Source organism: Novosphingobium sp. PhB165 (assembly GCF_004341845.1).
Classification (GTDB): Bacteria; Pseudomonadota; Alphaproteobacteria; order Sphingomonadales; family Sphingomonadaceae; genus Novosphingobium.
On record NZ_SLVB01000008.1, the window covers coordinates 1 to 200,528 of the forward strand.

A 200,528-nucleotide genomic window follows, 5' to 3' on the forward strand; every position below is an offset into this window, starting at 1 on the left:
GTGGAGACCGGCGGCACCCACTACATGCGCGAGCGCACGCAGTGGGATTCGGGCGCGAACCTCGTCTGCGTCTCGCCCGGCGTGGTGCTCGCCTACGACCGCAACGTCTATACCAACACCCTGCTGCGCAAGGCCGGGATCGAGGTCATCACCATCTCCGGCGCCGAACTCGGACGCGGACGCGGCGGCGGGCACTGCATGACGTGCCCCATCATTCGCGATGCCGTCGAGTAACGGCAAACCCGAAATGACGGGCGGCATGGCATCGACCGGAAAATTGCCGTCACGCAAGGCGGCCGCGATCGCGCGCGGGATCAGCTATCTTGCACTCTGGCTCATCATGATGCCCAGCGCCCGGCCTACCGACCTGCTGGTCGGCGCCGGCGCTGCCATCGCGGCGACATGGCTCAGCTTGCGCACATTCCCGCCTGCGACCGGCTGCCTGCATTTCGTCAGCATGGCGGCACTTATGCCCCATTTCATCTGGCAATCGGTGCGGGCCGGTTTCGACATCGCCCGCCGAGTCTTTGATCCGAGATTGCCGATCCAGCCCGGCTTCGTCGCCTGCCCGCTTGGCTTTCCGGAAGGTCTGGCACGCAACACGTTCGCCACCATCACCAGCCTGATCCCCGGCACGGTGCCTTGCGGCGAGGTCGACGGCGTTCTCACCTATCACTGCCTCGATCTCCGCAACCCTGTGGTCCAGCAGTTGTGGGCAGAGGAAAGACTGATGGCGCGGGCGCTGATCGCGGGCCGCAGGCATGACTGAATTTCTGCTCGGCTCGGCTTGCGCCATCCTGGTGGTGGTCGCGGTCGGGCTGGTGCGCCTCCTGCGCGGCCCCGGCGAGGCCGATCGCATGATGGCGGTGCAATTGCTCGGCACCGGCAGCACGGCGGTAATGTTGATCTTCGGCGCCGTGATACGGCAGCCGGCGGTGATCGATGTCGCGCTTATCGTCGCGCTGCTCTCGGCGTTCGCCGGGCTGGCCTTCGTGCGAGGCATCAGCCCGAACAGCGGGGGAGGAGACGAATGACCATGCTCCTCGATCTCTGGACGATCGTTCTGGTGAGCATGGGCGTCGTGTTCTTTCTTGCCGGAACCGTGGGCCTGCTGCGCTTCCCCGATGCGCTTTCGCGGCTTCATGCACTTACGAAAGCCGATAATCTGGGCCTCGGGCTGGTGGTGATCGGCCTGCTGCCGAGGCTCACAGGCATTGCGGACGGCGCCAAGATGATCTTCGTCTGGCTGCTGGTGATGCTGTCCGGAGCATGCCTGGCCCAGCTGGTTGCACACCTGATCCGCCAATCCGGAGACTTCAAGCCGTGACCGCGTGGCTCGACAGCGCGGCACTCATACTGCTGATCGGGCTGGCGGCATGGGTCGTACTGGGCAGGAACACGTTTGCAGCCGTGGCGGGCTTCATTGCCTACGGGATGCTGCTGGGGCTGGTGTGGGTGGAATTGCAGGGCATCGATGTTGCCATGACCGAGGCCGCAATCGGTGGAGGGCTCACCGGCGCGCTGATGATCGGCGCCGCGCGGCGGTTGAAATCGGCGGCGCCGGTGGCGCCTGCAACCGCAGGAACTCTCGTCATCGCTATTGGGGTTGGTGCCGCCATGGCCGCCATTCTGGCCGCATGCGTCCTGGCGCTGCCTAATCCGGCGCCGAGTTTGGCGTCCCTGGTGGCCGGGAATATCGCGGCAACCGGCGTCCAGAATCCCATCACCGCCGTGCTGCTGGCATTTCGGTCGATGGATACCCTGCTCGAAGCCGTGGTGCTGCTGCTCGCGCTGATCGCCGTCTGGTCACTGGCGCCCGATGCCGAGTGGCCCGGACGGATCGGGGTACCGCAAACCGCCAATCCCAACGGCATCCTCGCCTATATCGCGCGCGTGCTGCCACCGATCGGACTGGTGATCGGGTTCTATATTTTCTGGGCGGGCGCCGACCAGCCGGGCGGCAAATTCCAGGCAGCGACGATCCTCGCAGCCATGTGGTTGCTGATCATCTCCGCCGGGCTCGGCAAGACGCCGCCGGTAAGCTCCAGATGGCTGCGTGCGGGACTGATCGCCGGTCCCATCGGCTTCATTCTTGTCGGCGCCTATGGCGTAGCGAGCACCGGAGCGTTTCTCGGGCTACCCGCCGCCTATGCCAAGCCGCTGATCGTGACGATCGAGATCGCCTTGCTCCCCACCCTGACCTTGATACTGGCACTGCTGATCCCGCCCCCGCTGCGGAAACGGGCCGAAGCATGACCGGCGCCACACTTCACGGCCTCGCCGCCGCCATATTGATCGGGCTGGGTGTGTTCGGGCTGATCGCCCACGCCTCCCCTTTGCGCAAGATTCTCGCCTTCAACATCGTGGGAAGCGGCGTGTTCCTATTGGCGGGAGCTCTCGCCCGTCGCGGCGCCGAGGCCGGGTTCGGCGGCGATCCCGTCCTGCACGCCATATTGATTACCGGCATTGTCGTGGCGTTCTCGGCCACGGCAATGGCGACCGCGATGCTGCTGCGGCTGCGTTCGGTGACCGACCGGACCACTTTGGCCGAAACGCCGCCCCGCCATGACGCCGATCCTCCTGCATGACGGAAACTCCGGCAGGGCTGCTGATCGTTCTGGCCGTATTGCTGCCGTTCGTGGGCATGATGCTGGCGCTGATGGCGGGCGGCCGCAATACGCCTCGCGTTGCCGCCATCACTATTGTCTGCGTGGTCGTGACAGTCGCGGCGATCGGGCTTCAGGTTGCCCACGCTCCGTTGGTTTACCAGCTCGGCGGTTGGGCACCGCCGCTGGGCGTAGCGCTGCGCGCCGACGGGCCGGCGGCGGGGATGATGGCGGTGGTGACAGTCGTCGTAGCCGCCATCGCGCTCTACGCGCGCCGCGATTTTGCGGTGCCCGAAGGCCTGGTGGAAGCCCGTGCACCGCTGGCCTTCTGGCTGCTGTTGCTCGCGGTGTGGGGATCGCTCAATCTCATCTTTGTCAGCGGCGATCTGTTCACGCTTTACGTGGGGCTGGAGCTTCTGACTTTTGCCGGAGTCCCGCTGGTCTGCCTCGACGGCCGCGCCGAGACCTTGCGAGCGGCCCTGCGCTACCTGCTGTTCGCGCTGATGGGTTCGCTGCTCTATCTGCTGGGCACGGTGCTGATCTTTGGCGTCTACGGCACGCTCGACATCGAACTGCTGTCACGCGTGATCCAGCCGAGCCTTGTGACGCGGACCGTGCTCGCGCTGATGACGGCCGGACTGCTTGCCAAGACGGCGCTGTTTCCGCTCCACATCTGGCTGCCGCCGGCCCATGCCGGGGCCCCGGCGGCGGCGAGCGCGATCCTTTCCGGCCTTGTCATCAAGGGATCGTGGTTCCTGATCGTACGGCTATGGTTCGATGTCATGCCCGGGGTCGTCACGTTCGGCACTGCGCAGCTGCTCGGTGCGATGGGGGCTGCGGCGATTGTGGTCGGCAGCATCGTTGCGCTGCGGCAGCAAAGGCTCAAGCTGCTGGTCGCCTATTCAACGGTTGCGCAGATCGGTTATCTGTTCCTGATGTTCCCGCTCGCCTTCGACGCGAGCGCCGGAGCAATGTCGGGCGGCAATGTGTTGACCGCCGGACTGCTGCAAGCGGCATCGCACGCCACCGCAAAGGCCAGCATGTTCATGGCAGCGGGCCTGTTCTACAAAGCGCTCGGGCATGACCGCATTGCCGAACTGGGCGGCGCGGCGCGGGCCTTGCCGATCACCACGCTGACTTTCGCCATGGCAGGACTGGCGCTGATGGGCGTGGTGCCCAGCGGCGCCTATCTTGCCAAGAAGCTGCTTCTGGCAGCCGCCGCCGACCAGGGCCAATGGTGGTGGACAGTAGTCTTGCAGGGCGGAGCGGCATTCACGGCGGGCTATACGGTGCTCGTTCTGCGACGCTTGCTGGCAAGTCCCATGGCTCCGGAGCGAGAGATTGCCCGCGTCTCGCGGTTGTCCGAATGTACCGCGCTGGCACTGGCACTGGCGTCGCTGCTACTCGGCTTCGTGGCAGCCGTACCCGGGATCGGCCTGCCGAGCGGGCTGATCTCAAATCCACTCGCGCCGAGTGAACTGCTGACAATCTGCCTCGTCACAGGCGGCGGCTGCCTCTTGGCCTGGGGTTTCGCACAGCGGCCGTCTTCCGTGCGACCAGCCAAGGCCGCATTTGTCGGCGTGCTCGTCGAAGATTTCGACGGCCTGTTACGGCAGTGGCCGGCCGCCAGCCTTTCCCTGTTCGCTTTTGCGGCGGCAATGGGGTGGCTCCTGCAATCCGGAACTGCCGCATAGGCTTCTTACCGAGGGCTCTCCGCAGCCGCGACCCGCCTGAAACGGATGGTGCGATCGTATCGTTGGAGGATCAAGTCCCCATGGTCCCGGCGCAGCGGCGTCCGTGCAAACGCAACGACACCCAGATCGTGCGGCTCGAAACGGACATGGATCTCGTGGCCCATCGGTGGCGGCAATGCGATGGTTTCGCCACGAAGATCGAAGACGGGAAGCCGCAGAGTGACCGAAACGGGCATTGCGCGCGCATCGAATTCCAGCGGCTCGGGCTCATCGCTGAGTTGGCGGTCGATCACGCTTCCGTCCGGGAGCCGGAATTCCGCGTTGAAATATTGCCGGGACATCCCCTCGGGCAGGTCCAGCAGCAGCTTGATCTGCCCGGCAGGCGCATCGCGGAGGTCGGTCAGGACAAATCGGGGCGGGACGACCGGATCGCTGGTGAGCAGCACCTGACTTCCATCGGACGTCCAAGTGCCCTGCGCCTGTTCATCAAGCGCGCCATAGGACATTCCATAAAGGAAACGGCCGTCCGCGTGCAGTTCGATGCCAACGGCCATCTCGGTTTGCCCGCCGTCGTAAACACCCACCACATCCGCCGATTGGGCAGCGGCGATGGGGCACCCTGCGGCAGCAGCCGAAGCGAGCATCATGGCAAGAACGGTGCGGGCGAAGATCATGCCGCAGCATAAAACCTTACCGGAATTGCCGCGAGACGTTTGTGAGCCGCAATTGTCTTCAGGCCGCCACGTGCCGGACCAAAGCCGTATCGGTAAATTGGATGAAGGACCGGATTTTGCCCTCCTCATCCAAAGTGATCAGGTCGAACAGCTGCGTACGAACCGGCTCTTTTCCTTCGGCCGCAACGGTAACTTCCCAGCGCGCCGCGATCTTTTCCCCTTCGACCACGGCATCCAGAAGTTCAAGATCGCTGAACCGAAAGCGATCGATCAACTGGCCGATCTGATCCATCGAAGACTCGGAACTGAAACCGACAGGTTCCAACAGCGATCGCTCTCCGACAAAATCGAAGCGTGCATCATCCGCCCAATAGGTTGCCAATGCTTCCTTATCTCCCGAAACACGGGCAGCATAGACATCCCGAATTGTCTGCAACGCGGCGTCGCGGTCAAGCATGACCATCTCCATGAGACTAGGACAGCACGCCGAATATATTCCAAAATCCGTTTACTTGCGATCCACAAAAACCGCTCATCGATATCATTCAGAACTATAATCTCAGTAGTTAATTTGAAAATTATTCTCAATTACCACCCGCGTCGCGATTATTTCGCCACACGTGCAAGTAACGCAATCACACCTGAAGCTTGTCCAACAACGCGATCAGCATCGGCTTCAGGCGGCCGATTTCCTCACGGTGCGTCGCGCTGAGCGTTTCCAGCGTGCGGTGCGCCTGCTCGGTCAATGCAAGCAGTGCGCGGCGCTTGTCGTCCGGCGACGGCGCTCTCTGGACAAGGCCGAGCGAAACCAGCCGATCAACCAGCCCCGTCGCGCTGTGCGGCTTCAGGATCAGCCGTTCCGCTACGTGGCCGACAGTGGCCGCCTCTGCCGGTGCCGCCCGGATAACCAGCAGGGCCTGATGCTGCTGCGGCGTCAATCCGCACTCCGCCGCCTTCGCCTCGCTGAAGGCCTGGAACTGCCGCAGCGAGAATCGAAAGTCGGCAAGCGCCGCATAATCGGCATCGGTCAGTTCGTGGCTCATGCCTTCCAGTCCCTGTTCGCGGCCGATTTTGTCAATCGTTGATAAATATCGCATTACGATATATGTGCCGCGCGATCCACTCCTTCCATTCGAGCGCCATCCCATGACATTCCAAGATTTACCTTCGTCCCGGCGCCCGTTGGGCGATCACAGCGCGGACCGGCGCATGCTCATGCTGGCGCTCGCCGCGCTGCCAGTGGGCACGGGCGGCGCCTTGGGCGCGTGGGTTCTGCTGAAGGCCATCGCGGTCGCCACCAATCTGTTCTGGTTCGGCCGCCTTTCCGCCGCGCCTTCGGCCATCACCGACAATGCGCTGGGCGTATGGCTGGTCGCGGTGCCCGCCGTGGGCAGCCTGATCGTCGGCCTGATGGCGCGCTTCGGTTCGGACAAGATCCGCGGCCACGGCATTCCCGAGGCGATCGAGGCGATCCTTTACGGCGAGAGCCGCCTGTCCCTGAAAGTCGCCGTGCTGAAGCCGCTGTCTTCTGCCATTTCCATCGGCAGCGGAGGCCCGTTCGGCGCGGAGGGCCCGATCATCATGACCGGCGGCGCCATCGGTTCGCTGTTTGCCCAATTCTTCAGCCTCAGCGCGGCGGAGCGCAAGACGCTGCTGGTCTCCGGCGCCGCCGCCGGCATGACCGCCATCTTCGGCACACCGATTGCGGCAATCCTGCTCGCCATTGAGGTGCTGCTGTTCGAATGGAAACCGCGCAGCTTCGTGCCCGTGGTGATGGCGGTTCTGGTCTCATGGCTCTGGCGGCCATTGCTGGTCAGCACGGGCCCGCTGTTCCCCGTGCATCATGCACTGACGCTTGCGCCCGGCCTGATCGGCATCGCGCTGGCCATCGGCATGCTGGCAGGCGGACAGGCATGCCTGCTCTCCGCACTGCTCTACAAAGTGGAGGACCAGTTCGCCCGCTTGCCGATCCACTGGATGTGGTGGCCCGCGCTCGGCGGTCTGGTGGTCGGCATCGGCGGCCTGATCGACGCTCACGTTCTGGGCGCAGGATACGAGAGCATCCGCGGCCTGCTCGATGGATCGCTGGCGATCCGCGTGGCGGTGGCGCTGCTTCTGGTCAAGGCGACCGTCTGGCTGATCGCCCTGGGTTCGGGCACGTCGGGCGGCGTTCTTGCGCCGCTGCTGCTGATTGGCGGAGCGCTGGGCTTCCTGCTCGGGCATTACTTGCCCGGCGGCCCGGCAATCTGGGCGCTGGCCGGCATGGCGGGCATACTCAGCGGCGCGATGAGAGCGCCGCTGATGGCCACGCTTTTCGCAGTGGAACTGACCGGCGATTTCGCCATGCTGCCCCTCACGCTTGCAGCGGCTGGCGGGGCCTACACCGTCAGCGTCCTCATGATGCGCCGCTCGATCCTGACCGAAAAGATCGCCCGGCGCGGCCGCCATATCCTTCAGGAATACACGGTCGATCCGTTCGATTTCCTTCAGGCACGGCAGGTCATGACGCCGGATCCGCAGACCTTGCCCGGCACCATGCCCGTCGCCGACGCCATCGCCTTCTTCAGCACCGACGCGCAGTTCCGCAGCTATCCGGTGATCGATGCGCACGGCAAGTTGGCGGGGATGGTCTCCCGTTCCGACATCCTGCGCTGGAAAGTGCACGGCGCGGAAGCGGACGCGACTTTGGCCGAAGTCGCCTCGGACGCGTCCATCCCATTCGGCTGCCAATTCGATCCGATCAGCCGGATCGCCGACATGATGGTGGAGGCCGATGTGGGACGCATTCCTATCGTCGATTCTGAGACCGGCCGCGTTTCGGGCATTTTAAGCCGTCACGACCTGCTCAAGGTCCGCCGCGCCCACGGCAGTGCGGAGCGCGCGCGGAGCAGGCGGCAATCCTGACCACAGCGTAGATGCGGTTGGCCCTTGGTGCACATCAGCGCGCTCCTGTCGCGAGGCAGGAGCGCGCAGGCCGCGTTCACCGACCCAGCGCGATGCGCTTGTAGCTCTCGTCATGAGGGTAGCGGCCGCCCGGTGTGATGGGGATGCCCATGAGGCCCTTCGACCAATCCGCCGAGTCCGAGTATTCACGAAACCAGTCGGTGACAACGAGCCGTTCCTTGATGCGCCATTCGTCATCGCGCTTCTCGAAGCGATCGACATAACGGCCCGCGCCGATGACGTCCTGCTTGCCGTCCGGCGTATTGATGCGGTGGATGCCGTAGAAATAGGATTCCACATCCGCCACATTACTCTCGATGGCCATCAGCACATTGCAGACGAAGTGCATGGTCTGGTCCATCGTGCCCATGGCGCCGAACGACCAGTTGATGAACTCTTCCGCATTGCCCCGGAAGCTCAGGTGCTCGTCGACGCAGTCGGGCCAGTAGGCACTGCGCACCATGTCGGCATCGAGCCGGTCCACTCCCCGGGCATAGCGCGAAAGGCATTCGCGGATCGCCTCGCGGTCGGCGAGTTCGGCGGCGATCCTGCTTACGGATGTGGTCATGGCGCTCTGTCCTTTGAAGTACCCGGAAGTCACGCGACTCTCTTAATTCCGTCAAAAGCAACAAACCTCCCCCGCGATTTGACTGGAGACGATGTGCCTATCGGTCCGGGAGGATCTCTCGGGGCCCAAGCGACCGATGCGCGTCGTTCCCCATCGCCCGATTGCTCGCGCCCCTCCCTCCCATTTGCCCTTGACGGCGGCTGCGCACCGGGTAAATGATAGCGCTACCAAAACGAAATCGTTGAGGATGCCGATGTGATCGAGATCGCTCCGTACGTGCCTTGCCCGTGCCTGCGACTCCCGGACACCTGTGCGCTGTTTGGCGGCGGCCTCCGCAAATCCCCGTGGGTGGAAGGACTGTTACGATGATCACCGGCGCCATTCTCATCGGCCGCAGCGAAGAGCATACCGAGACCACTTATACCGCGGTAAACCCGGCCACGGGCGCCGCCATCGAGCCCAGCTTCACCACCGCCGGCCTGCCGGAAGTGGAGCGCGCCTGCGCGCTGGCCGATGCTGCGGCTATCGCCTTCGCCGAAGCCGCGCCGGAAACCCGCGCCGTGTTCCTGGAAACCATTGCGGACGAGATCGTGCGCATCGGCGATGACCTGATCGAGCGCGCCATGGCCGAAACCGGCCTGCCGCGTGCCCGCCTCGAAGGCGAACGCGGCCGCACCACCGGCCAGCTTCGCCTCTTCGCCCAGGTCCTGCGCGAAGGCAGTTGGGCTGACCTCACCATCGATCCGGCCCTGCCCGAACGCGCGCCGCTGCCCCGCCCGGACCTGCGCGTTCGCAAGGTCTCGCTCGGCCCCGTCGTGGTGTTCGGCGCGAGCAACTTCCCCCTCGCCTTCTCGGTCGCGGGCGGTGACACCGCCTCGGCCTTCGCGGCGGGCTGCCCGGTGATCGTCAAGGGTCACTCGGCCCACCCCGGCACCGGCGAACTGGTCGCCCGCGCGATCCAGCGTGCGGTGGCGCTGTGCCACCTGCCCGAGGGCGTGTTCTCCTACCTGCCCGCCAACCGCGAGGCCGGCACCGCGCTCGTCGCCGACCACCGCATCAAGGCCGTGGGCTTTACCGGATCGCGCGGCGGCGGCATGGCGCTGATGCGCACCGCCGCCAGCCGCCCGGAGCCGATCCCGGTCTATGCCGAGATGAGCTCGATCAACCCCGTCGTGCTGTTCCCCGCCGCTCTCGCCGCACGCGGTGAAGCGCTGGGCGCCGCTTTCGTCGGCTCGCTGACGATGGGCGCAGGCCAGTTCTGCACCAACCCCGGCCTCGTCATCGCCATGGACGGCCCGGACCTCGACACCTTCCTCGCCTCGGCCGCCGCTGCCATGGTCGGCAGCGCCGCGCAGGACATGCTGACGCCGGGCATCCACTCCGCTTACGTCGATGGCGTCGAAGCCCTGGCCGGCCATTCCGCCGTCACCACGCTCGCACGCGGTGTCGAGCCGACCGGACCGCATCAGGCACAGGGCGCGCTGTTCAAGACCCGCGCCGCCGATTTCCTGGCCGACGCGGCACTGGGCGCGGAAGTCTTCGGCTCCTCGTCGCTCGTCATCACCGTCACCGACATGAGTGAGGCCAAGCAGGTCATCGCCGCGCTCGAAGGCCAGCTCACCGCCACGCTGATCCTCGATGCCGAGGACGAAGATGCCGCTGCCGAACTGCTCCCCGTGCTGGAGCGCAAGGTCGGCCGCATCCTCGTCAACGGTTGGCCCACCGGCGTCGAAGTGTGCCACGCGATGGTCCATGGTGGGCCGTTCCCCTCGACTTCGGATGGGCGCACCACGTCGGTCGGCGCCAAGGCGATCGATCGCTTCCTGCGCCCGGTGTGCTATCAGAACATGCCGTCCGCCCTGCTCCCCGAGGGCCTGCGCGACGGCAATCCCTGGAACGCACCGCGCCGCATCGACGGCGTGCTCAAGCTGGGCTGATGACCATGGACAACCATAACGACACTGCGGGCAACGACTCTGCGGCACCGCGCCGCTTCCGTTCGCAGGATTGGTTCGCCGATCCTGCCCGTTCGGACATGGTCGCGCTCTACCTCGAACGCTTCATGAACTACGGCATCACGCCCGCAGAACTGCGGTCGGGACGCCCGATAATCGGCATCGCCCAGTCGGGCAGCGACCTTTCGCCTTGCAACCGCATCCATATCGATCTGGCGAAGCGCGTGCGGGACGGCATCCGCGACGCGGGCGGGATCGCGATGGAGTTCCCGGTCCACCCGATCTTCGAGAACTGCCGCCGCCCCACCGCCGCGCTCGACCGCAACCTCGCCTATATGGGCCTCGTCGAGATCCTCTACGGCTACCCCATCGACGGCGTGGTGCTGACGACGGGCTGCGACAAGACCACGCCGTCGCAGGTCATGGCTGCCTCCACCGTGGACATCCCGGCCATCGTCCTCTCGGGCGGGCCGATGCTCGACGGCTGGCACGAGGGCGACCTCGTCGGCTCGGGCACGGTGATCTGGCGCAGCCGCCGCAAGCTGGCGGCGGGCCAGATCGACGAGGAAGAATTCCTCCAGCGCGCCTGCGACAGCGCCCCTTCGGCCGGGCACTGCAACACCATGGGCACCGCTTCGACAATGAACGCCGTGGCAGAGGCGCTGGGGCTCTCGCTCCCCGGCTGTGCGGCGATCCCGGCGCCCTACCGCGAGCGCGGCCAGATCGCCTACGAAACCGGCCGCCGCATCGTCGAGATGGCCTATGAGGACTTGCGCCCCTCCGCCATCCTGACGCGCGAGAGCTTCCTCAACGCGATCCGGGTGGTCAGCGCCATCGGCGGATCGAGCAATGCCCAGCCGCACGTCATGGCAATGGCCCGCCACGCGGGTGTCGAACTGCATGCCTCGGACTGGACCGAGCACGGCTACGACCTGCCGCTGATCGTCGACATGCAGCCCGCCGGGCGGTTCCTCGGCGAGCGCTTCCACCGCGCGGGCGGCGTGCCGTCGGTCATGTGGGAACTGCAACAAGCAGGCGTGCTCGCGGACGACTGCCTGACGGTGACCGGCGAGACGCTGGCCGAAAACCTTACCGGCCGCGAAGCGCGCGACCGCGAGGTAATCCGTCCTTTCGCCGAACCGCTGCGCGAAAAGGCGGGCTTCCTCGTCCTTTCCGGCAACCTGTTCGACTTCGGCATCATGAAGACTTCCGTCATCAGCGCCGAATTCCACGAACGCTACCTCTCGCGCCCCGGCTCGGAAGGTGTGTTCGAAGGCCGCGCGGTCGTGTTCGAAGGCGGTGACGACTACCACCACAGGATCAACGACCCCTCGCTGGAAATCGACGAGAACTGCATCCTCGTGATGCGCGGCGCCGGACCGCTAGGCTGGCCCGGCTCGGCCGAAGTCGTCAACATGCAGCCGCCAGATGCGCTAATCCGCAGCGGCGTGCAGTGGCTGCCGACGCTGGGCGACGGGCGCCAGTCCGGTACTTCGGACAGCCCTTCGATCCTCAACTGCTCTCCGGAAAGCGCGGCGGGTGGCGGTCTCTCATGGCTGCGCACCGGCGACGTGATCCGCATCGACGTCCGCGCGGGCAGCTGCAACGCGCTGGTGGACGAAGCGGAGATCGCCCGCCGCAAGACCGAGACGCCTCCGCCGGTGCCGGAAAGCCATACCCCGTGGGAGGAACTCTTCCGCGAGAAGACCGGGCAGATGGCCGAAGGCGCCGTGCTGGAAATGGCCGTGAAATACCGCCAGATTTCCGCCAAGACGCCCCGGCATAATCACTGATTATCTGACCTGACGTGGTCCGGGCTGTGACAGTCCGGACCACGAAGGCCGCGAGAGACCGGAAAAGCAGGCGATAAAGACGGGCGATTCCGGCCCGATCAGCGTTTCTTCTTGGTGATGGTCGCGGTGAAATCGGGGTCCTTGTTCGCCACCCAATCCACGAACTTGCGCACGTTCGGATCGGCCAGCAAACCCTCCACATCCATTCCGTGGCGCTGCAATTCGGAATTGGTGAAATTGGCGATCAGCGTCTGCTGGCAAATCGAGTGCATGGGCACGACATCGCGCCCGCCCCGGCTCTTGGGTACCGGATGATGCCAGACGATGGTCTTGCCGGTGGGCCGGCCGCAGAGCCAGCAAGGCTCAACGGGAGCCGGAGCCTCATCCTCCTCGCTATGGAGGTCTTCGTAGGGGCCATGTTTCGAATGCTTGCGGGCCATGCGTCTGCCTGAATTGTCTGAACTTGCGCCGCCCGCCTACAGCGGGGCGGCCAGCATTACCACACCTGCGTCCTCGTTTTGAAAGCGCACCATGTTCTGCCCAAAGCGATCCCGCCGCTCCTCCCGCCCACCGCTCATCCTGAGCCCGTCGAAGGATCGGAACCTCGTTCGCATCGCCAAATGGACGGTGCGGACATCCTCAAAGCAGCGTCATCGCGATGGAACGCGAGCGTCAGACATCCTTGGGGATGGGCCGGTCGAGGTAGCTGGTCGCTCCCCGGCTGCGCGCTTCCCAGGCGTTTGCCCGCTCGCGGGCATAGACCTGCTGCACGCGAACCCTGCTGATGCCATATCGTTCGGCAAGGGCGCCAAACGTCGCGCCATCGATCACCGCCACGTAAATGGCCGTATTCCGCTCGTGAGCGGGGCTTGAACTTCCTGGAACCATCGACTTACTCCTGCTGATTGACGGCAATCGGCTGCCGCACCCGCGCGCCCCGGCCTTGAGCTGACGGACCCGCGATTTCTCGCCTCCGGCATGGACCTATTGTAACATGTAACCCACACCCGATTCGATGAAGCCCATTCGTCGCCAATGACGGCGATGGCAACAGGGCCTTGCTACGCCGCTTCACGGCCCCCGTACCTCAGCCTTTCAAACGCTTCATAAAGGCCATAAGGGCATCGAATTGGGTTTGGGCGAGAGACCACTGGAATTTACTGCCCTTGTCAGGCAAGGGGCCCCATACCTATTTTTTGTCCTGGCGAAGTGACCGTCATGGGCCGCGCAAATGAGACAATGGCATACCTATGAGCAAGAACGAGAACGCGGCGGATTTCGATGCACCGCTTATTGAGAGTGGCAAGGGCGCGGTTGCGCGGTTTATCGCCCGCGCCAAGAGCCGTGGTACCATCACCGTAAGCGAGCTGAACGCTGCCCTGCCGCAGGATCAGATGTCCACCGACCAGATCGAGGACATCATGGCCGCGATCTCGGAGATGGGCATCAAGATCGTCGAGAACGAGGATGAAGGCGAGGACGGCGACGAGACCGATTCTCAGGCCGATTCGCAAAACGACGACGATCGCGATATGGACGATGACGCCGGCGACGACGGCGAAATCTCCCAGCGCCGCACGCCGGACAGCAAGAAAGCCGACGCTCTCGGCCGTACCGACGATCCGGTGCGCATGTACCTGCGCGAGATGGGCGCGGTGGAAATGCTTTCCCGTGCGGGCGAAGCGGCGATTGCCAAGCGCATCGAAGCCGGCCGCGACATGATGATCATGGGCCTCTGCGAGAGCCCGCTGACCTTCCACGCCATCATCCAGTGGTCCGAAGCGCTCAACAACGGCGAGATGCAGCTGCGCGAGATCCTCGATCTCGATGCAATGCTGACCAAGGAGCCTGCGCCCGAAAGCCTGTCGGAAGACGGCGAAGGCGACGACGACGGCGAGATCAGCGAAAAGATCGCCGGCCCCTCCTTCAAGGAAGACGACGAGGCCGAGGAAGAGGAAGCCGCCACCGAGCTGGACGAAGACGGCAATCCGATCGCCAAGCGCGCGGCCGAGGACGAGGACGAGGACAACACCATCAGCCTTGCGCAGATGGAAGCGGCCCTCAAGCCGGAAGCGCTCGAGAAATTCTCGCTCATCACCGAGCTGTTCCAGGCCTTCGAGCGCCTCCAGTCGGAGCGTCTCGACGCGCTGGCGCTGGGCATCGACTTCCCGGTTGCCAAGGAAGAGCAGTACCAGCAGCTGCGCGAAGACCTGACCGCGCAAGTCGAATCGGTGAAATTCCACGCGGCGAAGATCGAATATCTCGTCGACAATCTCTACTCGTTCAACCGCCGGCTCACCACGCTGGGCGGCCAGATGCTGCGCCTGGTAGAGCGCCACAAGGTGAAGCGCGCCGACTTCCTCGAAACCTATGTCGGCCGCGAACTGGACGACACCTGGATCGGCGAAATGGCGACGAAGGACAAGAAGTGGGCGGCTTTCGCGGCCAACGAAGCCGATCCGGCCGAGCGTATCCGCCTCGAAGTCTCGGACATCGCCGCTGCCACCGGCATGGCGCTTCCCGAGTTCCGCCGCATCGTCAACATGGTCCAGAAGGGTGAGCGCGAGGCGCGCATCGCCAAGAAGGAAATGGTCGAGGCGAACCTGCGTCTGGTGATCTCGATCGCCAAGAAGTACATGAACCGCGGCCTGCAGTTCCTGGACCTCATCCAGGAAGGCAACATCGGCCTGATGAAGGCGGTCGACAAGTTCGAGTACCGCCGCGGCTACAAGTTCTCGACTTATGCCACCTGGTGGATTCGTCAGGCGATCACGCGCTCGATCGCGGATCAGGCCCGCACGATCCGTATCCCGGTCCACATGATCGAGACGATCAACAAGCTGGTCCGCACCAACCGCCGCTTCCTGCACGACCATGGCCGCGAGCCCACGCCGGAAGAAATGGCCGAGCGCCTGTCGATGCCGCTCGAAAAGGTCAAGCGGGTCCTGAAGATCGCCAAGGAGCCGATCTCGCTCGAAACCCCCGTTGGTGACGAGGAAGACAGCCATCTGGGTGACTTCATTCAGGATTCGAATGCGGTCATCCCGGTGGATGCGGCCATCGAGTCCAACCTCAAGGAAATGATCACCCGCACCCTCGCCTCGCTCACGCCGCGCGAAGAGCGCGTGCTGCGCATGCGCTTCGGCATCGGCATGAACACCGACCATACGCTTGAGGAAGTGGGCCAGCAGTTCTCGGTGACCCGCGAACGTATCCGCCAGATCGAGGCAAAGGCGCTGCGCAAGCTCAAGCACCCGAGCCGGTCGCGCATCATGCGCAGCTTCCTGGACTAAAACGGTTTCGGCGTTTTCCGGGTCATCAAGTGGTTCCACCTGATGAGAAAACGCCCTTGGCTACAGCGCCGCCTCTACCGGCCCAATGCCGGTAGGGGCGGCGGCAGCGCTCCAGCCACTATCAGGAAATCGGAGAGACACCCATCCGAAGCTACGGGCCAGAGGCCCGCGGCCGATTAAGTGATGGGAAATTTCCAGATTGCAGGTAAAGGACCGCCAATCTTCGGTGCCTGCGATGCGGTTTGATCTCTCCACTTTGTATTTCCTTGCCATAGGCACTTTGGCTCTCAGTGCAGTCATGACGCTCTTGGAGCGGCACGCGCGGCCCTTGCGCAGGAATGAACTCGGCATACTCGCCGCCGGCTATTCTGCGCTGGCTGCCGGCTGCGCATTGGCGATGGGGCGAACGATGTTCGCCGGTCCGCTTGGCGCAAGTTTGGCCAATATGGTCATGATGGGCGGGTATCTTCTGATTTTTCAGGGCGTAGCGCGCCTGGCCGGCCGCAAGCGCGGCGCGATTTCGCTGGCGATTTTCGCTTTCCAGGCCCTGATCTGGATCGCCATGGGCGAATGCTGCCGGGATATTATCTGGAACTATATCAGCGCATTTCCCATTGCGCTGGTCAGCGGCCTGACAGCCTGGGAACTGTGGACGAACGATCGCTTCCGCTTCTTGCGATCCCGGCGTGTTGCGCTGGCCTTCGCCGCCATGCATTCGCTCTTCTACATAGGCAGAGCCTTTGTCCTGCCTCTGGCGGTGCCGGGTTTCGGGCCGCGACTACTTGGGATCTCCAGCGTCTTCACGATGTACGAAGGCGTGCTCTACTCGGTCGGCCTGCCCATGGCGCTGATGGCGCTCCTGCGAGAGGAAACACAGGATCAATTGCTGCAAGCCTCGCGCACGGACTATCTGACCGGCCTGGGCAATCGGCGCTGGTTCTTCGAGGAAGCCGACAGCCACATTCGCAATGCAAACGCGGACGCGCGTACCTTTCTGCTCGCTTTCGATCTCGACCACTTCAAGGCCATCAACGACCGGTTTGGTCATGCGACGGGCGATCGGGTGCTCAAGCTGTTCGCAGGCTTCGTCAGAGGCATCGTCGGACCGGCTGCCATTCTCACGCGAATCGGCGGTGAGGAATTCGCCGCATTGTTGACCTGCAAATCCCATGCGGAGGCCGCAGCTATCGCCCAAGGCGTGGTGAGCGGCTTTGCGGAGATCGTGATAGATCGGGAAAATGGCGTGGACGTCACGGCAACCGTCAGCATCGGCCTTGCGGAACTGGGACGCGACGGCAACGATCTTGCGGATCTCCTCTCGGCCGCCGACGCCGCGCTCTACAGGGCCAAAATCGGCGGTCGCAACCGGATCGAGCCTGCGGAACCGCCAGCCCCCGACCGGACTGCCTGCGGTCTTGAAATGCGCGCTTAGCGGCAGCGCTGCCGGTCCAAGATTGTGCGGCATGCGGGCAAATTTCACCCTCAAGTGGCGCGCCTCGCTACTTGAAAGTCCCTAGCGGCGATACTGCCAATCCTTCGCAAATCCCCGGTAAACCGTCGTCTCGCCCGAGGCATTCCGTCCTCGCGGAAAAATGCTCAGCGAGGCCGACGATGTTCAATTGGTTCGAGAAAGATGCCCCCATCCGGGTCAAGTTCCGCACCCTGTTCTATCTGCACGGATTCTGGGGCCTGCTCTCCGTAGCCGGCACGGCTCTCGCCGCCCGCAATTTCACCGCGCCCGGAATCGGGCTGGCGGTCCTGTCACTGGTGGCGACGCTGGCCACCGTGAAGATCAGCGGCAAGCTGATCTGCGATCCCTATGTCGAGACAGTCGTACGCATGGAAGGGCTGGCGGCAGGCGATCTGGCCAGTCCAATCAGGTTCACCGATCACAGTGACTGCGTGGGCCGGATGACCAACGCCATGGCCGTGTTCCGGGACAATGCCGTGCAGGTCCAGCTCAATTCCACCCGCCAGCAGATGGTCGAGGCGCTGGAGCGCGGTCTGCTCGCGCTGGAAGGCGGCGACATGACCATCAAGCTGGAAACGGCCTTCGCGGACGAATACGAGAGCCTGCGCGCCGGTTTCAACCGCACCGTCGTCGGTCTGGAGGCCAGCATCGCGCAAGTCGTATCCTCCGCCGAATGCGTGCGGACGGGTTCGGCCGAAATCCGCGCGGCGTCGGACGATCTTGCCCAGCGCACGGCAAGTCAGGCGGCAACGCTGGAGCGCACCTCTGCCTCCATGAAGAACGTGACGGGGATGGTGGAAGTGACCGCTCGCAGCGCCGGCGAGGTCCGCATTGCGGTGAGTGCGGCCAGCGGCGATGCCGATGACGGCGCCAAAGTCGTCCGCAATGCCGTCGCCGCAATGGACGCGATCGAGCAGAGTTCCTTGCAGATCAACCAGATCATCGACCTGATCGACGGCATCGCCTTCCAGACCAATCTTCTGGCCCTGAACGCGGGCGTGGAAGCGGCGCGGGCAGGCGATGCCGGGCGGGGTTTCGCCGTAGTCGCCAACGAAGTGCGGGCGCTGGCGCAGCGATCGTCCGACGCCGCGCGGGAAATTCGCGCCCTTATCACCACGTCGTCCACGCAAGTCGCGGAAGGGGTCGATCTGGTCGGGCAGACCGGGCGCATGCTTGAGCGGATCGGTACGAAGATCGCCGAGGTCAACAGGCTGGTCGACGCAATCGCCCGGGGCGCGGAAGTGCAGTCCGAAGCTTTGACCGACATCGGCGGCGGCGTCGTCAGCATGGACCAGATGGTGCAGCAGAACGCCGCAATGGTGGAGCAGACCGCCGCCGCCGCGCGCGGCCTCGCCTCCGAAGCGGCGGAGCTTGCCGAACTGACCACGCGCTTCAGGCTGAATTCGGCTTCCAACGGACCTGTGCGCCTCATGTCCCGGCGCGATCCGCCTGCCCTGACTGCGGCATCGCCGCGCCACGCGTCGCTGCCGGTGCGTGGGAATCTGGCGATCAGTCCCGCGCACTCGGGCGAGGACTGGTCCGAATTCTAGAGCATTTTCAAGGCGGATTCGGAGTGAACGGATCATACTCCGGAATGGTTTGCCTCTGTTCCACAAAATGACAGGATTCCGGTTGTAACGCGGCCAAAAGGTGGCTGATTCGGGAGTTTTCATGGTGTTTGGCGTACTTGCTGCTGCGGCGGTTGCCGCCTCCAGCACTCGGCCGGCTGTCAATGAAGCCCAATTTCAGGATATCGTGCTCGCCATTCATAACCGGGAGCGCGCGGCGGTAGGCTCGGCGCCGCTGCACTGGAGCGCCAAGCTGGCGCGTGATGCCGGTTACTGGGCAGACCGGCTGGCATCATCGACAGTGTTCCGGCACGATGCCTCCAACCGGCTGGAGGGCGAGAACCTTTGGATGGGGACCCGCGGCGGCTATCGCCTCGAAGAGATGGTCTCGGGTTGGGCGGCTGAAAAAATCCCGCTGCGCCGAATGCGTTCGTGGCAGGACGATTATCACCGCGTTGGCCACTATACGCAGATGATCTGGGCCGGAACGACGTCGGTCGGTTGCGCCCTGTCGAAAGGGAGAGGGTACGAATACCTGGTGTGCCGATACGATCCGCCGGGGAACGTCATGAATGAGAGCCCCTATCGCCAGCGAACGGTTGTCAGCGCCCAATAAGCCCGATTTCGGAATGGTACGCCGCCTTCCACCCATCCGGAAACCTCGCGACAATTGCGGAAAAAACCGGTTTGAAAGCAAGGATCGGAGTGCGGCAGCGGCAAGTTGCGCCCATATACCTCCGATCATGAGGCGCCGTTGACGGCCATTCCGTCCTGCAAGGCTCGGCGTCCGGCATTCTGAAGGACCCGAGTGTGGATCGATCGCCGCAACACGCTATGTTCGAGACCTCGTACGGCTTTGCCGCCATCGGCTGGCGAGGATCGAGCGTCTCGTGCTTTCGCCTTCCGTCACGGACAGCCGAAGCAGCCGAAAGCGCGCTGCTTCGCCGTTTTCCCACGTCGATACGAACGGCTCCCCCGGCATTCCTGCAGGCCGTCATCCGTGATGCCCAGCGCTATTTCGAAGGCGAGCGGGTGGATTTCTCTGCCGTCGAGATCGACCTGGGCGAACAGGAACCGCTGTTCGAACGCATCTATGGTTTCGTCCGTGCGCTGGATTACGGCGAAACCACGACTTACGGCGCCGTCGCCAAGGCCTTGGGCGAAGAACCCCAGACCGCGCGGACCGTGGGCGAGGCGATGTCGCGCAATCCCGTGCCGCTGATCGTGCCATGCCACCGCGTGACGGCTGCCGGCGGGAAGATCGGAGGCTTTTCGGCCCCGGGCGGCTCCGATACGAAAGCGCACATGCTCTCGCTGGAGGGGGTTGCCTCTTCCTCGAACAGCCAGATCGGCTTCGGATTCTAAAGGTGCCTCATCAGGACAGTTCCATGGACGCGCGCCTTGCTGCTTACGATTGGGGTGCAATCGCGGCCAGTCTCGATGAGGAAGGCTGGGCGATCCTGCCGGGGTTTCTCGAAGACACCGAATGCGACGCGGTGGCGGACCTCTATGGACCGACCCCCGTCTTTCGCAGCCACATCCATATGGCCCGCCATGGCTTCGGAAAAGGCGAGTATCGCTATTTCGCCTATCCGCTGCCGCCGCTGATCGAGGCGGCGCGCACCGGACTCTATCGCCGCATCGCGCCGCTCGCCAATGGCTGGCATGAGCGGATGGGTATCGACATTCGCTTCCCCGCCGACCATGCCACATTCCTGGAACGCTGCCACGAAGCCGGCCAGAGGCGCCCGACGCCGCTGCTGCTGGAATATGGCAAGGGCGACTACAATTGCCTGCATCAGGACCTCTACGGCGATCATGTCTTCCCGCTCCAGATCGCCGTGCTCCTTTCGGAGCCGGGCAAGGACTTCACGGGCGGCGAGTTCGTTCTGACCGAACAGCGTCCCCGCATGCAGTCTCGCGCCGCGGTGGTACCGCTCGGCAAGGGGGATGCCGTGCTCTTCGCGGTGAATGCCCGCCCGCAGCGGGGCTCGCGCGGCAGTTATCGGGTCAACCTGCGTCATGGCGTCAGCATGGTGCGTTCGGGCAAGCGGCATACGCTGGGGATCATCTTCCACGATGCTGCCTGACCTTTTCGCAGACGATCATCGCGACGTGCAACTCGGACCGGGCGCGGCCATCCTTGGCGGCTTCGCGCTCGACGTGGCGGACGCGCTGATCGCCCACGTCCGGCACATGTCCGCGCTGGCACCCTTCCGCCACATGGAAACCCGGAGCGGCAAGCACTTGTCTGTCGCCATGTTCAACTGCGGCTCGCTGGGCTGGGTGTCGGATCGGTCGGGCTATCGCTACGACGCGATCGACCCTGAGACGAACAGGCCATGGCCTGCGCTCCCGCCGCTGTTTCTCGACCTTGCCGGTCGGGCCGCCGAGGCGCTTGGCTTCAATGGCTTCGTTCCCGATGCCTGCCTGGTCAATCGCTACGTCCCCGGTTCAAAGCTGTCCCTTCATCAGGACATGGACGAGCGGGATCACTCTGCGCCGATCGTCTCGGTCTCGCTTGGTTTGCCCGCAACGTTCCTGTGGGGCGGCCGGCAGCGCAGCGACCGCCCTGCCCGCCACCGGGTGGTCCATGGCGATGTCGTCGTGTGGGGCGGCCCTTCGCGCATGACCTTCCACGGCGTTGGCGAACTCAAGGCCGGAGACCATCCCGCCACGGGCGAAGCACGCTACAATCTCACGTTCCGGAAGGCGCGCTGATCGCCGAACTTCGGTTGCCGCCGGGCCCGAGCCGCACACTTTTGGGGGTTTATCCCGATGGATCGCCCTCAAGGCCCGGCTATTTTTTCGGGACATTCGCGGCACGGAGCCCCCACATGCCCATCGATCGTCCTGCTCAAACGCCCGGCATCCTGCCGCGTCCCGACTTCCATTTCACCGGCGAAATCGGCCGCACGTATCAGGATTCGGACCCTGCTACATTTCCGCAGCCCGTGCAGCCGCCCAAGGGCGCGCCGAACATCGTGCTGATCCTGCTCGACGATGTCGGTTTCGGCCAGTTTTCGACTTTTGGCGGCGGCGTCCCCTCACCGACGATGGACAGGCTCGCCAAGGAGGGCCTGCGCTACAACTACTTCCACACGACGGCGCTGTGCAGCCCTACACGGGCGGCGCTCATCACCGGGCGCAATCACCATTCGGCGTCTTTCGCCGGCATCACCGAACTCGCGACCGGCTATGACGGCTATTGCTGCATCCTGCCGAAGAATTGCGGAACAGTGGGCGAAGTCCTGCGCCAGAACGGCTACATGACCGCCTGGATCGGCAAGAACCACAATACGCCGACGTGGGAAACCAGCGCCGCAGGCCCGTTCGACCGCTGGGCCAACGGGCTTGGGTTCGACTATTTCTACGGTTTCAACGCCGGTGACATGAACCACTGGAACCCGATCCTCTACGAGAACCACAACCTCGTCCCGCCCTCGGAAGATCCCGATTATCACCTGACCGAGGACATTGCCGACCGGGCGATAACCTGGCTGCGTCAGGTCAAGAGCATCGCGCCGGACAAGCCGTTCTTCCTCTATGTCGCGCCCGGCGCCACGCACGCGCCGCACCATGCGTCAAAGGAATGGATCGACAAATTCAAGGGCCAGTTCGATCAGGGCTGGGACGCCTATCGCGAGCAGACCCTCGCCCGCCAGAAGGATCTGGGGGTGGTCCCGCAGGATACCGAATTGACCACCCGGTCAAAGGGGCTTCCGGCATGGGATTCGCTCAACGACGACCAGAAGCGTCTCTATTCCCGGATGATGGAAGTCTTCGCCGGCTACGGTGCGCAAGTTGACGTGGCGATGGGCCGGGTGATCGACGCGGTCAAGGAACTGCCCGACGCGGACAACACGATCATCCTCTACATCGCCGGTGATAACGGTTCGAGCGCCGAGGGCGGCCTTGAAGGCTCGCTGTGCGAGAATATGTTCTTCAACGGCTTTCCGGAGAAGTGGGAAGACAACATCAAGGCGATCGACGAACTGGGCGGCCCCAAGCACTTCAATCACTTCCCGTCCGCCTGGGCGCACGCCATGAACACGCCGTTCCAATGGACCAAACAAGTGGCCAGCCACTTTGGCGGAACGCGTAACCCGATGATTATCTCGTGGCCCAACGCCATCAAGGACAAGGGCGGCCTGCGCGATCAGTTCATCCACACGATCGACATCGTGCCGACACTTTATGAAATCTGCGGAATAACCGCGCCCGGCACACTCAACGGCGTTCAGCAAAAGCCCATCGAGGGCGTCAGCTTCGCCGCCACCTTCGAAGACGCGGGCGTCGCCAGCAAACGCAAGACGCAATATTTCGAACTGGGCGTCAATCGCGGGCTCTACCATGACGGATGGATGGCTTCGGCCCCCTCGTTCGTGCCCTGGCAGCCGGTCCGATCCGAGGATTGGAGCCCCGATGAACAAGTGTGGGAACTGTACAAGCTCGACGAGGACTTCTCGCAGGCGAAGGATCTCGCTGCCCAGCATCCCGAAAAGCTGCGCGAATTGCAGGACATGTGGTGGGTCGAGGCTGCCAAGTATAGCGTGCTGCCCCTCGACTGGCGCGCCACGATCCGCATGAATGCAGAGGCGATGGGCAGGCCAAGCCTCGTCGGCAAGCGGACCAAGGCCGTCTATTATGAAGGGCAGATCGCGCTTCCGGACGCTGCCTGCCTGCCGATGCTCAACAAGAGCTGGACGATTACCGCCGAGATCGACCTACCCAGCGACCACGCCGAGGGCATGATCGTCACCCATGGCGGCCTTGAAGGCGGCTACGGGCTCTATCTGCGCGAGGGCAAGCCCGTCTTCGTCTACAACTTCCTCTCGATCGACCGGCCCACATTCGCGGCCGAGGCTCCCCTGCCCAAGGGAAAAACGACGCTCGCCGTCGATTTCAAATATGACGGCGGCGGCATGGGCAAGGGCGGCGAGATCACCATCTCCGCCAATGGCACCAAAGTTGCCGGAGGGCGGCTGGAGCAAACCGTGCCCATTCAATTCTCGCTGGGCGAAGGGCTGGACATCGGCATGGATACCGGATCGCCGATCGATTTCACGTACAAGCTGCCATTCAAGCTGACCGGCAAAGTCGAGCGCGTGGAAATCGAGTTGAAACCCGGTCAGTAGATCGATGTTGCGAGGTAGGGCCGTGTTCCGCTTCGGCAGTTCCGCCGCAGAGGCAATCCGGCCCTACAGTCGATGCGTCGCTTTCGGCGAGTTCCGTCACGCGATTAAGAACATAACCCTGATGCCCGGCAGGTCCGGACAGCTAGGAAAAATCAAACGCGCACAGTAGGTTCTCTCCGCAAGGGAGAACCGGAATGAGCCTCGTCCTTGGCAGCCTATTGGCCGCCGCCTCCTCCATTACCGTGACCGGGAACGTTCCGTCAGAGCCCGCCGCGCAGCGTTTCGTCGCGCAAGTCGCGATAGCGGCGGCAAACGATGTGCCGCTCGCGAGATTCACGGACCCGGTCTGCGTGGGCAGCACGGGCCTGCCGCCCAGCGCGGACGCGGTGGTGGCTGACCGGATCACGGCGGTCGCCGCGTCGGCCGGACTTAGGATCGCCCGCCCGGGTTGCACACCCAATGTCATGGTGGTCTTCGTGAAGGACGGCCGCGACGCTGTGCGCACCCTGTCTCAGGCGGGGTCCGGCGCGATGCTGAGCCAGTCGCATGCCGATATCCGCCGCCTTCTAGCAGAACCCGGCCCGGTGTGGGCGTGGAGCGAGGTCGATCTCCGAAGCCGCGACGGCGACCCTCAGCGTCATACGGATACCGGCCCGAAAATGTTGCACGTCCCCACGTCGACGCGGCTTTCGATGCCGATCCACCGTGATATCGTCAGTTCCGTCGTCCTGATCAACCGGGACGCCGCCGCCGATCGAGACTTGCGTCAGATCGCAGATTATGCGGCCCTGCGTGCTCTGACGGGCGCCAAGCTTAAAGGATCGGCCAAGGAACCGACCATCCTGACGCTGTTCACGCCGGAAGCGGGCGCGGCTGGCGATGGTCTCGCCCCCAATAGCCTGACCGCAGCCGACCGCACGTTCCTTTCCGCGTTCTACGCGGTCAGGGCGGACATGGCCCAGCCCCTCCAGCGCCAGCGGATGGTCGATCAGATGGCCCGCTCGCCCGCTGCCCCCTGACCTCAGGCCGCGAAGCGGTCGAGGTCTTCGGGCGCGAACAACAGGTGGACGGTGCGGCCTGCGGCGGCTGCCACGCCGCGAACACCGGCTGCGGTCAGCGCGGGCGCGTCGAGCAAGGCGGGATCCTGTAGCTCCACCCTCAGGCGATTGCCGTAACGCTGCGCGCCCAGCACGTTCGCCGCGCCGCCGAGCCCCTGCTGCATCACGCCGGGGATCGTCACGACCGAACCCTCCGACGACGAGGCCTCAGCTGATACGGCAACCTTGCGCTCTACGGCCGGGCCTGCCGCAATCGCCTCGCGGATCTCCACGGATACGATATCGGCCACCGGGCCCAGGATCACCTGAAGCGCCTTGTCCGAAGGACGGATCAACCCGCGCGCGCCCAGCGCCTTGAGCCGCACCTCTGCCACCGCGCCATGATCGACGATGATGAGCCGCAGACGGGTGGTGCAGGCGGAGACTTCCACGATGTTGGCACTGCCGCCCAGTGCCGCGAGGAAGGCGGCCCCGCGTCCCTCGCTCGCCGGGCTGTCGGCGGCGGCGGGGGTAGCGGCAGACATATCCTCGTCCTCGCGGCCGGGTGTCTTGAGGTCCAGCTTGCGGATCGCGAAGGAAAACACGCCGTAATAGACCGCGAAGTAGAGCAGCCCCACCGGCAGCAGGAGCAGCGGGCGCGTCGCCTTGCCGAAGTTCAGCACGTAGTCGAACAGGCCCGCCGAGAAACCGAAGCCAAGGTGCATGCCCAGCGCGTCCGTCAGCCACATCGAAAGGCCGGTCAGCACCGCGTGGATGGCGTAGAGCACCGGCGCGAGGAACATGAAGCTGAATTCGATGGGCTCGGTCACGCCGGTCAGCAGCGAGGTGAGCGCGAGGCTGAAGAGCATGCCGCCCACTGCCTTGCGCCGCTCCGGCAGGGCCGCGCGGTACATCGCAAGGCAGGCGGCAGGCAGGCCGAACATCATCACCGGGAAGAAGCCGGTCATGAAGCTTCCGGCCGTGGGATCGCCCGCGAAGAACCGGCGAATGTCGCCATGCGCGCCGTTGTAGTCGCCGAAGACGAACCAGAAGAGGTTGTTGAACACGTGGTGCAGGCCGGTGACCAGCAGCAGGCGGTTGATCAGCCCGAACAGGAACAGCCCCACGCCGCCAAGGTCGGTGATGCCGTGGCTGACGCCGTCGATACCGACCACGATGGGATGGAAGCCCATGCCCACCACCAGTGCAATCGCCAGACCGGCCACGCCCGAGACGATCGGCACGAACCGCCGGCCGCCGAAGAAAGCGAGGTATTCCGGCAGCTTCATCGCCGCAAAACGATTGTAGAAAGTGCCGCCGACAAGACCCGAGACGATGCCGATGGGTACGTCCAGCCGCCCGATGGCCTGGCTCTTGGCCGCTGCCACAGCGGCAGCAAGGGCCTCACCCGACAGCTTGAGATCGACGCCCAGCGGCACCGGCATCAGCACTTTGGCGCCTTCGGTGCCGACGAGGAAGCAGACGATGCCCGCAAGGCACGCCGCGCCGTTGCCGTCCCGCGCGTAGCCGGTGGCGACACCGATGGAGAACAGCAGGCCAAGGTGCGAGAACAGCGCATCGCCCGCCGCACTCAGCAGCGCGATATTGAGCAGGTCCGGTTGCCCCAGACGCAGGAGCAAGCCCGCGACCGGAAGCACCGCAATCGGCAGCATGAGCGCGCGGCCCAGCGGCTGCAATGCTTCGAGAATGCGCCTCATGCCCCCTGCTCCTCCAAGAATTTCCGCATCAATTCGCGCACTTCTCCGGCCGAGGCGCATTCCAGCGCATCGGCGGCAAGCTGGCGGCAGCGTTCGATCTGCAACCCGGCGACCAGCGCCTTGATGTCCGGCACTTGCGCGGGCGTCGCCGAAAGCTCCGCCACGCCGAGGCCCAGCAGCAGCGGCACGGCCATGGGATCGGACGCCAGCGAACCGCAGACGCCCGTCCAGCGGCCGCCGCGCGAACCGCCCTCGCACGTCAGGCCGATCAGGCGCAGCACGGCCGGGTGGAGCCCGTCGATATCCGCCGCCACCGCCGAATTGCCCCGGTCCATGGCAAGCGTATATTGCGTGAGGTCGTTCGTCCCGATCGAGAGGAAATCGGCTTCGCGCGCGAAAATGTCAGCCGTCGCGGCGGCAGCGGGTGTTTCCACCATGATCCCCAGCGAGACCGGCTCGGTCAGGCCAAGACGCAGGGCGACGCTATCGACTACCGCCCGCACCGCGCGCAGTTCCGCAAGGCTGGCGACCATCGGCACCATGATCCGGCACTGACCGGCCGGGCGCACGCGCAAGATCGCCTCGACCTGCTGTTCCAGCAGTTCGGGGTGCGCGAGGCAGACGCGAATGCCGCGCAGGCCCAGTGCCGGGTTTTCCTCGGCCGGGATCGGCAGGAACGGCGCGGGCTTGTCGCCGCCGATGTCGAGCAGACGCACGATCAGCGGGCGGCCCTCCAGCGCATCGGCAATGGCCTGATAGGTTTCGGCCTGCTCGGCAACGCTCGGGGCCTGCGGGCGTTCGACGAACAGGAACTCGCTGCGCAGCAGGCCGCAGCCCTCGGCGCCGTTTTCCATCGCCTGACGCGCATCGGCCAGCGAGCCGAGATTGGCGAAGACTTCGATCCGGGTGCCGTCCGCCGTATGGCACGGCCCCTTGGCCTCGCGTGCGGCGGCACGGCGCGCGGCGAGTGCCGCAAGCTGCTGCCGAACACGCGCGATGCGCTCTTCCGAAGCGTCGGTTTCGATCCGCGCAGCCGCGGCGTCCACCACCAGAACCGCACCGTCCGCGATCCCGTCCAGCGCCGTTCCCATCGCCACCAGCATCGGCACGCCGAGCCCGGCGGCAAGAATCGCGACATGCGAAGTCGGCCCGCCATTGACGAGGCAAATCGCCGTCAGTCGCTGCGGATCGAGCGCCATGAGCTGCGAGGGCAAGAGATCCTCGGCAATGACCACGGCATTCTCGGGAAGCGAGAAGCCCGCCGCGTCGCCGCCGATCAGCGCGCAGAGAACCTGCCGTTCCAGATCGCGCATGTCGTCCACACGCTCGGCAAGCCGGGCATCGCCGGATCGCAGCAGTAGCTCGACCTGCGTGCCAATGGCGACGCGCCACCCCTGGCCCGCGCTCGCGCCGCCCGCAATCGCCTCATGCGCGGCGGCGAGCAGGTCCTCGTCCTCCAGCATCACCGCATGGGCGGAAAGGATCGAGGCCGCATGCGCCGGAGCGCCTTCGCTTTCCGCCGCAATCTTCAGGCGTAACTGCGCCAGCGTTTCGTCCAGCAGAGCGCGTTCGGTGGCGGCATCGCCCGACCCGGCCGAGACTTCCACCTCGCCAAGGCGGTAGCGAACCGCCTGCCCCACGGCCACGCCCGGCGCGGCAACGACGCCCGCCAGCGTGCCGTCCGCCGCGATCGCTGTCGCCCGGCGGAGCACCGACGCGGTCACGCGCGCGGGCTCGACACCGGACTTCTCGTCGATCTTTTCATCCGCATGCGCCAGTTCGCCCATGCCGCTGGCGATCAGCGCTTCCAGAGCGTCCAGCACGTCCGCAGCCTGCGCGCCGCGCGCGTGGAGCGAAATGCGGTCACCCAGCTTGACGCCCAGCGCCAGCACACCCACCGGACTGCGCAGGCTGGCCGACTTGCCGGCGATCTCCATCCGCACGCCCGCATCGAAAGACGTCGCCACCTGCCGCAGGCGTGCCGCCGGGCGCGCGTGGATGCCGTGACGCAGCAGCACGGAAACCTCGCGCACCAGTTCGTCATCAGCGGACGCGGTAGGCTGTGACGCCTCGCCTGCTGCCGCGCCGATGTGCCGCAGCGTCATCACCACGTCGCCAACCGTCACCGGACCCGGCTCACGCTTCGATTCCAGCGTCCATTCCTCGGCCGAGAGCAGGAGCACCGGCGTCATCGCGCTCGGCGCGCCGGTCACGATTGCATCGAGATCGAAGCGGATCAGCGGCTCGCCTGCCGCAACGCTCTGGTCCTGCGCCACCAGCGGCATGAAACCCCGCCCGCCCATCGCCACGGTATCGACACCGAGATGGACCAGCAGTTCCGCCCCGCCTTCAAGGCGCAAGGTCACAGCATGGCCCGTCGCCGCGATCGCGGCGATCACGCCCGCGCAAGGCGCATGGAGCACTGAGCCGGTGGGATCGATGGCAACGCCGTCGCCGACCATGCCGCTCGCGAAGGCCGGATCGGGAATCTCGTCAAGCGGACCCAGCCACCCGTCGAGAGGCGCAGCAACGGCGATCCTCTGCGGTTCGACAGGCGCGTTCGCGCGGGTGGCGCTCAAAATAGGGGAAACGGAGGCAGACATCGGACTGGCTTGTCTCCTGGAGACGGATCTCAGAACACCCGCTCGCCGCCGATCCACGTCGCCTGCGGCGCCATGGTGCGGTCGAGGCGGACGAAGTCGGCGGTGCGGCCGGCGGCAATGGTACCCCGTTCGGAGGCGAGCCCCAGGAACGTGGCAGGCTGCAAGGTGGCCATTTCAACGGCTTGCGCAAGCGAAACACCCGCCATGTCGACGACATTGCGCACCGCGTCGCCCATATTCAGCGAAGCCCCCGCCAACGTGCCGTCCGCGCCCACGCAGCGCCCTTCGGCCACGGTGATCTCGCGCCCGTCCAGCTGGAAGCTCGCAAGGTCGGAACCGACGCAGGGCATGGCGTCCGTCACCAGCATGAAGCGGTCGATCGGGCGGCTTGCCAGCGCCACGCGCATCACGGCGGGGTGAACGTGGTATCCGTCCGCGATCAGCCCGCACCACGCCGACCGGTTCTCAAGCGCTGCCCCGACCATGCCGGGATTGCGATGGTGCAGCGCGGACATGGCGTTGAACAAGTGGGTCACGCCGGTCACGCCCATATCGAAAGCGGCACGTGCCGTCTCGTAATCGGCGTCGGAGTGGCCCATGGCCAGCACGACACCCGCGTCGATCAGCGCGCGCGCCTGATCCGCGTCGAGATATTCGGGCGCGATAGTGAAGAGCACGCGGCCCGCGCGGGGCCTGATGAGCAGTTCGACCAGACTGTCGTCCAGCTTGCGCAGATTGCCTTCGGAATGGATACCCCGGCGCTTGGCGTTGAGTACCGGCCCTTCGACGTGGATGCCGATGCAGCCCTTCACGCCCGAGGACACGGCATCGTCGGTCGCGTCCAGCCCCGCCGCGATCACGTCCGGCGTGGCACTGATCAGCGTGGGCAGCATGGCCGTGGTGCCGAAGCGCGCGTGCGCGGCGGCAATCGTCGCGATGCCCGCAACCGTGGGGCTGTCGTTGAGCAGCACGCCGCCGCCGCCGTTCACCTGCACGTCGATGAAGCCCGGCACCAGCCAGCCTCCGTCGAGATCGATGACTTCATCGGCGTCCGCGCCGCTCTCGGTGGCGGCGATGCGGCCCTGCTCGACGGTCAGCACGACATCGCGCGCCCATGCGCGGCCGAGATAGACGTTGCCGTTGACGAAGGCGATTTTCATCAGAGAGTCTCGGTAACCTTGCGCAAGTGCGCGGGCTTGTCGGGATCCAGACCGCGCGCCAGCGAAAGCGCGTTCACTTGCGGATAGAAGGCCTGGATCATCAGCAGCGGCTCCAGCGCGGGATGGCCCGCCAGCGCGGCGAAAGCCTGCGCGCCGACCGGAACCGTGGCATCGAGCAGCGAGACTTGCGCACCGCGCCCGGCGAACTCGCTGGCGGCTTCGCGCACGCTCTCGCCGCTGGCATCGGACGTCGCGAAGGCAACGATGGGGAAACCGCCGTCGATGATCGTCATCGGGCCGTGGCGCACTTCGGCGGCGCTATAGGCCTCGGCATGGAGCGCGCAGGTTTCCTTCAGCTTGAGCGCGGCTTCCTGTGCCACGGCAAAGCCATAGCCGCGCGCGATCACGAAGAGATTGGCGGCATCGGAGAGCCGCTCGACCAGATCAAACGGGGCGATCTTCGCGGCCGCTTCCATCGCGTTCGGCAGACCGTCCATGGCCTTGCCCAGCGCGGCTCCGGGCTCGGTCTCTCCGGTCCAGTGCGCCACCAGCGCGGCAACGCCGGCCAGCGAGGCGATGAAGGACTTGGTGGCCGCAACCGACTTTTCCGGCCCGGCATGAAGCGGCAGCACCCACTGCGCCAGATCGGCGAGCGGCGCGGTCTCGTCATTCACCAGCGCGACAACGCGGGCTCCCGCGCGGCGATGCGCCTCGACGGCGGCCAGCAGGTCGGGGCTGCGCCCGCTCTGCGAGATCGCCAGCACGAGCACGCGGCCCGGCTGCATCTCGGCGCCGAATACGGAAGATACGCTGAGGGCAGAGGACGAGACCGGCAGGCCCACCATGGTCTCGATCAGGTACTTGGCATAAGTCGCCGCATTGTCGGACGATCCGCGCGCGCAAGTAACCACGACCGACGGTGGATTGTCGCGCAGGTCCCGCGCCAGCGCCGCAAGGGCTGCGCGGTTGGCCTCCAGAAACGCCCGCACGGCCTGCGGTGCCTCTGCGGCCTCGCGGGCCATGAGGGAAAGAGGAGGATTTGCGGCGTCGGACTGCATTACGGTGAAATCTCCCTGGCCCGCCTTCCGATCGGCGGACTATGCACCAATCGGGGACGACCACCTACCAATGTCGATATAAGTTCTATATTGGTATTCACGAACTCAAGGCCATGCGCAATTGGTTTTGCGCACGGCGATCATTTTTCTTGTGCGGCCGGCCTTCCCATTCGCGGCTGTCCGTGCACTTCATGTGCGGTTCTGTTCCTTTCAGGCACCGCTTGCCCGGGCTTCGATCGCCGCCTTTACGCGCGCCACTTCCCGCGCATCCGTCACCATCCGCGCACCCTTCTGGAAGCCCAGTTGCTCAAGGCGTTCGCCACCATCCGGTACCGCTTGCGCCGTTCGGCAGGAGCCGTGGAATTCCCTGATTCCAGCCGCTCCCAGTACCGGAATCGTTTCGGCGGAAACGCCAGAACCGGCAAGAATCACGATGCGCCCGGCCGCCAGTTCGCCAAGATAGGCCAGCATCCGCGCGCCCTCGGCCGCCCGCACGGCACCACCGGAGGTCAGGATGCGATCGAAGCCCATCGCCACGGCCTGCTCCAGCCCGTTTTCCATGTCGTCCAGCAAGTCGAACACCCGGTGCAACGTCAGCGAAAGCCGCGCGCCGCGTGCAGCACCGGCGCGCCTGGCATGATCGAGCCACTCGTCCAGCACCGGCAGGTCGAGCCCTGCGGCGCTGCCCGCACCGATCACGATTCCGGCCAGTCCGGCCTCGGCCGCCAGATCGATATCATCACGGACTTGCGCCACTTCCCACGCGTCATAAACGAAATCGCCTTCGCGGGGGCGGCACAACATGTGGACGGGAATCGGCGCCTCGGCAGCCAAACGGACAAGCGAGCGCGGCGGCGTCAAACCGCCCAGCGCCAGCGCACTGCACAGCTCCACTCGGTCGCCGCCACCCATGACGGCAGCCGCGATGCCGGCAGCATCCTCCACACAGACCTCGAGCATTTTATCCCCCCACAGACTGCCCTGCCGGCTTTGCAACCGGTGATTCGCGTTATCGCAAATTGGACATACTTTGGCTTACCAGACCAGCGGGTTCAACAGACCGCCCAACGCAGCCGGAGAGCGATGACTCCAAAAATTCCCCCAAATCCCTAGCGATCCGGCGACATTCGGGGATCGAGGAAAAATTTCCAGTGGACACAAGGATCTATTTTGGTGACATTGACTGCGAAGATTGGCATGATATTGGCATTGCCGTAAGAAAATTTCAGCGGGCTCGCATTTCGCAAACGGAAACGGTCGAAACGCGCGTCCCGGGTCGGGTTACGAGGAAATTATGATGAAACCTGCGTGCATCAAGCTGCTGGCAACACATGTCAGCTCGCTTGGCCACGCCGAATCCTCGGCGACTGCCCAGTTCAGCTTCTAAGTCCCGTGCAAAGCCGGCAGGTCTCACTCTCCTCCTCCCGAGATCTGCATGCACACGGGCCGGCGCCTGCCTCACGGTTTCGACCGCATAGGCAGGCGCCGTCCTTTTAAGGAATCTTTGTCATGACAGCTTTCAGCCGCCGCCGCCTGATGGCCGGTTCCTGCCGCCTTGCGCTGCTCGCTGCCGCGGGTTCGGCCGGCGCGACACGTGCGATGGCAGCCGAAACGACCGATCCCGAGGCTCCGGCGAAAGCCGATCCTTTCATCGGCACCGGCGGCGACGGCCACACTTTCCCGGGCGCCACCCTGCCCTTCGGCATGGTCCAGCTGAGCCCGGACACGGACACCGCGCGGTGGGACACCTGCTCGGGCTACCATCATGGCGACGCCTCGATGCTGGGCTTTTCGCACACGCATCTTTCGGGCACCGGCATCGGTGACATGCTGGACGTACTGGTGCAGCCCTGCCGGGGCGACGTGCGGCTCCAGCCCGGCCCGCTGGACCGGCCGGAGGAAGGCTACCGGCTACGCTATACCAATGAGGTGGCAGAGCCCGGCTACTACCGGGTCCAATTGGAAAACGGCGTCGCCAGCGAGCTTACCGCCACGCTTCGGACCGGGATCCAACGCCATACCTATCCGGCAGGAGAGGCCGGATCCGGCCATCTGCTGATCGACCTCTCGCACCTCGTGCCGGATTCCTCGGAAGCTCACCCGCTGATCGACGACGCCGAACTCGCGCTGGACGCCGACGGGACGCTCACCGGGCAGCGCCGGGTCTTCCGCTGGGCCAAGGGGCGGCACATCTACTTCGCGATGCAGTTCTCGCGACCGCCAAGCCGGGTCGAATTCTTCGGCGATGCGGACGCACCGCAAGCGCCGGGAACGCAAGGCGTCAAAGGCCGCCGCCTGAAGGCCGCAGTCCATTTCGATGACGCTGCGGCCGCCCCGATCATCGTGCGCACCGCCGTTTCGGCCGTGGATGTCGCTGGGGCCCGCGCCAACCTCGCAGCCGAGGCGACGCACTTCGATTTCGACGCATACCGGCAGGCCGCGAGCCGCGTCTGGGCCGAGGAACTGGGCCAGATCACCGTGCGCGGCGGCACCGCCGACCAGCGCGCGATCATGACGACGGCGCTCTATCATGCGGCCATCAGCCCGACGCTGTTTTCCGATGTGGACGGCCGCACGATGGGGCTAGACCGCAAGGTTCAGCAGCTCGCGCCGGGACAGACCGCCTACAGCGCCTATTCGCTCTGGGACACCTACCGCGCCGTTCACCCCTTGCAGATCCTGCTGCGGCCAAAGCAGGCGGAACAGTTCGTCGGCGATCTCATTCGCCAGACCCAGCAGAGCCCCTATGGGCCTCCGGTCTGGCCGTTACAGGGCGTGGAAACCGGCTGCATGATCGGCTGGCACTCGGTGCCGGTTCTGGCCGAAGCCATGGCCAAGGGCATTCCGGGCGACTATGCCGCCGCCTGGCCGGGTATTCGCAAGCGCGCGTTCGACTTTGCCACGCCCGCACAGGACAACGCGCTGGGCATTCCGCTTTATGACGCCAAGGGTTACGTCCCGGCCGACAAGGTTTTCGAGGGCGTAAGCCGCACGCTCGAATATGCCTATGACGACTATGCCGCCGCCCGGATCGCGCGTGCCGCCGGGGCTCTGGACGATGCCAGGCGGCTGGAAGCGCGGGCGGGCAACTGGAAGAACGTGTTCGACACCGCAACGGGTTTCGCGCGCCCGCGCCTTGACGACGGGACCTGGGCGGAACCTTACGACCCCGTTGAACTTGGCCATTCCGCCAAATGGCGGGACTTTACCGAAAGCAACGGCTGGCAGGCGACGTTCCTCAACCAGCACGATGTCCACGGCCTTGCCGAAGCGATGGGCGGCCCCGCCGCGCTGGAAGCCAAGCTGGACGCCTTCTTCAACGCGCCCTCGGCGCTGCCGAAGAACGCGCCGCCGGACATCAGCGGCATGGTCGGCCAGTACGCGCACGGCAACGAACCGTCGCATCACGTCGCCTATCTCTATGCATGGACCGGCTCGCACTGGAAGACGCAGGGCATGGCCCGCCGCCTGCTCGCCATGATGTACCGCGCCCGGCCGGGCGGCGTGATCGGCAACGACGATTGCGGGCAGATGAGCGCCTGGTACGTGCTCTCCGCGCTCGGGTTCTATCCCGTCGATCCGGTCAGCGGCATCTATATCTTCGGCAGCCCGCTGTTCGAGGAGGCGCGGGTGAAGCTGGGCAACGGCCGCGAACTTGTCGTCAGCGCCCCGGGCAACCGCTCGGACCGGCCCTATTACGGCCGCGTGGAATGGAATGGCAAGGCGTACAGCCGGTGCTGGATCCGCCATGACGAGATCATGCAGGGTGGTCAGCTGACGTTCCACATGCAGACCACACCGGACCTTTCGTTCGGACGCGAATCGCGCAACCGCCCGCCGCGTCAGGTCTGAATTCATCGCTTTTCGGCTGAAAACCTGCCTCCCCGCGAGGGGAGGTGGCCTTGTGGGTCATTCCATTACCCTGACAAGTGAGACCAATTGGCGACAAATATGCAACCTTGGTTGCAAAAATATAGCCCACGGCGAATTTTGGTATTGAATTGATTTAATCCCTATGACAGCTTTGTTGCAGGACACGCTTTGGGAAGGGCATGCCGGTCCAGGAAGGGACCCGGCGTGGCCTTGTCGGCAGGGGAAAAATGGGCATGGGAATTTCGCGTCGCGATACCTTGGGATTTGCCTTGGTCGGCTCGGTCGCCGCTGCAACCGCGCGGGCAGCGCCTGCCGTTAAGGGCACTTCCATGCAGAGCGCCGGCGATCCCGCGCTGGTGATTTCGACATGGGACTTTGGCGCCGCGGCCAACGCGGCGGCCTATAGCACCTGGAAAGCCGGCGGCACGCTGATCGATGCGGTGGAAGCCGGGGCGCGAGTGCCGGAAGCCGACGTCACCAATCATTCGGTCGGCCTTGGCGGCTACCCCGATCGCGACGGTCACGTCACGCTCGACGCGATCATCATGGACGATCGCGGCCATGCCGGTGCCGTTGCCGCTCTCGAAGGCTATGTCCACGCGATCTCCGTCGCCCGCCGGGTCATGGAACGCACGCCGCACACGATGCTGGTGGGCGAAGGCGCAGCGCAGTTCGCCCGCGAGCAAGGTTTCACAGCGCAAAACCTGCTGACGCCCGAAGCCGAGGCCGGATGGCGCGAATGGCTGAAGAAGGCGGAATACAAGCCGGTCGCCAATATCGAGAACCAGCGCGGTTCCGCGCTCGATCATGACACCATTGGTATCCTTGCACGCAGCCCGGACGGGCGCCTTGCCGGGGCCTGCACCACGTCCGGCATGGCCTTCAAACTGCGCGGAAGGGTGGGCGACTCTCCCCAGGCCGGTTGCGGACTGCTGGTCGAACCCGGCGTCGGCGCCGCCTCGGCAACGGGCGTGGGCGAGGAAGTGACGCGCATTGCCGGCGCAGCGCGCGTGGTGGGCTCCATGCGCATGGGCCTGTCCGCAATGGCGGCCTGCCGGGAAGCGATCGAGCACATCGTCAAACTGCGGGGAGACGCGGTGAAAGACGCGCAAGTGGCCTTCATCGCCATCGACAAGGACGGCCGGGTCGGCGCCTTCGCGATCCAGCCGGGCTTCACTTACGCCGTCACCGACGCGACCGGGCGCACGGTCGTACATCCCGCGGGCAGCCTCCGCACCGCCTGAAGTCACCTACCAGATTCGAAGCTCTGCCTGGCGCCCCCGCGCCGGAAGCCGGGACGAATGCATCCAGTAAAGTCGTATCAATTTCAGGGAAGAAGATGGGTCAACGAATGAGGAAGATCACGAAGATACTGCTGGCGACGACCTGCATTACCGGTCTCGCCGCCCCGGCACTGGCCCAGGACAATGCACCGGACGACGCTGCCGCCGACAACGCGGGCGGCACTCCCGCATCCCCAGCCGGGTCCATCGTCGTTACCGGTTCGCGCATCAACCGCCCGAATGCCACGGCGGCCGCGCCGATCACGTCCGTCACCAACGATGCGATCCGCGCGCAGGCCGCCGTCAATATCGAGGAAGTTCTCAACCGCATCCCGCAGATTTCGCCGGACAGCCAGCAGAACTACCAGGATTCGGACGGCCGCCAGCGCATCAAGCTGCGCAACCTCGGCTTCGAACGCACGCTGACCCTGATCGACGGCAAGCGCGTGGGCACCATGAACGGTGTCGATGCCAACATGATCCCCACCTCGCTGATCAAGCGCGTGGACGTGCTAACCGGCGGCGCTTCGGCAGTCTACGGCTCGGACGCCATCGCCGGTGTCGTGAACTTCGTCATGGATGACGATTTCGAAGGCCTTCAGGTCAACGGCAACTACAACTTCTACGCCCACAGCAACAAGCGCACGCTGATTTCAGACGTCGCCAGCCAGTACGGCTTCCAGCAGCCGGCCAGCGGCACCACCACCGACGGCGGCCGTACCGACGTATCGGTGACCTTCGGCAAGAAGCTGTTCGACAACCGCTTCCACATCAGCGGCTATGTCAACTACCGCGAGGCCGCGCTCGTTCCGTTCTCCTCGCGCGAAACGTCCGGCTGCCAGCTGGTCGAAAGCTCCAAGGACGGCCCACTGGGCTGCACCGTCTCCACCTATACGCCCAACGGCTATATCTCGCCCCGCACGGGCGCGGCCAATGGCGAGGAGTACGTCAACAATCCCGACGGCTCGCGGACTTTCGTTCCCTACAGCGATGCCGTGGCCGCCAATCCCTATGACGGCGAGTCCTTCCAGCGCGCCGACAAGCGCTGGAACGCGGGCGGTTTCACGTCGTTCGAGATCTCCGACGCGGCCGAACTCTACGGCAGCGTGATGTGGTTCCGCGACCGTTCGACGAACCCCTTCCCGGCGCGCGTCTACAGCCCCACTGCCTACGGTGACGGCTCTTCGCCTTACTATGTGAACTGCAACAATCCGCTGATGTCGGCCTCTCAGGCGCAGACCGTCTGCGGTGCGGCTGCAGGCACTTCCGAACTCGTGCCGATCGAACTGCGCTATCGCCTCAACAACGTGGCGCCACTCGACGACGTCTACGTCAACACCGGCCTGCGTGCGACCGCCGGCGTACGCGGCCAGTTCGCGCAAGGGTGGAACTACGACCTCGGCGGCGTCTATGCGCGCAACCGTCAGGACATCACCTGGGGCCAGCCGGACTATGACCGCGTGAACAACGCGCTCAACGTCGTCAACGTCAACGGCCAGCTTCAGTGCGCCAGCGGTTCGGCCGACGGCTGCCTTCCCTTCGACGCCTTCAGCGCCAACTCGGCAATGAACACGCAGTCGCTCTACAACTACCTGATCTCGGGCAACTTCGGCACCAGCACCACGATCAACTCGCTCTACAACGTGGTCGGCACGGTTCAGGGCGATCTGGGCACTTACGGCATCAAGACGCCGTGGGCCGAACAGGGCGTGGCCGTGGCCTTCGGCGCCGAGTTCCGCGAAGACAAGCTGCAGAGCTATGCCGACGACATCTGGCGCGAACAGAACGGCGGATCGGACAGCAATCTTTCGCAGCACGCGTGGGAAGGCAACGTGGAACTTCAGGTTCCGATTGCCGAGCACAAGCCCTTCGCCGACCTGATCCAGTTCAACGGCGCCTATCGTCTGTCCAAGTACAGCTCGAACCCCAGCGTCTTCTCGACCTGGAAGGCCGAGGCGATCTGGGCTCCGATCCCGGACATCACGTTCCGCGGCTCGATCAACCGCGCCCAGCGCGCCCCAACGGTGGTGGAAGCCTATCAGGGCTCCAACATCAGCTACGGCCGCATCGACACGGCCTATAACGACATCTGCGCGCCCACGGTCAGCTACACGACCGGTGCCAACGGTCAGCGCGTTCCGGTCTACGGTGCTCCCGCCGCCTCGCGCGAGGTCTGCAAGGCAACGGGTCTCGCCGATAATCTCTACGGCAGCCCGACCCTGATCTGCCCGACCGACATCGGCTGCACGGTGCGTCACGGCGGCTACACCGTCGATCCCGAAACGGCTTATACCAAGACCTTCGGCGTCGTCCTCAAGCCGTCGTTCATCCGCGGCCTGACCGTCTCGGTCGACCGCTTCCTGATCGATCTCAACGACTCGATCGGCTACAACGACTACGACTACTTCTCGAACGGCTGTCTCCAGACCGGTAGCGAGTTCTTCTGCTCCATGTTCGTGCGCAATGCGGACGGTACGCTTTCGAGCAACCCCAACACGAACCCGGACACCGGCTACATCCGTGGCGGCACGACGAACTACTACAAGAGCAAGTCGCATGGCTGGGACTTCCAGGGCCAGTACAACCTCGGCTTCGGCAAGTACGGCAGCGTCGCGTTCGACTTCTCGGGTTCGCTCACGACCCTGGCCGGCGGCCAGGACTCGCCGATCCTCGCCAAGTACAATTGTGCCGGATACTTCGGCGGTCCTTGCGGCCAGCTGATCCCCAAGTGGACCCACAGCCTTCGCGCCACCTACACGACCGAAGACCGCGTCTTCAACGCATCGTTCAACTGGCGCTATGTGGGCCCGCTGACGAACGTGTCGAACTCGGGCGACCCGGCACTCGGCTGGAGCGAAAGCACCGAGCGTGAGACGTTCTATCGCATCGGTGCGCAGAACTACTTCGACCTCGCCCTCACGGTCCGCGTGAACGAGCAGTTCTCGCTGCGCATGTCGGCGAACAACATCTTCGACAAGCTGCCGCCGCTGATCCCCAATTCGTACAGCTACGCATTGTCGCGGAGCAACACTCTGTCGGCCCGTTACGACTCGCTCGGCCGCCAGCTGGCGATCGGCGCGACCGTCAACTTCTGATAAAAGCAATGTGCCGGAACCTCCGAAACGGGGTTCCGGCACATTGCCGTTAGATCGTCTCGAATATCCGAGACGAAGCGCCCCGCCCGGCGCTACAGCCCCTTTTAGGGGGCGGGTCTTTCCGGCCACGTCGCCAACGCAGACCTCCCAAACCCATTGCATCCCGTGAAAGATAAATCGGCTGGCCGCAGCGCTTGCATTGTGGTGACGCGTCTGATTTACAAGACCTATATAACACCATTCTAATACCGGAGAGTCTGGGTGAATCACTACCGTCGCCGCCTGAATCAAAGCGTCAGAGCGGCCCTCCCCCTCATCCTGGCCGCCACCGCTGCCGCACCGCACGCCAGCGCGATGACGGAAACGCTGCCGGGCATCTTCCCCACCCCGACCTCGATGCAATTGAATGGCGGCACGGTCACGCTCGGCACCTCAGTCGTGTTGGTGCAAGCGGCGAAGACTGATGCCGAAACCGTCGAACTCGTACGGCAAATTCTGAGCAATGCCGGCGTCACCCGCATCCGCACGGCCACGCATATCCCCGCGAAGCTCGACCAGAGCTATATCGTCATCGGCGCCGGCAATTCCGCGATCCTGCGCAGTGCCGTCGGCCGGGTGAAAGCCGCCCTGCCCACGGAAAAGGAAGGCTACACTCTCGCCAGCACGGTTGAAGACGGCGGCAACCTGACCGTCCTCGCCGGGTTCGATGGCGACGGCCTGTTCCACGCCGCCCAGACTCTGCGCCAGTTGGCGAAGCGCGCCAGCTTCCCCGCCGTACGCATTCACGACTTCCCGTCGATGCCGGTGCGCGGAACCATCGAGGGCTTCTACGGCGCCCCGTGGACGATGCAGGACCGCAGCGCGCACCTCGCATTTCTCGGCCGCGCAAAGGCCAATACCTATATCTACAGCCCCAAGGACGATCCCTTTGCGCGCGACAAATGGCGCGACGATTATCCCGCCGCGACACTGAAGCAACTTGGCGAACTGGTGCATCAGGCAGAGCGCAATCACATCGATTTCGTCTATGCGATCTCGCCCGGCCCGTCGGTCTGCTATTCCAGCCCGGCCGATCTTCAAGCGCTGCGCCGCAAGTTCGACGCGATCCGGGGCCTGTCCGTGCGCACCTTCTACGTAGCGCTCGACGATATCGAATATACCAAGTGGAACTGCGATGCCGACAAGGAAAAGTTCGGCCCCGCCAGCGACAAAGCCGCTGCAGCGGCGCAGGCCTATCTGCTGAACGCGGTCCAGGCCGATCTCGCATCCGGTAACGCGGCCGGACCGTCGCTGATCATGGTGCCGACCGAATATTACAACGCCACGGAATCGCCCTACAAGGCAGGCCTGCGCGAGAAGCTCGATCCCCGGATTATCGTCCAATGGACCGGTACCGATGTTGTGCCGCCCGCGATCTCGATCCCCGACGCCAAGGCCGCGACCAAGGCGTTCGGCCGCAAGACGCTGCTGTGGGACAACTATCCGGTCAACGATTACGCCCAGTCGACGGGCCGGCTGCTGGTCGCCCCTTACGCGCGGCGCGAGGCGGGCCTTTCGAGCGAGCTGACCGGCATCGTCGCCAATCCGATGAATCAGGAAGCGCCCAGCCGCGTGGCGGTGATGGGGCTCACCGCCTTTGCGTGGAACGACAAGGCCTATGACGCGGAGCTGACATGGCACGCGGCAGCGCGGGAACTCGCGTCCGACGATCCGCGCACCACGGCGGCGCTGCTCACCTTCTTCGACACGCAGCACCTCGCCCCGACGTTCGGCACCCAGCCCTGGCAACCGCAAGCGCCTAGGCTGAAGGCCGTGCTGGATCATGTGCGGGAGGCGCTGGCACAAGGTGACGCCGCGGCGCGCAAGGCTGCGCTGAAGGATCTCGCGCGTCAGGCGGATGATATTGCCAATGCGCCGGACATCATCCGCGCGGGCGTGGCGGACAAGGGCTTCGTTGCCCAATCGGCGCCGTGGCTCGACGCAATGCAGCGCTGGGGCCGCGCCCTGCAACTGACGGCTGCGGGCCTGAGCGCCGCCGACGAAGGCAGCGGCACGGCACAGCCGTTCTTCGCCGATGCCAAGCGCATGGCGGACGAAGCCGCAGCGATACGGTCGATCCCCGGCGCGACCCGCTTCGAAGGACCGATCAAGATCGCCGACGGCGTGCTCGACCTATTCATCGCCGATGCGCCCGGCCTGATCGCGACGCCATAATCGCCGCAGGAAGCGCCGCGTCGAAAACGCGGCGCTTCCTGCGAGTGCCCTCTCTCAAGAACGGATTCCAGACAGTACGCGCGAGACGGTGCCGATGGCCGCTGCCACGCCTTCGCCGGACGTTCACCAATTGATGATGCCGATCCGCATGACGTCGCTCTTGCCAGCCGGTGTCACTGAAAACGCGGTGCCTTCAGCATAGACTCGCGCGATCCGGGCAGCGCAATCCTCCTCGTTTGCACCAGCCTCCGGCCAGTGACAGCGTACCGCCGCTGGTTTCGCATGGAAGGTGCCAGCCGTTCCGGGCCATCACGCGACACAATGAGCACCGCAGCCTGCCGGCAGTTTAGGTCGATCCGATCGGCAATGCCCGGTCCGCCCGTTCGCGTTACCCAGCATAGATCGCGCGCCCGCGTACCCGCCGTGCCCAGTCGATCTGCTCCCACGTGCCGCTTTGGTCGGTCTGCCGCACGGATCGCCATCGCCCAGCAGCCGCAATTCGCGCATCTGTTGCTCATTTCCCACAAGTTCGCGCCTGCATCCCGGAAAGATCCCGCGCCGCTCCGATTATATTGCGATCAATTCGCATTAGCACTAGTGGCCAGCTGCGACTCATTCTCGAAAGGCACACAATGTTTCGAACGACGGTCCGCGGACGGCTTCTTCTGGGAGCGGCCACCGGCATGATGGCGGTTTCCATTCTCCCTGCCTTCGCTCACGCGGCGGCTGCCGAGAACGACGATATCGTCGTCAAGGGCGATCGGCCTGCGAACGTCGCCTCGTCCGGCACCAAGAGCGACACGCCCATTGCCCTGACTCCGCAGTCGATCTCGGTGATCGATTCCGGGACGATCTCCGATCTGGGCATCCAGAACCTCAACCAGGCTCTGCGTTTCGTCGCCGGCGTCACGCCCGAAACGCGCGGATCCTCGGCCGAAGTCTACGACCAGTTCAAGCTGCGCGGCTTCGATGCGCCGACCTATCTCGACGGTCTGAAGATGTTCGGCAGCGCCACCGGCTATGCGACCCCGCAGGTCGACATGTCGCGGCTCGATCGCATCGAAGTCGTGAAGGGCCCGGCCTCAGCACTTTACGGTTCGTCCAGCCCCGGCGGCTTCGTCAACATGCAGAGCAAGCTGCCGATCGATCGTGATTTCTACGGCGCGGTCTCGGGGTCCTACGGCAGCTACAATCTCTACCGTGTCGACGGTGACATCGGCGGGAAAATCGGCGAGACCGTGCTGTGGCGCATCAACGGCAGCGTCAATGGCGCAGACTCCCAGCAGGACATCGGCAAGCGCCGCCGCCAGACCGTTTCGGGCGCAGTGACGCTTGGGGCAGGCACTCCGACCACGTTTACCGTCCTCGGCGCCTACTCGCACGATCCCTACAACGGCAACTACGGCGTGTTCCCGGCCAGCGGCACGCTGTTCGACAATCCCAACGGCAAGATCTCCACGAAGTTCTACGGCGGCGAGCCGGACGACTTCTTCAAGCGCGAACAGGCTGCCGGAACCTTCATTTTCCGCCACGAATTCGGCGACAACTGGGCGTTCCGCGCCTCCGGCCGCTACCAGTACGTGAAGAGCAGCCTCGGCATCGTCTATACGTCGGGCTCGCCGGTTGAAGAGGGCGGCACCGTCTACAACCGCGCGTCCTATGCGACGAACGAGAACCTGAACAACTGGACCTTCGACAACCAGCTCAGCGGCAAGTTCAGCACCGGTCCGCTGGAGCATAACGTGCTGTTCGGTCTGGACCGGCAGGTCGCGCATTCGAACGAACTCTATGCGTTCGGCTCGGCCAACACGATCGATGCCTACAACCCCGTCTACGGCACGATGCCGACGCCGCGGAATCCCTATGAAGTTCCCGGCTTTGACGCGGACTTCAATTACGATCCGAACAGTCTTGTCGATCCCACCTACGTCGCCACCCGGCAGCGTCAGCAAGGCGTCTACGCGCAGGATCGCATTTCGGTCGGCAAGCTCGACGTTACGCTGAGCGGCCGTCAGGACTGGGCGCGGCTTGAGCAGAGCGGGTCCGTCCAGCACGACAGGAAGTTCACCTGGCGCGCTGCGGCGCTCTACAAGACGGACCTTGGGCTATCGCCCTATGTCACTTACTCGACCTCGTTCGAACCGCAGTCTGCCATCCTGGACAACGGCGAGCTTGCCAAGCCCTCGCTCGGCAAGCAGATCGAGGCCGGTGCCAAGTACGTGATCCCCGGCACGGACATCCTGCTGACGGGCGCCTGGTTCCAGATCAACCAGACCAATGTGGTCGTCTCCAACCCGGTGACTTTCGCCTCGTTCCAGTCGGGCGAAGTGCGTTCACGCGGGGTCGAGGTCGAGGCCAGCGGCTCGCTGCCTTACGACTTCAACTTCCGCCTCGCGTTCAGCAGCCAGAACGTGAAGGTTCTCAAGGACGTCAATCCCGACAATGTCGGCAAGGGCCTCGCAACCGTCGGCAAGGGTGGCATCAGCGCAAACCTTGCCTGGGAGCCAAGGGAAGGCACGTTCCAGGGCCTCTCCCTCGGCGGCGCGGTTCGCCATGTGGACAAGGTCTATGCGGGCAGCCTCGATGGCGAAACGACTATCTACACGCCCGCATACACCGTGTTCGACGGGTTGATCCGCTATAACCTCGCCAAGGTGAGCCCCAGCCTTTCAGGCGTCACTCTGGGCCTCAACGCCACCAACATCTTCGACAAGAAGTACCTGACCAGTTGCTTTGCGGCCTATAGCTGGTGCTGGTACGGCAACCGCCGGACGGTGCAGGGAACCATCGGCTTCACCTGGTAAGGTCCTACGCGGGGAACGTCTCGAACGGCGTTCCCCGTCAGATTCCACCAATGTGTTTCCGCGTGATTTCGAGTGGCGATGGCTGCTAGGGGAGCCGACCAAGCAGCATTGGCAATGAGAAGTACGATGGTTGAGCCGGTCCTCTACAGCTTCAGGCGATGCCCTTACGCGATGCGGGCAAGGCTGGCTCTGGCCGTCAGCGCGACCACCTGCGAACTGCGAGAGATCAAGCTTTCGGCGAAACCGGCGGACATGCTACGCGCCTCCCCGAAAGGCACGGTGCCCGTATTGGTGCAAGCCGATGGCAAAACGATCGAACAGAGCCTCGACATCATGCACGCCGCATTGGGGCGGAACGATCCCGAAAGCTGGCTGGACCGCGGCGATGCCGCCCTGATCGCGATCAACGACGGCCCGTTCAAGTATGACCTCGACCGCTACAAATACCCCGAGCGCCACGATGGCGATGCTTTGGCGCGCAGGGCGAGCGGGCTGGAATTCCTGCGTGAAGTGGAAAGCAGGCTGGCAACCAGCCCATTCCTTTGCGGCTCTACGCGCGGTCTCGCGGACGCTGCCATCATCCCATTCGTCCGGCAATTTGCGGCGGTGGACAGCTCGTGGTTCGAAAGTCAGCCGCTTCCCCATGTGCAGCGATGGCTGTCCGACTATCTGGCATCGCCGCTGTTCGCCGCAATCATGCTGCGTGTGCCGGTTTGGTCACCCGGGGCGGCCCCGGTATTCTTCCCCGCGAGGCAGTAAGGGACGGGGCACGGCTCAAGCTCGGCCTGGACCGTCAACCTGGGCAGCGAGCCGATTTGGCAATAACATTTACAGGGCCTGTTCGCGTCGTGCCGTCACGCCGCGCAATTCGATCACTTGCCAGATGAGCAGCGTGGGCAGGCCAATCGCCAGATCGCGGGCGCGTTTGGCAAGAGACAGGGCGAGAGCCGTTTCCGGCGGCAAGCCGAACAGCGGGCCTGCGAAAGCATAAGCGGCCTCCTGCACCCCCAGCGCTCCGGGAATGACGAAGGCAACGCTGCGCAGCGTGAAAATCAGACTCTCCAGTGCGAGAATGTCCCAGATCGACGCCTGCGTTCCCATCCATCGCAGAGCGAGCCACGCACCGATCCCGCTGGCCACCCAGGCGGCCAGATTGATGACGAAGGCAAGCGCCACCCGGTCTCTATGCGCATAGATCCGCGAAAGCTCCGATCGCATACCGGCCATGGCGGTCGATTCCGGCAGGAAGCGAGCGGCAATGGCCGTGGCGAAATCCAGCGCGGTTCGCTGCATGGCGAAGAACAGCAGGATGATCGCGACCATCACGAACGTTCCGCCGAGGATCGCCGGGCGTAATTGAACCGCCGCGCCGTCGCCGATCAGCAGCGAGCCCATCAGCGACAGGCCGAACAGGGTGTAGACCAACTGGCTCGCCATTTCGGTGGTCATGTCGACGACCAGCGAGCCGTGGACGCGGTGGGACGGCAGCGAGGCGGCTGTCAGCGTCCGGGCGCTGACGATGACTCCGCCCAACTGGGAAAACGGCAGCAAGTCGGAAGCAGCCTCGCGCACCATCCGCGCCCAGGCGAACAGGGGGAGAGTGCGCGCCTTCTCACCGGGCGCCGCCGCGAGCCACGCCGCCCCGAGCAAGACGAAGACGCCAAGCGACCAGAAGCAATAGAGCAGGAAACCCGCCAGTCCCATGCGCGCGGCAATGGCCAGCACGTCTCGCAGTCCGGCGGCGCCGATCGTCCACGCAGCAACCGCAAGACCAACTACGGTCGCCAGTAATATGCCGATCCGCGCCCAGTGTTTCAGCCGCTTTCTCCCGGCTTGGGGCCCTTCACGAAGCGCAGCGCCAAACGGATCATGCTCGGCACGAAACGCGGGCGCAGCAGGCGCCGATCATAGGCAGACAGCCGCCGGTCGTTCTCCGCCAGGCAGAGACGCGCCAGTTCGGGGAAAGTGATCTCCACGCCCAGTTCCTTGGACCCGTTGAGCGTGAAATTGTTCTCCTGCGCGCGGGTATTGTCCTTGCCCATGCCCTTGGCCATGTCGATCCGTTCCCAGATCAGGAACGCCCAGACCGCGATCACCTTGAGTTCGAACCACGGCCGTCGCCACAGCGGCATGTTCCGCCGCCACCAGGCCACCCAGTTCACGAAGAACAGGATATGCCGCCCTTCCTCACGCATCACGGGCTCGAAGGTATCGACCAGTTCGGGCGGAAAGAAGCCCGAATCCTTGGCCACCTTGAACAGGCCGAAGCCGAAGAAACTGTCGATGCATTCCGAATAGCCGGTACGCATGAAGGCGAATTCGGGATCGGCGGGCCGCACATACGCGGGCTCCGGTACCAGTTCGATGCCGTAAGCCTGCACCATGTCGGACAGTACCAGCTTGTGGCGTGATTCCTCGAAGGCGTTCATCTCCACGGCGGACTTCAGCAGCGGATCGTTCACGCCTTCGGCAAAAGTCCGGACGTTCATGCCGGCTCGGCCTTCGGTGGCAACGGCAATGTCCCAGATCGGCAGGGAGACGATCTTGTTTCGCGTATCGTCGTCCAGTTTCGGCCAGTCGATCAATGCCGGGCGATAGGGATCGTGCGTATCCAGCAGCGTCCGGCTCATCAACAGCAAGTGTTCGGGACTGCCGTATTTGAGCCGTCCGGTCGGGAGCGGAACCGTCTTGTCGTAGTCGCCCCAGGAGCTGGCCAGAGTCATGAGCGCTCTCCTTCAATGAAGTCCGTAAAGCGTCCGAGAACGATGGCATTGCGCGCCACCGCCTGTTTGGCAAGTGAGTCGGTGAGCGCGGCCAGCTCTTCGGCGTAGCGGTAGCCGGGCGCCGATCCGGCATAGGGGCCGGTCGCGGGATGGGCGTAGATTTCGCTGAGACCGTCGGGCAGATGCTTCAGCAGGCCCTGGATACGCGATGTGGTCATCGCGCCAGACCAGGCGAGGCCGAAGACCTGATCCGGTGTGGTCAGACTGGCGCGACGCATCAGGCGCTGCACTTGCTGCGCCCAGATGCCCTCCACTCCGGAACGTACGCTGTCGCTTTCGACCGCGCGCAGCACGGCACGCGGTTCGACCGGCGCGCGAACCGTCCGCATGCCGTGCGCCTTGCCCACTTTTACAAGCGTGGCGGCAATGGTGGGGTGCAGATGGAAATGCTTGTGCGCGTTCACGTGATCGAGCGGCAGTCCGGTGGCGGCAAAGGCATCGAATTGCGCCTCGACTTCCGCCGCAAGCTGGCGGCGCGCGGCGGGCGAGGCGAAAATCCGCATGGCCGCACGAACCATGTCGGTACGGAATTTGCCCTCGGAATCGACCAGCGCGGGAACGCGGTCCGAGGGCAGCACGGGCCGCCCATCCACCAGCACGACATGCAAGCCGACTCCAAGCGAAGGCAGCCGCTTTGCCCGCTCCACCGCATCGTTCACCGCCGCGCCGCCGACCATCAGGCTGGCAGCGGTCAGAATGCCGTCCCGATGCGCGCGCTCGACCGCTTCGTTGACTTCCAGCGACGCTCCGAAATCGTCGGCAGTGACGACCAGGCGCTTCACGATCCGGCTCAGAACCGGCGGGCTGAGATGGGTCTACGCATCACGCGACCACCTTGCGGCGGCGCAGGAAATCGAAGAATTCAACGCCTTCGCGCAGACGGCGTTTCATCATGTCCCAGTCGCGCACCATTTCCCACACGATCGATCCAATCTTGGACGGGCGGAAGTAGAAGCGCTTGTAGAACTCCTCCACCTTGTCGAAGATCACCGGCGCGGGCAGATGCTCGTAGCTCAATTGCGCGATCTGGTTGCCGCCATCGGTCAGCAGGTGATCGGTGCCGTCGAACCAGCCGTTGTCCATCGCCTGCTTGTAAAGGAACGTGCCCGGATAGGGCGCCGCCAGCGAGACCTGAATCGTGTGCGGGTCGATCTCCTTGGCGTAGTTGATCGTTTCCTCGATCGTTTCCTCCGTCTCACCGGGAAGGCCGAGGATGAAAGTGCCGTGGATGACGATGCCCAGTTCGTGGCAGTCTTTGGTGAATTGCCGCGCGACATCGACGCGCAGGCCCTTCTTGATATTGTGCAGGATCTGCTGGTTGCCGCTTTCATAGCCGACCAGCAGCAGGCGCAACCCGTTGGCCTTCAGAACTTCCAGCGTCTTGCGCGGGACGTTGGCCTTGGCGTTGCAGCTCCAGCTCATCGGGAAACCCGGCTTGCCGAAGCCCAGCTTGCCCAGCGCGACGGCCAATTCCTCCACGCGAGGGGCGTTGTCGGTCAGCGTGTCGTCGTCGAAGAATATCTCCTTGGTCTGGGGGATATTCTCCATCACGTACTTCACTTCCTCGATCACATGCGCGATCGAGCGGGTGCGGTAATTGTGCCCGCCCACGGTCTGCGGCCAAAGACAGAAGGTGCAGCGGCTCTTGCAGCCGCGACCCGTGTAGAAGCTGACGTAAGGGTGCTTCAGATAGCCGCCGAAGTACTTCTCTATCGTCAGGTCGCGCTTGTAGATCGGCGAGACGAATGGCAGCGAATCCATGTCTTCCAGCACCTTGCGGTCCCGGTTGTGGACGATAGACCCATCGGCATCGCGCCACGAAATCCCGTCCACTTCGCGCAGCGGCATGCCGTTCGCGACATCGACGATCGTGAAGTCGAATTCGTTGCGGCAGACGAAATCGATCGCGGTGCTGGCGGCCAGCGCCTTTTCGCTTTCGACTGCCACCTTGGCGCCGATCATGCCGATCAGCGCCTTGGGATTACGCGCCTTGATCAGTTCGGCGGTGCGCACGTCCTGATTGAAGCTGGGGGTGGAGGTGTGCAGGATCACCAGATCTCGGCCATCCACCTCATGCGCGATATCGTCCCACGACAGATCGTGCGCGGGGGCATCGATCAGCTTCGAACCCTCTACCATCGCGGCGGGCTGCGCCAGCCAGGTGGGATACCAGAAGGACTTCACCTCGCGCTTCATCTGGTACCGCGCGCCGGCGCCGCCGTCATACCCGTCGAAGGAGGGGGCTTGAAGAAAAAGCGTAGACTTCATGTCCTGGCAATCTCCGAAGAAACCGTGACGCGCCCTTGACCTACCATATTAAGCGCCGTTCCGCGCCAATCAACAGAGCGGACGAAGAAGCTGGCAAGAAAAATCGCGAAACTCAATATGTCACGCAGCGGCAAGGACCAGAATGGCGCGGAACTGGCATCTGTGTGACGATCGACCACCCGCTTCGTGCAGAGCCGCACAAGGGCCGTCCCAACCACGGCCACCAGTCCGGGGACTGGATGAAAGGGCAGCGCCATCAGGGCCAGCGGGAACGGGACGGTGATGAACGATCCGGCATAACCGGCCGGGGCTATGCCGCGCACCGTCGCCGCCCAGCGCAGTTCGTGCCGCCACACCTCGCGAAACCGGGCATCGGTGAAGGCGTGGGTCAGCACCATGGGGGGAACGTCTACCGAAAGGCCAAGCCGCGCGATCGCTTGCCCCATGGCGTGATCGTCGGCCAGCACGTCGGCGAAGCGGGCAAATCCGCCGATCGCATCCAGCGTCTCGCGCCGGAGGGCGATGGTCGATCCCATGCAGGGCGCCGCCATGCCACGGGTTTTCGCGAAGACGAGGTTGGGCAGAAACTGATAGCTGCTTCCCGCAGCGGCCAGTCGGGACCAGAAGCCGCCATCCCCCCGCCCGCGATAGAGGCAGGTGACGGCGCCGGTTTCTGGGTGACGGAGAGCCGGGAGCAGCCGGGACAGATAATCGCGCTCCACCGCCATGTCGCTGTCGCTGAGGACCAGGGTATCATGCGCCGCATGGCCCATCATGTTCACGAGGTTCGAGATTTTCCCGTTGGGCCCGTGACGAGTGCCATCCACGACAAGGTCGATGCGAGCCTCCGGAAAGCGAGCCTGAAGCGCTCTGACGGTTTCAATTGCGGGATCATCGGGCCGCTGCACGCCGCACAGGATCTGAATCCTGCCGTCGTGATCCTGTTCGACGAAGCTCGCGAGGTTTTCCAGAAGGCGCGGTTCCCGGCCATAGAGCGGCTTCAGGATCGTAACCGCCTCGCTGCCCGGCACCGGCGTTTCCGCAGCCCGCAAGAACCGGTCCAGCGCGAAGGTCGCAGCCGCCAAATAGGCCGCGCCGATCCCCGCCATCAGCAGCAGGATCCATCCGACAGCGGACATCATGATGGTCAGAACCGTCATTCGCTTCCTTCGTCAGCCGAGCACGGCATGATGAAAACATTCGGAAACTCAAAGAAGATACTTGCCAGTTCGCTTCACGGGAATAGGAATAGCATAGTCTGTCGGCAACCATTCGGATGTTCGGCCGGAAAATGTCTGAATCCAATCGATTGACCCTCGTTACCGGCGTTTCAGGCTTCGTTGGCTCGGCAGTTGCCCGGGCGCTCTCCAGCCGTGGATTCCGGCTGCGCGGCCTTGCCCGCGCCGAGAGTTCCCGCGTGAACCTCGCTGGTTTTCCCGGTGAACTGGTCGAAGGCGATCTGCGCGACGCTGCTGCCATGGAGCGCGCGATGCAGGGCGTCGACACCCTGTTCCACGTCGCGGCAGACTACAGGCTTTGGGCGCCCGATCCGGAGGAGATCGTCCGCAACAATCTGTCCGGCACGCAAAGCGTCATGCAGGCAGCGCTGAAGGCCGGGGTGCCCCGGATCGTCTACACCAGCAGCGTCGCCACGCTCAAACCTTCGGACAGCGGTGCGGTGGACGAACGGGCCGTGGCAGCCCCCTCCGAAGCGATCGGCGCCTACAAGCGCAGCAAAGTGGTGGCCGAGCGGCTGGTGGAACGGATGGTGGCCGAACAGGGCCTCCCCGCCGTGATCGTCCAGCCATCCACCCCCATAGGCCCACGCGATGTCCGTCCCACGCCTACCGGGAGGATCATTGTCGAAGCCGCGCTGGGCAGGATGCCCGCCTATATCGATTCCGGCCTCAACCTTGCCCATGTCGACGACGTGGCCGAAGGGCATGTTCTGGCGCTGGAGAAAGGCAAGATCGGCGAACGCTATATCCTTGGCGGGCAGGACGTGATGCTGGGCGACATTCTGGCCGAAATCGCGATCCGTCTCGGACGCAAGCCGCCCCGCGTGCGTCTGCCGCGCGCGCCGCTGATGCCGCTGGCCTGGGCTAACGAGTGCGTTGCGCGGCTGTCCGGCGGCGGCGAACCGTTCCTCACCATGGATTCGCTGCGTATGGGCAGGCACCGGATGTTCTTCAGTTCGGCCAAGGCCGAGCGCGAGCTGGGCTATTCCGCGCGGCCTTGGCAGCAGGCGATCGGCGACGCCATGAACTGGTTCCGGCAGGCGGAGATGATCCGATGATCGCCCCCGATCCGGCAACAGGTCTGGGCATCGCTGTGCTGGCGATATGGCTGGGCCTGCTGCTGGGCCGTGATGGCTTCTGGATGACGCGGGAGCGGGACGACAGGCACTTGCCGCCTCCACCCTCGCAGTGGCCCGACGTGACGGCAGTCGTGCCCGCCCGCGACGAGGCAGACGTCATGGCCCGCTCCCTCGGCAGCCTTATCGCGCAGGACTATCCCGGGCGTTTCCGCATCCTGCTGGTCGACGATTCCAGCAGTGACGGCACTGGCGCCGTGGCCCGCGCACTGGGATCGGATCGGGTCGAGGTGCTGACCGGCAAACCGCTGGCGCAGGGGTGGACCGGCAAGCTCTGGGCCTTGCAACAGGGCATCGAAAAGGCAGGAACCGCGCCTGTCTGGCTCTGGCTCACCGATGCAGACATTGCCCATGCTCCGGACACCTTGCGCACGCTGGTGACGCGGGGCGAGGCGAACCGCCTGTCACTGGTCAGCCTGATGGCCCGGCTGCGCTGCGAGACCTTTGCCGAACGGATGCTGGTGCCTGCCTTCGTGTTCTTCTTTCAGATGCTCTATCCGTTCGGTCAGGTGAACCGGCCGGGAAAGCTCGGCGCGGCGGCGGGCGGCTGCATGCTCGTGCGGCGCGCGGCGCTGGAGCAGGCGGGCGGCATCGGCGCGATCCGGGGGGCGCTGATCGACGATTGCACGCTGGGCACGCTGCTCAAGCGGCAGGGGCCGGTCTGGCTGGGCCTGACCGACCGTTCCGTCAGCATTCGGCCCTATGAGGATTTTGCTTCCGTCGCCGCGATGATCTCGCGCTCGGCCTATGCCCAACTGCGCTATTCGCCCTGGCTGCTGGGCGCTACGCTGGCGGGATTGCTGCTGGTATACGGCGTACCGCCCCTCCTCGCCCTGTTCGGCCATGGGCTGGCGGACTGGCTGGGACTGGCAGCGTGGATGGCCATGGCCTTGTCTTTTCAGCCGGTGCTGCGCTTCTATCGTCGCAGCCCGCTTTGGGGACTCGCCTTGCCGGCAATCGCCGCCTTCTATGCGGGATGCACCTTGCTTTCGGCCTGGCAACATGCACGCGGGCGGGGAGGCATGTGGAAGGGCCGAGCGCAAGCAGGAGCGAAAAGCTGATGGATGCGGCCATTCAGGCATCGGGCACGTTGTCGTCCGGCAAGGACCATCGCGGCGAGAATTTCCCCGTCGCCAGCCTGCTGGTCAAGGCGGAGTATCGCCCGCCGATCATGGCCTTCTACCGCTTCGCCCGGGCTGCGGACGATATTGCCGACCACCCTTCCGCCGCGCCAGAGGAAAAGCTGGCCCTGCTCGCCCGCATGCGCACCGGGCTGGACGGCGACGGCGCACCGGAAGCCATGGCATTGCGAGAGGCCATGGCGGCGCGGAGACTCGATCCGATCCACGCGCACGACCTGCTGGATGCCTTCGTCCGCGACGTCAGTGTAACGCGCTATGCCGATTGGGACGATCTTATCGGCTATTGCCGCTATTCGGCAATGCCGGTCGGGCGGTTCGTGCTCGACGTTCATGGCGAGGACAGGCAGCTCTGGCCCAAGAACGATGCGCTGTGCGCGGCTTTGCAGATCGTCAACCACCTTCAGGACTGCGGCAAGGATTATCGTATGCTCGACCGAGTCTATATTCCGCTCGACACTGGACTGGACGTGGCTGAACTGGGCGCGAGCAAGGCAAGCCAAGGCCTGCGCGCCATCATCGCCGATCTGGCCCGCCGGACGCGCGGCTTGCTCGATCAATCGGCGGACTTTGCAGCGCATGTCCGCGACCGGCGACTGACGGCAGAAGTGGCGGTGATCCACCGGCTCGCCCGCAGCCTGACATACCGTCTGGAAGCCCGTGATCCGCTGAGCGAGCGCGTGCATCACGGCAAAGTCGAAGCGCTGTTCCTGGCCGCCGGGGCCGCCCTCCCCGCTTTGCTGCGGCGGCCCGCATGAGCGAGGCGGCCATGGCGAACGGCGCCTCGCGCAGCTCATTCTACGCGGGCATGCGCGTGCTGCCCAAAGTCGAACGGAGCGCCATTTTTGCAGTCTACGACTTCTGCCGGATCGTCGACGACATTGCCGACGACCAGCACGGCGACCGCGCTTCACGAGCACGCCAGCTGGACCAATGGCGCCGCGATCTCGACGCGCTCTATGCCGGGCGCGATGCCGGACAGGCCAATTTCCTGGCCTCAGGCGTGGATCGCTTCGACCTTGATCGCCGGGACTTCGAAGCGGTGATCGACGGCATGGCGATGGATGTGGAGCGCGACATATGCTGGCCCAGCGAAGCGGAGCTGGATCTCTATTGCGACCGCGTCGCCTCCGCCGTGGGGCGGCTGTCCGTGCGCATTTTCGGCATGGAGCGGGAACCGGGCCTCGCCTTGGCCCACCACCTGGGCCGGGCGTTGCAGCTGACCAATATCCTGCGCGACATAGACGAGGATGCCGCCATCGGCCGCGTCTATATTCCGGCCGAGGCGCTGGCGGCAGCGGGGATCGTGCCGACCTCACCGCAACAGGTCGCAGCCGATCCGCGCATGGATCCGGCCGGCCGCTGGCTGGCGGCCCATGCCCAGCGGCATTTCGACGAGGCGGGGCGGCTGCTCGCCTCTCGGCCGCGCGGCCTGCTGCTTGCGCCCCGACTAATGGAGAGCGCCTATGCACGGCTGCTCAGGCAGATGCTTCTGGCCGGCTGGGCGCCGCCGCGAACACGCGTGCGCACCAACAAGGTCCGACTGATCCTGACCGTGGCGCGGCTGTTGGTGACGGGGTGAAGGCTGGACGGGCGATTGTTGTTGGGGCCGGTCTCGCGGGCCTTTCCGCCGCCGTTCGGCTGACCGAAGCGGGCGTGACCGTGCGCGTGATCGAAGCCGCGGCGCAGGCCGGGGGTCGCTGCCGCTCCTATCACGATCCGCAGATCGGCCTGACGATCGACAACGGCAATCATCTGGTGCTGGCCGGAAACGATGCAGTGCGCCGCTTTCGCGAAAGAGTGGGCGCCGACGAGCCACTGTCCGGGCCCGATCATGCGGATTTCCCCTTCGTGGACCTCACCCGTGACGAGCGCTGGACGGTTCGCATCAATGACGGCACCGTGCCCTGGTGGGTTCTCTCCCGCAACCGACGCGTGCCGGGCACGGAGCTGAGAGACTATCTGGCTCTCGGCAAACTGCTTTCCGGCCACGGTGAAGAAACCGTGAGTGACCGGATCCACGCCACCGGTACGCTGTGGTCCCGAGTGCTCGATCCGGTGCTGCTGGCCATTCTCAACACGCCTGCCGCGAAGGGATCGGCAAAGCTGACGGCCGCCGTCATGCGCGAATCGCTGCTGCGCGGCGGACGAGCGAGCCTGCCGCGCATTGCCCATCCCAGTCTGGCCGCCGCTTTCATCGATCCGGCGCTGGGCTGGCTCGCTTCGCAAGGGGCGTCGGTCACGCTGGGTCGCCGTCTCCGGGGTATCGCGGTGGACGGCAACCGGGTCGCGGCACTGGACTGGGGGCAGGATCCGGAAGCGGTGCAAGAGGATGAAGCGATAGTGCTTGCCGTGCCGCCGACCGTCGCGGCGACGCTCCTGCCGGGACTGACCGTGCCCGACGCCTTCCACGCTATCGTCAACGCACATTTCGCCGTGGCACCGCCTGCCGACGCTCCGCCGATGCTCGGCGTGTTGGGCGGCACGGCACAGTGGCTCTTCGCCTTTCCGGATCGCATTTCCGTCACGGTTTCGGCCGCCGATGGTCTGGTGGACATGGAGCGCGACGCCTTGGCCCAGCGGTTCTGGGACGATATCCAGTCTGCCTATCGCTCTTCGGCGCCCATGCCGCGCTGGCAGATCGTGAAAGAAAAGCGCGCAACCTTTTCCGCCACGCCGGAGCAAGATGCCCGCCGTCCCGGCGCCAGAACGGCCTTTCGCAACCTGTTCCTCGCAGGCGACTGGACGCAGACCGGGCTGCCCGCCACGATAGAGGGCGCCATCCGCTCCGGCGAAACGGCGGCGCGACGGGTCATCGAACGGGTCGGAGCATAGGAGACCTCCATGGCGACGCTTTCCGCATCCCATCCGTCGCTGGTTGATATCGATGCGGCGGTCGACCGCGCCGCTGCTGCCCTTGCCAAAGTGCAGAGGCCGGACGGGCATTGGGTGTTCGAACTGGAGGCGGACTGCACGATTCCGGCCGAATACGTGCTGCTGCGACATTATCTGGGCGAGCCCGTCGATACCCTGCTGGAAGCGAAGATCGCGCGCTATCTGCGCCGCATCCAGTCCGGCGAGCATCATGGCTGGGGCCTGTTTCATGCCGGACCCTTCGACGTCAGCGCCAGCATCAAGGCCTATTATGCGCTCAAGATGATCGGGGACGATGTAGACTCCCCGCACATGGCCCGCGCCCGTGCTGCGATACTGTCGGCGGGTGGAGCGGAAGCGGCCAATGTCTTCACCCGCATCCAGCTCGCGCTGTTCGACGCCGGGCCATGGTCCGCAGTGCCGACGCTGCCACCCGAACTGATCCTGCTGCCGCGCTGGTTTCCGATCCACTTGTCCAAGATGTCCTATTGGGCGCGGACCGTGGTCGTCCCGCTACTGGTGCTCTGCGCGCGAAAGCCGGCCGCACGAAACGCCAAGGGCATCAAGGTCGACGAACTCTACACCGGCAAGGCCGCCTCGCGGCAGACGCAGGCCGCCGATCCCAAATGGCTCTGGACGACGGGCTTCAATACGCTGGACCGATTGCTGAAGCTGGGCGATGGGCTCTGGCCGCATAAACTGCGGCAGCGCGCCATCGACACCTGCGTCGCATGGGTGAGCGAGCGCCTCAATGGCGAGGATGGTCTGGGCGCCATCTATCCGGCCATGGCGAACGGCGTGATGATGTTCGAACTGATGGGCTATGCTGAAGATCACCCACATCGCGCCATCGCCCGCAAGTCCGTAGAAAACTTGCTCGTGATCGGTGAGGAGGAGGCCTATTGCCAGCCTTGTGTCTCGCCGGTGTGGGACACCGCCCTTGCCTGCCATGCGATGATGGAAGCGGGCGGGGAAACGAATGCTGCGCGGGCGGAAGCCGCGCTCGACTGGCTGAAACCACGCCAGATACTCGATGTCGCCGGTGACTGGGCGGAAGAACGGCCCGGCGTGCGCCCCGGCGGCTGGGCGTTCCAGTACAATAATGACCACTATCCCGACTTGGATGACACTGCCGTCGTGGTCATGGCCATGGACCGCGCGCAAGTCGCGGATCGCATGCCGATCGACCGGGGCGTCGAATGGACGGTTGGACTTCAGTCGATAAACGGCGGCTGGGGCGCCTTCGACGCCGACAACGCCTACGACTATCTCAACAACCTGCCCTTTGCCGACCACGGCGCGCTGCTCGACCCGCCGACCGCCGACGTATCGGCGCGCTGCGTATCGATGCTGGCACAACTGGGCGAGCCATTGGACAGCCCGCGCATGGCCGCCGCGCTGGATTATCTGCGCCGGGAACAGGAACCGGAGGGGAGCTGGTTCGGCCGCTGGGGCGTCAATCATATCTACGGCACGTGGTCGGTGCTCTGCGCCCTGAATGCGGCGGGACTGGACGCCGCAGATCCGGCCGTGGACACAGCGGCGCGGTGGCTCAAACGGATCCAGAACGCGGACGGCGGGTGGGGAGAGAGTTGCGACAGCTATGCGCTGGACCGCAAGGGGCACGTCCCGGCTCCGTCCACCGCCTCGCAAACGGCCTGGGCCATGCTGGGCCTGATGGCCGCAGGCGACGTGGACAGCGACGCTGTCGAACGCGGGGCGGCATGGCTGATGGACAATCAGGATGCGGACGGCCTCTGGGGGCAGGAACACTATACCGGCGGCGGCTTTCCGCGCGTGTTCTACCTCCGCTATCACGGCTATCCCAAGTATTTCCCGCTCTTGGCGATGGCCCGCTACCGCAATCTCAAGCGCTCCAACGCGCGCCGCGTCACGGCCGGAATGTGACGCTGCTGATCGCCTGCGGACTGAAGCGCGAGGCGCGCCTTTTCGACCTGCCCGGCCGCAATGTGTTCGTGGTGGCAGGCGGGGGCGACTCGGCGCGATTGGAGCGGGAACTGGACGATCTTGCCGAAACCCATCCCGGCATCATCCTGTCCTGCGGCATTGCGGGCGCACTGTCTCGGGCATTGCGATCGGGCGATCTTATCGTCGATGGGGACAGCACGCTGGTCGATCGCTTGCGGCAAGACTTGCCCCACGCGATTTCCGGCGCGATCTGCGGCAGCGACACGATTGTAGCGACCGCTGCCGGAAAGCGGGATTTGGCCCGGCAGAGCGGCGCCATTGCCGCCGACATGGAAAGCCATATCGCCCGGAGGGTTGCCATGCGCAGGCAACTGCCCTTCGCGGCGATCCGCGTGATTGCCGATTGTGCCGAGGATGACCTGCCGCCCGCAGCGTTAGTCGGGATGCGTCCCGATGGCGGTCTGGCGCTGGGCGCGGTGCTGCTTTCGCTTGCGCGCCGCCCCGGCCAACTACCAGCGCTTCTTCATACCGGGCGGCAGACCGATCAGGCGCTACGCCGCCTGTCGGACGCTTTTGACACGCTTATCCGTGCGGGGTTCGATCGTCTCGATCTGGCGTAAGGCGACTCAGCCCCTGCCCGCGACATGCTTTGCCGCAGCGGGATCGGCAGCCTTGATCTTCGCCAGTTCCCGTTCGACGTGGGACGAATAGACCTGATCTGCAGGCCTCTGGTGCGAAAGGTCGATATCGGGTGCCATGTCCCCTTCCGTGCGCACACCCTTGCGCGCAAGCGACAGCATCTTGAGCGGATGGCGGATCGCATCGGTGGCGGCCGTCCCCTCAAAACCGCAATGCGTCATGCAATTGGCGCATTTTTCGTACTTGCCGACACCGTATTGCTCCCAATCGGTGCCTTCCATCAGTTCCCGGAAGCTATCGACATAGCCTTCGCCCACCAGATAGCACGGCTTTTGCCAGCCGAAGACTGTGCGCAGCGGCATCGACCAGGGAGTGCATTCGTAGGTCTGGTTGCCGGCCAGAAAATCGAGGAATAGCGGCGAGTTGGTGAACGTCCAGGCCTTACCGCCCTGCCCCCGGCTGAAGACATTGCGGAAGAACTTTTTGGTGCGTTCGCGGTTGAGGAAGTGTTCCTGATCCGCCGCTCGTTCATAGGCATAGCCAGGCGAAACGGTGATTTCGACGCCAAGGGTCTCCATCTGGTCGAAAAAGGCCGCGAGCCGCGCGGGATCCGCGCCTTCAAACACTGTGCAGTTCACCTGCACGCGAAATCCCTTGGATTTCGCGAGGTGAATGGCCTCAATCGCGACGTCGTAAGTGCCGTCCAGATCGACGGCTTCGTCGTGCATCTGCCTGTCGCCATCGAGATGGATCGACCATGTGAAGAAAGGCGAAGGCCGATAATCGCCGATCTTCTTCTTGAGCAACAGGGCGTTGGTGCACAGGATCACCAGCTTCTTGCGTGCAATGAAGCCTTCCACAATACGCGGCATGTCCCGGTGGAGCAGCGGTTCGCCGCCCGCGATGGACACTGCAGGCGCGCCGCATTCCTCGATCGCCTCCATGCACTGATCGTAGCTGAGGCGCTGATTGAGAATGGCGTCGGGATAATCGATCTTGCCGCAACCGGGGCAGGCGAGGTTGCAGCGAAGCAGCGGTTCCAGCATCAGCACCAGCGGATACTTCCCGCCCCGGATGTGCCGGCTGAGCGTATAGGCGCCGATGCGCGCCACCTGAGACAAGGGCAGGCCCATGAAAGTCTCCTATTCCGCGGCCGGGGCGGCCGGGTAGCGTAGCGCAGGGGGCAGGCGGAACTGGATGGTTTCCTTCACCCCCTCCAGTTCGGAAACCGCAACCGGGCGAAGCGCGCTGAGAGCAGTGATCACACTGTCGATCAGTTCGTCGGGCGCGGATGCGCCGGCGGTAATGCCCACCGTCCGCACATTATCCAGCCATTGCGGATCGATGGCGCTGCCATCGTCGATAAGGTGGCTTTCCACGCCCATTTCCGTGCCGATTTCCCGCAACCGCATCGAATTGGAACTGTTGCGCGCGCCGACAACCAGCAGCAGGTCGCTGATCGAGGCCAGTTCGCGCACCGCCGTCTGGCGGTTTTGCGTGGCATAACAGATATCGCTGACCTCGGGCCCGGCCACATCGACGAAGCGTTCATGCAGCGCGGCAATCACGCTGCGCGTATCGTCGATGCTGAGCGTGGTCTGCGTGACGTAAGCCAGCGGAACATCCTCGCCCAGCGGCAGCGCCATGACATCTTCGGGCGTGGAGACGAGGTGGATCGGCGCCTCGATCTGGCCCATCGTGCCAATCACCTCGGCATGGCCGGGGTGGCCGATCAGGACCAGCGTTCGCCCGGCCTTGGCGTAACGGCGGCCCTGAAAATGGACTTTGGTCACCAATGGACACGTCGCGTCGATGGTCGGCAGGTTGCGTTCCCGCGCCTCATCTTCAACCGTGCGGGCAACGCCGTGCGCGCTGAAGATCGTCATGGCACCGGACGGGATTTCGGACAGTTCGTCCACGAAAACCGCGCCCTTGCTCCGCAATTGATCGACAACATGTTTGTTGTGGACGATCTCGTGCCGGACATAGACCGGCGCGCCGTAGCGTTCGAGCGCGCGTTCGACGATTTCGATGGCCCGCGTAACACCCGCGCAAAAGCCGCGCGGGTTGGCGAGCACTATCTGCAACGGTTCGCCTACGTTGGAATTCGGACTATCCGCTACCACCGACATCTCCCTTATGGGATTGGCCCTGACGGGCTTGGCATCGCCTCCCTGATACTGGTTAAACGTCGCCGAGGAAAGAGGCAGCGGCATTGTATTTAAAAGTAAAGAAGTGAGACGGGAATGCAGCTGGTTCTTGCCATGTAGACAGATGATGGTGCACCACGGTCCCCGCAGAGGGGATAGCGAGCTGCCATTGATGGAGTTAATGCATGCGCCATCCAATATTAACGCTTGGCCTGTTGTTGTCGCTTACCCCTTCCATTGCCAGCGCGCAGGCCGTCGATCCGGCGCGGGCCACCGTTCAGCAGTTGAACGACGATCTGATCCGGGTGATGAAGGCGGGCGGCACCGTGCAGACGCGAACGGCCGCGCTTGGCCCCGCTCTGGACCGGGCGTTCGACCTGCCGCTGATGACGCGGCTGGCCGTCGGGCCGGCATGGACGTCGCTGAATGCCGCCGACCAGCAGGCACTGACGCGCAGTTTCCGGCGTATGACCATTTCCCAATATGCCCGCAATTTCGACAGTTGGTCGGGCGAAAGCTTCACCATGGACCCGCAAGTGCAGCAGCGCGGCGGTGACAAGCTGGTGCGTACGACGCTGAATGTGCCCAAACAGGCGCCCGTCGCCATCAGCTATCGCCTGCGGCAGAGCGGGAACGACTGGAAGATCATCGACGTGTTCTATCGCAATGCGATCAGCCAGATCGCGACACGCCGTTCCGATTTCGCGTCGGTGCTGCAAAAGGGCGGAGCGGCTTCGCTGGTTGCCCACATGGATGCCATAGCGGCAAAGGGCGAGAAATTTTGATCACCCCGCTAATCATGCCGGTGGCGCTGCTGGCGGCATCGGCTGATCTTTCCCTGCCCTATGATGCGGTGGCTCAAGTCGAGCAGCCAGCCGATTCGCCGCCGCCCGACGACACGCCGGTTACGGTTCCCCCGCCCGCGCCGGAGGCCATACCGGCCGACGCTGCGGCTGCTGATCCGGCTCCGGTCACCGACGCCCTTCCCGATCCGGCAGAGGAAGTGGCAACGGAACCCGCTGACGACATCGAAGCGGATGAAATCCGGGCCGAAAGAGACCCGCTCGAAGGTTTCAACCGAACGATGTTCGGGATTTACGAGGCAATGGACAAGGCCATATGGCGGCCGGCCGCAATGGGGTACGAACATATCGTGCCCAAGCCCGTCCGCTCGGGAATACATAACCTCATCAGCAACCTGACCGAACCCTTTGTTTTCGTGAATTTCCTGTTGCAGGCAAAACCGGGCAAGGCGATGGAAACCCTCGCCCGCTTCACGATCAATACGACGCTGGGGATCGGCGGACTGTTCGATGTGGCGAAAACGAAGGACTTCAATCTGCCGTACAGGCCGAACGGCTTCGGCACGACGCTGGCGATTTACGGCGTCAAATCCGGGCCTTATCTGTTCATACCGTTCATGGGCCCAACGACCCTTCGCGATGCGCTGAGCAACGCCGCCGATGACAGTCTGTTGCCGCTGGCAATCGGCAAGCCGTTTTCCACTTGGGAATATCAGCTTTCGACCGGTGTGGCGGACGGTTTGGAGATACGCGCCGAGGCCGATCCGGAACTGCGCACCCTGCTGGCGGACGCGATCGACCCTTACGCGACACTGCGTTCCGTCTATCTCCAAAATCGTGCCGCCGAGATCGAGGAGATCCGCGGCAAGCACAAGCCGAAGGCAGGCAACGCCCCCGCAGAACTGGGCGATCCGCTTGACGATCCGGCGGGCGCCACCGCACGGCCCGCGCCGTCCGATGCCCCGGAATTGCACGACCCGCTACTCGATCCCGCGCGAAATTAGAGCCCGCTCTGCGCTTTCTTGCGCGGCGGCCCGAGTAGCGCGGGTTCGAAGATCAGCGCACAGATCAGCGTCCAGATCAGCGAGATCATCAGGATCTTCCCCATGCTGGCGGTTCCGGGATGATGGGAGAGCCACAGGCTGCCGAAGGCAGTGCCCGTGGCAAGCGCGCTGAACATGACCGCACGCGCCAGACTGGATTGCAGCAAACCGGTCGCACCGCCGCGCCAGGCCATCACGAAATAGATATGGAACGCCACGCCCACGCCGAACAGCAGGGGAAAGGCAATGATGTTGGCAAAGTTGATCGGCTGGCCGATCAGCACGCAGCTCCCCAGCGTCAGGAAGATGGAAAGGACGACGGGCGCGAGTGTGAACGCCACCTCCTTCACATCGCGCAGCACAAGGAACAATAGGACGCTGACCAGCAGGAAGGCCAAAACGCCGGCCTGCACGAAAGCACCTGCGACAGTCCCGGCCGCAGCCTGTGTCGCCACCGGCAACCCGGAAATAGCAGGCGTGACCGTGGCCACGGCATTGCGGAACTGGCGGATCACGGCATTGTCGTTGGCATTGCCGCTCGGGAACACCTGCAAGCGGACCAGACCAGTTGGCGTGACCCAATCGCGGACGAGATCGGGCGGCAGAGTCTCGCGCGTGATTGGCCCGGCTTGCAGTGCCTGCCTGATCTGATCGAGCATGACACCCAGCGGACGGGACAGCATGTCGTTAACGGCGGCCCGTTGGGCTTCCGAAGCCGAGCCCAGCCGATTTAGCGACGTTGCCAGGCGGCGCGCCTCGTTCCCTTCGGGGCCGGGGTGCGCGGCGATCACGTCTCGCAGCTTCGCTTCCGTGCTCGCAATGGCCTGCTGCAATTCGGAGTCGGTGGGGGGGGGAGCGATGTCGAACGGGTTGATCGTCAGGTCGAGCAGGAGCGACGCATCCTGAATCCGCGCCAGCTTCTCATCCTGTTGCTCCGGAACGAAACTGTCGAGCGAAACGACCTGCGCCACTTCGGGCAATGCCGCCAGGCGCTGCGACAATTGACGCGCTTCGGCCGGATTGGCGGCAAGTACATCGATCACATTGGGCGTGCGGTCGGGATCGCGCGTCAGGTCCTTGAGCGCGCGCATCGCGGGCGCATTCGGGTCGCGCAAGTCCAGCGGATTGAAGTCAAACACCGCCCAGGGCAGCAGCGCGATCCCCGCGGCCATCGCCGCGCCGAAAGCCCAAAGAACGGTGCGGCGCTTGCGTTCCAGAAAGCTGTCTACGGGGGCGAGAGCCTTGAAGCCGACATCGCTGCGGGGCGCGCCGGGGCGCAGCAGCATTATCAGCGCGGGCAACAGCGTCAGGCTGAACAGCAGCGCCACGATCATGCCCAACCCGGCGATCACGCCGAGTTCGGCAATGCCGATATAAGCCGTGGGAAGGAACGCCCCGAAGCCGAGGAAAATAGCCCCGGCCGCCAGCAGCAGCGGCGCGCCCAGCGCCATTGCCGCCAGCCGCAAAGCCTCTTTGGGTTCGGCCCCAGCTGCCCGGTCCGCATTGAAACGCACGCAGATCTGAATCCCGAAATCGACGCCCAGACCGACGAACAGCGGGATGAAGGCCACCGAGATCAGGTTGAAGCGCCCAATCGCCAGCAATCCGATTGCAGCGGTGACAATCAGGCCGGACAGGATGGTCGTCATGATCGCCGCCACCAGCCGCACCGAACGGGTGGCGAACCAGAGCGTCAGCAACATCGCGCCCAACATGACGGCCCCGACTACACCGATGTTCTCCTGAAGCGTGGCAAACTCCTCATCGGCCAGCGGGACTTCGCCGGTGAGGCTGATCCGCACGCCGTGCGCGTGATCGATGGAGAGTTTTCCGGCGGCGGCGATCACCGCCGCGCTGGCGGCTTCGCCGGGCATCAGTGCGCCATGATCGAGGACGGGCTGGGTCAGGATCAGACGCCTTGTCGGCGGGCTCACTCCCTTGCCGTCTTCCGCAAACAGCCTTTGCCAAGAGAAATGCGGTCTCTTGCCGCTCAGCGAACCATCGATGGCCGTGCTCAGTGCGTGGAGCGGCCGGTCGATGCGACTGAGCGGTATTTCTCCCGCGTCAACGCCGTCCAGCATGGTCGAAAGCGCGACCGTTACGCCGCGCAGGCTGGGATCGGCGGCAAGCGGCCCCAGCATCGGCTGTGCATCGATCATCGCCCGCGTCGCACTGCGGACATCTTCGACGGATCCGAACAGCAGGCCCTCGCGGGCAAAGAATTCGCCGCCATCGGGCCGCGTGACCAGGCGAAAATGCGTCTTGTCCGCACCCAGTGCGGCCGAGAGCCGGGCGGCGGCGTCCTCGGCCAGTTCCGGCGTCTCGCCATCGACGACGATGAGCATATTGTCGCGCAGTTGCGGAAAAGCGGATTCCATCCGCTCTTCCTGCTGCCGCCAGCTAACCTTGGGGGAGATCAGAGCCGACGTATCCGTCGTCATGGCAATGCGATCGGCTGCGATCCACAGCGCCAATGCGGTGACGACGAGCCCCAGCACAAGGGTCAGCCAAGGGCGGCGAACGCTCGCCATCACGAGCGATGCGGGCCCGAAACGCAAGGTTTTCACTGTCCGCCCGGTCCTTTGGCGCCCATGAAATAACGCAGATTGAAATGTATGATCTGCGCCGCGCCATCGAAGTGGAACGCGGCTTCCGAGAATTTGGGTGGGCCCAACACGATTTTAGCGTCGTTGGAAAACCCAACTCCTTCCTTCGGAATGCCGAACAGCGCCCGATCCACCTTGCCGTTGCTGTTTTCGTCCAGAAAGGCCTGTGCGGCATAGCGTCCAGGCGGCAGCGAATGAACGAGGACGCGGGTGACGCCGACACGGGCAGGCGCTTCGCCCGAGAACGGGCAATCATCCTTCAGAAACTGGCTCTCAGGGCAAATGGCGACACGTACGTAGCCCTTACTGACGCGAACATTGCCGACATCGACGGTAAGCACGACGCCACCGTCGCTGGCGGGCGGTGATGCTCCCAGCAAACAGGGCGCAAGGCACGCAAGGACTTTCAGCTTAGGGAATGTTGGATTCACGGTGCCATTGAAATCCTGAGTCATCCTGACCAAGCGCACCGAGGACCATGTCAACAATGGCCCCCGCATCGAGCCCGGCGTCGGCATATTGTTTCTCGGGCTTGTCCTGGCTTTGGAAGATATCGGGCAGACGCATCGTGCGGATCTTCAGACCGGTATCGATCAGGCCAAGGTCGCTCGCCAGCGTCAGCACATGTGCGCCCAGGCCGCCGATGGAGCCCTCCTCGATGGTGACGGCAACCTCGTGCGTGACCAGCAGCTTTCGGATCAGATCTTCATCCAGCGGCTTCGCAAAGCGCAAGTCGGCCACAGTGGTGGACAGTCCCTTGGCCTCCAGCGCCTCTGCGGCCTTCAGTGCCTCTTCCAGCCTCGTGCCGAGCGACAGGATGGCGACCTGCCGCCCATCCCGCACCACGCGGCCCTTGCCGATCTCCAGCCGCTCAGGCGTCTTCGGCAGTTCCATGCCCACGCCATTGCCGCGCGGATAGCGCACGGCAATGGGGCCTTCATCATGGACAGCGCACGTGTGAACCATGTGTACCAGCTCGACCTCGTCGGCTGCCGCCATCAGCACCATGTTGGGCAAAGTCGCCAGATAGGTGATGTCGAAACTGCCCGCATGGGTCGATCCATCCGCGCCAACCAGTCCCGCACGGTCGATCGCAAAGCGCACGGGCAGATTCTGGATCGCCACATCGTGCACCACCTGATCGTAGGCACGTTGCAGGAAGGTGGAATAAATCGCGCAAAACGGGCGCATGCCCTGCGCGGCCAGGCCTGCGGCGAACGTCACGGCATGCTGTTCGGCAATGCCCACGTCGAAAGCGCGATCGGGAAAAGCTTCCGCGAATTTGTCGAGCCCGGTACCCGCAGGCATCGCGGCGGTAATCGCGCAGACGCGCTCGTCACGTGTCGCCTCGGCGATCAGCGCTTGGGCAAAAACGCTTGTGTAGCTGGGCGGCCCCGGTGGCGCCTTGGCCTGTGTGCCGGTAACGACATCGAACTTCTGCACGCCATGGTACTTGTCCGCCGCCGCCTCGGCCGGGGCATAGCCTTTGCCCTTTTGCGTCACGACATGGACAAGGCACGGCCCCTCTGCCGCATCGCGCACATTTTCCAGCACCGGGATCAACTGGTCGAGATTATGACCGTCGATCGGACCGACATAGTAGAAGCCCAATTCGTCGAACAGGGTCCCCCCCATCGCCATGCCGCGCGCGAAGGATTCGGTCTTGCGCGCGGCGATGTGCAGCGGACGAGGCAGCCCCCGCGCCAGCTTTTTGGCGAGATCGCGCAGGCCCAGAAATTCGCGGCTCGATGCCAGCCGCGCCAGATAGGCCGACAATCCGCCGACAGGCGGGGCAATCGACATGTCGTTGTCGTTGAGGATCACGATCAGCCGGTTACCCGCCTGACGCGCATTGTTCATCGCCTCATAGGCCATCCCTGCGGACATCGATCCGTCACCGATGACCGCAATCGCCTTGCCGTGCTCGCCGCTCAGCTTCTTCGCGACCGCGAACCCCAGCGCAGCGCTGATCGAGGTGGAACTGTGAGCCGCGCCGAAAGGATCGTACGGGCTTTCATCCCGCTTGGTGAAACCGCTCAGTCCGCCGCCCTGCCGCAAGGTCCGAATACGGTCACGCCGGCCCGTCAGGATCTTGTGGGGATAGCATTGATGCCCGACATCCCACACCAGCCTGTCGCTTGGCGTGTCGAACACATAATGGATGGCGGTGGTCAATTCCACGACGCCCAGACCGGATCCCAAATGACCACCGGTGACACCCACGGCGGAAATGACTTCCTGCCGCAATTCATCAGCCAATTGCCGCAACTGTTCAGGTTGCAATGCGCGTAAATCCGCAGGCCAGACTACCTGATCAAGAAGGCTCGGCTTTGGCGTCATAAGCTTGGGCTCCCTGAATTCAGCAGGCTGCACAGCGCTCGATACCCGAAGAGCTAAATCAACTGATCGGCAGAAGCTATATGAATCATGTCATTGAGGCGGAATGAACAAGGTTCCCACGCGAAACCGGGCCTCCGGGCGCGTTGGATCGGCGCGAAAAGAGCGACTTCGCTTGCAGCCGGGCTCTGAAGACTTGCCAAACCCAAGCGGGTTGGCCGTGGGCAAACGATAATTGGTCTGACAGATTTTGATGAAATCTGACGGAATGGCGAAATTCTGTAGATTATGCCGATGTCCCGGCTATAGCCTGTCCAACAGATCCGGGTCGAACCATGACACCGGCCGAACGGGAAAAGAGGGAGAGGTAAGGAATGGCGCTGTCATTTTGCCGGGCACGAGCGCTCGGCAGGAGAAGGATTGCCGCGTTCCACGCATCCGAAGCGGGCCGGTCATGACCCCTGAAGACGTCAGGCTCATCCTTTCCGCCGTGGCGGGCATCGCATTGTCGATTACCCTTATCGTACGCGGCCGCCTCCACCCCTTCGTCGGGCTGCTCTGCGGCGCCTTCACGGTCGGCATACTCGCCGGAATTCCGCTGGATGAGACCGCAAAGGCCGTGGAGAAAGGTGCCGGCACTATCCTTGGCGGTACCGGACTGGTCGTTGCCCTGGGGCTTGGCCTAGGTGCCATGCTGCAACTGTCGAACGGCGCGGCTGGACTGGCGCGCGCGGCACTGGGCGTGTCGGGGGTCAAAGGGGCGCCATGGGCCAGCCTTTTCACCGCACTGCTGATCGGACTGCCGCTGTTCTTCGAAACCGGCCTCGTCCTGCTGCTGCCGATCATCGCCTCTGCCGCCGCGGCGCTTCCGAAGGGCCTCGACGATGACGAATCCAAGCTGCGCCTGATGCTGCCCGCGCTGGCGGGGCTCTCGGTGGTCCATGCGCTCGTGCCGCCGCATCCGGGGCCACTGCTGGCGGTCAACGCGCTCGGCGCGAACCTCGGCCTGACGCTCGCCTACGGGCTTTTGGTGGGCATTCCCACCGCCGTGATCGCCGGACCTGTGCTCGCTCGCTTCACCGTGCGCGGCGTCAAACTCAGCCCGCCCCTGCTCGCGCCCAAGACGATCGACATAGACACGCCCTCCGTCGGCCGCGCGCTGACTGCCGTCCTGCTGCCGGTCGTGCTGATCGCCGCAGGGCAGGCCGTCGCCATCGCCCCGCCCCCCGTCGCAGCCCGATTGGCCTGGCTGGGCTGGGTAAGCAATCCGGTCATCGCCCTGCTGCTCGCCAACCTCTTCGCCTTGCCGCTGCTGTTTGGATGGCGCCTTGGTGAGCGCCGCATCCAGGACGCGATCTGGCTGGAAGCGATGACCCCTGCAGGCGGCATCCTCCTTGCCATCGGCGCCGGCGGCGCGCTCAAGCAAGTTCTGGTGACCGCCGGCCTGTCGGACATGCTGGTTCGTCTTGCCGGTGACGGCGCGATCTCTCCCCTGCTGCTTGCGTGGGGCGTGTCTGTCTGCATCCGTCTCGCGACCGGCTCGGCCACGGTCGCCACAATCACCACGGCGGGGGTCATGCAAGGTCTGGCCGCCAGTTCGGGTGTCGAACCCGAGTGGATGGTGCTGGCCATCGGTGCCGGATCGCTGTTCTTCTCGCACGTCAACGATCCGGGTTTCTGGCTGGTAAAGAGCTATCTCGGCACCGACATGCCCGGCACTTTCCGCACATGGTCGATCATGGAAACCGTCGTCGCCGTGGTCGGGCTATTGCTGGTACTTCTGGCCAGCAGTGTGTTCTAGGACAGGCAAAAGCTTCGATGAACCAGTCACGGCTTTCCGATCACGCCTATGCAGGCATCGTCGAGATCATCAAGTCGCGGAACCTCGAAGTCGGCGCGCGATTGCCCTCCGAGTCGGCACTTGCCGAGATGTTCAGCGTCTCGCGCGCAATCGTGCGCGAGGCGCTGGTCCGGCTAGCATCGGACGGTATCACCGAAGCCCGCCGCGGGGCGGGCTCGTTCGTCAAAAGCCGTCCTTCGGAGCGACTGGCGGCGTTCATGCCGATGAGCGAGCTTTCCGCGACGATGGGCAGCTTCGAGGTGCGGTTCGTGCTGGAAGCGGAAGCCGCCCGGCTCGCCGCGACCCGGCGCACATCGCCGGAGATGGCCCATGTCGAGGAAGGCATGGACATGCTGCGCTCTGCCCTGCTGTCGGGCGCGCCGGCTCATGCCGAGGACATGGAACTCCACCGCCGCATCGCCAGTGCAACGGGCAATCCCGCATTCCTGATCGCCTTCGACGCGCTCCGATCCGGCATCGAGAAAGTCATGCGCGCGGGCCTCGATATCTCGCGCGCCCGGCATCCGGACGTCATTGCCACCATGCTGCGCGAGCACGAGGTGATCGTGGAAGCCATCCGGGTGCAGGATGCCGATGGCGCGGCGTTGGCGATGCATTGGCATCTCTGGGAAGGACGCCGCCGGCTGATGCCGTAAATAACGCCATCAATGAAACGTCGTTTCCCCCGCGTGGATATCGACCGTAGTCCCCTTTTCGCGCCGGATCGCTGCCGGAACATCTCCGAGTGCACAAATTACCGCGCGCTGGCCCGTCGCACGGGCGAAATCCTGCGCCGCTTCGACTTTGGGGCCCATCGAGCCCGCCGGAAATTCATAGCTGTCCAACGCATCCGGTGTGATCGACCGGATACCGCGCTGTCCGGGTTTGCCCCAGTCCAGATAGACCGCATCCGTGTCCGTCGCGATGACAAGGCAATCGGCGCCGATCACCTTGGCAAGCAGGCAAGATGCCAGGTCCTTGTCGATCACTGCCTCAACGCCAATCAGCCGGTGATCGGTGGGGGACTTATGCATCGTCGGAATGCCGCCGCCACCGGCCGCGATCACCGTGGCCCCCTTTTCGAGCAGCCATTCGATCGCCTGAGTCTGAACGATGTGCTTCGGCTTCGGTGAGGGAACGACGCGCCGCCAGTGAGCGCCGTCCACCTTCATGGTCCATCCGTTCGCGGTGGCGGCGGCTTTCGCCTGATCCGCAGTATAGAGCTTGCCGATGAACTTGGCAGGATCGCCGAAGGCAGGATCGTCGGGATCGACCTCGATCATCGTCAACAGCGTGACGATGTGATGTTCGAACGGCAGGATATTGCCCAGTTCCTGCTCGATCATATAGCCGATCATCCCCATCGTCTCGCTGACGAGCACGTCGAGCGGATAGTCCTCGATGTCGGTGTTCAGCACTTCCTGCAAGGCAAGGAGGCCAACCTGCGGGCCATTCCCGTGCGTGATGACGGTTTGCTCGGTCTCGCACAGTCCCGCCAAGGCTTCGGCGGCGACGCGTGCATTGCGGCGCTGGTTTTCAGCCGTCATCGGCTCGCCGCGTTTCAGCAGTGCATTGCCGCCAAGCGCCACGACTATGCGCCCCATCGCACCTCGCCCCGAAGCCTCAACCAGCCTTGCTTTAATTCAGCCGCGTCCAGGTTTGGGATCGGCAGCCGATATTTCCGGTAAGGCAGCCTCTCCCTTCCAGCCGGTTGTGATCGAGCATCGTGACTCTGCCCGAGAACGTGCGATTCATGTCAGGCACGAACACCCGGCCACGCCACACGCCGGGCTTCTCCTGCGTGAAATCCCGGAAGAGGTTCATGCCCACCAGGTTATTGGTGCCGCCGCGCTTTGCATCAGCCTTTGCCTTGTCGTTTGCCCAAACGACCACGCCGCACATCTGATTGCCGCACCGTTCAGCGCGAACATGCACGCTGTTCTGAGGATTCTTCCAGACTCCCAGAGACTGACTGTCTGACTTTGCCCAAGCAGGCGATGCCAGTACCAACGAGATTGCCAAAAGCAGGTAACGACCCATAGCGTGGACCTTCCCTTCGTTGCGCAGCACCCTTTCGGTCATCTCCGCAGGCCCGATCAGCGTTGCCGCTGAGCGCATTCTCACCGATGGAGTTTGCCTTTGTTCGCCGCAGTTTCAGACTGCCGAAGCCGGCAAGGTCGCGCAACTCAAATCTGGTCCGTGATCCGAATGACAGCCTGCGTGAATGTCTCAACTTCGGGTTGCTCGCTAACTCCACGCTCTTTGCCGCGCCCGCTCGCGCATGACATCGATGAATGCGCGGACCGAGGGCATCGCCGCGCGACCGGCATCGTAGAGCAAATTCACCGGCATCGGCGCAGGCGCATGATCCGCCAGCACCCGGACCAGTCGCCCGGCCGCAATGGCTCCGGCCGACTGATAGCTCAGCACATTGGCGAACCCGAGCCCGGCCTCAGCCGCCTCGATCGCAGCATCGACCGTATTGACGGTGAGGCGGGGCACGATTTCAACGGGTGGCTCATCCTTGCCCCCGAACGGCCAGGCGCTGCCGATCCGGACACCGCTGCCGACGATACAGCTATGGCCTTTCAGGTCGGAGGGGAGTGCCGGAACGCCGTGACTTGCGAGATAGGCCGGGCTCGCCACGATCGTCTGCTGTACCGACCCGATTGCGACAACGCGCAGCGCGCTGTCTGCAAGCGCTCCGATCCGCACGGCCACGTCGATCCCTTCCTCCACGATGCGCACATTGCGGTCGAGCAACATCATCCGCGCGCTCAAGCCGTCATGTTTTGCCAGAAGCGCGCCGATCGCCGGCAGCACGTGCAGCCGCCCGAACATGACCGGCGCAGTGATATAGAGTTGCCCGCGCGGCACCGACCGTCCGCCCATGACGACCTGCTCCGCCTCACGCAAGTCGGCCAGTATCCGGCGCGCCCGGTCGAGAAAGGCCGCGCCTTCGTCCGTCAGCGAAACTGCCCGGGTAGAGCGGTGAAACAGAGACACGCCAAGGTGCCGCTCCAGCGCCGCGACGGCCCGCGTCACGGCCGGAGGCGAGACGTCCAAAGCACGCGCCGCCGCTGCGAAGCCGCGCTTGTCTGCCACCGCGACAAACGCGGTCAGAGTTTCGAAGCGATCCATTATTCTCCAAACCGGAATAGTGAATGCCAATCTTCACCGATTATAATGACAACGGCAATGCATTACGTTCCGTCGCATGGCACAGACTTTCCTCCACACCATGTTCGGCCCCGGGTCCCGCGCCTTGCAGGAGGCGGCGGGATCGCGCAGCTCTTACGCGCGAATGGAAGCCCACGCGGGCGAAATGGACATCCTGACCGAGCGGGAGCTGGACTTCATCGCCGCCCGTGACAGCTTCTACATGGCTAGCGTCAGCGAAGACGGCTGGCCCTATATCCAGCATCGCGGCGGTCCGGCCGGGTTTCTTCGGCAGATCGCGGGCAATCGCATCGGCTTTGCCGACTATCGGGGCAATCGGCAGTATCTGTCAGCCGCAAACCTCGCCGCTGACGACCGCGTATCACTGTTCCTTATGGACTATCCAAGCCGCCGCCGGCTCAAGATGATCGGCCATGCGCATGCCAGCGAGGACCCGGCGGACATCGCGGCGCTGATGGTACCCGACTACGACGCCGAGCCGGAACGGGCTTTCGTGATCGACGTGGTCGGTTTCGACTGGAACTGCCCCCAGCACATCACCCCGCGTTTCACCGAAGCACAGATCGCGCAGGGCACCCGACCCCTGCTCGATGAGCTGGCCCGGCTGCGCGCCCGCGTCTCCGAACTGGAAGGAATGAACTCATGACCGGCACACTCACACACGGCGTCCATCACGTTGGCCTGACTGTCCCGGATCTCGATCAGGCGCGCGCGTTCTTCTGCGGCGTTCTGGGGTTCGATGAAGTCGGCGGGGTACCGGACTACCCCTCGATCTTCGTGTCGGACGGCGCCGTGCTGCTGACCCTTTGGCGCGCCGCAGACCCGATGACCGCCCGCGCATTCGACCGGCGCGCCAATATCGGCCTGCACCACCTTTCCCTGGCCGTGGCGGACGACGATGCGCTGGAAGAGGCATGGCGCAAGGTGAGCGCTCATCCGGAGGTCATCGTCGATGTCCCGCCCAGCCCGATCCGGCCGGGGGCAACGACGCGTCATTTCCTGGTGTTCATTCCCGGCGGCATCCGGATGGAATTCGCCACACCCTTTGCGTGAAGCGATACCCCGCGGATCCGACCGGAATTCCGCTTGGGGAAGGCTATTGCCGGCGGTGCCAGACCCGATGGGCGATGCGCACGATGGGCGCGCCGCACCGGCTGCAATCGCTTTCCCAGCGAACACCGTTCCAGCGCGCATGTTCGCCCCGGCCGTGCTGATTGAAGTGGCACAAAATTCGCGCCGCAATTGCGATCATTCCAAAGTCCATATGTCTTTTCGCGTCGCACCCAGACTCTCCGATAATGCGAAGCCGGACAGGTCACGCGTGATGGAAATCACGTCGATTTGCTTCTCCCTCCCCTCTCCCGACCGCAGGATGCGCGCAGCGGATCTCGGCCCGGCACCGCAACCGAAGGGTCTTTGCGACGCGCCTGTTACATTTGAAGATATTTCATAACATTGCGCGTCAGCGGCAGTTCACACTTGGAGTGGCAGATTCGCCGCTCGAAATTGGACAGGACGAGTGGACATGACTGGCAGGCTGCAAAAAGCAGGAGCGTATATGATGGTGGGTCTGGTCGCGGTCGCGACACCGCTCGCCTCCGCTTCGGCGCAGGACTACCCGCCGCCCGAATCGTCCGGCAATTATCCGCCTCCGCCGCCTGCGCCGAATGGTCAGGATCCGGGGCAATATCCTGCGCAAAATCAGAGCCAGTACGACCAGCAATACAGCCCGCCGTCGCCGGACGGCCAGTATCAGGGTCAATATCCAAACCAGTATCAGGGCCAGTATGGGGGCCAGTACGGTGGGCAATACGCACCGCCGCCGCCTGACAGCTATGCCGCTGCGGCGCCGCGCGGCTATGATGGATCGCAACCGCCCCCGCCGCCGCCGGGCTATCAGCAGGACCCGGCTTACGCGCAGCAGATCCAGCAGGATCGCTATTACGAAGCCCGTGCCGAAGATTGGGCTCAGCGTTATTGCGTGCGTTCGGGCAACAATGCCGGATCGGGCGCCTTGATCGGCGGGTTGCTCGGCGCCCTGCTTGGATCCAGTGTCGCGGGGCGGCATGACCATGGCACGGGCGCAGTTGTCGGCGGCGCCATGGGTGCGGTAGGCGGGGCGGCTGTAGGCAGCGCCAGCACCGGGGAAACCAGCCCGGGCTGCCCGCCGGGCTATGTCATGCGCGGCGGCGCGCCGGCCTTCTATTACGAAGGCTATGGCCAGCCTTATTACTATGCCGCACCGGAATGGTATCGTCCGTGGATATTCATCGACAACCGCTGGACCTACCGGCCTTATCCCTATCACGCCTTTTATTATCGCCACTATAACTACGGTCGCCCGGGATACGGGTATCGGGGCGGTTATCACGGCTACTACCGCGGCCCGCATCGCTGACTGGAACATGCTTCGGCGCGGGAAGGCGGCCCAAATACGGCCCTTATCGCGCGCCGGAGGATGGGTTCATCCCCTTCACGCGCAGCGCGGGCGTGAACGCCCGCGCTGCGCGATGCTATAACATGTTCATAGAAAATCGGACTTGGTTGCGGTCATAAACGGCGCGCTCTATCCGCCCCAACCCGCGCTGCGAAAGAACCGCCGCGCAGCGAATGGGCCGCCCACACCCGACAAGGTTACGATGTACGAAGCAAGCGAATCAGAGCAAGACGGTACAATAAAAGATACGTTGTTTGGGCATCTTCCGCCGAGTCTGTTTGGTATTCTGGCGTCCGCTGCCAAGCGTGACTATGCCCGGCTGATCTTGTGGATCTATCGCGAGTTCTTCGGAGAGAATTACGCCAAGCCTGTTCGCAAGGACGAGCTTGTTGCTTTCATTGCCGTGCAGATCGACAGGTTGTCCGATCTCGTGGAGGACTTTGCGGCAGACGCTGCAAACGCGGATGCAAGCCAGAACCCGAATAACGTCTATCTCCGCCTGAAGCAGGCCGGTTGGCTGGTCGAACATCGCCGCGGATATGTGCAGATGGTCGATCTTGAAGCCTCGGTTTCGATGCTTCTCGAAACGCTGAGCGCGATCGAAGAGGGCGAGGCAGTTCATTTCGGCGGCACGATCGCCGCGCTCGAAAGCGTCATCGAGGGACTGGGCGACAACCCGCTCGACAAGGCGTCATCCCTGGCGGACAGCGCTGCGCGGGCACGTCGTTTCCAGCAGCACCTGTCGGCCATCATCGGCAATTTGCGCGCACATGAGCAGCGCATCGTTGCCGATCCCCAGCCCACGCGGATCCTGGCAAGCTTCTTTCAATTCGTCGAAGAAGTGCTGATCTCGGACTACCGCGCCATCAAGACGACCAACAATCCGTTTCGTCATCGTAATCGGATCATCCAGATCATTTCCGATTACGAACACGACAATGAGATCGTTGCCGCCTTTGCCGAGGGGTATGTCGCCCAGGGGCTTGCCTCCTCGTACGAAATCGCGATTTCCAAAGTGCGTCAGCATCTCGGGCAGGTGAAGCGGATCTTCGATGCCGCCGAGGAACGCCTGGATGACATCGACGCCTTCCGCAGCCGTCTGGAGCAGCGGATTGCCCGGACCATCAGCTATATGAACGAGATAGATGGCTCGACCCTCGTACGCCTGACCCATTTGCTGCGCGATGTCGGCGCGACCGACCTCGATTGGGACGCCCCGCTTCCCGTTCCCTCCGACCTCGCCGATCCGGTGCGTCACTGGGGGCCCGGAAACCTGGCCAGCCCATCATCGCGGCGCGTCACGGCAACGCCTACCTCGGTACAGAAAACGCAAATCGACCCCGCGCTCTACGCCTACGACCGGGCGCAACAGGCCTATCTGGTCCGTCTCTCCGTCACCCCGGACAAGATCGCCGGCTACATCGAGCGCAACCTCGGATCCGCGGCCGAACTTCATGCCCGCGATTTTGTCGTCGAAACACCCGAGGATGCCCTGCTTCTGCAAGGGGTCCGGCAACTCGATATGTTCGGCAGCAAGGAATTGCTGCGCCGGTTCCGCGTGTCACACGATCACGACACCTTGGTAGACACCGATTGGTCGGCGTTTTCGGCCTTCAGCGTCTTCCGCAATCTTCCCGAAAATCTGGAAATCGATCATGGCTAACGCAACGCTCTACGATCTCGAAGAGCTGCTCGACCGTCCTCAGAACCGCGATCTCACCAAGGAGATGATGGTCAAAGCGGCAGATCGTCTGTTGGCGCAACAGTGCCTCTTCCGCGACGATTACAATGCCTCGGGAACCTATGACCTGATCGTGCGCCACAAAGGCTATTTTGGCGGGCTGTTCGATGCACTCGGACGCGACCTCGTGATAAAGCCCGACGAGATGATGATCGAACTGCGGCCTCAGGACAGCCTGACGCGCACGATGCTCTCGCTCGACGAGACGATCATTCTCCTCGCGCTACGGGCCACCTTCGAGCAAGGCGTCGTCTCGATGAGCCAGGAAGAGTTCGGCCTTATCGCGACCACGTCCATGGAAGTTCTGGAGCGCTACGACCAGTGGGTCGCACGGCCCCGACCGCCATGGCCACGCGTTCGCAAGATCCTTGAGGCATTCCGCAAGCGCCGCTTCATCGACCTTGGCGAGGATATTCCGCTGGAGAACGGGGTTGCCATCACCATCCGGCCGGCGATCCGAAGCGTCACCGGCGAGGCCTATCAGGCGCGGATCGCGGAGTGGATTGCCGCCACCCATGCGCGGCAGGACACCGCAGAAATCCCCGGAGGGCTCTCCGACTTCGCAGAAGATGACGGCGACGACGGCGCCCCTGCCGATGACGCCGCCTTTACATCGGACGAGGGCGAAGACGCCCTCGCGGACGAGGCAATTGCGCAATGATCAAACTCAGCCGCATCAATCTGATCAACTGGTACACCTTTGAAAGCCTGACTATCGATGTGCGCGGCAGCACGTCGTTGATCGGCCCGAACGGGGCGGGCAAATCGTCGATACTCGACGCCATCCAGGTCGTGCTGACGGGCAACAACAGGAATTATTTCCAGCTGAACGCCAGCGCCAACGTCACGGCCGGCCAGACGCGCAAAGTCGGCGAACATCGCTCGGTGTTCGATTACTGCCTTGGCAGGGTCGCCGGAGAGACGCTGCGGAGCAATTGCATCAGCTACGTTTCGCTCGTGTTCGAACGGGAGCGCGACGGTAAATGCTGGACGATCGGCGTCGGCATGAGCGCCGTGGAAGGACAGCAAAGCGAAGAGGTACTGGGGGCGTTCATCGCGCCCGATCAGGCCTTGCGCGACACCGATTTCCTTCAGGACATCGACGGCAAGCCCTATGTCGTGCCGTACGACGAACTGATAACGCGGCTCCGTCGCGTGCCGGGGTTCGATAATCTCGGACATCGCCCGACCCATTTCACCCGGCGCGTGCTCATGGCGTTGGGGGGCAAGGGCCATCATGCGGATGCCGAGAAGTTTCTAAAGACCCTGAAAAACGGTCTGCGCATCCGCGAGATGAAGTCGGCGACCGAGTTCGTGCGCGAATTCCTGCTCGATCCGGCCGGGCTCAATATCGAGGAGCTGAGAAAGTCGGTCGCAACCTGGCGCGGCCTGCTCAAAAAGATCGATGAGCTGGAGAAGCAGAAGCAACAAGTCACCGAAGCGGTAACAGCCTACCGCGAACTGCTCGACCGCATGTCGGAAGAAGTCCGCATGCGCTGGGTGGCAGGCAAGGCCGAACGCGACCGACTGGCCGAGCGGGTCAAGGCGGTAACCGACCAACTCGCCCGCAAGCAGGAAGAGTGGGAACTGGCCGAGCGCCGGGTGAAGCAAACCCGCGAGGCGCTCACCCGGACGCAGGACGAGATCAAGGAAATCACCCGGGCTCTCGACAACGATAGCCGGGAGCAGGCGATCCGGGGGTTTCGCGAGATCAACCTGCCGAATGCCGAGCGCGCGCATACGGATGCCGAGCAAGCTTATCAGGCTTATTTCGCCTCCGTCGCGGCCGCGGCCAGCCTCGCCGACAAACTGGTGCTTGTCTATGCGCAGGACGAATATCAACAGGCGCGCGATGCACTGGCGGCCTTGCGCGCCAGAGTAGGCGGCGAGACGAGCCTTGCAGCGCGCGATGTCGATCAGATCGTTCATCGGACTCTGAAGCCGCTGGAGCGCTATGCCGTCGCAGCTCAGGGCGCACGGGACAACCACGTCACCAATCTCGTCGCGCTCAGATCCCAGATCCGCGAAAACCGGGAGCAGTTGCAGCGTCTCTCCGGCGGCAAGGCGCTGATCGCGGACCCGACATTGCGGCTCATTCAGTATCTGGCCGCGCACGACATCGAAGCCACTCCTATCGCTGAACTCGTCGAGGTCACAGACGAGCTTTGGACCGACGCCGCCGAAACGCTGCTGGGTGCGGCAGGCGAAGCGCTGGTGGTCGAGCCCGATCAAGCGCAGCGCGCGATTACCCTGCTGCGCCAGCAACGCCGGGATTATCCCGGCACGCAGATCGTAAACACCACGAAGACCGGAGAAATTGGACAAGCGCCGACCGCAGGCAGCCTGGCCGACATCATCGCCACCGAAAGCGTTCATGCGCGGGCCTTCATCAACCGCCGGTTGAACGCGGTGCGCCGGGTCGACAGCGAGCACGATTTGCTCCGCTTCGACCGCGCCGTCACGCCCGACTGTCTCGTCGCGTCGGGCGGCTCGATCGAGAACCGTCGCCCGGCCCGGGTTCACCGGCTCGGCAAGGACGCCAACCGCAAGAATATCCCCCTCCTCGAAAACCTGCTGGAATCGCAGGAGCGTGCCTATGCGCGTCACGAGGCTGACGCCGCAGCGCTGAAGGGTCTTATCGAAGGCATCCAGAAATTCCTGGAGGTCGGCGGCAGTCGCAACCTCGAAGAGCTGGAACGCATTCGCCATAATGCCGCTGAAGCGGTCGCACAGATCCGGGACAACATCCGAACTCTGGAAGGTGAGCGGCCCGTTGAAATTCAGGAACGCCTCGAAGGGCTGAAATCCGATCTCGAAGATCTGCGTCAGCAACTTGAAGCCGACGCGGCCGCCGAACGGGTCGCAGGCCCCATGGTGGGGATTGTGAAGGAAAAGCTGTCGGGCGCCGAAGCAGGTCTCGAAAAGGCGCAAGGCGTTTTCGCCGACCGCGATATCCTGCCGTCCGACGAGCGCGACGCGGCCATGGCCGATTTCGAACACCTGATGCGCGAGCAGGGCGGGCTGCTCGAAAACGTGCAGATCGCGGCGCAGGACAATGCCGCCAGAGCGCGCAGCCGCGTCAGTCACCTGGCAGTGCAGGCGCCGCAGAAAGCTTACGCTTACGCCTTCGAAGCGGGCATCGCCGACCAGTTCCAGCGCGAGGCCCTCCCGGCTATCCAGCTGGAATGGCTGGAGAAGCAGCTGGCGGCCATCGTCAACAACGCGTTGAGCGATTACCGCGAGCAAGCCCAGGAAGCGCGTACGTCGATCGAGACGTCGCTCAAAACGGACATGCTGGTCAAACTGCATGACCGCATCGAAGGCGCGAAACGGCAGATCCGCAGTCTCAATCGCAGCCTCCAGATGCGACCGTTCCATGGTGAACTCTATCGGTTTGACGTGAAGCCCGATCGCTTCTTTGCCGAGATCGTAGAGATTGCACGCCGGGTGCAACTCAACAGCATCGATGTCAGCACGCTGTTCGACGATGCAAATTCGGGAATCGAACCGAGTCTGATGAAAGGCGTCGAGCGCATCAAGCGGATGATCGACGAGGGCGACAACGTCGAGCAGATCAGCGATTATCGCAATTATCTGCACTTCGATCTGCAAACCACCACGCTCGACGGCGAGCGCGTCACTTCGGACTACGCCAAGCGCCAGGGCAGCGGCTCAGGCGGCGAGAAGCAAGTACCATTCTACATCGCCATGGCCTGCGCGATGTCGAACGTGTGCCACTCGTCGGAAGACAATCGGGACAGGCTTGGGCTCGGGATCATCCTGTTCGACGAGGCATTCAACGCGCTCGACGGCGGAAACGTGAACAGCTGCCTGGCATTGCTTCGAGAGTTCAATCTCCAGGTCATCGCCTGCGCGCCAATTGAAAAGCTCGGTGTATTCATGGAGCAAATGGACACCGTTCTCTCAGTTCGGCGCATCGGCACCACGACAATGCTCTATGCCGACTATCTCAAGGACGCCGGCCGCGAGGCGTTCCGCGAGGCTAATCCCGGCAACGAACCCTTTGACCTCTTCAAGGAGAGATACTCGCAGGAAGCACAAGCCGCCGATGCTGCCCAGTGACGTGCCTGACTTATAAGGGGACTTACCGGCGCGGCCAGCCCGCCTGAGTACTGACGCTGGGGCAACATCGATGGCGCAGGATCGCCACCGACACTACCACGTTTCCGTCAGCAATAGCGCGTTTGGTCACATCGTGCTTGAACCCTTGGCGGAATCATCCACCATCCCTGCGAAGCTGGAATCCGCCGAACGAGCGGGATCGAGAATAACCAGAAGGAACCCCAGCAATGGCCGACAATCGAACCGCCGATGACACGCTAGAGGGCATCAGCGACTATAAAGGCCCAGCCGGCGGCTGGGGAGCGCTGGGCGCCGTCGCACGCACCGTGCGTGAGCAGATGAAGGCCAGCCCCGATACCCGCGCGCTGTTGCAGATGAACCAGCCGGACGGGTTCGACTGTCCCGGCTGCGCCTGGCCCGATCCCAAGCACACGTCCTCGTTCGAATTCTGCGAGAATGGCGCCAAGGCGGTGACTTGGGAAGCGACCGTCAAGCGTGTCGATCCCGACTTCTTTGCCCGCCACACGGTCAGCGAGCTGTGGACTTGGAGCGATCACGCGCTGGAGGACGCGGGCCGCCTGACCGAGCCACTGCGCTACGATCCCGAGACCGACCATTTCGTGCCGATCCCATGGGACGAGGCCTTCGCGCGCGCCGGAGCGGTGCTTCAAGGGCTGGACCATGCGGACGCCTGCGAATTCTACTGCTCGGGCCGCGCCTCCAACGAGGCGGCATTCCTTTACCAGCTTTTCGCGCGCGAGTTCGGGACCAACAACTTCCCCGACTGCTCTAACATGTGCCACGAGGCGACGAGCGTGGGCCTGCCCAAGTCCATCGGCATCGGCAAGGGCACGGTGACGCTGGAAGACTTCGACCACGCCGACGCCATCTTCTGCATCGGCCACAATCCCGGTACCAACCATCCGCGCATGCTCTCCACGCTGGCCGCAGCATCGAAACGGGGCGTGCCGATCGTGGTCGCCAACCCGATGCGCGAACGCGGGCTTGAGCGCTTCAAGTCTCCGCAGCATCCCACCGAGATGCTCTCCACCCACGCGACGCCGCTGGCCTCCGCCTATCATCAGGTGCGGATCGGCGGCGACATGGCGATGCTGAAGGGCATGATGAAGCTGGTGATCGAGGCGGATGCGCTCGACCATGCCTTCATCGCCGAACACACCGAGGGGATCGAGGCGCTCAGGGCCGATCTCGACGCGACCTCGTGGGATTGGATCGAGACCACGTCCGGCCTGACCCGCGATGCCATCGAAGCGATGGCGAAAGTCTACATGAACGCCGAGCGGGTGATCGTCTGCTATGGCATGGGCATTACTCAGCACCGCCACGGCACGCAGAACGTGCAGTCGATCGCCAACCTCCTGCTGCTGCGCGGCAATTTCGGCAAGGCAGGCGCCGGGATCTGCCCGCTGCGCGGCCATAGCAATGTGCAGGGCGACCGCACGGTGGGCATTACCGAAATCCCGGCCGAGGCCATGCTCGAACGGCTAGACGCCGCCTACGGGATCGCCACCCCCCGCAAACACGGCCACAACGCGGTGGAGGCGCTGGAGGCCATGCGTGACGGGCATTCGAAAGCACTGATCGCGCTGGGCGGCAACCTTGCCGTGGCCATGCCCGATCCCGAGGCCTGCTTCGCGGCTGTACGCAAGCTGGACCTCTCGGTGAACATCCTCACCAAGTTCAACCGCACTTGCCTGCTGATCGCCAAGGAAACGCTGGTGCTGCCCTGCCTCGGCCGGACGGAACTGGACGTGCAGGCGGCAGGCCCGCAGTTCGTAACCGTGGAGGACAGCATGTCCATGGTCCACGCCTCACGCGGGAAGCTGAAGGCGCCGGGGCCGCACGTCCGGTCCGAACCTGCCATCGTCGCGGGTTTGGCCAAGGCGGCGATGCCGCATACACAGGTGGACTGGGACGCGCTCGTGGCCGACTACGACCGCATTCGCGAGGGCATCGAGCAGGTCTATCCCGACTTCCACGATTTCAACATCCGCGTGCGAGAGCCCGGCGGCTTTCGCCTGACCATCGGGCCGACCAACCGCGTGTGGAGCACGCCCAGCGGCAAGGCGCAGTTCATCGCCCATCCCATCGTGCCGCACGAAGGCGCGCGGCCGCTGCTGCTCACCACGATCCGCAGCCATGACCAGTACAACACCACCATCTACAGCCTCGATGACCGCTATCGCGGCGTGACCGGGCGGCGCGACGTGATCTTCGCCAACGAAGTGGACCTCAGCATGCTGGGCCTTGCCCATGGCGACGTGGTGGACGTGACAACGCCCTCCGGGCGGGCGCTCAAGGGCTTTACGGTAATCAAGCACGCCATCGCCCGCGGTTCGCTGGCGGCTTACTATCCGGAGGCGAACTGCCTTGTTCCGCTGGAGGATTTCGATCCCGCCAGCGGCACGCCTGCCTACAAATCGATCGCGGTATCCATGTCCCGATCGACGGCGGATGCATAAATGCAGGAAGTGTCGCTTCGTACATCTCAATAGCCGGTCGCTGCTCAGTCCAGCGGGCGGCGGCATGCCGCGCCGACTGAGCGCTGCCGGCTCTCTTCAATGAGGCCGGCAGCGTCAGGCGATTATCGGGCCATTGGGCCGGGAATTACTGGGTCGGCGCGAGCTTGGTATTGAGCACCCAGCCGACATTGTCGTTCTCGTCGGCGATTTCCCACCACAGGCCATTCTTTTTGCCGGTCGGGTAGACCATCGCACCCGATGGCAGGGTGCGAATGACCCCGCCGGCGGCGGCCGTCTTGTGCATCGCGACCGGCCCGATCGCCGTGAAGGTCTTGGTCGGGGCAGCCTCGGCCGTGGCAGCCGAACCCGGCTGGAGCAGACCGAGATCGGTCACCATCTTCGAATAGGCTTGGATGAAGGCCATCGTCACGATCTTGCCGATGTCGGTATTGTCATACCCGCCGCCGACCGCGCCGATACCGCCTCCAAAGAAACCGGATCCGCCGCCCGCACCGAACGAGAGACTGTTCTTGACCGCATAGCCTTCGGCGGTCTGTACAGTCTCGGTGGTCCGCACGTTGGTGAGCGACAACACTGTGTTCGCCTCCATCTTGCGGCTATTGATACCGCCTGCCAGCGCTCCGAAGCGCCCTCCGACCAGACCGCCCACAAGACCACCGACGGAACTTCCGCTGGCGTTGCGGTTCGCGGCCTGAACCTCGGCCACAAGGACATAATCGGCGGCCTTGATCTGACCCACGCCGACATTGGCCCCGCGTTGCAAACCGAGGCCGTTGCCGATGTTGCGCTCCTGTTCGGCCGCGCGAAGGCCTGTGCCGCGATCGACCAGATTGAAGCAGCCCGACCGCTGGATCAGTACCTTGAGCAGCTTGGAAGGCGGCGCAAGGCTGAATTGGGTCCATCCAAACGGATCGTCTCCATCGGCTACCGATACGGTGCCCAGCTTGCGCTCACAGTGGGGAACGTCATTCTCGGCTGCGACCTGCGCCTTCTGCGCGCCCGTCGGCTGTGCAGCCAACGCCGAAGTGGAAGGGGCGAGCAAAATTGCGGCCGACGAAATTAAAGCAAACCGAAGCAATGAAGTCCTCCTTTTGGAAACAATAAATTATTCCATCAACACGAATATATTTGGAAAACATCTTCCGAACACGAATTATTTGAGTTCGGTCGAATAATATTTTTGAATATGATAATTTCTAAAAAATAAAATGCTATTTATCTGGATATTTATTTTAATTTTATTATTCTTTATTTTGTTTCGCGAGATTCAAAAAAATTCTTCCAATGCGCAATGCCGCCACCGAGAAGGCCAAATCGTTCGATTACAAAATGGGCACCCGGCATGTTCGGGTGCCCGTATATTCATTTTTCGTTATTTTTCATTAACAAACGGCTTTTCCGGACTTTGGCACTGCGAGGGACGGACCTCTCCCCAGTGCACGAGAGTGCTGTTGGCAGGCAGATGAAGCCCTCACCCCGCCCGCCCCAATCGGATCGATGGGAAAACGGAACGTCAAATCGACTGCTGGAAAATGGAATGCGGCCGCCGCCGCCCGTTGAGGATCCGCCATCCTGGTTGATCTATTCAGCGGCCTCGATGAATAAAGCCACCATTGCGGATCGACGATTGAGACGGACGTGTTGCGCTACAACGCGGTAAAGGCGGCGCCTTCTTCGCGAACGATCCGGGTGGTGGCCGTGGACGACCTGGGTCTGAGCGCGCGTTGCCAAGGGATCGGCAGCGTCCGACGAACAAACCATCCGGATATTCGGACAGCAGAACGCATCACGCGAAGACATGTCTCTTCGCGTCCGCTGAAATTCGAGTGGGGATGAATTTGGGCCCGCGCAGCCAGTCAGCCGAGCCCTACGCGGTGGAGAGACTTCGGACGTAGCCGCCCAAATCGCTCCACCGCGAGAACATTATCAGAGCATCAAGCTCCCGAGCCGTCTCGCAAGAGCGGCTCGCAGTCAGTGTAAACTCAGCGTGCCGCCAGGTTTACAGCCGAGGTCTTGCCACGGCGGTCGACTTCGATCTCGAACTCAAGCTGATCGCCTTCGTTCAAGCCCGAGAGACCCGCGCGCTCGACAGCGCTGATGTGCACGAAGGCGTCCGGCTGGCCATCATCACGCGTGATGAAGCCGAAGCCCTTCATGGAGTTGAAGAACTTCACGGTGCCGGTGGCCTTTTCGCCGGTCAGCTGGCGCTGCGGCGCAGCCGATTCGCGCTTGGCAACGGCGATCACTTCGCCCACGACCACCAGTTCGCTGGCCGAGATCTTGCCGCCGCGATCGACGAGCTGGAATTCAAGCTGCTGACCTTCGGCCAGACCGCTGAGACCGGCGCGCTCAACCGAGCTGATGTGCACGAACACATCGTCGCCACCGTCTTCGCGCTGGATGAAGCCGAAGCCCTTGTCCGAGTTGAAGAACTTCACAACGCCGCGGCCTTCGCCAACGACTACCGAGGGGGCACCGCCGCCGCGCGGGCCGCCGAAGCCGCCACCACCGCCGCCGCGCGGGCCGCCGAAACCGCCGCCGCCGCCAAAGCGATCGCCGCCGCCACCAAAGCGGTCACCGCCGCCACCAAACCGGTCGGAACCGCCGAAACGATCACCACCAAATGGGTTCGAATCGCCCTCTCCGAAACGATCCCGCTTGCCGCGGCCGTTCCCGCGATTTCCTCTGTCAAATGCCATGACTACGAACGTACCTTCGCTGCGCTCAGTAAAAAAATTCACCCATGCGCGTGGACGCAGCACGCAGGGCGTCAGGACGTAGTAGCAGGAAAAAAGCCCAGCGCGTACCTGTAAAGCGATTATGCCTATGGCAGCGGCAGAAGATCAATAGCTAAGTAATTCCGTAAGGCGGCCAATTTCGGTATCCGCCGCCGCCATCGCGAATGAGAAAAACCGCGAATTCCATCGCAAATACGGTGATCGGCGGCCTTGTCTGACCATATCGGACAGAGGTGATTCGAGCCTCGACAGCACATAATCCGGGTTTTCACCCTCCGAAAAAACCCTGTCGTATGCTACGAATTTTTGGGCATTTTCAATCCAGGCCTAAGCCCCTGAGAGTCTGTTGGAAAATGCCGGTCGGTGCCGGAAAACTCGCTTTCGGCGAATTTCCAGACAGCCTCCGGCGACTCGGAAAATGCGGAGAACAAAGAATAAAGAGCGTGATCCGATTCAGCGTTCGGATCACGCTCCAACGAAGATTTATCCGATTCCGGGCCTTGGCACGGATGGCGTCCGCTTACTTCAGGTGGGCATCGAACAGTGCCAGCGCTTCACCCCAGCCGCGTTCCGTGGCTTCCGCGTCGAAAATCGGGAAATCGGGCTTCGTCCACCCATGGGCAACGCCCTCGTAAATCTTGCAGGTATTGGTCACGCCCGCTTCATTCAGCGCTGCTTCCAGCCGCTCAGCCATGTCGAGCGGATAGGAATGGTCATTATCGGCGCCCAGAACCAGCAGCTCGGCCTTGATCTGCGGTGCCAGCAGGTGCGGGCTGACCTCCTTGTCGGTGGCCAGATTGCCGCCGTGGAAGCTGACCGCTGCCGCCACGCGATCGGGGAAGAAGCCTGCCGCAGCAATGGCCATGCCGCCGCCCATGCAGAAACCGACGGTGCCGATCTTGTCACCCTTCACATCGCTGCGGGTGTCGAGATAGGCGATCAGCGCCTCGGTATCGGTGCGACCGGCCTTGTGATTGTCCGTAGACGCCATCAGCGGCGCCACGTCCGTAGCAAAGGCGTTGTTGGCGAACACGTCCTTGGGTACCAGCGCCTCATAGGGTCCATGGCGGTAGAACAGGTCGGGCAACAGCACCAGATAGCCCGCATCGGTCAGGTTCCTGGCCATTTCGAATACGGCCGGCCGGATGGCGAAGGCATCCATGTAATAGATGACCGCGGGCCAAGGGCCCTCCCCTTCGGGCGTGAGCACATAGGTAGTGCAGGTGCCGTCAGCAGTTTGGATCGATACGGTCTCTTGGGGCATAAAGCGCTGTCCTTCGGGGCAGGGAGAAATGGCGAAGCGCATATAAGGGCTGGCTTCGGTTTCGTAAGAGGCCAAGCCTGCCGGTCGACCGAATGACAGATTCTTGGCGATTACGTGACTCTGGCCGCGCTTTATATGCGTACCAAAACCTAAGGTATCATTAGGCAATAAAAGGAACTTTCGATCCATCAACAGGGGCCGGCCACGACGGTTCCCGATGACGCCATCGCGGCCTCCGGCATTCCGGGAGCCTCGCATGACGCCTGCGCCGCCAAGGGAAAACCTGCTTGCCCGCCATGCCACGGCGATTGCCATAGGCGTGATTACCCTCGTTTACCTGTTCGCTGCGCTCATGTTCGTGAGCCAGGATGCCGCGCTCGGCCGGGCGCGCGGCTGGGTGGATCATACTTATTTGGTCCGTAGGCACATTTCCCTCCTGCGCGATCTCTATGAAAGCGCCGGGACCGGGCAACCCGGCTATCTGCTGACCGGAAATCCCGATTTTCTTCAAGCCTATCACGATGCCCTGCGAGACGGCAAAAGCGCCTCTCTCGATGATGGCGGCACGCCCGAACACCGCTCCATCCGGCAGGAACTGGCGCTGCTGCGCAACCTGACGGCCGACAATCCCTCGCAACAGGCCAATCTCGACGAGATGGATGTGCGAAGCCGGGCCCTGCTCGACTATCTGGCCGCAACGATAAATGCGCGCGGACCGCAGGCTCCCGAGCAGCCCGCAGCCGTGGCGGAAGCGACGCTGATCCACGGCCGGTCGCTGATGGAGCGCGTCCGCGAGCAACTCACCATCATGGGCGCGGAAGAGGAACATCTGCTCCGGCAGCGTCAGGAAGTCGACGCCGCCAACCTCGATCACAACAAGTGGCTGATGGGGATCGTTACGCTGATCTCCTATGCCTGCATCGTCCTTGCCGTTTGGCTCTATCAGCGCAGCCGTGCCCGCTCGCTGGCCCAGCAGCTGCTTTACACGCAGGAGCTGGAACGGCGCGAGGAAGAGCTCAAGATGCAGCAGGAAGAGCTGAAAGCCTCGAACGAGGAAATCGAGGCGTCGAACGAGGAGCTTGAGGAAAAGACCAGCGCGCTGGAGGAGCAGAATGAGCGTATCCGCGCCCAGTCGCGCGATCTGGAGGAAGCCAAGCGCCTGATCGAGGAAAAGGCCCGCGAGGTCGAACAATCGTCGAAATACAAATCCGAATTCCTCGCCAATATGAGCCACGAGCTGCGCACGCCGCTCAATTCCCTGCTGATCCTGTCGCGCGGGCTTGCGGCCAACGAGACTGGCAATCTGACGGCCGAACAGGTGGAAGAGGCGCGCGTCATCCATAATGGCGGGCTGGAACTGCTGGGTCTCATCAACGATATTCTCGACTTGTCGAAGGTCGAGGCCGGCAAGATCAGCATCATTGCCGAAGACACCCCCATCGATGCCATGGTCAGTCATCTCAGCCAGAGCTTCGAGCCGGTGGCGCGCGACAAGGGCGTGGCGTTCCACATCGAGCATGACCCCGGCTTGCCGGCGCGCATCAACACCGATGCCCAGCGCGTCGAGCAGATCATGAAAAACCTGCTGTCCAACGCCTTCAAATTCACGGCGCGCGGCTCGGTGACGCTGATCGTGCGGCGCGCCAAGGAAAACGAGGTATTGCAGCGCGCCGATCTCGATCCGGCCAGTACCCTCGCATTGGGCGTGACGGACACCGGCATCGGCATCGGCGAGAGCAAGCTCAAGGATATCTTCGAGGCTTTCCAACAGGAAGACGGCTCTACCGACCGCCACTATGGCGGCACCGGACTGGGCCTGACCATCGCCCGCAAGTTCGCGCAGGTTCTGGGCGGCGAAATCCATGTGCAGAGCGTCAAGGGCGAGGGATCGACTTTCACGCTCTTCCTGCCGCTCGGTCAGGCCCCTTCGGTATCACCCGCTTCCGGGGCCACTCTGCCCGCCGGGGTCGAACTCTCCACTCCCGACGCCGCCGTGCGCGCGCCTGCCATGCGCTTCATCGATGATGACAGGCTGGCGATAACGCCCGGTGATCGGGTCCTGCTGGTCATCGAGGACGATCCCGTCTTCGCCCGCATCCTCATGAAGACGGCGCACAAGCGCGGGTACAAGGTGCTTGCCGCCGGAGACGGCAAGAGCGGCCTTCTCCTGGCCGCCGAACATCCCGTCACCGCCATCCTTCTGGACCTGCACTTGCCCGATATCGACGGACTGAACGTGCTCGACCAATTGAAGCACGCACTGAACACGCGTCACATTCCCGTGCATATCATTTCCGGCGCGGAAGGTATCGAGGCGACGACCCCCATGCGCAAGGGCGCGATGGGCTTCATCGCCAAGCCGGTGGCCGACGAGGACATCGACACTGCCTTCACCCGCATCGAGGCGCTGCTGCGCGCGGAGATAAAGCGCGTGCTGCTGATCGAGGACGATCGCGCGACCGAGACGGCCATCCGCAGCCTGTTGAGCCAGAAGAATATCGAAATCACTGTCGCCGGAACCGGCTCCGACGCGCTGGAACAGATGAAGTTGCAAACCTTCGACTGCGTCATCCTCGACCTCAGCTTACCGGACATGAGCGGCTTCGAATGGCTGAAACTGGCAGAGGGTTTGATCGACGAGGACGGCCGTCCGCCCGTGATCGTGCACACCGCGCGCGACCTGACCGAAGAGGAAAACCGCAATCTCGCCCATTACACCGAAAGCATCGTGATCAAGGGCGCATCTTCATCGGAGCGGCTGCTCGATGAGGTCACCCTGTTCCTGCACAGCGTGGAATCGAGCCTGTCGCGGGACCAGCAAGCGCTGATCCGCATGCATCACGATCCGGATCGGACGTTGAAGGACCGCACCGTGCTGCTCGTCGATGACGACATGCGCAACACTTTCGCCCTCTCGAAAGTCCTCAAGAAGCACAACCTCAATCTCGTGATCGCCGACAATGGGCAGATGGCGCTCGAAAAACTGAAGGAGAACAAGCAGATCGAACTGGTCATCATGGACATCATGATGCCGGTGATGGACGGCTATCAGGCCATGCGCGAAATCCGCCGCAACCGGGACTGGGCCGGGCTGCCGATCATCGCGCTGACCGCACGCGCCATGCCCGAAGAGGTCGACCGCTGCATGGAGGCCGGCGCCAACGATTACATGATGAAGCCGGTGGATATCGACCGGCTCCTGACGCTCTTGCGGGTCTGGCTGTTCCGGCAGGAGAAGGCAGCATGAAGCTGGCCTCCGCGCCGCGCAGCCTACCTGCCGATGCCGCTCTCGGGACCATTGCCGAGGGACCGTCAGCCCTGCTGGCGGGCCCGCAGGCCCCGCGCGAAGATGTCGAATCCATCGAGTTGTCCCTGCTGCTCGAAGCCATCCGCCGCCGCTGGGGCTATGATTTTACGCACTATTCGCATGCCTCGATCCGCCGCCGTCTCGATCAGGCGCGCAGGGCCGCCGGGCTCGCAAACTTCAGCGACCTTCTTTCCCGCGTGCTGCATGACGAGAGCTTCTTCGATCGGTTGCTGCGTTACATGTCGGTCACTGTGACGGAAATGTTCCGCGACCCGCAATGTTACCGAACCGTTCGCGAACGACTGATCCCGGTATTCAAGACCTTTCCGTTCATCAAGATCTGGTGCGCAGGCTGTGCAACCGGAGAGGAAGTCTATTCGCTGGCCATATTGCTGCACGAAGAAGGATTTCTTGAACGCGCCCGCCTTTACGCGACGGATTTCAACAAGGATTCCCTCGATATCGCCGAAAAGGGCATCTATCCCCAGCGCGCCATGGATGCCTATGCCGCGAACTACCATCAATCGGGCGGACGGGGCGAATTCTCGGACTACTACAGTTCCAGCTACGATTTCGCGCGAATGAAAGGTTTCTTGCGCGACCGGATCATCTTTTCCTACCACAATCTGGTAACCGACGGCATCTTTGGCGAGATGAACCTGATTACCTGCCGCAATGTACTGATCTATTTCGACAAGACATTGCAGGAACAGGTCCTTCGATTGTTCACGGACTCCCTGCGCCATGGCGCTTATCTGTGCCTCGGCGCCAAGGAAAGCCTCAACTTCTCGGCGGTCAAACCGCTTTATGAGACGCTGGATAGTCGCCAGAGGATCTACAAGAAACGGGGGCTCGTCGCACATGGCTGAGCCGCGCTACGAAGCCGTAGTGATGGGCGCATCCGCCGGCGGGCTTCAGGCGCTGAAATCACTGCTGTCCGCGCTGCCGGAGAGTTTCCGCCTTCCGATAGCGATCGTCCAGCATGTCGACGCCAGCGCGAAAAGCTATCTGGCCGAGATACTTTCCAGAGATTGCAAGCTCGCCGTCACCGAGGCCGAGGACAAGGCGGATTTCCGGAGCGGAACGGTCTATCTGGCGCCCACAGGCTATCATCTGCTGATAGAGCCCGATTGCAGCCTGAGCCTGTCGGTCGACGAAAAGGTGAATTACTGCCGCCCGGCCATCGATCCGCTGTTCGAAAGCGCCGCAAATGCCTTCGGACCAACCCTGATCGGCGTCGTGCTCACGGGCGCCAATCAGGACGGCGCGCGCGGCTTGCAGCACATCCGTACTCGCGGTGGGTGCGCCATCGTGCAGGACCCGGAGAGTGCCGAATCCCGGTTCATGCCGCGCGCCGCGCTGGACGCAGGGCCGGTGGATCACATCGTCCCTCTGTCCGAAATCGCCCCGCTGCTCGGTGCGCTTGAGGGTCAAACATTACCGACAACCGGCAGCAAGAAGGCCGGAGCGAAGGGAGGCCTGAAATGACCATCGCGACTCTCGCGAGCGCACCGAAAGCCGCCGGGTCGACGGTCATCGCGGAAGCCCGTCCGAAGATCCTGCTGGTCGACGACCGCTGGGAGAACCTTCTGGCCACGGAAAAAGTGCTGAAGTCGCTGCAAGCCGACATTTTCAAGGCCTCATCCGGTAATGAGGCGCTTTCACTGGTGCTGCGGCACGATTTCGCCATTGTCCTTCTCGACGTGCAGATGCCCGAGATGGACGGGTTCGAAACCGCCGTGCTGATGCAGGAACACGAAAGCATGGCGGGCGTGCCGATCATCTTCGTGACCGCCATATCCAAGGAAGACAAATACGCCTCGCAAGCCGCCGCAATCGGCGCGGTCGACTATATCTTCAAGCCGATCAATCCCGATATTCTGAAGAGCAAGGTCAAGGTCTACCTCGATCTCTACGTACAGCGCGAACAGATCCTGCATCTGAACGCCACACTGTCGCAATCGAACGAGGAACTGGAACGCTTCGCCTATATCTGCTCGCACGACATGCAGGAGCCCGTGCGCATGATGAATGCCTTTGCGGGCCTGTTGTCCGAGACGTCGGAAGAGACGCTTGACGAAGGGGGTAGGCGGTATCTCAACTTCATTCTCGACAATGCCCGCCGTATGCAGAAGATGATCAGCGATATACTGACATTCTCCCGCGTGGGCCGCGAGGATATTCTTCTGGAAACAGTAGACTGCGGTGCAATTCTGGATGAAATCCTCTCCGAATTCGAGGATGCCATTCAAGGCAGCTACGCCGAGATTGTCTATGATCCCCTGCCCAGCGTGGAAACCAGCTCGACCCTGATCCGGGTCCTGTTCCAGAACCTGATCGGCAATGCGCTCAAATTCCAGAATGGCAGTCGCCCGCCCAAGATCACCGTCGCCGCCACGCCGGAGGGACGTTTCTGGCGCTTTTCGGTCAGAGACAACGGCATCGGCATCGACGAAAGCTTTCGCACGCGCATTTTCACCATCTTCCAGCGGCTGCACCGCAAGGAAGACTATCCCGGCACCGGAATAGGGCTCTCAACCTGCCGCAAGTTCATCCAGCTTTGCGGCGGCGAAATCGATTTTACGTCGGCGCCCGGTCAGGGCAGCACATTTTATTTCACGCTCCCGCGCAAGGAAGGCCGCAGTCATGAAGCCGTTTAAGATACTGCTCGTCGAGGATAACGAGGGCGACGTGGAGATGACCCAGCGCGCGCTTAACAGCGCCGAGCCGCCTTGTTCCCTCTCCATCGCCCATGACGGCGTGGAGGCTCTCGAACTTCTCGGCCTTGAACCCGGCCCGGCTTCCGATGGCAAGGAGTCTCCTCCGATCCCGCAGCTCATTCTGCTGGATATCAACATGCCCCGGATGGACGGCAAGGAACTGCTCGACGCCGTCAAATCGGATTCCCGACTGCGCCATATTCCAGTGGTGATGTTCACCTCTTCGGAATCGCCCTCCGACATCCGCGAATGCTACGAGCGGCACGCGAGCTGTTATGTGGTGAAGCCTTTCAACGGTCGCAAATATGCGCAGGCCCTGCACGACGTGGTGAATTTCTGGAGCACGACCAGCCGATTGCCGAATTGAGCGGGAACTCTTCCGCTCACCTGGAACGTTGTCCAGATCCAATTGTTGTTCCCGTGTACCGTGCCGCGGGAGAGCAACATGCTGAGATCGTTCCCGAACGGGCAGGATGAGCGCAACGCCCAGTGGCTCGATCTGCTGTCACCCGATGAGGGCGAGCGGAACATGGTCCGGGAGCGCTATGGCATCCATATCCCGGATCTGGACGCGCTTCGGGAAATCGAAACGTCGAGCCGCCTCCGCGCCGACGGCCACATCCTTTACATGAGCGCGCCGCTGATTGCGGGGGTCGATACCGGGCATTGGCAACTGGCGCCAACCGGCTTCATCTTTACGCCCGAAGTGCTGGTCACGGTTCGCTATGCCGAGTTGGCGACATTTGCGTCCGTTGCCGACGAGTTGCGACATGCCCCGCAGCTCACCTCGGCGTCCGCGCTTGCGGCATTGCTGGAAGACATTGTCGACCGTGCGGCGGACCATCTCGAACACGCCTCGGAAATCGTGTCTCAGGCCTCTCAATCGCTGTTCTTCGAGGAGACCACCAGACAGGGGCTCCGGAGAGAAACGCGAAAGATCCGCGAGATCATACGCAACATGGGCCAGGCGAGCGATCGCGCGTCCCGTGCACGTTATGCGTTCCTGAGTATCGGGCGCATGGTGAGCTTCGTTCTCGATCGCTGCACGCCGAAGCTCGATCAGGCGATGCAGGACAGGCTTGAATCGCTGCGCCACGACATCAACTCGCTCGACGAGTTCGAGACCAGCCTGGGCGGCCGTATCCAGCTTCAGCAGGACGCCGCGACGGCCTTTATCAGTATCGAGCAGAATGACGTGGTGAAAGTCCTGACGGTCGCGTCCGTGGTGGGCATTCCGCCGGTGCTTGTGGTTGGCATTTACGGCATGAATTTTCATGTCATGCCCGAACTGAGTTGGCGGTTAGGTTATCCCTTCGCGCTCGTCCTGTGCCTTGTGTCGACCATCATTCCCTATCTGTGGTTCAAGTGGAGGGACTGGATTTAGGAGCGTCACCATCTTTTCAGAGCCATGCTCCACGACCGCCCCGAAAAACAAAAGCAGCCCCCCAAACCCCGTCATCCCCGCGAAGGCGGAGATCCCGCTTCTAATTGCATAGCGCGAGGTCGCAAGAAAGCGGGGCCCCCGCATTCGCGAGGGCGACGAAGCGATATACCGATTGCTCACGATCCATTCGAGCGTGGAGCACGTTGATGCCTTCCAAATAAGGCGCTCTATTCGGAATTGGCGCTGATACCGTCGAGCACGAAATCGATGATCGCAGCGTTGATATCGTCATCATCGGCCAAGCCTTTCGGAAACAGCACGTCCTTGAACATCACACTCGCAAGGACCGCTCCGAACGACACCCTGACCATCAGACGCGGATCGACGCGCGGCTTTTCCCCCACGCGCTGCTCCTGTACCTGCGCGCCCTTTTCGAAGTAGGCATTGAGGCTGTCGATAGCCTCGGAACCGGTCGCATCCTGCTGGCCGTAATTGCTGGCGGTCAGCACGGCCAGCAACAATTGCGAATGCTCCGAAAGGAAGCGCTGCAATTCGGTAATGTACAGTTCCGCGTTCTCGCGCCGGGTGCCCTTGTTGGTGCTGCCGACCGCATGGCTGGAACTGAAGCGTTCGAGATGGTCGTTCAGGGGGCGGAACACCGCCTCCCGAAACAAAGCCGCTTTCGACGAGAACATCCGGAAAAGCTGTGCTTCGGTAGTTTCCGCCTTGCGCGCGATGGCCGCCGTGGTGGCGCCGGAATAGCCGCACTGCCTGAATTCCGCCTCGGCCGCCTGAAGAATTCGGCTGGTCACTTCCTCGGAGGTGCGCCGTTTGCGGCGTGCAGGCTTCGTTGATTCCACGGGGGCTCCAGTTGTTCGTGTCGGCATTCGCCGATTACGCCAGATGGTCCCCCGAAGGAAACCTGTAGATCGAACAGGGCCCGGTCATTGCCGGGGCACGGATTCGAAAAACGCGATCCCGGTGGGATTGGCGAAGAGATATTCCAGATAGTGCCCGAGTTGCGGCACATCGACGAAGCAGGCGTCGAGCAACGGATTGCTGCTGCGATAGGGAATATCCCAGCCATTCAGTTCCGCCTGTCGCATCACACCATCCCATTGCTCCTGGTCATGAATAAGAAAGCCGAGGTGGTGATGCCAGATCTTCACGCCTTCGCCGGCGGGCTGCCGGCTCATGTAGATCGCCGAGCCCGGTCCCGTCGCCTCGATCAACTCGTACATGATGGAGCCGACCCACGCCAAATCGGCCTTGATGTAGCCACCTGCCGCAAGCGGCCCCTCCAGCCTGCGGAATTCGCGAATACCCAGACCTTCGGCAAAGAACTCCCGCGCGCTCTCGATATCGTTGGTGGCGTAGGCCATCTGGAAATGCTCGGCGCGGAGCAGGCCCGATCCGGTATCGAAAGTTCCACCCTGCCTTGCGAGCTTGAAATCCATTGACGCAACACTCCCCTATCCGATTGCCTTCGGCACATTATGATAGTGTATGCTATCTATCTTGCATCGCCAATAGCGCCGCCGTAATGAGGAACGCGAAAGCCGGTGGCCAAACCGGCAGCTATCGGGATGGGAGTGAGCGCATGGTGCAAGGCTTGGATGGGCTGGGATATCGGGGCAAGACCGTGGTCGTCACGGGCGGAGCGTCCGGCATGGGTGAGGCAGTCGCCCGCATTCTCGGCGAACTTGGGGCCCTGGTGCACATTGTCGATATCCAGGCGCCCAAGGTACCCCATGCCGGGTTCCACGCCTGCGACTTGTCCGATTTCGCGCAAGTCCGCGCTACGGCCGAGGCGCTCAAGGCGCTGGCGCCCATCGACTTTCTGTTTCCCTGCGCCGGATTGCCGCCCCATGTGAAGGGCGCGCTCTATTGCATGCGGGTCAATTACATCGGCACGCGGTTGCTGGTGGAGCAGCTCGTCCCCTCGCTGGCCGATGGCGCCGGAATAGCGCTGATCTCCTCGGACGCCGCGATGGGCTGGCAGAAGAACCTTGCCCAGAGCCTTGAAATGCTGGCCATCTCCGATCCCGACGAAGCGCTGGCATGGGTAGAGGCCGATCCCGCGAAGCGCCTGCGCGATGGCTACACCACGTCGAAGGAAATGCTGGTCGTCTGGGTCCAGAACGCAGCGGTTGCACTGGGCAATTCCCGCCGCATCCGCTTCAACGCAATCGGCCCCTGCCCCACCAAGACGGCGTTCATGGAACAGTCCGCCGACGTGCTGAGCCAAGAATTCCTCGATAGCTGGCCCTACCCCTCGCTCGGCCGGATCGCGACGGCAGAGGATCAGGCATGGCCGCTCATCCTGCTGAACAGCCCGCTCAACGGCGCGGTGACCGGATCGTTTCTCTATACCGATCAGGGCTTCGCCAGCGGCGTCATGACCGGGGCGATCGATCCCTCGTTCATGATGGGCAGCCAAAAGAAGTAAGATCGCTGCAGCGTAGAGAGATCGGGCATCGGCTGCGGAAAATCGCTTGCCGGAAGCGCGTTCACGAAGATAGATAGTTATCACTATCTTTTATGACGCCGGTCCGGGCATCGGCAGGGAGAGGCTACCGTCGTGGAAATCGAACCAACGCTGCTTGCCTATCTGACCGATCTTGAAAGCGCGGTCGTCAATCTGGACAAGACATGGCGGCCGGACGATCCCGCCTACCGGGCAGACGTCTATCGCCAGACGATGACCAGCCTGTCCTACGCCTATTTCGCGTATTTTCACGCCACGCCCGAACATCCGGACTGGGCGCCGCTTTGGAACCCGGTCTACACGCTTCAGCCCAATCCGGACGATATCTACGTCCAGTCGCCGATCCGGGGCGACCTGACCTACCGGATCTCCGGCAATCGCGGCACCTGCAAGATCCTCTCCTTCACCAGCCAGAAGGTGCAGTCCGGGTCGGTCGACGAAATGCCCCGCCCCAATGGCCACAACGAAGTGGACGACAGCGATCTTGGGTTGGAACTTGGCGAGGATTTCTCGGTGATCTTCAGCACCGAACGCCCGGCCGGCTACGAAGGCAAATGGGCGAAGATCGATCCCGAGGCAGGCTATCTCTACTTGCGCTATCGCAGCTACGACTGGCTGAACGAAGTGGACCCGCGCCTCTCGATCGAGTGCCTCGATCCCGTCCCGCCCAAGCCGCGCCTTTCGCCCGAGGAAATCCTGCGCCGCATCCGGGAGATGGCGAAATTCCCCGGCCGCAAGACCAAACTCTACTATCCGATGCAGAACGGCGTAAAGGAACGGGTCGGCTTCAATGTCTTCGAGCCGATCCGCATGCCGGGCGCGCTGGTCAAGCAGGTCTATTGGCCCGCCTGCTTCCAGTTCGAGCCGGACGAGGCGCTCATCATCGAGACCGATATCCCGGCCCGGGCGCCGTACTGGAACATCCAGCTCAACGACCCGTACTTCAACGCACTCGAATACGTCTATCGGATTTCCAGCTCCAACGGGCACTATGCGAAGCTCGGCACGGACGGAAAGTACCGCGCGGTGATCGCGCTGGAAGATCCGGGCGTGCCGAACTGGCTCGATCCGGCGGGCTATACCGAGGGTGGCATCTATGGCCGCTGGTACGACTGCGACAGCGAGCCCACTCCAACGATCACCCGCGTCAAGCTTGCCGACCTCCGCGCACATCTGCCTGCCGATACGCCGGTGGTGACACCCGAGGAACGCGCCGAGGAACTGCGCCAGCGCGTGCGCGCCTGTCAGCGGCGGCGGCGCTGGTAACCACGCCTGCGCAGCTGGAAAAACAGGGAATCGAGAGAGGTTTAGGTCATGGATTTCGGTTACGATCCCCCGGAGCAGTTCCGCACCGCCAGCGACCGGGCGCATGAGATCGTCGCCGCCGAACTGGGTCATGACGACTTCGGGCCGGGCGACTATCTCCCCGGCCTCAAGGTCATGCTCCAGTCGATGGACTACGACCCGCACTTCACCGGACGGGGCCGCCGGGCCGCCTGGGGCCAGATCGTAGGCGTCCTGCGCAGCCGCGCCGGGGCCTTCCGCGCAATGAAGGACAATCCCGGCTTCGATGCGGTCGCCATCGCCAGCCCGGTCGTCATCACCGGCATCCCTCGTACCGGCACCACTGCCCTGCACCGCCTGATGGCGGTCGATCCGCGTTTTCAGGGATTGCAGACCTGGCTGCTCGACGCGCCGATGCCCCGGCCGCCGGTGGAGCAGTGGGAGAACTATCCCGAGTTCCGCAAGTCCCTCGCCCTCATCGAGGCACGCTATGCGGTGGCGCCGCAGAAGCGCGCCGCGCATCACGTCGCGGCCGAGGAAGTCCACGAATGCTGCATGCTGCTGCGCCATTCGTTCGTATCGAACCTCTGGAACTGCGGCTGGTCGGCGGCAACTTATGACGCCTGGTGGCAATGCCAGAGCGAAGCACCGGCCTACGACTACTATCGCCAATGCGTCCAACTCATCGGCATGAACGACCGCGACAAGCGCTGGCTCCTCAAGAACCCCGGCCATATCGACAATCTCGACCTGCTGTTTGCGGTGTTTCCCGATGCCAAAGTCATCCAGACGCACCGCGATCCGGCCAAGGCGATCCCCTCACTGGTCTCGCTGCTGATGGCCTCGCACCCAACCATCGAACAGGACCGCGCCGACCAACGCGCGGCGATCATGCTGGAGCGCGAAGTGGCGAAATGGGCAAACGCGGTCCGCAAGGCGGAGGCGGTCCGCAGCCGCCATCCGGGACAAGTGCTCGACGTGGTGCACCGCGATTTCCATCGCCAGCCGATGGACGTGCTAGAACGCATCTACGATTTCATCGGCATGGAGATTCCCGATACCACTCGCGCCGGTTTCGCGCGGCGGATCGAGGAAAAGCCAGAGCTGCAGCACGGCGTCCATCGCTATGCGATCGCCGACTACGGCATGACCGAAGAACAGGCGCGTGCGCCGTTCGGAGACTATATCCAGCGCTTCGATCTGGTGGAGAAGGCCAAGTGAAGGCAGCGATCTATCCCGGCAGCGGCCAGCCCATCGTCATCGAGCAAGTGGCGGAACCTCGCCCCGGCCCGGGCGAAGTGCTCATCCGCGTCCATCGCTGCGGCATCTGCGGAACCGACTTGTCGATGACCAAGGGCGGGGTCTGGGACTACGGCCCGAACGCCCGCTTCGGCCACGAATATGCGGGCGAGATCGTCGAACTCGGCCGCGAGGTCGAGGGGTTCCGGATCGGCGAACGGATCGCGGTGCTGCCCTCGGTAGCCTGCGGCCAGTGCCAGTCCTGCCATGCCCACGGCAATAACGTGCTGTGTCGGTCGAGCCCGGCCAAGGCGATGGTCGGTTTCGCGGAGTTTGCCAGCATTCCGGTGAGCGTCGCGACGCGGCTACCCTCGACCTTGTCGCTCACCGACGGCGCGCTCATCGAGCCCCTCGCCATCAGCCTCTACGGCGTCAATTTCGCGTCGATCAGGCCGGGCGACCGCGTGCTCGTACTGGGCGGCGGCACGGTCGCGCTTTACGCGATCTACTGGGCACGGCGACTGGGCGCCGGTCGCATCGTCGCCATGTCGCGCTCGGCGCGCCGCAAGGATCTCTCGCTGGCGATGGGAGCGGACGCTTTCGTTGCCTATGGCGACAACGAGATCGGCGAGGTCGCGGAAGCGCTGGGCGGCGCGCCGCAGATCGTGTTCGAATGCGTCGGCGCCGAAGGCATGCTGACCAAGGCGATCCAGCATGCAGAGCAGTTCGGCCGGATCGTCTCACTGGGCTTCTGCACCGCGCCCGATCCGATTATTCCCGCGATCGCATCGTACAAATGCGTCTCGATCCAGTTCGCGGTGGGCTATTCGATGAAGGAGTTCACATACATCGCGAGCCAGATGGACAAGGGCCACGTCGATCCCAAGACCATCGTGACCAACGAGATCCCGCTGATCGACCTTCCCGCGATGTTCGCCACTCTGCGCGGCCCGAATGACGAGACCAAAGTCCACGTTCGCTGCAACGAATTGTGAGGTGTGAAAGCGATGGGAACCCCTTCCGACAAGCAGGAACGCGGCGTTCGGCTGCTCGGTGACGTCCTTGGCGAACCGCTTGAGGCGGACCTGCGCGAACACATCGACTCAGACGATTTCGGCAAGCAATGCGCGGCCTGGGCCGCCGAATTCGCGTACGGCACCGTCTGGTCCCGCGAGGGTCTGGAAAACCGTATGCGCAGCGCGGTCGTCATCGGCATGCTCATGGCGCTGCGCCAGACGGAAGAATTGAAGCACCACGTGCGGATCGCGCTGGATTTCGGGATCACGCAAAAAGAGCTTGAGGAAATGCTCTACCTCGCAGTGCCCTATGCCGGTTTTCCGGCCGCGAACACGGCCAAGCACGCGATGAAGGACGCACTCCGGGACATCGCTTCCAGCCGTGCGGTTCCGGATTAAACCAGACTGACCCTTCGGGATGCCTCCGGACGGATCAGAGCAGCCAACAAGATCAGGCCTCGTTGCAATCTCTCTCTGGAAATCGATCCGCCAATCGAGACACGAAGCATGGCGCTTCCCGAGTTCGATGCCCGGTCGACCGCGAAAGCATCTCCCGGAATCGCGGAAAGACCGTGCTGGCGCAGAGCGTCCGCAATGTGCTGCGGATGGGCGCCATCGCCCGCCGCGACCCACAGATGATACCCGTCGTCCTGCGATCCGAAGGCTTCGTTCGGGAGACATTTGCGCGCAATCGCCTGCCGCGCGCGGGCTTCGCTGCGAACTTCCCCGACGAGCTTCTCGAAAGTGCCGGTGCGGATCCACTCTGCCACTACGGCGGCATTCAGCGGCGGGGCCATGATAGCCGTCTCATGCATGTCGGCCGCGAGCCGCCATGCCCTCGCCACATCCGGAGCGCGCAGCCAGGCAACCCGTAGTCCCGGCGTCAAAGCCTTCGATACGCTGGCAATGTACCACGTATTGTCGGGGGCAAGCGAGGCAATCGGACTGACAGGGTTCCTTGGCAGGAAACCATAGGCATCGTCTTCGATCAGCAGGAGATCGTGCTTGTTGACGATTGCGGCAATGGCCTCCCGCCGCTCAAGCGGCATCGTCACTGTCGTTGGATTGTCGTTAGTCGGAACGATGTAGAGACCGCGAATAGGGCGCGCGGCGCAAGCTTCGTCAAGCGCGGCCGGGTCCATTCCCCCCTCGTCGGAAGCGATCGCGATCAGTTCGACACCAAACCTGCGGGCCAGTGCCAGCAATCCCGGATAGGCGAATGCGCATACCGCGATCACGTCACCAGCGCTGAATTCGGCGCTGAAGATGGCGTGAAGCGCGTTCTGCCCGCCCGCCGCCACGAGGACGCTGTCTTCGCTGCACGGAATGTTGCGAGCTGCCAGAAGCTCGACACCGGCCTGCCGTATGCCGGATCCGCCGCCGCTGCGCTGATACTGGAATGGCAGGGCCATGCTGTCCGATGAAAGGAGCGCGGAGGCGCAATCGCGAAACGCGGCCGCCAAAGTCCCACCGAATGCCTCCGGCGGCGCGTTCATACCCACATCGCCCGGGTCGCCAGGCGAAATGCCGGGCGAGGAAACCGCCTTGGCACGCACGAAACTGCCGCGCCGTCCGCTTCCTTCGATAAGGCCTAGGCGCTGGGCTTCGCCGTAAGCACGGGTCACGGTGGTCAGGTCCACCGCCAGAGCTTCCGCGAGCGCTCGCTGCGGCAGCAGGCGCTCACCAGGCCGCAGCGTTCCGGCATCGATATCGCGCGACAGCGCCTCGGCAATCGCCAGGTACTTCGGTCCGCGCGCCGCGCTGATATCGGGTATCCAGCCTTGCATGGGAGCCTTCCGGAATATGCATGCGGTTTGCATGCCTTGTCAGTCCCGATGAAAGAAAGGCGGCCGCCCGGCAAGGACGTTTCTTGCCATCTCGCCGCCATCGTGGTTGGCCAGCGCACCGCCTGGAGTCGCTTCATCCCAGAAGCCGGGATCCGCATATTGAACCAAGGCGGCCTCATAACGGGCCATTCTTGCCGCCTGATCTGCCAATAGCGCGGCCACAACTTCGATTTCGGGAAAATCATCCGCCTCCCCGCCGCGGATCATCCCGGCAAGATCGGGGCGGTTGATCGCCTCGTAGAGGTCCGAAACCAGTCGCGATGCAAGATCGAGCCCTTTGGATAGCGTTTGCATGCCCACATCAATCGCCCTTGCGCTCGGCGCGGGCATGAAGATCCGCCCAAAGCTTTTCGGTGCCCGCTTCCTGCGCCTTGTTCACATATTGAGAAGCGACCAGCCACCCCTTGATGTATTGCAGGGGAACCACGCAGCCGATCCCGAGCAAGGGGAACGATGTCAACAAATGCACCCAGAACGGCGGCTCATAGGCAACCTGCAACCAGACCGCAAAAAAGGTGAGCGGAAAGGCCACGATGCACAGCGAGAAGAAAGCCGGGCCATCGTCCGGGGCGGCGAAATTGTAGTTCAGGCCGCACGTCGGGCACGTATCCTGAAGCTTGAGCCATTTACGGAACATGGGCCCCTTGCCGCATCGGGGGCAGAGCCCTTTCAGGCCGCAACGGAAGATCCATTGGCCTTTGCTTTTGGGAGTGGCGTCTTGATCCAGCATCGGGCGGAGCCTTAATCGATTTGCTTGAGTATACATGCCATATATAACACCATTTGCATGGATTCAATATCCATGCAAAAAGCCGCACAAAATTTTGTATGGATCGGCACGGAGGCTATCGTGAGTGAAGGTGATGTGATGGGTCCCGGTGGTCGGGCGACCGCGACGTGATTCAGCGCCCCCTCATTCGGCTGGCATCGATCGTCCTACTTGCTCTGGGGCTCGGCGGCTGCGGCGACGATCATCGCGAAGAACGCTTGCGGGCAGCGGGCCCCCATCCGTCGCTCGATGCCCTGATGAAAGTGGCGGATGCCGATGTCGGTGCCCGGAAATTCCGGCAATGCGCCGCCTGCCACAGCATCATCGAAGGCGCTTCGGATCGGGGCGGTCCCAACCTTTACGGCGTCTTCGGCAAGCCCATCGCCAGCAACAGCCCCCGCTATGGCTACACGGCCGCGCTTTCGTCTCACGGCGGCACATGGGATGAGCGCACGCTCAATGCATGGATCGCCAACCCGATGAAAATGGTGCCGGGCACGACGATGCAATTCGCCGGCGTGGAAGACCCGCTCACGCGCGCGGACTTGATCGCCTATTTGCGGTCTCAAACACCGGGGAAATGACCGGAACAAGAAAAAGGGGCGACGCACCGAAGTGCGCCGCCCCCCCTTTTTTGTACTTTCGCTGCCGTCAGAAGCGGAAAGCAACGCCTGCACGACCAGCAACACCGCTGCTGCCCGAACCGGTAACGCCTTCCACCTTGGCGAAGGCGGAGAGACCGTCCGAAGCGCCCTGCACACCCACTTCCCAACGCGCACGGCCGCCTTCGGCATCATCGCGGAAGTAGAGGTCCTCTCCGCCCGAAGACAGCGTGGCACCGGGGCGGCCGTTCATTTCGCCTTCCCAGTTCGCGCCGACATAGGGCTGGATCGCCCAATTGCCCGAGTGGGTCTCCACGCCCGCGCGCAGGCCCGCGCGGCCATAGAAGCTCTGGACATGGTTGAACTTCGCACCGACGCCGCCCTGCGTCGCGGCAAAGCCGTCAAGGTCGGCATTGGTCCACGATGCACTGGCCGAAGGTTCGAGGAACAGCATGCCGGTGCGGATGTGGTAGCCCGCCTCGATCTCGACGCCATAGCTGGTGCCGTTGGTCTTGGGCGCGCTGGCGCCGTTGTCCATATCGTACTTCAGCGAATAGCGATCGAGCTTCGCCAGACCGTGGGCGAAGAAGCCGCCTGCGCTGCGATAGCGGGCGTAAAGGCCCACGTTGCCGCCGTTGAGCTTGATCTGGTCGCCGGTCGACTTGACCTTGCCTTCCTGCGAGACGTAGCCCGCAGTCATGCCGACGCCCCAGTCGCCGCTCTGGTCGCTGCCATGGCCCCAGTCGAAGCCGAACTGGCCGCCCCACCACGTGTCGCGCACGTCGAGGTTAGGTGCGAACGTCTTAGCGGTGCCCAGCACGGTTTCCGAATACAGCGGGCGCGAGCGGTTGGTCTCGCTGCCGCCAAGGACCTGGCCCCAGAGCGAGGTGCCGTCCTTCGGCGCAATACCGCGCATCTGATCGGACCATGCATCGCCCGAACGGCGCCAGTAGTGGCGCACTTCGGCACCGGTGCGCACCAGTTCGAAGGCCTGCGTGCTGGGCACACCGACCAGATCGACATTGCCCGTCGCATCGGTGACCAGCTGATAATCGACGAAGCCCTTGTTGACCGCGCCGCCATCGAGAACGAAAGCACCGGCAGTCGCCGACGCTGCGTTCACCAGACGGATACCGTCGAAGTTGAACTTGGCTGCCGTGCTGCCGCTGAGATCCGTGATGACGATGGTCGTTGTGCCGGACGCCGCGCCGACATTGAGCTGGTCGGCCGACTGTGCCGGATTGCTGCCCACGGCGCTGGCGCCAAGGTTCGCTTCCAGCACGACACGCGAATTGCCGCTGCCCACGAAGGCCGCATTGCCGAGATCGAGCACGTCTCCGGTGTGGCCGTTGACGAGGCTGATCGTGCCCGAGTTGCGGAAAGTGGTGACGCCGGTCAGCTTCATCGTTGCCGCCGCAGTCGCTGCCGCATTGATGTTCAGCGTACCGCTGTTGATCACCGTGGCATTGCCCGCAAACGTGCTGTTGCCGCCCTGCGCGTTCCACGTGCCCGCGTTGGTCAGCGTGGTCGAGGCCGTGTCGAAGGTCATGTAACCGTTGATCGTGCCGTTGTTGGTCAGCGTTGCCGCACCGCCCGAAAGCGCGACGGCGTGGTTGCTGTCCGCGCCGACCGTGCCAGACAGCACGACCGTCTGGCCGCCTGCCGCATCCGAGACGAGACCATACGTCGCGCCGTGGAGCGTTGCCGCAGCGCCCTGCGTCACTGCAGCACTGCCGCCGGTGGTGATGGCAAGGCCCGCGCCCGTCTTCGAGACGGTGTTACCGCCGCCGACCAGCGTCGCCGAGACGTCCCCAGTGGCCGAGTTCAGGCTGACGGCATCTCCGCTCGCAGCCGATACGCCGGTGCTGGCCAGCGTGATCGCGCCGCTGCCTGACGTGGCGACAATGCCGCGTGCGCCTGCGCCGGTAACGGCCACGGTCTGGACTGTCAGGGTCTGCGCGCCGCTGCCGGTCTGGACCGAAATGCCGTTGGAACCGGCGCCGCTGGTCGCGACGTTCCAGCTGTTGATGGAGATCGAACCGGTGCCGGTCGCCGTGGCGGCAATACCGTCCGAATTCGCACCCCCAGTGGTGACCGAGCCCAGGTTGGTGAGCGAGCCTGCACCGTCACCGACGATGAAGTTCACGCCATTGGCATTGTCACCTTGCGTCGAAACGCCGCCCGAATGGTCGACAGCCGCCGCGCGCAGCAGCGCCGAGGTCACCGATCCGCCCAACGTGAGCGAAACCGTACCCGCATCGGCGCCGCGCACGGTCACACCGCTGGCATCGGCCCCGGTCGTGGAGACCGAGGCGAGCGTGGCAGTGATCGCGCCGCTAGCACCGTTACCGGTCTGCGACAGGATCACGCCCTGCACGCCGTCGCCGCTCGCCTGCACATCGGCCAGCGAGGCTGTGAGCGCACCGTCCGCACCGGTGCCGACCAGTGAGACGCCCGCACCAGTGCCGCTGCCCGAAGCGACGACTACGCTGCCGCTATCCGCCAGTGCAATTGCGCCGCTGCCTGCAAGGTCAACGCCAAAAACCTCACCGGTTTGCGTCGTTGCCGACACATCGCCCAGCACAAGGTTCTGGGTTCCCGTGAAGTCGGCGGTCTGCACGCCATAGGCACCCGTCGCCCCCGTAGCAGTGATCGCGCCGCCACCATCGACGACGAGGCTATTGCCCGCATGCGCTAAAATGCCGGTGGCCGCACCGTCCGTGCTGGTGACGGAAAGCGACGTCGGAAGATGCAGCGTGGCAGTGCCCGTGCCGTCCGCCAGTTCCACGCCGCCGACATCACCGGCCGCGCTGACATCGAGGCCCCCTGTCAGCGTGACCGTCTGGTCGCTGCCGCCATCGACGGTAACGCCCTGCGCGGCACCGCTGGCGCTCTGTACCGAGACCAGACCTGCCGTGGTCAGCGAGATCGCGCCGCTGTCTCCGTAGAGGCCGATGCCGCTGGCCGTGCCGTCCGCCGAAACCGTGACCGGCCCGGCAAGCGAAACGGTCTGAGCCCCCAGGCTCCCGATCGAAAGACCGGTTGCCGTGCCGCCGAGAGAGGACGCATCGTTGGTAACGGACAGCGCACCGCCCAGCGTGACGTTCGCGTCACCGTCGAGGGAAGCGGTCAGACCGAAGGCCGACGCCCCCGCTGCCGAAACCGCCATACCCTGAGCCAGCGACACCGATCCGTCGTTACCGGAAAGGTTGACGCCGATCGCCGAACCGGCGGCTGCCGAGACGTCGAACGTGCCGCCAACCGTCAGGCTGGCGCTTTCCGTCGAATCCGTGAGATCGGCGCCCTGGATATCGCCGCTCGTCGAGGTGAGCGAGAAGTTGCCGCCCAGATCGATCGACTGGGTCGTACCGCCCTGCTGGACAAGGCCTTCGAACAAGTTGGCGCCGGTGAAATCGCCGGCAATTGCCAGCGAAACCGCGCCGGTGGCACCGCTCTGGCTCGACCCAAAACCGCCAACGCCGCCTGCGACGTTGAGGTTGCCGCCGACAGTCGCCACCTGCGACGTGCCCCCGGCCATGAATGTACCGAATGCGATCCCGTCGCCCGCATTGACGGAAACGTCCTGCATCGAAGCAATCGAGAGAGCGCCGCTGCCGACGGCAACCGCGCCTGCAGCGACAGTGCTGCCCTGAACGTTCAGCCCCTTGGCGAAACTTACCGCAACGTCGGTTCCGTCATAAACGAAAGCGCCAACCGCTTCGCCATCGCTGCTGGTAACATTGACCGTGTCAGCCGCCGTGATCGCTACTGCGCCAGTGCTGTCGGTAGAGTAAACGCCATAGACTAAGCCGGCACCGGTCACATCAAGCGCGCCGGCAAGATGAACCTGCTGGCTGGAGCCGTCCGCGATGGCAACGCCATAAGCGTCGCCCGTTCCGCCCTCGACGGTAAGCGCACCCGAACTGGTCACCGAAACGGCGCCGGTGCCGCCGGCAAGGGCAACTCCGCTAGCCCCGTCCGAACCCGTCACCGTTGCACCGATGGCAAGCGACACGGTCTGATCGGTGCCGTCTTCCAGCGAGATGCCGACGGCCGAACCAGCCGTGTTGGTCACGTTGAACAGATCGCCGAGGGTCACGCTCTGCGCGCCGGTCGCGCCGGAAGTGGAGATTCCGCTGGCATCGCCGCCCGCCGCCGAAACCGTCAGCGAAGCGCCGTTACCGCTGCCGGGAATGACCGAAATGTCGACCGAGCTGCCGCCGGTCACATCGATACCCTTGGCTCCCGCGCCGGTGCTGGTGACCGTCAGATTGGCACCGGTGAAGCCCACCGAAACCGCGTCGGTCGCGCCGTTCAGGACTACGCCGCTGGCATCGCTGCCCGCGCGCACGTCCAGATCACCGGGGTAGGCCGTGCCGCCGACAGTTGCAGGCGCGAAGGCCACGGTCTGCGTGGTCCCGCCGGAAACCGAAACGCCGGTCGCCGAGTTGGTGCCGGTCACGCCGACATACTGGCCCGAACCCGTCACGCTGACCGCGCCGGTGGCATTGGTAACCGCAAAGCCAGTCGCATCGGCGCCGGAGACCGTGAAGGTGCTGGCGGCGCTGGTGCGGGTGGCGGCCATGGTCGCGTCGGTAGCCTGATCGACCGACATGCCGGTCGCACTGCCGCTGGTGGAAGTGACGGAAAGCGCGCCGGTGTTCGTGAGCGCGCTGGTTCCGGTCGATCCGTTGCCGCTGACCGCAAGGCCCGTGGCGCTGCCGGTGTTCGACGACACAGTGAGCGTCGCGTTGTTGGCCAGCACGAAGTTACCCGCGCTGGGTACAGTGCCGATACCCACTGCGTCCGCGCCGTCGGTGGTGACTTTTACCAGGTTGGAGTTGGTCGCCGTCAGCGTACCGCCGCCAAGGCCGCTGGCACCGAGACCGAAGAATTGGCCGGATCCGGCCGAATTGACGGTGACCGTGCCCTGATTGACGATGCTGCCGTTGGTGCCGGTGATGCCAAGGCCCACGCCCCCGATGACGCCGCCGCTCGATGGCTGCGTCACAGTGACAGTACCATCGCTGGCGTTGGTGATGGTGGCCGAGCCAGTGCCCAGTGCGCCTGCGAACGCGCCCGTGCCGCCGGTATTGACCGTGCCGTGGTTCTCGATCACGGCATTGCCGGTGCCCGACGTCGTTGCCTCAAGCCCGGTCTGGGTGCCGGTGATCTTCGATCCGCCGAGCGCGCTGATCAAGGCGTCGTGGTTCGCCGACCCGCTGATGGTGACCGCGGTCGGGGTTCCGGTCGCGTTAACAACCGCCGTGCCGTAGATATCAATCCTCAGATTGGCGGGCGTGCCATATGTCGACTGGTCGTAGCTGATACCATTGGCGAAATCGGTGCTGTCGCTGATGCACGAGACGACATTGGGATCGGCAGAGGTAGCGGGCACGCCGCAAGCACCGGAAGGCACTGCCTGAGCGACGCCGGGCGCGAGTATCACGAGGGTCAGCGCCGACGCGCCGGCCATGAGCTTGGTCTTCAAGGCAATTCTCCTGTTAGCGCAGTTCTGTTGGCCGGATCCGCAAGGATCCGGCCGAAATCGTGGAAATGTGTGGAAGCATCGGGATGGACATGACGGGCGCCGCGGTCACATGTGGAACCGGACACCGACCATGGCGGTCACGTCATTATAGCCCTTGCCAAGGTCGGCCCCGACGCTGGCCTGCAAATCCACATTGTGCATTTGCAGGGTGGAACGCAGGTCGATCCGGCCGCTGTTGCTGACGGCCCGCGCTCCCGTGGTGGTGAAGCGGAAGTCCGGAGCCCCGGCGAATGCCGCAGTGATCGAACGGTCGGGGTCGAAATCGTGGACCCACGCAGCCCGCAGCGTGGTGACGAGCGCCTTGCCCTGCGGCAAGTCGATACGGCCCGCGACATTGGTGCCCAGCAGGCTGCGCGCGCGGGTCCAGTCCTTCCCGAAGAAGGCCAGGCCGAGCGTCGCGTTCTGCTGCGCCTCGCCATGCGTCTCGACAAAGCTCGGCAGTTGGAGGCGCGTGGCTTCCAGTGCACCGAAGGGCTGGAAGACCACGTTCCCGGTGCCGAACTGACGCGCCACTTGTGCGCGGCCCGACCATGCATGCGCGGTGAAGTCGCCGCGCGACTGCACATTGCCGTCGGCATAGAGCCACATGTCGCGCACGTAGTCGGTGTTCGAGACGCTGTAGAGCAGGTCCGCGCTGAGCGTCCACGCTCCCGGATGGAAGCCCGCGTAGGCGCCCACGGTGTAGACCTTGGCCTTGCCCGACGTGCTCGCCCCCGCAACCGAGAAGCTCTGCGGATCGAAGCCGAAGCTGGCCCCCACAAGCGTCCGCGCATCGAGACGATAGTCCCAGCCGCCCTGCACGACATAGCCGCTGGTGCGCGTGTCGTGCGCGCCATCGGTTCCGTCAAGCCGCTGACGGCCACCCTGGACGGTCATCCAGAGATTGCCGAGCTTCTCCTTCTCCCAGGCCGGCGCGAACATGCCGATACGGCCGAGGATCTGGCTGTCGATGCCGTCGTGGTTGTTGCCCACCGCCGTCAGCGTCGCACTCTGCGCGGCAGTCACGCCCTCGCCCGTCAGGCTGTCATAGACCGTGCCCAGCGCGCCGACCGTCGGGATCGAGATGATCGCGGCGGCCGTCGGCGCGAAGGCGTCGGTCGGCGTCTTCTGGATTTGATCGAGTACGCCGCCGATCATGGCCTGACGCTGGGTCAGTCCGGCCGGGGCATATTCGACCACGTAGCGGATCGACTGCTGGTTGGTCGAAGGATACGCCAGCGAGAACGTCGCCACGGCCGAATTCGGCGCAACGAGCTGAACCGCGTCCTGCCCGGTGATCCCACCCGCCGCATCGAGGATGACGACTTCGTTCGTCCCGGTCCGGGCATAGCCCAGATTGAGCAGGTTGGTGGTGACCTTGCCCGCCAGCACCGCCGCGCCCGATACGACGACCCGGTCAGCCGTATTGGCCTTGAGGTCGAGATCCAGGTTGTACTCGCTCGCCGCCGTCAGGGTCAGGCCGCCGCTCACCGCGAGCTGCGATACCACGCCGCCGCCACCCGGATTGAGAATGCCCGAGTTGACGAACGTGCCCGCACCCACGTTGACCAGCGAACCGGCCAGGAAGATGCCGCCGTCGACGTTGGTGAAGCTGCCGACGCCGTTACCCAGGTCGATCGAGCCGACGATGGTGCCCGAGTTGACGATCGTGTTGTTGCCGCCCTCCGCGTAGATCACCAGGCCTTCCTGCCCGTCCATGGTCTGGAGCGTGCCGGCATTGGTCACCGTGTTGTCCGCGCCGCCCAGCAGCGAGACGGCATGACCGCCCAGACCGCCGACGACATTGACCTTGCCGATGTCCAGCGTGATCGCACTGGCGCCAAGACCGCCGGTGCTCTGCGCAACGAGAGCGCTGGAGCCCGTGCCGGTGGTCACGACATCGGCGTTCACGGTGAGGTTCACCGCATTGCCGATGCCGGAGCTACCGAGCACACCAGTGTCCGAACCCACGGCCGCGCCGCCGCCGCCCACCGATTGGACGACCACGCCATTGGCATTGGCGCCACTGGTATGGATCGCCGCGCCGACAGTGACGTCCACCGCACCGGCATCGACACCGTTGGTGATCGCCGCAGTCTGGGCGAGGGAGGCAACCCGTGCCATCCGGAGCGGGCTGACTGCACCGGCGTCCACCACGTCCAGCGTCTGGACCGTGCCGTCCGCGCCAACCACGGAGGCCGCGCCGCCGCCGCCGCCGATCGACTGCACCAAGAGTGCCGTCGATCCCGCGCCGATGGTGGTGATCGTCTGGTTGATCGCCACCGAAACGTCGCCGCCGCTGCCGGTCGCGCCGTTCGATGCGCCCAGCGTCAGCGTGCCATCCGCGTTGGCACCCACGGCGCTGACGTAACCGCCGCCGCCGCCGATGCTCTGCACGACGACACCCGCCGCACCCGCGCCGGTGGTCTGGACACGGCCATCGAGCGTGAACTGGATATTGCCGCCCGAACCGCTGGCCGCGCCGCCGAGGTCGACATTCGTGACCGTGCCGGAGCCGCCGGTATTGTCGAGGGTCGCCAGACCGCCGCCGCCGCCGATGGACTGCACGAGCACCGCGTTGGCGCCGATGCCGCTGGTGACGACATCCGCCTTCTGGTCGAGCACGATGTTGCCGCCGTCACCGCCCGCACCGCCGGTCGATCCGGCCGCAAGGGTGATGTCGCCCAGCGCGCCGCCTTCCATCGAGGACAGCGTGGCCACGCCGCCGCCACCGCCGATGGACTGGACGACCAGTGCCGAAGCGAGGTTGCCCGAGGTGCCGATGGCGCCGGTGGAGCTGGTGAAGGTGATATCCCCACCGTTGCCCACCGTCGTCTGTGCACCGCCTACGTTCAGCGAAGCACCTGCCAGTGATCCGTCGGCAAGGCCAAGCGCCATGGTGCCGACACCGCCGCCACCGCCGACCGACTGGGCGAGCAGGCCAAGAGCCCCGTCGCCTGCGGTAACGATGGTTGCGCTGTTGGCGATGGTCACCGCCGCGCCCGAACCTGCCGAGTCCCCGCTGCCGCCGACAATGGTGGACCAGACGGCATCGCCGCTGCCCAGCACCACGTCGCCGGTAACACCCTCGGTACCGCCGCCGCCGCCGATGGACTGCGCCGCGAAGCCGATGGCGCCTGCGCCCTTGGTCTGGACTTCGTTGGCGTTGGTCACGTCGATGACGTTGCCGTCACCCGCGACGCCGCCGGTGCTGCCCAGTTGCAGGGTGAGGCCGTTCGAGCCGACTTCCAGCGGATCGGGCACGGAAAGCGCGACGTTACCGCCGCCCGCGCCTATGGCCTGGGCCAGCAAGCCATAGGAAAGCGCGCCCGCCGTCTGGAGCACACCGCCCGAGAGGTTGACGACGACCTTACCCTGCTTGCCGCTGATCCCTTCGCCCTGTGCGCCCAGCGTCAGGTTCACGCCGTCGAAGGCGCCCGCCTGTGCCGCGATGGCATAGGCCGACTGGCCGCCGCCGCCCGCGATGGACTGGGCGAGGACCGCGATGGAATCGTCCGCCATGGTGACGATGCTGCCGGTGGAAGTGACGGTAACGTCGCCGCCGTCGCCGCCCGCACCGCCGGTACCGCCCACTTGCGTGTTCAGCGAACCGCCGGTGACTGCCAGCGAGCCGGTGAAGCCGCCCGCACCGCCGCCGCCGCCGATCGACTGCGCCAGGATGCCGACCGAGGCCGCGCCTTCCACAAGGATCGTACCGGTGTTGGTGACGGTGATGTCGCCGCCATTGCCGCCCGCGCCGCCGCTGCCGCCAAGCGCGGACGTCATGCCGCCAAGCCCGGTGCTGAGCGTGCCGGAAACGACCATGCCCGCCGTACCGCCGCCGCCGCCGATGGACTGCGCGAAGACGCCGTAGGACAGATCGCCCTTGGCATCGATCACGCCGCTGTTGCTAACCGTGATCGTGCCGCCGTCACCGCCAGCGCCGCCCGAGCCGCCGAGGCTCGTCGTCGTGGAGCTGCCAGTGCTGAGCGAGCCGGAGATGGACATGCCGCCAAGGCCGCCGCCACCGCCGACCGACTGTGCGAAGACGCCGATGGAGTTGGCTTCCAGCGTCTGGATCACACCGCTGTTGGTCACCGCGATGTCGCCGCCATTGCCGCCGCCAGCACCTGCACCGCCGATGGACTGGCTGATCGCGCCGCCCGCGCCGACGGAAAGCCCGCCCGCAAAGCCGCCCGAACCGCCACCGCCGCCGACCGACTGGCCGAAGACCGCAACCGAGCCCGCACCCTGTGCCAGCACGTTGCCGGCATTGGTCAGCATGATCGCGCCGCCATTGCCGCCACCGCCGCCGGAGCCTGCGCCCAGCGCCGAATTGACCGCCCCGCCCGTGGCGATGGTGCCGTCGACCGCGAAGCCGCCGGAACCGCCGCCGCCGCCGATGGACTGCGCGAAGACGCCGTAGGAGAGATTGCCATCGACCACGATGGTCGCGCCCGCGGCATTGGTGACGCTGATCGCGCCGCCGTCACCGCCGGCTCCGCCCGAACCGCCAAGCGTGTTGGAAATGCTGGAAACCGCACCGTTCGCCGCCAACGAGAAGCCGCCAAGGCCGCCGCCGCCGCCCACGGACTGGGCGAAGACGCCTGCCGCATTGGCACCGGCCGCATGGATCTGGCCGCTGTTGCTGACGGAAATATCGCCGCCCTGGCTGGCATCGCCACCGGCACCGCCGATGGTCGACCCGAAGGCACCCTGGCCCGATCCGGTGAGACCGCCCGCAAAGCCGCCGGCACCGCCGCCGCCACCGATGGACTGGGCGAAGACCGCAACGGCCCCGGCGCCCAGCGTTTCGATAGTGCCGCTGTTGGTCAGCGTGATCGTGCCGCCAAGGCCGCCGCCACCGCCGGCTCCGCCGCCGATGGTCGACTGCGCATCGCCGGTGAGTGCCACGGTCGCGCCGGCCGCAAAGCCGCCGTTACCGCCGCCGCCGCCGATCGACTGCGCCTGAATGCCATAGGCGAAGGCGCCCTCGGTGTAGACCGCGCCGCTGGTATTCACGGTGATGTCACCGCCGATACCGCCCGCGCCGCCGCTGCCGCCGATCGTGTCGGACACGGCATCCATCTGCGACGCCGCGCCGCCGACGGCAAAGCCGCCGACACCGCCGCCACCGCCGACCGACTGGGCAAGGATCGCCACTGCCTGATCGCCGGCCGTCGCCACGAGGCCGCTGTTGCTGACGGTGATATTGCCGCCCGCGCCGCCGTCGCCGCCGGCTCCGCCGACCGACGAACTGGCCGAAGCGCCCTCTGCCGAAAGGCCGCCGCCCGCCGCGAAGGCACCGGCACCGCCGCCGCCGCCGATCGACTGCGCGAAGATCGCGATCGAAGCGTCGCCCAGCGTGACGACCTGACCGGCATTGTCGATGGCGATCGTGCCGCCAAGGCCACCTGCACCGCCGATACCGCCGCCGACGCCGTTCTCCACGTCGTCAGCCAGCGCCAGAGCGCCGCCGGCCGCAAAGCCGCCCGCACCGCCGCCGCCGCCGACCGACTGCGCGAAGACGCCGTAGGAAATGGCGCCATCGGTCTCGATCTTGCCGCCGGCCGCGTTGCTGACGGTGATGTCACCGCCGTCGCCCGCCGTGCCGCCGTCTCCGCCGACCGTCTGCGAAACCGCACCGGCCTTGGAAGCCGCGCCGCCGGTCGAGAAGCCGGCGACACCGCCGCCACCGCCTACCGACTGCGCGAAGAGTGCCGTGGCATTGCTGCCCAGCGTCAGGATCGAGCCGCCGTTCTCCAGCGTGATCGTGCCGCCCGAACCGCCTGCGCCGCCCGAACCGCCGATCGTGTTGGAGGTCACGCCGCCTTCGGCCGAGAGACCGCCGCCGGCCGCGAAGCCGCCCGAACCGCCGCCACCGCCGATGGACTGCGCGAAGACCGCAATCGCGCCCTCGCCCGCCGTCTGGATCGCGCCGAGGCTGCTCAGCGTGACATTGCCGCCGATACCGCCGCCGCTGCCCGAACCGCCGCCGACGCTGGAGTCCACGTCGCCTTCAAGGCTGAGCGCGCCGCCGGCCGCAAATGCGCCCGAACCGCCGCCGCCGCCGACCGACTGCGCGAAGACCGCGTAGGAGAAGTCGCCCAGGGTGGTGATCGAACCGCCCGCGCCGTTGCCGATGGAGACTTCGCCGCCGTCACCGCCGGCTCCGCCGCTGCCGCCAACCGAGTTCGAGGCGCTGTCCGCCTTCGAGGCGCTGGCGCCGACCGAGAAGCCGCCGACACCGCCGCCGCCGCCCACAGACTGGGCATAGACCGCCGTGGCATTGGCGCCTTCGGTGCGGATCGAGCCGGTGTTGACCAGCGAAACCACGCCGCCGGCACCGCCCGCGCCGCCTGCACCGCCAACCGAGTTGGAAGCCGCGCCGCCCTCGATAGTGAGGCCGCCGCCCGCCGCGAAGCCACCCGCGCCGCCGCCGCCGCCCACCGACTGCGCGAAGATCGCGATCGAGCCGTCTCCGGCCGTGCCGATCTTGCCGGCATTGCTCAGCGAAACCACGCCGCCGATGCCGCCGCCGGCACCGTCACCCGCGCCGACCGACGAATTCGCATCGCCCTCAAGGCTGAGCGCGCCGCCGGCCGAGAAGCCGCCTTGACCGCCGCCGCCGCCGACAGACTGCGCGAAGACCGCGTAGGACAGCGTGCCCAGCGTGATAACGGCGCCGTTCGCGCCATTGGCCACGGAGACTTCGCCGCCGTCACCGCCCGCGCCGCCGCTACCGCCGACCACGGTCGAGGCGCTGTCCGCCTTCGATGCGGAGGCACCCACGGCAAAGCCGCCCTTGCCGCCGCCGCCGCCGACCGACTGCGCGAAGATCGCGGTCGCGTTGGCCCCTTCGGTCTGGACCAGGCCATCGGTCGTGATCGAAACCACGCCGCCGGCACCGCCCGCGCCGCCCGAACCGCCGACGCTGTCCGAAGCCGAGCCGCCTTGCGCGGTCAGGCCCGCGCCCACCGCAAAGCCGCCGGCACCGCCGCCGCCGCCCACGGACTGGGCGAAGACCGCCACCGAACCTGCGCCCTTGGTCGCGATCGTGCCGGTGTTGTCGAGGCTGACGAGGCCGCCTGCACCGCCGCCGCCACCGCTGCCGCCGCCCACGCCGGACTCGGCATCGCCTTCCAGGCTGAGGCCCGCGCCGGCCGCAAAGCCGCCCGAACCGCCGCCGCCGCCGACCGACTGCGCATAGACTGCATAGGACAAGTCGCCATCGGTGGTGATCGTGCCGCCATTGTTGGCGATCGTGACGTCACCGCCCGCCCCTGCCGCGCCGCCGCTGCCGCCGACGAGGTTGGAGGCCGCATCGGCGCTGGCTGCTGCCGCACCGGCGGAGAACCCGCCTTCGCCGCCGCCGCCGCCCACCGACTGGGCCAGGATCGCGGTCGCATTAGCGCCCAGCGTCTGGATCGTGCCACTGCTGGTAACCGAAACGAGGCCGCCGTCACCGCCGCCAGCGCCCTGGCCGCCCACGGCATTGCTGGCCGCGCCGCCCTTGACGCTGAGGCCGCCCGAAACGGCAAAGCCGCCCGAACCGCCGCCGCCACCGATGGACTGCGCCAGCACTGCCAGCGAGCCATCGCCGCGCGTGCCGATGTCGCCCGCGTTGTCGATGGACACCACGCCGGCCGAACCGCCCGCGCCGCCCGATCCCGCGCCCACGGTGGAGCTGGCATCGCCTTCGAGCGCGAGACCCGCGCCGGCCGCAAAGCCACCGTTACCGCCGCCGCCGCCGATCGATTGCGCCTGAATCGCGATAGACATCGCGCCTTCGGTAACGATCGTGGCGTTCGCCGTGTTGACCAGCGTAACATCGCCCGCCGAACCCGCCGTGCCGCCGTCTCCGCCGATGGAGCTGTTCGCCGCGCCGCCCTTGGCCAGCGCACCGCTGACCGCGAAGGCGCCGTTACCGCCGCCACCGCCGATCGACTGCATCAGCACCGCCGTTGCGTTGGCGCCTTGCGTCAGGATCGTGCCATCGTTGTAGAGCGAGACCGTGCCCGCCGAACCGCCGCTGCCCGCGCCGCCGCCAATGGCATTGGAAAGGGTGCTGTCGCTGCCGCCCGCAAGGCCCGCGCCCACCGCGAAGCCGCCACTGCCGCCACCGCCGCCGATGGACTGCGCGAAGACCGCCACGGCGCCGTCGCCGCTGGTCTGGATCAGGCTGTAGTTGTTGACGCCGACATTACCGCCGTCACCCGCTGCACCGCCGGCTCCGCCGCCGACCGAAGACGTCGCGCCTTCGGACAGCGAAAGCGCGCCGCCCGTGGCGAAACCGCCCGAACCGCCGCCGCCGCCAATCGACTGGGCAAGGATGGCGTAGCCGAAGTTGCCGGTGGTCACGACCGAGCCGGTCGAGCCGTTGGCCACTTCCACCGTGCCGCCATCGCCGCCCGCGCCGCCGCTGCCGCCCACCGCGTCGCTGGCCGATGCCGCCTTGGATGCCGATGCGCCCAGCGAGAAGCCAGCCGAACCGCCGCCGCCGCCAATCGACTGCGCCACGATCGCCACGGAGCGGTCGCCCAGCACCTGGATATTGCCGGTGGTCACCACCTTCACCCCAGCGGCATCGCCGCCGACGCCGCCCGAACCGCCAAGGCTGTTGGCCACGGATTCCGAAGTGGAGGAGATCGAGAGCGAGCCGGAGAAGCCGCCCACGCCGCCGCCGCCGCCGATCGACTGCGCCACGACGCCGTTCGATGCCGCGCCGAAGGTGTAGATATCGCCTGTGTTCTGCACGGTGACCGTGCCGGCGTTCTGGCCCGAACCGCCCGCGCCGCCCGTGGCGCTGGAGGCCGCCTTTTCGCCCAACGCCAGCGTGCCGGCCACGGCAAAGCCGCCCGAACCGCCGCCGCCGCCGATGGACTGCGCCAATACGCCGTCCGACAGGGCGCCGTGGGTCTGGATCAGCGCGCTTGTGGAGACGAGGACATTGCCGCCCACGCCGCCGTCGCCGCCCGAACCGCCGGTGACGGCGCTGGCGCCCTCACCGTCCGATGCAGCCGCAAGGCCGAGCGAGAAGCCGCCCACGCCGCCGCCGCCGCCGATCGACTGGGCAACCACCGCCGCCGAGCCGTTGCCCAGCGTGCCGAGTGCGCCACTCAGCGTCAGGTCCACATTGCCCGCGTCGGAGCCGATGCCGCCCGCGCCGCCGACCGAGCTGACCGCCGCGCCGCCGCCCAGCGCCGCCGCCAGGCTTCCCGAGAAACCGCCCGCGCCGCCGCCGCCACCGATGGACTGGGCCAGCACTGCATTGGTGGCATCGCCCGAAGTCAGGATCTGGCCGACCGAAACGACCGTGACATTGCCCGCCGCGTTGCCCGCGCCGCCCGCGCCGCCGACACTGTCGGACGCGCCCGAGCCCTTGGTGGCAATCGCGCCGGAGACCGAGAAGCCGCCGGTGCCGCCACCGCCGCCGATCGACTGCGCCACGATGCCGCGGCTGTGATCGCCATCGACCTTGATGTTGCCGATCGAGGTCACGCTCACATCGTCGGCCGAACCGGACGATCCGCCTGCACCGCCGGTGGAGCTGGAAACCGCGTCCGCGCCCGAAAGCGCGAGGCCCGCGGAGACCGAGAAGCCACCGTTACCGCCGCCGCCGCCGATAGACTGCGCGACGATGCCGGTGGAATTGGCGCCGTGGGTGAAGATGTCGCCCGTATTGGCCACGTCCACGGTGCCGGCATTGCCGGCCGATCCGCCCGCGCCGCCGCCGATGGTGGAGTTCGCCTCACCCTCAACGCTCAGCGCGCCGCCGACCGAGAAGCCGCCCGAACCGCCGCCGCCGCCGATGGATTGCGCCAGGATCGCGCCCGATTGCGCGCCGAACGTCTCGATCCCGCCGGTGTGGGTGACGGAAACATCACCCGCATTGCCTGCCGAGCCGCCGTCGCCGCCGGTCGAATCCGCCGTCGCGCCGCCGCTGGAGGACAGCGCCGCGCCCACCGCGAAGCCGCCCGCGCCGCCGCCGCCACCGATCGACTGCGCCAGCAGCGCCACCGAGGCCGTGCCCTTGGTGACGACATTGCCGTTCACATCGACGCTGACATTGCCCGCATTGCCCGAGGCGCCGCCAGCGCCGCCGCCGATGGCCGAATCCGCATCGCCCTCGATGGACGCACCCGCGCCGACCGCGAAGCCGCCGGAACCGCCGCCGCCGCCGACCGACTGGGCGATAACGCCGCGTGCCTGGGCTCCGTCGGTCTGGATATCGCCATCAACCGTGACGCTGACATTCCCGGCATCGCCGGAGGAACCGCCGCCGCCGCCGGTCGAATCCGAGGCCGCGCCGCCCGAGGACGAAAGCGCTGCCGAGACCGAGAAGCCGCCGACACCGCCGCCGCCGCCGACCGACTGCGCCAGCACGCCGTTGGCTGCCGCGCCTGCGGTGATGACCGTTCCGGTCTGGACCACCGTCACATCCGAAGCGGAACCGGCTGCACCGCCGGCGCCGCCGCCGACACTGGACTTGGCGTCCGAATCCATCGACGCGCCCGCGCCGACCGAGAAGCCGCCAGTGCCGCCGCCGCCGCCCACAGACTGGGCGAACACGCCGTTGGCCGATGCGCCCGCGGTCTGGATATCGCCGTCATGCGAAACGGAAACGCTGCCCGCGCTGCCGCCCGCGCCGGCCGAACCGCCGACGCTGGTGCTGGTCGCGCCGCCCTCAAGACTGAAGCCCGCGCCGACCGAGAACCCGCCCGAACCGCCGCCGCCGCCGACCGACTGCGCGAAGATGCCATTCGAATTCGCACCGCTCGTGACGATGGTGCCGGTTTCGGAGACAATCACATCCGCGCCGTCGCCTGCGGTGCCACCGCCGCCGCCGCCGACCGTGGACGTGGCATCGCCCTTCATCGAAGCGCCAAGGCCCACGGCGAAGCCGCCGTTGCCGCCGCCGCCGCCCACCGATTGGGCCAGGATGCCGTTCGAATTCGCGCCGCTGGTGCCAATGTCGCCCACGCGGTCCACCGTGACGGTGCCGGCATTGCCGCCGCCGCCGCCCGAACCGCCCACGCTATCGCTGGTCGCCGCGCCGTCAAGGCTGAGGCCCGCACCGACCGAGAAGCCGCCATTGCCGCCGCCACCGCCGACCGACTGCGCGAAGACGCCATTGGCCTGATCGCCGAGGGTGACGATCGTGCCGGTTCCGGTCACGGTCACATCGCCTGCGTCGGAACCGTCGCCGCCGCCGCCGCCGCCGACCTTGGAATCCGCGTCGCCCTTGATCGAGACACCAAGGCCCACGGCAAAGCCGCCGTTACCACCGCCGCCTCCGATCGACTGCGCGAGGATACCGTTGGACCCGGTGCCCTTGGTCTGGATGTCGCTGTCGGCATGGACAGTGACATTGCCCGCGATCGCCCCGCCCGCACCGGCACCGCCGACGCTGGTGGAGGACGAGCCGCCCTCGCTGGAGAAGCCCGCGCCGACCGAGAAGCCGCCGTTGCCGCCGCCGCCGCCAACCGACTGCGCGAAGATGCCCGCTGCCGCTGCGCCTTCGGTCCAGATCGTGCCTTCGGTGGTGACCGAAACGTCGCCCGCCGTTCCGCCCAGCGAACCCGCGCCGCCGCCGACGTTCGATTCCGCATCGCCCTTCAGCGATACGTCGAGGCCCACGGCAAAGCCGCCCGAGCCGCCGCCGCCGCCAACCGACTGCGCGAAGACGCCGTTGGAGCCGTCACCCTTGGTGGTGATGCCTTCGCGCGCCACAACCGTGACGTTGCCGGCGTTGCCGCCCGAACCGCCGCCGCCGCCAACGCTGTCGCTGGTGGAATCGCCTTCCGCGCTGAAGCCCGCGCTAACCGAGAAGCCGCCGGTGCCGCCGCCGCCGCCGACAGACTGCGCCAGCACGCCGTTGGACGCAGCGCCTTCGGTGTAGATCGCGCCGGTGGTGTCGACGCTGACGTCGTCCGAATTGCCTGCCGCGCCGCCTTCGCCGCCGCCGACGCTCGAAGACGCATCGCCCTTGATCGAAACGCCCGCGCCGACCGAGAAGCCCCCGTTACCGCCGCCGCCGCCGACCGACTGCGCGAAGATGCCGTTGGCGATATTGCCGGTGGTCTGGATCTTGCCGACGTTGACGACATCGACCGTGGACGCATTGCCGCCCGCGCCGCCGCTGCCGCCCACCTGGTTGGAGGACGCATCGCCCTCGCCCGAGAACGCGCCGCCCACCGAGAAGCTGCCCGAACCACCGCCGCCGCCGATCGACTGCGCGAGGATGCCGTTGGAGCCTGTTCCCGATGTGACGACGGAATAGTCCGCGATGCCCGCATTGGCGCCCGCCGTGGCCGAGACGCTGACCGTGCCCGCGTCGTTACCGGTGCCGCCGTTGCCGCCGACGCTCTGCGTATCGGAATCGCCCTTGGCCGAGAGACTTGCCGAGATCGAGAAGCCGCCATTGCCGCCGCCGCCGCCGACCGACTGGGCGAAGATGCCGTTGGCAATTTCACCGGTGGTCTGCACGGTGCCAAGGCTGGTCACGTCGACATTGCCGGCAAGGCCGCCGCTGCCGCCGGTGCCGCCGCTGCTGTTGCCGATGGACTGGCCCTCGACCGTGGCCGAAGCGGTCAGGCTGAAGCCGCCGTTACCGCCGCCGCCGCCGATGGACTGGGCCTGGATGCCGGCCGCGAGGTTGCCCGAAGTCGACACGTTGCCGGTCGATCCCAGCGTGACGTTGCCGGCCGTATTGCCGGTGCCGCCCGAACCGCCGATGCCCACGGCCACCGCATTGCCGACCGAGAGCGAGAGCGCGCCGGCGAAACCGCCATTGCCGCCGCCGCCGCCCACGGACTGCGCGAAGAGGCCGACCGAGCTGGCGCCGCTCGTCGAAATATCGCCAGTGCTGATCAGCGAGACGTCGCCCGCCTCGCCGCCCGAACCGCCTTGCCCGCCCACGGCGACCGAGGCCGAAATGCCGTCGCTGCTGGCCGTCAAGGTGCCGGAAACGGCGAAACCACCATTACCGCCGCCGCCACCGATGGACTGGGCGAGAATGCCGTCCGCCTGATCGCCCAGCGTGGTGATGTTGCCTGCGGAGACGACCGAAACCGCCTCACCCTTGCCGCCGGAGCCGCCCTTGCCGCCCAGCGCCAGCGCTGCCGAGGCATATTCCGCGCCCGCGACTGCGACCGAGAAGCCACCGTTACCGCCGCCGCCGCCGACCGACTGCGCGAAGATGCCGTTGGACAGCGTGCCTTCGGTGTAAATGTCGCCCGTGTTGGCGAGGGTGACGGTGCCGGCATCGTTGCCGGTGCCTCCGGTGCCGCCGAACGACAGTGCCGCCGCGCCGTACTGCGCGCCCGCGACGCTGGCGGAGAAGCCGCCATTGCCGCCGCCGCCACCGATGGACTGCGCGACAAGGCCGCTCGACTGGTCGCCCGTGGTTGCGATCTGGCCGGTGGAGGTGAGCGTTACGTCGCCCGCCGTGCCGCCCGCACCGCCGGTGCCGCCGAAGCCGATAGCGACCGCGCCGTACTGGCCGCCCGCCGCGCTGACGCTCCAGCCGCCGTTGCCGCCGCCGCCGCCGATGGACTGGACTTGCGCGCCCGCGCTGAAGTCGCCCAGCGTGACGATGTCGCCGGTATTGGTCAGGTCCGCGTCGCCTGCCGCACCGCCGGTGCCGCCCTTGCCGCCGAAGCCAATGGCTGCCGCGCCGTACTGTGCAGCCGCCGCGCTGACGGAGAAGCCGCCGTTGCCGCCACCGCCGCCGACCGACTGGGCGAACAGGCCCTGCGAATAGTTGCCCTCGGTCCAGATGTCGCCGGTCGAGGTGAGCGTGACGTCGCCCGCCGCGCCGCCCGTGCCGCCGCTACCGCCGAAGGAGAGCGAAACGGCGCCGAACTGGGCGCCCGATGCAGAGATCGCGAAGCCGCCGTTACCGCCGCCGCCGCCGATGGACTGCGCGCGCGCGCCGGCCGAGAAGTCGCCCGAAGTCGTCAAGTCGCCATCAGAGTCGACCGAAACGTCGCCCGCCGAACCGCCGACGCCGCCGGTGCCGCCCATCGAGAGGCTGACCGCGCCGAACTGGCCGCCTGCCGCCGAGATCGCGAAACCGCCGTTGCCGCCGCCGCCGCCCAGCGACTGGGCGAAGATGGCGTCGGCATTGTTGCCCAGCGTCTGGATGTCGCCGGTGCTGTCGATGCTGACATTGCCGGAGGAGCCGCCGTCGCCGCCCTTGCCGCCGAACGAGGCGGAAATGCCGCCGCCCTGGCCGCCCGAAGCCGCGATGGCGCCGCCGCCATTGCCGCCGCCGCCGCCGACCGACTGCGCGAACAGGCCTTGCGAGCTGTCGCCCTCGGTCAGGATATTGCCGGTGCTGACCAGCGTGACCGTGCTGCCGGTGCCGCCATTGCCCGCGCCGCCGCCGAACGCCAGCGAAGCACCGCCGGCCCAGCCGCCGCTGGCCGAAATCGCCAGACCGCCGTTACCGCCGCCGCCGCCGACCGATTGCGCCAGAATGCCGGCCGCAGCCGCGCCCTGCGTCCAGATGCCACCGTCGGAGGTGACCGAAACTTCGTCGCCGTCGCCGCCGTTGGCGCCCGCGCCGCCCATCGACAGGCCCGCAGCGCCGATGCCGCCGCCAGAAATCGCCGCCGAGAAGCCGCCGTTACCGCCGCCGCCGCCCACCGACTGGGCAAGGATGCCGTTGGACAGGTCGCCCACCGTGGTGATCGTGCCGGTGCTGGAAACGGTGACCTTGGCGCCCTTGCCGCCGTTCGCGCCGCTGCCGCCGAAGGCTGCCGACATCGCGCCAATGCCGCCGGCCGATCCGGAAACCGCAAAGCCGCCATTGCCGCCGCCACCGCCCACCGATTGGGCGAAGATACCGTTGGCGCTGACGCCTTCGGTCGAAAGGTCGCCCGTCGAGGAGACGGTGACATCGTCGCCCGCGCCGCCATTACCGCCGCCGCCGCCGAAGGTCAGGCTGGCCGCGCCCGCCGCACCGCCCGCAAGGCCCACCGCGAAGCCGCCATTACCGCCGCCGCCGCCGACGCTTTCGGCAAAGATCGCGTCCGACTGGTCGCCCTTGGTCGAGATATCGCCAACCGAGACGACTTTGACGGTCGATCCGTCCGAACCCGCGCCGCCGACGCCGCCGAAGGTGGAGGTGATCGCACCGATGCCAATCGCCGCGCTGGCCGCGAAACCGCCATTGCCGCCGCCGCCGCCGACCGACTGCGCGAAGATGCCGCGCGACTGGTCGCCCTCGGTCGTGATGTCCGTGGCGCTCTCGACATCGACGAGGCCACCTGCGCCGCCCACGCCGCCGCCGCCGCCGAAGCTCATCGCCAGCGAACCGCCGAGCGAGGCCCCCGCCGCAACCGAGAAGCCGCCGTTACCGCCGCCGCCGCCGACAGAGCTGGCGAAGATGCCGTCCGAAAGCTGGCCCTTGGTGGCAATCGTGCCTTGCAGGCCGACGCGCACGGCGCCACCCGAACCGCCCGAGCCACCCGAGCCACCGAATGCGATCGACGCCGTCGCGCCAATGCCCGCCGAAGCCGAGAGCGCAAAGCCGCCATTGCCGCCGCCGCCGCCGACCGACTGGACGAACAGGCCGCTCGAACGGTCGCCATAGGTCTCGATATAGGCAGCGCCCATGTCGGAGCTGGCCGTCGTGCAGGCGGAGTTGGTGTTGACGCAGATATCGCCGCCCGCGCCGCCGCCGCCGCCCGAACCGCCGAACGCGGCGCTGGCGAAGAGCCCGCCCGCCACCGCCGAACCGCCGTTGCCGCCGCCGCCGCCAATCGATTGCACGAAGATCGCGGTCGCGTCGTCGCCCGAAGTCGAGACGAGGCCGGTTTCGTTGAGGACGACCTTGCCGCCCTTGCCGCCGTTGCCGCCATCGCCGCCAATCGCGAGCACGCCGGTGCTGGAACCGCCGTTGCCGCCACCGCCGCCGATCGATTGCGCAATGATACCCAGAGCCTGGTCGCCCTGGGTCGTGATCATACCGCTGTTGGTGACCGTGACTACGCCGCCGTTACCGCCGCCGCCACCCGAACCGCCGATCGAAATGAGACCGGTCGAGGAGCCGCCGTCACCACCGCCGCCGCCGACCGACTGCGCCTGAATGCCGATGGAGCGCAGGCCCGTGGTCAGGATCGAACCGCCGTTGGTGACCGTGACATTACCGCCGGGACTCGTGCCCGAGCCGCTGCCGCCGATCGCGGCAAGGCCGGTCGAATTGCCGCCGGCGCCGCCGCCGCCGCCCACCGATTGCGCGAAAATGCCGCGCGCGTAATCGCCAGTGGTCTTGAGCGCGCCCTGATTGTTGACAACCACGGCCCCGCCAAGACCACCGCTTGCGCCCGAACCGCCAAGGCCGACAAGACCGACCGCGCCGGAACCCGCGCCGCCACCGCCGCCAACCGACTGTGCGAAGATCGCATCTGCCCATGAACCGGACGTGGTGATCGAACCGCCCGAGGTCTGCGTGACCTGGACCAGTCCGCCGTCGCCGCCGCCCGCGCCCGAACCGCCGAGCGAGACAAGACCGCCGGTGCCCGCAGCCGAACCGCCGCCGCCGCCAACCGACTGGGCGAAGATACCCTTGCCCGAAGCACCGGTCGTCACCATCGTCGCGCCCGAAGACACGTACACGGTGCCGCCATTGCCGCCGCCCGCGCCCGTGCCGCCCAGCGCGGCCAGACCGCCGCTGACGCCGGCATTGCCACCGCCACCACCGATCGACTGCGCCATCACGCCGTAGGAGCCGATGCCCGCCGTGGAGACATAGGCGCCATCGGCGATGGCGATGCTGACGGTTCCGGCATCGCTGCCTTCGCTGCCGGCGCTGCCCAGCGCCACCAGACCGACCGTCGTGCCACCGTTGCCGCCGCCGCCGCCTACCGATTGCGCAAAGAAGGCATGGGCATAATCGCCGGTCGTCTTCGTGGAGGAATCGGAGCCCGCAGTGATCGTGGCGTTGCCGCCCGCGCCGCCCGCGCCGCCGGAGCTGGAATCGGCGAATACGCCGCCACTGGTGCCGCCGCTACCGCCCGAACCGCCCACCGACTGCGCAAGGACGCCGTGCGCGCCGTCGCCGGAAGTCTGGACCACGCCGTTCTGGTTGACGAGGACATTGCCGCCCTTGCCGCCGTAGCTGCCGCCGCCGCTAGACGCGACGAGGCCGAAGCTGTCGCCGCCGCTGCCCGCCGTACCGCCGAGGCTTTGTGCCAGAATGCCGATCGAACCGGCACCGCTGGTGGCAACGGAACCCTCGTTGGTGACTGCCGCATTGCCGCCCACGCCCGGCGAACCGCCGCCCGAGCCGCCGCTGGACAGCCAGCCGGAACCACCATCGCCGCCCTTGCCGGCCGAGCTGCTGACGAGGATGCCATAGGCACTCGTGCCCGTGGTCACCACGCTCGCCGTGCTGACCAGACTGACATCGCCGCCTACGCCGGCAGTGCCGCCGGTGCCCCCGTGCGAGCCGAGATAGCCGTTGCCGCCCTTGCCACCGTTGCCACCAATGCTCTGCACGATGACGGCGGCAAGGCCGCTGGACTGCGACGAAATCGAGCCGGAGATGGAATCGGTGATGTCCGGACCATTCGAACCCGAACCACCGTTACCGGCCGAGATGAACAGCGCGCCGATGTGCCCGTTGCCGCCGCTGCGGCCGCGCTGGACGTTGCGATAGGTGCGATCGCCCGGATCGGAGGGCAGATCGATGTTGTCGGCCCCGCTCGCATTGGTGGCGGGAGCGACCGAGGTCACGACATCGGTGGTGCTGATCGTGCTGTCGGCAGAGCTTTGCAGCGACACCGAAGTGACTGCGCCGCCGGTATTGGTCGTAACGGCGGTGACGGTATAGGTCGTGCCCGAAACGTCGAAAGTCTGCCCCACTTCGGTGGCGAGCAGGATCACATTGTTGCTGGCCGTCTGCACCTGCATCGGCGGCATCTGCGTGGTGACGACTTCCAGCTCGCCGGTAAGCGGGTTTTCGATCTGCGACCCGACAGGCGGCATCACGATCGGCCCCGGAGTGGGGGTCGGGGTGGGGGTCGGCGTGGCGGACGGCGTCGGTGCGGGGGTGGCAGATGCCGCGAAGGGCACGACCCCGCCCAGAACCATCATTGCAGCAAGCGTCGCCACGGACGTTCCCGCGCGCCATGAGCGGGCAGAGCGCGTCTCTCCCGTGCTCTCGGTGGAACGGCCAGCGAAAGTGTCAATAATGTTCAAGGTGAAGCCCCCCGGAGCCTGATCGGCCTGTTGTCCGGCCCGCCTCAGGAGCGGGATGGCCCTGCTGTACGCCACGCGGCGATCAGCAGGAATCCGGGACAACACATAGAAAATGTCAGAATAATTTCCTGCTTATCAAAGCGTTAGAAAATCATTCGCGATGTCTTGAGACGCGGCGATGCGTCAAAGCCGCCCTTTCCGCACTGCCTTATGCAGCGCGGATCGGGCGGCTCTGGTACGGCCGGAAAATCAGGTCGTGCGGGAAACTGCCGCCAGCGCGTCCCACTTCGCCTGCGAAGCGATCTGCGCATGGATCGCGGGCAGCGCACCGGCTTCACGCAGGCGCAGGAACTGCTCGTTCGGCAGCGCTTCGAAGCGGGTGCGATCTACTGTGCTGTATTCGACCAACAGACTGGGATCAGTTGCATCAGGCGCAGTGTAGTGCACACGCTTTACTTCGAAAAGCTCCAGCTCTTCCAGCAATGCGATCAGCAAACGCGTGCGGGCCTGCGCGCTTTCGTAGTTCTCGCAGAATCGCAGCGCCTGAAGGGTCAGCTCGGTGGCTTCACCGCTGTCGAAGAGCGCGACGGCACCGTCTTCGGCCTTGCCGGCGACGCGGCCGGAAGCGTGATCGAGGCAGAGGATCAGGCGTTCGCTGCCTTCATCACGCGCAAACACGAAAGGATAGCGGCGCAAATAGGCGGGAATATAGGCCCCTGCCTGATAGCGGCCTTCCGAAACGAACAGATTGCGCTCCGCTTCCAGTCCGGTGACGACGTAAGGCTGGCGATCGTCGCCGAAGAACAGGATGGGATAGTCGAGCGAGGCCCGTTCGAACTCGTCCACCGTCAACTGGATCATCGGCGCACCGGCGGCAAAGCCGAAATCGGTCGGCGCCACGATCACGGCCGCATCGGCGTGAGTCGCGCTGTGTACGGGACGGGGGTCGCGATAGAGCGGAAGGCTTCCGTTAACCTGCGGCGCGTAGGCGGCACCGGCCGCAACATTCGCGGCCTTGCGATTCTTCTGCTTCGATTCCGTCATATACCCCACCGAAAAAATCAAACCCCGTCGCCGCCGACCTGAACTTTCGTGCGCAATGCGCGCCGTCAAATCTGCAACTTTGGTACGATTTTGGCATTATAGAGCGGTTAACGCCCCCGCAAGCATGTCCCCTGTGAAATTTATTTCCGAATGGTCAAAAGTGCGCAATACGCGCAACCACCTATGGTTAAAATGACACTAAACGCACAGAAGGGCCAGCACGGTACTCGCTGAGCATCGATACAATCGGATAATACTGCGGTTCATTTTGACAATAACGATACCATTACGGACTTTGAGAAAAATTTGCTTCAGTAAATTTTCCGAGAAATGACCTGTGCTTGCACTGAATTGCGAAACATAGGTCTGCATTGCCGCTTTGTCAGATCAAGGCCGCGTGTACGTTGCGCAATGTTATCTCGTTGGGCAACGCACTTATACGCTACAAACAGCATCTTTGCCGTCGGCGATCATCGTCCACACATCTTGACGGTATTATCGCCTCTGCCGAGCCTTGTGCGGGACCGAGGAAGTCCTCTCGGGCACAAATTTGTGCCCATACTATCCACATGAATTTCCTGTGAAACCAGCGCCGATCGAGCCATCCCAAGCGCCAACCGGAACGCAATGCAACAGCCACGTAGAGCTCGCCGTTGCGACCGGAGCAGCGACCGAACCATATGTCGCGTTTGTTGCATCGCTTGACGCGACCCGGTTTGGGGCATACGTGTAGATCCAGATGATAGCGCTACCTAATGCGCTACAGAGCCAATACGTGAGTTGGAGCCCCGCGCTCCGACGATCAGTTCGGTTGAAAAAGGGGAGGAATGATGAAGGACATGCCATCTTTGCGCGCGCATCTCTTGGGTGGGGCCGCGCTTATTTTTTGCCACAGCGTGCCAGCGCTGGCACAAGACACCGTTCCGGCAGCTGCACCGCCTTCGGATACGCAAGCCGCACAGAAAGAAGCCACTGCGGCCGACATCATCGTCACCGGCTCGCGCATCGCGCGCAACGGCTTCGATGCCTCCACGCCGGTCAGCGTGGTGAGCCAGGAAGACATCAAGCTTTCGGGCAATGTGAATGTCGAGCGTACCCTGTCCGAACTGCCTCAGGTGGTCGGCTCGCAGCTTGGCAGCGCGACTTCGAACACGGTTCCCGGCGGCTTTGCCGACGTCAATCTGCGCGGGTTCGGCTCGACGCGTAACCTGGTGCTGGTCAATGGACGGCGCTATGCCATTTACGGCCCCGAACAGGTCACCGATCTCAACACCATCCCGTCCAGCCTGATCGCCCGCACGGAAATCGTGACCGGCGGCTCTTCGGCAGTCTATGGCTCGGACGCGATCACCGGCGTCGTCAACTTCATCATGCGCGACGATTTCGAGGGTGTGGAAGCGCGCGCGCAGCTCAACATGGACCGTCCGACAGGCACGCCCGTCTACACGTTCGACCTGACCATGGGCGGCAATTTCGCGGATGGCCGCGGCAATCTCGTCGTCTCAGGCAACTATCTCAACCGTGGGTCGATCACGCGCGGCGAGCGCGGCGATTTCGCCTATGACTCGCTGTCGGACGGCTGCGTCGTTCCCGGGAGCGGCAGCAGCAGCCGTGCGGGAACGCCCTTCACACCGCCGTCCGGTCAGGGCTGCGTCGCCGGTGGCGGCCAGCTGGGCTTCGTAGCCGGCGGCAGCGGCGACATTCCCAACGGTCGCTTCTCCGGCATCCCGGCCTTCGGCGGTTCGAACACGGCGCTGAACGCGGCCTATGCCGCTGCGGGCCTTTCCTCGCTCACCTCGCGCGGGTTCACCTTCAATGACGCGGGAACCACCGCGCGTCCGCAGATCTCGCCGCAGGACGACTTCAACCTCGGCCCCGACAACTACCTGATCCAGCCGCAAAAGCGCTGGATGATCAACAGCTTCGGCCACTACGACGTCACCGACAGCGTCACCGGCTACATGGAGCTTCACTACAGCAACAACGTAGTAAACGCCCGCCTCGCACCGACCAATGTCGGCGCGCCGACGCTGTTCGATGTCGACAATCCCTATCTGACGCCGCAGCTGCAGGACGTACTGCACCAGCTCGATCTGGCGGAAACCGGCACCACCACCGTCACCAGCGGCACGTCCACGCGCACGACCACGCCGGGCGACGGTCTGGCCGTGCTCACCGCCGGCCGGCGCTACAGCGAAGTCGGCCCGCGTCTGGCCAGCGAACGACGCAACGTGTTCCGCGGCGCCTGGGGCCTGAAGGGCAAGATCGGCGATCTGTCCGAAGATTTCTTCACCGATCTGAAGTTCGACGCCTATTACACTTATGCGCGCAGCGAGGACACGCTGCTGCTGCAGAACGCGATCTCGCGCAGCCGCCTGCAGGCCGCTTTGCTCTCGGTGGGTGGTGCAGACCCGGTCTGCAACATCTTCGGCCAGAACGTCTCGGCAGACTGCGCGAACGCAATCCGCATCAGTGCCACCAACTCCACCATCGCCACCCAGCAGGTGGCGCAAGGCAGCATCACCGGCACCGCGTTCAAGCTTCCGGCCGGCCCGGTGGGCTTCTCGCTCGGCACCGAATGGCGCAAGTCCAGCGCCACCTTCACGCCGGACTCCTTCCTGGCATCGGGCGACGTCGCGGGCTTCAACCCCGGCCTTCCGACCAAGGGCGACGTTTCGGTGAAGGAAATCTTCGGCGAGCTTCGCGTGCCGCTGGTGCACGATACACGGTTCGTTGAAAGCCTGGTTGCCAATGGCGGCTTCCGCTATTCGGACTACAGCCTTGCGGGCGTGGGCGGCCAATGGACCTACCTTGGCGGTCTGGACTGGCGCGTCAACCGGGACATCGCGTTCCGCGGCCAATACCAGCGCGCCATCCGCGCGCCCAACGTCAGCGAGCTGTACGGCGGCGTGACCCGCGTGGTCGGCGTTGCGACCGATCCCTGCTCCTCGCGCGCGCCCACCGCACAGCAGACCGCCGCCGTGCGCGCCGTCTGTGTCGCCACCGGCGTTCCGACTGCTGCGGTGTTCACCGACGCGGTGCAGCCCAACAGCATCATGCCGGCCGACTTCGGCGGCAATCCGAACCTGGGTGCCGAAAAGTCCGACACGGTCACGTTCGGTGCAGTGCTGACGCCCAGCTTCGCGCCCCGACTCTACCTTAGCGTCGATTACTTCAACATCTCGCTCGACGGCGCGATCTCGTCGCTGGGTGGTGGTCTCCAGAACACGCTGAACCTCTGCTATACCGTCATTCAGGACGCCAATAGCGAGTTCTGCCGCGCCATTGTCCGCAATCCCAACACGGGCGAGATCAACGACCCTTACGTGGCGCAGATCCGCAACGCCAATACCGGCAAGCTCAAGACCTCCGGCATCGACTTCGCGGCGCGCTACTCGTTCAACGTGGGCTTCGGCCTGCCGGGCGTGGGCGAGACCAGCTCGTTCGATATCAGCAGCAGCATGACCTATCTGGACGAATTCACCTCCGTCCCGGTCGCCGCCCTGCCCGATATCAAGAACGAATGCGCCGGAGCCTACGGCCCGACGTGCGGCCAGCCGCTTCCGCGCTGGCGCGGCACGACGCGCATCACCTGGAATGTCGAGGATCTCAGCCTCAGCCTGCGGCACCGCTATATCGGCAAGGTCACGACCGACCGCTTCGTCGTGCCTGACCGTCAGGGCGCGGCCAATGCGCCGGCACTGGACAGCTTCGCCTATCCGGTACTCAAGGCGCAGAACTACTTCGATCTGTCGTTCAACTATACGCTCAAGGACGGGATCGAAATCTTCGGCGGCGCGAACAACATGTTCAACAACAAGCCTCCGGTGACGACGCAGGGACCGAACGCCAATACCTTCTCGGCCACGTATGACGTGCTCGGGACGGAGTTCTTCCTTGGCGCCCAGCTGAAGTTCTAAAATACAATGGGACGGGAAGCGGACGGATCCGCTTCCCGTCCAACAGACCCGCTACGGGGGAGAGAATAATCATGGGGTTTGACCGGCGCGCCTTCATCCAGGGCGGAATTCTGGCGGGCGCGGCCTCCCTCACACAGGCCGCTGCGGGCGCACCGGGCAAACTGCTCATGTCGGCAACGGGCGGCGGCGTGGTGGACGTCCGCCACTTCGGCGCCAAGGGTGACGGCCGCACGATAGACAGCGGCGCGATCAACAAGGCGATCGACCATGCCGCCTCGCTCGGCGGCGGCACCGTCTATTTTCCGGCGGGCACTTACGCCAGCTATACGATCCGCCTCAAGAGCAACATCACGCTCCTGCTGGGAGACGGCGCCACGCTGCTGGCCGCCGCGCCCACGGAGACGCACGGCTACGACCATGCCGAACCCATCGGCGACTGGGGTGCCTATCAGGACTTCGGCCATGGCCATTGGCGCAACAGCCTGATCTGGGGCGAAGACCTCCACGATATCGCCATCCTCGGACCCGGCCTGATCTGGGGCAAGGGGCTGGGCCGGGGCGACGGCAAGGACAACTGGCTGAACGATCCCACCGGGCCGGGCACCGGCAACAAGGCGATCGCGCTCAAGAACTGTCGCAACGTCATCCTGCGCGACGTGCACATACTGGAGGGCGGCTGGTTCGCGCTGCTCGCAACCGGCGTCGACAATCTCACCATCGACAACGTGTTGGCGGACACCAACCGCGACGGGTTCGACATCGATTGCTGCCGCAACGTGCGCATCAGCAACTGCACGGTCAATTCCCCTTGGGATGATGGGATTTGCCCCAAGAGCAGCTACGCGCTGGGCCATCCCCGGATCACCGAGAACCTCACGATTTCGAATTGCTTCGTCACCGGCAACTATGAAGTCGGCTCGGTGCTGGACGGCACCTGGCGCAAGATGCCCGCGTCCTTTGCGCCGAAGATCCACGGGCGCATCAAGTTCGGCACCGAATCCAACGGCGGCTTCCGCAACATTGCGATCACCAACTGCATCTTCGAGGACAGCCGGGGTCTTGCCTTCGAGACAGTGGACGGCGGGGTGGTAGAGGACGTGACGGTCAGCAACATCACCATGCGCGGCATCATCGATGCGCCGCTGTTCCTGCGCATCGGCAAGCGGATGCGCGGACCGGCAGGCGTGCCCATCGGATCGATGAAGCGAATCCTGATCCAGAACGTGGTCAGTTCCAACGCCACTATCCTGCCCTCGGTCATCGCGGGCCTTGCCGATCACCGGATCGAGGATGTGACTATCGCCGACTGCCATTTCCATCACGTGGGGGGCGCCCCGGCGGAAATGGCCCGCGTCCGGCCTCCCGAGGCCGAACTGGCCTATCCCGAAGCGACCATGTTCGGCGACCTTCCTGCAACCGGCTTCTTCGTTCGCCACGCGCGCAACATGCGTTTCAGCAATGTCGAGGTGTCCGTGGCCGCTCCCGACCCCCGCGCGGCGTTCCGACTGGAAGATGTGCGAGATGCCGACTTCATCGACATCCGTGCGCCCGGCCGCCCGACCTATTCGCTGGAGGGGGTAACCGGCTTTCGCAGCACCGGTGGCCGCGGGATGGAAGACCGCCGCGCCGATGGGCCGCTTTCGGACGAGTTCTAAACCGCGAGGGCAGATCCGGGCGCGAGTATCCGGGCGGCGCAAGTGCCGTCAGTATACTCACGACCCGAAACTTAATCGGTCCAAGCCGCACCGTCCTGCCTAACTGCACCGTCGCCCCCGCGAAGGCGGGGGCCCCGCTTCTTGGCGACGTCTCGCCCTGCACAACAGAAGCGGGATCCCCGCCTTCGCGGGGATGACGAGGTTGATTTGGATCCGTTGTTTGTCGCCGTTTGTCAGTTGAGAAATTTGTCAGCCGCGCAGCGCCTGCCCGTAACCCAGCCTAAGCCTTGCGCCGAACCGGCGCGGCGGCAAAAGCGGCCGCAATCGCGTCATGGAAAGGCTTCGCGCGAAAATCCGCATCATACGGACACGGCCGCTTGGGCAACCCGTCCGGACGCGGGCGCAGACCGTTCAGCCAGCTATAGCGATCGGACAGCCCCCAGCACATCACGGTATCGATCTGCCGATAGGACAACATCAGATCGAGATAGGCCTTGGCATGCGCGGCGACCTCGGCATCGCGCGGACCGATGGCGCCCGGCAGCGGGTTGTCGTGAATGTCCATCTCGGTAATCAGCAGGTCGAAGCCCATGCCTGTCACTTCATCAAGGAAGCGACGCCAGGCGGTCTCGTCCAGCGCGCCGAGCCCGGTGGGCGTGTCGCTATACTTGCTGCCAAGGTGGCTCTGGACGCCCAGCGCGTCGACCGGCGTGCCGCGCTTGCGGAACTCTTCCAGCAGCCGCAACACACCATCGCGGTGCACGCCCTCATCGCTGCGCCAGCCCATGTAGTCGTTGTAGACAAGCTGGGCCTTGGGCGCGGCCTGCCGCGCGGTGTGAAAGGCGATATCCAGCGTCTCGATCGCGCCCAGACGCTGCGACAGCGCGGTTTCCCGAAGCTCGCCGGTTTCGGAATCGACCGCTTCGTTGACGACGTCGAAACTGTCCACGCGCGGCGCATAGCGACCTGCCACGGTGGAAACGTGCTGGGTCAGCAGCCGCTCCGCCTCGGCCTTGGGGTTCGCGCCGTAGTCATGCTTTGACACCCATTCGGGCATCCAGTGCTCGCTGTGCCAAAGCAGTGTGTGCCCGCGCACGCCCATTCCATTGGCCGTCGCCCAGTCCACGATGCGGTCGGCGCCAGTGAAGTCGAAGTGCTCCGCATCGGGCCGGGTCGCCGCCCATTTCATCTCGTTTTCAGGCACGACCAGCGCGCATTGCGCAGCATTAAGCGCGCGATAGCGCGGGTCCGCGAAGTTGTTCTTGCCCACGGTGCTGCCGAACCGAATGCCCTTGGCCGCGCCAAGCGATGCGAGCGAATCCGCCTCTCGCGCGAAGGCGGGCATGGGCAGCGCCATGGCGGCGGCACCGGCGATCAGGGTGCGGCGGCTGAGCTTCATGGCGTCGGGTCCTTGGGTCATAACGATACCTGTTCGTTGGCGCGCAGCGTCAGGCTGCGCGGCTTGCGGCCCGCCAGGCGCAGGCTGATGGTCTGGGGGCGCGGGTCGATGCCCACGAGATGGCGCGGAATGCCCTGCGCGTCGGTGACGAGGCGGGCCGAACCGCCCGAGATCCGGGCCATCGGCGCGCCGTCCAGAGTAAGATCGGCACCGCCCGCGCCGTAAACCATGGCGGCAGTTCGTCCGCCGTCCGTCCGCATCGAAAGGCGGGCATCCTGCGCGGCAGCGTGGCCCGGGCGAACGTTCCAGTGCAGGCCGTCAGCCTCCTCACAGACGCCGACCAGCCGCCAGCTGTAATCGACCATGACCAGCGCGGCCGGGGAATAGCCCGGCGCTTCCTCATGGGTGAACGCGCCCGTGTGCGGGTTCATCTGCTGGCGGAAGGTCATGTCACGCTGGAGCGCATCGCACCACTGGTCCATCATTTCGGTGAACTCGGCAGAGCGGCCGTAATGGTCGAACCACCGGCCCGCCCGCAACGCGGTCAGCGCCTGCGTCGCGCCGCCCCAGCTGTTGGCGGGGAAAGAGCCGACGAAAGCGGGATCGTCCATCGCCACCGAGGTCAGCGGGAACGGCGCCCAGAACGCCTTGGGATTGTGCAACTGCCGCGTCCAGAGCGTGTCAAACAGCGCCTGATCGGGCACATGCTCCCCGCAGACGCGCGACAGGATGTCCGACCGGACGCGGACGAAATCGCCCTTGGCATCCAGATCGTAGAAGGCGGCATCCTCCGGCACGTAGAGTTTCGTGAGGATAAGGCCGCGAATGTGCTCGGCCTGCTCCGCCCAGCGATCCGCGTCCGCCGTCTTGCCCAGCGCGCGCGCCATTTCGGCGAGTGCCTGCCTGCCGCCGAAGACCGTTGCAGAAAGGTCCGGGCAGAGACGCGGCAGAGTGGCGATGGGATGATGCGTGCGCGCATCCTTGTTGGGACACTGGTTGGGCATCCCGGCCCAGCGCGGGCTGTTGTCATGCCCGGTGTCGTAAGTGCAGAAACCCTCCACCAGCCCGGTTCCGCGCGTATTGCGGTATCTCATCAGCCAGCCGTCCCATGCCGAGCAGGCGCGGTAGGCCGCTTCCAGCAGAGCGCCGTCACCCGTCGCACGCGCCAGTTCCCATGCGGTGGCGGCGATGGGCACCACCATCTGGATCTGCCCGAAGCCGGTTTCCGCCAGCTTGTTGTTGGCGGGCAACTGGCCATCGGCGCGCTGCAATTCGAAGAAGGTCATGTGGCTGTTGCGCGCCACGTCCGGGCGGAACTTGCGATAGACCAATGCTTCGTGCGGGCCGCATTCCTGCCAGATGCCCTGATAAACCGCGCCCTCGATCAGCACCGGTTTGCTGACGTAGGGCATCGTCTGGACATTGGCGGCCAGCACGTCGAGCGCCTTGTCATAGGCGGCCTGCCAGCGGGCATTGCCGGTTCGGAAGCTCGGCGCGTCGAAGCGGGGGGCGTTCTCCGCCGTTTCCGCATGCGCGCGAAAAGCCATGCCGGCACCGGCAACGGCCGTGGAGATGAGGAAGGAGCGACGGTCCATGCGGGTCTTTCCAGCTTGATCAGGGTGCGGCGGGCGCGGGATGTTCTACGCGGAACCAATCCACATCGATCGATCCGCCGGGCGCGCCGTGCGTGAAGGTGAACAGTCCGGGCCGCGAGCCCTTCCACCACGAGAACGGCGCCAGAGCGATCGGATCGCCCATCGGCCGGAAAGCGCGCCCGTCGAGGCTGTAGCTATAGCGAACCGTCTGATCCGCACCGACCTCCGCGCGTAATTCCACGGCGGGTGCGGACAGAACCGAACCGGCGGTTTCCACCCCCGCCGATGCGAGTGTCAGGTGGGCCTTTCCGCCCTCTTGCACGACACCGATCCAGCTTGGTTTCACGCCGAACAGGGTCAGGCCCGCGCGCTGGCCGTCGGTCATGTGGTCGATCTCGATCCGCGTGGTGATCCGGCTGGAGGGGCCTTGCAGGATCTGCGTCAGCGTGTTGCGGGCCGTGACGAGATGCTCGGCGGGCAGCGCATTCAATCGCAGGAAACCGCGCCGGGCCGTCAGGCTCCACGCGCCGTCGTCCGGGTTGTGGTTCCATTCCCATTGCGGGCCGAGACGGGGCGCGGAGAACGCGTCCGAATCCTGCAAACGCACATTGGGCGTCCACGATCCGGTATCGGGCGCGGCATGTTCGGAAACCGGCTGTCCGGTCTCCGCGCCGGGCAGGACATCGCCGATCACCGGCCAGTCATCCACCCATTTCAGCGGTTCCAGATAGGTGATGCGGCCAAAGGCGCCCGTGCTGTTGAAATGGACGAACCAGCCCTGCCCCGAAGGCGTCTCCACCCAGCCCCCCTGATGCGGGCCTTCGAGCGCGCTCCTGCCCTGCGCCAGCACGACTTTCGCCTCGTAAGGCCCGCGAATGGACCGCGAGCGCAGCGCCACTTGCGCGCCCTTCGACACACCGCCGAACGGCGCGAGGATATAGTACCAGCCATTGCGCTTGTAGAACTTGGGCCCTTCGAGGATCGGCAGGTTCTGCTTGTCCTCGACGATCACTTCGCCCGTATCCAGCACGCGCTTGCCGTCCGGGCTCATGCGGTGGAGGATCAGCGGCCCGGCGCCGTGGCGCGAATGGACCAGCCAGGCCTGACCGTCATCGTCCCAGAAAGGACAGGGATCTTCCAGCAGGGGCTGGTCGATCACTTTGACCGGCGCGCTCCACGGCCCTTCCGGCTTCGCGGCGGTGGCCATGAAGATGCCTTCGTCCGGGGTGGCCCAGTAGACATAGAACAGGCCGCCGTGATGCCGGATCGAAGGCGCCCAGACGCCGCCCGCGTAGCGCGTGCCGCCTACCGGCTTCGATATGCCGTCGTTCAGCGTGTGCGGCCCCGGCATGTCGTATTCCGGTGCGAACGGCAGGCGCGGCAGGACATGACCGAGGATCGACCAGTGAACAAGATCGCGCGAGTGCAGGATCGGGATCCCGGGCGAGAAATGGAAACTCGACGCCACCAGATAGTAATCGTCCCCCACGCGCAGCACGTCCGGGTCCGAATAGTCGGCATAGAGGATGGGGTTTTGATACGTGGCGCCGGGCGCGGCGGCCGTGACGGACGCTCCGCCCAGCGCGAAGGCGCTCAACAGCATGAGAACAGGCACTTTTCGTGCGATTGAAGCCATCCGCCCCTCCATTGCGGGACGCTCGGGGCGGATGTGACCGCTCCCGTTTCGCCTCCGCCGACCCTCTCTATTTTTCCCGATCATGGTGCGAAGCCAGACCTCGCGCAATGATTTTCGTTAGCGCTACCATTTCACAATCAAATAGGCATGATTTCGCCCTGCCCCGGGACGTTTACGACGCGCTTTCCGCTTAAGTGCCTAAAGCGTGACGCCGCGCTTCCAGATCGCGATATCGCGCTCGCCATTGAGTTCGTTCCGGGCCGGTCGCCCCGAAGCGATGGCGCAGATCGTTTCCATGATCGCCCTCGTCCCCGCCTCGAAACCGTCGTCCAGCACGACGGCCGTGTCGAAATCGATCCATTTCGATTTCCGCTGGGCGAGATCGTGATTGGTGGCGAGCTTGAGCGTCGGCACCGGGCTGCCCAGCGGCGTACCGCGGCCGGTCGAAAACAGCGTCAGCGTCACCCCCGCAGCGGCAAGCGCGGTCGTCGAGACGGCGTCGTTCCCCGGCGCCTCCAGTAAGGTGAGACCACGCTCGGTAATCCGGGCACCATAGCGCAGAACCTTGCTGACGCGGGCGCGGCCGCCCTTCTGCACCGCACCGAGCGATTTCTCTTCCAGCGTGGTGATCCCGCCCGCGACATTGCCGGGGCTGGGATTTTCGGAAATCGGTTCCCCATGCGCGATGAAGTAGCGCTTGAAGTCGTTCACGACCTCAACGATGTCCTCGAACACCTCGCGGTTGACGGCGCGGCGCATGAGCAGACGTTCCGCTCCGAAAATTTCAGGTATCTCGGTGAGCACCGCATAGCCGCCGGCCTGCGTCACAAGGTCGGCGGCCCGGCCGATGAGGGGGTTGGCGGTCAGGCCGCTCAAGCCGTCGGATCCGCCGCACTTCAGCCCAAGGCGAAGCTCGGAAATATCGACCGGTTCGCGGCGATCCTGCCCTGCCATCGCGACGAGGTCGGCGATTGCCGCATGGGCATCCTCGTACTCGTCCTCGCTCAACTGCGCGCCGACGCTGCGCACGCGCTCGCGGCGTTCGGCGGGGATACGCTCCAGCAAGGCGGCAAGCTGGTTTTCCTCGCAGCCCAGCCCGAGCAGCAACACGCCGCCCGCGTTCGGATTGCAGGCCAGCGAAGCCAGCAACTGGGCCGTCGCGCCCAGATCGTCACCCAATTGCGAACATCCCAGCGGATGGGGAAAGGCGACGACGCTGTCGACCTCACCGGCATGACGGTCATTCGCTTCACGGGCTATCCGCTCGGCGGTTCGGGCCACGCAGCCGACGGTCGGGATCACCCAGATTTCATTGCGCGTGCCCACGGAACCGTCCGCGCGGCGATAGCCGTCGAACTGCCACGTGTCCGCAGGCGGCGCCGACAGACCACCCTCGTCCGGGACGTAAGAGTACGGCTCTTCGGCAACCAGATTCGTGGAGATATTGTGGCTGTGGACATGCGCGCCGACGGGAATGTCCTGCGTGGCGGTCCCGATCGGCCAGCCGTAACGGCATACCAGCGCGCCCGCCGTGATCGGCTCGATGGCGAACTTGTGACCACGCTCGATCGGTTCGACCACCGTGACCCGGCCATTGGCAAGATCGATGGACTCGCCTGCGTCAAGCTGCCGCAAGGCTACCGCCACCTGGTCCTGCGGATCGATCTGGATGGCGGCGGGGATGTCCAAAATGCTCTCCTGACAAAACTCGTTACACTCTCTCGATTGCCCCGCGTTAACACTTGTGCCATCGCTGGCACAACATTTTTTGGGGACCGCCCTTGCCTAAATTGTCGCTTGACCCGAACCGCCTGTTTCCGGCTGAAGCCGCCACCCGTTCCGTGGCGCGCGAGCTGTATGATTCCATTGCGGGACTTCCGATCATCAGCCCACACGGCCATACCGATCCGGCCTGGTTTGCAACCAACCAGCCATGGGAAGACGCGACTTCGCTCCTGCTGGCGCCGGATCACTATCTCTACCGGATGCTCTACAGTCAGGGCATCAGCATGGAGTCGCTTTGCGTTCCCGCCCATGGCGAGACCAGCCCGGCGGACCGGCGCGAGGCATGGCGGATATTCGCCGGCAACCAGCATCTTTTCCGGGGCACGCCCTCGCGCCTGTGGCTGGATCATGTCTTTTCCGAAGTGTTCGGCTTCGAGGATGAGCTTTCCGCCGCCACTGCCGACTTCTATTTCGACCGGATAGGCGAACTGCTCGGCCAGCCCGCCTATCGGCCCCGCGCGCTGTTCGAACGCTTCAATATCGAACTCATCGCGACGACCGAGGGCGCGCACGAAGACCTCGTGCATCACCGCGCGATCCGGGAATCGGGCTGGAGCGGCCGCGTCGTCACTGCCTATCGGCCCGACGCCGTCGTCGATCCCGAGCATGAGGATTTCAAGGAAGCCCTCACCGCGTTCGGAGAGCTTTCCGGCGAGGACGTGTGGACCTGGCAGGGCTACCTGAAAGGCCATCGCGCCCGCCGGGCGAACTTCATTTCCATGGGCGCGACCTCGACCGACCACGGCCACCCTACCGCCCGGACAGCCAATCTCTCGGCGCAAGAGAGCGAAGCGCTTTTCAATAAAGTCATGCGCGGCAGTGTCTCGTCCGAGGAAGCCGAACTGTTCCGCGCCCAGATGCTCACCGAAATGGCAGCGATGAGCATCGAGGACGGCCTCGTGATGCAGATCCATCCGGGCGCCTGCCGCAACCACAACAAGTGGCTGCACCGGGAATTCGGGCGCGACAAGGGCGCCGACATCCCGATGCGGACGGACTACGTCTCGAGCCTGCAACCGCTGCTGGACCGCTTCGGCAATTCACGGGACCTTTCGATCATCCTGTTCACGCTGGACGAGTCGACTTACGCCCGCGAACTGGCGCCGCTGGCAGGCCATTACCCGTGCCTGAAGCTCGGCCCGGCTTGGTGGTTCCACGACTCGCCCGAGGGCATGATGCGGTTCCGCCAGATGACCACCGAAACAGCCGGATTCTACAACACGGTCGGCTTCAACGACGATACCCGGGCCTTCCTCTCCATCCCGGCCCGGCACGATGTCGCCCGCCGCGTGGACTGTGCTTTCCTCGCAAGGCTCGTCGTCGAGGGCCGTCTGAAACAATGGGAAGCGGGCGAACTGGCCGTCGACCTGACCTACAATCTCGCCAAGCAGGCCTACAAGCTGGATGGTCCGCTGAAAAAGCCGACCGATCAATCGCTTGGAAAAGTCGTCGCGTCGGAATCGCGTGTCACGGTATAGCCGGAGCATGGAAGTTTCGGAACGGGGCGCGTCAGGCAACGAGCCCACTATCGCTGATGTGGCCGAGGCCGCGAAAACGTCGATCAGGACGGTTTCGCGGGTGCTGAACGATTCGCCCAAAGTGAACGAGGAGACCCGCGAGCGGGTCAAACGGGCCATTGCCCTGCTCAATTTCCGGCCAAGCCCGCGCGCGCGGGCCTTGGCCATGGGCAGGTCGCTGCTGATCGGCATGCTTCACAATGACCGTAATGCCCTCGTTCTGGACACCGTCCAGCGGGGTATCGGCGGTGAGGCAACGCGGCGCGGATACGAACTGATCACCCACTCGGTCGATCTTGGCGGCGACGAAGCGATTGCGGACGTTCTGGCTTTCGCGCGCCGCACCCGCATCGATGGCCTCGTCGTGCTTCCGCCCGTTTCCGGGATCATCGGCCTGCCGGAAGCACTGAAGGCCGAGAACATCCACGCCGTCGCCGTTTCCGCCGTTCATCTGGACGGCTACCCGGCGGTGGTCCTTTCTCACGAACGCAAGGCCGCCGGCGATGTGGCGAAATACCTGATCGAGCTGGGGCACGATAATATCGCGCTCATCAATGGTCCGCAGGACATGATCTCGGCCCGGGAACGCCGGTCCGGCTTCCTTGAAGCGCTGGATGCATCCGGGATCACTCCGGCCATGGAGGTCGAAGGCGATTACACGCTCGCATCGGGCCGCGCGGCTGCCGAGGAAATTCTCTCCCGCACCTCGCTTCCGACGGCGGTTTTCGCCGCCAACGATATCATGGCGGCGGGCGTTCTGAAGATTGCCGCCGAAAAGGGAATTCGCGTTCCGGACGACTTGTCCGTGGTCGGTTTCGACGGCAGCGTCCTTGCCGAAATGCTGATCCCCAGCCTCTCGACCGTCTCGCGTCCCTTCGGAAAAATGGCGGAACTGGCGACCAGCCACTTGCTGAACCTGATCGAGGGCAAGCCGCTCAAGACGGACAGTCCGCCGCTCGGCCTGACACTCCTTCCTTCACGATCCAGCGGCCCGGCGACACCGAAGCGGCATTCGGAAAAGTAACGATTCACGCCGCCGACAGCGTGTCCGGATCACCCGCCGCCGCCTGATCGAGCAGCCCTTCCCGCTTGGCGACGACCGTTGCCACGAGCACTTGTCCCGCCACGTTCACGGCGGTTCGCCCCATGTCGATGATGGGATCGATCGCCAGCAAGAGACCGGCACCTTCCAGCGGTAGCCCAAGCGTCGTAAGCGTAAGCGTGAGCATCACGACCGCGCCGGTCAGGCCCGCAGTGGCCGCCGATCCAAGGACGGAAACGAAGACGATCAGCACGTAATCGAGAAGATGCAGGGGAATGCCGTAGAAATTCGCGACGAAAATCGCCGCCAGCGCGGGGTAGATCGAAGCGCACCCGTCCATCTTGGTCGTCGCGGCCAAAGGCACGGCAAATGCGGCATATCCCTTTTCGACGCCCATTCGTTCGACCACCAGTTCGGTAACCGGCAACGTTCCGACCGACGAGCGCGATACGAAGCCAAGCTGGATCGCCGGCCATGCTTTCGCGAAGAAGGAAAGCGGCGACAGCCCGTTGAGCAGAAGCAGTACGGGGTAGACGACCAACAGCACGATACCGAGGCCGAGATAGGTCGCGGCGGCAAAACTCCCGAGCTGGTGCAGCATGTCCCAGCCGTAAGTCGCGACGGCCGTACCGATGAGCGCCGCCGAGCCGATCGGCGTCAGTTTGATGATCCAGCCCAGGATCGTGCGCATTACCGCCAGAAACGAGCGTATGACGGCCAGAAACGGCTCCGCCTTTTCTCCGAGACTCAGCGTCGCGAACCCGATTGCCAGCGAAATGACGACGATCTGAAGGGTGTTGAACGAAATCGCGGTGCTTGGGGCGCCGCTCTCACCGATCTTGGTGTTGGCACTCAGCCCAAGGCTGTTCGCCGGGACCAGTCCTTTCAGGAAATCCAGCCAGGTCCCGACGTTTGCGGGCCGGTGGCTCGCCAGTGACCCGGCATCCACGCCCACTCCCGGCTGGACGATGATGCCGACGGCGATGCCGATCGATACCGCGATAAGCGCCGTGATCGCGAACCAGAGAAGCGTCTGCCCCGCCAGCCGGGCGGCGTTTTCAAGCCTGCGCAAGTTCGCGATCGACGTGACGATGGCAGCGAAGATCAGCGGCGGCACGGTCGCACTCAGAAGCCCGACGAAAGTCGATCCGGTCGTCTTCAGCGCGACGGCAAGCCCGTTGAGTTCACCCCCGGCCCCGGTCCCCAGCGCGCGTGCCAAAAAGCCGAGCGCGCCGCCGGCAAGCATACCCACGAGCACCTGGAATCCGAAGCTTCGATAATTGATCGTCATTCATTCCACCCGGCACGGATCGGCCACGCCATCTAATCTCAACTGAATTACTAGACAATATGAGGCCACGGCGGACAAGCAAATTTTTCTACGCCTCCCGATACCGGCCCACGGCGCAGGGCATGCCGGAAAGGCAATCTGCCTCCCGTTCGCCCCCGTGAAAATGCGGCGGCCTAGGCCTCGGTCATTTCACCGATCAGACCGTTCGGATGGTAGTGGCTCGGCGCCACGCCCACGCGCCGCTTGAACATGGTGGTGAAGGCCGAAGCGCTGTCGTAGCCAAGGTCGAAGGCAATGGTGGTGACCCCTTCCCCTGCCGCGAGCCGGGGCAAAGCCACAAGTATACACGCCTGCTGGCGCCACGCTCCCAGACTGAGCCCGGTTTCCTTGCGGAACATGCGCGTAAAGGCCCGGCGGCCGATGCCCAGATCGTCCGCCCACTCGTCAATCGTATCGTGCGGCGTGGGGCGTTCGAGGAAAGCCTGACACTTGCGCGCAATGGCCGCCGTTCTGGGAAACGGCACCGCGAGCGGCACGGTGGGCGCGATCGCAAGTTCGGCCATCAACAGCGCCATCAGCTTCCCGTCACGGCTCTCGACGTCATATTCCGGCTCGATTTCGCACGCCGCAGCGAGAAGACTGCCCAGCAGCGGCGACACCTGGATGACCTTGTTGCGATCACCCAGCGAACCTTCCGCATCAGGCTCGATCAGCACGCTGCGCGTGCTCACCGCGCCGACCATCTTTACCGAGTGCGGGCATCCGGCGGGCGTCCAGACCGCACGCTCGGGCGGTGCCACCCATGCGCCGTGCGGCGTGCTGACAACGACCACGCCCCGCGCCGCATAGATCAACTGGCCGCGCCGGTGTTCGTGCCAATCCAGTTCGAAAGCAGGCGGATATTCGTTACCGATCCCGACAATCGGCCGCGGGATGTGTTCTACCGAAGCTGGATCCTTGATCGGCAATCTTGATGTCCCACTCGCGAAAGTGAAAGACCCATATAGGAATGCGGGCCACTTGTGCAGAGGTTACGGGACATCAACCGACAACAAGAAGACACACGTATGAGCACGTCTGCAGCCGCCCCACGATCCGACGCACCGGAGATCACGGTCTTCAGCGTCATTCTCGCGATCAGTTTCTGCCACCTGCTCAACGACATGATGCAGTCTCTGCTGCCGGCCATCTATCCCAATCTGAAGACGGAACTTCATCTGTCGTTCTCGCAGATCGGGCTCGTAACGCTGGCCTATCAGATCACCGCGTCAATTCTTCAGCCTCTCGTCGGCTTCTACGCGGACAAGCGCCCGACTCCGAATGCGCTGCCCGGCGGAACCCTGTTCTCGCTGGCGGGGCTGATGATCCTCTCGGCCGCGCACACTTACTGGCTGCTGCTGGTCGGCGCCTCGATGCTGGGCATGGGATCTTCGGTTTTCCATCCGGAATCGTCGCGCGTGGCGCGCATGGCGGCGGGCGGGCGGCACGGCCTGGCGCAATCGCTGTTCCAGGTTGGCGGCAACGCCGGGCAGGCGCTTGGCCCGCTCGCAGCCGCGCTTGTTGTGGTCCGCTTTGGCCAGTCGAGCCTTGCGTTCTTCGCGCTGCTCGCGCTGCTGTCCTGTGCCATCCTGTGGAATGTCGGGCAGTGGTACAAGAACCACGGCCTTGCGCTTATCGTGTCGGGCCAGAAGAAGTCGATGGCCATGCCCGCGCTGCCGCGCAAGAAGGCCCTCGGCGGCATCGCCGTGCTCTTGGCCATGATCTTCTCAAAGTACGTCTATCTGGCCAGCCTCACCAGCTACTTCACTTTCTATCTGATCCATCGCTTTGGCGTCTCGGTGGAAACGGCGCAATTCCACCTCTTTGCCTTCCTCGCCGCCGTCGCTGTTGGCACCGTCGTGGGCGGTCCGCTGGGGGACAAGTTCGGCCGCAAATACGTGATCTGGTTCTCGATCCTGGGCGCCTTGCCGTTCACGCTGCTGCTGCCGCATGCCAACCTGTTCTGGACCGGCCCGCTGACGGTGGCGATCGGCCTCATCCTCGCCTCCGCGTTCCCCGCGATCGTGGTGTTCGCGCAGGAGCTGGTGCCCGGCAAGATCGGCATGATCTCCGGGCTGTTCTTCGGCTTTTCGTTTGGCATGGGCGGCCTTGGCGCGGCGGTGCTCGGCGCGGTTGCCGACCGGGCGGGCATCGAGACGGTCTACGCGATCTGCGCCTATCTGCCGGCTATCGGCCTGCTCGCAGTCCTGCTTCCCGATCCGAAAAAGGGTAACTGAGCGCGGCCGGTAAGGCTCAGAAAGCGAAGGAGAGTTGATCGGGATGCGCCGAGCGCCGCCGCGATCCCCGCTCGCGCACGTTATCCTGATCGACCGTGCCGAAGATGACCTTGATCATGTTCAATGCCCGCGCGTTGACCTTGCTCGATGCCTCGAGGCGCCGCACCGCGCGCGCCGGGTCGCGGTAGCCGATCGCCTTGCCCAACTCTATCTCGGACAGACCGCGATTCTTGCGGGCTACTGCCAGTTCGGCCCCGGTCATGAGGAAACTCCGTGGATATCTCGCAATGCGGCAGCGACCGGTCGAAAAACCTGAAGCCGTGCCAGAGAATGGCGCGTTTAAGCCATTTTATCGCGGGAATTCCAGATGGGAACACCTCGCTATCCACTGCCTTTCCCCAACTTGTCGACAGGTGCAGCCGCAGCAGGTGGGGGACGCAGCTTTATTGCCGAACCGGCCGCTGCCGCTGTCAGATTACGATTGCCAGTAGGCTCACGGGCCACCTATTGCCCTGATTCATTGACTCGTTTGCCGGGAAATCACCATGATGCCGCGCTATTTCATCCCGGCCCTCGCCTTCATCCCGACCCTCGCCGCCACCATGGCCGTCGCGCTGCCCGCCCGGGCTCAGGATGCCGTGAGCATCGACATCTACGCCATCCCTTCCAGACCGGTTGTCGAGGCCGTGGCAGCGGCCAGCAAGGATCTTGCGAAACGCGGCATGACGACTTTCTACGCGCAAGGTCATGCGGTGCATGCCACCCTGTACCTTACCCAGTATCCGGCCAGTGCCGAGCCGCAACTGGAAGCCGCGATTGCCAAAGTCGTGAAGGATTACAAGTCCTTCCCCCTGATCCTCGACGGTAAGGAGCGCACCGCATCCAACTGGCTGTTCCTGCGCGTCAAGTGGAGCCCCGCCTTGCAAAGACTGGCGGATTTGGTGACCTTGGCGGCCGAACCCTATCGCGATCACAACGTCTCCCCGCCCGGCTGGATGAGCCAGTATCCGGCCAAGCTTCCCGCCTTTGAACGCTACGGCTCGCCCAACGTGTTCATGCAGTTCGATCCGCACCTGACATTGCTCGCGAACGAGACCAATCCCGGGCTGGCGGCATTCATGGCGGAGACGGACAAGACCCAGCCGCAAACGGTGGGAGAGGTCGAAGGCGTCGGAATCGGCCTTGTCGACACCAATGGTCAGGTCGTGAAAACCCTCGCCGAGTTCCGCTTCTCCGGCCATGCCTGAAGCGCCGAACGGCTCGTCGTCCGCGCAAAATGCGACGAGGCGATTGTCAGCCGGATAGCTCCGAAATCTCCTTGTAAACCAAGCCCTCCAGTGCGGTTTACCACATCGACGCGCGTATAATCGACACGCCTTGCGCTCCCATCGCAAACGGGGGCCCGGACGCCATCTGTCCCGAAATCCACCTCGCTCGGGCATCATCGGCGCAAGGCGAAAAGTGGCGGATTTCCGAGCCTTTTACGGCCCTCTGGCCCCGCCGAAGCCAAACCTCAAGACTCCTCCCGCAAACTGCCGATCCGCCCCCATTCCGACTTTTGACTACTCATTTTCCACCATGTCAAATTTGGGTGACTGAGATTAGGGAGGATTAATGCTCAATAGGTATTTTCCTTAACATGGACTCAAATAGCGCTAGATTGATGAACATCGGTAGTGACAATATGGAAAACAGTCCAAGAAATTGGCAAAAGTCCGGTGGAGAAGATTTGTCCTGTCTGCGCAACTTCGACTGTTGTGAACGCAATAGTCGCAGCATTCATCATGCGCGGGAGCCTTCTTTTCCTGAGGGAGTCGGAAGGAAATAGGCCGTGGCGCGATCCTCGACGACGCAGTGGGACCAATTGGCCCTGAACAGCCTGTTCGACTTGGTTATCCGGCATGTCGACTGCCCCATGGCGGTATTGACGCAGCATAAAGCCGATAGCGAACTTCCTGAAGTCATTGCCATTTCCCACATGGCAGACAGCCTTGCACATGGGATCGCCCATTCGATCCAGCAGGCCGCCGCCTATGACGATTGGCGGTCCGAATCCACCACACTGCGATGCGGGCATTTTGACATCGAGAATGTGCATTTGCCGGATCGCGTCCGGAGTGCCCGCAGAATCACGTTCTCCTGTCCGGTTGACTCGGCCTCGTTCCTCGCCCTTTCGGTCTGCCGCTTCGACACCGACGAGTGGGCGATGCGGGCCCTGGCCGCGCAGGGAATTCACAGCTGGGTGGAGGCTTATCTCCGACTTTTCTGGGAAGCGAAACTGCATCGCGGCCGCGCGGCGGCGCTGGCGGAAGGGCTCGATCTGTTTGATTTCGGGACCTTTCTTCTGGACGCGGACGGCAACATCATTTTCGCCAATGTTCGAGCGTTGCATTTCCTGGAACTGGGCAATGGCCTGCGCCGGGCCGGGCAGTCGGTCACGGCCACCGATTTCGACAACGCGGTGCGATTGCAGACAGCGATCCACCACCTCGCCCACGGCCAGCACAGCGCCGCAACCGAGATCGACGGAACGTCGCTGATACTCATCCAGCGCGTGAACGCCCGGCCGCTTGTCGCCGTCGTGGCGCGGTTGCCCGATGCGTCACCTGCGCATGGCAGTGCGGCCATCGCCCTTTATGTCCTTGATCCCGATGTCGATGCCCGGCCGCTTGCGACGGCGCTGTGCCGCGCCCATGGCCTGACGATTTCGGAAACCGAACTGGTCATGCGCCTCGTCAAAGGGCTGACCATCGACGCTGCCGCGCGTGAAATGCACATCCAGCCGCAAACCGCGCGCGCCTACCTGAAACAGATTTTCGCCAAGACCGATACCCACCGCCAGACCGACCTCGTGCGGATGATCCTTCGCGGCGTGGTTCATATCAGGCCGTTTGCCGCTCCCCCCTCAAATGGGGGTACGGATTTCGCTCATTTGAGGGCAGGGCAAACACCTGTCTGGGGCTAAGCCGCCCAATCGCTTCGAGTTATATCGCCGAACTGCGGCGTCTTGCGGAAAAGGTGTCGTCTTGGAGGCTCTGAGCAGCCGTTTAACGCGAGAGGAATAGCCATGAGATATGCTCTGTTATTGACTGCCTCGGTCGGCGCATTCGCCTTGGTTGCGGGCCCTGCGCTTGCACAAACAGCCGGTAGCGGCGGCAGCCTTGCCGATGCCACCCGTAATTCGACGGCAACGTCCACCGACAGTTCGACGAACACCTCCACGAACACCTCCACCCCCACCGACAATTCGAATTCCAGCAATTCGGCCGGCCTCGGTTCAGCCAACAACGGTGGCACTTCCGCGGTAACGACGGACGTCAATGCCACCGGCGCCGCCAGCGATTCCAGCGGCCCTGGCTCCGCCAACAATGGCGGCACTTCCGCAGTGACGACGGACTCGCACGACGAGAGCAACCAAAGCGACTCCAGTGGCGCGAACTCCGCCAATAACGGCGGCACGTCCAATCTGGCCCTCGATTCCCATGACGAAAGCAACAGCAGCGATTCGAGTGGGCTTGGTTCGGCCAACAACGGTGGCACGGCCAGTCTGGCGGTAAATGCTTCGGGCGCGGGCAGTGACTCCAGCGGCGTCGGCTCTGCCAACAATGGCGGTACTTCGACGAGCACTTACACGACCCAGACCACCTATTCGTCGCTTGCAGGTACTGTGACCGGCGGCGAAGTCACCTTCTGGCAGCCTTCCGAAGGCGGCTCGGGCGGCGGCCGCGGCGATGGCGGCAATGCAAACGCCGGCAGCCGTGGCGGCGGTGACGGTGGCACCGGCGGTGCCGGCGGCACTGGTGGTGCAGGTGGTGCTGGCGGATCGCCGGTCATGACCTGGAACGCCACGTTCGATAACGGCGCGTTCTCGAACTTTGCCGGTCTGAACGCGATGAACGTCAATACCGGCGTGTTCGCATCGCAAAATGCCAGCATCAATGTGGGCGCGACCATCGGTACGCTCTCCTTGGGCCAGTAGGCCGTGAATGAGGGACCGGCCGCCCGCTGGGCGGCCGGTATCTCTCGGTGCAGTTCCACGCGAAGGAGATGCTCTCTTGTCCCGCTCTCACATTCTCCTTGCCGGAGTCTTCGTACCCGGCCTGCTTCATGCTGCACCCGCATTTGCTTCTGACGATCCCGGCCAGCCGAACGCGGCGGCGCCGGATACCCCGATCGCGCAGCTGAACGCGGCCCCCGATCTCACCTTGCCGGAACCGAAGATCGGAACCGACGCACCCTTTGGCTCCGCCACTGTCGTCGATGAGGCCAAGCTGGCCGACATCACGGGCATGGCCGACGTCAAGGTCCAGGAGCAGACGGCAAACGCGAACAACATCAGCACGATTTCCGGGAATATCATCAACGGTGATCCCACCACCGGCACAATATCATTCGACGGCGGAGCATTCGGCGCCTTCAACGGGCTGGCGCTGATCAACACGAACACGGGCAACAACGTGTCCATCAACTCCGCGATGAATGTTAATGTCGCGATTCAGTAACGAGGCCAAAAGCGGGGCCAATAACGGAATCAGTCGCGGCGCGGCCTGCCTAGTGATGGCAACCGGCATGCTGCTGACGGCCTGTGCCAGTCATCCGATACCTCCAACCGGTTCCACCCTCAGCCTTGCCGCGGGCGACTATGCGTTGCCGGTCAAGAGCATGGCCGAACGCCGCTTTCTGACAGTGGTGCGCCAACGGTACGATTTCAGCTGCGGATCGGCGGCGCTCGCGACCCTGCTGCGATACCACTATGGCGACCTTCAGAACGAGCAGAGCATCTTCGTGGGCATGTGGAACGAAGGGGACCGTGAACAGATCAAGCGCCTGGGCTTTTCCCTGCTGGACATGAAGCGCTACCTCAACGCGCGCGGTATCAAGGCGAACGGCTATGTCGTGACCTTGGCCGACATCCAGCGGACGCAAGTGCCCGGCATCGCGCTGATCAATCTAAAGGGTTACAAGCATTTCGTCGTGGTGAAGGGCGTGGAGGACGGCAAAGTCCTGATCGGCGATCCTTCGCTGGGCATCCGCCTGATCGACGCGAAGCAATTCAGTTCGATGTGGAACGGCATCCTGTTCGCGCTCGCCGATGGGCTGGAGCGCGGCAAGAGCAGCTTTGGCCGCAAGGAGGAATGGGCTCTCGCCCCGCGAAGCCGGGTGACGGAGATGATGGAGCCTGCCAGCCTGCAGGCCCTCGAACTCACCCGCGCCCAGCCCTATCCGTTCGTGATGTAGGAGGTGGCAGTGGCATCGTGGCGCGCTGGCAGCTGGTGGATGGCAGGAGGTCTGCTGGCGGCAGGCATCGCCAGCCCGAGCCACGCCGCGGCAGATCTGGATTCCCGGTCGGGTCCGATCTCGCCCTTCACCGAACCCGGCAAGAGCGCGATGTCTGCCGACCGTGATCCGGGGATTCCCCTGTTCGGGGCAGCCGCAACCCTGACGGACAGCGAACTCGATGCATTGCGCGGCGGTTTCGAACTGCCGAACGGCATGGACGTGGTGGTCGGCGTGGATATCCAGACTTTGGTGAACGGAACGCTGGCGCTGCGCAGCGTGCTCAATAGCGATACGGGAACACCGGTAGTATTCGTTGGCAATGGCAGCGGCGCCGTCAGTTCCTCGGGCACGGGAACCGGCACGGCCGGCGGGGTCGTCGTCCACGTCGGCGATGCGACGACGACCATTCAACCCGTAGCAGGGGAACAGCAGGTCTCGCTGACTCCCAATGGCCCGGCTGTATCGACCCCATCGGGATCGGTGCAACTCGTCAAGAACGACAGCGGTTCGCAAGTGATTCTGAACGGAAATTCGCTTGAATTGCGTCAAATGATTGGTAGCTTAACTGGAAGTATTGTTGCAAATACAGCCAACGACAGAACCATAGACACCGTGGTCACGATCAACGTCGCGGTGCCCAACTCCGGAATTCTCGTCGGCAACTCGTTGCTGCGGGCGGATTCGATTGCTCTTGATACAGCGGGTCGCGGCATTCGCTAGATGAACGCGATAGTGGGGAGGGTTGATGAGAGGCTTTCTGGCAAGCACCGTCGTGCTGTTCGCAATATTGCCCCGGCCGGCTCTGGCTGAAACCGAACCGGATGGCACCGCAGCCGATGCGGCAAAGCGCACGGCGCCGGATCTAGCCAAGCTTCAGGCACAGATAGACTCTCAGCGCCGCGCGATAGAAGATCAGCGCCACGCTCTCGACGCGCAGGAATTGCAGCTTCGCCAGCTTCAGGATTCCTTGCTGGATGCCATGCGCGCAAGGGGCATTCCCGGCCCGCAGTTCGGGCAGGGCCCTTCGCCCGTTCCCTCGACATCGTCGCTGGCATTGGCCCCGCAATCCGACGCGGCTCAGCCCGCCACTCAGCCGGGAGCCCAATCGTCCGACTCCCTGACCAGCGTAGGCGAGAAGCCCACCGAGCGGCCGCGCCCGCAGGAAGTCGCCGTGCTGGCGGCGCAAGGCAGCGTCCTGACCAAGGCAGGCCGCCTCACGATCGAGCCCACATTCGAATATACGCGTGACGACCGCAACCGCTTCGTGTTTCGCGGTATCGAAATCCCGCAGTCCGTGCTGGTGGGCGTCTTCGACATCAATGAAAGCCGGCAGGACGTGCTCACTGCCGCCGCCACCGTTCGCTACGGGCTGACCAACCGCATCGAAGTGGGCGTCCAGGTTCCGTGGGTCTATCGCGATGACACGGCCGTCCTGGTTCCACTCGTACAGAACCCGCCGCAATCGGGCACCGGCACCGTGAACACGTCCGCAAACGGATCGGGGCTGGGCGACATCCAGATGCTGGCCCGGTATCAGATCAACAACGGAACGCACGGCTGGCCGTTCCTGACGGCCAATTTGCAGGTCGTGGCACCCACCGGCTCCGATCCTTACGGAGTTCCCCGCGATGCGCTGGGCAATGCCACCAAGTCCGCAACTGGCTTCGGCTTCTGGGGCGTCCAGCCCAGCGTGACGGTCATCATGCCGTCCGATCCGGCCACGATATTCGGCGTGCTGGGCTACAACCAGAATTTCGGCAAGAACGTGAACACGCGGATCAGCGACGCGCAGATCGATCATGTGAAGCCCGGTTCGGGACCGAGCATGACTCTTGGCGTCGGCCTCGCGCTCAACGAACGTACGTCGATCAGCTTTGCCTATGCCCACAACTGGCTTTTCGGCACCAAGAGCACCCTCCGCCCGATCGAGATCCAGAACGGGATCGAAACCTACGGCGATCCGCTTACGACCAAGACCCGCGATCTCCAGATCGGGCGCTTCCTGTTCGGCCTCAGCTATCGCGTCAACCAGCGTACGACGGTCAACTGGACAGTGGAAATGGGCGTGACGGAAGATGCGCCCGATCTTCAGACCGGTCTTCGGATTCCCATCACCTTCTTCCAATAGAGCCACGAACCGGACGGGCGCCCTGCCCGTTCTTGACAGCCCTGCCCGCAAGGCAGATAGTTCACTACATGGTGAAGTGTTTTGAACCGAGTCTGGACCGCACTTTTGCAGCGCTGGTCGATCCCACCCGCAGGGCGATCCTGACGCGGCTGGAAGGCCATGACGGCCTGTCGATCAGCGAACTGGCGGATCCCTTCGCGATCAAGCTGCCCGCCGTGATGAAGCATCTCGACGTTCTGAGCGACGCCGGGCTCATCACGCGGACGAAGCAGGGGCGCATCGTCTCGGTCCGGCTCACGCCCGCGCCCATGGAGGAAGCGATGAACTGGCTCGGCCGCTATGAGCGCTTCTGGTCGGCGCGCCTCGATCGGCTGACCGCTTATGCCGAGGCCGAGGAGGCCAGAGCCCGCGAAATCGAGACCGGCGGACTCGGAAAGAACGACCTATGACCTCGCTGACCCTCATCCGCCGAATTGCCGCGCGCCCGTCGATCGTGTTTGACGCGCTGACCACCCCGGACGGCATCGCCGCATGGTGGGGGCCGGACGCCGGGCCAGTCCTGATGGCGCAGACGGACGTGCGCGTCGGCGGGCATTGCCGGGTCCGCTTCCGCATGCTCGACGGCACTGAGCATGAGAGCGACGGCGAATATCTTGAAGTCGACCCGCCCCACCGCCTCGTCATGAGCTTCCGCTGGACCGAAGGGGGCGAACCGGAAGAAAACGGCGCGGTCTCGCGGATCGAGATCGCGCTGCGCCCTATCGAGATCAATGCGGGCAGCAACAGCGGCACCGGCACCGAACTGACATTCACCCACGCCCGATTGCAGAACGAGGTGTCGCGGGCCAGCCACGCGGACGGCTGGAGCGGCTCGCTCGACAAGTTGGTGCGCCATTTTGCGCAAGTCGTGGAGACGGACGATGAAGCATGAAATCGTTTCTCAGGCTGAATGGATCGAAGCCTCGCGCGCTCTGCTCGCCGAAGAAAAAGCCTGGACGCATGAGCGTGACCGCCTGGCGGCAAAACGCCGGGCACTGCCTTGGGTGAGAATAGAGAAGGACTATGTCTTCGAAGGGCCGGCCGGTCCTGTCTCGCTGGCCGACTTGTTCGACGGACGCAGCCAGTTAATCGTCTACCACTTCATGTTCGCGCCCGAATGGGAAGAAGGCTGCGCCGGCTGCTCGTTCCTGTCCGACCAGATCGACGGCCCGCGTCAGCATTTCGAGCATAACGATGTCAGCTGGGTCGCCGTGTCCCGCGCTCCGATCGGGAAGCTGGAGGCCTATCGCCAGCGAATGGGCTGGCAGTTCACCTGGGTCTCGTCGGGCGGCAATGACTTCAATCACGACTTCCACGTCTCGTTCGCCGATGAAGAACGGCGGAACGGCGTGTTCTACAATTTCCAGCAACAGCCCGATCCGGAAATCAGCGACCTTCCCGGCGCCAGCGTGTTTTTCCGCGACGAGGATGGCGCGATCTACCACACCTATTCCAGCTATGCGCGCGGGAACGAGACCGTAGTGGCCGCCTATGGCTGGCTGGACATGGTGCCCAAGGGACGCAACGAGCGCGACGGCGGCAATCTTGGCGACTGGGTGCGCCGGCATGACAGTTACCCCGATGACGGCCGTACCCGAGTGACCGCCCCAGCAGGCGCCTGACAATGCTGTGCTGCGGCCTCGTGGCACTTATCGCGGCAGCCGTCGCCGGATTCTGGCGACGGCTGCGCGGCTATCCCAAATGGATGCTGATCGGCAGCGGCGCGATGCTCCTCGCCCTCCCCGCTGCCGTGCTGGCCGCCGCCGCGCAAACGCGGGAGAATGGGCAAGGCAGGCAAAGCGTTCTCATGCAGGCGATGCAATCGATCTGCGGATGACGCACCTGGGCCTAGCTGCTTGTCTTTGCGGGCGAAGCAGGCCAGTCTGCGGCTTCAGCACGGAGCCGCGGATTCGCGTCAAGCCGCTGGGGTAATGGGCAAGGAACGGGATGGACTATGAGTTCAAACCACATGAGCGCCCCACGCTGGCCGGCTCACCCGCCAATCCCGATCATCCGGACAACCGCCGCCGCCTCTATTTCCTGATCGGCATCCTTGTCGGCATCACCGGCGGGTTGGCCAATGCGCTGGTCACCGTCAACCTTGCCTTCGCGCAAGGCACGCTGGGGCTGGACACCAATGAAAGCGCCTGGCTCACCGCCGCCTACCTGATGACCAACGTCACCGCGAACCTGCTGCTGGTGAAGTTCCGCCAGCAGTTCGGATTGCAGACCTTCATCCGCCACATCATGGTGGTCTACGCCGTTACCACGATGCTGCACCTGCTGGTCCATGGGTTCTGGAGTTCGGTGGCAGTCCGCGCGGTCAGCGGGCTTGCGGGTGCCGGGCTCTCCACCCTGACCACGCTCTATCTTACGCAGGGCATGTCTCCGGCCAAGCGCAGCATGGGCGCGATGATCGGCCTTTCGGTATCGCAGCTGACGACGCCGCTGGCGCGCATGATGTCTCCCGGCCTGCTGATTTCGGGCGACTGGCACATGCTCTACCGTTTCGAACTGGGGCTGGCGCTGGTCACGCTGGCCGCGATCATGACGCTGCCGCTGCCGCCCAGTGAGCGGATCAAGGCATTCGAGCGGCTGGATTTCGTGGCGTTCACGATGCTCGCGCCCGGCCTCTGGCTGCTGATCGCCGTCCTCTCCGAAGGGCGCATCGAATGGTGGACGGAGCGGGCGTGGATGGGTTGGTCGCTGGCCGCCAGCGTGGCGCTGATCTCCGCCGGGTTCATCCACGAACATTTCCGCAGCAACCCGCTGATCAACACGCGCTGGATCGGCACGCGGGAGATGCTGCGGCTGTTCGCGGTGGCGGCCACCGTCCGCATCCTGCTGTCCGAACAGACGTTCGGTTCGGTGGGCCTGCTGAACACGGTGGGCATGATCAACGACCAGATGGTGATCCTGAACGGCCTGATCGTGCTGGCCTCCATCGCCGGGCTGTTGTTCGCCCTGGCCATGTTCAACCCCGCGCATCCCGGTCGCCTCATCAACATGGCGGTGGTGCTGATTGCAATCGGCTCCTTCATGGATGCCAATTCCACCAATCTTACGCGCCCGGCGAACCTCTATTTCAGTCAGGCGCTGATCGGCTTCGCCGCGATGCTGTTCCTGGCCGAGACGGTGGCCATCGGTTTTGCGCGGGCGTTGCTGGGCGGCGGCAAGAACATGGTGAGCTTCGTCGTGCTGTTCGGCATGAGCCAGAGCGTGGGCGGCCTTGTCGGAACCGCGCTGCTGGGCACGTTCCAGACCCTGCGCGAGAAGTACCATTCGCACGAACTGGTGCAAAGCATCGTCATGACCAACCCGCAAGTGGCGGACCGCCTGCGCGCGGGAGGAGGCGCGTTTGCCAGCGTGGTGGGCGATCCGGTGCTGCGTTCGGCGGAAGGGGTGGCGCTGCTGTCGCAGCAAGTGGCGCGGGAGGCGAATATCCTCGCCTATAACGACGTTTTCATGCTCTCCGGCTGGCTGGCGGTGGCGGCGGTCCTGTGGGGCATCACCATTCGTCTGGGCATCCGGCGGCGCAGGGAGGAATCGCCGATTATCCTGCTCCAGCGCGAAATGCAGGCGCGCAGCGCGGCGCAGGCGGCAGCGGCCGCCGGTGGACCTCCCGCGGATCGGAATTGAGAAAGCAGAGGGCAGGCGTGGAAGGCAGCGGAGAACGCGATACGGCTGGGGCCGATACTGCTGGAAACGGCGCAAGCGGCGTCGATACCCAGATCAATCCCCCGGCGGGCTGGAGCCCCCCGGTCAAGAGCCGCTGGACGGTGGCCGCGATCGTCGTGCTGGCGGTGCTGGGCGTGCTCTCCATCCTCTATGCCTGGGACCTGCCGCCCTTCGCGGGATGGTCGCAGCGGACCGACAATGCGAATGTCCGCGGCAAAGTGACGGTCATCAGCCCTCAGGTGAACGGCTATGTCACCTCGGTTCCGGTGCGCGATTTCCAGCATGTGAAGGCGGGAGAGGTGCTGGCGACGATCGACCGGCGCATCTATCAGGCGCGGGTCGAACAGGCGAAGGCCAACCTTGCCGGGCAGATCGCTGCGCTATCCAATTCCGAACAGAGCCAGCGCTCACGCGAGGCGGCGCTGCTGGGGCAGGAAGCCGGGATCGCCAGCGCCAAAGCGCAGCTCGTCCGGGCGCGGGCCGACATGAAGCGCGCCGATGCACTGGTGGCGGACGGCTCGATTTCGGAGCGGGAGCGCGACCAGACTTTGGCCACCCTGCTCGCAGCAGAAGCGGCGGTGCGACAGGCCGGCGCCTCGCGCGCGATCGGCGGGCAGGACGTGCGATCTGTGATCGTCGGCCGGGGCGGTCTTCAGGCGGCGGTGGAAGCGGCGCAGGCGCAGCTCCATCTGGCGCAGATAGACCTCGACAATTCGGTGATCCGCGCGCCGGTGGACGGGCGCCTTTCGGAAATCGGCGTGCGTAACGGCGCCTACGTCTCGGCGGCCACGCAGCTCATGTTCCTGGTGCCGGACGACATGTGGATCATCGCCAACTTCAAGGAAGCGCAGACGCGGGACATGCGGGTCGGACAGCGCGCCCATTTCCGCGTGGACGCACTGGGCGGCGCGCGGCTGACAGGCCATGTGCAGGACATCGCGCCCGCCACCGGCTCCGAATTCGCGGTGCTCCGGGCGGACAACGCCACCGGCAACTTCGTGAAAGTGGCGCAGCGCATTCCGGTGAGGATCAAGATCGATCCCGGGCAGGCCCTCGCACAGCGGCTGCGTCCGGGCATGTCGGTGGAAATCACCGTGTCGACGAGGGACTGATGCGGCGCCTTGCCATCGTCGCAAGCCTGCTGGCGCTTACCGCCGGTTGCGCAGGGCCGCCTGTCGCCCTCGCGCCCGTGGAGCCCGTGGTCGCGCCCGCAGAGTGGCGAACCGACACAGGGCCGACCGCGCCGCTCGACCGCGCATGGTGGCAGGCCTTCGGCGACCCGCAGCTTACCGCGCTCGTCGAAGCGGCGCTGGCGCGCAATATCGACATCGCGCAGGCCGCTGCCCGCATCCGGGACGCGCGGGCGCAGGAACGGCTGGCCCATGCGCAGTTGCTGCCCACGGTCGATGCCGCTGCCTCGGCATCGGATTCGCGCAGCATCGATGCCTTCGGGGTCGCAGAGGTGCAGCAGCTCGCGCAGCCGGGCGTGCAGGCAGCGTGGGAAGCAGATATTTTTGGGCGTCTGGCAGACCAGCAGGCAGCAGCGCGCGCGGGGTGGCTGGCCAGCCAGGCAGCGCGGGATTCGATCCGCCTCTCGGTCGCGGCGACGGCGGCAAACGGCTATATCGCCTTGCTCGGCCTCGACGCGCAGCTTGCCATTGCCCAACAGACGCTGGACGCGCGGCGCCGGGAACTGCAACTCGCAGAGCGCCGGGTCGGCGCGGGCTACTCGCCGCGTCTGGACCTTGCGCAGGCACAGGCCGAGTATCAGGCCACCGCCCAACTGATCCCCTCCCTGCGCGAAGCCACCGCGCGGCAGGAAAACGCGTTGCGCCTGCTCACAGGAGACGTGCCCGGTGCCGTCGCGCGCGCCACTTCGCTCGCCCTGCTAACAGAGCCGGTGATCCCGGAAGGCCTGCCGTCCCAGCTCTTGGCGCGCCGACCCGACGTGACGCAGGCGGAGCTGCAACTGGCCGCCGCCGACAAGTCGCTCGCCGCCGCCCGCAAGCGCTTCCTGCCGCAGCTTCAACTCACCGGCTCCGGCGCCTTGGTATGGTCCTCGCTGCTGGTGGGTGATCCGATCGGAGTGTGGTCTCTGGGTGGCAGCATCCTTGCGCCGATTTTCGAAGGCGGACGGCTGCGCGCGGGAGCCGAAAGCGCCGCCGCCCAGCGGGACAATGCCGCGCTGGCCTACCGCAAGGCCGCGCTCACCGCCTTTCGCGAGGTGGAGGACGCCCTTGGATCGGCCCGGGAAGCGGACGAACTCATGACCATCCTGACCACCCAGCGCACGGCAGACGCCGAAGGCCTGCGCCTTGCCACCAACCGCTTCCGCGAGGGCTATTCGCCCTATCTCGAACAACTGGTTGCCCAGCGCGGCCTGCTCAATGTGGAACTCAACCTCGTGCAGGCGCGGACGGCGGCGTTGCAGGCCCGGGTATCGCTCTATCTGACGATGGGCGGCGGCTGGAGCCGCGATGCGGTCGCCGGCCTTGCAGCCGCACCATAAGCCGTGATCGCGGGCGCGGCGATCACGGATCGGCTATTGGCTTGGCAGAGCCAATTCGATAGAGCGGCGGCAAGGTGACAGGCATGCCTGTTGCCGGACATGATCGTGCCGGTGCCCCAAAGGGGGCTTAATCGGGAATGTGGTGCGGGGGTGTAACCCTCAAATCCGCGGCTGTCCCTGCAACTGTAAGCGGATAGCGCGATGCACACGCCCTTTTAAGGGCAGCCACTGGACCGGCGCGTTGCCGATCTGGGAAGGCGTGCATCAAGCTGTGACCCGCGAGCCAGGAGACCTGCCGGCGCACTGGTCGCTCTTGCCCTGACCCAGGGGATGGTCATGGCACGGTTCTTCTCCGTCTGGGCGACGAAGCTGTGTGGCTGGGGCTGCACGGTCGCGTGGTGGTGGGCGTAGTTCGCGCCTGCCCATCGCCGCGCGTCGGCCGGCCATGTCGGTATGCCCCGCCTTCGTTCGCCCGGCGCGCGGAGAGCGATTTTGGGTCCGCTGAAAGGGGATCGAAGCGGCGGCACGGTACGGGGATGGTGCCCCGATGCCTGGCGTCCGATGATGGCGGGAGACGGGCTGCTGGTCCGCGTGAAGCCGCGTCTCGGCCGCCTGACGCCCGCTCAGGCAGTCGCTTTGGGCGAAGCGGCGCTTGCGCATGGGTCGGGCGCGCTTGACCTGACGCGCCGCGCGAACCTGCAAATTCGCGGCGTCAGCGAGGCGGACTGGCCGCGCCTGCTCGACCGGTTGCTGGCGTCCGGCCTCGTGGATGCGGACGCGACACGCGAAGCCCGGCGCAATATTCTCGTCTCGCCCGCGTGGCACCCGGGCGACGATAGCTATCGCATCGCGCGCGAACTGGACGCACGGCTCGACGAATTACCCGCGCTGCCGGGCAAGGCCGGTTTCGTCATCGACGCCGGACCTGTGCCTATGCTGTCCGCCGAACCCGGCGATTTCCGGATCGAGCGCGGACGCGACGGCATGCTCCAGCTGCGCGCCGATGGACGCTCTACCGGCATAGGACTGGCGCCGGGCGGGGAAGTCACCGCACTGATCGATCTGACGCGTTGGTTCATGGCAAGCGGCGGAGCAAGCGCGGGCCGCATGGCGCGCCATTCCGCACCCCTGCCGGACTGGGCGACAGGAACCGCCGCCCCGGTGCTCGCCGCGCCCCTGCCCCTCCCCGGCCGTCACGCGATGGGCGCCGCCTATGGCCTGCCGTTCGGCCGCGTGAGCGCGCAAGCCTTCCTGCGATTGGCGCAGGTCTCCGGCGTGGCGGGCTTACGCACGACCCCATGGCGCATCCTTCTGGCGGAGGGGGCCGGGCCGATCGAGCACGACGGCCTGTCGATTGATCCCCACCATTCGCTGCTGCGCGCCGATGCCTGCCCCGGCGCCCCCGACTGTCCGCAAGCCAGTGTCGAGACCCGGACGCTCGCCGCCCGCCTTGCCCCCCATGTCTCCGGGCATTTGCATGTTTCGGGTTGTGCCAAGGGCTGCGCCCATCCCGCAGCCGCCGACGTGGTCGTGACCGGGCGCGAGGGTGCCTACGACCTTTCCTTCAGCGCGTGCGCCGGTTCTCCGCCCCGTCATTCGGGTCTGGATGCCGCAGACCTCTTCGCCCATTTTGGAGTCGCTTGATGCCTTACGATTATGAAAAGGACGGCGCGGCGATCTACCGCCAGTCCTTTGCCACCATCCGCGCGGAAGCCGACCTTGCCCACTTCTCCGCCGAGGAGGAGCCCGTTGCGGTTCGCATGATTCACGCGGCAGGCATGGTCGAACTGGCCGCGCACATCCGCTTTTCCGCCGATTTTGCAGTCGCCGCGCGCGCCGCGCTGGCTGCGGGAGCGCCCGTTCTCTGCGATGCACGGATGGTGTCCGAAGGCATTACCCGCGCGCGCCTGCCCGCTTACAACGGGGTCATCTGCACCCTTGGCGATGCCGAAGTGCCGGACCTTGCGCACCGGATCGGCAACACCCGCTCGGCGGCGGCGCTGGAACTGTGGCGGCCGCATCTCGGCGGCGCGATCGTCGCCATCGGCAACGCGCCAACCGCGCTGTTTCATCTGCTCAACATGCTTAAGGATCCCGACTGCCCTCGCCCGGCGGCCATCATCGGTTGCCCGGTGGGCTTCGTCGGCGCGGCCGAGTCCAAGCATGCCTTGTGGCTGACCGCACCGGTTCCCTGCTGCATCGTCGAGGGACGGCTTGGTGGCAGCGCCATTACCGTGGCGGCCGTCAACGCACTGGCGAGCCGCGCGGAATGAGCGCGTCAGGAACCATCCACGGTGTCGGTCTCGGCCCCGGCGCGGCGGACCTGCTGAGCGTGCGCGCCGACCGGCTCGTGCGGGGCACGCGGCAGATCGCCTATTTCCGCAAGAAAGGACACACGGGCCGGGCGCGGAGTACCGTCGACAGCCTGCTGCGGACCGATGCGGTCGAAATCGCGATGGAATACCCGGTCACGACCGAAATTCCGCTCGACGATCCCGCTTACAATGCCTGCCTTCAGGCTTTCTATGCCGATTGCACGGAGCGGCTGGCGGAGGCTGCGCGCGGCGGCGAGGACGTCGTCGTGCTTTGCGAGGGGGATCCGTTTTTCTACGGCTCGTTCATGCACCTGCACAGCCGGCTCTCGGGGCGGGTGCCGGTGGAAGTCGTGCCCGGCATCACCGGCATGGCCGGCGCCTGGAACGCGACCGGGCTGCCGATCACCTGGGGAGACGATGTGCTGACCGTCGCGATGGCGACTCTGCCCGAAGCGGAATTGGCGCGGCGTATCCACGATACCGATGCGCTGGTGGTGATGAAGATCGGCCGCAATCTGCCGAAATTGCGCCGCGCTGTGGCCGCCGCCGGGCGCGAGGATGCGGCGTGGCTCGTCGAATATGCGGCCATGCCCGAGCAGCGGGTGACCCGGCTTGTCGATGCCGAGAACGTCGCGCCCTATTTCTCGATTCTGCTCATCCACGGTCAGGGGCGCCGGCCATGACTGGATGGATCGCTGTCGCGGGTCTTGGGCCCGGGGACGAGGCTCTCGTCACGCCCGAAGTCACGCAGGCGCTGGCCGAGGCGACCGATGTGGTAGGCTACGGCCCCTATGTGGCGCGGGTGGCGCCCCGGGACGGACTGGTGCTGCACCCATCCGACAACCGCGTGGAGCTTGAGCGGGCGGCCATGGCGCTGGACCTTGCCGCGCAGGGGCGCAGGGTGCTGGTCGCGTCCTCGGGCGATCCGGGAGTCTTCGCGATGGCCGCCGCCGTGTTCGAGGCGCTGGAGGACGGCCCGGCGCACTGGCGCGAACTCGATATCCGGGTGCTGCCCGGCATCACCGCAATGCTGGCGGCAGCAGCCCGCGCCGGAGCGCCGCTCGGCCATGATTTCTGCGCGATCAATCTGTCCGACAATCTCAAGCCGTGGTCGGTCATCGAGAAAAGGCTCCGGCTCGCGGCCGAGGCGGACTTCGCGATGGCGTTCTACAATCCCCGCTCGCGCGCGCGGCCGGAGGGGTTCGCTAAAGCGCTCGCGGTCCTGCGTGAAGCCTGCGGAGACGACCGGCTGATCCTGTTCGCCCGCGCGGTGTCCACGCCGGAGGAAGCTCTCCGGATCGTACCGCTTGGCGAGGCGCGGGCGGAAATGGCGGATATGCGCACGATGGTGATCGTCGGATCCAGCCGCACCCGCATCATCGAGCGGCCCGGCGCGCCGATCCTCTACACCCCGCGCTCGGTGCCGGAGGATGCCTCGTGACCGAGCCACCGAAGGACATCCTGCGACCCGTGCAATTCGAGCCTGTGCGGCAGGACCGGGCGATCGATCATCAATACCGGCAGGCCCAATTGCCGCGCCGCGATCAGCTTCGCGCTGGCGCCGGTACCCCCCGCGTTCTTGCAGACGACGAGGTCGATGGCATGGTGCCGCAGCAATTCGCGGTCCGCATCGACGCCAAACGGCCCCCGGTCCACCACGAGGCTGAACTGGGGCAAATTCGGCGGCGAATCCGGCGCATCGACGAAGCGCAGCAGGTAGTGATGTTGCGGCCGGTCGGCGAAAGCATCGACGTGCATCCGGCCAAGCGCCAGCATCACCCGTCGGGACGGTCCGGCAAGGGCATCGACGGCCGCTGCGATATCCGCCACGCGGGTCCAGCGGTCCGCAACTTCGGGCTGCCACGCGGGGCGGGTGAAGGCGGCATGGGCGACACCTGCGAGAGCGGCCGCCGTCACTGCGTTGGCGCTCATCGTCGCCGCGAACGGATGCGTGGCGTCGACAAGATGGGTGATGCGATTCCGGCGCAGATAGGCCGCCAGCCCCTCCACGCCGCCGAACCCGCCGACGCGTACGGCAATCGGCTGCGGTCGCGGGCTCCCGGTGCGGCCCGCGTAGCTGTAGGTGGCGTCAATGTCATGCTCGGCCAGTGCTTGCGCGAGCGCGTTCGCCTCGGTCGTGCCGCCCAGCAGGAGGACGTGCGGCTTGGCTGACATGAACTCGTCCCCCTGGTTGACCATCGTCGGCATCGGCGAAGATGGCATCGACGGGCTTTGCGCGGCGAGCCGGACCGCGCTGAATCAAGCCGACCTTGTGATGGGTGCGGCCCGCCATCTTGCCCTGCTCGGAGCGCCTAACGCTGCCCGCATCGAATGGCCAGTGCCGTTCGCGGACGGCGTGGAGCAATTGCTCGCCCATCGGGGGCGCAAGGTCGTGATGCTGGCCTCGGGCGATCCATTCTGGTTCGGCGCCGGAACCAGCGTGACGCGCCATCTCCAGCCGGGCGAATGGGTAGCGCATCCCGCGCCGTCCACATTCGGGCTGGCCGCCGCGCGGCTCGGGTGGGCGATCGAAAGCACGCCCTGCCTTGGCCTTCACGCGGCGCCGCTGCAACGGCTGCGGCCGCATCTGGCGTCCGGCGGGCGCGTATTGGTTTTGCTCCGCGATGGCGCGGCGGTGGTGCGGCTCGCCACCTATCTGAGCGAACTCGGCTTCGGGGCATCCACCATTCACGCACTGGAATCTCTTGGCGGCCCGCGCGAACGGGTTCGGACCGGACAGGCCGAAAACTGGGACTTCACCGACATCGCTCACCCGGTCGCGGTGGGCATCGAGGTTCGCGGAGAGGCCAGCGCCATGCCCTCGACCAGCGGCCTGCCCGACGCTCTGTTCGACCACGATGGCCAGATCACCAAGAGCCCGCTGCGCGCGCTGACACTGGCCGCGCTGGCCCCCAGACCGGGGGAAGTTCTGTGGGATATCGGCGCGGGGTCTGGATCGGTGTCGATCGAATGGCTGCTGGCCCATCCGGCCAACCAGGCCATCGCCGTGGAAGCCGACGCCCTGCGCGCCGAGCGGGCAAAGGCCAACGCGCTCGCGCTTGGTGTCGACCGATTGCAACTCGTCCTTGGCCGCGCCCCGGAGACGCTTCCGCAAGGTCCGCCGCCTTCCGCCGTGTTCATCGGCGGCGGATTGTCAGGGCCGCTGCTCGAAACCCTTTCGGCGCGCCTGCCCGCCGGAACGCGGCTCGTGGCCAATGCCGTGACGCTCGAATCCGAAGCCCTGCTGGCAGAATGGCACGGACGGCGGGGCGGCGATCTGCTGCGCATCGAACTCGCCGATGCGGTGCCGCTTGGCAGTCGGCGGGGCTGGCGGTCGCGCTATCCGGTCGTGCAGTGGAGCGTGACGCTGTGATCGTTGCCGGTTTCGGTTTCCGATCCGGGGCGAATGTCCTCGCGCTGTGCTCGGCATACCAGCTGGCGCGTGAAAATGCGCCGCCGATTACGCACTTGGCCACCCTCGCCGACAAAGCGGACGGGCTGGCCGAACTGGCGAACCTGTTGTCCCTGCCGGTGATCGCCATCGCGCCCGAGCACCTTGTGGGCGTGCACACGATGACCGCCTCCGCGGCCTCACAGGTGGCCCGAGGCCTTGGTAGTGTGGCGGAGGCCTGCGCGCTTGCCGCGTTGCGGGAGCATCAGCCCCGCCTCCTCACCCGGCGCCAGATTTCACGCGATCGCATGGCGACCTGCGCCATCGCCCAAGGAGCATTGCCATGACAGTTCATTTCATCGGTGCCGGGCCCGGCGCGCCCGATCTTCTCACCCTGCGCGGCCGAGACCTGATCGCCGCGAGCCCGGTATGCCTCTATGCCGGGTCGCTGATCCCACAGGCCGTGCTCGGCCACTGTCCGCCGGGCGCGCGGATCGTCAACACCGCCTCCATGGATCTCGATGCCATCGTTGCGGAGATATCCGCCGCCCATTCGGCCGGACACGACGTGGCGCGGCTGCATTCCGGCGACCTGTCGGTGTGGTCCGCAATGGGAGAACAGCTGCGCCGGCTTCGCGCGCTGGATATTCCTTTCACCGTGACCCCCGGAGTACCGGCTTTCGCCGCCGCCGCCGCCGCCCTTGAGACGGAACTGACACTGCCGGCGCTGGCGCAGTCGCTGGTGCTGACCCGCACGCCCGGCCGGGCGAGCACGATGCCTCCGGCGGAAAGCCTCGCCAATTTCGCCGCCACCGGCGCGACGCTCGCCATCCACCTCTCGATCCACAACCTCGACCAGCTGACGAGAGACCTCACCCCGTTCTACGACGCGGACTGCCCTGTCGCCGTGGTCTGGCGGGCAAGCTGGCCGGACCAGCGCATCGTACAGGCCACGCTCGGCACGATCGGCGCGGCGGTGGCCGGGAGCATGGAACGCACCGCGATCATCCTCGTGGGCCGCGTCCTCGATGCCGAGGGTTTCGGCGAAAGCAGCCTTTACGCGAAGGGCTACGATCGCCGCTTCCGGCCGCAGAACGCGGACTCGCCATACGCGAATTCGAGCGAATAAGGCCGCGCCGCCCATGATCGAATTGAGCCTTATCGGCATCGGCACCGGCAATCCCGACCACCTGACGCGGCAGGCGGCACGGGCGATGAACGAGGCCGACCTGATCCTGCTACCGCGCAAGGGCAGCTACAAGTCCGACCTGCTCGACTTGCGCAAGAGCATCTGCGACGCCGTCCTGACCGGGCAGACGCGCATGGCCGAATTCGATCTCCCCACGCGCGATAGTGGCGGCGATTATGTGGATGCAGTCAATGCATGGCACGACGCGATTGCCGATGCGTGGATGCACCAGATGGCCGTGCACCTCCCCCATGGCGGCAAGCTGGCTCTGCTCGTCTGGGGTGATCCGTCGCTCTACGACAGCACCCTGCGCATCGCCGAACGGCTACGGCTGGGCGGACTGGAGATCGCCGTCCGGGTGGTACCGGGCATCACCAGCATCCAGGCGCTGACCGCCGCGCACGGGATCCCGCTGAATGGACTCGCCCGTCCGGTGACCATCACCACGGGGCGGCTGCTGCGCGCGCATGGCTGGCCGGAGGGCGCCGAGACGCTCGTGGTCATGCTGGACCAAGGCTGCGCGTTCGAGGCTCTGGCGGATCGGGACATCCATATCTGGTGGGGGGCCTATCTGGGCATGGCGAACGAGGCGCTGATATCCGGTCCGCTAAGTGAGGCCGGGCCGATGATCGCCGAGGCCAAACCTCGCTTGCGGCAACAGAACGGCTGGATCATGGATGTCTATCTGATGAGGCGCCAGACAGCATGATTTCGGAGCGGCCTCGCTTGCGCCCACGTCGCATCCCGCGCTAGCCCTGCTCCATGACCGAGATGACCATCATGGACTGGGCGCGAGGCGATATCTTCGACCTGGACTTTCCCGCGCATCCTGAAGCGCTGAAATTCGGTGGGCCCGAGTTCCTGACGCGGGCCTTCCGCGCAAGCGGGGCCCTCGGCAAGGACAACAGCGTCACGCATATCACGCGCCTCGACGAGTGGATGCTGGGCGGGACCGGTATCAAAGCGCTGCTGTCGGTGGCTTATGAACATGACGCCGCGGACTTGCCGCGCGATCTGTTCGTGAAGTTCTCGCGCAATTTTCAGGACAAGGTACGCGATAGCGGTCGCCATCACATGCCGCCGGAAGTGCGGCTCGCGAACTTGTCCCGAGATCCGGATTTCCCGGTCGCCGTGCCGAAATGCTTCTATGCGGACATCCAGCAGGAGACGCTCACCGGCATCATCATCACCGAGCGCATTCCGTACGGTCAGGGTGCCGTCGAGCCGCATTACCCCAAATGCATGGACCAGATCCTGCCCGAGCCGCTCGCGCATTACCGCGCGCTGGTCGCCAATCTGGCGCGGCTGTCGGGCACGCATAAATCGGGCCGGCTTGGGGACGCCGTGGCGCGCCATTTCCCGCTCGATCTGGACATGCTCATCGCACGCCGACCGCGCTTCGAGGCGCCGCTGCTTGCCAAGCGGATCAACCGGTTGGCAGAATTCATTCTGCAATATCCGCATCTTGTGCCGCCACACATCGCCGATCGCGCGTTCCTCAACGGCTTCTGCGCCGACGCGCTGCTGGCGGCCGAGCAGCAGGAGGACATTTGGCGGTTCCTCTATTCGCAGCCCGATATGATCGCGCTCTGCCACATGAACGCGAACATCGACAACGCGTGGTTCTGGCGGGAACCGGATGGCACGCTCAAATCCGGGCTGATCGATTGGGGCAGCGTCGGACAGATGTCCGTGGCGTCATCGATCTGGGGCTGCATCGGTGCCGCCGAACCCGAAACGCACGATCGGTATCTTGACGATTTGCTGGCGCTGTTCATCGCCGAATATGCGCGCGCCGGAGGACCCATTCTCGATCAACGCGAGCTGACGCGGCATCTGGAAATGCACGTGATGATGTCGGCCCTGCATATGACGACCGCCCCGCCAGCCATCCTGCGCGAAGTCCCCGATCCCGGAGCCGCCGCCGACCGCTACGACCCGATCTTCACGGCGAATGAAACCGCGCGCGTGCAGTTGAAGATCACCATATCGCTTTTGAATATGTGGGCGCGCCGCGATCTCGGTCGGCATCTGCGGGCGGGTTGAGGCACGCGCGGAAGCCGCCCCGACCAGGCGGTCAATCCCTAGTTGCCGCCTGACGAACTCCCTCTATTCTCCCGCTCTCACCGCTGCACACTGCCATCGCGTTACCGACTTCGGTGGCCGCGCGTGCCGCGCGTTCCACATCGAGGCCTTATGAACCGCAATCACTTTGTGAACCACAATCTGAGCGAAGACCGCCAGACTTTCGTCACCCATCTGGAATGCTCGCTCACGGGCGAGCGCTATGAGGCAGACCAGCTTCACCGCCTGTCGTGGGCCGGGCGGCCGCTGCTCGTGCGCTACGATCTGGACGGATTGAAGCAGTCGATCCAGCGCCAGACGATCGAGGCACGCGAAACCGACTTGTGGCGCTGGCGCGAGCTGCTTCCCGTACGCAAGACGCAAAGCATCGTTTCTCTGGGCGAGATCGAGACGCCGCTCATACCGATCCCGCGCTCGGGCGGGCGCAATGTCCTCGTCAAGGATGAGGGGCGACTGCCGACCGGCTCGTTCAAGGCACGCGGTCTGGTCATGGCCGTGACGATGGCGCGCGAACTGGGCGTTACGCGCATCGCGATGCCCACCAACGGCAATGCCGGCGCGGCGCTGGCCGCCTACGCCTCTCGCTGCGGTATCGAAACGGTCGTGCTCTGTCCCGAGGAAACGCCCGAAGTGAACGTCCGCGAAATCGCCCAGCAGGGCGCGCGGGTATGGCGTGTGAACGGCCAGATCGATGAGTGCGGCGCGATCGTCGGCAAGGGTGCCGCCGAAGGGCTCTGGTTCGATTTCTCTACGCTGAAGGAGCCCTATCGCATCGAGGGCAAGAAGACGATGGGCCTCGAACTCGCCGCCCAGCTCGAATGGGAACTGCCGGATGCGATCTTCTACCCCACCGGCGGCGGCACCGGGCTGATCGGCATGTGGAAAGCCTTCGACGAGCTGGAGCGCCTTGGATGGATCGGCTCCAAGCGGCCGCGCATGTATGCAGTGCAGGCGGCGGGTTGCGCACCGATCGTTCGCGCATTCGATGCCGGCGTGGAGTTTGCCGAACGCTGGGAAGACGCGGCAACCGTTGCGGCAGGTATCCGCGTGCCCAAGGCAGTCGGCGATTTCCTGATCCTGCGCGCGGTGCGGGAGTCGGGCGGCCGGGCATTGGCCGTCGGCGATCCGGCCATCCTCGCAGCAGTTGACGAAGCCGCGCGGAAGGACGGATTGCTGCTCTGTCCGGAAGGCGGCGCGGTGCTGGCTGCGTACAATCAGGCCGTTCGCGACGGGATCGTGGATGCCGAGGAACGCGCCGTCCTGTTCAATTGCGCGACCGGCTTGAAGTATCCCCTGCCGCCGGCGGACAACTGGCTCGATCGCAACGGGGCAATCGACCTGACGCAACTGTAAGCGGCCCGCTTACCAAAAAGCGGACTTGCGCGGTTTCAATGGGGAGCCGCCGAACAACAATCGGCGGCCCCTTTCACGGCAAGACGGTGCCGTCCGAGCGATGCAGCCGCGTTTCCGGCCGGCCAATTGCGCCGAGATTTCCGACAATCCTGCACACGAATGCCCCCTTGCGGCGGCCCACCGTGTCGATGCGATTGCTTGCCCCTGCGGGCACGGCGGGACCGACCGCAATACGGACATGGCCGTCGTCATCGAGAACGGCATTGCCGTCATGAACACCCGGCGTCTGGAGATGCTCGTACCAGAAATTGTAAACGTGGAGCGACCAATAGCCGGTGATGCCGGGCGGCATCACGACCTCCAGCCATTCACCTTCGGCCAGATCGAATCCGCCGAGGAAATACCGGGTATCGGCATCGCCTTGCACCGTTTCCGCAAGCGCGGGCGGCGCGTTGTCGAGGCGGTTGGGTAGATCGCGCGCCGCGGCCATCCATTTCAGATATTCGCGCACATTCGCGCGGAGCAACTTCGCGACATGGACCAGCGCACCGTCATTGCTGCCACCCATCAGCGTCGGCCCGGCGGCGGCGTGACCGCCGGTCAGAGTGATGCGGGCGGGATCACTGGTGCCGCGGTGCAGGATACGCACCATCAGTATCCGCGCGCCGGGCGGAATGGCGAGACCGCCTGCCTCACCGGCATCGGCTGCCAAAGTCAGGGCGAAAGCTCCATCAGGGGCGCAGTTCCCGCTATCGAAGGCAGTATAGCCGGCGATCAAAGGCGCTCCGTTCGGCCCGATCGTATAGACGCCGATGCCGACGCGTTCCGACCCGTTCAGCCGCCCTTCGATCCGGTAACGACCGGCCGCATCGATCCCGCTGTGGAGCATGATATAGTCGGGATTGGGCCCGCCATGGACCGGCAGCGCGCGCGTCAGTCCCCCTTCCCTGAACAGATGTCCGAGCAACGCGCCGCCCAGTCCGGCCGCCACCATCCTCGTGACATAGGCCTCGCCCTCGGCGGCGACTTCGGCGTCGGGCGCCTCGGCCGCGATCAGGGCACGAGCATCCTCGACGGCTGCGTTCAGCGTTTCCCAGCCCATGCTCATGCCGCCGCGCCGATGCGGGCCAGGCCCTCGCTCTCACGCGGAATGGCGAAGCGGCCGACATAGCCATCGAAACGAGACCGGACGACGTCGGCGTCCAGACCATATTGCGCGAGGCTATAGTTGTTGGCGCCGCGCGCGTTCTTGGGATTGGCGGCATGCCAGTCCCTTACCGCCTTGGCGACATCGTCGGGCGTGTCGATGCCAAGACCGCCATGGATGCGGCGCATTTCCGCCACCGGGTCCGCAATCAGCGCATAGTAATCGACATGCACGACCCGGTCGCCATGCGGTCCCCGGTCGAACTCCAAGATCCGGTCGATATGCCGCTCGATAAAGTGCAGCATGTCGCGGCCGACCTCCTGCCTGTCGACAGGCGCCGCCGCGCGACTGGAGCGCAAGTTCCAGCTCATCTTGGCGATGGAGGCGACCACTTGCGCCGGGTCGCGATGCGTCATCACGAAGCGCGCATCCGGATAGACTGCCAGTATCGCGTCCATGGCGATGACATGGTTCGGGTACTTCAGCGCCCATGGCCGGGCTTCGGAGCGCCATTGCAGGCACTGAAGCTGGCGTTTGTGGACGCGATAGGTCTCGACCAGATCGAGCCCGTCCATCAGCCAGTCGAAATAGTCGGGCACGCGGTAGAGGTTGTGCAATCCCGCCGCGCCATAGCTTTGTTCCAGGAAGGCATGGCATTCGTCGGAACCACCGTCATCGTAGAGATGCAGCGCGGCAAAGGCCTCCGGCCGGCCATGCGCCTTTTGCAGTTCCCGCCATGCCGCGCGTCGTTTCTCCACCGAGGCTGGATCGAACCCCGGCGGCGGCGAAGGCATGCTCGATTCCCACGTGCGGATCAGGCGAAAACGAGGATCGCGGTCGAACAGATATTGGAAATAGGTCGTGCCCGATCGCGGCAGGCCCATGAGGAAAACCGGCGCCTCGATCACCTCGTCAACGATTTCCGGGTAGTCGCGAACCCATTTCAGGCTCTCCAGCCGATTGACGGAATCGCACAGCAGCATGGCACGGACTTTGGCCTCGCCTTCGGCCGACATGGGGAAATTGGCTTGCAGCGATGCGACAAGGCGCTGGAGATTTTCCCGGACGCCCCGGTCGCTGTCGGCAATGCCCACCGAGTCCTCGGCTTCGGCAATGATAGATATGGCTTCAAGCATATCCTGCTCCCATTCGATGACCGCCCGCTTCGCCTTGCCACGAGTCTGTCTGGCATCTATATTCGGTAAATGCCGAATATGTCAAAGACCGAACTCTCGCTAGATCAGCGCCGCTTCGTCGAGGACCTCGCGGCCTTGTTGGTGCCGTGGGGGATGCAGCCGAGCGTGGCCCACCTCTATGCCTACCTGCTGCTCTGCGACGAGCCGGTATCGCTCGACGCGGTCACGGCGACGCTCGGCATGGCCAAGAGCAGCGCCAGTGTCGCCGCCCGCGCGCTGGAACAGTTCGGCCTCGCCCGTCGCCACAGCGAGCCCGGCAGCAAGCGCATCCGCTACGGCGCCTCCACTTCCTATTCGGGCTTTATCGCCGCGCAGGCCGCGTTGATGGGCGATCTGGGGCGACTGATCGAAGAACGCGCCCGCGGGATATCGGAAGGCGAAACGCTGCGCCGATTGCGCTATCTGGGCTCGTTCAACCGCAAGATGGAAGCGACGATCCTCGGCCGCATAAGCGAGTTGTCCGACGAATTTATCGCGCACGGTCCGGACGCAGAATTGCAATGATCGCCTGAACCGGTCCGGTTCAGGCGCCCACCTGCCTCACGACATCCGCAACCAGCGCACGCAGCCAACGATGCGCGGGATCGTGGCGGTAGCGCACATGCCACGCCATCTCGACCGGGAAAGTGCCGAGATCGGTTGGAGCCGGAAGCACCTTCAGCCGGGGATCATGTTCGAGCCGGCGGCAGATCAGCCGGGGCAATGTGGTGCAATAGTCAGTGACGGCAACCATCTCGGCCACCGCGAAGAAATTGGTGACGGAGATGGCCACATCGCGCTTCAGCTGCTGCTGCGCCAGCGCCTGAAACACGCCGGCACGGATGCGGCCCGGCGGCATGACATTGACGTGGCGCAGGCATTCGAACTGCTCGCGCGAGATGGTGTCGCCGATCTCGGGATGGTCGGCGCGCAGCACGCATTCCAGGTGCTCGTCCATGAGATGCTGCACCACCAGATTGTCCGGCGGATCGACAATGCGCCCCACCACCATCGCAGTCGTTCCGGAAACCACGCCGGTCTCTGTCAGGTCGTTGCCGTAGGGCGTGAGACGCAGCCTGATGCCCGGCGCTTCCGCGGCCAGCTTCGCGACAATGGCGGGCATCAGCGCAAACTCCACATAGCCGTTCGGGGCGATGGTGAAGAGCCGCTCGGCGCTTGCAGGATCGAAATCCTGCTGGCCAAGCACCGCGTCGTCAAGCCGCGCGAGCGCATCGGCGATCCCCGGCGCCAGTTCGAGCGCAATCGGGGTTGGCTGGATGCCGTAGCGCTCGCGCACGAAGAGCTGGTCCTGTAACATCAGGCGCAGCCGCCCGAGCGCGTTGGAGAGTGCGGGCTGGGTCATGCCCAGTCGCTCGGCGGCACGGGTGACGCTGCGCTCCTCCATCAGTGCGACGAATATGGGCAACAGGTTGAGATCGTACCGCATCAGATATTATCTCATCGATATATCTTAAATCCAAGAAATAAAGTTCTGGAATGAGTGCGCATAGGCCATTTTCCGGTTGTCGGCGGATCACCGCCCGACTGCGATCCGAAGGAGGTTCAGATGACCAAGGGTAAAGTGCTCGTGCTCGGCTCCAATGCCACGCAGATCGAAGTTCAAGGCGGTTTTGGTCCGACCGGACAATATCTCAACGAAACCGTCGTGCCCGCGATGGCCTTGATTGCGGCCGGTTACGAGGTCGTGCTGGCGACGCCGACCGGCGCCAAGCCAACCATCGATCCTGCGTCCGATGCCCCGGCGCATTTCGGGAACGACGTTGCCGCCTACGAGCGGGCCAAAGCCTTCTATGCCAGTGATCCATCGATGAACCGGGTCAGCACCCTGCGCGCGGTGATCGACGATGGCCTTGACCAATTTGCCGGCGTGTTCGTGCCCGGTGGTCAGGCGCCCGTCGTTGATCTGATGCAGGATGCCGATGCCGGCGCGATCCTGCGCCATTTCCATGCCGCCGCCAAGCCGACCGCCCTGCTCTGCCACGGCCCGATTACCCTCGTATCGGCGATGGAGAATGCCCCGGCCTTCCGCGCCGCGCTGATCGCCGGTGATGACGCCAAGGCAAAGGACATCGCGGCCGACTGGCCCTATGCCGGCTATCGGATGACGATCTTCTCCGCATCGGAGGAGAAATATGTCGAGGAGCAGATCCTCCACGCCAAGATGTACTTCGACATGCCGCAGGCGCTGCACGATGCCGGCGGCGAGGTCATCGTGACCGATATCGACTTTGCGCCCCACGTCGTCGTCGACCGCGAGTTGATTACCGGGCAGAACCCCAGCTCGGATCACCCGATTGCGGAAGCCTTGATCGCGGCGCTCGATCGGGCGAATGCATGAGGACGCGCATGACCGGCGGGGCGCTTCGCACGCGCCCCGCCGGATGGCTGGAAAGCACAGGAACAAGACCGATGACCGATACCGTCAAGATCGTGGCGACCCTTGTCGCCAGGCCCGGCAAAGCGGAAGCACTGCGCGCGCTGCTGGATGGCATGATCGCGCCGAGCCGCGCCGAACCCGGCAATCTGCGCTACGATCTCTGGGTCGATCAGGCCCAGCCCGACCGGCTCCTGCTGGACGAACTCTATGCCAACCAGGCGGCAGTGGAATCGCACCGCGCCAGCCCGCATTTCCAGAACTATCTCTCCCAGATCAACGATCTCGCCGAGCGCGCGGCATGGACGCTCGATCCCCTGACAGTCTCCTGACACAAAGGAATCCCGACGATGGCCCTGAAAGACATTCTTCCCGGCAAGCTCGGCTTCGGCGCCGCCCCGCTGGGCAACATGTTCCGCGACATTCCCGAGGACGAAGCCCTCGCCACGGTCGAAGCCGCCTGGAACGACGGCATTCGCTATTACGACAACGCGCCGCTCTATGGCGCCGGGCTCGCCGAATTGCGCATGGGTGAAGCGCTCGCAGGCAAGCCGCGCGACCAGTACGTGATCAGCACCAAGGTCGGCCGCATCATTCTCGACGAGCTGGAAGATATCAGCGCGCGCGAACAGGGCGAAAAGGCCGGGGTATTCGCGCATGGCCGCGCCAACCGCGTCGTCAACGACTATTCCTATGACGCCACCCTGCGCTCGATCGAGGGCAGCCTCAAGCGCCTGCGCACCGACCATATCGAGATCGCCTTCGTCCACGACCTCGCCCAGGATTTCTGGGGCGATGCCTGGCTGGAGAAGTTCGAGGAAGCGCGAAACGGTGCCTTCAAGGCGCTCGACCGGCTGCGCGACGAAGGCACGATCAAGGCCTGGGGTCTGGGCGTCAACAAAGTCGAACCGATCGAGCTGCTGCTCGGTCTGAACGAACCTCGCCCCGACGCTTTCCTGCTCGCGGGCCGCTATACGCTGCTCGATCACGGTCAGGCGCTTCAGCGGGTGATGCCGATGGTGGCGGAGCGCGGTTTGGGGATCGTGGTGGGCGGCCCCTACAGCTCGGGCGCGCTCGTGGGCGGTCCCAATTTCGAATATGCGCCGGCGACGCCCGCCATCCTCGACAAGGTCGCCCGGATCAAGGCGATTGCCGACCGCTACGGCGTCAGCATGAAGGCGGCGGGGCTCCAGTTCTCGCTTGCCAATCCGGCGGTCGCGGCCGTGATCCCCGGCGCGAGCCGACCGGGCCGCATTGCCGAGGATCGCGCCGCGCTGGAAGAGGTTGTCCCGGCCGACTTCTGGCAGGAACTGCGCGCCGCCGCGCTGGTGGATCCGGCCGCGCCGCTCCCGGCCTAGTTCAGATGTCGAGGCCCGGTGACGTGCCGTCACCGGGCCTCCTCAAGAATCTGGCCGAACTTTGGCAAGGCAGCGGCGTTACACCGGTACAACCGCCAGCAAGGGGTCCGCGCTGTGTCCGACAAGCTTGTAATCTGGACATTCGATTGGGTACCCAACGGCCCGCGCGGGTTCGTGCGCGACATGCGTCTCCGATGGGCGGCAGAGGAAGCGGGCCTGCCTTACGACGTTTGCACCGTCCCTTTCGAAAATCGCGAAACCAATCATCTGGACCGACAGCCCTTCGGACAAGTGCCGTTCCTGACCGACGGTGACGTCCGCTTGTTCGAGAGCGGCGCCTGTCTGCTGCATCTGGCACGTCGAAGCGACAGATTGATGCCGCGCGATCCCGTGAGTGAGGGCGAGACGCTTCAGTGGGTCATCGCTGCGCTCAATTCGATCGAGATGGTCAGCGTGCCGTGGTGGTTCCTGAAGATATCGGGCGAAACCGAAAACCGCCTGACGCCATGGCTGGAGCGCAGGCTTGCCCATATCGAGCGGGAATTGAGCGAACGGGACTGGTTGGCGGCCGGTCGCTTCACCGTCGCCGACCTTATCATGGCGGACGTATTGCGCGTGCCCGATGTCCGCGCACATGGCGATCGTCCCGCGACGAAGGCCTATGTCGACCGCATCGTCAGCCGTCCCGCTTTCCTGAAAGCCAAAGCCGATCAGATCGCGCATTTTGCCGCCGCCGACCAGATGCGTGCGAACGACGGTTGAGGCGCCCAAATGGCGCCGCTTATGAGTTTGCGGCCTAATAGCGCCATGCCAGCGTCATGCGCGCCGCGCGGGCGAATTCGGGCCGGGCAAGGAAATATCCCGTGCTTCCGCCCGCATCGAACGAGCCCACTCGCGGGTTTCCTTCGGTCAGGCCGAGCGAATTCGTGATGTTGCTGAACTGCACGCTCAGTTCGAAACGATTGGGCAGTGCCGCGCGGATGCGGGCGTTTATCATGGAGTAGGCCGGTAGCCGCTGGGTGTTGACCACGTCCGAAAAACGCTGCGAAAACCGCAGGAAATCCATCGCAAAAGTCATCTTTCCGCCAAACAGGTCCAGGCTCGGGCTGGCACGAAGCGACAGGCGCGGCACGCGGATCAGTTGATGGCCATCCGCATCTTCCGGCGAGCCATTGCCGTTTTCGTCCAGCTGCGTGTAGCGAAAGTTGTGATAGCGCGGATCCTGCAACGTTGCCTGCCAATCGAGGCGCAGCGGCCCGGCAAGGCGGGCCTGGCCGCTCAGTTCCAGCCCCCAGGTGGTCGTATCGGCGATCGAGGTCTGCTCAATGTAGGCATTGCTCGCGGTATCGAAGCGATAGTCCGTGAACGGCAATCTCGCGAAGTGGGAACGGAATGCCACTGCCGTCAGGTTCCAGCTCCGGCGCTCCAGCGTCAGACCGGCTTCGGCCATCGTGATCGGCACCGGTGCGAGATCGGTGCCTTGGGCATTGTCCGTGAAATCGGTCGGCGCGGGCAGGCGCAGGGTGCGGGTAAAGCGTGCGAACGTGCCGACGCCGGGTGCGGGCCGATAGTTCGCCGCGAGTGTCCAGCTCAGGCCCGAATAGGATTTGCCCACCGGATCGATCACCCCGGTTCCGGTCAGCACGGCGTCGTCTGCCAGCGTTGCCGCATCGCCCAGATCCACGGTGGTCGTTTCCTCCGTCCCGCCGCCGATCCGCACATGCTCCCACCGCGCGCCGAAATCCAGCCGCCAGTCCGGCGCGAGCTTCCACTCGTCCGCCCCATAGATCGCCACGTTCCGCGAATTCAGCGTCGCGGAATTGTAGAGCGAGCCATAGCGCACGAAGCCGTTGTCGGTCAGCGCGCCCAGAACTTGTCCGGCAGAATCCAGTGCCAGCACGTCAAGCCTCCGCGCCTGTCCGCGAACGTCCAGCAGAACCGTACCCGTCTGCCGGTCGAACTTCATGTCCATGGCATCGAATGTCGTGCCGATGGCCAGATCGTGGTGTCCGGCCAGTTCGAAGGCGGTCGTGAAGCGCGCATCCGCCATGCCTTCGCGCAGCGGCATCTGCACCGCCATCAGGTTCGCGCCGACGACCAGTCCGTTGCCGTTGCTAGCATTGGTGAAAGCCGCGCCATCGTCGGCATACTGGATTCTGGCGGCGGTCGTGTCGGGCCACGCCGCGCGCAGTCTGCCCATGGCGCTGGCGATGTAATCCTCTGCCGTGGTGGGGCGGCCGATGGGAAAGAGGCCGCTGCGCCGCGTCGTACCGGTCCGCAACCGCGTCCGCAGTTCGATCGCACTGCGACTGCCAAGGGCGAGGCGCGCACTGAGCGAATAGAAGGTGATGCGGCTGGTCGTGCCCTGTGACAGGTCGAAATCCTGCGGCCCCTGCGGGGTCAGGAACGCGACGTGGACATTGTCCGGCCCTGCCAGCGTATCACGCAGCGGATCGAAACCGTGGATCGGCTCCACCCGCCCGTTGGCGCCGAATTGCAGCGGCACCGGGAGGTAAAGGATAACCCTGTCGTCCAGATGCTTGACGTTGGCATCGATTTTCAGGCGGCCGTCGTCGTAGGCGAGCGATGCCCGCAATTGCCCGCCCCGGTCCGCGTTGTAGCCCGGATCGCGCGGGCCCGCGTCGGTTCGGTAGAAACCTCCAAGCCCGAGGCCGAGGTTGGGTCCCAGTCGCACGCCCGCATAGCCATCGATACGGGCATAGCCAAAGCTTCCGCCGGTCATGGATAGGTCCACACCGGGATGCTTCAGAGGATTGCGGGTGAGGAAATTGACGCTTCCGCCCGGCGCATTGGGAACGAAGACAGCCGATGGCCCGCCGCGCACGGCTTCGGCCCGTTCCACGCTGGCATCGGTGCGGAAGACCTGATCGGTATTGAGATAGCCCAGCCCGCCATCGTACTGGACCGGCAGGCCGTCTTCGAGAATGGCGACGGAAGAATAGCCGTCGGTCGGTATGCCCCGTGCACGCACGTTGTTGCTGGCCTCGCCGCCGCTGGCCTCTACCCAGAAGCCGGGGATCTGTTGGAACAAGGCCGCCGTGGAGACCGCGCCTTCGCGCATGACCGTGCCGTGGTCGATATCTGTCAGCGCATAGCTCAGCTCGGACCGCAGCAGCGGCGCATTCACGGCGCGGCCAGTGACCACGATGTCCTCGGGCGGCGTGACCGGCGGCGGCGCCGCAGGACGAGGGGCTGGAGGCGTAATCCGGGGCGGCGCGGGAGGAGGCGCCAGCTTGCCCGCTGGAGCGGGACGCAACACGACAAGGCTCGCCTCGAACCGCGCTACGGCCAGTGGCTGTCCGCGCAGCAAGGCATCCAGCGCGGCGCGTGCGCGCATTCGCCCGTGAAGGCCCGGACTGCGCAGACGCGCCGCCTGAGCATAGGGATAAAGAATCTGCACCCCGGCCTGATGGCCGAATTCATCCAGCGCGCTGGCAAGATTTCCGGCGGGGATGTCGAAAGTCCGTACTTGCGTCGGCCCCTGCACGGCCTCCTGCTCCCGCGCCGCAAGCGGCTGGACCGTGCACGCAAGCGCCGTCACGGCGCAAGGGGCCGCCGCCAGCAGGCGCATTGCTCGCTTGTACATGACCTGCCCGTTCGCCTGTCTGGCGCCCCGATTCGCGTGTTATTCGGGCATGCTGGTGCAACGGCCTTGCGACAGCTTCATGTCATCCACCGCCAGTCGGCGAGGGAGCGGAGACGAGCTGGATCTTGCCATCGTGCCAACGGTGCTGGATGCCGAAGCCGTCTTCCAATGAACGCAGGAAATCGTCTGGCTGGCTGATCCGGAATTCGCCGCCCAGCCGCGTCGATGCAATGGCGGGCTCAGCCACCACGATCGAATAGGGCAGGTAGCGATTGTATTCGGCAACGGCCTGACCCAGCGTCATGCCGTTGAACACGATCCGGCCGCCCTCCCATGCCGTGGCATCGGCGGCGACCTGCGGATCCAGCGGCTCGATCGACAGTCCGCTACCGCGTGCCACGGCCACGTGGCCGCTGCCAATCGTGTAGGACTGCACTTTCGCACTGCCCGCCAACACCATCAGGCGCGCCGTATCCGGCTCAAGCCGCAGGCCGAACCGGCCGGGCGTCAGCTCGGCCCCGATCGCATCGCTGTGAAGGCGCAGCGCGCTGTCCCCTGCCCGGACATCGAACAGCGCTTCCCCGCGCTCAAGCCAGATCGACCGTTCGCTGCCGAAGTGCCAGCCGATCCGCGAATTGGTGTTGAGGGTGGCCGTGCTGCCGTCGGGCAGCATGATCTGGCGGCGTTCGCCCACCATGGTTTCGGCATAGGCGCGCTGGGGAACCGCGAGCCAGGCCGTGACCCCGCCCGCCGCAAGCATCGCAGCCAATCCCGCGCTCAGCGCCGTGCGGCGCGACATCGCCGAGGATGCGGCGCCGCGCGATCCGGCCTCATAGTAGGCATGTTCCGCCGCCAGCTCCGTCTGCCCGGAGGTTTCCAGAAGCCCCGGAACGCGGGGATCGGCCGTGCGGCGCCAGGTTGCGGCTGCTTGTGCGAAGGCGGAGGCATGGCGGGGATCGGCATTGCGCCAGACTTCGAAGGCCGTCTCGTCAGCCGTGCCGCAGTCAAGCGCGACAAGCCAGGCGGCGGCCTGATCGATCAGGTCGTCTCGCGACGATTCCTTATAGTATCCGTCTTGTCCGTCGCCTCGCATTGAACCGAATTCTCCGCCCCGTTTTGCCCGTCTCGCCCCGCGAGGCGACGAATCAGCAACCGCAGGCCCTTGACCAAGTGCGTCTCCACTGTGGAGACGGATATGTTCATCTTTTCCGCTACCTGCGGCGGAGGCAAACCTTCGACCCTGCGCAGATAGAGCGCCTCACGCATGCGCGGCGGCAGTTCCTGCATGGCGGAGACAACGCGGTCAAGCTCGGAGCGATCCGCGGCCACGACATCGGGCGTCGGTTGCTCATCCGCGATCTCTGCCCGGTGCAGCAAGGCGGCATCGCCGATCCGCACCACGTCGGCCCGGCGTGCCTTCTCGATTGCCAGATTGCGGATGATGCGGACGGTGAAGGCGTGGGGATTGGCGATGGAACGCCAGTTATCCAGCGCGAACAGGCGGGCGTAGGCCTCCTGCACCAGTTCTTCCGCATCGTCGGCATTACGCACGATGCTGGCCGCATAACGGCGGTGACGGTCACGATGGAGGAAGACGTGATCGGCGAACCACACGTCGATGTCGCGCAGCCACGCCATAGCTTCCCGTTCACTCCCTCATGCGCTCCGTGGGGGTCCGGGTAGCGGGGCGATATGACATCTGGCTGACACTCGGCTCCCGGCCCGGACGAAATATTTTTTTGCCGCCGCTAGCGGAAAGCGATCCCCTCCACGTCCTCCCCTCGAATGCCGCGAACCGCTTCGCCCGAACCTGCGAAGCGGCGGGGCAAACGCGTGCAAGGGCCCATTCGGCTTCTTCCGAATGGCGCTGTTTCAGTGAGTTAAGGGGTAATTCCATGCGATCGTTACTGCTGACATCTTCTCTCGTTGCTCTGGCGATTGCCGCCCCTGCCCGTGCGCAGGACGCCGCTCCCGCGCCTGCCCCTGCTGCCGATGCAGACAAGAGCGGCTACAACGAAATCATCGTCACCGGCCGCGCCGGTACCGGCGAACTGACCAAGGCGCAGACCAGCTATTCGGTCACCAATATCGACGAGGAAAAGCTTCGCCTCCAGGCGCCCACCAGCGTCACGGAATCGCTCAAGTCCGTCCCCGGTTTCTGGGTCGAAGCATCGGGCGGCGAGGCCAGCGGCAACGTGCGCGCACGCGGCGTGCCGGTGGATGGCTTCGGCTCGATCCAGCTTCTGGAAGACGGCATGCCCGTCCAGCACGATCCGGCGCTGGGTTATCTTAATGCCGACCAGGCGTTCCGCCTCGATGAAACGATCGACCGCGTCGAAGTGGTGCGCGGCGGTCCCTCGGCGCTGTTCTACTCCAACGCACCGGCCGGTGCCGTGAACTACATTCCGCGTCAGGTGGGCGATACGCCCGAAGGTCTGGTGAAGCTGTCGGTGGGGGCGGACAGCCTTTACCGCGCGGACTTCTGGGTCGGCACCCCGATCGGCGACGGCTGGAAACTGGCCGCCGGCGGCTTCTACCGGGCCGAGGACGGCGTGCGCGATCCGGGCTTTACCGGCAATCAGGGCGGCCAGATCCGCGCCACGCTCTCGCGCGACTGGAGCAACGGCCACTTCAGTCTCGACGTCAAGCGGATGGATGACAAGGTCATCTTCTACACCGGCATTCCGATGACTTACGACAACGACGGCAATATTGTCGCGGTGAACGGCTTCAGCGGCCACACCGGTACTGTTGCCGGTCCCGAAACGCAGCTGATCAAGATGATCCAGGGTGACGGGAGCACTTATACTTTCGACAATACCGAAGGCACTCACGTCAAGCGCACGCAGATCTCGGGCAAGTTCGATTTCGAACCGGCCGACGGCTGGCGCGTCAGCGAGGCGATGCGCTACAACGACACCTGGACCCAGCGCAACGGCGTCTATCCCAACTCCATCCAGACCGCGCAAAGCCTGCTCGACTCCTCGTCGTCGCTGCTGTCGCTGGTGCCCGGCGCAAGCGCGCTGGGGCTGCGCTACACCACCAGCGGCGAGATGTTCGACACCGCGAACCAGAACGGCAACGGCCTGGTCATCGTCGGCGGCCTGCGCGGGATCACCATGCCGGTGAAGGAATTCATGAGCGACACGCGCATCGCCCACAAGTTCGACATGGGCGGAACGACACACAACGTGACCTTCGGCTACTATTACGCGCACCTTGACGAGAGCTTCAGCCGCTATTCCTCGACCGCGCTGCTCGACGTGCAGGACAACGCCCGCCTGCTCGACCTCGTCGGGCTCGACAGCACCGGCAAGGTGATCTCGCCGATCACCGACAACGGCATCTATCGCTACGGATACGAGTGGGAAGACGCGCATGGCCAGCAGACCACCAACGCGCTTTACCTCACCGACGAGTGGCAGATCACGCCTGCCCTGCGCATCGACGCCGGCGTGCGGTGGGAAACGATGAATACCCGGGGGACCGTCGGGCTGAAGAGCACCGTGAACCTCGGCACTTTCGCCACATCGAACATCCTGACCGGCAGCGGTGTCTATGCCAATTACGACGACACCTTCAGCCATGCCACGTGGACGGCGGGCGTGAACTACCAGTTCAACGACCGTTCCGGCGTCTTCGCGCGCTACACTTACGCCAACCGCCTGCCTAGCCTTGGCAACTACGTCACCAACGCCACCGCCACGCCCTATATCCAGACGATGAGCCTTGGCGAAGCCGGCTTCAAGTATGCCAGCCCGCTGGTCGAATTCTACGCGACCGGCTTCTGGACGCGTTACAACAACGTCAGCTTCACCAACTACATCTTCGACCTCAACGGCTCGAGCACGAGCCAGACGCTCTACGCCGATACGCAGACCTTCGGCCTCGAACTCGAAGGCACGCTGCGTCCCACCTCGTGGTTCGACATCTCCGGCACGGCGACGCTTCAGGATCCGCGCTACAAGGGCCTGACCTATACCGACAACACCGGTGCGCTAAACGATTTCGACGGCAAGCGCCTGATCCGCGTGCCGATCACCAGCCTTCGGGTCGTGCCGGGCTTCAACTTGCTGGATAACCGCCTGCGCCTTCAGGGATCGGTGGAATACGAAGGCGCGCGCTACGTCGATACCGCCAATTCGGTGAAGCTGCCCGCCTATACCACCATCAACCTGAGCGCGAGCTTCGCGGTGAACGACCGCCTGACCGTCTATGGCTATGTCGACAACGTGAACAATTCGCTGGGCCTGACCGAGGGCAATCCCCGCGCGGGCGAAGTCCAGAACGGCGAGGCCGGGGCCAGCGTGTTCATCGCCCGTCCGCTGCTGGGCCGCAACTTCCGCGCCTCGGTCCTGTACAAGTTCTGATGGCCTTGAGAGCCCTTGCTCGCTCCGTCCTGCCGCTGCTCCTTGTCATGGGAGCAGCGGTTCCGGCCACGGCCACTCCCGATGAGGCCAGCGCAGACGCGGCCGTTCGTCCTTTCGCAACGCTGACCGGCACGATGACGCGCGCCGATCACGAGCATTACCGCGAGCTACCTTTCACCCTGCCCGCCGGCGTGACGCGGCTGACGATCCGCTTCAGCTACGAAGGCAGGGATCAGAAGGCCGCCATCGACATGGGGCTGATCGACCCCCAGCGCCTGCGCGGCTGGAGCGGCGGTGCGCGCAGCGCCATGACGCTGGCCGAAGCCGACGCGACGCCGGGTTACCTCCCCGGCCCGCTTCCTGCAGGCAAGTGGCATCTCCTGCTGGGCGTGCCGAACTTGCGCGTCGGCGCGCAGGCCCCGTGGAAAGCCGAGATCTTCGTCGAACGCGGCCCCGCCGTGACCTCGTTCGCCGACGCGCCGCTGAGCGACAAGCCCGGCTGGTATCGCGGCGACCTGCACATGCACACCGGCAACAGCGACGGCAAATGCAGCGCCCAGAGCGGCAAGCGGGTGCCCTGCCCGGTCTACCGCACGCTGGAAGCCGCCGCTGCGCGCGGGCTCGATTTCATTGCAGTGACCGACCACAATACCACCGCGCAATATGACGCCCTGCGCGAACTCCAGCCCGCCTTCGACCAGTTGCTGCTCGTGCCCGGCCGCGAGATCACGACGTTCTACGGCCATGCCAATGTCTTCGGCATCACCGGCCCGCTGGACTGGCGCATGACCGCACCGAGCTGGGCCGAGGCGCGCAAGTGGATAGAGGCGGCGAACCGGGCGGGCGGCATCGTTTCGCTCAATCACGCAGGATCGCCCAGCGGAGAGAACTGCATGGGCTGCGGCTGGCGGGTTCCCGACGTCCCGCCCAGCGCGATCGGCGCGGTGGAAGTGGTCAATGGGGGAACGATGGCGGAAACGGGTCGGCCGGACAGTCCCAATCAGGGCATCGGCCTGTGGGACCGACTCCTTGCCACCGGGGCGCATGTCACCGGCATCGGCGGCAGCGACAACCACGACGCTCCGCCAGCGGACAAGCTGCCCAACCCGGTCGGCACGCCGACGACAGTCGTCTACATGAACGAGCTTTCCGTCCCCGCCTTCCTGGCGGGCATCCGTTCCGGCCGCGTCTTCATCGACATCGACGGCACGGGCGGGCGCATGCTCGATCTTGCCGCCAGTGCGCAGGGCAAGACGGTCCACATGGGCGGAACGCTTGAAGTGGCCGCAGGCGGCGACGTCAGCCTCACGCCGCAAGTGGAAGGCGTCGCGCAAGGGACACTGGCACTGCTGGTCGACGGCGTGGCGGCCCCCGATCTCACGCGCAGGATCGATGGCACGGACGGCGCAATGACGTGGCGCAGCGACGGCAAACGACACTGGATCCGCGCGGAAGTCCGCGATGGCTCCGGCAGACTGATCCTGCTCGGCAATCCGGTCTATATCGCTCCGGCCCACTAGGAGGGGTGGGGGACAAATCAGCCGTCACGGCAAAATTGTCCCCCGCTCGCCATCCGACCCAAAGCCCGTCATCCCCGCGAAGGCGGGGATCCCGCTTCCTGGCGCGAAACGCGGGGTTGCAAAGAAGCGGGGCCCCCGCCTTCGCGGGGGCGACGGGGCTGGGAATTGATGGCTAGCGTCTTGCCGGGCGCCCCGCCGTATCGCCGCGCCGGGCTCACTGATAGCGCAGCGTCTTCTCGAACCCCTCGTTGGCCTTGGTCATCTTGGCCAGCTTCCTGAGCTGACCGCGCACATGCCGCTCGAACCGGGCGTCGTCATAGATGCCCGTCACCCGATATTCGTCCTGACCGATCAGTTCCTTCAGACGCTTGGCGAAAGCGGCCTGATCGTTTGTGCAGTCCGCATCCTTCAGGCACCGACAGACCCACTCCTCGGCCGCTGCCTTGTCGTAATCGTCCTGTGCCTCATACCCGCGCCTGTCTGCGGCGGCCTGATCCAGCTTCGCAGCCTCGAACCGGCGCGCCAGCCATTTGCGCACCTGTTCCCCATCCCATGCCTTTGCCGGATCGCTCATCACATTCTCCAAACTTTGGCGGCCATAGCCCAAACTCACAGGAAAAGGACAGAAACGAAGTCCGCAATGCGCAGCCGGCCCGGAACCAGATTGAACCGAAAAGGAGCCAATATTTCAGCGCTCTCCGCCAAGCGACGATTTTTCGATTCTATGAGGTGTAAATACCGGAAGCGGCGCGAAGAAATTGTCGCGCGGCGAAGGGTAGCGACTACCTTGAAGGAATCGAGCGATGCCCACGATGCAGGACAAGCGACAGGACTTTCTCTGGCTCGTGCAACTCTGGATCCAGCGCGAGAGAGACATCACCGGCTGGACGGCAACCTGCGGCGATGCCGTCGCGGCCAGCTATCGCATTCCGGCATCCATGACCGCGCGGGATGCCGCTTTTGACTTCATGTCCTTCAACAGCGAGGCCTTCCGCGGCGACATCGAAAACAAGTGCCCCGCGTGGATGATGGGGCTGGACGATCCCCGCTATTGCTAGGGGAGAAGGTCCGCCCGCCTCGGTATCCGGACGGTGAACACGCTGCCCTTGCCCACGCCGCCGCTGGCCACGGTGATCGTTCCGCCGTGCAGGGCAAGCAGCTGATGCACCAGAGCGAGGCCGACCCCAAGCCCGCCCGCCGCGTGTTGCCGGTGATCGGGAACCTGCACGAAAATCTGGAAAATCCGCGACTGCATGTCGGCCGGAATGCCCACGCCGTTATCGGCGACCTCGATCTCCACGTGATCTGCCGCCGCGCGGGCCCGTAGCGAAATCTCGCCGCCCTTCGGCGTATATTTCGCGGCATTGTTGAGCAGGTTCGCAACGACTTGCGCCAAACGGGTGTGGTCGGCCTCAAGCCAGACTGGCTCGGCTGGAATGTCGGTGGTGAACCGGTGCCCGGCACTTTCCAGATTGTTCCGGCACCCCTGGATGGCAGAACGCAGGATGGTCTGGAGTTCGATGCGCTCCTTTTGCAGCGAAATCTTGCCCTCGCTGATACGCGCGGTGTCGAGCAGATCCTCGATAAGGCGCGAGAGGTGGAATATCTGAAGCTCCATGCTCTCGCGGATCGTCACGCTCTCGTCCGCCGAGCGGCGCTGCAGGAGTTGCAAGCCGGAACTGAGCGCCGCCAGCGGGTTGCGCAATTCGTGCCCCAGCACCGCCAGGAACTCGTCCTTGCGCCGATCCACTTCCTGAAGCGCCTGCGAGGCCGCTTTCAGTTCGTCGCGCTGTGCCGCCACCAGCTGGCGCTGGCGGTGGAGTTCGAAGAAGACATTGGCCTTGCTGCGCAGGATGTCCGCCTCGATCGGCTTCTGGATGAAATCGACGGCACCTGCCTCATAGCCCCGGAATCGGCGCTGTTTGTCGGCGCTTCCGGCCGTGACGAAGATGATCGGAATATGCCGCGTACGCTCGCTGCCGCGCATGAATTCGGCAAGTTCGAAACCGTCGACTTCGGGCATCTGCACATCGAGAAACGCCAGCGCCACTTCGTGTTCGAGCAGCAATTCAAGCGCCTCGTCCGCCGAGCGGGCGGTCAGCAGGACCAGTCCGTCTCGCTTCAGCAGCGCCGCAAGCGCGATGAGGTTCTCATCAAGATCGTCGACCAGCAGAAATTTAACCGGGGGAGTCATGCGCCCTCACCCTTCCCGACTTCCAGGAGAAAGTCCGCGATCCCGGCCAGCGACAGCACGCGCGCCTCGGGACATTCGGACAGCGCCGCCAGCGGCATCGCATCCGCATAGGCAATCGAGGGGTCTTCCACGAGCACGATGCCTCCCGCTTGGGCAATGGCGCGAAGTCCGGCGGCTCCGTCCTGGTTCGCGCCGGTAAGGACGATCCCGACAAGCGCACCGCCATAAGCGTCCGCCGCGCTTTCGAACAGCACGTCAATCGCCGGACGCGAATGGAGGACCGCCTCGTCGCTCGACAGCGACAGCGTGCCCCCGGCCTCCACCAGCAAGTGGTAATCCGGCGGCGCGAAATAGGCGGTACCGCCCAGCACCGGCTCCTTGTCCTCGGCCTCGCGCACGGCGATCCGGCATTTGCCGGCGAACAGCGGCGCCAGCATGTTGCCGCCGTCCGCCGGGATATGGACCACGATCAGGATCGGCAGCGGGAACGTCGGCGGCAGCGCGGGCAGGACCTCCGAAAGCGCCTGAATGGCGCCAGCCGAGGCGCCGATCACAACTGCGCGGGGAATGGGGGGACGAGGGATGGGAATATCGGCCGTCATACCTCGCGCTTTCTGTAGATTTTTTCCTCGCGCACGAAGTCGCTGAAGGCGTCGGCATGGGCCGAAAAGCGCATGCTTTCCTTGGCGCCCAGACCCATGAAGCCGCCGCGGATCAACGAATCCCGGAAAAGGCCAATGGCACGGTCCTGCAACTCGCGGTCGAAATAGATCAGCACATTGCGACAGGAAATCAGGTGCATCTCCGAGAATACGGCATCGGTGACCAGACTGTGGTCCGAGAATACCACACGATCCCGCAGGCTCTTGTCGAAAACGGCGTTGCCATAGGCCGTGCTGTAATAGTCCGACAGCGACGACCGGCCGCCCGAGGCACGGTGGTTTTCGGTGAACGTCCTGATCCGGTCGAGCGAGTAGATCCCGCGCGAGGCCATGTCGAGCGCGTCCTGGCTGATATCGGTCGCGTAGAACAGCGTCCGTTCCTCCAGCCCTTCCTCGCGGAACAGGATCGCGAACGAGTGCAGTTCCTCCCCCGCGCTGCACCCGGCGATCCAGACCTTGAGCGAGGGGTAGGTGCGCAAATGCGGCACCACTTTCTCGCGGATCGCCTTGAAGTACGACGGGTCGCGAAACATCTCGCTGACCTGGACCGTCAGAAAGCTCAGCAGCCGGGGCAGCATGGCCGGATCGTGCAGCAGGGCTTCCTGAAGTCCTGAAAACGTCTCGAACCCAAGCTGCCCGCGCGCCTGACGCAGGCGGCGGCGCAGCGACGCCTGCGAGTATTTGCGGAAGTCATAGTGGTAGCGCTGGAACAGCGCTTCCAGCAGCAACCGGATCTCGATATCCTCGACCGCGTCCGACATTTAGCGCGGCATCCAGACGCGGACAAGTGACAGCAATTTGTCGACATCGAGCGGCTTGGCCATGTAGTCGTTCGCGCCCGCCTCGATGCAGCGCTGCTGGTCGTCCGGCATGGCCTTGGCCGTCAGCGTGATGATCGGCAGCTTCTTCCAGCGCGGATCGGTCCGGATCTCCCGCGTCGCCGTCAGCCCGTCCATCACCGGCATCATCACGTCCATCAGCACGAGGTCGATGGCCGTGCCGCCGTCAGCGGCCGATTTCTCCAGCTTGTCGATCGCGTCCCGCCCGTTCCTGGCAACCTCGATGATCGCGCCGCGCGGTTCGAGGATGTTGGTCAGCGAGTAGACGTTGCGCACATCGTCCTCGACAAGGAGAATCCGCCGTCCTTCGAGAATGGCGTCGCGGCTCCGCGCCTGCTGGATCATGCGCTGCTGTTCGGGCGGCAGCTCGGTCACCACCTGGTGGAGGAACAGCGTCACCTCGTCCAGCAGTCGCTCCGGCGAACGCGCACCCTTGATGATGATCGAATCCGAATAGCGCCGCAGCCGCTGTTCGTCGTCGGGCGACAGGTCGTGCCCGGTATAGACGATCACCGGCAGGACGCCGTGGCGGCCTTCCTTTTTCAGCGTCTCCAGCAGCGCGAAGCCCGATGCATCGGGCAGGTTCAGGTCGAGCACCATGCAATCGAAAGTCTCGCGTTCAAGCCGCTCCAGACATTCCGCCGCGGTGCCCACGCCCACCGTCTCCACGCCCGCCGTGGCGAGCAGGCTGGCGACGGCGTCGCGCTGCACCTGATCGTCCTCGACGATGAGGACGCGGCGCACGCTCTGCGCCATCTTGGCGGCAAGCGCCTTGAGCACTTCGACCAGCTCGTCGCGCTTCACCGGCTTGACCAGATAGCCGATCGCCCCCAGCGACAGCGCGGTCTGGGCATGGTCGCTCGCGGATACGACGTGGACCGGGATGTGCCGCGTGGCCCCATCGCTCTTGAGGTGATCCAGTAGGACCAGCCCCGATTGATCCGGCAGGCCCAGATCGAGCACCACGGCATTGGGCTTGAACTGACGCGCCAGTTCGAGCGCTTCGCCTGCGGTTCCCGCGACCAGACACTGGAAACCCAGTTCGCGCGACAGATCGCGCACGATGCCCGCGAAGCTTCCGTCGTCCTCGACCACCAGCAGGATCCGGTCGGCGGCACCAAGCCGCTCGCGGTCGTCCTCCACCCGGCGCGGCAGTCGCGCCGGAGCCTTGGGGACTTGCGGTTCCACGCGGCGGACCACAGGCGTGCCCGCGGCGATTGCCAGCCCCTCGCTGCGCGGCGCGGCCGCCGGGTCGAGCGACAGCGGGATAGACAGCGTGAAACGGCTGCCTTCGCCGGGCTTGCTCTCCAGTTCGATTGCCCCGCCGAGCAGTCGCGCCAATTCCCGTGAAATCGACAGGCCCAGCCCCGTCCCGCCATATTGGCGGCTGATCGTGCCATCTGCCTGACGGAAGGCTTCGAAGACTTCGCGCTGCTGGTCCTCGGCGATGCCGATGCCGGTGTCACGCACCGAAATGGCGAGCCGATCCGCGCCGCCGCGTGCAATCGAAAGATCGACCCGTCCCGCTTCGGTGAACTTGAACGCGTTGGACAGCAGATTCTTGAGGATCTGGTCCAGCCGCTGGCGATCGGTATCGATCGTGTCGGGACAATCGGCGGAAACGGCAATGCCGAATTCCAGCCCGCGCTCACTCGCCACCGGCTCGAACAGCTGCCGCATGTCGGTCACCAGCCGGTCGAGCGCAACAGTCTCCGGCCGGACCTGGACGTGACCGGCCTCGATCTTCGAAAGGTCGAGGATATCGTTGATCAGCGCCAGCAGGTCATTGCCCGAGGACTGGATGGTAACGGCATATTTCACCTGTTCTTCGGTGAGATTGCCCGCCGGATTGTCGCCCAGCAGCTTGGAGAGGATCAGCAGCGAATTCAGCGGCGTCCGCAGTTCGTGCGACATGTTCGCAAGGAAATCGGACTTGTAGCGGCTGGCCCGCTCCAGTTCGCTGGCCTTCTGTTCGACCGCCGTGTTGGATCGTGCAAGGTCGTCGCGCTGGCTCTCCAATTGCTGCGCCTGCTCTTCCAGCTGGGCATTGGTCTGTTCCAGCTCCACTTGCTGCTGTTCGAGCCGGACCTGCGATTCCTTGAGCGCGCGGCCCTGCTCTTCCAGTTCCTCGTTGGAGACGCGCAGTTCCTCGCTCTGGACCTGAAGCGTTTCCGACTGGCGCTGCGTCTCCTCCAGCAGGTTGCGCAGTTCGGTGCGGAACCTTGCGGAGCGCAAGGCGACGCCGATGGGCGCCGAAGCCTCGGACAGGAACGCCACGGCCAGGTCATCGACAGGGCCCAGGAAGCCAAGTTCGATCACGCCGTGGACCGCCTCGTCCGCGCAGACCGGCGAGATCACCAGATGGCGCGGCTTGTCGTGACCCAGCCCCGATCCGATGGTCAGATAGCCGTCGGGGATATCGCTCAGCACCGTATGTTCGCGCTCGGCGACGGCGCGGCCGAGCAGGCCGTCCTTGATCGTGAAACTCTCCAGCACGCCGGCCTCGGCAGGCACGCCCAGCGTCGCCACCCGCTGGTAGCGGGCGCCGTCGCCCGCATAAATGGCGCCGCCCTGTGCATCGAGGAACTTGCTGAGGAACGTGAGAATGTTCTCGCCCAGTTGCCCGGTCGAAGGGTCCCCCAGCATGGCCGCGGCAAGCTGGGCCTGCCCCGCCTGAAGCCATTGCTGCCGGTCCCGCGCAATCGTCGCGCGACGAAGCAGGAACGCGATCACCAGCGTCAGGGCAATGCCCAGCACGGTCGAGAGCACGCCGCTGGTCCAGGCGCTCTTGTAGGCGCCGTCCATTTCGTCGAGCCTGAGCTGGCGCAGCCGCAGTTCTTCCTGCTGCATCTCGCCCAGCTGGGCACGGATCGCATCCATCTCGATCTTGCCGCGATCTGTGGAGACGACGGCAAGCGCCGCGTCGCGGCCCTGCTGGCGGCGCAAGTCGATGGTCTGGCCCAGCTCCGCCAGCTTGGAATCGGTGTGACGGCGAAGCGTCGCCAGTCTCGCCTGCTGCGAAGGGTTGTCCCGGGTGAGCGCACCGATGGCATCAAACTTGGAACCGAGCCGGGTAACCGCCGCCGTATAGGGCGCGAGATACTCCTCGTTGCCCGTCAGCAGATAGCCGCGCTGGCCGGTTTCGGCATCCTGAATGACGGAAAGGAGTTCGTCGAGCGAGGCGATGACATCGTGCGAATGCGCGATCTTGCCCGTATCGTCGCGCAGCATTTCGATATTACGGAAGGCCACCGTGCCGCTGATGAGAAAAAACAGCACCACGGCCACAAGGCCCAGCCACACCCGGCCATCGAGACCGGATTTTGGCCCGGATTTTGGCATCACCCTCTCGGGCGCCTGTGAAGGCGACATTTTCCCCAACCCCCGAAATCACAGAAAATTGGCCGCGAACAGCGGCCATTCGTCCGACAAATCAAAATCGTCCGCCTGAGCGCGGACCATGCGACACCAAACGCATGAAGTCCGACATTGTTTCCCGGGCGCCGCGAAACTGCAACCCTCCCCGGCACATCGGGCGGCGGGCTACGGTTTCGTCAGCCGCCTCGCAGTTCGCAGGCCAGTTGCTCGACAAGGGTTTTCAGCCACTCCAGACCCGCATCCGATGTCGATTGCGAACGTGCGATCATGCTCATCTCGATGGCGATGCCCGGTTCGGCCGATTCCAGAATGGCGATCCCCGCGCGCTTCTGTTCGGATAGAGCAAGCTGGCGCGGGACCAGCGCGACAAGATCGGATCGCGCCACGACGGCAACCGCCGTGAAAACGTCGTAGACAATCGCAGGCGTCAGGTCCGAGCCGTGGATTTCGGCGGGAATTGTCTGCTCGGGAAGGTAGGGCGTCTCCAGACTGTCGTCCCCGGCCGAACGGGCAGGCGCGAAAGTCCGGACCGGGTCAAAGCCGATGTGCGGCAAGGCGAGGAGTTCCGCATGGGTGAGCCCCGCCGCAACCAGCGGATTTGACTGCGCGGCGATCCAGACCAGTTCCTCCCGAAGCAGGGTCCGGGACGCGATGCGCGCGGGCAGGCGCGTGAAGGCCCCCAGCGCAAGGTCGACCGTGCTGTCCTCCAGCAGGCCGAGCAAGTCCGTGCGAATGGGCATGGCGCGGAACGTGACCCCCGGCGCATGCTTGCGGGCTGCCGCGATCAGGCCGGGGATCAGCGAGGCGCAGAAGTATGTCGACGCCGCGATGGTGAACGTGCGGTTCGATGTCCGGGCATCGAAACCGCTGGGCAGGACAGCCTCGCCCAGCCGTGCCAGCCCTTCGCGGATGGCGGGAGCCATGGCGCGGGCGCGCGGCGTGGGTTGCAAGGTGCCGCCGGTCCGCACGAACAGCGGATCGCCAAGCAATTCCCGAAGGCGTCGCAGCGCATGGCTGACGGCGGACTGGGTCAGGCCCAGCCTGTCGGCGGTCCGCGTCACGCTGCGTAGTTCGAACAGAACATCGAATACCGCAAACAGATTCAGGTCGGGCTTCGTCATGAGCGCCATTCATACTGTTCAGAAATAATGTTCACTAGGCTAATAAATTGGCCTGCGCTACCTGACCGCTCCGGAGAGTTGCCGGGGGCGATTGACAGGTATGCTTCATGGAAGAGCACGGATTGAGAAACGAGCCATCAATCGCCGCTGACGGGCACGATGTGCTGGGCGACGAATGGTCCGGCGATACCGTTTCAACGCCCGGACAGGCGCAAATGGAGCAACCTCGGCAAGAACGGGTGGGCCAGCAGGAGCAGGTCAAGGGGGGATGGCTGCGGCGCGCGCGCAAGCCCTTGCTGGTCCTGATACCTCTGGCCGCCGTGATCGCCGGCGCGATGATCTATCTGGGCGGCGGCCGGTATGAGGAAACGGAGAACGCCTATCTCCAGTCCGGCCTCGTGGCGGTGAGCCCCAGAGTCTCGGGCGAAGTGGTGGAAGTGCCGGTTCGCAACAACCAGTTCGTCCACAAGGGTGACGTGCTGTTCCGCATCGATCCGGCGCCTTACCAGACCGCCGTGGCCGAGGCCGAGGCGCAGCTTGCCGGCGAAGTGGCCGAGGTACGCCGTCTGCGCGCGAACTATGCGCAGGGCCAGTCGGAACTGGCGACGGCCCGGCAACGCGCGTTCTTTGCCGACCGGGAAGCAAAGCGTCAGCACGACCTGGTGGGTGAAGGCATTTCCAGTCAGGCCCAGTACGATCAGGCGCTGCTGGCGCTCAAGACCGCCCAACAGGCGATCCAGACCGCGACGCAGCAGAATGCCGCCGTTGCGGCCTCGCTCTCGGACTCGGTCGATGCGGCGGACCAGACGCAGCCCGCCGTCCGCCGTGCCGAAGCCGCGCTGGAGCGCGCCCGGCTCAACCTTCGCTATACGACCGTTCATGCCGCGCAGGACGGCGTCGTGACAAAGGTCGACCAGTTGCAGACCGGTAGCGCCGTCACCGCCGGAAAGCCGGTCTTTTCGCTGGCGGCCACGCGCCTGTGGGTAGAGGCGAACTTCAAGGAAGACCAACTGCGCTACATGCGTCAGGGGCAGCCCGTGATCATTGCCGTGGATGCGTTTCCCGACGTCCGGCTCAAGGGCCGTGTCGCCAGCTTCAGCCCGGGAACGGGAAGCCGCTTCGCGGTCCTGCCCGCGGAGAATGCCACGGGCAACTGGGTGAAAGTCGTCCAGCGCCTGCCGGTGGAGATCGCGCTGGACCGGGTTCCGCAAGACGTGCCGATGCAGGCAGGGCTCAGCGCCACCGTAACCGTCGACACCGGCCATGAGCGCCACCTGTTCGGCCCCGATACCACCTCGCGCCCCCCCGCCCAGCGATGAGCACGGACGCCGGTCAGGCCTATCCGGACAGCACCACGCGCATTCTCATCACCGCCTCGACGATGGTCGCGTCGATGATGAATTCGCTGGATTCCACGATCGCCAATGTGGCGTTGCCGCATATGCAGGGCAGTCTCAGCGCGGCCAGCGATCAGATCACCTGGGTCCTGACCTCCTACATCATCGCCGCCGCCATCGGCACGCCGCTGACCGGATGGCTTGCGGGCCGCTACGGTCGCAAGCGATTGATGCTGTGGTCGCTTGCCGGTTTCGTGATCGCCTCGGGCCTGTGCGGCATAGCCTCGAACCTGGGCGAGCTGGTTGCCTTCCGGCTCTTGCAGGGGCTGTCCGGTGCCGCGCTGGTGCCGATGAGCCAGGCCATCCTGCTCGACATCAACCCGCCCGAACGGCATGGTCAGGCGATGTCGATATGGGCCATGGGCGCCGTGCTGGGGCCGATCATCGGCCCTGCTCTGGGCGGCTGGCTGACCGACAATTTCGATTGGCGCTGGGTATTCTTCATCAACCTGCCGATCGGCATGATCGCCTTTGCGGGCCTGTTCGTCTTTCTGGGCGAGACGCGGTCGAGCCGCGTGCGGCTGGACATTCTGGGCTTCACCCTGCTGGCCCTGACGCTCACCTGCTTCCAGCTGATGCTGGATCGCGGCCAGCAACTCGACTGGTTCTCGTCTACGGAAATCTGCATCGAGGCGACAGGCGCGGCGGTGTTCTTCAGCATGTTCCTGGTCCACACGCTCACCGCCGACGAACCGTTCATCAAATTGAGCCTGTTCGCCGACCGCAACTTCGCATCCGCTCTGGTCTTCAGTTTCTTCATCGGCGTGCTTGTCTACGGCGTGCTGGCGCTGCTGCCGCCGATGCTGGAGCAGCTCCTGCACTATCCGGTGATCCACACCGGGCTGGTGACGGCGCCGCGCGGACTGGGCTCGATGATCTCGATGCTGCTGATCGGCTCCGTCGTCCGCTTCGTCGACCCGCGTATCCTGCTGGCGGTGGGCATTTCGCTGGCAGCCTGGTCAACCCATATGATGAGCGGTTTTTCGCTCGCCATGGACGAGCAGATGATCGTCGTTTCCGGGTTCCTGCAAGGCATGGCGACCGGCATCATCTTCGTGCCGCTCTCGACGATCGCCTTCGCCACCCTGAGCCCGGCGATGCGGAACGAAGGCGCGGCCATGTTCACGCTGATCCGCAGCATCGGCTCGGCCGTGGGCATCTCGGTGCTTCAGTTCATCACGATCCGCAACGCTTCGGTGGTTCACGCGCGCCTTGTCGAAAACGTGCGGCCAGACAATGCCCAGTTGGCGCAGGCGATGCCCGATGTGGATTTCTCTTCGGCGACCAGCCTCTTGCGCCTCAATGCCGAAATCACCCGGCAGGCATCGATGGTGTCCAACATCGATACGTTCCACCTGCTCTTCATCACCGGGCTCGTGCTGCTGCCGCTGATCCTGCTGATGCGCCCGACCAAACCCTCAGGCAGTTCGCCCGCCGTTCACATGGATTGACGATACGACATGGCCGATGCCGGTCCGCCCGGCATCTTACGATCGGTCCCTAAAATCGCTGGGTCACGTTGAACAGGAAACGGGTATCGTGGCGGCAGTTGAGGCAGTCGGCCGGATCGCCGGTCAACTGGTGACTGACTTCGGGATTGAAGCTCAGCGCCTTCAGCAGGTTGAGGCGCAGCCCCAGGCCGATGGTGGAGAGATCGTTCCAGTCATAGGGGCTCTTCGTCACATCGGACGCGAAGCCGTAGTCGTAGCGGCCGTAGATCTGGAAGCCGGTGAGCCACTTGTTGGCGAGTTCGTGGCCATAACGCAGTTCGCCCCGGACGCTGAGGCCGCTGTCTCCGGTGATCGCGCCCGGCGGATAGCCGATGCCGTTGCGCGGGCCGCCGACGCCGAAGCGCTCAGTGGTGGGCAGCGGATCGTTGCTCCACTGGAAGTCCATCTGGCCGAAGACGGCGAAATGCCCAAAGACCGGTTGCAGGCGCGCAAGGCTGCCGCTGATGTAGAAGAAGTTGCCATCGGCGTTCACGCGGACCAGTCGCGGATCGTCGCGCTCGCTCGATCCCAGAACGCTCAGCCCCATGTTGAACAGAACGTCCAGCATGGTGACCGCGCCCGTGCCGTCCACCACGTCATAGGTGAAGCGTGGCTGGATCATGCGGACATGTTCGCGCGTGGGATTGCGGATGTCGTCCGGCAGGTCGGTCACGCGGTTTTCAAGGTCGCGCCAGATCAGCGAGATGCGGGCCGAGAGGTTGTCCGTGCGGGAGCGGATGATGGGCTGGAAGAACGTGATCCGGCCTTCGAAATTGTCGCTGCGGGTGTGGAAGGGGAAGACTTCCTTAGGCAGGTCGGGCTCGGACTGGCTGTACTGCGCGGCGAACTGGATGGTGTTGCCGGCGAAAGGGCCGCCGCGATTGACCGGCAGGGTAAGCGCGCCCTGCACATAGAACATGGTCTGGTCGACGATATCGCCCGCACCCGTAAGGTCGATCTGCTCACCCATGCCAAGCCGATCGTATGCGCTGATTCCCGCCGACAGCGCATAAGGGCCAAGGAAGCGAGAGCCCTGATTGTCGAAGCTGACGAAACCCTCGAACGGCAGCTGCTGCGTCACGATTTCGAGGTCGGCGGCGCCGAACGTGGTGGACGACGGACGCAGGACACTCTGGACGTTGACGCCGGGGATGTCGCCGATCAGCAGCACATTGCGCTCCAGATCCCGCGCACGCAGCGGGCGCGAGCCGGAAATATTGGCGGCAAGGTTGCGTGACAGCCGCTCGGGACGAGGCGGCGTGCCGCTGAACTCCACTTTGTCGATGAAGCCTTCGACCACGCGCAGCGAGATGCGGCCGTCGGAAATGTCCTGCGGCTCCACCACCGCCAGCGCGAGCAGATAGCCGTCGCGCCGGTAACGGGCCGTGATCTTTTCCGCCAGTGCGTAGAGGTCGCTCAGGGCCACTTCACGGCCGATCAGGTCCGTGTAGAGCGGTTTCAGGTCCTCTTGCGTGTAAACAGTCATCCCGGGGAACGAGACGTCCTTCAACACGAAGCGCACCTGCTCGGCGCCGGGCGGCGGGGCCGTGGGCGCGACCGGAGGCGGCAGTTCCTGCGCATTGTCACGCTGCGGCGGGGTTTGCGGCTCGAAACGCCGCTGCGCCTGCGGCACTTGCGCAGCGCCCGGAAGAGCTTGCGCGAAGGCACCGCCGGTGGGCGCCAGACAGCACAGCGTGAACGCGGCGCTGCCGCATGTGCGGACAAATGGCATCATCTGCGGGTCGTCCAATAGTCCGTGAGGAAACCTTGGGCCTGGCAGGCCACGGCGTCGGTCAGCGACGCGGCCGCGCAGGGCGGCGCGCCCTCGGGCCGCCGGTCGGCATGCTGGCCGGTCCGATCGTTGTCCACCGCACGCCAGTCGGTCGAGGCGGCGCCCTTTTCGATCATTACATAGCCCAGCGAATAGCTGCGCATCAGCGGATCGGGGATATAGGGATTTTCATAGCGCGTGGTGCGATAAACCGCGTCTCCCGGCGTATCCGGATCACGGCCGCGCTGGATATAGTCGATCCGCCAGGGATCGTAGGATTGCGCCGTTAACGTATCCAGCCCGCTAGGGCGTTGAACGATCGTGAACAGGCCTTCCACGAACTGCAATTCGTAATTGCCGCTGAGGAGGGACAGATTGCCTTGCCGGATCGGGAACGTGCCGATGTCCTCGCCGGGATCGCGAAGGAGCTGGCCCGTCACCACATCGATCCCATCGCCGTTTTTCAAGCCATCCACGCGATAGGTCAGCAGCGGATCGGGTTCGCCGACCACTTTGCCGTTGGGATCGGCCGTAACGATCAGTCGGGCCCGGGTAATTCCCAGCACGCCGTCCACATAAGTCAGCACATAGTTGCGGGTCGCCAGCCCTAGCGAGCCCTGCTGCACGGCATAGTTGCCCACATCCTCGCCCGGCTCGCGGTCGAGCGCGCCGTTCAGCACGGCGCCGGCCGTGTCGCCGTTGCGCAGGCCGTCCACCGTATAAGTGAACCGGGGATCCGGCGTGCCGTAGACTTTGCTGAACGTCCCTCCGGTCACCAGCAACGGGGCAGGCGTGATGGTGAAGTCGGCCGAGGTGAAGCCCAGCGTATAATTGGCACTGATAAGCCCAAGCGAGCCGAGCCGGATGGCGTACGTCTCGACATCCTCACCCGGATCGCGGGCCAGCGCGCCGGAAAGAACCGAGGCCGCGGTGTCCGTGAACTTCAGTCCGTCCACCGTGAAGCCCAGCGCCGGATCGGACGTGCCGTAAACTTTGGTGGCATCCAGCGCGGTCACATGCAGAAGGGCCGGTGTGATCGCCAGGTTTCCGTCGACATAGCGGAGGATGTAATTGGCGGATGTCAGGCCGAGCGTGCCCTGTCCGATCGCGTAATTGCCCACGTTCTCACCCGCCGTGCGGCTGATCGCCCCCGCCAGCACAGCTGCCGCGGCATCGCCGTTGCGCAGGCCTTCCACGGCATAGGAGAACAGCGGGTCCATCTCGCCGTAGATCTTGCTGTAGCGACCGCCCGTTACCGTCAGCGGGGCGGGGGTAATCGTCAGCACGCCGTCCTGCGTCTG

At 64.8% G+C, this 200,528-nt stretch carries 152 protein-coding genes and 1 riboswitch; of the genes, 95 read left to right on the top strand and 57 right to left on the bottom strand.

Translation table 11 applies throughout. The annotated features are described in order from the left end of the window. The 7 genes from EDF56_RS20415 to EDF56_RS20445 form a co-directional block, all read left to right on the top strand. Positions 1-234, top strand: a 234-nt coding sequence (locus tag EDF56_RS20415; protein ID WP_243652737.1) for an arginine deiminase family protein, incomplete at its 5' end; no start/stop codon positions are given. A 25-nt stretch (positions 235-259) separates the two neighbouring features. Continuing rightward, positions 260-769 carry a Na+/H+ antiporter subunit E gene (locus EDF56_RS20420; protein ID WP_165912296.1) on the top strand — a complete coding sequence of 170 codons (510 nt, stop codon included), beginning with the start codon at positions 260-262 and terminating at the stop codon, positions 767-769. After that, the gene (locus EDF56_RS20425) at positions 762-1,034 is read left to right on the top strand and encodes a monovalent cation/H+ antiporter complex subunit F (RefSeq protein ID WP_132391012.1); all 273 of its coding nucleotides are present in this window, start codon (positions 762-764) and stop codon (positions 1,032-1,034) included. Before EDF56_RS20420 ends, EDF56_RS20425 begins: the two co-directional genes overlap by 8 nt. Further along, positions 1,031-1,327 (top strand): monovalent cation/H(+) antiporter subunit G, encoded by a 297-nt coding sequence (locus EDF56_RS20430; protein ID WP_132391014.1) that lies wholly within the window; start codon positions 1,031-1,033, stop codon positions 1,325-1,327. The genes EDF56_RS20425 and EDF56_RS20430 overlap by 4 nt, the downstream gene beginning before the upstream one ends. Continuing rightward, a complete protein-coding gene (locus EDF56_RS20435) occupies positions 1,324-2,256 on the top strand; it encodes a Na(+)/H(+) antiporter subunit B (RefSeq protein ID WP_207904820.1) in 933 nt (310 codons plus the stop codon). Before EDF56_RS20430 ends, EDF56_RS20435 begins: the two co-directional genes overlap by 4 nt. Next, positions 2,253-2,588, top strand: a complete 336-nt coding sequence (locus EDF56_RS20440) for an NADH-quinone oxidoreductase subunit K (RefSeq protein ID WP_132391018.1) — start codon at positions 2,253-2,255, stop codon at positions 2,586-2,588. Before EDF56_RS20435 ends, EDF56_RS20440 begins: the two co-directional genes overlap by 4 nt. Beyond that, positions 2,585-4,300, top strand: a complete 1,716-nt coding sequence (locus tag EDF56_RS20445) for a proton-conducting transporter membrane subunit (protein WP_132391020.1) — start codon at positions 2,585-2,587, stop codon at positions 4,298-4,300. Before EDF56_RS20440 ends, EDF56_RS20445 begins: the two co-directional genes overlap by 4 nt. A 5-nt stretch (positions 4,301-4,305) precedes the next feature. Here EDF56_RS20445 and EDF56_RS20450 read toward each other — a convergent pair whose 3' ends face one another. From EDF56_RS20450 to EDF56_RS20460, 3 genes are all read right to left on the bottom strand, one after another. After that, on the bottom strand, positions 4,306-4,974 hold the full coding sequence (locus tag EDF56_RS20450; protein ID WP_132391022.1) for a hypothetical protein: 669 nt from the start codon (positions 4,972-4,974) through the stop codon (positions 4,306-4,308). A gap of 58 nt (positions 4,975-5,032) precedes the next feature. Then, positions 5,033-5,431: a nuclear transport factor 2 family protein gene (locus EDF56_RS20455; RefSeq protein ID WP_165912297.1), complete on the bottom strand. Its 399-nt coding sequence runs from the start codon at positions 5,429-5,431 to the stop codon at positions 5,033-5,035. 178 nt (positions 5,432-5,609) lie between these two features. Then, positions 5,610-6,017 carry a MarR family transcriptional regulator gene (locus tag EDF56_RS20460; protein ID WP_132391026.1) on the bottom strand — a complete coding sequence of 136 codons (408 nt, stop codon included), beginning with the start codon at positions 6,015-6,017 and terminating at the stop codon, positions 5,610-5,612. 172 nt (positions 6,018-6,189) lie between these two features. Between EDF56_RS20460 and EDF56_RS20465 the strand changes: the two genes are divergently transcribed. Further along, positions 6,190-7,878, top strand: coding sequence for a chloride channel protein (locus EDF56_RS20465; RefSeq protein ID WP_132391258.1), 1,689 nt, complete (start codon positions 6,190-6,192; stop codon positions 7,876-7,878). Between the two features lie 76 nt (positions 7,879-7,954). On the opposite strand, the gene EDF56_RS20470 is transcribed toward EDF56_RS20465, so the two are convergent. Further along, a complete protein-coding gene (locus tag EDF56_RS20470; RefSeq protein WP_132391028.1) occupies positions 7,955-8,485 on the bottom strand; it encodes a nuclear transport factor 2 family protein in 531 nt (176 codons plus the stop codon). A 365-nt stretch (positions 8,486-8,850) separates the two neighbouring features. Between EDF56_RS20470 and EDF56_RS20475 the strand changes: the two genes are divergently transcribed. Continuing rightward, the gene (locus EDF56_RS20475) at positions 8,851-10,422 is read left to right on the top strand and encodes an aldehyde dehydrogenase (NADP(+)) (protein WP_132391030.1); all 1,572 of its coding nucleotides are present in this window, start codon (positions 8,851-8,853) and stop codon (positions 10,420-10,422) included. Positions 10,423-10,427: 5 nt separating this feature from the next. Beyond that, positions 10,428-12,233 (top strand): IlvD/Edd family dehydratase, encoded by a 1,806-nt coding sequence (locus EDF56_RS20480; RefSeq protein ID WP_132391260.1) that lies wholly within the window; start codon positions 10,428-10,430, stop codon positions 12,231-12,233. A gap of 98 nt (positions 12,234-12,331) precedes the next feature. Here EDF56_RS20480 and EDF56_RS20485 read toward each other — a convergent pair whose 3' ends face one another. Both EDF56_RS20485 and EDF56_RS20490 read right to left on the bottom strand, forming a co-directional pair. Further along, positions 12,332-12,673, bottom strand: coding sequence for a hypothetical protein (locus EDF56_RS20485; protein ID WP_132391032.1), 342 nt, complete (start codon positions 12,671-12,673; stop codon positions 12,332-12,334). 232 nt (positions 12,674-12,905) lie between these two features. After that, positions 12,906-13,121, bottom strand: coding sequence for a hypothetical protein (locus tag EDF56_RS20490; RefSeq protein ID WP_132391034.1), 216 nt, complete (start codon positions 13,119-13,121; stop codon positions 12,906-12,908). Between the two features lie 362 nt (positions 13,122-13,483). Between EDF56_RS20490 and rpoD the strand changes: the two genes are divergently transcribed. The 9 genes from rpoD (at position 13,484) to EDF56_RS20535 (ending at position 24,722) form a co-directional block, all read left to right on the top strand. Continuing rightward, a complete protein-coding gene (gene rpoD / locus EDF56_RS20495) occupies positions 13,484-15,526 on the top strand; it encodes an RNA polymerase sigma factor RpoD (protein ID WP_132391036.1) in 2,043 nt (680 codons plus the stop codon). A gap of 235 nt (positions 15,527-15,761) precedes the next feature. Then, a complete protein-coding gene (locus EDF56_RS20500; RefSeq protein WP_132391262.1) occupies positions 15,762-16,958 on the top strand; it encodes a GGDEF domain-containing protein in 1,197 nt (398 codons plus the stop codon). Between the two features lie 179 nt (positions 16,959-17,137). Then, on the top strand, positions 17,138-18,547 hold the full coding sequence (locus EDF56_RS20505; protein WP_132391038.1) for a methyl-accepting chemotaxis protein: 1,410 nt from the start codon (positions 17,138-17,140) through the stop codon (positions 18,545-18,547). 100 nt (positions 18,548-18,647) lie between these two features. Then, positions 18,648-19,181: a CAP domain-containing protein gene (locus EDF56_RS20510; protein WP_243652738.1), complete on the top strand. Its 534-nt coding sequence runs from the start codon at positions 18,648-18,650 to the stop codon at positions 19,179-19,181. 218 nt (positions 19,182-19,399) lie between these two features. Further along, on the top strand, positions 19,400-19,930 hold the full coding sequence (locus EDF56_RS20515) for a methylated-DNA--[protein]-cysteine S-methyltransferase (RefSeq protein ID WP_132391040.1): 531 nt from the start codon (positions 19,400-19,402) through the stop codon (positions 19,928-19,930). A 23-nt stretch (positions 19,931-19,953) separates the two neighbouring features. Further along, a complete protein-coding gene (locus tag EDF56_RS20520; RefSeq protein ID WP_132391042.1) occupies positions 19,954-20,655 on the top strand; it encodes a 2OG-Fe(II) oxygenase in 702 nt (233 codons plus the stop codon). Further along, positions 20,645-21,286: a DNA oxidative demethylase AlkB gene (alkB, locus tag EDF56_RS20525; protein ID WP_132391044.1), complete on the top strand. Its 642-nt coding sequence runs from the start codon at positions 20,645-20,647 to the stop codon at positions 21,284-21,286. The genes EDF56_RS20520 and alkB overlap by 11 nt, the downstream gene beginning before the upstream one ends. 116 nt (positions 21,287-21,402) lie before the next feature. Then, a complete protein-coding gene (locus tag EDF56_RS20530; RefSeq protein ID WP_132391046.1) occupies positions 21,403-23,703 on the top strand; it encodes an arylsulfatase in 2,301 nt (766 codons plus the stop codon). Between the two features lie 194 nt (positions 23,704-23,897). Further along, a complete protein-coding gene (locus EDF56_RS20535) occupies positions 23,898-24,722 on the top strand; it encodes a hypothetical protein (protein WP_132391048.1) in 825 nt (274 codons plus the stop codon). A 2-nt stretch (positions 24,723-24,724) separates the two neighbouring features. Here EDF56_RS20535 and nagE read toward each other — a convergent pair whose 3' ends face one another. From nagE to EDF56_RS20560, 5 genes are all read right to left on the bottom strand, one after another. Further along, entirely contained in the window at positions 24,725-26,458 is a 1,734-nt protein-coding gene (gene nagE / locus EDF56_RS20540; RefSeq protein WP_132391050.1) for an N-acetylglucosamine-specific PTS transporter subunit IIBC, read from the bottom strand. Continuing rightward, a complete protein-coding gene (gene ptsP / locus EDF56_RS20545) occupies positions 26,455-29,037 on the bottom strand; it encodes a phosphoenolpyruvate--protein phosphotransferase (RefSeq protein ID WP_243652739.1) in 2,583 nt (860 codons plus the stop codon). The genes nagE and ptsP overlap by 4 nt, the downstream gene beginning before the upstream one ends. Before the next feature lie 53 nt (positions 29,038-29,090). Further along, positions 29,091-30,221 (bottom strand): N-acetylglucosamine-6-phosphate deacetylase, encoded by a 1,131-nt coding sequence (nagA, locus tag EDF56_RS20550; RefSeq protein ID WP_132391054.1) that lies wholly within the window; start codon positions 30,219-30,221, stop codon positions 29,091-29,093. Beyond that, positions 30,221-31,243, bottom strand: a complete 1,023-nt coding sequence (locus EDF56_RS20555) for an SIS domain-containing protein (RefSeq protein WP_347812997.1) — start codon at positions 31,241-31,243, stop codon at positions 30,221-30,223. The genes nagA and EDF56_RS20555 overlap by 1 nt, the downstream gene beginning before the upstream one ends. A gap of 246 nt (positions 31,244-31,489) precedes the next feature. Then, positions 31,490-32,239, bottom strand: coding sequence for a copper homeostasis protein CutC (locus tag EDF56_RS20560; protein ID WP_132391057.1), 750 nt, complete (start codon positions 32,237-32,239; stop codon positions 31,490-31,492). A gap of 549 nt (positions 32,240-32,788) precedes the next feature. Between EDF56_RS20560 and EDF56_RS20565 the strand changes: the two genes are divergently transcribed. The 6 genes from EDF56_RS20565 (at position 32,789) to EDF56_RS20590 (ending at position 45,307) form a co-directional block, all read left to right on the top strand. Further along, on the top strand, positions 32,789-35,131 hold the full coding sequence (locus EDF56_RS20565; protein WP_132391059.1) for a GH92 family glycosyl hydrolase: 2,343 nt from the start codon (positions 32,789-32,791) through the stop codon (positions 35,129-35,131). Between the two features lie 254 nt (positions 35,132-35,385). Further along, positions 35,386-36,396 carry a N(4)-(beta-N-acetylglucosaminyl)-L-asparaginase gene (locus tag EDF56_RS20570; RefSeq protein ID WP_132391061.1) on the top strand — a complete coding sequence of 337 codons (1,011 nt, stop codon included), beginning with the start codon at positions 35,386-35,388 and terminating at the stop codon, positions 36,394-36,396. A 107-nt stretch (positions 36,397-36,503) separates the two neighbouring features. Then, positions 36,504-39,530 (top strand): TonB-dependent receptor, encoded by a 3,027-nt coding sequence (locus EDF56_RS20575; RefSeq protein ID WP_243652740.1) that lies wholly within the window; start codon positions 36,504-36,506, stop codon positions 39,528-39,530. Between the two features lie 354 nt (positions 39,531-39,884). Beyond that, a complete protein-coding gene (locus EDF56_RS20580; RefSeq protein WP_132391268.1) occupies positions 39,885-41,744 on the top strand; it encodes a beta-N-acetylglucosaminidase domain-containing protein in 1,860 nt (619 codons plus the stop codon). 683 nt (positions 41,745-42,427) lie between these two features. Further along, on the top strand, positions 42,428-44,548 hold the full coding sequence (locus EDF56_RS20585; RefSeq protein ID WP_243652741.1) for a TonB-dependent siderophore receptor: 2,121 nt from the start codon (positions 42,428-42,430) through the stop codon (positions 44,546-44,548). Between the two features lie 126 nt (positions 44,549-44,674). Beyond that, positions 44,675-45,307: a glutathione S-transferase gene (locus tag EDF56_RS20590; RefSeq protein WP_132391065.1), complete on the top strand. Its 633-nt coding sequence runs from the start codon at positions 44,675-44,677 to the stop codon at positions 45,305-45,307. Positions 45,308-45,376: 69 nt separating this feature from the next. Here EDF56_RS20590 and EDF56_RS20595 read toward each other — a convergent pair whose 3' ends face one another. Genes EDF56_RS20595 through hpnI form a run of 5 tightly spaced genes read right to left on the bottom strand, consistent with a single transcriptional unit; the run spans position 45,377 to position 50,759 of the window. After that, the gene (locus EDF56_RS20595; protein ID WP_132391067.1) at positions 45,377-46,366 is read right to left on the bottom strand and encodes a lysylphosphatidylglycerol synthase domain-containing protein; all 990 of its coding nucleotides are present in this window, start codon (positions 46,364-46,366) and stop codon (positions 45,377-45,379) included. Next, on the bottom strand, positions 46,363-47,271 hold the full coding sequence (locus EDF56_RS20600) for a ferritin-like domain-containing protein (RefSeq protein WP_132391069.1): 909 nt from the start codon (positions 47,269-47,271) through the stop codon (positions 46,363-46,365). The genes EDF56_RS20595 and EDF56_RS20600 overlap by 4 nt, the downstream gene beginning before the upstream one ends. Beyond that, entirely contained in the window at positions 47,268-48,113 is an 846-nt protein-coding gene (gene hpnK, locus EDF56_RS20605; RefSeq protein ID WP_132391070.1) for a hopanoid biosynthesis-associated protein HpnK, read from the bottom strand. The genes EDF56_RS20600 and hpnK overlap by 4 nt, the downstream gene beginning before the upstream one ends. A 40-nt stretch (positions 48,114-48,153) precedes the next feature. Next, the gene (gene hpnJ, locus EDF56_RS20610) at positions 48,154-49,599 is read right to left on the bottom strand and encodes a hopanoid biosynthesis associated radical SAM protein HpnJ (RefSeq protein ID WP_132391072.1); all 1,446 of its coding nucleotides are present in this window, start codon (positions 49,597-49,599) and stop codon (positions 48,154-48,156) included. Continuing rightward, on the bottom strand, positions 49,596-50,759 hold the full coding sequence (hpnI, locus tag EDF56_RS20615; RefSeq protein WP_132391074.1) for a bacteriohopanetetrol glucosamine biosynthesis glycosyltransferase HpnI: 1,164 nt from the start codon (positions 50,757-50,759) through the stop codon (positions 49,596-49,598). Before hpnI ends, hpnJ begins: the two co-directional genes overlap by 4 nt. 131 nt (positions 50,760-50,890) lie before the next feature. Between hpnI and hpnA the strand changes: the two genes are divergently transcribed. From hpnA to EDF56_RS20650, 7 genes are read left to right on the top strand one after another with little or no spacing between them, the layout of a single operon-like run. Then, a complete protein-coding gene (gene hpnA, locus EDF56_RS20620) occupies positions 50,891-51,895 on the top strand; it encodes a hopanoid-associated sugar epimerase (protein ID WP_132391076.1) in 1,005 nt (334 codons plus the stop codon). Next, complete coding sequence (locus tag EDF56_RS20625; protein WP_132391078.1) at positions 51,892-53,034, top strand: glycosyltransferase; 1,143 nt, start codon at positions 51,892-51,894, stop codon at positions 53,032-53,034. Before hpnA ends, EDF56_RS20625 begins: the two co-directional genes overlap by 4 nt. Further along, positions 53,034-53,870, top strand: coding sequence for a squalene synthase HpnC (gene hpnC / locus EDF56_RS20630; protein ID WP_132391080.1), 837 nt, complete (start codon positions 53,034-53,036; stop codon positions 53,868-53,870). Before EDF56_RS20625 ends, hpnC begins: the two co-directional genes overlap by 1 nt. Next, positions 53,867-54,694 carry a presqualene diphosphate synthase HpnD gene (gene hpnD / locus EDF56_RS20635; protein ID WP_132391082.1) on the top strand — a complete coding sequence of 276 codons (828 nt, stop codon included), beginning with the start codon at positions 53,867-53,869 and terminating at the stop codon, positions 54,692-54,694. Before hpnC ends, hpnD begins: the two co-directional genes overlap by 4 nt. Then, positions 54,691-55,947 (top strand): hydroxysqualene dehydroxylase HpnE, encoded by a 1,257-nt coding sequence (gene hpnE, locus EDF56_RS20640; RefSeq protein ID WP_132391084.1) that lies wholly within the window; start codon positions 54,691-54,693, stop codon positions 55,945-55,947. The genes hpnD and hpnE overlap by 4 nt, the downstream gene beginning before the upstream one ends. Positions 55,948-55,956: 9 nt before the next feature. Next, complete coding sequence (shc, locus tag EDF56_RS20645) at positions 55,957-57,894, top strand: squalene--hopene cyclase (RefSeq protein ID WP_132391086.1); 1,938 nt, start codon at positions 55,957-55,959, stop codon at positions 57,892-57,894. Beyond that, the gene (locus EDF56_RS20650; RefSeq protein ID WP_132391088.1) at positions 57,891-58,535 is read left to right on the top strand and encodes a phosphorylase; all 645 of its coding nucleotides are present in this window, start codon (positions 57,891-57,893) and stop codon (positions 58,533-58,535) included. Before shc ends, EDF56_RS20650 begins: the two co-directional genes overlap by 4 nt. Positions 58,536-58,541: 6 nt before the next feature. Here the strand turns inward: EDF56_RS20650 and hpnH are convergent, their stop codons facing one another. Together hpnH and ispH are read right to left on the bottom strand one after the other, a co-directional pair. Further along, the gene (gene hpnH, locus EDF56_RS20655) at positions 58,542-59,687 is read right to left on the bottom strand and encodes an adenosyl-hopene transferase HpnH (RefSeq protein WP_132391090.1); all 1,146 of its coding nucleotides are present in this window, start codon (positions 59,685-59,687) and stop codon (positions 58,542-58,544) included. A gap of 9 nt (positions 59,688-59,696) precedes the next feature. After that, complete coding sequence (ispH, locus tag EDF56_RS20660; protein ID WP_132391092.1) at positions 59,697-60,686, bottom strand: 4-hydroxy-3-methylbut-2-enyl diphosphate reductase; 990 nt, start codon at positions 60,684-60,686, stop codon at positions 59,697-59,699. 203 nt (positions 60,687-60,889) lie between these two features. Here ispH and EDF56_RS20665 point away from each other — a divergent pair, with 203 nt between their 5' ends. After that, positions 60,890-61,489 (top strand): ABC transporter substrate-binding protein, encoded by a 600-nt coding sequence (locus tag EDF56_RS20665; RefSeq protein ID WP_132391094.1) that lies wholly within the window; start codon positions 60,890-60,892, stop codon positions 61,487-61,489. 14 nt (positions 61,490-61,503) lie between these two features. Further along, positions 61,504-62,511: a VacJ family lipoprotein gene (locus EDF56_RS20670; protein ID WP_132391096.1), complete on the top strand. Its 1,008-nt coding sequence runs from the start codon at positions 61,504-61,506 to the stop codon at positions 62,509-62,511. Here the strand turns inward: EDF56_RS20670 and EDF56_RS20675 are convergent. The 3 genes from EDF56_RS20675 to dxs are packed head-to-tail and all read right to left on the bottom strand — an operon-like array spanning position 62,508 to position 67,496. Then, entirely contained in the window at positions 62,508-65,081 is a 2,574-nt protein-coding gene (locus tag EDF56_RS20675) for an MMPL family transporter (RefSeq protein ID WP_132391270.1), read from the bottom strand. The genes EDF56_RS20670 and EDF56_RS20675 overlap by 4 nt on opposite strands. A gap of 32 nt (positions 65,082-65,113) precedes the next feature. Next, positions 65,114-65,611: a DUF2141 domain-containing protein gene (locus tag EDF56_RS20680; protein WP_132391098.1), complete on the bottom strand. Its 498-nt coding sequence runs from the start codon at positions 65,609-65,611 to the stop codon at positions 65,114-65,116. Next, a complete protein-coding gene (gene dxs / locus EDF56_RS20685; protein ID WP_132391099.1) occupies positions 65,568-67,496 on the bottom strand; it encodes a 1-deoxy-D-xylulose-5-phosphate synthase in 1,929 nt (642 codons plus the stop codon). Before dxs ends, EDF56_RS20680 begins: the two co-directional genes overlap by 44 nt. Before the next feature lie 451 nt (positions 67,497-67,947). Between dxs and EDF56_RS20690 the strand changes: the two genes are divergently transcribed. Beyond that, positions 67,948-69,294 (top strand): gluconate:H+ symporter, encoded by a 1,347-nt coding sequence (locus EDF56_RS20690; RefSeq protein WP_132391100.1) that lies wholly within the window; start codon positions 67,948-67,950, stop codon positions 69,292-69,294. 17 nt (positions 69,295-69,311) lie between these two features. Then, entirely contained in the window at positions 69,312-69,989 is a 678-nt protein-coding gene (locus EDF56_RS20695) for an FCD domain-containing protein (protein WP_132391101.1), read from the top strand. A 9-nt stretch (positions 69,990-69,998) separates the two neighbouring features. On the opposite strand, the gene arcC is transcribed toward EDF56_RS20695, so the two are convergent. From arcC to EDF56_RS20710, 3 genes are all read right to left on the bottom strand, one after another. After that, positions 69,999-70,937, bottom strand: coding sequence for a carbamate kinase (arcC, locus tag EDF56_RS20700; RefSeq protein ID WP_132391102.1), 939 nt, complete (start codon positions 70,935-70,937; stop codon positions 69,999-70,001). Positions 70,938-70,971: 34 nt separating this feature from the next. Further along, positions 70,972-71,415, bottom strand: a complete 444-nt coding sequence (locus tag EDF56_RS20705; RefSeq protein ID WP_243652742.1) for a DUF2147 domain-containing protein — start codon at positions 71,413-71,415, stop codon at positions 70,972-70,974. A gap of 165 nt (positions 71,416-71,580) precedes the next feature. Then, positions 71,581-72,474, bottom strand: a complete 894-nt coding sequence (locus EDF56_RS20710; protein ID WP_132391103.1) for a LysR family transcriptional regulator — start codon at positions 72,472-72,474, stop codon at positions 71,581-71,583. A 76-nt stretch (positions 72,475-72,550) separates the two neighbouring features. Between EDF56_RS20710 and EDF56_RS20715 the strand changes: the two genes are divergently transcribed. The 8 genes from EDF56_RS20715 (at position 72,551) to EDF56_RS20750 (ending at position 83,257) form a co-directional block, all read left to right on the top strand. Further along, positions 72,551-73,159 carry a pyridoxamine 5'-phosphate oxidase family protein gene (locus EDF56_RS20715; protein ID WP_132391104.1) on the top strand — a complete coding sequence of 203 codons (609 nt, stop codon included), beginning with the start codon at positions 72,551-72,553 and terminating at the stop codon, positions 73,157-73,159. Next, positions 73,156-73,566: a VOC family protein gene (locus EDF56_RS20720; protein WP_132391105.1), complete on the top strand. Its 411-nt coding sequence runs from the start codon at positions 73,156-73,158 to the stop codon at positions 73,564-73,566. The genes EDF56_RS20715 and EDF56_RS20720 overlap by 4 nt, the downstream gene beginning before the upstream one ends. A 67-nt stretch (positions 73,567-73,633) precedes the next feature. Beyond that, the gene (locus EDF56_RS20725) at positions 73,634-73,966 is read left to right on the top strand and encodes a hypothetical protein (protein WP_132391106.1); all 333 of its coding nucleotides are present in this window, start codon (positions 73,634-73,636) and stop codon (positions 73,964-73,966) included. Between the two features lie 108 nt (positions 73,967-74,074). Next, positions 74,075-74,911 carry a glycine zipper domain-containing protein gene (locus EDF56_RS20730; protein WP_165912298.1) on the top strand — a complete coding sequence of 279 codons (837 nt, stop codon included), beginning with the start codon at positions 74,075-74,077 and terminating at the stop codon, positions 74,909-74,911. A 241-nt stretch (positions 74,912-75,152) separates the two neighbouring features. Further along, complete coding sequence (locus EDF56_RS20735; RefSeq protein WP_132391109.1) at positions 75,153-76,613, top strand: Wadjet anti-phage system protein JetA family protein; 1,461 nt, start codon at positions 75,153-75,155, stop codon at positions 76,611-76,613. Further along, positions 76,606-77,352, top strand: a complete 747-nt coding sequence (locus EDF56_RS20740) for a DUF4194 domain-containing protein (RefSeq protein ID WP_132391111.1) — start codon at positions 76,606-76,608, stop codon at positions 77,350-77,352. The genes EDF56_RS20735 and EDF56_RS20740 overlap by 8 nt, the downstream gene beginning before the upstream one ends. Next, positions 77,349-80,774, top strand: coding sequence for an SbcC/MukB-like Walker B domain-containing protein (locus EDF56_RS20745; protein ID WP_132391113.1), 3,426 nt, complete (start codon positions 77,349-77,351; stop codon positions 80,772-80,774). Before EDF56_RS20740 ends, EDF56_RS20745 begins: the two co-directional genes overlap by 4 nt. Positions 80,775-81,001: 227 nt before the next feature. Further along, a complete protein-coding gene (locus EDF56_RS20750; protein ID WP_132391114.1) occupies positions 81,002-83,257 on the top strand; it encodes an FdhF/YdeP family oxidoreductase in 2,256 nt (751 codons plus the stop codon). A gap of 145 nt (positions 83,258-83,402) precedes the next feature. On the opposite strand, the gene EDF56_RS20755 is transcribed toward EDF56_RS20750, so the two are convergent. The 3 genes from EDF56_RS20755 to EDF56_RS20765 all read right to left on the bottom strand — a co-directional run bounded on the left by EDF56_RS20755 (position 83,403) and on the right by EDF56_RS20765 (position 87,280). Then, positions 83,403-84,296 (bottom strand): CsgG/HfaB family protein, encoded by an 894-nt coding sequence (locus tag EDF56_RS20755; RefSeq protein WP_243652743.1) that lies wholly within the window; start codon positions 84,294-84,296, stop codon positions 83,403-83,405. A gap of 964 nt (positions 84,297-85,260) precedes the next feature. After that, positions 85,261-85,977 (bottom strand): cold-shock protein, encoded by a 717-nt coding sequence (locus EDF56_RS26655; RefSeq protein ID WP_132391118.1) that lies wholly within the window; start codon positions 85,975-85,977, stop codon positions 85,261-85,263. Between the two features lie 559 nt (positions 85,978-86,536). After that, positions 86,537-87,280, bottom strand: a complete 744-nt coding sequence (locus EDF56_RS20765) for a dienelactone hydrolase family protein (protein ID WP_132391120.1) — start codon at positions 87,278-87,280, stop codon at positions 86,537-86,539. A gap of 256 nt (positions 87,281-87,536) precedes the next feature. Here EDF56_RS20765 and EDF56_RS20770 point away from each other — a divergent pair, with 256 nt between their 5' ends. The 6 genes from EDF56_RS20770 (at position 87,537) to EDF56_RS20795 (ending at position 94,691) form a co-directional block, all read left to right on the top strand. Further along, a complete protein-coding gene (locus EDF56_RS20770) occupies positions 87,537-90,527 on the top strand; it encodes a response regulator (protein ID WP_165912299.1) in 2,991 nt (996 codons plus the stop codon). Next, the gene (locus tag EDF56_RS20775; RefSeq protein ID WP_132391124.1) at positions 90,524-91,456 is read left to right on the top strand and encodes a protein-glutamate O-methyltransferase CheR; all 933 of its coding nucleotides are present in this window, start codon (positions 90,524-90,526) and stop codon (positions 91,454-91,456) included. The genes EDF56_RS20770 and EDF56_RS20775 overlap by 4 nt, the downstream gene beginning before the upstream one ends. Next, entirely contained in the window at positions 91,449-92,075 is a 627-nt protein-coding gene (locus EDF56_RS20780; protein WP_132391126.1) for a chemotaxis protein CheB, read from the top strand. The genes EDF56_RS20775 and EDF56_RS20780 overlap by 8 nt, the downstream gene beginning before the upstream one ends. Continuing rightward, entirely contained in the window at positions 92,072-93,247 is a 1,176-nt protein-coding gene (locus EDF56_RS20785; protein ID WP_132391128.1) for an ATP-binding protein, read from the top strand. The genes EDF56_RS20780 and EDF56_RS20785 overlap by 4 nt, the downstream gene beginning before the upstream one ends. Beyond that, positions 93,234-93,674, top strand: a complete 441-nt coding sequence (locus EDF56_RS20790; protein ID WP_132391130.1) for a response regulator — start codon at positions 93,234-93,236, stop codon at positions 93,672-93,674. The genes EDF56_RS20785 and EDF56_RS20790 overlap by 14 nt, the downstream gene beginning before the upstream one ends. A gap of 78 nt (positions 93,675-93,752) precedes the next feature. Then, positions 93,753-94,691: a magnesium transporter CorA family protein gene (locus EDF56_RS20795; protein WP_132391132.1), complete on the top strand. Its 939-nt coding sequence runs from the start codon at positions 93,753-93,755 to the stop codon at positions 94,689-94,691. Between the two features lie 227 nt (positions 94,692-94,918). On the opposite strand, the gene EDF56_RS20800 is transcribed toward EDF56_RS20795, so the two are convergent. Next, positions 94,919-95,551 (bottom strand): TetR/AcrR family transcriptional regulator, encoded by a 633-nt coding sequence (locus EDF56_RS20800; RefSeq protein WP_243652744.1) that lies wholly within the window; start codon positions 95,549-95,551, stop codon positions 94,919-94,921. An 84-nt stretch (positions 95,552-95,635) separates the two neighbouring features. Further along, positions 95,636-96,148: a VOC family protein gene (locus EDF56_RS20805; protein WP_132391136.1), complete on the bottom strand. Its 513-nt coding sequence runs from the start codon at positions 96,146-96,148 to the stop codon at positions 95,636-95,638. A gap of 143 nt (positions 96,149-96,291) precedes the next feature. On the opposite strand from EDF56_RS20805, the gene EDF56_RS20810 reads away from it, so the two are divergent. The 5 genes from EDF56_RS20810 (at position 96,292) to EDF56_RS20830 (ending at position 101,117) form a co-directional block, all read left to right on the top strand. Then, on the top strand, positions 96,292-97,140 hold the full coding sequence (locus EDF56_RS20810) for an SDR family oxidoreductase (protein ID WP_165912300.1): 849 nt from the start codon (positions 96,292-96,294) through the stop codon (positions 97,138-97,140). 132 nt (positions 97,141-97,272) lie between these two features. Continuing rightward, positions 97,273-98,445 (top strand): hypothetical protein, encoded by a 1,173-nt coding sequence (locus EDF56_RS20815; RefSeq protein ID WP_132391140.1) that lies wholly within the window; start codon positions 97,273-97,275, stop codon positions 98,443-98,445. A 48-nt stretch (positions 98,446-98,493) separates the two neighbouring features. Further along, positions 98,494-99,684, top strand: a complete 1,191-nt coding sequence (locus tag EDF56_RS20820) for a sulfotransferase (RefSeq protein WP_132391142.1) — start codon at positions 98,494-98,496, stop codon at positions 99,682-99,684. Then, positions 99,681-100,697 (top strand): alcohol dehydrogenase catalytic domain-containing protein, encoded by a 1,017-nt coding sequence (locus EDF56_RS20825; protein ID WP_132391144.1) that lies wholly within the window; start codon positions 99,681-99,683, stop codon positions 100,695-100,697. Before EDF56_RS20820 ends, EDF56_RS20825 begins: the two co-directional genes overlap by 4 nt. 12 nt (positions 100,698-100,709) lie before the next feature. Then, positions 100,710-101,117: a carboxymuconolactone decarboxylase family protein gene (locus tag EDF56_RS20830; protein ID WP_132391146.1), complete on the top strand. Its 408-nt coding sequence runs from the start codon at positions 100,710-100,712 to the stop codon at positions 101,115-101,117. Here EDF56_RS20830 and EDF56_RS20835 read toward each other — a convergent pair. From EDF56_RS20835 to EDF56_RS20845, 3 genes are read right to left on the bottom strand one after another with little or no spacing between them, the layout of a single operon-like run. Then, positions 101,114-102,505, bottom strand: coding sequence for a PLP-dependent aminotransferase family protein (locus tag EDF56_RS20835; protein WP_132391148.1), 1,392 nt, complete (start codon positions 102,503-102,505; stop codon positions 101,114-101,116). The genes EDF56_RS20830 and EDF56_RS20835 overlap by 4 nt on opposite strands. A 39-nt stretch (positions 102,506-102,544) precedes the next feature. Beyond that, positions 102,545-102,859, bottom strand: a complete 315-nt coding sequence (locus EDF56_RS20840; RefSeq protein ID WP_132391150.1) for a hypothetical protein — start codon at positions 102,857-102,859, stop codon at positions 102,545-102,547. A gap of 7 nt (positions 102,860-102,866) precedes the next feature. Further along, a complete protein-coding gene (locus tag EDF56_RS20845; protein WP_132391274.1) occupies positions 102,867-103,295 on the bottom strand; it encodes a DUF983 domain-containing protein in 429 nt (142 codons plus the stop codon). Between the two features lie 170 nt (positions 103,296-103,465). Here EDF56_RS20845 and EDF56_RS20850 point away from each other — a divergent pair, with 170 nt between their 5' ends. Next, complete coding sequence (locus tag EDF56_RS20850) at positions 103,466-103,918, top strand: c-type cytochrome (protein ID WP_243652753.1); 453 nt, start codon at positions 103,466-103,468, stop codon at positions 103,916-103,918. A 67-nt stretch (positions 103,919-103,985) separates the two neighbouring features. Here EDF56_RS20850 and EDF56_RS20855 read toward each other — a convergent pair whose 3' ends face one another. From EDF56_RS20855 to EDF56_RS20865, 3 genes are all read right to left on the bottom strand, one after another. Next, the gene (locus tag EDF56_RS20855; RefSeq protein ID WP_132391152.1) at positions 103,986-109,427 is read right to left on the bottom strand and encodes an autotransporter outer membrane beta-barrel domain-containing protein; all 5,442 of its coding nucleotides are present in this window, start codon (positions 109,425-109,427) and stop codon (positions 103,986-103,988) included. Between the two features lie 105 nt (positions 109,428-109,532). After that, positions 109,533-127,589 carry an autotransporter outer membrane beta-barrel domain-containing protein gene (locus tag EDF56_RS26050; protein WP_165912301.1) on the bottom strand — a complete coding sequence of 6,019 codons (18,057 nt, stop codon included), beginning with the start codon at positions 127,587-127,589 and terminating at the stop codon, positions 109,533-109,535. A 336-nt stretch (positions 127,590-127,925) separates the two neighbouring features. Beyond that, a complete protein-coding gene (locus EDF56_RS20865) occupies positions 127,926-128,720 on the bottom strand; it encodes a SapC family protein (protein WP_132391154.1) in 795 nt (264 codons plus the stop codon). 896 nt (positions 128,721-129,616) lie between these two features. Here EDF56_RS20865 and EDF56_RS20870 point away from each other — a divergent pair. Further along, on the top strand, positions 129,617-132,640 hold the full coding sequence (locus EDF56_RS20870) for a TonB-dependent receptor (RefSeq protein WP_243652745.1): 3,024 nt from the start codon (positions 129,617-129,619) through the stop codon (positions 132,638-132,640). A gap of 71 nt (positions 132,641-132,711) precedes the next feature. Beyond that, the gene (locus tag EDF56_RS20875) at positions 132,712-134,295 is read left to right on the top strand and encodes a glycoside hydrolase family 28 protein (RefSeq protein WP_132391158.1); all 1,584 of its coding nucleotides are present in this window, start codon (positions 132,712-132,714) and stop codon (positions 134,293-134,295) included. 280 nt (positions 134,296-134,575) lie between these two features. Here EDF56_RS20875 and EDF56_RS20880 read toward each other — a convergent pair whose 3' ends face one another. The 4 genes from EDF56_RS20880 to EDF56_RS20895 form a co-directional block, all read right to left on the bottom strand. Next, positions 134,576-135,694: an endo-1,4-beta-xylanase gene (locus EDF56_RS20880; protein ID WP_132391278.1), complete on the bottom strand. Its 1,119-nt coding sequence runs from the start codon at positions 135,692-135,694 to the stop codon at positions 134,576-134,578. Positions 135,695-135,711: 17 nt separating this feature from the next. Then, positions 135,712-137,289, bottom strand: a complete 1,578-nt coding sequence (locus EDF56_RS20885) for an alpha-L-rhamnosidase (protein WP_132391160.1) — start codon at positions 137,287-137,289, stop codon at positions 135,712-135,714. 19 nt (positions 137,290-137,308) lie between these two features. Then, positions 137,309-138,925 carry a glycoside hydrolase 43 family protein gene (locus tag EDF56_RS20890; RefSeq protein ID WP_207904823.1) on the bottom strand — a complete coding sequence of 539 codons (1,617 nt, stop codon included), beginning with the start codon at positions 138,923-138,925 and terminating at the stop codon, positions 137,309-137,311. Between the two features lie 198 nt (positions 138,926-139,123). Further along, positions 139,124-140,608, bottom strand: coding sequence for an altronate dehydratase family protein (locus EDF56_RS20895; RefSeq protein ID WP_165912306.1), 1,485 nt, complete (start codon positions 140,606-140,608; stop codon positions 139,124-139,126). Between the two features lie 98 nt (positions 140,609-140,706). Between EDF56_RS20895 and uxaC the strand changes: the two genes are divergently transcribed. After that, complete coding sequence (uxaC, locus tag EDF56_RS20900) at positions 140,707-142,188, top strand: glucuronate isomerase (protein WP_132391163.1); 1,482 nt, start codon at positions 140,707-140,709, stop codon at positions 142,186-142,188. Positions 142,189-142,195: 7 nt separating this feature from the next. Beyond that, on the top strand, positions 142,196-143,251 hold the full coding sequence (locus tag EDF56_RS20905; protein WP_132391165.1) for a LacI family DNA-binding transcriptional regulator: 1,056 nt from the start codon (positions 142,196-142,198) through the stop codon (positions 143,249-143,251). 4 nt (positions 143,252-143,255) lie between these two features. Here the strand turns inward: EDF56_RS20905 and EDF56_RS20910 are convergent, their stop codons facing one another. Both EDF56_RS20910 and EDF56_RS20915 read right to left on the bottom strand, forming a co-directional pair. Beyond that, entirely contained in the window at positions 143,256-144,560 is a 1,305-nt protein-coding gene (locus tag EDF56_RS20910; protein WP_132391167.1) for a dicarboxylate/amino acid:cation symporter, read from the bottom strand. 173 nt (positions 144,561-144,733) lie between these two features. Then, positions 144,734-145,528 (bottom strand): helix-turn-helix transcriptional regulator, encoded by a 795-nt coding sequence (locus EDF56_RS20915; protein ID WP_132391169.1) that lies wholly within the window; start codon positions 145,526-145,528, stop codon positions 144,734-144,736. Between the two features lie 99 nt (positions 145,529-145,627). On the opposite strand from EDF56_RS20915, the gene EDF56_RS20920 reads away from it, so the two are divergent. Beyond that, the gene (locus tag EDF56_RS20920) at positions 145,628-146,836 is read left to right on the top strand and encodes an MFS transporter (protein WP_132391171.1); all 1,209 of its coding nucleotides are present in this window, start codon (positions 145,628-145,630) and stop codon (positions 146,834-146,836) included. A 16-nt stretch (positions 146,837-146,852) separates the two neighbouring features. On the opposite strand, the gene EDF56_RS20925 is transcribed toward EDF56_RS20920, so the two are convergent. After that, a complete protein-coding gene (locus tag EDF56_RS20925; protein ID WP_132391173.1) occupies positions 146,853-147,098 on the bottom strand; it encodes a hypothetical protein in 246 nt (81 codons plus the stop codon). Between the two features lie 283 nt (positions 147,099-147,381). Between EDF56_RS20925 and EDF56_RS20930 the strand changes: the two genes are divergently transcribed. The 18 genes from EDF56_RS20930 to cobJ all read left to right on the top strand — a co-directional run bounded on the left by EDF56_RS20930 (position 147,382) and on the right by cobJ (position 164,226). Beyond that, positions 147,382-148,083 carry a 2'-5' RNA ligase family protein gene (locus EDF56_RS20930; RefSeq protein WP_243652746.1) on the top strand — a complete coding sequence of 234 codons (702 nt, stop codon included), beginning with the start codon at positions 147,382-147,384 and terminating at the stop codon, positions 148,081-148,083. A 584-nt stretch (positions 148,084-148,667) separates the two neighbouring features. Further along, positions 148,668-149,801, top strand: a complete 1,134-nt coding sequence (locus tag EDF56_RS20935; protein ID WP_132391175.1) for a helix-turn-helix transcriptional regulator — start codon at positions 148,668-148,670, stop codon at positions 149,799-149,801. Positions 149,802-149,903: 102 nt separating this feature from the next. Further along, entirely contained in the window at positions 149,904-150,815 is a 912-nt protein-coding gene (locus EDF56_RS20940; protein WP_132391177.1) for a hypothetical protein, read from the top strand. Between the two features lie 76 nt (positions 150,816-150,891). Then, on the top strand, positions 150,892-151,338 hold the full coding sequence (locus EDF56_RS20945; protein WP_132391179.1) for a hypothetical protein: 447 nt from the start codon (positions 150,892-150,894) through the stop codon (positions 151,336-151,338). A 67-nt stretch (positions 151,339-151,405) separates the two neighbouring features. Continuing rightward, positions 151,406-152,074, top strand: coding sequence for a C39 family peptidase (locus EDF56_RS20950; RefSeq protein WP_243652747.1), 669 nt, complete (start codon positions 151,406-151,408; stop codon positions 152,072-152,074). Positions 152,075-152,083: 9 nt separating this feature from the next. After that, positions 152,084-152,836, top strand: coding sequence for a hypothetical protein (locus EDF56_RS20955; RefSeq protein ID WP_132391183.1), 753 nt, complete (start codon positions 152,084-152,086; stop codon positions 152,834-152,836). A 25-nt stretch (positions 152,837-152,861) separates the two neighbouring features. Next, positions 152,862-154,244, top strand: a complete 1,383-nt coding sequence (locus EDF56_RS26490) for a hypothetical protein (protein WP_132391185.1) — start codon at positions 152,862-152,864, stop codon at positions 154,242-154,244. 68 nt (positions 154,245-154,312) lie between these two features. Continuing rightward, positions 154,313-154,693 carry a metalloregulator ArsR/SmtB family transcription factor gene (locus EDF56_RS20965; RefSeq protein ID WP_132391187.1) on the top strand — a complete coding sequence of 127 codons (381 nt, stop codon included), beginning with the start codon at positions 154,313-154,315 and terminating at the stop codon, positions 154,691-154,693. Then, entirely contained in the window at positions 154,690-155,175 is a 486-nt protein-coding gene (locus EDF56_RS20970) for an SRPBCC domain-containing protein (protein ID WP_132391189.1), read from the top strand. The genes EDF56_RS20965 and EDF56_RS20970 overlap by 4 nt, the downstream gene beginning before the upstream one ends. Then, positions 155,165-155,905 carry a DUF899 domain-containing protein gene (locus EDF56_RS20975; RefSeq protein ID WP_132391191.1) on the top strand — a complete coding sequence of 247 codons (741 nt, stop codon included), beginning with the start codon at positions 155,165-155,167 and terminating at the stop codon, positions 155,903-155,905. Before EDF56_RS20970 ends, EDF56_RS20975 begins: the two co-directional genes overlap by 11 nt. Positions 155,906-155,907: 2 nt before the next feature. Next, on the top strand, positions 155,908-156,120 hold the full coding sequence (locus EDF56_RS20980) for a hypothetical protein (RefSeq protein WP_132391193.1): 213 nt from the start codon (positions 155,908-155,910) through the stop codon (positions 156,118-156,120). A 110-nt stretch (positions 156,121-156,230) separates the two neighbouring features. Next, positions 156,231-157,922: an MFS transporter gene (locus tag EDF56_RS20985; RefSeq protein WP_132391195.1), complete on the top strand. Its 1,692-nt coding sequence runs from the start codon at positions 156,231-156,233 to the stop codon at positions 157,920-157,922. Between the two features lie 92 nt (positions 157,923-158,014). Continuing rightward, positions 158,015-159,073 carry an HlyD family secretion protein gene (locus tag EDF56_RS20990; protein WP_243652754.1) on the top strand — a complete coding sequence of 353 codons (1,059 nt, stop codon included), beginning with the start codon at positions 158,015-158,017 and terminating at the stop codon, positions 159,071-159,073. After that, positions 159,073-160,470, top strand: coding sequence for an efflux transporter outer membrane subunit (locus EDF56_RS20995; RefSeq protein WP_132391199.1), 1,398 nt, complete (start codon positions 159,073-159,075; stop codon positions 160,468-160,470). Before EDF56_RS20990 ends, EDF56_RS20995 begins: the two co-directional genes overlap by 1 nt. A gap of 92 nt (positions 160,471-160,562) precedes the next feature. Further along, positions 160,563-160,785: riboswitch (cobalamin riboswitch) on the top strand. Positions 160,786-160,962: 177 nt separating this feature from the next. Then, on the top strand, positions 160,963-162,114 hold the full coding sequence (locus tag EDF56_RS21000; protein ID WP_347812998.1) for a cobalamin biosynthesis protein CobG: 1,152 nt from the start codon (positions 160,963-160,965) through the stop codon (positions 162,112-162,114). Beyond that, positions 162,114-162,743, top strand: coding sequence for a precorrin-8X methylmutase (locus tag EDF56_RS21005; protein ID WP_132391201.1), 630 nt, complete (start codon positions 162,114-162,116; stop codon positions 162,741-162,743). The genes EDF56_RS21000 and EDF56_RS21005 overlap by 1 nt, the downstream gene beginning before the upstream one ends. Then, positions 162,740-163,468 (top strand): precorrin-2 C(20)-methyltransferase, encoded by a 729-nt coding sequence (gene cobI / locus EDF56_RS21010; protein WP_132391203.1) that lies wholly within the window; start codon positions 162,740-162,742, stop codon positions 163,466-163,468. Before EDF56_RS21005 ends, cobI begins: the two co-directional genes overlap by 4 nt. Beyond that, positions 163,465-164,226: a precorrin-3B C(17)-methyltransferase gene (gene cobJ / locus EDF56_RS21015; RefSeq protein ID WP_132391205.1), complete on the top strand. Its 762-nt coding sequence runs from the start codon at positions 163,465-163,467 to the stop codon at positions 164,224-164,226. Before cobI ends, cobJ begins: the two co-directional genes overlap by 4 nt. Here the strand turns inward: cobJ and EDF56_RS21020 are convergent. Next, complete coding sequence (locus EDF56_RS21020) at positions 164,190-164,960, bottom strand: cobalt-precorrin-6A reductase (RefSeq protein WP_207904826.1); 771 nt, start codon at positions 164,958-164,960, stop codon at positions 164,190-164,192. The two genes, cobJ and EDF56_RS21020, sit on opposite strands and share 37 nt — an antisense overlap. Between EDF56_RS21020 and cbiE the strand changes: the two genes are divergently transcribed. The 6 genes from cbiE to EDF56_RS21050 all read left to right on the top strand — a co-directional run bounded on the left by cbiE (position 164,959) and on the right by EDF56_RS21050 (position 170,803). Further along, the gene (gene cbiE / locus EDF56_RS21025; protein WP_165912307.1) at positions 164,959-166,158 is read left to right on the top strand and encodes a precorrin-6y C5,15-methyltransferase (decarboxylating) subunit CbiE; all 1,200 of its coding nucleotides are present in this window, start codon (positions 164,959-164,961) and stop codon (positions 166,156-166,158) included. The genes EDF56_RS21020 and cbiE overlap by 2 nt on opposite strands. Further along, entirely contained in the window at positions 166,155-166,523 is a 369-nt protein-coding gene (locus tag EDF56_RS21030) for a cobalamin biosynthesis protein (RefSeq protein ID WP_132391211.1), read from the top strand. The genes cbiE and EDF56_RS21030 overlap by 4 nt, the downstream gene beginning before the upstream one ends. Beyond that, positions 166,520-167,305, top strand: a complete 786-nt coding sequence (cobM, locus tag EDF56_RS21035) for a precorrin-4 C(11)-methyltransferase (protein WP_132391213.1) — start codon at positions 166,520-166,522, stop codon at positions 167,303-167,305. The genes EDF56_RS21030 and cobM overlap by 4 nt, the downstream gene beginning before the upstream one ends. A 13-nt stretch (positions 167,306-167,318) precedes the next feature. Beyond that, entirely contained in the window at positions 167,319-168,074 is a 756-nt protein-coding gene (gene cobF / locus EDF56_RS21040) for a precorrin-6A synthase (deacetylating) (RefSeq protein ID WP_132391215.1), read from the top strand. 53 nt (positions 168,075-168,127) lie between these two features. Beyond that, positions 168,128-169,411, top strand: coding sequence for a hypothetical protein (locus EDF56_RS21045; protein ID WP_132391217.1), 1,284 nt, complete (start codon positions 168,128-168,130; stop codon positions 169,409-169,411). Positions 169,412-169,561: 150 nt separating this feature from the next. Then, positions 169,562-170,803: a threonine synthase gene (locus tag EDF56_RS21050; protein WP_243652748.1), complete on the top strand. Its 1,242-nt coding sequence runs from the start codon at positions 169,562-169,564 to the stop codon at positions 170,801-170,803. Between the two features lie 73 nt (positions 170,804-170,876). Here EDF56_RS21050 and EDF56_RS21055 read toward each other — a convergent pair whose 3' ends face one another. Both EDF56_RS21055 and EDF56_RS21060 read right to left on the bottom strand, forming a co-directional pair. Further along, positions 170,877-171,911 carry a hypothetical protein gene (locus EDF56_RS21055; RefSeq protein ID WP_132391219.1) on the bottom strand — a complete coding sequence of 345 codons (1,035 nt, stop codon included), beginning with the start codon at positions 171,909-171,911 and terminating at the stop codon, positions 170,877-170,879. After that, positions 171,908-173,086 (bottom strand): sulfotransferase, encoded by a 1,179-nt coding sequence (locus tag EDF56_RS21060; protein WP_132391221.1) that lies wholly within the window; start codon positions 173,084-173,086, stop codon positions 171,908-171,910. Before EDF56_RS21060 ends, EDF56_RS21055 begins: the two co-directional genes overlap by 4 nt. A gap of 69 nt (positions 173,087-173,155) precedes the next feature. Between EDF56_RS21060 and EDF56_RS21065 the strand changes: the two genes are divergently transcribed. Next, complete coding sequence (locus EDF56_RS21065) at positions 173,156-173,650, top strand: hypothetical protein (protein ID WP_165912302.1); 495 nt, start codon at positions 173,156-173,158, stop codon at positions 173,648-173,650. A 19-nt stretch (positions 173,651-173,669) separates the two neighbouring features. On the opposite strand, the gene EDF56_RS21070 is transcribed toward EDF56_RS21065, so the two are convergent. Continuing rightward, positions 173,670-174,572, bottom strand: a complete 903-nt coding sequence (locus EDF56_RS21070) for a LysR family transcriptional regulator (protein WP_132391225.1) — start codon at positions 174,570-174,572, stop codon at positions 173,670-173,672. A gap of 120 nt (positions 174,573-174,692) precedes the next feature. Here EDF56_RS21070 and EDF56_RS21075 point away from each other — a divergent pair, with 120 nt between their 5' ends. The 4 genes from EDF56_RS21075 to EDF56_RS21090 all read left to right on the top strand — a co-directional run bounded on the left by EDF56_RS21075 (position 174,693) and on the right by EDF56_RS21090 (position 177,640). After that, positions 174,693-175,484, top strand: a complete 792-nt coding sequence (locus tag EDF56_RS21075; protein WP_132391227.1) for a type 1 glutamine amidotransferase domain-containing protein — start codon at positions 174,693-174,695, stop codon at positions 175,482-175,484. Between the two features lie 71 nt (positions 175,485-175,555). Further along, a complete protein-coding gene (locus EDF56_RS21080; protein ID WP_132391229.1) occupies positions 175,556-175,852 on the top strand; it encodes a putative quinol monooxygenase in 297 nt (98 codons plus the stop codon). 18 nt (positions 175,853-175,870) lie between these two features. Continuing rightward, positions 175,871-176,878 (top strand): aldo/keto reductase, encoded by a 1,008-nt coding sequence (locus EDF56_RS21085; RefSeq protein WP_132391230.1) that lies wholly within the window; start codon positions 175,871-175,873, stop codon positions 176,876-176,878. Between the two features lie 114 nt (positions 176,879-176,992). Continuing rightward, entirely contained in the window at positions 176,993-177,640 is a 648-nt protein-coding gene (locus EDF56_RS21090; protein WP_243652749.1) for a glutathione S-transferase family protein, read from the top strand. A 34-nt stretch (positions 177,641-177,674) separates the two neighbouring features. Here the strand turns inward: EDF56_RS21090 and EDF56_RS21095 are convergent, their stop codons facing one another. From EDF56_RS21095 to EDF56_RS21105, 3 genes are all read right to left on the bottom strand, one after another. Further along, positions 177,675-180,485: a TonB-dependent receptor gene (locus EDF56_RS21095; protein ID WP_132391232.1), complete on the bottom strand. Its 2,811-nt coding sequence runs from the start codon at positions 180,483-180,485 to the stop codon at positions 177,675-177,677. Positions 180,486-180,567: 82 nt separating this feature from the next. Beyond that, positions 180,568-181,578 (bottom strand): FecR domain-containing protein, encoded by a 1,011-nt coding sequence (locus tag EDF56_RS21100; protein ID WP_132391234.1) that lies wholly within the window; start codon positions 181,576-181,578, stop codon positions 180,568-180,570. Continuing rightward, positions 181,524-182,123: an RNA polymerase sigma factor gene (locus EDF56_RS21105; protein WP_132391236.1), complete on the bottom strand. Its 600-nt coding sequence runs from the start codon at positions 182,121-182,123 to the stop codon at positions 181,524-181,526. The genes EDF56_RS21100 and EDF56_RS21105 overlap by 55 nt, the downstream gene beginning before the upstream one ends. A 257-nt stretch (positions 182,124-182,380) precedes the next feature. Here EDF56_RS21105 and EDF56_RS21110 point away from each other — a divergent pair, with 257 nt between their 5' ends. Together EDF56_RS21110 and EDF56_RS21115 are read left to right on the top strand one after the other, a co-directional pair. Continuing rightward, positions 182,381-184,855, top strand: a complete 2,475-nt coding sequence (locus tag EDF56_RS21110; protein ID WP_207904835.1) for a TonB-dependent receptor — start codon at positions 182,381-182,383, stop codon at positions 184,853-184,855. After that, on the top strand, positions 184,855-186,375 hold the full coding sequence (locus EDF56_RS21115) for a CehA/McbA family metallohydrolase (RefSeq protein ID WP_243652750.1): 1,521 nt from the start codon (positions 184,855-184,857) through the stop codon (positions 186,373-186,375). Before EDF56_RS21110 ends, EDF56_RS21115 begins: the two co-directional genes overlap by 1 nt. Positions 186,376-186,589: 214 nt before the next feature. Here the strand turns inward: EDF56_RS21115 and EDF56_RS21120 are convergent, their stop codons facing one another. Next, complete coding sequence (locus EDF56_RS21120) at positions 186,590-186,949, bottom strand: hypothetical protein (RefSeq protein WP_132391240.1); 360 nt, start codon at positions 186,947-186,949, stop codon at positions 186,590-186,592. 229 nt (positions 186,950-187,178) lie between these two features. Here EDF56_RS21120 and EDF56_RS21125 point away from each other — a divergent pair, with 229 nt between their 5' ends. Next, the gene (locus tag EDF56_RS21125; protein ID WP_132391242.1) at positions 187,179-187,433 is read left to right on the top strand and encodes a hypothetical protein; all 255 of its coding nucleotides are present in this window, start codon (positions 187,179-187,181) and stop codon (positions 187,431-187,433) included. On the opposite strand, the gene EDF56_RS21130 is transcribed toward EDF56_RS21125, so the two are convergent. The 5 genes from EDF56_RS21130 to EDF56_RS21150 all read right to left on the bottom strand — a co-directional run bounded on the left by EDF56_RS21130 (position 187,430) and on the right by EDF56_RS21150 (position 194,569). Continuing rightward, entirely contained in the window at positions 187,430-188,569 is a 1,140-nt protein-coding gene (locus EDF56_RS21130) for a hybrid sensor histidine kinase/response regulator (RefSeq protein WP_132391244.1), read from the bottom strand. The two genes, EDF56_RS21125 and EDF56_RS21130, sit on opposite strands and share 4 nt — an antisense overlap. After that, positions 188,566-189,171 (bottom strand): chemotaxis protein CheB, encoded by a 606-nt coding sequence (locus EDF56_RS21135; RefSeq protein ID WP_132391246.1) that lies wholly within the window; start codon positions 189,169-189,171, stop codon positions 188,566-188,568. Before EDF56_RS21135 ends, EDF56_RS21130 begins: the two co-directional genes overlap by 4 nt. Next, on the bottom strand, positions 189,168-189,992 hold the full coding sequence (locus EDF56_RS21140; RefSeq protein ID WP_132391248.1) for a CheR family methyltransferase: 825 nt from the start codon (positions 189,990-189,992) through the stop codon (positions 189,168-189,170). The genes EDF56_RS21135 and EDF56_RS21140 overlap by 4 nt, the downstream gene beginning before the upstream one ends. Further along, positions 189,993-193,412 carry a response regulator gene (locus EDF56_RS21145; RefSeq protein ID WP_132391250.1) on the bottom strand — a complete coding sequence of 1,140 codons (3,420 nt, stop codon included), beginning with the start codon at positions 193,410-193,412 and terminating at the stop codon, positions 189,993-189,995. It abuts the gene before it with no gap. A gap of 212 nt (positions 193,413-193,624) precedes the next feature. Then, entirely contained in the window at positions 193,625-194,569 is a 945-nt protein-coding gene (locus EDF56_RS21150) for a LysR family transcriptional regulator (protein ID WP_165912303.1), read from the bottom strand. Between the two features lie 107 nt (positions 194,570-194,676). Here EDF56_RS21150 and EDF56_RS21155 point away from each other — a divergent pair, with 107 nt between their 5' ends. Then, positions 194,677-195,888 (top strand): HlyD family secretion protein, encoded by a 1,212-nt coding sequence (locus EDF56_RS21155; RefSeq protein WP_243652751.1) that lies wholly within the window; start codon positions 194,677-194,679, stop codon positions 195,886-195,888. Continuing rightward, positions 195,885-197,417: a DHA2 family efflux MFS transporter permease subunit gene (locus tag EDF56_RS21160; RefSeq protein WP_132391254.1), complete on the top strand. Its 1,533-nt coding sequence runs from the start codon at positions 195,885-195,887 to the stop codon at positions 197,415-197,417. The genes EDF56_RS21155 and EDF56_RS21160 overlap by 4 nt, the downstream gene beginning before the upstream one ends. 49 nt (positions 197,418-197,466) lie before the next feature. On the opposite strand, the gene EDF56_RS21165 is transcribed toward EDF56_RS21160, so the two are convergent. Next, positions 197,467-199,191: a ShlB/FhaC/HecB family hemolysin secretion/activation protein gene (locus EDF56_RS21165; RefSeq protein ID WP_132391256.1), complete on the bottom strand. Its 1,725-nt coding sequence runs from the start codon at positions 199,189-199,191 to the stop codon at positions 197,467-197,469. Then, positions 199,188-200,528: MBG domain-containing protein (locus tag EDF56_RS26055; RefSeq protein WP_279389728.1), on the bottom strand; the 1,341-nt coding region annotated here is incomplete at its 5' end. The genes EDF56_RS26055 and EDF56_RS21165, both read right to left, overlap by 4 nt.

What these genes read in the sequence shown, in the direction of transcription:
- EDF56_RS20420 (WP_165912296.1), top strand. Translation starts at nt 260, where the DNA reads ATGGCATCGACCGGAAAATTGCCGTCACGCAAGGCGGCCGCGATCGCG.
- EDF56_RS20425 (WP_132391012.1), top strand. Translation starts at nt 762, where the DNA reads ATGACTGAATTTCTGCTCGGCTCGGCTTGCGCCATCCTGGTGGTGGTC.
- EDF56_RS20430 (WP_132391014.1), top strand. Translation starts at nt 1,031, where the DNA reads ATGACCATGCTCCTCGATCTCTGGACGATCGTTCTGGTGAGCATGGGC.
- EDF56_RS20440 (WP_132391018.1), top strand. Translation starts at nt 2,253, where the DNA reads ATGACCGGCGCCACACTTCACGGCCTCGCCGCCGCCATATTGATCGGG.
- EDF56_RS20445 (WP_132391020.1), top strand. Translation starts at nt 2,585, where the DNA reads ATGACGGAAACTCCGGCAGGGCTGCTGATCGTTCTGGCCGTATTGCTG.
- EDF56_RS20450 (WP_132391022.1), bottom strand. Translation starts at nt 4,974, where the DNA reads ATGATCTTCGCCCGCACCGTTCTTGCCATGATGCTCGCTTCGGCTGCT.
- EDF56_RS20455 (WP_165912297.1), bottom strand. Translation starts at nt 5,431, where the DNA reads ATGCTTGACCGCGACGCCGCGTTGCAGACAATTCGGGATGTCTATGCT.
- EDF56_RS20460 (WP_132391026.1), bottom strand. Translation starts at nt 6,017, where the DNA reads ATGAGCCACGAACTGACCGATGCCGATTATGCGGCGCTTGCCGACTTT.
- EDF56_RS20465 (WP_132391258.1), top strand. Translation starts at nt 6,190, where the DNA reads ATGCTGGCGCTCGCCGCGCTGCCAGTGGGCACGGGCGGCGCCTTGGGC.
- EDF56_RS20470 (WP_132391028.1), bottom strand. Translation starts at nt 8,485, where the DNA reads ATGACCACATCCGTAAGCAGGATCGCCGCCGAACTCGCCGACCGCGAG.
- EDF56_RS20475 (WP_132391030.1), top strand. Translation starts at nt 8,851, where the DNA reads ATGATCACCGGCGCCATTCTCATCGGCCGCAGCGAAGAGCATACCGAG.
- EDF56_RS20480 (WP_132391260.1), top strand. Translation starts at nt 10,428, where the DNA reads ATGGACAACCATAACGACACTGCGGGCAACGACTCTGCGGCACCGCGC.
- EDF56_RS20485 (WP_132391032.1), bottom strand. Translation starts at nt 12,673, where the DNA reads ATGGCCCGCAAGCATTCGAAACATGGCCCCTACGAAGACCTCCATAGC.
- EDF56_RS20490 (WP_132391034.1), bottom strand. Translation starts at nt 13,121, where the DNA reads ATGGTTCCAGGAAGTTCAAGCCCCGCTCACGAGCGGAATACGGCCATT.
- rpoD (WP_132391036.1), top strand. Translation starts at nt 13,484, where the DNA reads ATGAGCAAGAACGAGAACGCGGCGGATTTCGATGCACCGCTTATTGAG.
- EDF56_RS20500 (WP_132391262.1), top strand. Translation starts at nt 15,762, where the DNA reads ATGCGGTTTGATCTCTCCACTTTGTATTTCCTTGCCATAGGCACTTTG.
- EDF56_RS20505 (WP_132391038.1), top strand. Translation starts at nt 17,138, where the DNA reads ATGTTCAATTGGTTCGAGAAAGATGCCCCCATCCGGGTCAAGTTCCGC.
- EDF56_RS20515 (WP_132391040.1), top strand. Translation starts at nt 19,400, where the DNA reads ATGTTCGAGACCTCGTACGGCTTTGCCGCCATCGGCTGGCGAGGATCG.
- EDF56_RS20520 (WP_132391042.1), top strand. Translation starts at nt 19,954, where the DNA reads ATGGACGCGCGCCTTGCTGCTTACGATTGGGGTGCAATCGCGGCCAGT.
- alkB (WP_132391044.1), top strand. Translation starts at nt 20,645, where the DNA reads ATGCTGCCTGACCTTTTCGCAGACGATCATCGCGACGTGCAACTCGGA.
- EDF56_RS20530 (WP_132391046.1), top strand. Translation starts at nt 21,403, where the DNA reads ATGCCCATCGATCGTCCTGCTCAAACGCCCGGCATCCTGCCGCGTCCC.
- EDF56_RS20535 (WP_132391048.1), top strand. Translation starts at nt 23,898, where the DNA reads ATGAGCCTCGTCCTTGGCAGCCTATTGGCCGCCGCCTCCTCCATTACC.
- nagE (WP_132391050.1), bottom strand. Translation starts at nt 26,458, where the DNA reads ATGAGGCGCATTCTCGAAGCATTGCAGCCGCTGGGCCGCGCGCTCATG.
- nagA (WP_132391054.1), bottom strand. Translation starts at nt 30,221, where the DNA reads ATGAAAATCGCCTTCGTCAACGGCAACGTCTATCTCGGCCGCGCATGG.
- EDF56_RS20555 (WP_347812997.1), bottom strand. Translation starts at nt 31,243, where the DNA reads ATGGCCCGCGAGGCCGCAGAGGCACCGCAGGCCGTGCGGGCGTTTCTG.
- EDF56_RS20560 (WP_132391057.1), bottom strand. Translation starts at nt 32,239, where the DNA reads ATGCTCGAGGTCTGTGTGGAGGATGCTGCCGGCATCGCGGCTGCCGTC.
- EDF56_RS20565 (WP_132391059.1), top strand. Translation starts at nt 32,789, where the DNA reads ATGACAGCTTTCAGCCGCCGCCGCCTGATGGCCGGTTCCTGCCGCCTT.
- EDF56_RS20570 (WP_132391061.1), top strand. Translation starts at nt 35,386, where the DNA reads ATGGGAATTTCGCGTCGCGATACCTTGGGATTTGCCTTGGTCGGCTCG.
- EDF56_RS20575 (WP_243652740.1), top strand. Translation starts at nt 36,504, where the DNA reads ATGAGGAAGATCACGAAGATACTGCTGGCGACGACCTGCATTACCGGT.
- EDF56_RS20580 (WP_132391268.1), top strand. Translation starts at nt 39,885, where the DNA reads ATGACGGAAACGCTGCCGGGCATCTTCCCCACCCCGACCTCGATGCAA.
- EDF56_RS20585 (WP_243652741.1), top strand. Translation starts at nt 42,428, where the DNA reads ATGATGGCGGTTTCCATTCTCCCTGCCTTCGCTCACGCGGCGGCTGCC.
- EDF56_RS20590 (WP_132391065.1), top strand. Translation starts at nt 44,675, where the DNA reads ATGGTTGAGCCGGTCCTCTACAGCTTCAGGCGATGCCCTTACGCGATG.
- EDF56_RS20600 (WP_132391069.1), bottom strand. Translation starts at nt 47,271, where the DNA reads ATGACTCTGGCCAGCTCCTGGGGCGACTACGACAAGACGGTTCCGCTC.
- hpnJ (WP_132391072.1), bottom strand. Translation starts at nt 49,599, where the DNA reads ATGAAGTCTACGCTTTTTCTTCAAGCCCCCTCCTTCGACGGGTATGAC.
- hpnI (WP_132391074.1), bottom strand. Translation starts at nt 50,759, where the DNA reads ATGACGGTTCTGACCATCATGATGTCCGCTGTCGGATGGATCCTGCTG.
- hpnA (WP_132391076.1), top strand. Translation starts at nt 50,891, where the DNA reads ATGTCTGAATCCAATCGATTGACCCTCGTTACCGGCGTTTCAGGCTTC.
- EDF56_RS20625 (WP_132391078.1), top strand. Translation starts at nt 51,892, where the DNA reads ATGATCGCCCCCGATCCGGCAACAGGTCTGGGCATCGCTGTGCTGGCG.
- hpnC (WP_132391080.1), top strand. Translation starts at nt 53,034, where the DNA reads ATGGATGCGGCCATTCAGGCATCGGGCACGTTGTCGTCCGGCAAGGAC.
- hpnD (WP_132391082.1), top strand. Translation starts at nt 53,867, where the DNA reads ATGAGCGAGGCGGCCATGGCGAACGGCGCCTCGCGCAGCTCATTCTAC.
- shc (WP_132391086.1), top strand. Translation starts at nt 55,957, where the DNA reads ATGGCGACGCTTTCCGCATCCCATCCGTCGCTGGTTGATATCGATGCG.
- hpnH (WP_132391090.1), bottom strand. Translation starts at nt 59,687, where the DNA reads ATGGGCCTGCCCTTGTCTCAGGTGGCGCGCATCGGCGCCTATACGCTC.
- ispH (WP_132391092.1), bottom strand. Translation starts at nt 60,686, where the DNA reads ATGTCGGTGGTAGCGGATAGTCCGAATTCCAACGTAGGCGAACCGTTG.
- EDF56_RS20665 (WP_132391094.1), top strand. Translation starts at nt 60,890, where the DNA reads ATGCGCCATCCAATATTAACGCTTGGCCTGTTGTTGTCGCTTACCCCT.
- EDF56_RS20670 (WP_132391096.1), top strand. Translation starts at nt 61,504, where the DNA reads ATGCCGGTGGCGCTGCTGGCGGCATCGGCTGATCTTTCCCTGCCCTAT.
- EDF56_RS20675 (WP_132391270.1), bottom strand. Translation starts at nt 65,081, where the DNA reads ATGGCGAGCGTTCGCCGCCCTTGGCTGACCCTTGTGCTGGGGCTCGTC.
- EDF56_RS20680 (WP_132391098.1), bottom strand. Translation starts at nt 65,611, where the DNA reads ATGACTCAGGATTTCAATGGCACCGTGAATCCAACATTCCCTAAGCTG.
- dxs (WP_132391099.1), bottom strand. Translation starts at nt 67,496, where the DNA reads ATGACGCCAAAGCCGAGCCTTCTTGATCAGGTAGTCTGGCCTGCGGAT.
- EDF56_RS20690 (WP_132391100.1), top strand. Translation starts at nt 67,948, where the DNA reads ATGACCCCTGAAGACGTCAGGCTCATCCTTTCCGCCGTGGCGGGCATC.
- EDF56_RS20695 (WP_132391101.1), top strand. Translation starts at nt 69,312, where the DNA reads ATGAACCAGTCACGGCTTTCCGATCACGCCTATGCAGGCATCGTCGAG.
- arcC (WP_132391102.1), bottom strand. Translation starts at nt 70,937, where the DNA reads ATGGGGCGCATAGTCGTGGCGCTTGGCGGCAATGCACTGCTGAAACGC.
- EDF56_RS20705 (WP_243652742.1), bottom strand. Translation starts at nt 71,415, where the DNA reads ATGACCGAAAGGGTGCTGCGCAACGAAGGGAAGGTCCACGCTATGGGT.
- EDF56_RS20710 (WP_132391103.1), bottom strand. Translation starts at nt 72,474, where the DNA reads ATGGATCGCTTCGAAACTCTGACCGCGTTTGTCGCGGTGGCAGACAAG.
- EDF56_RS20715 (WP_132391104.1), top strand. Translation starts at nt 72,551, where the DNA reads ATGGCACAGACTTTCCTCCACACCATGTTCGGCCCCGGGTCCCGCGCC.
- EDF56_RS20720 (WP_132391105.1), top strand. Translation starts at nt 73,156, where the DNA reads ATGACCGGCACACTCACACACGGCGTCCATCACGTTGGCCTGACTGTC.
- EDF56_RS20725 (WP_132391106.1), top strand. Translation starts at nt 73,634, where the DNA reads ATGGGCGATGCGCACGATGGGCGCGCCGCACCGGCTGCAATCGCTTTC.
- EDF56_RS20730 (WP_165912298.1), top strand. Translation starts at nt 74,075, where the DNA reads ATGGTGGGTCTGGTCGCGGTCGCGACACCGCTCGCCTCCGCTTCGGCG.
- EDF56_RS20735 (WP_132391109.1), top strand. Translation starts at nt 75,153, where the DNA reads ATGTACGAAGCAAGCGAATCAGAGCAAGACGGTACAATAAAAGATACG.
- EDF56_RS20740 (WP_132391111.1), top strand. Translation starts at nt 76,606, where the DNA reads ATGGCTAACGCAACGCTCTACGATCTCGAAGAGCTGCTCGACCGTCCT.
- EDF56_RS20745 (WP_132391113.1), top strand. Translation starts at nt 77,349, where the DNA reads ATGATCAAACTCAGCCGCATCAATCTGATCAACTGGTACACCTTTGAA.
- EDF56_RS20750 (WP_132391114.1), top strand. Translation starts at nt 81,002, where the DNA reads ATGGCCGACAATCGAACCGCCGATGACACGCTAGAGGGCATCAGCGAC.
- EDF56_RS26655 (WP_132391118.1), bottom strand. Translation starts at nt 85,977, where the DNA reads ATGGCATTTGACAGAGGAAATCGCGGGAACGGCCGCGGCAAGCGGGAT.
- EDF56_RS20765 (WP_132391120.1), bottom strand. Translation starts at nt 87,280, where the DNA reads ATGCCCCAAGAGACCGTATCGATCCAAACTGCTGACGGCACCTGCACT.
- EDF56_RS20770 (WP_165912299.1), top strand. Translation starts at nt 87,537, where the DNA reads ATGACGCCTGCGCCGCCAAGGGAAAACCTGCTTGCCCGCCATGCCACG.
- EDF56_RS20775 (WP_132391124.1), top strand. Translation starts at nt 90,524, where the DNA reads ATGAAGCTGGCCTCCGCGCCGCGCAGCCTACCTGCCGATGCCGCTCTC.
- EDF56_RS20780 (WP_132391126.1), top strand. Translation starts at nt 91,449, where the DNA reads ATGGCTGAGCCGCGCTACGAAGCCGTAGTGATGGGCGCATCCGCCGGC.
- EDF56_RS20785 (WP_132391128.1), top strand. Translation starts at nt 92,072, where the DNA reads ATGACCATCGCGACTCTCGCGAGCGCACCGAAAGCCGCCGGGTCGACG.
- EDF56_RS20790 (WP_132391130.1), top strand. Translation starts at nt 93,234, where the DNA reads ATGAAGCCGTTTAAGATACTGCTCGTCGAGGATAACGAGGGCGACGTG.
- EDF56_RS20795 (WP_132391132.1), top strand. Translation starts at nt 93,753, where the DNA reads ATGCTGAGATCGTTCCCGAACGGGCAGGATGAGCGCAACGCCCAGTGG.
- EDF56_RS20805 (WP_132391136.1), bottom strand. Translation starts at nt 96,148, where the DNA reads ATGGATTTCAAGCTCGCAAGGCAGGGTGGAACTTTCGATACCGGATCG.
- EDF56_RS20810 (WP_165912300.1), top strand. Translation starts at nt 96,292, where the DNA reads ATGGTGCAAGGCTTGGATGGGCTGGGATATCGGGGCAAGACCGTGGTC.
- EDF56_RS20820 (WP_132391142.1), top strand. Translation starts at nt 98,494, where the DNA reads ATGGATTTCGGTTACGATCCCCCGGAGCAGTTCCGCACCGCCAGCGAC.
- EDF56_RS20830 (WP_132391146.1), top strand. Translation starts at nt 100,710, where the DNA reads ATGGGAACCCCTTCCGACAAGCAGGAACGCGGCGTTCGGCTGCTCGGT.
- EDF56_RS20835 (WP_132391148.1), bottom strand. Translation starts at nt 102,505, where the DNA reads ATGCAAGGCTGGATACCCGATATCAGCGCGGCGCGCGGACCGAAGTAC.
- EDF56_RS20840 (WP_132391150.1), bottom strand. Translation starts at nt 102,859, where the DNA reads ATGCAAACGCTATCCAAAGGGCTCGATCTTGCATCGCGACTGGTTTCG.
- EDF56_RS20845 (WP_132391274.1), bottom strand. Translation starts at nt 103,295, where the DNA reads ATGCTGGATCAAGACGCCACTCCCAAAAGCAAAGGCCAATGGATCTTC.
- EDF56_RS20865 (WP_132391154.1), bottom strand. Translation starts at nt 128,720, where the DNA reads ATGACGGAATCGAAGCAGAAGAATCGCAAGGCCGCGAATGTTGCGGCC.
- EDF56_RS20875 (WP_132391158.1), top strand. Translation starts at nt 132,712, where the DNA reads ATGGGGTTTGACCGGCGCGCCTTCATCCAGGGCGGAATTCTGGCGGGC.
- EDF56_RS20880 (WP_132391278.1), bottom strand. Translation starts at nt 135,694, where the DNA reads ATGAAGCTCAGCCGCCGCACCCTGATCGCCGGTGCCGCCGCCATGGCG.
- EDF56_RS20885 (WP_132391160.1), bottom strand. Translation starts at nt 137,289, where the DNA reads ATGGACCGTCGCTCCTTCCTCATCTCCACGGCCGTTGCCGGTGCCGGC.
- EDF56_RS20890 (WP_207904823.1), bottom strand. Translation starts at nt 138,925, where the DNA reads ATGGCTTCAATCGCACGAAAAGTGCCTGTTCTCATGCTGTTGAGCGCC.
- EDF56_RS20905 (WP_132391165.1), top strand. Translation starts at nt 142,196, where the DNA reads ATGGAAGTTTCGGAACGGGGCGCGTCAGGCAACGAGCCCACTATCGCT.
- EDF56_RS20910 (WP_132391167.1), bottom strand. Translation starts at nt 144,560, where the DNA reads ATGACGATCAATTATCGAAGCTTCGGATTCCAGGTGCTCGTGGGTATG.
- EDF56_RS20920 (WP_132391171.1), top strand. Translation starts at nt 145,628, where the DNA reads ATGAGCACGTCTGCAGCCGCCCCACGATCCGACGCACCGGAGATCACG.
- EDF56_RS20925 (WP_132391173.1), bottom strand. Translation starts at nt 147,098, where the DNA reads ATGACCGGGGCCGAACTGGCAGTAGCCCGCAAGAATCGCGGTCTGTCC.
- EDF56_RS20930 (WP_243652746.1), top strand. Translation starts at nt 147,382, where the DNA reads ATGATGCCGCGCTATTTCATCCCGGCCCTCGCCTTCATCCCGACCCTC.
- EDF56_RS20940 (WP_132391177.1), top strand. Translation starts at nt 149,904, where the DNA reads ATGAGATATGCTCTGTTATTGACTGCCTCGGTCGGCGCATTCGCCTTG.
- EDF56_RS20950 (WP_243652747.1), top strand. Translation starts at nt 151,406, where the DNA reads ATGCTGCTGACGGCCTGTGCCAGTCATCCGATACCTCCAACCGGTTCC.
- EDF56_RS26490 (WP_132391185.1), top strand. Translation starts at nt 152,862, where the DNA reads ATGAGAGGCTTTCTGGCAAGCACCGTCGTGCTGTTCGCAATATTGCCC.
- EDF56_RS20965 (WP_132391187.1), top strand. Translation starts at nt 154,313, where the DNA reads ATGGTGAAGTGTTTTGAACCGAGTCTGGACCGCACTTTTGCAGCGCTG.
- EDF56_RS20970 (WP_132391189.1), top strand. Translation starts at nt 154,690, where the DNA reads ATGACCTCGCTGACCCTCATCCGCCGAATTGCCGCGCGCCCGTCGATC.
- EDF56_RS20975 (WP_132391191.1), top strand. Translation starts at nt 155,165, where the DNA reads ATGAAGCATGAAATCGTTTCTCAGGCTGAATGGATCGAAGCCTCGCGC.
- EDF56_RS20980 (WP_132391193.1), top strand. Translation starts at nt 155,908, where the DNA reads ATGCTGTGCTGCGGCCTCGTGGCACTTATCGCGGCAGCCGTCGCCGGA.
- EDF56_RS20985 (WP_132391195.1), top strand. Translation starts at nt 156,231, where the DNA reads ATGGACTATGAGTTCAAACCACATGAGCGCCCCACGCTGGCCGGCTCA.
- EDF56_RS20995 (WP_132391199.1), top strand. Translation starts at nt 159,073, where the DNA reads ATGCGGCGCCTTGCCATCGTCGCAAGCCTGCTGGCGCTTACCGCCGGT.
- EDF56_RS21005 (WP_132391201.1), top strand. Translation starts at nt 162,114, where the DNA reads ATGCCTTACGATTATGAAAAGGACGGCGCGGCGATCTACCGCCAGTCC.
- cobI (WP_132391203.1), top strand. Translation starts at nt 162,740, where the DNA reads ATGAGCGCGTCAGGAACCATCCACGGTGTCGGTCTCGGCCCCGGCGCG.
- cobJ (WP_132391205.1), top strand. Translation starts at nt 163,465, where the DNA reads ATGACTGGATGGATCGCTGTCGCGGGTCTTGGGCCCGGGGACGAGGCT.
- cbiE (WP_165912307.1), top strand. Translation starts at nt 164,959, where the DNA reads ATGAACTCGTCCCCCTGGTTGACCATCGTCGGCATCGGCGAAGATGGC.
- EDF56_RS21020 (WP_207904826.1), bottom strand. Translation starts at nt 164,960, where the DNA reads ATGTCAGCCAAGCCGCACGTCCTCCTGCTGGGCGGCACGACCGAGGCG.
- cobM (WP_132391213.1), top strand. Translation starts at nt 166,520, where the DNA reads ATGACAGTTCATTTCATCGGTGCCGGGCCCGGCGCGCCCGATCTTCTC.
- cobF (WP_132391215.1), top strand. Translation starts at nt 167,319, where the DNA reads ATGATCGAATTGAGCCTTATCGGCATCGGCACCGGCAATCCCGACCAC.
- EDF56_RS21045 (WP_132391217.1), top strand. Translation starts at nt 168,128, where the DNA reads ATGACCGAGATGACCATCATGGACTGGGCGCGAGGCGATATCTTCGAC.
- EDF56_RS21050 (WP_243652748.1), top strand. Translation starts at nt 169,562, where the DNA reads ATGAACCGCAATCACTTTGTGAACCACAATCTGAGCGAAGACCGCCAG.
- EDF56_RS21055 (WP_132391219.1), bottom strand. Translation starts at nt 171,911, where the DNA reads ATGAGCATGGGCTGGGAAACGCTGAACGCAGCCGTCGAGGATGCTCGT.
- EDF56_RS21060 (WP_132391221.1), bottom strand. Translation starts at nt 173,086, where the DNA reads ATGCTTGAAGCCATATCTATCATTGCCGAAGCCGAGGACTCGGTGGGC.
- EDF56_RS21065 (WP_165912302.1), top strand. Translation starts at nt 173,156, where the DNA reads ATGCCGAATATGTCAAAGACCGAACTCTCGCTAGATCAGCGCCGCTTC.
- EDF56_RS21070 (WP_132391225.1), bottom strand. Translation starts at nt 174,572, where the DNA reads ATGCGGTACGATCTCAACCTGTTGCCCATATTCGTCGCACTGATGGAG.
- EDF56_RS21075 (WP_132391227.1), top strand. Translation starts at nt 174,693, where the DNA reads ATGACCAAGGGTAAAGTGCTCGTGCTCGGCTCCAATGCCACGCAGATC.
- EDF56_RS21080 (WP_132391229.1), top strand. Translation starts at nt 175,556, where the DNA reads ATGACCGATACCGTCAAGATCGTGGCGACCCTTGTCGCCAGGCCCGGC.
- EDF56_RS21085 (WP_132391230.1), top strand. Translation starts at nt 175,871, where the DNA reads ATGGCCCTGAAAGACATTCTTCCCGGCAAGCTCGGCTTCGGCGCCGCC.
- EDF56_RS21095 (WP_132391232.1), bottom strand. Translation starts at nt 180,485, where the DNA reads ATGTACAAGCGAGCAATGCGCCTGCTGGCGGCGGCCCCTTGCGCCGTG.
- EDF56_RS21100 (WP_132391234.1), bottom strand. Translation starts at nt 181,578, where the DNA reads ATGCGAGGCGACGGACAAGACGGATACTATAAGGAATCGTCGCGAGAC.
- EDF56_RS21105 (WP_132391236.1), bottom strand. Translation starts at nt 182,123, where the DNA reads ATGGCGTGGCTGCGCGACATCGACGTGTGGTTCGCCGATCACGTCTTC.
- EDF56_RS21110 (WP_207904835.1), top strand. Translation starts at nt 182,381, where the DNA reads ATGCGATCGTTACTGCTGACATCTTCTCTCGTTGCTCTGGCGATTGCC.
- EDF56_RS21115 (WP_243652750.1), top strand. Translation starts at nt 184,855, where the DNA reads ATGGCCTTGAGAGCCCTTGCTCGCTCCGTCCTGCCGCTGCTCCTTGTC.
- EDF56_RS21120 (WP_132391240.1), bottom strand. Translation starts at nt 186,949, where the DNA reads ATGAGCGATCCGGCAAAGGCATGGGATGGGGAACAGGTGCGCAAATGG.
- EDF56_RS21125 (WP_132391242.1), top strand. Translation starts at nt 187,179, where the DNA reads ATGCCCACGATGCAGGACAAGCGACAGGACTTTCTCTGGCTCGTGCAA.
- EDF56_RS21130 (WP_132391244.1), bottom strand. Translation starts at nt 188,569, where the DNA reads ATGACTCCCCCGGTTAAATTTCTGCTGGTCGACGATCTTGATGAGAAC.
- EDF56_RS21135 (WP_132391246.1), bottom strand. Translation starts at nt 189,171, where the DNA reads ATGACGGCCGATATTCCCATCCCTCGTCCCCCCATTCCCCGCGCAGTT.
- EDF56_RS21140 (WP_132391248.1), bottom strand. Translation starts at nt 189,992, where the DNA reads ATGTCGGACGCGGTCGAGGATATCGAGATCCGGTTGCTGCTGGAAGCG.
- EDF56_RS21145 (WP_132391250.1), bottom strand. Translation starts at nt 193,412, where the DNA reads ATGCCAAAATCCGGGCCAAAATCCGGTCTCGATGGCCGGGTGTGGCTG.
- EDF56_RS21150 (WP_165912303.1), bottom strand. Translation starts at nt 194,569, where the DNA reads ATGACGAAGCCCGACCTGAATCTGTTTGCGGTATTCGATGTTCTGTTC.
- EDF56_RS21155 (WP_243652751.1), top strand. Translation starts at nt 194,677, where the DNA reads ATGGAAGAGCACGGATTGAGAAACGAGCCATCAATCGCCGCTGACGGG.
- EDF56_RS21160 (WP_132391254.1), top strand. Translation starts at nt 195,885, where the DNA reads ATGAGCACGGACGCCGGTCAGGCCTATCCGGACAGCACCACGCGCATT.
- EDF56_RS21165 (WP_132391256.1), bottom strand. Translation starts at nt 199,191, where the DNA reads ATGATGCCATTTGTCCGCACATGCGGCAGCGCCGCGTTCACGCTGTGC.